Here is a 230,686-nt window from a genome sequence, read left to right on the forward strand (position 1 = left end):
CATCGCGGCGTTCTCCGAATGTTACAGTCCCCGTATCAGTTGGGCAAGCGTCTGTGTTCCGTTCTTTTCTCTGCTCCGGAATCCTTGCATGGCCGGTAGTGGGGTTTTGAATGAATTACGTCTGTCTGACCTGAATATACAATTCTCGGTTGTGGTTTCAAAATGCCTCTCCCTCGGATACGCTCATCGCCCGATGCTCCGTATCGCACCCCGGCTTTCGGAAGAAGCTGCCCGCATGCAATATAACCTTATTTAGGGGGCGCTACTCCCCGACGTACATGTCGAATATTTCGTGCCGGTCGAAATCGAGCCAGTAGCGCAGCGCCAGAGCCCTCACATACTGCCAGTAGGGTTCTGTCAGATCGCCGTAAAGTTCGATCCCCCGTTTCACATCCCGGCGGATACGGTCGGCGTACTCAGGTTTCAGCGCCAGCCGTACCGTCTTGTCCTTGAAGGTAAAACGGGCCTCGGGCCGCGGTCGGTCGTTTTCCGCCACGGCGATCAGCCCGTGTCCGACGGAGGCGCCCGTTCCGACCTGCAGGCCGTCGTTCATGCAGCTTATCGGCGGTTTGCGGCCCGCATACGTCGTGACGAAAATGTCGTCCACGCCGATATTGAAATACTCGCGGGCGCGGATTCCCATTTTGACGCCGATCGTGGCGTATATTCCCAGATGTCCGTGCAGTTCGTTGGTCAGCACGCCCGCACGCCATTCGCTCGGTCCGTGGCGTGAGATCGCCGAATCGATGATCGGGACGACATCCTCCGCATAGAGTGCACCGCAGACCGGAAAGCCGTAGAATACGCGGCTTTCGCTGTCGGGCTTGCCCCGCAGAATCGCGGTCAGTCGCGTCTGCGCCTCTGCCGCCGCGCGCTTGTCCGGCAGTTCGCACACCCGGACCGTCCCGTTCAGTTCCCGGATGGAAAACAGCTCCGGAGCGAACAGATAAACTGCGACCAGATCGTCCCAAGCTTCCAGATGACGCTTGCCCACCAGTTTTGCCAGCGGGGGCGTGCGGTGTGTCGCGGCGATCTTCCGGGCATAGACCGTCGGCACGGCTGCCACCGAGTCGAGCAAAGCGGGCGTAACGACGACCGGACATGCCGGGTTCGCCGACACGACGGTGACGGGTACGCCGCTCGCCAGCACATAACGGGCGGCGACGCTGTCCGTTTCGAAATTGGCTCCGGAGAGCGGTTCGGCTCCGCTGTTGTACCAGACGATCCGGTCGAGCCGTGCCCCGGAGGCGGGATTTTCCCGCAGCACGTCGTAGAGATTCGTCAAAGCCCCGAGGGCGATGAACACGACCTTTTCCTCTTCGTCCGCGAGGGTCCGGGCGATCAGCGCCCGTGCCGGGGGCGGATCGCCGGCTCCGGCACGGGCGTCGCCCCACTTCACGGGGGCGGATCGCCGGCTCCGGCACGGGCGTCGCCCCACTTCACGGCTGCGGAATGGGCGCGCCACGCAGGTGCGGGGGCATTCACCGCACGTCCCGCGCCGACCGGGATGCCTTCGTGGTAGAAGGAGTCGAGCAGCGCCCGCACCCGCACGGCGGCGCTGTCGGGAAGCAGCGCGCCTTCCGAGGTCGTGACGGCGAGCACCTCCACCTCGCGGTTGCCCAGCAGCATGCAGAGGGTGCGCAGGTCGTCGGCTGCGCCGTCGGTGTCGATGACGGCATGGAAACGGGCTTTGCCCGAATGCGCATGGCAGGGGGCGAGGAGGAGCGACAGGATGACTGCCAGCAGGCCCCGGCGGAAAAAACACGGATGAATCGTCATGGTTCGGATCGTATTAAAAATTCACATTCATACCGCCCAGCACCGTCGCTTTCGGCATGGGGAATCCGGCGTTGATTTCGTAACGCTGCGCCAGCAGGTTTTCGCCCCGCACGAACAGATCGAGCCACCGGGCGGCGCGGAACGTGACGCTGGCGTTCCACAACACGAAATTGTCTTTCGCCGCGGGTTTGACCGAGGTATAAAGTCCGTGGACATACTGCATGCCCGTCGATGCCTTCCAGCGCCTGTGTGTGAAATTCGCCCCGGCGTAGAGCTTGTGCTCGGGGGCCGCGGCCACCGGGTAGGCCATATGGAGGTAGCTGTAGTTCGCCGAGACGCTCCATGCGGGGTTTATGCGCAATGCCGCGTCGCCTTCGACGCCCCAGTTCTCGATCCGGCCCGTATTGATGTTTTTCGGGCGCCCGTCCACCGGAACGGTCTGGATCATGTTGTCGCCGTCGATGTAGTAGACGCTGACTCCGTATGACAGTGCGCCGTCCGAGGTGCGCTGCGTGAACGAGAGTTCGTAGTTCATCAGCTTTTCGGGCTTCAGATCGGGGTTCTGCGGCGGGAACATATACATTTCGCGGATCGTCGGGAAGCGGAATCCTTTGCTGACCATCGCCTTGATCTGGGCGTTGTGCGGCAGCAGGAACGACAGTCCGCCCTGCGGAACCCACTCCGTTCCCGCATGCGAGTGGTGGTCGAGGCGCAGCCCGGCGTCGAGCGTCAGCCAGTGCGTCAGGCTCTGGCGGAAATCGACGTAGCCGGCCACTTCGTCCATCGTCTTGTCGGCCGTGGTTTTGTCCGGAGCGCCGTCAGTGAAGACGTTCCACGCCTTGCCGCCGAAGTGCTGGTAATCGACACCCACGGTCAGGCGGTTGCCGCTGAAAAGCGCGACGCTCTGATACCACGATACGCCCAGCATCCTGTCGCGGGAGTTGAAACGGTAGTTCAGCGGCTCTTCGCCGGGCGAGTAGCCGTCGTTGATCCGGTGCCGGCCCCAGTTGTAGAAGAAGCTCAGGGAGCCGGATGTCTTGCCGTAATCGTTGCGCAGGGCGAACGACGTCATGCCGCGGGTAATGCGCTGCTTGTTGTCGAGAATGGGCGCCGAAACGGCTCCCGGATTCCGGGCGTTGAAGTGCGTGAGGTTCACGTCGGCGTAAACGTCCCACTCGTCGGTGATCCGGTAACCCAGCTTGGCATAGCCGCCGTATTGTTCGAATCCCATGTTCCTGCGGTGACCGTCGGTGCGGTTGTACGAGCCGGTCACCGTGCTGGTGAAGCGTCCGGCTCGAATCTGGTTCGTGACCTCGGTTTCGACCGTGTTGTAGGAGCCGTATCCGGCATGGAGGTCGGTTTTGACCCCGTCTTCGTGCATCCTGCGCGTCACGATGTTGATGACGCCGCCCATGGCGTTCGAGCCGTACAGCACCGAAGCGGGGCCGCGCACCACCTCGACCCGGTCGGCCAGCATCGACTGGTAGGCGTCGGCGATAGGATGCCCCATCAGCCCCATGTATTGGGGATGGCCGTCGATCAGCACCAGCAGTCCCGTCGTGGGGGCTCCGCCGACGCCGCGCAGCGTCATCTGCCCGGCAGCCCCGCCCGAAACACCGTATCCCATGATACCGCGTCCCGTGACGAACAGCCCCGGGATCTGTTCGGTCAGCGTCGGAAGCAGCGACGGCCGGAATCCCTCGGCGATCTGCTGCCTCCCGACGACGGAGATGGTCATCGGCAAATGCCGGATGTCGGTTTCATGCCGGGTCCCCGTGATTACGACCTCTCCGATCGGGTGGGGCTTTCCGCTGCGCAGGCTGTCGGCGGTCTCGGACCGCAGGGCGCATACGGGGAGGATGCTGCTTGACAGCAGCAGTACGAATAGTTTAGACTTCATTTTTTCGCATTATGTTTTACACGGATATTTTTCTTGTCTTGCGTCGCATCCTCGCCTTTCTCCAATTTTTGTTCCAAAATCCGCCGGAGACCGAAGAATGTGCGGATTCCGGATACATGCCGGACGTCCGTTTTCCTTTTCGGCGCGTTTCTTGTTCTGAGCCCGATAAACAGCTCATTACGTTATGGAAAATACCCGGCAACCGATCTCGTTACGGATTCGGCAGTATCTGCGCGATGCCGTCGGACGCATGCATCCTTCCGTCTCGTTCGTCTCCTGCATCGGTGTCCTGCTGGCTTATCTGACGGGCGTCTACATCACAGGATCGCTCCACGAGGCATCGCGCTGGATGGGGGCCATGCTGGCCTGCACGTCGCTGGTGGTCGTCTTGCAGTCGAACAGCTACAAGGCTTCGCTGCGCACCGGATGGACCCGGGTGCTGGGGACCTTCCTCGGGGCGCTCGTCGCCTACATATACCTCAAGATGTGGCCCTTTTCGATCGTGGGAATGCTCGCCTCGGTCTTCGTGCTGGAGATGCTCTGCATGCTGGTCGGAATCTACCGGAACGGCCGTATCGCCACCATTACGCTGCTCATCATCCTGCTCGTCTCGCAGATGACGCCCCACGTCTCGCCGGCCGTGAACTGCCTGCTGCGTTTTACCGAATCGGTCGTCGGCGTCGTGGTGGGCATTGCGCTGCTGTGGCTGCTCGAGCGGTGGAACAGATGGCTCTACCCGCAGGAATACGCAAACACAGTTACCGATAAAAATATGAACATGGACACGATGCCCCTGCGTTGGGGCCATTTCAGAGTGCTTATCGTCGCTTCGCTCGGGCAGATCACCGGAGCGGGGCTGGCGACGCTGGTCGGCGTCATACTGCCGATGATCCAGATTTTCCGGCATCCCGGACTTACCTCCCTGCAACAGGGACTCGTGGCGGCGACCAGCCTCGTCGGAATCATGGTCGGCTCGGTGCTGTTCGGGGCATGGAGCGATAAGAAGGGATACCTGTTCTTCTTCCGGTTCTGTCCGGCACTCATTCTCGCGGCCTCGCTGCTGGCCTTTTTCACGGCCGATCTCTTCGGGCTGGTCGCGGGACTGTTTTTCATGGGGCTGGGCATCGGCGGCGGTTACAGTCTCGATTCGGACTACATTTCCGAGATCATGCCCCGGCGGTGGAAACTGCTGATGGTCGGCGTGGCGAAAGCCGTGTCGTCGCTGGGCAGCATCGCAGCGGCGGCCATCTGCTTCTTCCTGCTGCGGGAGTGGAACGATCCGCACCTGTGGAACCGTCTGCTGCTGCTCGTCGCAGTCATGGCGGTCGTCATGCTGCTCTGCCGCATCCGGTTCGAACAAAGTCCCGGATGGCTCGTCGCCCACGGGCGCATGGCCGAAGCCGAAAAGGCCGTGCAATATTTCCTAGGGCCGGATGTGGAGATCGGTGAAATCCGCAACCGTCCGGACAAGACGCAGATGCCGAAGGTGGCATGGAGCGACCTTTTCAAATCCGGTCAGGTGAAGAAAGTGATTTTCAGCGGCATTCCGTGGGCCTGCGAGGGATTGGGCGTCTACGGCATCGGGGTGTTCCTGCCCGTGCTGGTCATGGCGCTGGGGCTGGAATCGGGGTCCGAATCGGCCTTTTCACGAATCACCGGTTCGGTGTTGCTGACCACTTGGATCAACCTCTGCATCCTGCCGGGATTCGTACTGGGGCTGCTGCTCGTGAACCGCTGGTATCATGTGCGGACCCAGACGTGGGGCTTTATCCTCTGCGCCGCGGGCATGGGCATCCTGCTGGCGGCCTACGAATTCCACTGGCCGGTGTGGATCGCCGTGTCCGGATTCATGCTCTTCGAACTGTTCCTCAATGCGGGTCCCCACCTGATGACGTTCATCATTCCGCCCCAAATCTATTCCGTCGCCGAGCGCGGCGCAGGTGCGGGACTGGCCGCGGCCTTCGGCAAACTGGGCGCTGTTGCCGGCGTCGTCGTCATTCCGGTGCTACTCAAGTGGGGCGGCGCTTCGCTGGTGCTTTGGGTGACGATCGGCGTACTGCTCGCCGGGGCGCTGGTTACGAACGTCGTCGGCCGGGAGGTGCTTCCCGACAGGGGACGGTCGGTGCGTCCCGAGGTCCGGCGCGACTGACCGTCAACGGGCGTACTCCCTTTTCAGCGCGCGTTTCATCCGCAGTTCGCAAGGCTGCTCCAACCCGCACTCTTCGAGCAGGGCCAGATCGCCGAACACATGCCGCGTATTGCCGTCGGCCACGATCCGCCCCTCCTTCATCACGATCGTGCGGTCGCAAAGGTCGAGCACCATCTCCATATCGTGCGTGGCGACGAGCGTCGTGTGGCTGAAACGGCGTATCAGGTCGATGATCTGCCGCCGGGCGCGGGGATCGAGATTCGAGGTCGGCTCGTCCATGACGAGCACCGACGGCTCCATCGCGAGGACCGTCGCTATCGCAACGCGCTTCTTCTGTCCGCCCGAAAGTCGGAAAGGCGACGCTTCGCGCAGATCGAGCGCTCCGACGGCATCGAGGGCCTCCGTGACGCGGCGGCGTATCTCTTCGGGTTCGAGTTGCATGTTCGCAGGTCCGAAGGCCACGTCTTCCTCGACCGTGGGCATGAAGAGCTGGTTGTCCGAATCCTGAAACACCAGCCCCACGGACTGCCGCACCAGCGGCAGCGTCCTGCGCGTGAGCGTGATCCCGCCCATGACCACTTCGCCCTGCGAAGGCATCAGCAGTCCGTTGGTGTGCAGCAGCAGAGTCGATTTCCCGGCTCCGTTGGCCCCCACCAAGGCGACCTTCTCTCCGTGCGTGATGCGGAACGAGACGCCGCAGAGCGCTTCGTAACCGTTGGGATAACGGTAATGCACATCGTCGAACCGGAGGTAGTGGTGGCTCATCTCAAAGGTTGTTTATCAGCATCGAAAGGTTTTCGGCCGGACGGCACAGCCGCAGCAGGATGAGTGCCGAGCACCATACGGCGAGAAACAGGGTATCGCGCATTTTCCATGCCGGGCGTTCGGACACCCCCTCCGGGATGCGCCCCGAAAATCCCCGCGCCAGCATCGCCCGGCTGATCTGCTCGGCCCGGTCGAACGTGCGGATCAGCAACTGTCCGACGAGTGTTCCCCAAATCTTCAGCGGGTAGGATTTGCGCCCGAAACTTCGTGCGTCGCGGGCCTGCTGCATGGCCGCGGCCTCTTCGATCAGGACATAAAGGTAACGGTAGACGAAAAGCAACTGCGTGGTGAAAACGGCCGGTACCCCCAGCCGCTGCATGCTCCGGCAGAGACCGTAGTAGCCGGTGCTGCCGATCAGCACGAGCAGCGCCTGCACCGACAGCAGGCCGCGCAGGACGATCGAGAGAAACGAAATCCAGCCGGCGGTGACGACCACCGCGCCTACCCGGAAAACCGGCTCGCGGTCGTAGAAGAGGTTGAAAACGCCGATAAAGGCGACGAACGGCAGCACGACGAGCGACCGCCGGAAAATCGTTGCGCAGCTCAGGCCGCCCATTGCGCAGGTGACGATCGGAAAGACGCAGAACAGCAGCAGCTCCGGAAGCCGGGGAAGCGGCACGGAGAGCATCGTCACGAGGAAAACCACCGTGACGAGCAGTTTGGCCCGTGCATCCGTGCGATGGAGCGGACTTTGCATCCGGGCGGTCCGCTCCATCGCATCCAATGCACAAAGTACATGCTGCAATCGGTTTTTCATTCCTGCTTTTGTCCGGCGCGGAACAGACAGGAGGCGCCGAACACGGCCAGCAGAATGGCCCCGCTTCCCACGATTCCCGCAAACGTCGTGTTGTAATCGGGTATGACGGCCGTTTTCTCCTGAATGGCGGCGGCTCTCCGGTGCAGGCCGTCGGACGCAGGTTCCAGTTCGGTCCGCCCCGCCGTCTTCTCGATCGACCATTCCAGTCCGTCGGGATCGGACGAAGCGATCCACGAGAACGACCCGGCGACGAGCAGCGCCGCCAGCGCGATCGCCGCAAAGGCCTTTCCGAACCGCTGTCTTCCGGAGGTGCGTTCCCGGCGGACGCCGTACAGCAGTTCGGGCTTATAACGCTGCACGATGTAGATCACCGCCGCCGTAGCCAGCCCCTCGCCGATACCGATGAACAGATGGATCGGGAGCATGAACAACAGAAACTGTCCCATCGGCAGCGCGGTGATGCCCGACGCTTCGGTTTCGATCGTCACGGCCAGTGCGCCCAGTTCGAGTCCGGCCACCGAAGCGAGCAGCGACGCGGCGAGGATGCGCCCCGGCGATGCGCCGCGTTTCATCAGCGGCCTGAACAGCAGCGGATAGGCTACCAGACACGACAGCACCGCCATGTTGAGGATATTGGCGCCCAAAGCCATGAAACCGCCGTCGGCGAAAACCAGACACTGGATCACCAGTACGGAGGCCAGCGTAATCAGCGCGGCCCAAGGACCCAGTATCGCCGAGAGCAGGATGCCGCCGACCAGATGGCCGCTCGAGCCCGTTCCCGGAATAGAGAAATTTATCATCTGGGCGGCGAAGATGAAGGCGCCCATCACACCCATCAGCGGAACGATGTGCTCGTCCCGCCCGTCGGGTTCGGGGCGGGCGTTGCGCGGATGTTTGACTTTCCGGATCGCCGTTCCGAGCAGGACCAGCGATACGGCTCCCGTAACGGCGAATACCGGCGGGGAGACCAGTGCGTCGGACATGTGCATAGTCTGTCGTTTTTCAGGTTTTTAGGTCGCCCTGCCCGGCAACGGCCGGACCGGGCGGACGGTTATTTCGTTTTCGCGCCCGGCTGCTGCGCCGCCAGATGCTTCTTGTTTTCCGGATACCAGTTCGAATGGTCGGGCTTCTGCTCGTCGTCGAACCTGACGAGCGGCAGCAGGAAGAGCCATGTCGTGATACAGAACGGTCCGGTCAGGGTGGCGATTCCGACAGGCGCCATCAGCACATACATGCCGGCCTGAACGAACACCGTCACCAGAATCCCCAGAACGGCCCACAGCGCCGAGCGGAAATTCGGCTTGTAAAACACCGTCGCCAGTGCAATGGCCGTCAGCACGGGGCTGTATCCGTAAAGTCCTTCGGAGATGTCCGGGCCCGACGCTTTCAGCACGATGACCGTCAGCAGCGCCAGCGCCGAGCCGATCGCGGCCCAGAGCGCCGCCCAGCGGCTGCAAAGGAACAGTCCCGCGAGGAAACAGATTCCCGTCACCCACGAATCGATCAGAAAGACCTGTCCGATACCTTTCAGCCAGTAAACCGCCAGATCGCCCAAACGGATGCTCTCCAGCGATGAAAAGGCCGCCGGAAGCGACGGGTCGGACATGTGCGTCGTCGGCAGCCCGTGCATGGCGCGTGCCGCCAGCAGGAACATCCATGTGCAGAAGACGAACGGAAAGGTGAACGAATTGACCTTCCATGGCGCCATCACGTTGTTGAATCCCGTGCGCACCCATGTCGTCAGCGCCGAACAGAGCACCAGCGCCAGCCACATCCAGACGGTGTTGCCCATGAACGTAGGAAACGCGCACCCCACCAGCACGCCGTTGAAACCCCAGAGTCCCTGCTCGCCGTCCTTGGCCGGAAAGCCGAGCAGATAGCCCGTCACCGTAGAGACGGTCACGCCCAGCAGGGCGCCCCAGCCCACAAGTCCCTGCCCCTCGGTATAGGCGCCCCAGAAAATGCCGATCATAAACAGGAGTCCTGTCCATGCGCTGTTCTGAAACATCACCTGCCCGGTGCCGCGCAGCAGAATTTTGATAAACTCGAAAGAGCCTCCGCCGGCCCCTTCGGATCGAGCGATCGTATTTGCCATATTTGCATTATTTAACTATTAACAAAGTTCCTATCTCCACGGAAACTCTTCGGGCAAAGGTTTGCCCTTGATTTCCTGCCGGACCGAGGAGCAGAATTCGCGGATGAGTTTTTTCACGGGTGCCGTCTCCTCGCCTAAAACTTTATAGAGCAGCCCCGCATCGTTCGGCAGGCGCGTGATGCCGGCCGCCAGCCGGCGGTCGCGGTCGATGAAGGCCGGCGTCCGTTCGTAGATGTTGTCGGCGTGTTCCGGAGGCGTCAGTACGATCACGTTGGCGAAAACGTCGTACCCGTTCATCGCGCCGAGCGTCGAGGGCGCGTGCATTTCGGGCCGGATGATGAATTTTTCGCGGAACAACTGCTCCCCGCCGGGGCGTTCGGCATGGGAGCAGACCGAAAGAATGTCGTACTGGAAAGTCTCGCCCCGGTCGAAATATTTCCGGCCGCTCATGTAAATCTCCGAATAGAACAGCGTGGCCGACGGCGCGATGCGGATCGCCGTGTCGGCGATGAACCGCGTGTGCCGGCACGGGATGGTCGGTTCGGGCAGGTATTCCAGATAGGCGTTCTCTTCGAGCTCGAACACCTGTGTCAGTCCCGAATAGTTGTAGCGCATCTCGGCCAGTTTGGTCGCCGCTCCGGTCGAAATGTGGGCATAGGCGCCTTTGCGGACGACGAAACGCTGTTCATAGCGATCGCCGTCCACGTTGGGGCCTCCCGAGGAGAGGATGTAAACGCACGGCATCTCGGGCATGCCTTCGTCGAAATAGAGTTCCTGCTGGACGATCAGCGGCGCATGCCGTTCCAGATCGCGCATGATCGACTTGCCGTCGTCGTCGAGCTCGAATCCCAAGTAGAGGTATCCCATTTTCCCCGGAGTGCCGACAGGCATCGCCTTCGGCTCTTCGAGGTAGGGGCTCATCTCTTTGGCTGCTGTGAAATTCATCGTAGGGCGCCGGTTAGGGGTTCCGAAACTTTCTCTTTGTCGTTGTCGAGGTCGAAAAGCGCCATCCGGCGGATCAGGGCGACCAGTTCGTCGATCCCTTCACCCGTCATGCAGTTGGTGAATACGAACGGTTTGCCCGGACGCATCAGCTCGGAATCGCGCCGCATCACTTCGAGATCGGCACGGACATAGGGGGCCAGATCGGTCTTGTTGATAACCAGAATATCGGACTGGGATATCCCCGGTCCGTCCTTGCGGGGAATCTTGTCGCCCGCGGCCACATCGATCACATAGATGAAAAAGTCCACCAGCGCAGGGCTGAACGTGAGGGTGAGGTTGTCGCCGCCCGACTCGATCAGCACCACGTCGCCGTCGGGGAACCGGGCCTCCATCTCCTCGACCGCCGCGATGTTCATCGAAGGGTCCTCGCGCACGGCCGTATGGGGGCACGCTCCGGTCTCGACGCCGATGATCCGCTCCTCGACAAGGATGCCCTTCAGCATTTTGCGTACATGCTTGGCGTCTTCCGTGGTTACCACGTCGTTGGTTATCACCAGCACTTTGTAGCCCATGTCCAGAAGCCGCGGGGTGATGGCTTCGATCAGCGCCGTCTTGCCGGAGCCCACGGGGCCGCCGATTCCGATTCTGCAAGTTGTATTGTTGCTCATAATTTTATCTTTCTGTTTTTACATTCGTTTATCCCGGGGTGGCAGCGCAAATCCGGCTCCGAACGACCCGGCCTGCCATCGCCTATAAAACCCACTTCTTAAGTGGGTTAGTTCATAAACATGCGTTTGGTTCCCTTTTCGTGCAGCGAGGCGAGAATGTCGATCTGCGGCACGAAGGTATACATGTCGTCGAAGTCCATGTCGCCCGCCGTGTCATAGAGTTCGCCAAGCTTTTCGGCGGCCCGGAACAGGATGCGCTGCGTGTCGTAGTGCGACACGCGCACGCAGCGGAGGGCCGCGCTGACGACCATGTTGACCACGCCGTACTGGTGGGAGCAGAAAAGCTCCTTTTCGGAGATTCCGCAGGCCGCGAATACGATACCCTGCGCCACGGGATAAGTGCCGGGGGTGCGGCCGCCGGCGATGTCGCCGAGCCACCGCGCTGCGGTTTCATCGGGAAAGATGTGTTTCGACAGCTCGGCCAGCTTCTTGCCCATGCGCCGGGTCATCAGCCGCGCCTCGGCGTTCATCTTGCAGAGAACGGCCTGACGGTCGGCATTGAGGATACCCTCGTAATAACCGAGGTTATAGCTGCGGAAAGCGTGCAGCGCCGCGACTCCGTCGGTGAAGGCGGCCTGCCGGACAATGTCCTGCGTATATTGTTCGAGCGTCGCGGCGTCGTGCACCAGTTCCTCTTCGGCGGCCGTTTCCAGCCCGTTGGAGAAGGAGAAGGTCCCGACCGGAAAGGCCGAGTCGGTGAATTCGAGCAGCCGCATGACGGTTGTTGCGTCGTCGGTCATAAGGATGGGTTTAATGCGCGTGCGCATGTTCGTGATGGTGGTGTACGTCGCTGTCGGGACCTGTGCCGCCGAACAGACGCCGGATTTCATGGGGCGCCAAATAGGGAATCACCTCCGAACCGGGCTGGAACGAGTAGGCGACACCTTCTATATGGTGCGTACGCATCACGCTGTCCATCACTTTCTTGTCCACCGTCAGCGGAATGTAGACCTTCGTCCCCTTGACCACTGCGGGCCAATGCTGGTTGCCGATGGCATGACCGAGTTCCACTGAGATATGGATGATCGTTTCCGGCGTTTGACGCGCCAGATCCGAAAGGTCTGCGACCAGCACGTCGTTGAGTCGGATGCGGATGGCCGCGATGCGGTGCTGTTCGGGCAGGTACTCGATAATATCGCCGTCGAGCATCTGCGAGTGGCGTTTCAACGCCACGGCGTATTCGTTTTCCCGGTCGCCTTTGACCACGAAGCGGCTTTTCTGGGCCGTCCACTGGTCGAGATCGATATATTCGATTTCGGCTTCCCGCGCTTTCTTCATCCATTCGGGATCCTGCAAATTGCCTATGATTTCCGTATATATTTTCATCGGATTCGTTTTTAAGTCGGTTTTAATTTCCGGGAGCACACCCTGCGGCATGCTCCCGGAAAAAAGTCAGGATTACGAGAACCAGAGCAGTTGGCTCAGGGGGAATTTGTCGGCAGGTTTGACGTAGGCGCGGATGTCGTTGACCAGCACGTCGAACGTTTCGGGATTCACGTCGATCTTCGGCATTCCTCCGTTGCGCACCATGTCGTATTTGGTGAGCTGGCGGGTGCGGCGCACGGGCTGCACCATACGATGCAGGTGGAGACGTTCCTTGATACCGCTTTGGAATGCGGCGTTCGAAACGAACGAAAGGCACGTTTCGGGTAGCGTGCGGCCGAAAGCGCCGTACATCGGACGGTAATAGCACGGCTGCGGCGTCGGGAGCGACGCGTTGGGGTCGCCCATGTTCGACCAGTTGATCAGGCCGCCCTTGATGACCATCTTGGGTTTGGCACCGAAGAACTGCGGCTCCCAGAGTACGAGGTCGGCGACTTTGCCCTTCTCGACCGATCCGAGGTAGTCGGAGACACCGTAAGTGATGGCCGGGTTGATCGTGATTTTGGCGATGTAACGCAGCACGCGGAAGTTGTCGTTCCCGTCGGCATCCTCGGCAAGCTTGCCGCAGGCGTTCTTCATGAACGACGCCATCTGGAACGTGCGCATGAACGATTCGCCGATACGGCCCATGGCCTGCGAGTCGGACGAAACCATCGACAGCACGCCCAGATCGTGCAGCACGTTCTCCGCGGCCTGCGTTTCGGGACGCACGCGGCTCTCGGCAAAGGCCACGTCCGACGGAATCTTCGGATTGAGGTTGTGGCAGACCATGATCATGTCGAACAGCTCGGCTTGGGAATTGATGCCGAACGGCAGGGTCGGATTGGTCGACGAAGGCAGCACATAGGGCATCGACGCCACTTTCAGCAGATCGGGGGCGTGTCCGCCGCCGGCGCCTTCGGTGTGGTAGGTATGGATCGTGCGGCCGTCCATGGCGGCAATCGTATCTTCGACATATCCGCTCTCGTTGAGCGTATCGGAGTGGATGGCCACCTGCACGTCGAAACGATCGGCGACGCCCAGCGCGGCGCGGATCGCAGCGGGAGTCGAACCCCAGTCCTCGTGAATCTTCAGGCCGCAGGCTCCGGCCTCGATCTGCTCTTCGAGCGGCTGGTTCATCGAGCAGTTGCCTTTGCCCAGCAGGCCGACGTTTACCGGAAGCCCCTCGATCGACTCCAGCATGCGTTCGATGTTCCAGCGGCCGGAAGTGATGGTGGTGCCGTTACTGCCGTCCGTAGGGCCGATTCCGCCGCCGAACAGGGTCGTAATGCCGTTGCTCAGGCAGGCGTAGGCCTGCTGCGGGGAGATCATGTGCACATGGCCGTCGATGCCGGCCGCTGTCAGGATCAGGTGTTCGCCCGATATGGCGTCGGTTGCGGTGCTGGTTACCAGATCGGGATGCACGCCGTGCATGATATTCGGATTGCCCGCCTTGCCGATACCGGCGATTTTTCCGTCCTTGACACCCACATCGGCCTTCACGACGCCCAGATTGGCGTCGATGATCGTCACGTTGGTGATAACGAGGTCGAGCGAACCCTCCTTCGAGGTCATCGTATTGGCCAGCCCCATGCCGTCACGGATGGTTTTACCGCCGCCGTAGACGACTTCGTCGCCGTATTCGCGCAGGTCTTTTTCGATCTCGACGTAAAGATCGGTGTCACCCAGCCGGATCTTGTCGCCGACGGTAGGACCGAAAAGATTGTTGTATTCTTGACGTGAAATTGTTGCCATATCCTCTATTTTTTAGTGTTGTTGCTTTTTTTCATAGCGGCCTCGGCTTCGCTTTCCGAAATGTTCTTGAACCCTGCATGCCGGGCTTTGCGTCCGGCATGTATATGTGCCGGGAAATAGGTGGGCGCATCCTCGTCGCCCGTATATCCCATCACCAGACCGTTGAAGCCGATCACGCGGCGTTTGCCCGAATAGGCCACGACCTCGACCTCTTTCTGGTCGCCCGGTTCGAACCGGATGGCGGTCGTTGCGGGAATGTTCAGGTGACAGCCGAAAGCGGCGTCGCGGTCGAACTCCAGATAGCGGTTAACCTCGAAGAAATGAAAATGCGAACCGACCTGAATCGGACGGTCGCCGGTATTGCGCACGACAAGCTGCACGGTCTTGCGGCCGGTATTGTACTCGATCGGGGCATTCATCAGGATTACTCCTCCGACGACGACGGACTTCGCAGGTTTGAAGCCGGGTTTATTCGGATAAAGACTCGCCGCCTGCACCTGATTTTTCGCAGGGGCGGGATTTTTCGTACTCATAATCAGGATTTTTTAAATTACTTAATAGGATGGTGGATGCTCACCAGACGGGAACCGTCCGTAAACACGGCTTCGACCTGCAACAGGTCGATCATGTCGGCGACGCCCTCCATGACGTCGCTTTTCTTCAGTACGCTGGCCGCTCCTTTCATAACCTCCTCCACGGTCTTGCCTTCACGCGCTCCCTCCAGTGCGGTGGACGTGATGTAGGCTACGGCCTCCGGGTAATTCAGTTTCAGCCCTTTTTTCATGCGCCTTTCGGCGATCATCCCGAGCGAAAGCAGCATGAGCTTGTCAATCTCTTTCGGTGTCAAGTGCATAATAAACGATTTTTATAGTTAATCCGGCTCCGCATCCCCGCAGGCCATACATACCCCGCCGGGGCAGCGATTCGCCGGTACTGATCAGCAGAGGCTCCAAATAGGATGCCAAAAGCTGCCCCGTGGCGATCCGCGGCAAAAAACGGAAGTCCTGTGGCATTAAATTTGTCCGGGGAAGAATCCGAATGGTAGAATCAATTAAAAACGTGTGAATTATGTTTAAAGCGATGATGATTGCGGGACTCGGCGGTTTTATCGGCACATGCCTGCGCTTTCTGACGGGAAAACTGGCTCATGTCATTACGGTTTCCGCGTTTCCATGGGGTACGTTCGCCGTCAATATTATCGGGAGTTTCGTGATCGGCATCTTTTTCGGACTGGCCGAAAAGGCCCACGTCATCTCACCGTCGATGAACGTATTCCTGATCACCGGCTTCTGCGGCGGTTTCACCACCTTTTCGTCGTTCGCCGACGACATGTACCTGCTCCTGCAACAGAAACACTGGCTCTATTTCGGCCTTTACGTCGGCCTGAGCTTCATGCTGGGGCTGATACTCGTATGGCTGGGACGCTCGCTGATAAAGACGGTATAGCGACTGTCGCCGTCGGAGATTTTGTCGGGGCTGCCTGACTCCGCCTTGCGGGAGGAATGCGAAACATATGTAGTGGCGGACCGTTTTCTGTCCGCTTGAAGCGAAACCGCGACTCCTGTGCGGCCCATATTTTGGGGCCGCATACCGCTTTTTTTGCCGTACTTTTGTCCGAATAAACTATTTCAGAGAGAATAATGGCAAGCGTAAAATTGATGCTCAATCGCCACCGCGCCCTGAAAAGCGGAGCTTACCCGCTGGTGTTCCAGCTCATCCACCGGCGCCCTCGATAGGGTAGTGCGCCGGAGCTTCCCTGCCGGGACAGGGCGATCTCCGGCTTCCGGAATCGGATTCTGCGTCCCTTTTCCGACAGTACCGTTTGTCGGCGGGCGAGGTGCTGCCGTCTCCGAACGTATCCTTCACGAGATTCGCAATACGGATAAGTGTATCGCCGAGATCGCTGTGGATTACGGTTTTGCTACGCCGTCCTACTTTACTACATTCTGCAAACAATATTTCGGACAGACGCCTACGGTGCTCCGTCGCCGCTCGGAGCTCCTGCATTCCGACTCTTGGGGCGGACGTCTCTCCGTCACAGGACCGTCCGTAATAGATCGGACCCGTGAGACGGCCGAACACGCATCGAATCTCAGAGGATGATTGAAAAACAATATTTGTTGCTTATGAGAATAAAAAGACTGATTTTATCATTGTTGCTGCTCGGATACTGTTGTTTGGTTTCCGGAGGGGAATTACTCTCCGCAGTCCCGGTGGGAGCTGCTGCCGGTTTGCGGCAGGGCGTGGGTGCGTTGGAGCGCTTGCGGACGAGCCCTGCAGAACGGCCCGTTTTTCGGCTCCGTTCCCTTTCGTGCTCCCGCGAGTTTGCCGCGAACTGCTTTCCGCTTTCGGTTCGGAGAATCGAACGAAGCCTTTGCAAAACGATGATATACAGTCGATTTTCTTCTTTTTGCACCGAACGGGCAACAAAAAAGGAACCTCGGAAAAAGGCTCCTTTGTGCGGATAAAGGGACTCGAACCCCCACGCCGTAAGGCATCAGATCCTAAGTCTGACGTGGCTACCAATTACACCATATCCGCATCGGTAAGACAAAGGTAGGCAAAAATTCACAAATAGCAATCGGCGACGGGGATTATCCGGGTTTTTTGGTTATTTTTGTAGACAAAATTCTATAATATGCCGCAGCAGATTACCCTCACGCTCACTCCCCGGCAGGCCGCTGACGCGAAGTTCTACACCGCGCAGGCGGCTCGTCGCATGGGCATCCGCGAGTCGGACATCGCGCTGGCGAGGGTCGTCAAAAGGTCGATCGACGCCCGTCAGCGCCAGGTGAAGGTGAACCTCACGCTGGAAATCTATGCCGACCATGAGCCGCAGCCCGGACCGGTGCATTTCGACTATCCGTCGGTCGGGGGCCGCACGGAGGTTGTGATCGTGGGATCGGGCCCTGCGGGGTTGTTCGCAGCCCTGCGGCTGATCGAACTGGGGCTGCGGCCCGTAATTCTGGAGCGGGGACGCGACGTCTCGGCCCGCAAGCGCGATATCGCGCAGATCAACCGCAACGGCGCCGTCGATCCCGATTCGAACTATGCTTTCGGTGAGGGCGGGGCCGGGACTTTCTCCGACGGCAAGCTCTTCACGCGCAGCAAGAAGCGCGGCGACTACAACAAGGCGCTGCAAACGCTCGTGTTTCATGGGGCGACACCCGAAATACTTTACGAGGCGCATCCGCATATCGGCACCGACCGTCTGCCGGGCATCATGCAGCGTATCCGGCAGACGATCGTCGATGCCGGCGGCGTTTTCCGCTTCGAAAGCCGCGTCACGGATCTGAAAATCGAAAAGGGCCGCATCGCCGGCGTATGGTGCGGCGGCGAGCTGATCGAAGGCGCCGCCGTGGTGTTGGCCACGGGCCATTCGGCGCGTGATATCTATGAACTGCTCCACCGACGCGGTGTGCGCGTCGAGGCCAAACCCTTTGCCATGGGGGTACGCATCGAGCATCCGCAGGCGCTGATCGACTCGATCCAGTACCATTGCGAAACGCGCGGCGAGTATCTTCCGGCGGCCTCCTATTCGCTGGTGAGTCAGGAGAATGGCCGCGGGGTCTATTCGTTCTGCATGTGTCCGGGCGGTTTCATCGTTCCGGCCATGACCGATGCCGCGCAGTCGGTGGTCAACGGCATGTCGCCCAGCGGCCGCACGTCGCCCTATGCCAATTCCGGACTGGTGACGGAGGTGCGGCTGGCGGATTTCGAACACCTGCGCACCGAATGGGGCGAACTGGCGGGGCTGAAATTCCAGCAGCAGTTCGAGGAACTGGCCCGCCGGGAGGGCGGGGAGCACCAGATAGCGCCGGCGCAGCGGGTCGCCGATTTCGTGGCGGGGCGTGCGAGCGGATCGCTGCCCGCGACCTCCTACATCCCCGGTGTCACCCCCTCGCGGCTCGACCGGTGGATGCCCGGCTTCATCGCGCAGGGTCTGCGGCAGGGGCTCACGACCTTCGGCCGCCGGATGCGGGGCTATGTGACCGGCGAGGCGTTGATCGTGGGCGTGGAGTCCCGGACCTCGACACCCGTGCGTGTGCCGCGCGATCCGGCGACGCTGATGCACCCTGAAACGGAGGGATTGTTCCCCGCGGGCGAGGGGGCGGGATATGCCGGCGGCATCATTTCTGCGGCGCTCGACGGCGAGCGGATCGCCGAAGCGGTAAAAAATTATATTCGATAGCCGATGGAACCGAAAATCAGTGTTATCATTCCGGTCTACAACGTTGAGCCGTTTCTGGCCCGGTGTCTGGACAGCGTGGTGGGGCAGACCCTGCGCGATATCGAGATCATCTGTGTCGACGACGGAAGTCCCGACCGCTCGATCGACATCCTGAACCGCTATGCGGCCGGGGATGCGCGTATCCGCGTGATCTCGCAGGAAAACCGCGGACTGGGCGGCGCCCGCAACCGCGGGTTCGATGCCGCGGCGGGGGAGTTCATCCTCTTTGTCGATTCCGACGACTGGATCGATGCGGCCTACTGCGAGCGGCTCTACGAAGCGGCCCGGGAGGCGGGGGCCGATGTGGCGTGCGCCTCGATGCTGAAGATACGTCCGTCGTATTCGAAATGGACGATCCGTTACACCGAGCGGCAGGTGGTTGCCGATGCGCAGGAGAAATTCCGCATCTGCCGCTGCCCGCCCGATTTCTATGTGATGAACAAGCTCCTGCGCCGGGAGATGCTGCTGCGGCTGGGGCTGCGTTTCCGCGAACGGGTCTGCTACGAGGATGTCGAATACACGATGCGCGTGCTGTGCGAAGGCGGGAACGTGGTGACGGTGCCCGACGTGGTGTACCGATATGTGGTGAACGCCACCTCGATCACCAAGAGCCGCCAGACACCGAAAAAACAGCAGGACAAATATCTGGCCCATAAGGCATTCGCCGACTATATGGCGGCGCACGGGTTGCATCTGGATGCGCGGTTTCGTCACATCACCCGCCGTACCTACGACCGTTGGGGAATCACATGGCTGAAACTCAAGGAGTGCGGCGACCGGCAGACTTTCCGGCTGTTCGACCTGATTCCGATCTGGTGGCGGCGCGCCGCCGACAAATAAACGAGGCTATGGAGATTGATCTGGTGTACCTCTGGGTCGACGGCAACGACCCCGTGTGGCTGGCGAAGAAGAATACTTACCTGCCTGCCGACAGGCAGGTGGACCCCGAAGCGGCGGGGGAGTGCCGTTTTGTCGAGAACGACGAACTGCGCTATTCGCTGCGTTCGGCGGAGCGTTATGCGCCGTGGATTCGCCGCGTCTACATCCTGACCGACGACCAGACGCCCGCGTGGCTCGATACGTCGAACCCGCGTGTGCGGGTGGTTTCCCACCGCGAGATCATGCCTGCGGAGATTCTGCCCGTCTTCAACTCCTGTACGATCGAGCTGTTTCTGCCCCGGATTCCCGATCTGGCCGAGCATTTCCTCTATGCCAACGACGATATGTTCTTCAGCCGTCCCGTCGGTCCCGGCTTCTTCTTCGATGACGCGGGACGCCCCGTCGTGCGGCTCAAGAAACAATCGCTGAAACGGCACGACGACGATATCTACTGCCACACGATCCTGCGCATGCAGGAGTTGGTGCGGGCCCGCTGCGGCCGTTGCTCCGAACTGGCGCCCCATCATAACGTCGACGCCTACCGCCGCAGCGATTTCCTCGCCGCCCTCGAGGTGTTCCGCGACGAGCTGGCGCCCACGGAGCACCATCGTTTCCGCTCGCGCGACGACTGGCAGCGTTCGCTGGTGCTCTACCATGCGCTCGCCCGCGGGGAGGCTTCGCTGCGCGAGGTCACGCGGTATAACAAGCTCGAAACCCCCGTGCAGCGGCTTCGCGCCCTCTTCGGCGTCGGCTGCGGGAGCGACTCGCGCTGCATTCCCGCCTATACGCCGGATTTGGATGCGGTGATGGAGAAGTACGACCCGTCGCTGTTCTGCCTGAACGACGACGCCCGGATGACCGATGAGGACCGGTTCCGGGTACGACAATTCCTCGGGAGGTTGTTTCCCGAAAAATCTTCGTTCGAAAAATAGAGGAATAGGGTACTCCGGCAGGAGAATCAGCCGCCGACAACGACGGCTGCGCCTTTTCCGGCATAGGTGATGCGCGGCGTCAGGTGTCGGTCGAGGCCCTTTTCGCAGCGCATGCGGTGTTCGCGGATGCTCTCCAGATAGCGCAGTTCGTTGACGGCGCAGTTGTCGCGGGAGGCTTTGTCGTGGTGGAGATGGAACGCGACACCTTGGAACTTCATGCGCCGCTGCTGCACGCCGCTGTTGTTCAGGCGCAGTCCCAGTTCCGTATCCTCGTACCCCCATCCTTCGAATCCCTCGTCGAATCCGTTGACGCGGATCAGGTCCCGGCGCCACAGCCCCAGATTGCAGCTTCTGGGCGCCTGCGAGGGCGCGATCATGCGGTAGACGATGGCCATGATGGGTACGCGCATGACGTTGTTGCTGTTGCGCACGCCCTTGGTCAGCGCCGTCAGCGAGGTGATCTCGCCGCTGAGGACCTTCTCGGTCAGCATTTCGGTGATGATGCCGCGGGAGCCCGAAACGTAGCAGCCTTCCCGGGCAAAGAGAATGTGGTCCTGAATGAAGTTGCGCTGCAGGATCAGATCGCCGTCGACATGGATGATGTAGTCACCGGAACTGGCGGCGATGGCCTTGTTGCGGATGGCTGCGACCCGAAATCCCCGGTCTTCGTGCCAGATGTGGTGCACGGGAACCGGTGAGATGTTCTGGAAGTGCCTCACGACGTCGCGGGTGCTGATGCCCGACCCGTCGTCCGCGACCAGAATCTCGGAGGGCATGACGGTCTGCTGCATCACGCTGTCGAGACACAGGTAAAGCGCCCGCGGCCAATTGTAAGTAGTAATGATCAACGATACAGTCATCGTACTGGTATAAATTGGTTAGGTTGTAGGGTAAGGCACTGTTGAATCCGCAAAATCTCTGCCGGGATTTTGCGGAAAATCCTGTTTGCAATAGAGGCTGTCGAAATCATTCGGCAAAAGTAGCAATTTTATCTGTTACGAACAGCATATAACAATTTTATTCTTTAAATGCCGTATTTCCGAAATACTGCATGCTTTCCGGCGAAAAATCTTTCGGATTATCGCCGGAACAGTTGTTGACGTTGATTATCAAATACTTGTATTTCGCTGATGCAGGGTGTTATTAAAAAATATCAATAAATTTGAAAATTATTTTAATAAAAACTTGCAAGGTCTGTTTTTTCGCCTTATCTTTGCAGCGAAGTTTTAAGGTTCATTTAGGTTAGTAGTTTTAGGTTGGTGAGGAAACTGTGGAAGAGGAACTCCGGTTCTGATTCCGGGTTTCCTTTTTTTTATTCCTGTTTTCCGGTGTCCGGGCATTTCGCCCGATGCGGTTTTCCTTTGTTTGCTTTTGCCCTTTTTCTGCGCTGTTTTTCCGGATCTCGCCCGGTCGGATGTTTATTTTGTGCCCTTTTTTGCAACCTCCCCGGGAACAGGCATTTCAACTGGTTTTTCAACCGGAAGTGGCTTATCCATAATTGCTTGCGAGAACGTTAGCTTAATCGGGTAAGTGAATTTGTCGGTTATCCAATGTTACCAAATTGTTAAATATATTTAAGATATTCATAAAATATTTGCATAAATGAAAAATGCCCCTTATCTTTGCAGTGAAGTTTTAAGGTTCATTTAGGTTAGTAGTTTTAGGTTGGTTGAGGAAATCGGCAGGTTGCAGCGGAAGATCCGTTGCTAAGACTTAAGAACGGTACTCGTTCGATGAGTCGAATACCTCCGATTGAACCTCATTTTTGGAGGGGGTGGTTCCCCGCCAAAAAAGAAGGTCCTAGTCGGGAGACTCGGACCTTTTTTCATTTCCGGCCGGCGTCCTCAGAGCCCGGCCAGCTCTTCGCGGGTCACCTCCACTTCGACGCCCCCGAGCGCATAGCACCCTATTTCATACGGATTGTAGTCGAAAACGATGCTTTCGGCCGTGACGCGGAAGTTCTCCGTCGGGCCGATGTATTCGGGGAAGAATCCCGCGGCGGACAGCCCTTCGTCGTCCCGGGCGTCGTACTGCTCGTAGAGTTTCCGGCGGATCAGCCGGTCGAGGTTGTCCAGTTGCGTGTCGGTGAACAGGTCGGCCAAGGTGATTTCGTAGCCTCCGGCGAGTGAGTAGACGTAGTTGAAGCTGCCGTAGATGCCGTGTGCGCCGCCCGTGTAACTCGACCGCGTGATGGTGTAGGTGACGAGCGTATCCACGACGGCGCCCTCGGATTCAGCGGAGATCTCGTATTCCATGCCGGCGGAGCCTGCCGGCAGGCTGTCCGCGAGGTAGGTGTCGGCGATCTGGCCGATCGCGGCGGCGGCAGCCTCCTGCGCCGTGCCGGAGAATGCTTCCAGTTCGAAGAAATAGCCGATATTCGCCCGTTCGATCGCTGCAAGGGCGGGGGAGTCTTCGGTGTTGAGGATCGATGCGAAGCGGTATTCGATGTTGCAGGCGATTCCGTTGCGTTCGACGAGCGTGTCGGTGGCGGCGATGCCGAATTCGGGCTGTACGGGATGCTTCGTGCAGGAGACGACAGCGGCTGCTGCGATGGCGGCAAAGAGCGTTGAAAGGCGGATTTTCATGGCGGAAAGGATTTTATTTAGTTTAAAGATAGTCAAAAAGTGGGTTTGGAGGGCCTTTTGCGAAAAAAAATCGCAGTTTTCGGCGGAAAATTTTGCAGATTTAAAAGAAGCCCTTATCTTTGCACCACAAAACTGAACCGGTGGATTCATCTAAGGGTTAGGATACATGCCTCTCACGCATGACATAGGGGTTCGAATCCCCTATCCACTACCAAATCGGACGGCTGCACGCGAGTGCGGCCGTTTTTTGCATGTGTCGTATTCTCTTTTCTTTGTTCCGGATTTCTTTCGTTGATGAAATACGCTGTTTCGTCGGTAAAATGCGCTGATCGGTTGAATTTATTTGCCGTCGTCATTCCCGGAACCTAATTTTACGGCGACTGGAATTTTGGGATTCATTTTAATTTAAAGACTATGAAGAGATTAATGTGCCTGACCATGGCTGTTGCCATGACCATGGGCGCTGCATTCCTTGTGGGTTGCAGCGACGACGATGACAACGGAAAGCATGCTGCGCCGACGCTTACGCTCAAGGGCGGCGACATCAAGGCGGTTCACGAGATCAAACCGACCATGTCGGTGGTGGTGGACGTGACGGCGCCCGCCGGAATTTCCGACCTCACGGTGAAAATCGAGTCGCCCTGCCTGACGGCCGAGGTGCTCGGCGAGCTGGGTCTGGCCCAGACGATGAGCTTGGTGAACCCGGCTACGCCGGAGATCGCTGCTGGCCTTAAGGGGCTCGAGTTTCCCGTGGGCGACGATGTGAAGAACAAGACTTCGCTGTCGATCAACATTTCGCAGTTGGTGCCGCTGATTGCGGTGATCTACAATCAGGATTCGAACCACAATTTTGTATTGACGGCTACCGATGCCGACAATCAGAAGAGTGTCGAAACGCTGAAATTCCACCTGACGCCGGTGGTACAGTAGTATTATCCCGTGCCGCCGGAGATCCAGCCGGCCGGGGTATTCCCGGGACGAGACCCGCATGGAGCGGGGTGGTGAGTAGGTCAGGTAATTTCGTCCCGGGATTTTTTTGTCCGCTCCGTTCCTGAAAAATGCGACGGCCGCCTTTTCAAGAGGCGGCCGTCGCGGCGTTCAGTTAGTTAAGGTTAAGGTTGGTGGGGTTTATTTTTCAGTTTTCGCTTTGAATTTCTCCAACTGGCGCTTCAGGGCGTCGATGGCTTCGTCCACCGACTCTTCGAAGGCTTTCGACTGGTGGCAGGCCACCAGATCCTCGCCCGGCATGTGCAGCGTGATGGTTGCGAATTTGTTTCCTTTTTCGTGGTCCTTATCGAGTTTGAGAATGACCTCGGCTCCCGTCGAGCGCTCCGCAAAGCGGTCCAACTTCGCCATCTTGGCATTCACGAATTCGACCAGCCGCTTGTCGGCGTCGAATTTCACGGATTGAATCTGTACGTTCATAGCCTTATATTATAAAAGTTAATCACTCGCCACCCTTTTCACGGGGATGGGCTTTTGCATAAATCTCCCGGAGCTTGGCAATGCTGTTGTGCGTGTAGACCTGCGTGGCCTGCAGCGAAGCGTGCCCCAGAAGTTCCTGTATCTCGCGCATATCGGCTCCGCTGTTCAGCAGGTGTGTTGCGAAAGTGTGTCGCAGCACATGGGGGCTTTTCTTGCCCTGAACGCCTGCCTTGTCCAGCTCTTCCTGCACCGTCCGGTAAACCGCCGTCCGGGATATGCGTTTTCCTTTGTGTGTTAAAAATAGCGCTTTTTCCGGTGAAATGCAAATATTTTGCCGCTCAATTAACCCGATGTAATGCAAAATCTTTTCGCGGACGAACTCCAGAATGGGCACGATGCGCTCCTTGTCGCCCTTGCCCCGGATGCGCAGCGAGGTGAAATCGTCCGAAAAATCCCCGCGGTCGATGCCGACCAGTTCGGCCAGCCGCAGGCCGCAGGCGTAGAAAAGCAGTACGATGAGCGAATTGCGCTCGCGGATGAAATCCTCGCTGTCCTGTTCGCAGTCGCTGACGATGCCGCTCATGCGGCTTTCGGGAACGAACGCCGGCAGGCGGCGCGAGGTTCGCAGCGACGCCACGGGCTGCGTCACGTCGCGGCTGACGACGCCCGTGCGCAGCAGCCAGCGGAACAGGGCCCGCAGTGATGAGATCTCGCGGTTCATCGAGGCGGCGCTCAGGTGTCCCTCCTCGGTGCGGAAGATCATCCATTCGCGGATATCCTCCGTGGTCACCCGGCGCGGGTCGAAATCCGCGTCGCCGACCCCCAGCCACGCGAGGAACTGCTCGACGTCGTGGCGGTAGTTGCGCACGGTGAGCGGCGAGTAGCGGCGTTCGGCCTCGAGGTATCGGATGAAATCGGCGAGCATTTGCGGTAAAGATAAGGAAAAACCTTTACCTTTGTACAAAAAAGGAATATACTTGACGACACGAATCGGCTGCTGAGAACATAATCTCCCTCCCTGAGGGAGGGTTGGGGTGGGGTCAGATTTGTAAATGACGCCGCAGGCGGCAAGAACGGCAGTCGACAGCGACTGGTATGTGGAAGTATATGATTGTCAAATCGAATTTTATGAAACAGAACTGGAAACCCGGGACCGTATTGTATCCTCTACCGGCGGTGCTGGTGAGCTGCGGCGCTACGCCCGAAGAATATAACCTGCTGACCGTGGCATGGACCGGTACGGTCTGCTCCGCCCCGCCGATGTGCTATATTTCGGTGCGTCCCGAACGCCACTCCTATGAAATTATCCGCCGCACGGGCGAGTTCGTCATCAACCTCACGACGCGCCGGCTGGCGCGTGCCGCGGACTGGTGCGGCGTACGTTCGGGCCGCGATTACGACAAGTTCCGCGAGATGGGCCTCACGGCCGTTCCGTCGGAGCGGATCGCTGCGCCCGTTGTCGCCGAGTCTCCCGTGAACATCGAGTGCCGTGTGCGGCAGGTGCTGCCGCTCGGGACCCACGACATGTTTTTGGCCGAGGTGGTCGGGGTGCAGGCCGACGAAGCCTATATCGACCCCGGGACGGGGCGTTTCTGTCTCGAACGCGCCGATCCGATCGTCTATTCCCACGGGGAATACTTTGCGTTGGGCGAGGCGCTGGGTCATTTCGGCTGGTCGGTCCGCAAAAAGAAACCGGCGCAGAAAAAACGGTGATTCTCACGAATTTTTACTATCTTTACTCGATGAAGCGTCATTCGAAATCTCTCCTGCCGTTCGCTCTTGCCGCTGCTGTGGTGCTGGCGGGATGCATTAAGATGCCCAAGGGCGGCGAGACCGATACCGGAGGTCCGGACGGTCCCGATTTCCCCCCCCCCTCTGCGGCGGAATATCTCTATCCTTTCGGGGATGAACCCCGTCATGTTACGGCCGAACTGACGCTTACGTTCGCTCCGGAGACCGACCTGACGGACGCGGAGGCCGTCATTCCTCCCCTGAAATACAACAAGTCGCTGCTGGTGCTGCTGACGCAGGACGACTGCAAGCAGGCGGCTTTCTCGACCACATGGGCCGCGATCAACGGCCGTCCCCTCTCCGACACTTATTATTATACGGCAGCCCACCTGCGCGGCGGGGATATGCCGCCCGACACCTACGGCTTCGGCAAGACGCTCGGCTCGACCGACGGCACGGGCCGCGAGGTGCGTTTCGCCTTCTCGACGACCCTCTCCCCCGAATGGGAGTACATGGATGCCGAAGCGACGGTCAAACCGGGTTATACGGACAATTACTACCGTTTCTTTATGCAGAAGGGGCTGATGTGGGGCGATGTCCGGGAGATGCTCAGCTACGGCGTCGGTATCGCTTTCCACGACGTGAATGTGGACAAGGAGTCGAAGAACCTCCCCGACTCGATCCTCCGCCATTACGGACTCTCGCAGGATATTATCCTCGATCGTCTTGCGGGCCGAGGCTGCAAGATGCTGGCCGAGCCCGACGGCAATAAAACCTATGTCACGGCGGCGATGAGCTACGATCCCATCCAGTCCATCGTAGAGCAGTCCGGGGGCGAAACGCTCCGGCCCTTCGCTGTGGAGGATGATTTGCTGAAGACGGCGTTCAACCGGGGATTCTGGAAGCCTAAGGAGATTCCGGAGGTGATCGAGGCGCAGTTGGCGCTGCCCGCGGAGGAACGCGAGGCGGTCAATATCGGTGTGCACGGCACCGACCGTTCGTGGTCCGAAATGCTGCTGTGGCTCAACAATACCTATGGTAAGGACGGAAGCGACTGCGTGTGGATGCCCTCGTTCGAGGAGTATTTCGAATACAACTACCTGCGCCGCCATGCCGTGCTGACCCAACGGGTCGAGGGGAACACCCTGCACCTGACGGTCAGTCTGTCCGGCGGACTTTATTTCTATTTTCCGTCGCTGACGGTCAACCTCCGGGGTGTCGATCCCGCGGCGTGCACAGCCGTCGAGGGCGGCGCGACGGTGACGGGGCTCTCGTGGGGAGTCTGTGCCGAGGCCGTGGGGGACGGCGAGGTGCTGGCCCTGAACATCGACTGCCGCCATGCCCTCGCGGAACATGCCGAACATTTCGTGGAACTGTACGAAAAGCACTCCACGGCGGCCAACCGCGCCGATGCCCGCTGTTTCGTGGAGATGCTGAAAGATTCCGAGCGCAAACAGGCGCTTCGGAGGCGGATCGAATAGACGGTGCAAGCCGGGGAAAATCGGGCGTACTTTTCGAAAAGCACGCCCGATTTTTTGCTTTCCGGCGCCGGATTCTGCGGAATATTCCGTACCTTGCATGACGCGATAACCAACACTTCTCGATAATGAAAAAACTGTTTTTTGCGCTGATGGGGCTGCTCTTTTCACTGGCCGCCGCCGCGCAGGATTTCAAGATCACGCACGGCCCTTATCTCTGCGACATGACTCAGGACGGCGTCACGGTCGTCTGGACCACCAGCAAACCGGCCCTTTCGTGGGTCGAGGTAGCGCCCGACGACGGGCGGAGTTTCTACGCGCAGGAGCATTCGCGCCATTACCAGACCGTTGCGGGCCGCAAGCTGGCCGACAGAACTCTCCACGCCGTGCGCCTCAAGGGGCTGCAACCCGGCACCGATTACTGTTACCGCATCTTCTCGCAGGAGGTCACGGCATGGCCGCAGCGCGGCAAAGCCACTTACGGAAATGTCGTGGCGAGCGATGTTTTCCGCCGCAGGCCCTATCCGTTCCGGACCTTCCCCGACTCGGGCGCCGACTGTTCGTTCATCATGCTCAACGACATCCACGGCAAGGCCGACTACATGAAGGACCTCTGTAAGAAGATCGATTTCAGCAAGGTGGGATTCGTGGTCTTCAACGGCGACATGTCGAGCAGCGTCGAGAGCGAAGAACAGCTCTTTGCGGACTATATCGATGCGTCGGTGGCGCTGTTCGCCTCCGGGACGCCGATCCTCTTCAACCGCGGCAACCACGAGACGCGCGGTGTCTGGTCCGACCGCCTGATCGACTGTTTCCCGACCCGCAGCGGAGAGTTTTACGGGATTTACCGCTACGGCGACGTCTGCCTTTTGGTCCTCGACTGCGGGGAGGACAAGCCCGACAGCGACGTCGAATACTACGGGCTGGCCGATTACGACGCCTATCGTGTCGAGGAGTGCGAATGGCTGAAAAAAGCCGTCCGGTCGGATGAGTTCCGTTCGGCTTCGGCGCGGATCGTCCTGCTGCATGTACCCCCGACGACGGGGACGTGGCACGGGAACGTCCATCTCAACGAGCTTTTCATGCCGGTACTGAACGGGGCGGGCATCGACCTGATGCTCTGCGGCCACGAACACCGCTATTCGTTCCACCCCGCCGGGGAGCGGGGCGCGCAGTTCCCGATCGTAATCAACGACAACAAGAGCTACACCCGCTGCGACGTTTCGGACAGCCTGATCCGTGTGCAGATCGTCGGCCCCCGCGACAAGGTCGCCCACACGCACGAATTTCCGCTGAACCGCGCGGCGGTCGATCCCGAATAGGATTTGCCGGTTAAAAACGAAAAACGCCTGCGGGAAACAGGCGTTTTTTCGTTATCGGCGGGTGAAGCGGGCGACAGCCCCTCCGTTCCGGGGCAGGTCGAGCGGGAGCAGGTCTCCGGTTTCGACGGGTCGTTCCGTGCGGCGGAATCCCTCTTGACCGTTCTCTTCGAGCAGGGTCATCGTGTACAGTCCTTTGTCGAGAAAATCCAGTTCGAACGTCTCCTGTGTGGCTTGTGCGGCTGCGATGGACAGGTACCACGTCTCTCCGTCGCGGCGGGCAAAGGCGGCCAGACTGCCCACACGGCTCTGCGGCAGCACGACGGTTTCGTTCCAGCAGACGGGCAGTTCGCGCAGGAATTCCAATGCCGGGCGGAGGCGCTCCTCGCGGAAAAGGTAAAAGGGATTCTCGGCCAGCGTCATCAGCGGCGAGGTAATCAGGTAAGCGCAGGCCAGATGCTGGACTGGAAGAACATCGCCGGGCATCGAAAAGCCTGCGGGCGTGTAGTCGGCGGGGCCTGCCACGCAGCGGGTGAAGGGCAGGGCGGCGTTGTGGGAGGCCGGGATGTTCTGGTTCTCGTTGCCCGGGACATGGGGACGGTCGGCGACGGGAGTTCCCGCGGCCTGCATGCGTGCGAGGTAATTGGCCGTGATCCGGTTGAGTTCCATGCCCCGAACCCCTTCGCGGGTGAGTTCATTGGGGTAGGTGCGTATCTCTCCCGAGGGTTTCTGGCATCCGTGGAAATTGATCAGCAGACGGCGGCGTGCGGCGTTTTCCAGCACGGCCGTCGTGAAGCGGATCTGGCGGAGTCCTTCGCCGTTCATGAAGTCGATCTTCAACCCCCTGACGCCGCAGTCGGCCACGCTGTCCATGAACGAGCGCATCTGGAGATAATCCTCTGCCGGGTCGTTCAGCTTCTCCCAATGCCGCCATACAAAGAGCCCGACACCTTTCCCGGCGGCGTAGTCCGCCATTTCCCGGAGCGTTTCCCATTTGTCCGTCAGGCGTTCCCACCCCTCGTCGAGCGTCGAATATTCATACCCCATATCGGCTGCCAGATCGATGACGGCCCGTTCGCCCTCGACGGTCATGTAACGGCCGTCGATGTTGCTCCACCAGCTCCAGAGCGACCGTCCGGGGCGTATCCACGACGTGTCGGCGAAGAGTGCCGGGTCGGGCGCCGGGCTGAGGTTGGTGACGATGTCCGTGTTGACCAGTTGGTCGAGGTCTTCGGCGACGATCAATACGCGCCACGGCGTGGTGACGGTGTCGCGGAGGTCGAAGCCCTCCTTTTCGGTGAAATCGGCGTGCAGGCTGCCGTCCTTGCCGGCGCGCAGACGCATGCCGCTGTATTCGTAGAGTGCGGCCTCGGTGACCATCAGACGGAGTCCGTCCGCAGTTTCGTAGAGCAGCGGCATGGTCTGTACGGGGCCCTGCGAGGATACCGTCGCCAGTTCCGGGGCCGGGGCCGAAGTCCACTCACCGGCATAGGTCAGCAGTTTCCACGCCGAGTTCCGCTCGGCGAACCAGACCCGGCTGTCGGCGGGCAGCCGCCACTCGGCCGCCTCGCCGCCGACATGACGGACACCTTGGCCCGGAAGGATGAATCGGTAGGCGAATCCGTCGTCGTAGAGCCGTGTTTCGAGGGTATAGGCATATCCCGTGGGACGGTGCGTCACCTCCCAGACATATTCGCGGGCATGGTCGCGGGCGAGGTCGTGTACGCCCCGCACGGGGTAACTTTCGTTGCGTTCGCGGCTTGCCGCAAGCCGGAGCGATACCTCCTCGAAGGTGTCGGCCCCGTCGATCGTGACGCCCAAGGCCGAGGTGTCGCAGACCATCCTGCCGTCATACGACACGGTGTAGGCCAGGGAGCCGTTCGGTGTGGTGAAGACCCCGGCGGAGAGTTTTCCTGCGGGGGAAGTCATCCTCCCCGACGAGCATCCTGCCAGCAACAGCAGGCATCCCGGTATCCAGTATTTCATCTTTCGGTCGTATTTATCGGGTTACACAGAGGAAGTTGCGCCCGGCGCGGAAGCGCCCGAACGAGGAGAGTTCCCCGGTTGTCGAGGAGAAGGCGACGCGTCGGATAACCTCGTCCGAATAGCCCTTCTGATTGATGTACCACCCCTGCGTGGCCGAAGTGTTGCCGTTCTCGTCCAGATTGGGGTAGAAATAGGGTTCCGTCGCTTTGGCGGCATCGGCCACCGGAGCGCACCATACGCTGATGGCATCCTTGTCGTATTTGCCGCGGGCGGCTTTGGCCGTGATGCGGCAGACGAGCAGCGTCTTTTCGTTGTCTTTGACCAACTGTTTCCCCTGTACGACCGAGGCGGCCACCTTGCTCGACGTGAGGCGCGTGATGCCGGTCAGCAGCGATCCTTCGGCGTCGACGATCACCTTGCCCACGGGGGCGTTGTCCGTGTCGGTGAAGGTCAGTGTCAGCTCTTCGCCCGGTTTCTTGGTGATCTCCGTGCTGAAATAGATGCAGCCGTCTTCGGCAAGGCTGTAGGACTTGTCGAGCGCAATCTCGGCGCGGGCCTCTTTGAGGTCGGTGTCGGGTACGGGGTCGAGCAGCGCCTCGGGCTTGTAGATGCGCACATAATCCACGGCCATCCAAGTCCCGTCGGCCTCTTCGTCCACGAGCGGCGACCAGGCCGAACCCCACGGGATGTTGGCCAGAATGATGTGCATTTTGTCGCCGTTGTAGCCGCCGAGGTAGTTCCAGTCCTCCTGCCCGTATTTGCCGTAGGCGCGCTGCTCCTCGAGCGGGTTCCACTCGGGGGCTTTGCCCACGCCCGTGTAGTACTGGTCGGGATAGGTCTTGCTGGTGGTGCCGCGCCAGAGCTCTTCGCCGTCGAGGTAGTAGATCATTTCATTTTCGCCGTACCACAGTCCCCAGACGTGGTATTTGTCGAAATCGTGGTCGACGGCGATCCCGGCGGCGATGTCGCACTTGTTACCGTTCTTGTCGAGGGCATAGGGATAGGTTTTCCAGTCGTGGTAGGCCAGATGGCCGTTGCCCTTTCCGGTACGGACATCCTTGCGGGCCTCTACGATGTCGACCTCGTATTTGTTGCACCATGTGTTGTTGGGCGGTGTCTTGCAGGCGAGCCAGAAAGCGTTGTTCACGCCCGACGACTCTCCCGAACGGAACCGGCATTCGATGTAGACGTTGTTCTCCAGCGGCTCCTTGAGGTAGACATAGCCGGCGATCCATTTGATCTTCTCGCTGCGGTCGACCTTGCGGACGTTGAGGCGCAGTTCTCCGTCGCGCACCTCCACGGCCTCGGGACCGCGGCTGGTCTCGTGCTTGATGTTGTTCGGATTTTCCGAGGCCCAGATGTCCCAGTTCATCTTTCTGCCGTCGAACTCGTCCGAGAAGAGCAGGCGGTAACTGCTCAGGTCGATGGTCTTGTAACCCTCCTCCCCCGGCCGGGGCGGAGCGGGAGCCTCCGGAGTCCCTTTGGCGCAGGAGGCCAGTACTGCGAAATGCAGTGTTGCGATGAGCAGAAATGCTTTCAGTTTCATAAGTCGGTCGGTTTTAGTCTTTCGATAGTTTGAACGCTCCGCTGCGCACGAGCCGGCCTTCGGTGGTGACGCCCGAGAGTTCGATGACGATCTGCCGGGCATCGGCCGGGACGGGAGCGGTGAACTCGAAGGGGTAGGAGGAGTCGTTCAGCGCCTGCGGGCGTCCGCCGTCGATACTGTAGGTCATCGATACGTTGCGGAAGCGGCTGTCGTCGTCCTGCAGGTAGATGTAGCAGGTCTTCAGCTCCCGGCCCAGATTGAGGAGCATCGCCCGGGCGCGTCCGAATTCCAGTTCTCCGTAGTCGTGGCGCCATCCTTCGGGGTCGCGGTCGGTCAGTTGCTGCTGGAAACGGGGACGAATGTCGACGCCGCGGATGATGAGGGCCGTGATGCCGCCGGGCGATACCTCGATGCGGGCTTTGCCGTCGGTGACGGTCACTTCGCCTGTCCGCCGGTTGTCACGCCATACCTCGGCCGTGAAATGCTTTCCGGCGAGCATCGGCAGCAGTTCGGGATTGAACGTGATCTCGGAGGAGACCGCGCGGGTGCTCTGGTTCGTGAAGGCCGCCAGCAGTTCCCCGTCGCCGCGGGCCGCGAGGTAGTTCAACTCCACGTCGGAAGTGTTGAGCAGGCGGCGGGGCATCCAGAGCCAGACGTTTTCCCGGTCGTAGAAGCGTCCCGGTCGGCTGCCGTAGAACTTGGCCTGCAGGTAGCCGTAGCCCTCGATGTAGTCGCCGCGGAAGGCGATGGCGCCCTGCGACTTGTTTGCCGCATCGGTCACCAGATAGTCGTACAGGACCGACAGCAGCGGGAACTGGTGGTTGTAGTGGAACGAGTTGACGCTGATGCTGTCGTGCGGGCGCAGCGGGAAGTCGGGTTTTTCATAGGCCGTCGTGCGCTCGGTGTTGATGTGGTAACCCGGGAAATTGGCATAGCGGCCTACGATGGCGCTGCGGGCGATGTCGCGGAGGAACCCATCGTCCGTGAGGTCGGCGATGCGCAGCATGTAGGGGGCATGGTGCGCCATGAATACCGCGCGGTGGCCGATGCAGGTGGTCGAACTCTCGGGCACGAGGCCGATCTCCGAGAGCCGCCATGCGGGGACGCTCTCCTCGGGGCAGTGCTGCCGGGGGATGCCGCGGCTCTTGAGGTACCAGTACCACGGGGCCAGACCTCCCTTGTTGACCGTGACGTTCTCCTGCGGGATGGAGGGGACCATCCAGACGAACATGGCGTATTCGCGGGCCCCTTCGTGGGCGGCGTCGAGATAGCGCCGCTCGCCGGTCTCCTCGTAGAGTTCCAGCAGGTTGATGTAGAACGGGGCGTAACGGTTCCAGAAAAAGGCGTTCTGGAATTTTTCGGGCTGCGTGCGGATGAATTTTTCGATATAGGCGTCGGCCTGTCTCTTCGCGTAGTCGAGGTATGCGGTTTCCCCCGTCGCACGGTACATCTCCAGTGCGTCGTACCAGTTGCCGCCGGCTCCCGGCGTGCGTTTGTCGGCGGGTTTGCGCTTGTAGTATTTCTCCTCGGCGAAGTGGCGCAGCACGGGGCTTTTGCCGCCCGACAGACGATAGAGCCCGGCCAGTTCGCTGATGGGGGCGCAGGGACCCGCCAGTTCGCGCGAAGGCGACTGCACCTTCTGCGTCGTGTCGAGGCAGAAGAGCGTGTTCTTGCGCGAGAGCATGTACTCGACGATCGGGTAGGCCCGGCGGCGGTAAAGCTCCTCGTCATCGGCGACGAGGGCTACCGAAAGCGGGTTGAGCGAGCTGACGTTCTTCGTCGAACCCGGCACGTCGGTCGAGTAGGAACATCCTTTCAGGCTGTCGATGAAGTTGCTGTAAGGACTCAGCGTGTAGTCGATGATGTTGTCGATGGAGTTGTTGAGTGTCGAGATGTCGTTGCTGCGGTAGTCGTGGAAATCGTAGAGGTTGCGCGCCATGGTCTGGAAGGTGACGTTCAGCGGATTCGCTTCGACCCACAGCCGCATGCGGAAAGCGAAGGCATTGCCGGGCTCCATCTTCGATCCGATGTGTCCCAGCACCGGGGCGAAAAGCATCGGCTGGACCTTTCCTTCGGGGTTGTGCAGGGCCACGCCGAAACGGTTGTTGTCGCGCGTGGGCAGGGGCTGGAAGGGCATCTCCCGGCTGTCGGCCGCAACGCCTGCCGTGGCGCCGCCGACATGGATGAGCGTGGCGGGAATCGGACAGGTGAAGGCCAGCGACATGTAGGACTGCGAGGGGAAGATCCGCCGCTGCCAGACCATCGGCTGCCACAGGGTCTCGACCCGGCTCAGGTCGAAGGCCGGGGCGCCGAGGTATCCCACCGAGTAGTAGCCTTCGCACTTCGGGGTGAACCGGAACTCCATCGACGGTGCCGAGCCGTCGACGGCCCAGACGCGGCATTCGAGTGTTCCCCACGCCGAGGCGGGGTAGCTGAAGCGGATGGTGTCGCCCGTTATTTCGGCTTTCGAGGGGGTGAAGTCGGCGAACGGAGCCGCAGCGAAGAGGTCGAACGTGCGGCCCTTGACCGATCCGCTCACCGAATCGTCGATGCCGTCGCCGCCCATGTTTTTGCTCTGTTTGATCTGTGCGATGGCCTTCTCCGGCGCGAGGTTGTCGGCTATCCACGAAGGGGCGAAAAAGCGGCAGTCGGGCAGGGTGCGAAGCTCCATTTTCGGGTCTTTGTCGGTCCGGAACAGGCGGAAGTCGGCGCGGAATGTGAACCGTGCTTTGCCGTTCGTGACTACGACGGAGCCTTTCTGCAGGGTGGCTGTCATCTGCTGCGGCTCGCGGGGTGCGGCCTGCAGGGTCAGCGCCCCGGCCATCAGGCCGGCCAAGAGGGTGATTCGTTTCATCGTTGCAGGGTGTTAACGGGATATACGGGGCTCCAGTCGCTGGCATAGCCGTAACGAAGCCGTTTGCGGATGCGCAGGTAGTGCTGTGCGCCCGGTTCGACGACGGGCAGGTTGCAGGCGCCCGTTACGGTGGTCAGGATGTGCCGGTCGAGCTTGTCGGGGGCGAGGCCGTATTCGAATTCGTAGCAGAAGTCCCCGAAATCGCAGGCATACCCGATCTGGATATTCCCGCCCTCCTGAGTCAGGTGGCGGATGACGGGCGGCAGCTCGGCGGCACGGGTCCGGACCCGGACGGTTTCGGCGGCAGGAGTCTCCCCGGCGTCGTTCACGGCGACCAGCCGGATCTGATATTCTTTGCCGTATTCCAGTTTCGGAAGTTCGATGAATCCGTCGATGGTCGGATCGCTCCGGTGTTCGGGCCGGTCGGTGCCGTAGCGGACATACCATTCGTCGGCCGTGAAGCCGCGGTCGAACCAGATACGGATGATCTCCTGCCCGCTTTCGGTCCGTGTGACGGTCGGAACGGCGGGTGCTGCGAGGCTCTGTACGGCGTCGTGTACGGCGTAGCCCGTCGGGGTGACGAGTTCGGCGCTGATTCTTGCAGCCCCGGCGGTCGGGAGGGGCAGTTGCAGGCTGAACGGTTTGTCGCCGGGACGGATGACGGGCAGCGGCTGCACGGCGCGTTGCAGCGTGTCGCCGTTGATGCCGAGGGCACTGAGGCGCACGGTATACCCCTCCATCCGGAAAGCCGGCAGGTCGAGCCGCCCGCGCGGAGTCAGGGCGATGTCGGCGCCGGCGGCGGTGAGCGTCAGGCCGAACGCGGCGAGCGGGGAGTTCTGGCGCTGGAGCTCGCGGAAACCCCGTTTTTTGGTGCCGTAGACGTCCACCACGCCCCAAGGCCGGTTGCCCGTGGCCGCCGTGCCGCTGTCGCGGTAGTTGGTGCGGTAGTCGTTGAAGGTCCAGACCGAGGCGCCGATCAGGTGTTCGCGGCCCCGCATCGAGGCGACCATCGCGGCATAATCCGAGAGGCGGTTGTTCGGGTCTTCGTTGTTGGCCTTGGAGCCGTACTCGCTGTAGAAGATCGGTTTGCCCGGATAGCGGCGGTGCACCTCGTCGGCCCGTTCGCCGTGGGCGCCGTATTGGTTGAAGAGGATCATGTCCGACAACAGCACCGGTTCGTCGTATTGCTTGGCCGCCGTGTGCGTGACGTAGACCGCCAGACGTGTGGAGTCGAGCGAACGGATGCGGCGGAAGGCCGAGGTGAGGTAACCCGCGATGTCGGGGTTGTCGCTCAGGCGGCCGATCTCGTTGCCCGCGCTCCATCCGATGATGCAGGGATGGTTGTAACGCTGTGTGATAAGTTCCGAGAGCCAGCGCATCGGCACGGGATGGTCGGCTTCGACGTAGTGGTTCTTGTTCCAGAGCGGGATCTCCTCGAAGATGAGCATTCCCTTTTCGTCGAGGTAGTTCAGCACCTCTTTGGGCAGGGCCAGATGGCTCAGCCGTGCCATGTTGACGCCGCAGCTCTTCATCCGGTCGATGTCGCGGCGGTAGATTTCGGGCGGCAGCGTGTTGCCGTGGAACGGGTCGTAGGGAACCCAGTTCGCGCCGTTCAGCCGCACGCTCTCGCCGTTGAGCAGCAGGCGGTAGCCGTCGATCTCGATTTTGCGGATGCCGAAACGTTCGGTGACGGGCGTTCCGTCGCCATAGGTTGCCGTGGCTGTGTAGAGATGCGGGTGGTCGAAATCCCACAGCCGGGCCTTGCGGATGCGGAGCGGGATGAGTACCTCGCCGTGTCCGGCGGCACGGGTCTCACCCCGGGCCACGATACGGCCTTCGGGATCGGTCACCGAAACCTTGACGACACCTTGCTTCGAGCCGTTGAGGAGGACTTTTATGCCTATCTCGGCGCTGCCTTTTGGAAGGTCGGGCTCCGCGCTGACGAACAGCCCCTCGATGCGTTCGCGGGGCACCGTGCGCAGGGTGACCGGACGACGGATGCCGCCCCAGTTCCATGTAGCGCCCAGCTTGAAGCTGTTTTCAGCGCGGACGACGAGCCGGTTCACGGCGCCCGGCTCGATACGGCCGGTGATGTCGAACCCGAAGGCGGTGAATCCGAAATCGTGGCTGCCCAGATGCTCGCCGTTCAGCCAGACGTCGGCATCGGCGTAAATGGCTTCGAAATCGAGCAGGATGTCGTATTCCGCGGGCTTCTGCGGCAGGACGAAGGTCGTGGCGTACCATGCCGCACCCGTATAGTCGGCGTATTCGAGGCGGGTGTTCCAGCATCCCGGGACCTCTGTTTCGTCCCATCCGCTGCGGTCGTATGCGGGTGCGTACCATGCCTCCCGGAGACCTGCGTTCAGCGGGTCGGTGCGGAAGCTCCATCTTCCGCCGAGCGGCGTTTCCGCAGCTACGGCCGGAAAGCAGCAGCAGAGCGTAAGCAGTGTGAGCAGTCGTTTCATGGGCGGCGTCAATATCTGAGCAGTATTTTTACGGGATAGAAGATGATGTTGCCCGATTCGAAGGATTTGTCCAGACGGACCCGGTTTCCCTGCTTGTCGGTAAGGTATACCTTGTCTTTCTTGACCGTTACGGTCAGCGGATGGCTCGGGAAAAGGGTGTAGAGCGTCTGCCCGTCCTTGAATGCTTCGAGCGTGTATTTCCCTTTGATGATGTTGTATTTTAGGGTATTGCGCAGGCGCGGGGGATTGCCGTTGGCCGAACCCTCGGTGCGGTAGTAGACCTCGATGGCGGTGTTGTCGGGGACGATCACCGTGTATTTTTTGCCGTCGGTCAGGTAGTCGGCGAACGAGTCGTCGCCCGTGTACATCGCATACATGCGTTTGTATTCGGTGACGTAACGTTCGTATTTTCCGTTGTCGGTCCGGGAGAGCTGTTGCAGCGCTTCGCCGCCGATCTCTCCGGTCTGCTGCGCCCGGGCCGGCAAGAACGAGCAGAGTAGCGCCAGCAGGGTTGTGATCGTGAAGGTTTTCATCGTGCTGTGGTTTTAGGTTCCGTATCGAAGGTGAAGGGCGGCAGCGGAAGGCCGCTCTTGTGGTAAACCGTGAGGGTGTTGACGTTGCCCCAAGCGTAGCGCACCCCGGTCGGGGCCGGTACTTCTGCGGAGGATAGTTCCAGCGTATTGTCCCGGATGCGCAGGTCGGCCTCATGCCAGTTCCCCTCCGTATCGCGCAGCTCGAATCCGGACTCCCCGCCGCGCAGGGCGAGATCGCCGCGGATGCCGCCGACAGGAATTTCGACCCTGCGGCCTTCGACCGTGGCGGGGCCGGGCAGCGTCAGGGTTCCGGGCTCCTTGCTGCCGTAGACGAGGCTTTCGGCTGCGGCAGCGAAACGCATTCCCACGGGGTATTTGTTCTTGGGGTGGATATTCTCCGTATCGCCGCAGTCGGCCGTTACGACCAGCGCCGTGTGGGGAACCGTGCGAGCCGTATTGAGCTGCGACTGGCGAAGGCGGGCCCAGCGTTCGCCGCTCTTGTCGCCCGGAACCCGGTAGGAGGGGAGCTGGGCGAAAATGAAGGGCAGGCTGTCGTTGCCGAAGAAGCGGCGCCAGTCGGCGATCAGCCCCGGGAACAGGGTGGCGTACTGCTCCGGAAAATAGCCGTTGCTCTCGCCCTGATACCAGATGACCCCGCGCACGGTCAGGCCGCGGAAGCGGGCGAGCATTTTTTCGTAGAGTACCGAGGGATTTTTGTAATGGCTCCCGATCCCGTCGTAAATCTTCCCGACGGCAGCCTTCAGCGCCGGATCGGATGCGAACGCTTCGGGGCTGATCCATGCTTCGGCCGTCGAGCCGCCGTGCGAACAGTTGACGATACCCACCGGAACACCCAGTTCACGGTGCAGTTCCCGGGCAAATAGGTAAGCTACGGCGCTCCAGTCGTAAATGCTGCGTCCGTAGGCTCCCGACCAAGGACGGTCTTCGGTGTCGAGCAGCTTGCCGCCGCTGACGATGTTGGCCCGGTAGTAGCAGCGGACGTCGGAGTAGTCGGCGTCGCGGATCAATGCGAGCCGGTCGTTGAACTCCATGCCCCGGACCTTGAAGGCCATGTTCGACTGGCCGCCGGCCAGCCATACTTCGCCTACCAGAATGTCGCGGATCGTCAGTGCCTCGTCGCCGCAGCGGACCTCCATCACCCGGTTCCGGCTGCTGGCTTCCAAGGCCGGAAGCGTCGCCCGCCACATTCCCTGCGCATCGGCTTTGGCCGTGACGGTGTGCCCGGCGAACGAGACCTCGACGGTGCTTCCGGGTGTCGCCGTACCCTCCAGCGGGAGCGGCATGCCGCGCTGGAGCACCATGCTGTCGCAGATGTAGGGCGCCGTAGCGAGTTTCTGGGCCTGTACGCCAAAGGCGGCGGAGAGCAGAAGGGTCAGAATGAGAAGACGGATCGGTTTCATGGACGTCTATTTTTCGAGTATGAGGGTTTCCCATTCCCTGACGGAGCCGTCCTTCTTCCGGGCCGAAGTCCGGATTTCCAGACGTGCGGCGTCGGTCGGGAAGGTGAATTCATAGGGATACGTCGTCGAAGAGAGGCGTTTGCCGTTGACCTCAGCCGTTGCCGATGCGTATTCCGTGTCGCTGATGTTGAAATAGATGTAGGCGTGGCAGTCGTCTTTTCCCGTGTTGAGCACCATGCAGCGCACACGGTCGTCGCCGCTGGCCGCATAATCCTTGCTCCATGCCTCGGGAACCGCCAGAAGACGCTGTTGGACGGCAACTTTCGGCCGGACGCCTTCGATCTTCACGGCGGTCAGCGAGTTGGGTTTGACGGTGACTTCGAATTCACCTCCGTGCGCGTCTTTGCACGAGCCTTCGGGACTCAGCAGGCGGACTTTGCAGGTTGTGTTCCGGCCGATGCCCAACCGTTCGGTGTCGAGTCGGACCGTGGAGACGACCTCGCGGTCGCATTGGTTCGAGAAGGCGAGGTAGAGCGCATCCCCGCCGCGGGCGGCCACATAGTTGAGTTCGATGTCGGAACTTTCAGCCAGTCCGTCAGGCATCCACAACCATGCCTGCTCGCCGTAGAACTCGCCCGGGCGATGTCCGTAGAATTTGCTTTGCAGGTAGGCGTAGGCTTCGATGAACTCGTCGGGAAACCGGATTGCGCCCCGGCTGCGGTATAGTGCGTCGGTAATGAGGTAGTCGTAGAGCAGCGATACCTGCGGCATGATGTGGTTGTAATGGAACGAGTTGACCCCTAATTCCTTGTGTCCGCGCAACGGATAATCCTCCTTTTCGTAGATCGTCGTGCGGGCCGTGTTGATGTGGTAGCCCGGGAAGTTGCGGTAGCGTCCGACGATGGCGTTCTTGGCGATCAGGGCTAGGAAATCGTCACCCGTGTAGTGGGCCAGTCGTACGAACCAAGCGGCGTAATTGGCCATGAAGATAGCGCGGTGTCCCGTGCAGGTCCCCGACGATTCGGGGGTGAGTCCGATTTCGGAGAGTCGCCACGCGGGGGTCTCTTCCCGCGGGGCATCCATGCGGGCGTGTCCTTTCTGTTTGAGATAGGCGTAGTTCGGGGCTTTGCCGTCGGGGTTCACGACGATGTCTGTGTCGGGAACCTGCGGGCAGTACCAGATATACTGGGTGTAGAGCCGTGCGCCGCGGTGAGATGCTTCGAGGTAACGCTTTTCGCCCGTCGTTTCATAAAGTTCCAGCAGGTCGATCCACTTGGGGGCGAAACCCGTCCAGAAGAAGAAGCCTCCGGCCGCAGGGTCCGAGAAATCGGACGCCGGGGTGTCGATGCGGGCTGCGATATAGGCATCGGCGCCGCGCATGGCTTCGTTCAGGTAGGCTGTGTCGAGCGTGGCCCGGTAGAGGTGCAGGGCGTTTTTCCAGGTGCGGCCCTCCTCCCGGACATCGAGGTTGCGCACGCGGCTTTTGCCGTATTCCTGTCCGGCGAGGCGCACGAGGAACGGGTCTTTGCGCTGGAGGATGTTGTAAAGTGTCGTCAGTTCCGAAATGGGGGCGCAGGGGCCGTCGAGCTTGCGCGACGGGTACTGGATGCGCTGCGTCGAGTCGGCCGAAAAGAGGAATTTCTCGCGTGAGAGCATGTATTCCAGAATGGGGTAGGCGCGTTTTTCGTAAACGGCTTCGTTGTCGTTCAACAGGGCGATTTCCAGCGGGTTGAGCGCCGAGACATTCTTCACGGCGCCCGGCACGTCGGTCGAGTAGGCGCATCCCTTCTGCTCGTCGATGAACCAACTGTAGCGGCTCATCGTGTAGCCGATGATGTTGGAGATGGTGCTGTTGAGCGTCGAAATGTCGTTGCGTCGCAGGTCGCGGAAGGCGTAGATGCGTTCGGCGGTGCGCTGTACGGCATCGGTCGTGTTGCCTTTGCAGGCGAACAGCAGTGCGTTGAAGCGGTAGATGTCCCCCGCTGTCATTTTCGACTCCGCGCCGCCCGGAACGGGGGCGAAAAGCATCGGTGCGGCCTTGCCGTCGGCCGTGCGGAGCGCGATGCAGAAGCGGCTGTTCTCGGCGGTGGGCAGCGGGTTGAAGGGAAATTCCGTGGGATGGGCCACGATGCCGCGGCTTACGCCGTCGGTGGTGACGAACGCCGACGGCACCGGGCAGCGGAACGCCAGCGTGGCATAGCTGCGGTCGGGGAAGCGGCGCTCCTGCCAGATCATCGGCTGCCACAGCTCCGCGACGCGTGCCGTATCGGTCGCCTCGTAGCCGGTGAACCCCACCGAATAGTAGCCGCCGGCCTTGGGCCGCAGCGTGCAGGAGAGCATCGGGCAGCCCGACACGGAGTCGACGCCCAGTTCGGCTTCGAGTGCGAAAAGCTCGTGCTCGGGGTAGGTGAAGCGGATTTTCCCGTCGTCGGCAACAGCCCCGGAGGGGTGCATTTCGATATTCTCGCCGATGTTGAAGAGCGAGAAGGTGCGGGATTCGACGGCTCCTTCGAGGATACTCGTGTCGAATCCGTCGCCGACTTGGTCGTCGGTGCGCTCGACACGCCGGGCGTCGCCGCTCTCCGAACGCCATGTTGCGGCATTGTACAGCACGTTCTCGATCCCTGCCGGACGCATTTTCAGCTCCGGGTCGCGGGGCGTGCGGATGATTGTGAAAACCGGGACATAGCTGCTCTTCGTGCCGTCCGTCCGGAAGGTGATCGTGCCGTTGGGTGCGACGCCGACATTGCCGTCCGCCGCCGGGAGGTGCATCGACGGGCCGCAGCCTGCCAGCCATAAGGTTGCGGTCATTGCCGCTGTCATCAATCCGTATTTCATCTTATTTGCGTGTTATTTCCCATAGTTTAATTCCGAATCCGTCGATCGTGCAGGGTGTCGCTTCCGTGTCCGAGAGCCGTTCGGTTTCCGGTGTCAGGGCGCGGATATGGCCGATACCCTGCCAGCCGAGTTTCGTGACGTCGAGTGTGATCCGGCCTTGGTTTGCGTGGGCCGAACTGCCCAGCAGGACGACATAGAGCCGCCGGCCGTCGGTCGAAAGCGCCGTCAGGCAGTCGAGGTCGGGACACCCCGTGCGGACGAGCCCCGGGCGGAGGATCAGGTCGGCTTCGTGTTTCCCGATGCGTCCGGGGGCGAACCCCGTGATGCGCTGCGGCCCGACCTTGGGAGTCACGAACCCCCGGGGAAAGGCGATCAGCCTTTCGCTGCGGCATTCGGCTTCGCTGAGCAGGTAGTCGACGATCCATCCCAGCTGCCACCAGGCATGATGCGGGAAAGGTCCCGGGCCGCGGTCGAACTGCGACCAATAGTAAGTGGCGATCTTCGTGCCGGGGTTGAGGAACTCCTCCCGGGCGATGGCTGCCGTGCGTGCCAGATCGGCGAAAAGACTGTCGCCGGTCATCGCCGCCAACCGGGTATAGAGTCCGCAGTGGCTCGTCAGCAGGATGGGACCGCTCTTGGTCGCTGATCCCGTGCTTCCGCCGTGTTCGAAACAAAGTCCCGTCTGACTCAGTTGCCAGTCGCGCAGTTCGCGGCCTTTCAGCCGGACGGGAGCATCCTCCGAGCGTGCGTGGGTGTAAATGGAGCAGGCGTAGAGGCGTGCCGCGCGGACGGCCGCATCGAAATAACGTTTATCCCCGCTCGCTTCGTATGTTTCGAGCAATGCTTGGGCGCTTTGCACGGTGGCGAAGTCGTTGATGAAACGGGCATCGCCGCAAACGCCGAGGAACCGGCCCCGGTCGACGGCATGCGCGACATACCAGTCGGCACCGCGGAGCGCCGCATCGAGGTATCTCCGTTCGCCCAGGATGCGGTGGGCGACCAGCAGTCCGTAGAACGTGGGACGCAGGTCTTCGAGGTCGGTGAAGAGCGCCTTGCCCGTGAGTTTGTCATAGGCCACGTCGAAACTGCCGTCCGGATGTTGCAGCGAGAGCAGCAGATCGGCGCCTTCGCGCAGTTTCTCGCGCAGCAGTGTGTCCTGCGGTTCGAAGAGCAGGATGTTGCCGATGTCGATGAGCGTGTAATAGGTGATGCCGATCGGTTCGATGTGGCTGCCCCACTCCTCGACGAATATCCCCTTTTTCGACAGGTAATACTGCCCGAGCGCCGCTCCGCGGTTGCGGTCGCCGTGCCCGCCCTGCTGCATGAGTTTGAAATTGCGGATGTAGGGCAGGCGTCCGTAGCGGAGCAGACTGTCGCCGGTCATCGCCGCAAGCATCCACACCGCACCGGCGTCGGCGTTCTTCATGGCATCTTTCTCCGAACCGACGACGCTGCCCAGATAGGCCTGCGCGCCGATCTCGACGCCTTCGCAGCGCTCCGTGCGCCAGAGCGAGAGCGAATCGTCGCAGACGTAGCGGTAGATCGCCTCGATCCGGTCGGTGAGCGAGAACCGGGAACGTCGCAGGGCGAGTTCCTCTTTCAGCCCGTAGATGTCGTAAACGGCATGTTTGAAAACCGCGTACCAGTCGGCGCGTCGCAGGGTGTAACGGAATGCGAAACGGGTTTGGCCGCCTGCTTCGAGCCATGAACCCTCTTCGCCGAGCACCGGGTGCCAGACCGTGGGGCAGAGCCGTCCGTCGCGTGTCATGTGCGAAAGTCCCGTGCGCCAGCATTCTCCGTGCGTGCGCCGGTCGTTCTCGTAGGGCTTTCGGTCGTAACCCGGCTCCGGAATGACGGCCAGCGTGAGCCCCTGCCTGTCGGTCAGCAGCGAGGCCATTGTGGTCACGGTGTTTTCGTTGCAGACCACCGGCAGGTGCGGCAGCCCCTGACCATACATATAGGCCAAGTGAAAATCGGGTTCGATAGCGTCGCCCTGAAAGAATCCCGGAACGCATCCCCATGCCAGTTGTTCCTCGGGGAGCGTGGCCGTTGCCGGGGTCGAGAGCGAATAGTAACCCGCCCGCGCGGCGGTGAAAGTCGTCCTGACGCACAGGTCGCCCGGATGGGCCGCGTCTGCCCACCATTCGGCCGTGAGCCGTCCGGGTTCGCCCGCGGCTTCGAAACGGAGGGTGTCGCCGTTTCGGTGCATCTCCTCCGGCACGAGCCGAAAGGCTTCGCCCGCACGGTTCAGCGGCACGGAGGAGGTTGCCTTGCGGTAGCTCGGGGCGATGCAGTGGAAACGGTCGATGTCGAAGCACAGCGTGTCGCCGCCCCGGTTGACGACAATTTCTCCCTCCTTCGACGGCGCTTCCGGTGTGTAGAGCACGGTGTAACTGCCGTCAGGAATACCCCAGATAAACGTCTGCCCGCCGTCGCGGAGCTCCATTTTCCGGGGCTTCCAGCCTTCGCTGCTTTTCTGCCATGAAATGCCGATCCGGGAATCGCCGATGCGCGGACCGCTTCCGAAGAGGGTCAGCGGACCGAGGAGGGCGAGTATGCAGAGTGCTTTTTTCATCGTTGCGGCTGTTCGGGTTTATGGCAGACAAGCAGCCGGGTCGGGACTGCTTGTCTGTACGTTCGGTGAACCGGCGTTTAGTAGCCGGGGTTCTGGTCCGGGGCGTTGATGAAGGGATTGGTATTGATCTCGTTCTGCGGGATGGGCCACAGGTAATCCCGGTTGGGGTTGAACGAACGCGTGTCGACCTTGTAGGGAATGTACTTCGGCGGGTTGAGGCGCACGTCCTGATACTTGTAGCCGTAGGCGTCGGTCATCACCTCGGGGCCGATCCGCCAGCGGCGGATGTCCGAAATGCGGGTGCCCTCGAAAGCGAATTCGACACGGCGTTCGTGGCGAATGATGGCCCGCAGTGCGGTGGCGTCGAGATTCGTGCCTTCGACATCCTCGACCTTCGGCATCATCACCGAGGGGCGCTGGCGCACACGGTCGATCAGTCCGCGGACTTCGGCTTCGTCGAACGTTCCCGACTCCACGAGCGCCTCGGCACGCATCAGCAGCACGTCGGCGAAACGGATCAGGATGATGTTATGCTCCGAGTTGTTCTTCTCGGTCTCGGTGTAGTCGTTCCACTTGCGGATTTTCATGCCCGTATAGTTCGAAGAGCTCGGGAGGAATACCGTGCCGCGGCCGTTGTCCGTACCCGGCATGATGATCGACTGGTCGAGGCGCGGATCGCGGTCCTTGTAGGGATAGGTCGAATCGAAAGCCGGGTCGGCGCTCTCGTAGAGCTGCGTCTCGGCGTTCCAACTTACGGGATAGCCGTTCTTGGTGTAGTAACACTCGGCGAGCGCCGCCGTCGGACAGTAGGAGTTCCACTCGTAGGTGAAGGTGTAGAGCTGATGTGAAAGCCCCTGCGAATAGGCGTTCTTCATGTACTGGATGTCGAAGATCACCTCGCTGTTGTTCTCGTTCTGGGGCAGGAACAGCTCCCGGTAGCGGGGATAGAGGTCGTAACGGAGCGCGCCGTTCTCGTCTTTGAGGTCGATCACCTCTTTGAGCGTTTCGGCTGCTTGGGCGTACATCCCGTTGTAGAGCTCGATCTTGCCTTTGAGGGCCAGTGCGGCGCCGCTCGTGGCGCGGCCCGTGTCCTCGGCGGCATAGGTTACGGGCAGGTGTCTGGCCGCTTCCTCCAAGTCGCCGAGGATCTGCTCCACGACCTGCGCCTTGGGCGTGCGGGGCTTGCTGTCGGCCAGATCGACCTGCTCGAGGTACATCGGCACGTCTCCGAAGAAATCGATGAGTTCCGAGTAGAAATACGCACGCAGGAAGAGCGCCTCGCTGCGCAGCCGATCCTTGATGTTGGTGGCCGGGACAGTTATCTCGTAGCAGTGGTCGAGCCAAGCCAGCAGGGTGTTGGCACGCGAGATTCCGCGGTAGCCGCGGCTCCAGAAGTTCAGCGCATAGACGCTCGACGAACCGTGGGTGCCCTGTCCGAACTCCTGCGTGTTCTGGTTGCGCGAATAGTTGTACATGTTGTCCGACATGCAGTCGAAGTCGATGGCGTAGGTGCGGCCCTTGACCGGTTCGAGGGCGGCGTTGTAGATGCCGTTGACGGCGATGACGGCGTTCTCCTGCGAAGAGAAGAAGGTGGCGGGGTCGAGTGCGTCCTGCGGTTCGCGTATCAGGTAATCCGCGCAGGAACCCAGCATGAGCGCCGAACTGACGAGTGCGACTATTTTATGATAAGTTTTCATCTTTGTCCGTGTTTTGTGTTAGAAACCGATGTTGAGGCCGAAGTTGTAGATGCGTATCTGGGGATAGACCTCCGATGCGATGTTGGTCGAGGGACGCTCGGGGTCCCATCCCGGGAAGTTGGTGAGCGTCCATGCGTTCTGGATGCCGGCATAGATGCGCACCTTCGACATGTGCAGTTTGGCCGTCCAGCGCACGGGCAGCGTGTAGCCCAGCTCGATGTTCTTCAGGCGCAGGAACGAGGCGTCGTAGATGTAGTAGCTCGAACGGGTGTTGGCCGTCTTCGAATCGTAATTCATGCGCGGGTGGCGGTTGGTCGGGTTCTCGGCCGTCCAGCGCTTGTCGACCATGTCTTTCCAGACGTTGCCGTTGTCGTTGTAGAACGGCACGACCATCGGACCTTGGTTGTACATGTCGCGGCCCAGCACCGTCTGCCAGAACATGTTGAAGTCGATACCCTTCCAGCCCCAGTTGAGGTTCAGCGACATCGAGACGTCGGGGAACGGGTCGCCGATGATGGTCCGGTCGTAGTCGAGGTCGATTTTGCCGTCGGGCTTGCCGTCGGGGCCCGAGAGGTCGGCGAATTTCAGGTCGCCGGGGCGCGGACTGCCCTCGCTCGGCACGGGCCGTCCTTCTTTGAGCTTGTAGACACGATCCTGCAGGGGCACCGAGGGGTCGCTGTCGTTTTGCCATGTGAAGTCGTCGAACTGGTAGACGCCGGCCATCCGGTAGCCGTAGTAGGCGCCCACGGGATGACCCTCCATCTGGACGATGGGCAGTGAGGCGTGGATCACGGGGCTGACGCCTTTCAGGTCGAGGATCTTGTTGCGCAGGAACGTGGTCGTGAACGTGGCGTCGACATACATTTTGTTGCGGTAGGTCTGGCGGTAGTTGAGCGTCAGTTCGAGACCCTTGTTCTCCATGCTGCCGGCGTTCTGGTAGGGACCGCCGTTCACGTTGCCGATCAGCGACGGTGGAATGGGCAGTTTCATCAGGATGTCGGTGGTCTTCTTGTAGAAGATGTCGGCCGTCAGCGAGAAGCGGTTCCAGATGCCGATGTCGAGACCGATGTTGGTTTGCTCGGAGGTCTCCCACGAAGTGTCCTTGTTCGAGAGTTCGGTGATGGCGGCGCCGGCCACCTGCGTGCCGTTGAAGTCGTAGTAGCTGTCGGTCGAGAGGGTCGGGTACCCGGTGTAGTTCGAGGAGATATACTCGTTGCCGAGGCGTCCCCACGACACGCGCAGCTTGAGGTTGTTGATATACTCGGTCACGCCGGAGTTCTTGAAGAAACTCTCTTGGGAGATGCGCCATCCGGCGGCCACCGACGGGAAGAGACCCCATTTCTTGTTGTAGAAGCGCGACGAACCGTCGTAGCGGACGTTGACCTCGAAGAGGTAGCGGTCGTCGTAGGAGTAGTTTGCACGACCGAAGAGCGAACGGGTCGTGCGTTCGTTGATGGCGTTGTCGTTGACCTGCGTGGCGGGGTCGCCCATGTTCAGCGACGGGGTGAACGAGGACATGTTGTCGCGGCGCGCCATCTCCCATTCGTTGCGCCACCAGTACTGCGAGGCACCGACAAGTACCGAGAAGTCATGGCGGTCGATGCGTTTCTTGTAGTTGGCCGTAAGTTCGGTGGTCGTCGAGAGGGTCGTCGAGTTCTTGATCTCGATGAAGCTGGCCACCTTGTTCTGCACGTCGCCGTAGAGGTCGCCCACGGTGTAGATCGGGGCCACGAACTGGTCGTTGCGCGAATTGAAGTAGACCGTGGCGAACGAGCCTTGGATTTTCAGCCCCTTGATGGGTTCCACTCCGGCGCTGATCTTTGCGGTCAGTTGGTTGGAGACGTTCTTCGTGCGGCCCCCGGCCTCGAGCTGTCCCATGTGGCGGCCGTAGAAGCCGTAGAGCCCGTTGTAGGCCTTGAAGATACTGGTGGGACCCGCACGGTGGACGTCCTGAATGGTCTGGTTGGTGCCCATGGCCGTCGAGGTCATGTCCTTGCGGTAGCCCGAGAGGTTGAGCGTCGTGAAGAACTTGCGGTTGGTGGAGTACATGCTGAGGTTCGAGCGGAACGAGATCTTTTCGTTGTCAGTGCCCTTCAGCACGCCGTCTTGGTTGCCGTAGCCCAGCGAGACGCTGCTGTTGTAGTTCTTGCCGCCCATCGACATGCTCAGGTAGTGGTCGTGCATCGGGGCGATGCGGAAGTGGCGGAGGTAGTAGTTTACGGAGACCTTTTCGCCCGAGATGTATTTCTCGCGGTCGCTGTCGTAATTCTTGATCTCGCCGTTGTAGAGGAACATTTCCTCCTTCAGGTCGAGCCATTCGAGCACCTTCACCGGCTTGGGCAGCGCCGTGGTCTCCTGCAGCGAGAAGCTGCCGTTGTAGCTCACCTTGAGCTCGCCCGAACCTTCGCCCGATTTGGTCGTGATGAGCACGACGCCGGCCGCCGCACGGTTGCCGTAGATGGCCGCCGACGAAGCGTCCTTCAGCACCGACATCGATTCGATGTCCTTGGGGTTGATTTGGTTGATGTCTCCCTCGACGCCGTCGATCAGCACCAGCGGTTCGTTGTTGTTGGCGATGGACGATACGCCGCGGATGCGGATCGAACCTTGGTCCTGTCCCGGCTGTCCCGAGTTCTGGACCACGTCGATACCCGAGATCGTACCCTGCAGGGCCATCGAGGCTTGGGTGATAGGACGGTTTTCGAGGTCCTTGACCGACACGTTCTCGGCCGATCCCAGCAGGTTGACTTTCTTTTGCGTGCCGTAACCCACCTGTACGACCTCGACGGCGTCGAGCATCTGCTGGTCGGGCAGCAGTTTGATGATGTCGAACTTGGCCTTGGGATCGTCGGCTTTCAGTTTGAGCGTCTTGTAGCCCATGAACGAGAAGGTGATCTCGCTCTTGGGGTTCGGAATCTTGATCGAATATGTGCCTTTGCTGCCGGTGATCGTTCCAGCACCCGTTTCCTGCACATACACGGTAACGCCCGACATGGGTTTGTCGTTCTCGTCGTGCACTACACCTTTGATCTCCCTGGGCTGTGCCATGGATGCCGTGATCGCGAAGAGCATCACCAGGGTCATGTAGATTTTTTTCATAGGTTCTGAAGTTGGTTGGTTTATTTCGTTGTTTTCGATTCGATGATAATGCCCATCAGCGCCGGACAGACGTCGCCCTCCGGACGCCGGAACCGGAGCCGGAGTGCCTGCGCCGTTACCGGCTCGGGGAAGGTCAGCGTGTTGACGGTCTGGTGGTTGCCTTCGACGCACGCCAGTTCGTGGCCCGCGTCGTCCGAGAGAACGTAGTCGCGGATGCAGCAGGGCATCACGGAGTCGTAGTGTCCCATCTGCACGTTTTCCATCGCGTGGTCGGCGTCGGTGTCGAAGAAGAGCCGGACCTGCGAAATGCTCTGGGGTTCATTCCAGACGATCTCCAGCTCGGGTGCGGCGTCGGCGGCATCGGCGGCCCAGCCATTGGGAGCGAGGTAGGGGCGGAAGTAGTTGTTCCGCAACTGCTCCGCGCCGAAGGCGGCGAGACCCGGGGTGAACCGCAGGGCGAGGTTCTTTCCTTCGGGACGGCGTTTCGGGCACCAGAATTCGAATGCGTCGACGCCGATGCCTTCGGGAGGCGTCTGACGGCCGAAGTTCGAGACGGCGGGGTTGATGTGGTTGAAGACCGATGTGAGGCCCGTTACGAAGCGTCCGCTTTGGGGCAGGCGCACCTTGTCGTTGGTCATGAAGCAGACGAAGACATAGCGCGCCGCGTCGTATTCGATGCCGAAGTCCAGCACGATATGGTTTTCTCCTTGGACGAGGGGTATGATCTCGACGGCGTCGGTGCGGTCGGGGGTGTAGTTCTCCCGGCGCAGGGAGCTGCGCAGTTCGACGCGGAGTTCGGTGGACTCGTCGGCTTCGGCGACGGTCTCGATGCGGGGCATGCGGCCGTTGACGGGCAGCAACTGGGCGGCCGGGTATTCGAGGCGGAACCATGTGCCGTCGTGCGGCAGTTTGTCCAGCCGGAGTTCGCTCGACACACGCAGCGAAGCCTTCTCCAGCAGGTTTCTGCCGTCGGAGATGTCTAATCCGGGGATGAACTGCCCCCGTTTGACGAGCTCGGTCTGCAGGCGTGCGATCTTTTCAGGATTTGCATAGTCGGCAGGCTTGCACCCCTCTTCGAGACAGAGCGCTGCGGCCATGCCGATCGCCTGCCCGCCGAGTGCCGCCGTGCACATGACGCGGGTCGAACCGTTGGCTACATGGCTCGACGACATGATGCGGCCGCCGATGAAGAGGTTGTCCAGATCGGGAGTCACATAACAGCGGTAAGGTATCTGGTAGACGCCTTTGCTGTGCCACTGGTTGCAGCCGTTCTTGGGGCTGAAGACCCCGTCCGACGGATGCAGGTCGATGGACCAGCCTCCGTAAGCCACGGCGTCGTAGTGGGTGCGCTGTTCGATGATGTCCTGCTGGGTGATGGTGTAGAGCCCCGTGAAGCGGCGGCTTTCGCGCTTGCCCGGAAAGAGCCCCGCCCACTCCAGCGTGAGGTTCTCGGCCTGCGGGAACTTGCCGGAATTCTTGATATAGTCCCAGACGCCGTAAACCACGCGCCAGAGTTCGAATTTGATCCGCTCGGTGTCGGTCACCGTGTCCAGACGGCCGCCGTACTCCAGCCACCAGTATTTACAGCCGTGCTGGGCGGCGTTGAAATAGTTGGGATTCTGTAACTTGGGGATGTGGCGTTCCGCATCCTTGATGGCGAAATCCGGTGCCGTGTATTTCACCGGACGTCCCGTGTCCTTCATGTAGAAAAGGATGCTGTGGCCCAGCAGCTCGCCGTACTCCTGCTTGTCGGGGGCGAATCCTTCGCCGTACTCCTCCTTCTCCTCGGCGCCCATGCGGAACGATGCGCCGGCGAGGTAGCCCAGCGTGCCGTCGCCCGTGCAGTCGGCGAACAGGCGCCCTTCGAGCGTGTATTCGGTGCCGTTCTGAGGATTGATGGCCGTGAGGCGGTCGACCGTGCGGTCGTCGCTCTTCTCGACCTTGTAGACCACCGTGTTGAGCAGCAGCGTGATGTTGGGCTCGGCGAGCACTTTGTCCATCAGCACCATGTCGAACAGCACGGGATTGCCCTCCTTGTTGCGGAAGGTGTTCTCGACGAGGATTTCGTCCAGCACGCCGCCTTCGCGCGACCAGCGGTTGTTATTGCCCATGTGGGAGGTGGCGCCCAGCACCCACAGGCGTACCTCGCTCGAGGCGTTGCCCCCGAGTACGGGCCGGTCCTGTACTAGGATGACCTTGACGCCGGCCCTCGCTGCGGTGATGGCACTGCATACGCCCGTCATGCCTCCTCCGGCGATTATGTAGTCGGCCCGGAGCGGGATGTGGCGGAATGCCCTTTGTTTTTCGGAATTGCAGGTAAACATAGTTGGATCAGGATTTCTTTTTGCTGTATGAATAAGCTGTGATGCCGATCGCCAGCAGCAGCAGTCCCATGCCCAGCGGGATCATCTTGTGTTCGTCGGCCAGAGCGCCCAGCACGGCGATGAACAGTCCGGCGAGGATGGCGCCGATGCCGATGACCATCACGCTGAAACGGTTGTTCGCGGCTCCCTCTTCCTCGACGGCTGCGGCGGGAGCTTTCTCGATCATCGGGACCAGCTCGCCGGGACGGCATACGCGGTGGTAGATTTCATAACCCGTCAGCAGCAATGCCGGAACCAGTACGCCCACGAGCATCTCTTCGGCGCGGTCGAGCGAGAAGCCCATGATCGGTGTGACGAACTTGAACAGCGCGTTGATCGCAAGGCTCACGACGGTCGTCGTGAGGATGACCCGCCCGTTGAGGTTGCGCGAGAAGAGCGACCAGATGAGCGGCAGGTAGAGCGGTACGCCCGTGAGGGCCGCGACGCTGATGACCACGTTCACGATGCCGCCCATCAGCGGGATCAGCAGGGCCACGACGATGGCCAGCACGCCGAATCCGATGGTGGACCAGCGGGCGATCCGCATCAGACCCTTTTCTGAGGTGGAGGGGGAGAGTCGTTTGAAAATATCGTTGGTGAAGACACCCGCCGAGATATTGAGCGTGGCGTTGAGCGAGCTGGCCGTGGCGAAGATCATGCCGCCGAGCATCAGGCCCAGCAGACCCGAGGGCATAGCCTCCTTGCACATCAGCAGGTAGGCGTTCTCGGCTTCCAGCCCTTCGAGGCCGGGGTTGTAGACCCGGTAGATCATCGGCGGCAGCATCCAGAGGATGGGGCTGACGAGGTAGAGCACGCCGAACAGCCATCCCACCTTGCGGGCGTTTTGGGGCGTGCTGACGCTGGTGTAGCGCTGTACATAGGCCCAGTTGCCGCCCAGAAAAAAGAGGTTGTAGAACATGAAGGCGATGATGAATACCCATGTATAGTCGCCCGATACGGTCTGGAAAAATCCCTCCGGGACCTTTGCGAGGAAAGCCTCGGTTCCGCCGACCTTCATCAGCGAAAGCGGAATGACGATGATGACGGCGGCGAACAGGATCAGGAACTGCAATACGTCGGTCACCACCACGGCGCGCAGACCGCCGATCGTGACGTAGAGGATGCTGAAAGCCCCCAGCAGCAGGATGCTCGTGTTGAGCGGAATGTCGGCCGTGACCTCGATGATCTTGGCGATGGGGTAGAGGAAGGCGCCTGTGGTGAAGAGCGAGATGAAGAGGAACAGGTAGGTGTACATCTTCTGCGTTGACACGCCGAAGCGGCGGGTGATGTATTCGGCGGCCGTGAGACAGCCCGTGCGGTTCCAGCGCGGGGCGATGAAGAATCCGACGGCGAGGCCCGCGGCGGCCATCGTGAGCTGGATGGTCACCGACACCCATCCGTGGGAATAGGCGATCGAGCCCCACACGACGAACGTGCCGGCCGAGAAGAAGCCCATGAACAGCGAGAGCCCGCTGATCCACCAAGGAACGTTACCCCCCCCCGCGAAAAAGCTCTTCATATTTTTACCCGTAGAGGAAAAGGAGACGCCGGCGAGCATCACGCCCGCGGCAAACAGCAGAATGGTTACATAATCTAAGGTGCCCATGGATCGGTTCTCATTTAGGTCGTTTTCGGGTTAGCCCAGAACAAATATATCCCATTCGGGCGGTTTCCGCCCCAGCCGGGGTTCATAAAATCGTCGGGAACGTTTTCGGGAACGCTCCCATTTTATGCAACCGCTCCCATAGCCGCTCCCACGGGTTCGCCCGGTCTGTGGAAATGCGGAATTACCGGGCATGAAATTTGATTTTTGATATAAAACTGTGTATCTTGCTTCAAATTTTTTCTTACCCATGGCACAAAATACCACGATAAAAGACATCGCACGGGCGCTCGGAATCTCCAAGTCCACCGTGTCGCGTGCACTTGCCGACCGTTTCGATGTCAAGCCCGAGACCAAGAAGGCGGTGATGGAGATGGCCGAGAAGATGCACTACAGGCCCAACCCGTTCGCCCAGAACCTGATCAAGCGGCGCACGAAGATCATCGGCGTCGTGGTCCCGGAGTTTATCAACTCGTTTTTTGCCCGGATCATCATCCAGATACAACAGGTCTTCGAACGCGAAGGCTTTCATGTACTTATCACCCAGTGCAACGAATCGGCCGAGGCCGAACGGCGTAACCTGCAACTGCTGGAGGAGAGCATGGTCGAGGGTATCCTGATCTCCGTCACCGAGAAGGGACGCAATACCGATTATTATAAGGAGTTGATCGACAGCGGCATTCCGCTGGTCTTTTTCAACCGCGCCACCAACGACGTTGCGGCCAGCCGCGTCGTTATCGACGACTACAAATGGGCGTTCTTTGCCGTAGAGCACCTGATAAACATCCGCCGCGAGATGGGCCAGCCGATGCCGCGCATCATGCATTTTCAGGGACCCTCGGAGATCGACCTTTCGGGACTGCGCTACCGGGGTTATGCCGATGCCCTGCGCAAGCACGGCCTTCCGGTCGATTCGTCGCTGGTGGTCCGCTGTGAATCCATCACCCGGGAGGAGGGTTTCCGGATGATGAACCGCTGCATCGTGCAGGGAGTGGTTCCCGACGCCCTGTTCGGGTTCAACGACCAGTTGGCTATCGGGGCCATGAAGGCGCTCAAGCGCAAGGGTTTCCGCATTCCGCAGGAGGTCTCGGTGATGGGTTTCACCGAATCGCAGTCGGCGCTGGTCACCGAACCCATGCTGAGTTCCGTGGCGCAGCCGCTGGACAGGATGGGAGAGACCGCGGCTCGGCTCCTGTTGGAGAAGATCCAAGACCCTGCGTCGGAAAACCGCACCGTCGTGCTCGAGGGATTGCTCAACGTTCGGGGTTCGAGCGATCCCAAGATGCTCGACGGCGAGTAGTTCCGCCTCTTCTTCCATTCCCGCAGCGCTCCTTTTCGGGAACGATTCCGAAAGATTAAACCGTTCCCGAAACCGTTCCCGCTGATTTATTGCCGCCGTCGGCCCCCGAAAAAGGTTTATTCCGAATATATTTGTTTCTGCAAGGCTCTTGCAGGGCCTTCCGATCGGAATATTAACCTAAACCAACCGATATGAAAAGATTTTTCTGTCTATTCACGGCTTTGACGGCGGTCTTGTCGCTCTCATCCTGTATGGAGAAGGAGGATACGCCCCCGCATTTCGTACATGTGGAGAGCGTAAGTTTCGACGTTCCGACACTCAGCCTTCCCGAAACCAAAACGTACAGCCTGCAAATTATCTTTACCCCCGAAGACTGCGGCAACAAGAAAATCACTTGGTACAACACCAATCCCGAGGTTGCGACGGTCAGCGCCGAAGGTGTCATCACGGCCAAGGCCGAGGGTGTGACCACCATCGGCATCCAGACCAGCGACATGCGCCGCACGGCGGAGGTGGAGGTGACGGTCACGCCGTTCATCGCCGATGTTCCGATCACTTCGATCACCCTCAGCACGATTTCCCACAATTTCCTCGTGACCGATGATCCGCTCACCGTGACTGCGACCGTTACGCCCGAGAATCCGTCGATCCCGACGCTTGAGTGGATTTCGTCCGACGAAGGGGTGGCCCGTGTGTCGCAGGAAGGTGTCGTTACGCCTGTCGGACACGGCCGCGCCACCATTACGGCCAAGGCCAACGACGGCAGCAAGCAGAAAGCCGAGTGTAAGGTGACGGTCTCCGGTGTCAAGGACCGTAACTATGACGGTACGGATGCATACTATAAACTGATCTATTACCCCGTGAATATCGAGGTGACGCTTTCCGATGGTACGAAGGCCACGCAGACATGGCTCGACCGTAATCTGGGAGCCAAGAAGGTTGCCGAATCAAAAGGCGATTACGAGGCTTACGGTTCGCTGTTCCAGTGGTCGCGCAAGGCCGACGGACATGAACAGACTACATGGTCTGATGCTACTACGGGGGTATTGGCGAATGGTATTACTTCGATTAATGAACGTGTCCCTGATCGGGCGAATGCCGGCCATAATAAATTTATTCCGACGAATGCAGAACCCAATGACTGGGCTTCACAGTCTTCGACGCAGGAAACGGGCCTTTGGGGCGGAAAATACACCGACTATGAATGGCACGCGCCTTTGGCCGATGAAACGAACATCAACAATCCCTGTCCGGAGGGTTATCGGGTACCGACTGTCAACGAATTCTTGTCCATGGCCGGAGCGATCCTGAATACGACGTTGAGCTATAATAAGAAATATTCGATCAGCGATCCGAACACCGTATTCGCAGAATCCGATTTGCACTTGCCTTCATCCGGCGATATGCTTTACTCGTCATCGTCAGCAAATACGGAAAACGGAAATTCGCGAGGTGTTTATTGGACGAATTCCTCCGCTGCGAAAAAAGGCGATAACTACAATAATGCGAACCGTTTGCTTTTCATGAGCGGACAGGTGATCGTGAATCCTTACCAGCGTACCAACGCGTACAGTATCCGTTGTATCCGCGATACGCCCCTTGAAACGACCTCTCTGGAGGATTGACCTTAAAATAAACACCTAACGGAATAGCAAATTTGAGTAAAGCGTAGCGAACAGACTGAAAAAGCGTTCGTTACGCTATATTTTTCTCTTGTTCAAAAGCCAAGAAGAGACAGAATATGGACAAACGCAGCAAAAGTTCAGTTACTTTATCATTACCCGTGCGATGATGCAAATTTCTTGCGAAACCTAAATTTTGCATCGTTTGGCGTTATGTGTCGTATCTGTCGGTAACTCACTATGAATTAATTTTGTAACCAAAAAAAAGTGAGTTATGAGAAGTACATTTAAGGTATTGTTCTACGTGAAGAAAGGCAGTGAGAAACCCAACGGCAACCTGCCTTTGATGTGTCGCATTACGGTGGACGGAGAGATTAAGCAGTTCAGTTGCAAGATGGATGTTCCCTTGCGCCTGTGGGACGTGAAGAACAACCGTGCTTCGGGTAAGAGTGCCGAAGCGCAAAGAATCAACCGTGCCGTTGACAAAATCAGAGTGGAGATAAACCGCCGTTATCAAGAGTTGATGCAGACGGACGGTTATGTCACTGCTGCCAAGTTGAAAGATGCCTATCTCGGCATCGGTATCAAACAGGAAACCTTGCTAAAACTGTTTGAACAACACAACAGCGAATTTGCCAAGAAAGTGGGACACAGCAGGGCAAAAGGAACATTCCGACGTTATGTTACCGTCTGCAAGCACATCCGTGAGTTCCTACCCCATACCTACAAGCGTGAAGATATTCCGTTAAAAGAGTTGAACCTCTCGTTCATCAACGACTTCGAGTATTTCCTGCGTACTGAGAAAAAATGCCGCACCAATACCATTTGGGGCTACATGATTGTGCTGAAACACATTATTTCCATAGCGAGGAATGACGGTCGTCTGCCGTTCAATCCCTTTGCAGGGTACATCAACTCTCCCGAAAGCGTGGACAGAGGGTATATTACGAGAGAGGAGATACACACAATGATGAACACCGATATGCCCGACAAGACACACGAGCTTGTCAGGGATTTATTTCTGTTCTCCACCTTTACAGGTTTGGCATATTCCGATGTCAAGAACCTTACGGAAGACAACCTGCAAACATTCTTTGACGGAAATCTGTGGATTATCACCCGAAGAAAGAAAACTAACACGGAATCCAATATCCGATTGTTGGATGTTCCCCGAAAGATAATAGAGAAGTACAGGGGTATGACAAGAGATAATAAAGTATTCCCCATGCCGAGTAACACGACTTGCAACAAGAAGCTGAAAGCCATTGCCAAGTTGTGCGGTATAAAAGTCCACTTGACCTATCATGTAGCAAGACATTCGGCAGCGACCACTGTGCTGTTATCCAACGGAGTACCCATTGAAACCGTCAGCCGACTTTTGGGACATACCAACATAAAAACGACCCAAATTTACGCAAAAATCACAGCCCAAAAGATTAGTCAGGATATGGAAACATTGTCGCACAAACTGGAGGATATGGAAAAGAACATTTGCAATGCCATTCAGTAACCCTTAAATCAAACGATAATGAAAGAGGAAAGAAACATCATAACAATGAACGAGTTCGGCAATGTAGTTATGCCGAAAGATATACAGGCAACCGCCATGAGTGAGTGGGAGCTTTGCGAGTTGTTCAATGTAACCGCCCCGACTATCAGGGCAGGGATAAAGACACTCTGCAAGAACGGCATTCTGAATGAGTGTGAGATAAGGCATACCATCCGACTGTCCGACAAGTGCAGCATGGAGGTTTACAGCCTTGAAACGATAATCGCCCTTGCGTTCCGTATCGGCACATACAGTGCGAAGCAGGTGCGCAATGCCGTTCTTGAAAGACTGTACTTGCGAAAAGAGAAAACAAGCATCTTCTTTTCGCTGAACACCAACGGCATAGCCAAAGCCGAATACTTCTCGTAGCTGAATTGGTTGCACGACTGACGGAATCCATTCATTCAGTCACGAATAGAGTAATCAAGCCAGCGTGTCAGCATATAATCTGACCGACATATCAACAGGAACTCCAATTTTTTCTCCCGAAAAGCGTAATCCCCACATTCGTTTTTTGGGAGTTTTTTCGTCTGTCCTGCCCGACTTCCGTTCCAAACCATTGAAAGTTTTTTCTTCGGGGGCTATTTGTCACCGTTCTGCCGCGTTTTGCGTAACAACTTATCCGATAAATGCTTATACTTTTGTAGCTGGTATTTTTCAAACTTAAAACCATTTGATTATGTCAGCTAACAAACAACAAGACAGCCACAGACCGCCATCGGATGGTGGCATGGCAAAGGAGGAATTCATCCGAGTGGGGACTACGCTTTACAAGATTGTGGAGCAGCCCAAACTGAACGGAGGGTATGTAAGGAAACGCATAGCATGGAACAACGAAACCCTGCGCCAAGACTACGGCAAGGACTACATCGGCAGCGTTCCCAAGTATGACGGCTTCTGCACCGTACCCGAACACATCGGCTACCATCCCGTGGTCGGCAAGTTCCTTAACCTCTATGAACCGATAGACCACCAACCTAAAGAGGGCGATTTCTCGCATATCCAATCTTTGGTAGGTCACATCTTCGGGGAGCAATACGAGTTGGGCATGGACTACCTACAACTGCTCTACTTGTACCCCATTCAAAAGCTGCCTATCCTGCTGTTGGTATCAGAGGAACGCAACACAGGCAAAAGCACATTTCTGAATTTTCTAAAACTCCTATTTCAGAACAATGTAACCTTTAACACCAACGAGGATTTCCGTAGCCAATTCAATTCCGACTGGGCCGGCAAACTGCTTATCGTGGTGGACGAGGTGCTGCTCAACCGTAGGGAGGACAGCGAGCGGTTGAAGAACCTAAGCACCACACTTTCCTACAAGGTGGAAGCCAAAGGCAAAGACCGTGACGAGATAGCGTTTTTCGCCAAGTTCGTGCTATGCTCCAACAACGAGTACTTGCCTGTAATCATTGATGCAGGGGAAACACGCTATTGGGTACGCAAGATAGACCGCTTGCAGTCTGATGATACCGACTTCCTGCAAAAGCTGAAAGCGGAGATACCCGCCTTTCTTCATTTCCTGCAACACAGAACACTATCCACCGAAAAGGAAAGCCGTATGTGGTTTGCTCCATCGCTGTTGCATACCGAAGCCTTGCAGAAGATAATCCGCAGCAACCGTAACCGACTGGAGATAGAGATGCACGAGCTGATACTTGACATCATGGATAGTGTCGGCACGGACACATTCTCGTTCTGCTACAACGACATTCTTCTGTTGCTGGTACACTCGCAGGTAAAAGTGGAGAAGCACCAAGTCCGAAAGGTGTTGCAGGAGTGTTGGAAACTTACGCCTGCACCCAACGGACTGACCTATACCACCTACCAATTCAACTACAATCGGGAGTGTCGGTATGAGCCTGTAAAACGGGTCGGTCGTTTCTATTCTGTCACGAGGGAACAACTTGAATCCCTGTAATATCATTCTTTTTTTTGTTGAATTGATGAATAAGGATATAACTATGCTGACAATAAACAATATACACTCTCAACAAAATCTCAACAATCGAAAAGAGAAGTTGAGAGAGGAACAGCACCCGATTGTTGATTTCTCTTTTGGCGAGTGGTTTGTTGAGAAGATGTTGAGCAAATATCTTTCTGTAAATAAATGTGTTATATAAGCCATTCAACAAATCAACGTTTTTACAATCATCATCAAATCTATAGAATATCATGAACATACAAGAAGTTAAACAAATCAGAATCGCAGACTATCTGCAAAGTTTGGGTTACACGCCCGTCAAGCAACAGGGCAGCAGCTTTTGGTACAAATCACCGCTGAGAGAGGAAACGGACGCATCTTTCAAGGTAAACACAGAACTCAACAAATGGTACGATTTTGGACTTGGCAAGGGCGGTAACATCATCGCATTGGCAGCGGAACTCTACCATACGGAAGATGTAACCTGCCTGTTGAAGCGCATAGAGGAACGGACACCATACATCCGCCCTGCATCGTTTTCTTTTGGCAAGCAGCAATCCGACAACCGCACTTATCGGGTATTAAGAGTTGGCGAGCTGTCATCACCTGCGCTCATTGCCTATCTGCAAGAAAGGGGGATAGACATTGAACTCGCCAAAAGGGAGTGTAAGGAACTGCGGTTTGAGAATGCCGACAAACCCTATTTCGCCATCGGCTTCCCGAATATGGCAAGAGGGTATGAAGTGCGTAATAGATACTTCAAGGGATGTGTCGCCCCGAAGGACATCACCCATATCCGACAGCAAAAAGAGCCACGAACCGTCTGTTATCTTTTCGAGGGCTTCATGGATTATCTCTCGTTCCTGACCATCCGAGTAAAGAACAATCCGCAACACCCACGATTGAATGCACAGGATTACGTCATTCTCAACTCCGTTTCCAACCTCTCGAAAGCGGAAAGCATATTGGCAACCTATACCCGAATCGGCTGTTTCCTTGACAATGACACAGCAGGACGGAACGCATACGCCAACCTGCAACGGATGTTGGGTGACCGCTTGCAGGATATGTCGGTTCACTATGCAGGGTATAATGACTTGAACGAGTACCTGTGCAAAAAACTCTTGTCCCAATCGACAGAGCCGATAAAGGAGGAGAAGCAAGTACAATCCGCAAGGCGGATGATGCAGCCACCGAAAAAGAAAGGGCTGAAAATATAGAGGGGAACAGGTTCGCTTTCCCAAGGGTATTTAGACAGAAATACCATAGCTCAATAGGGCGTTTTCTTCACGCATTACACGGTAATGCTAAAAACTCCCTATCGAGCCAAAGGGAAATCCCTTTGGAAACCCTGAGAGCCAATGCCACAGGCAGAGAATACACTCATAACAATAACCGTAAAAATCAAACTACATGGGATATTTTTCATTGGACATAAAGAAAGCAAAAGGTTCATCGGACACCGTACAATCCGACCATATAGAGAGAAGAATCATACCTAAAAACGCAGACCCGACAAGAACGCATCTGAACAGGGTACTTATAGAATACCCCGATGGCGTTCATGGCAGGGATGAAGCGATTGCCCACAGGCTGAACACGGCAGGCATCAAGCGGAAGATTACACATGACCAAGTCCGTGTAGTCCGAGTGGTTCTGTCGGGAACACATGAGGACATGATGGACATACAGGAAAACGGAAGACTTGACGAATGGTGCAGCGACAGCATCCAATGGCTGCAAGCCACATTCGGCAGGGAGAACGTGGTTGCCGCCCATCTTCACATGGACGAGAAGACACCGCATATCCATGCAGCCATTGTTCCCATCGTGACAGGTGAAAGGCGCAAAGCCAAGAAAGAGCAGGAAGACGGCAAACGGAAGTATCACAAGAAAGCAAATACCGTCCGTTTGTGTGCCGATGACCTGTTCAACCGTCAGACCTTGATTGCGTACCACGACAATTATGCAAGGGTTATGGCTAAATACGGATTACAGCGAGGTGTGCGAGGTTCCGAAGCACGGCACACCACCACGACACAGTATTATCGGGACATACAGAAAAAGAACGCTGCCCTTGATGCAGAAAACAAGCGGTTACAGGAGCAGAAAACCGAAACCGAACAGGAACTCAGACAAGCCAAGAAAGAGGTACAGACCGAGAAACTGAAAGGTGCAGCCACCACCGCAGCGACCAACATAGCTGAAAGTGTCGGTTCTCTTTTCGGGAGCAACAAGGTCAAGACTTTGGAAAGGGAGAACACCGCCCTGTATCGGGAAGTTGCCACCCATGAGGAAACCATTGAGATACTGCAAAACCGCATACACACGATGCAAACCGAGCACAACCGCCAGTTGTTGGAAATACAGCAGAATCACCGTAAGGAGATGGCGGAAAAAAGTGTCAGACACAAAGATGAAGTATCAGGTTTGAAACGCATTATCGAAAAGCTGTGTGCATGGTTTCCTATGGCAAAGGAAATTATGAGAATAGAGAGCCTGTGCCGCCTTGTCGGGTTCAATGAAAGGCAGACCACGACATTGACTTATGGTAAGCCTTTGATATACGAGGGCAAACTTTATTCGGAGGAACATAATCGGAGTTTTACGACAGAAAGAGCAGGCTTTCAAGTGGTGAAAGACCCTGCGGACAAGTCTAAACTGACACTCGTAATCAACCGCCAGCCCATAGGCGAATGGTTCAGGGAACAGTTCGACAGGCTACGGCAGAGCATACGACAGCCAATTCAACCACAAAGGAAAAGTAGAGGAATTACATAAGTAGTTAAAACAGATTGCAATAAGCCTCCGATAATCGTATTTCCCTATCAGAGGCTTATTGCTGTTTAGATTTAGTTACGTTTCATAAATCATGATTTTTGTTTTTGATTGTCGACCTTTCTAAGTTGTGGAAGACATAAGGCTATTATAGCGAGAAGCAGAATAGCCATACCTGAGAACAAAAACCAACGGTTTACCCCGATTTGGTCTGCAAATGCACCCGACACTACCAACCCAAGCGGCATGGCAAACGACATGATGCTGCCAAGAAGTCCGAAAACACGCCCTAAATACTCGGGTTGTATCTGTTCTTGAAATAGCGCGGTCTGTACTCCATTATAGAATGGGGCAGAAAAGCCCATCAACGTACAACATATCGCAAATATCATAAAACCATTGGTTGGTAGCAAGCCGGAAACAGTCAATGACACTCCCACAAGAAAGATAGAGCCGATGATATTTGCCATGCGCTTTTTGAAACCTCCCCATGCGCCCAATAGAAGTCCGCCCAACAACATACCAACTGCAAAAACAATTTCCACCACGGAAGCATGCAAGGTACTTCCCTCGAAATAATTCATACTCATCAGCGGAAATAGCGCATTGATTGGCATATAAATGAACATATTGATTGCTCCTATCCAAAGCAATGTGAAAAGAGCTTTATTTTGTCGTATTGCGTTATAGCCAATGCGCAGTTCGGTGAAAAAGTTTTCTTGCTGCAGCGCTTCAATCGGTTGTTTTGGGATGTGAACCATTGCAACAGTGATACAGGCAATTATTGCTCCGAATACGTCAAGGGCAACCGCAGAATTCAACCCCCATTTTGCATAGAGAAAAGCGGCAATTGCCGGACTTAGGATGAAACTTGCCGATTGGATGGACTGGGTGTAGCCGGCACATTTGACTAACTGTTCTTCAGGCACTAAAAGAGGTGTTACCGCACTTAACGCAGGGGAATGGAATGCAGTGCCAACGCTTCTAATGAAGAGGATGAGCATTACTATCCATACAGGTAGTTCCGCTGACAGGGAAATTACGGTAAGTACCAGTCCAGCACAAGCTATGATGACATCTGCACCAATCATGACCATTTTCCGGTTCCAGCGGTCAACAAGTACTCCGATTGCAGAACCTAAAACCGCTTGAGGTAGAAACCCAACCAAGGTCGCCATTGACAACACCATCGCAGACCCTGTTGTATTTGTCAGATGCCAGATGATGGCCATTTGAAGAACCCCACTTGTTATCAGGGACACAGCTTGCCCCGCCCATATTGTATAGAAATCTTGTTTCCAATTTCTGATTTTTTCCATTTGAATTTTTCCTTTTATCTTTTGAATGTTTCTTGATTTTATAGCACAAAAAATCTCTCGACAAGCCTGAAATAGCATGCCGGATTACAAAGACAATGACATTCAAATCGAATTAATTAGATTTGAATGTGGAAAAATTACCAAGGTTTATGATATGCAATATTAACGGTGTTTTTACCTGTTAATATTGTACAATTGTTCATAATCATATTGAAAACCACTATATATGTTGCGACTTATCTTAATTGGGATGGTATTATATGCACACCGAATCCGCTGCAAAGTTACAATAAATTATTCGATTTTTGCACTAACTAAAGTAAAGAATTTCAATGCTTCCTGAATTTTGCCTTTCCTTTTTTATCCAAATCTGCAAAAAATAACGGCATAAGCAAATAGGTATATATCGAAAGGCAAAAAATGGCGAATACTGTTTGTATTGGATACTATATCAAAGATTTGTCGTATCTTTGCACCTGAAAGAGTTATTTGATAGTAAAACACCGCAAAACGCTGAAAATCGCACGGTTTCCTAGTCGTTACCATTACTTTTCAGATACTCCGTTAAATGTTTATTCATCAAACGGTTAGACGAAACCGTTCAGAATTTAAAATAAAAACACAACTTCAAAAGAAAAGGGCGCCACATGCAGGCCGCCCTTTTCTTTTGTTACCAATTTTATTGTTTAATACCGGAATATATTGGCCCGGCGGATATCGTCGGTAGACTTCGAGGCGAAGCCCAGCCACAGTGAACCGTTCTTCATTTTAATACCCTCGGCTTCCATATATCCCGTGGATGTGATGTCGGCTGTCGTGAGTGCCTGCATGTCGGCGATGGCTCCGACTTTCGTGCGGGGATAGACCTGCGCACCCTTCAGGTCGAGTAGTGTCACATAGGCTATGGAGGCCGTTTTTCCGTCGTTGTTGTTGCCGGTGCCCTCATAAAAGTAGATAATGCCGTTCGTGCAGTCGAATCCTTGGAAATCATAGTAACCCAGTTCGGAGGCCGTTTTTCCGGTGTTTATCGTGAATTGCCCGACGGGTGTGAGCTGATCCAGTTTGCGGGCCTTGACGATGCGTGTTTCCGCCGTTTTCTGTGTACCGTCCTCGCCGCCCCAGGTTACCGTCAGTGAGACGTCGGAAACGGGAAGCGCCAGCGCTTCGCTTAATTTGTAGATGTAAAAATCGCGGACACCCGTCGTTGAGGCCGTGATGGCCAGCAGGTCGCTGGGGACGTCGATGGCCGGATGCACGTTGCGTTTACCTTGGAGATAGAAGGTATCGCCGCTGTATTTGTCGAGCGTCTTGCCCGCTTCGTACTTGATACGCGAGATGGTCTGGCTTTGGCTGTAGCTGTTATCGTCGAGCTTGTTGCCGTTGCTGTTGATCCAGATGTAACGATCGGCTCCCTGCTCCTCGACGGCCATGTTGGTGCCGTGGCCGAACCAGCGCAGGGTCATGTAATCAGCCGGCGACTCGTTTGCCTCACCCCGGATCACATGGAGCTTGTGAGCATCCGACCCGGCGATCTGTATGTAGTAGAGCTCACCCTTCGAATCCACGTCAAAGCATTGCATAACAGCGTTCCGTACAAGTTGTACGCCCTTGCTGTAAACGATCTCTTCGGTCAGCCCTGCCGCCACTTTCTCGAAGATGACATCATTGGATACCGATACCGATGTCCGGGCATATACCCCGTTGGGGGCTGTTACCGTTACCGGTGCGTTACCGGTCCCGATTCCGGTAACGACGCCTTGTGCGTCGACACAGACCGCATTTTCATTGCCCGAGCTCCAAACGATGCCCAGCGGATTGGCCGCTTGGTCGTACCAGTCGGTTTGTGAAACTCCTCTCCCAGGGGTAATGACCTTGATGCGGAGCTGTTCCGAGCCGCTGACGCTGATGCCGACCGACGATTTCTCAAAGAGAATGCTCAGTACGTCGTTCTCCTCTCCGTCGTCGGAGCAGGAGGGAAATACGGCGGTCGTTGCCAGTAGGGACAGGCATGCCAGCAGGGGCATGATCCTCGATTTACGGTATATTCGTGTTGTGTTCATGATCGGTTGCTTATTTCTTTATCACTTTTATTTCGTCCAGCCACATGCGCTTCTCGATCGTGGCGATCGTAATCCGGCTTTCGGCGGTGGCGTTTTTGATGGTTACCGTGTGGTCGGTCCACGCGAAACGACCGTTGTTGTCACGTCCCGAATCGTCGTTGGTGAGGGTAATCTTCGTTGTCCCGTCTTCAAACGTTCCCCCCCCCGACAGACTAACCGTAAAATCCTTGCGGTCTTGGTTGCCGTAGATCGTGTAAACGCCGTCCACCGCCTTGGGTTCGGTGTAGGGGCAGGCCCGGAACGTCAGTACGATGTCTGCCGTTGCGGCTCCGAGTTTGGTCAGGTGCGGGAGTACGAGGCTTCCGGCGGCTGACCCGGTGCCGAACTTGAGGTGTCCGCAGACTTCGTAGATTTTTTTGCTGTTGGCTGTATCCCAGTCGCCGTCGCCCCAACGGGCTGCGAGGTAGTCATCATTGGCCTTGCCTATGGTGGCAAAGGTGTCGTCGGCATTTTTTGACGGCTCTCCGACGACTGTTGTGCCATCATTTGCGAAGACGCTGCCGGATATATTCATCGTGGCAGGGAGTTTCTGGGCTGCCGAAGAGGGGCAGACGCCGAATGCCGCGGCGATGGAATAGCCGCCCCACCAGAAGTCATCGAAATCCTTGTAGAGCAGGATCTCGCTGCCCAGCGTAGGCGTCGGGGAGGTTTTGCCTTCGCCGACGCCGAATTCGGAATCGGTGTAGATCCCTTCGCCGAGAATCTTCACACGGCAATAGTAGGTCTTGTCGGCTTGTAAGCCGCCGAAAACGAAACGGTTGTAGGGATAATTGGCATAAAAGCCTTGTCCTTTGATAGGTTCCTTGCACTCAACGGTGCGGATGGCATCGCCTGATGCCGTTTCGGCCAGTTCGAGGATGAATTTGCGCGGATATGTGTCGCCGCGGGGCCATTCGAACACCAGGAAGCCGCGTGAAGTCTCGTAAAGCGATACCTGCGGTGTGGGAATAGCTACCGGATCGAGCGTGCGGCAGGCGAGGAAGGCCGAATAGTCGGAATTGAATTCGGGTTTGGGCTGGCAGTTGGCCATTACACGGAACTTGTAGTCGGCGCTCGGGTTGAGCCCGTCGAACGTACATTGGTTGCCCGAAACAACTTCACTCTTCGCGGCAACGGATTCGTTGCTCGCTTCATAAAGTTCGGCGGTGTACGACGAGGCATCGTAATCCCGTTTCCATGTGAAGCTGAGCGATGACGGCGTTTGCTCGGTACAGTTCAGGTTCGTTGGGGTTTCGAGCTTGGAGGTAACCTCCACGGGTACCGCCTGTGAGACGTATACCCGGAAGTTGTCGATGAAGAACCTGTTGTTGCCGGCCTTGGTGCCGCTGATCTTGATGCGTGTCGCGCTGGTTGCGTCCGTAACCTTGAAGACGATGCTCTGCCATGTGCGTTTGGAATGGTCCTTCTCCAGCTGGGTCTCGGGCATCGAACCGGCGTTCTCAGCCGTAACTACGATGTCGTCCTGCTCGCCGTCCCAACGACAGTAGTCGAACTGAACGAAGATATTCTGCGGCTCGCTCAGTCCGAGGGCTTGGAAGTTCAGCGCCGGGGCCATGATCCAGCCTAGTGCCGATCCCGTGCCCATTTTGGGATAGCCCGGGTGTTCGTATACTTTCGACCCGGTCCATTCGGCAAGGCCGCGGTCGGCTGTGAACGCAGGGTTCATCCCGGCATTGAAAAAGTCTCCGCTGCCGTCCTGCCCCGCTGTTGCAACGGTCGTCGCCGGAGTGTCGGGAGTAACGTCCAGGCTTTGGTTGCCGGGGTACATGCCAGTTTTGTTGGCCACATAATCACCGCCCCAGATTAGCTTATCGAAGGTCATCTCGTAAATGATGTTCTCTGACGAAACGAAACTCCGGGTTTCCTGGATCACGGGCGTTTCCTGTGTGGAGAGCTTGATGGTTACGTTGATGTCGATATCGCCCATCGAACGCGGCGTGCCGCTCAGTGCCACGAGTACCTCGCCGTCGCCCTCCTGGAGTTTTTCACCCTCCACGGGTTCACACTTGATGCCGGGGGCGCCTTCGCCGTCGAGCTCTACCTCGACGTCCATCAGCTCGGTCCCCAGAGCCTTTTCATAGGGAATGGCGACATAGATGCCGGATATCTGCTCGCCTTCGAGCAGTGTGCCAAGCACATAGGCCTGTTTCATGGCGAAGATACCGTCGTCCTGATGAATGAAGACCTTCAGGTCGCGGCCCGCAGCGTGGATCAGGATTTCGCCCGTCCGCTTTTCACCCGTGTTCCGGTCGACGGTAACGTTTATATATTGGTAATTGTGTCCGTTGCCGACTCCTTGTGCAGGGTCTGTGTGAATCCAGTCGTCTTCGGTGGACAGATTCCAATTGCCGTCTGTACGGACCGTGAATGATTGGGTTGAAACGCTGTAAGCGAAATTGAGCTCGTCCGTATCCCGGGTCACGGAGACGTCAGGATCGTCTGAACAGCCGGGGGACAAGAGCACTGCCGCGACTAACGGCGCGAACAGAATAGACGCAAGTTTCATGTTTTTAAAGTTTTAAGGTCGGTAACAAGTTGGCACACCGCAACGGTTGTATCTGGCTGCGGGCGTCGCTGGTTTGTCGGATGGGTAAAACTTGCACAACAAAGGTAATTATTCTTTTTGTATATGCAAACTTTTGGAGTCTGATTTTTTATTTTTGTGTACTTTTTATTTCTTTTATTTGAAATGATGATTAAAAAAGAAAGTAAAAAGTTTGTTTTTAAGAATTAATATTTATATTTGCAAAAGCGAAAAAAACTTTTTTATGAACTTTATTATATATTAATGTATCGGAGCATGTAAGCTGAGGTTTGTCGCTGTTTGTTTGGGAAAACTTGCGTATTTCCTTCCGGGCCATGCCGTTTCGGAACCGATGGATGTCCCGAAAGGAGAATTAAACCAACCAACACAAACCTTTTTGAGATGAAACAATGTTCCTATGAAAACAAGCCGGGCGGGTATCTGACCGGTTGCGGAAGGCTCTTTCTGCTCCTGTTGTGTCTTTCGTTTTCGTTCTCTGCACTGGCCCGGACTTATGATCTGAAGGGTGTGGTGCGCAGCGAGGCGGGCGAACCTGTTCTTGGCGCGACGGTTGTCGTCGAAGGAACTCCGCGCGGAGTCACTACCGACGTGAACGGAGCCTTTACGATTGCCGTGGCCAGCGGCGAGACGCTTCTCGTCCAGTTCATTGGCTATGTGCCGCAGAAATTCCGCATCGAAAACCAGACGACGCTCAATGTGACGCTGAAGGAGGCGGCCAACCAGTTGGAGGAGGTCGTGGTCGTCGGCTACGGTACGCAGAAGAAACGCGATGTAGTGGGTGCCGTGGAGCAGGTCTCGGGCAAGATTTTCGAACAGCGTGCCAACCCCAGCCCCGTGCGGTCGCTGCAGGGGCAGGTTGCTGGTCTGAATATCTCTATGAACGATGGTAAGGCTTCACGCGGTGCGGACATCAAGATCCGTGGTGCCGTGAGCAGCATCGGTGCCGGAGGCAGCGCACTGGTGCTCGTGGATGGCGTGGAGGGCGACCTGACGGCCGTGAACCCTGATGATATCAAAAGTATCTCTGTCCTGAAAGATGCCTCTTCCACGGCAGTCTACGGTGCCCGCGGCGCCTTCGGCGTGGTGCTCGTTACCACGAAGGACCCTGTGAAAGGCAAGGTGCATATCAATTACAACGGTTCGTTCTCGATCCTGAACCGCACAGTCGAACCGGAACTCGAGACCAACGGACTGCGATGGTTCAACTCCTATATGGAGTCCTATGTCGGCTATTTCGAGAAGGAGCCCTCTTCGATCAACAATATCTTCCCCTACAATGCGGCATGGGCCGCTGAGCTGGCGCGGCGCGACGCCGATCCCTCGTTCGAAAAATGGCGTGTGAACTCCGACGGAGAGTATGAGTATTTCGGCAACACCGACTGGCACAAGGTCGTTTACCGTGATTATACTACCGGACACCAGCATAATCTGAGCGTTTCGGGCGGTACCGATGTGGCGAATTACTATCTGTCGGGGCGTTTCTTCGAGCAGAAGGATATCTACAATGCCGGTGACGGTAAATTCAAGCAGTACAACGTGCGTGCAAAGGGTAGTCTGAAGCTGTTCAAGTGGATGCGTATCGAGAACAGTACCGATTTCGTCCGTCGCACCAACCGGCAGCCACGCGTGAGTGCCACGTTCGAGAACCGTCTGCTTACGATCAACCGGATGCTCGAGCATCAGGGCTACCCCGTGGCTCTGGTCAAGAACCCTGACGGAACGTGGACCAATACCGCGGCTTACATCGGCTGGGCTGGTTTCGTGGAGGGCGATACCTACCAGGACAATTTCAAGTTCGATATGAAGAACACGACGGCCCTGACCATCGATATCATCAAGGACGTGCTTACGTTCAAGGGTGATTTCACCTACCTTTACAACCACTCCGAACAGGACCGCGTCAACAACCAGCACTCCTATTCGAACGGGCCGGGTATGACGGGTGTCCGCGAGGAGTACAGCGACTATGAGAACCGGACCTACAATACGAACTATTATGCGACCAACGCCACGCTGACCTATTCGCCCCGGCTGGGCGACAACCACTCGCTGACGATGCTGGCCGGCTGGAACGTCGAGGAAAAACAGTATATGAAGACGTTGGCTTATCGGACGGGGTTGCTTGACTCCTCGAAGCCCAACTTCTCGCTGATGGACGGTACGGACATCACGCTGAAGGACAACGGCAGCTACGAATGGGGTTTTGCCGGAGCGTTCTTCCGTGTGAACTACGGTTACAAGGGCAAATACCTTGTCGAAGTGAGCGGTCGTTATGACGGTTCGTCGAAATTCCCCAGCAATCAGGTGTGGGGCTTCTTCCCCTCGGCCTCGGCCGGCTGGCGTATCTCGGAAGAGGGATTTATGGAAGGAGCCCGCACATGGCTCGACAACCTGAAGCTGCGTTTCTCGATCGGCAGCGCCGGAAACGGTGCCGTAGACCCCTACAAGTATCTTTCTATCATGTCGATCAACAAGAGTTCGGTGCTGATGGATGGTTCGTATTTCTCCTATACGGCCGCTCCGGGCATGCAGCCCAAGAGCCTGACCTGGGAAACCGCGACGACCTATGACATGGGTCTCGATCTGGATATGTTCAACGGGCGTTTTAACTTTACGGCCGACATCTACCGCCGTGTGACGACCGATATGTTCACTCCGGGCAAAGAGATTCCTGCCGTTGCCGGTTACACGGCTCCGCGCGGTAACTACGCCAGCATGCGGACTGACGGTTGGGAGTTGAGCGTTGGCTGGCGTGACAGCTTCAAGGCCGGTGACAAGGATTTCAACTACAATGTAAAGGTCTCCGTCTGGGATAACCTGAGCAAGATCACCAAGTATACCAGCAAGAAAGGCTTGCTTCCGACACTTTACGAGAATAACTACTACGAGGGCATGACCATCGGCGAGATCTGGGGTTACCATGTGCTGGGACTCTTCGCCACGGACGCCGAGGCGGCTGACTGGGGCCCCCGGCAGACGGCGAGTTTTACGAACAACAACAGCGAGACCTATCGGGCCGGTGACCTGAAATTTGCCGATCTGGACGATTCCGGCGCTGTGAACAATGGCGACGGTACCATCTACAATCACGGCGACCTGCGCAAGATCGGCAATACGACGCCGCGCTATTGCTACGGAATCAATGTGGGCTTCAACTGGAATGGTATCGGTCTGAGCATGTTCTGGCAGGGTGTCGGCAAGCGCGACTGGTTCCCGGCCAAGGAATCGTCCTACTTCTGGGGACAATATGGTCGTTCATACGGTTTCGCATTACCGTGGCAGGACGAGAACCATCGCTGGACAGAGGAGAACCAGAACTCGAAGGCCTATTGGCCCCGCATGCGTGGTTACATCGCAGAGAAGGCTAAAGGTATCATGTCCACGTCGAACGACCGTTATATTCAGGATGCCTCGTACATCCGCCTGAAGAACCTGACGGTGGATTACACCTTTCCGAAGAAAATTTCACGGAAGATCGGCATGGAATCCCTCAAAATCTATTTCTCGGGTGATAACCTGCTGACCTTTACGCCGCTGAAAAAGTATGCCAAGAACTTCGACCCGGAGGTGATCGGTTCCGGCGACCAGGACTTCTCGTCCTCTGCGGGCAAGGAGGGCGACGGTTACGGCTATCCTATGATGCGGAGTTTCACCCTCGGAATCAACCTCACTTTCTAAATCGGATACGACCATGAAAAACTATAAGACCATATCATTGCTGGCGCTGCTGACACTCGGATTCGCATCGTGCACCAACTTTTTCGAGCGTGAGCCCTTCTCCCAGGTGGGGGCCGATACGTTCTTCCGTTCGGAGAAGGATGTGGTGCTCTACGTCAACGGCCTGCTGCAAAAGAACATGCCCGGCTATGCTACGCTGACCTACGGGGACCAGTACTCTGATCTGATGGCCGTCAACAGTACCTCGGACTTCCTCAAAACGGCGTGGAGTCCCGAGAAACAGACCGGATGGGAAACCAGCGACTGGGCCAATATCTACAATGTTAACTATTTCCTTTCGCGTCTTTACGAGGCGGCTTCGGCTGTGGGCGACGATACCAGGATGAAGCATTACGAGGGTGTGGGGCGTTTCTGGCGTGCCTGGCTCTATTACGCCAAGGTGCAGACCTTCGGCCCGGTGCCCTGGTACGACAAACCCATCGATCCCGAGGATGAGGCGGCGCTTTACAAGGGGCGTGACAGCCGGGAGTTCGTCATGGACAAAATACTGGAAGATCTAGATTTTGCCACAACCTATTGTTTGTCGGACAAGGCGTATGTGAACAATTCGCAGATCAATCGTTGGGTGGCCCTGGCTTTCAAGGCCCGTGTCTGCCTCTACGAAGGGACCTACCGCAAGTACCACACGGAACTGGGGCTGGGATCGTCGGCCGACAAATGGCTCCGGGAGGCTGTTTCGGCCTGCGAAACGTTGATGAACGAGAGTCCCTATTCGCTTGTGCACAGCCCGGCCAATCTGAAGACCCAGTGGCGCAAACTCTTCACCAGCCAGGAGATCGATTATCAGGAGGTCATTCTCGCCAATGAGTTCAGCGAAGACCTGCTCCGGTTCCATTCCGCAACCTGGAAATTCACTTCGGGTTCCTATGGCGCGCGCTGGTCGCTTTCGAAAGCCTTTGTGAATACCTATCTGATGCTCGATGGGTCGCGTTTTACCGACCATACCGACTATAACAAGACGGAATTCACCGAGGAGGTCAAGAGTCGCGATTACCGCCTGATGCAGTCGGTCATCACGCCCGGCTATTCGAAGAAGGTCGCTGGAGTGGACACTCAGAAAGCTCCCGATTTCTCGCTGACGCTCACGGGGTATCAGGTTATCAAGTGGACACTCGATGACGATAAGTACGAAGGGACCAACAACAGCACCAATTCGCTGCCGGTGTTCCGCTTCGCCGAGGTGTTGCTCAACTATGCGGAGGCGAAAGCCGAACTGGGAGAGTTCGGGGAGACGGAGTGGAATCAGACGATCAAACTGCTGCGCGAGCGGGCGGGAGTCAGCGGGAAGATACCCTTGGCTGCTGATCCTTATCTGATCGAATATTACGCTAACCAGACCACCGACAAATGGATTCTCGAGATCCGCCGTGAACGGGCTGTCGAGATGCTGCTCGAGAACCTGCGCTACGAGGACCTTATGCGCTGGAAGTTGGGCGGTCTGCTCGAAAAGGAATGGACCGGTATCTATATTCCCGAAAAGGAGAAGGCCTATGACTTGAATGGCGACGGTATCAACGACGTCTGCGTCACGGACGGCAAGCCCGGTACGGAAAAGGGCGTATTCTACATCGATCTGAGCAAGGGCCAGTATACGCTCGATAAAGACAATTGTCTGGTCTACAACGAAACCCGTATGTGGGCTGATCGCAAGTATTTGCATCCTATTCCCAAGACGGCTTGTGTCATCAACCCCGCTTTGGGGCAGAACGACGGTTGGGAGGAATGATTTTCAGTTGAATAATTATAAAAAAGGTCCTGCACGGTTTCCGTGCGGGACCTTTTTGTGTTGCGTACCCGTTATTTGGTCACGCGGAAGCTGTTGAGCCAGAACTGCTGGGTCACGCCGTCGACCTTCACGCAGGCCAGACGGATCTGTGTGGTCTCATCGGCGCCGTAGACCGTCAGTGTCTTGGTCTCCCAGCCGCTGAAATCCGAACCGTTTCCTCCCGTTGTGGCGTTGGCCATGAATCCGTCGAGCTGCACGGTGGTCTCCGTCTCGTTTTCGGTCGCCGAGAAAGAACCGGCTCCGCTGATCTTGAAATAAACGCTCTTCTTATTGGCGGCGTTGCCCGTGAGCTGCGCTTCGACGGTGATGTCCGCCGGAGTCGCTCCCAGCGCCGTCAGGGGTTGCGTGGTGATACCGGCCTCTGTTGTGCTGGATTTTCCGAATTGGAGGCAGAAATATTTGGCATAAATACTTCCGTCGAATACCGCCCAGTTGTCCTTATAGGCGGGTAGCTTGTTGGCCCAGTCCACGGAGGTGTTTACCCAATCGAATGTATCCTCGAAGACCACCGTGACGGGCTTCACGCTGCCCGGGACGACCTCGATGTCGTCCACTTCGTAGCGGGCCTTGCCGCTTTTTTCCGTGCCGTCGACCGTCGCATAGATAATCAGGCGGTCGGTCGGCTTGACGGCAGGCACTTCGAACGATACGTCGGTCCACGTCTGCGGAGTCGCCGATACGGGCGCTTCGTCGGCCGTGAAGGAGATATTCGTCGTCAGCGTATAGGCGTCCGCATAGCTTTTGAGGTTGGCGTCGGTGACGTTCTCCGGCACGATGCCGACCCGGATGACAGCCTTGTCGATCGTGAACGTCGAGCCGTCGGCGCTGGGCTCGTTCCAGTTGCCGAGGCGGAACGAGATGCGCACGTCGGTGGCTTCGTTCAATCCGCTCAGTTGCGGGGTCACGAGGAACCCGGCCTTGCTGCTGGTTCCCAGCTTGATGTACCCCGGATACTCGTAGGCGCGAAGTCCGTACCAGCCGCTCACCCCGCGGTCGGCCCGGAAGGCGTCGCTGTGGGTGTTGAAGACGTCGGACGAACCACCCGTGTTGGCATTGGTCAGGGCATCCGCTTTCGCTTCGGGAGCGACGGTGCCGCTGACGCTCGTCGGACGCAGGCCGTATGCCTTGAGCATATGGTCGCCGCACCATTTCAGCCGGTCGAAGTGCATCGAAACCAGTGCGCCCGGCGTGGCGGTCTGCGCGGCGGTCGTGCGGCTTTCGAGGAAGACGTAGGGCGAATCCTCCACGCCGTCGGTGGTGCTGATCGTCCGCACGGCCAGTTGGTAGGCCGTCGAGGGTTCGAGGCCGCCGAAGGTGAAGATCGGGGTGGGGAATTTCGCATCCAGTGTGAATTCAGGCGACTGCTGGACGGGTTCGCCCTCCTTGTCGGTGAACAGCGCCGCTTGGTACTTGTGCGTCGCCTCGGCGGGCTCGTCCCAACCGAAGGTCAGCACGGTGGCCGACGCATCGAGTTCCGTGAGATTGAGGGGCGACGGGGCGTACTGGATCATCTCGCCGCTCTGCTTTACGTCGAGCGTTGCGATCACCTCGCCGTCGATCAGGAATTCGACCGTTGCGGGGCGTTCCACTCCCGTCTGGTTGCGTTCGGCGGTGATCGTCACCGTCGAGGTTCCCGCGTCGCCACCCTCGGGTGCGAACGACAGCCATGCGGCTTCGCTGCGGACGCTCCATGCGGCGTTGGCCGTCACCTTCACCGGCTTGCCTTCGCCTGCGGTGACGAATTCGAGCGATCCGGGGTCGGTCGTGAGCTCGGGCTCGAAGTCGCCGGGTTTCTCGGTGATGTAGATCAGCCGGAAGCGGTCGATGAACCAGCGGTTGTTGGCCTCGATCGTCGAGCCGATATAAATCTGCGTGGCCGCAGTGGCCCCGAAGATTTCGAATTCGTGGATGGTCCATTCGTTCCAACTGCCGACGCTGAAGACCTGTTCGGTGCTCGATGCGTTGCCGATCGTGCCGCCTCCGAGGACGCGGATGCACAACTGGTCGTTGTCGGGTTTGTTGTTCAGTGTCCAGCCGGCCAGCGTCAGTTCGACGGTGACGTCCTTGGCCTCGCTGCCGACGGCTTCCATTTTGGGCGAGAAGAGTCCCGCGCCGCCGTTGGCCCAGCCGCTCTTGAGGAATCCGGTTGCGCTGGCCGAGCCTGCCGAACGCGGATAGGAGGTCGCACGGCCCGATTCGATCGTCCAGCCGTTGGTCGAAGAGGGATAGCTGCTCCAGTTGTCGATGCGCGTGCCGTCGGAGCCCGTCCATGCGTCGCTCTTCACATAGGAGGCGTTATTGGCCCACGAGAAATCGTCCTCCCAGAGCACGGTCTTGATGTAGTTGACGACATCCTCGAGGAACGTGATCGTCTCGCCCGTTCCGTCGCCCTCTTCGAGCGCGGGATCGTCGATGCGGTAGCCTGCCGAGGCGCTTTCGAAGCGGAAAAAGACCGCCGGGCAATCCTCCTTGATGAAGAACGGTATGCGTACCATGCTCCATTTGCCGGCTTCTGCGGCCGAGGCGGGCAGCGTGTACTCCACGGGGGTCCACTGCGCGCGGTCTTGGCTGATGTAGAGCTTGAGGTCGTCGGCGGAGGGTGCTTTCACGTCGTTACTTACGCCGAACGAGAAGATGAAGTTGTAGTCGCCCTTGGTGGCGATGCCGCCCAGCGTAAGCCATCCGTCGTCGCCGAAAAGGACGTTGTTGCCGCCCGACGCCCCGTCGTAGGTCGTCGAGGGCGAACCGGCGTCGAGGGTGGCGTTCTGGCCGTCGTAGTAGGTCTCGTCGACGCCCATGCCGCGCAGGTTCCAGCCCTCGAACTCCGCGACGGAGGCGCCTGCGCCCCCGGTGCCGAAGTCGTCGCCGTAGAAGTAGACCCGCTCGCCGATGCCTGCCTGCGAGAGCGTCACGGTCGTCGAGACGTTGCGGTTGGTGACGAGTTTCAGTTCGGCCGAACGGGCATTGCCGTCGTTGCGCTGCACGGTGACCGTGAGGTCCGCGCTGCCGTTGCCGGCCTCCCGGGCAAGGGTGAACCAAGGCTCCTCGAGCCCGGTTCCCTTGTCGTAGGTGACCATCCAGTAGGTGTTCGATTGGATGTGGATGACCACCTCCTCGCCGTTGTAGGTCAGGCCGCGCGCGTTGGCGCTGTAATAGGAGGCGTCGGTCTCCAGATAGACGTCGCTGAGCGACTTGTCGTCGTCGGCGCAGGCGCCGAGCATGGCCGGCAGCAACACGGCGACGAGGCCCGACAGGTATGTTTGCAGTTTTTTCATCGTTCACTCTCTTTTACAGGTTCTCGATCTGCGCGGCGAACTCCTTGGGGCGCGACATCGTTTCGGAGTACTTGTTGTCGAAACGGTCGGTCACCTCGATCGTGAGCGTCGATGTGGCGCTCGAGGCGTTCACTGCGAACAGGTGGTAGTTGTTGCTCGATGTCAGCACCTCGGTGTAGGTGTTGTTCGAGTTTTTGTAGACGCGCGTGGCGTCGTAGGCATAGGTGTGCAGCGGGTCCTTCATGTAGACGCGCGTGGGGTTGAGCTCCACGCCGTTCTCCTTGACCGAAACCTTCCATTCGGGGTCCCAGCCCCAGATGTTGATGTAGACCACGTTGTTGCCCACGTTGACGTAGTCGTTGCGGTCGGGGTAGTAGCGGATCATGTTGCGGATGACCGAGTTGTTGGCGAAGAAGGTCTTGACGTTGTTCATGTCGTAGGTCCGCAACTGGAAGTCGCGCGCCTCGCCGTAACCCTTGTAGTACCATTCGAGGTCGGTGTCCCGGAACTCGTAGACGCCCATGCCGCCCGGCGCGCCGTCCTTGCAGATGTGGCCGTTGCTGTAATAGCCCGTCCACCACCACGTCGCGCACGAGCCGCCCGTGTTGTGCTCCATCAGCTCCTCGCGGACCTTCATCGTCGTGTTGTTGTGGGTGTGCCCCGAGATGATGTGTACGTCCGTGAATTCGGTGAGCAGTTGGTCGAGCACCGTCGAGTGTCCGTAGGCCATCGACGGGGTGATCTCGAGCGACGAGTTGTAGTAGAACACCTGACAGTGGGTACCGATCACCAGCGGGGCGCTCTTGTCCCTGACGGTCGCCAGATCGGCTTTCAGCCACGCGAGTTCCATCTCCGTGAAGGCGGAGTTGTAGGAGTGGTCGCCCGGCGTCCGGGTCGAGGCGTCGGCTCCGGCGTTGAGGTAGACCGTGTTGTCGAGCATGATGAAGTGCGCCTTGCCGATGTTGAACGAATAGTAGGTCGGCCCGAGGTTGTCCTTGTAGGGCTGTTCGGCGGTGTAGTCGTCCTTGGCATACTCGTCGTTGTCGTGGTTGCCCGGGACGTGGTAGATCAGGGTCGGGATGGCCGAGTCCTTGAGCGTGTTGACGTAGTCGCCCAGGTTGTACTTGTTCGAATTCCAGTAGAGGTCGAACGTCATGTCGCCCATGTTGAGGATGTAGACCCTCTTCGATGCGTTGGCGACGTAGTTCTTCACCTCGGGCAGCATCAGGTCCTTGTATTGGGCGATGTCGCCCAGCCGGTTGGCCAGATGGATGTCGGCCAACACCAGCAGGTCGAAATCATCCTGCCCCGGGGCTTCGACCAACTCGAAGTCGACCTGTTCGCACGCCTCCTCGCCGGGGGTCACCGGACCCCAGATCAGGGGTACGGAGTTCTCGGACTGGGGTTCGTAGCCCGAGGGTACGCTCATGAAGACGTAGCCGTGGTGCTTCTTCGAGGCGAGGTAGTAGCAGCCCGTGTCGTCGGTCGTGGTGACGACCTCGCCGTCGGAGACGACCACGCCCGCGACGGGCAGCGAGCCGCAGAAGACCACGCCTTTGACGTTCATGCCCTCCTTGTCGGGAATCTCGATGTCGAGACTGCGGCGGAATTTGAGGATACCCAGCACCTGACTCTCCCGGCCGCGGTGTACGACGAGGCGGTAGGAGCCTGTCGGGATGTCCTGCGGCACGGCGAAGGTGACATAGGCATGGTCGACCGCCTTGAGCGTGAGCGGGATTTCCGCACCCGTGGCGATGTCGGCCAGTGCGAGCGCATCTCCCTCGGAGAATCCCTTGCCCTGAATGGTCAGCTCCTTGGTGGTCGAGGTGTAGAAGGTCGATCCGGGGACCAGTTGGTCGGTGATGAGCCGGTTTGCCTGAGCCGTGTTGACCGTCGTGTCGTCGCTGCATCCGGCCGTCAGGAGCACCAGCGCGGAGAGGAGCGTTGCAATCCGGTATCTGAATTTATGGTTGTTCATGTTCGTTTCTTTTTGAGGTTCTTATATCTCGGCGATCTGCCAGAAGCTGATGCGCGGGGCGCCGCCCTTGGCGACGGTCGTGCTCTCCGTCGAACTGCCGTTCACCATGCCGTTGCCGGCGTTCCAGTTGCGGGTAACCCGGAAGCGGATCGTGAACTTCTGCTTGTTCTTCATCTCGTCGGGAAGTTTGAGGATGAACTGCTGGAGCTGGTGGCACGAGTACCAGTCGGGCGAGATGATCTCGCCGATCTTGGTGTACGAGGCCAGCGGGCCGTTCTCCTCCTCGCCCCACTCGACGTCGAAATACATCGGGCCGGTCTGCGAACTGGCGATGGCGAAGGTGAGGTAGAGGTCTTTCGACGCGCTGGGCGTGAAGTCGTTGACGTGGAAGACCCAGCATTCGCCCTTGTAGCCCTCGGGGGCGTCGGTGCGGTTCATCGTCGAGGCGGTGCAGTCCCAGAAATACTGGCACGAGACGCAGGCGAAGATGTTGAAGTTGCCGGTGCTGTTGGACAGCGCCGGGGAAACGCTCTGCGAACCGTCGCCCTTGATGGTCACCGTGGCCGGGGCCATACGGGCGTAGCCCCATCCCCAGTCCATCGAGATGCCGCCGGCGCCCATCTGGATCGCCGACCACATGGTCGTGGTGAGCTGGCCGCTGCCCACGCGCGGCGTCAGTTTGTCGTAGGTGTTGATGTCGCCGAAGGGCCCGAACTGGATCAGCGTCTTGGACATGCGCGTCGAGGCGTCGGTCGAGACCTGATTGTCCTCGTGCTGGCGCAGGCGGATGATGTAGACCTCGCCCGTCGACTGCTTGTAATACTTGGTGACGATGCCCGTCAGCGGACCCGAACCCTCGGGAACGAGCGCCGCGAAGCGGTCGAGGAACCATGTCGTCGTGTAGAGCTTGCAGGTGTTGCCCTCCTCGTCGCGCAGCAGGTGGCCGTAGAAGTCGTTGCCGTCGCAGAAGGGCATCGCCGTGGCGTTGTAGGCGATCGTCGCGTAGGAGGGCGTCGACTGCGTGTAGCGTTCGTCGATGTTGCAGTAGGTGCCGGCGGGCTGTACGAACTCGACCTTTTTGAGCGTCACGAGCGTGTTCTCGTAGTCGGCGAGTTCGGAGATGCTCTCCAGCTCGACGGGGGCGATGCCCGTTCCCTCGTCGTCGCGTTCGAAGACCGAGTTCGACGTGAAGGCCGCCACCTTGAGCGAACGGGTCGTCGCGTCGGTGACTAACTGCTGGCCCAGCAGGTGGACCTTCAGGTGTTCGTTCATCCGGTAGGTGTTGTCGTTGGTCGAGGCGAACTCGAAGAGCAGGCCGCGGCGGCTGTCGTCCTGAAGCGTCATGACGTTGAGGTCGAAATTGCGCTTCTCGCGGTTGCTCGTCACGCAGCCCTCGACCCAGACGTTGTCGGTGATCTTGCCCGCATTGGCATAGCGGGCGATGGCGTCGGCGATGGTCAGCTTTTCCCCGTTGTTGGGGTCCTGCGCCGTGTTGAACTGCACGATTGTCAGGTCGGCGTAGAGTTTCTCCAGATTGGTGCCGATGGCTTGGAAGCGGACCACGCCCGTGCGTTCGTCGCCCGTGTTGGGCGAGACGATCAGCTCCTGCGCGTCGCCGGTCGCGTCGCCGAAGGTGATCCACCCGGCGGCGCTCTCCAGCGTCAGGGGCTTCCAGCCGATGTTGGCTTTCAGCGGGACGGTGATCGTGCCGCCCTTCGAGGCGGCGGTGATGTGGTCGGAGCCCATGTCGAGGGCGATCGACGGCTCGGTGCCCGACTGCGCGACCTCGAAGGACTTGACGACCTTGCCGCCGATGACGACGTTGACCGAGCTGTAACGCGTGTAGGCTCCCTCGTTGGCCGAGACAGTGACCGTGAAGCGGCCGCTGTCGTCGCCCTCGTTGGGCCAGATGTCGATCCACTCCTCGTCGCCCGTGTAGGCGGGTTCGATGACCCACGGGCCCATGTTCGAATACATCTCGACGGTCAGCGAACCGCCGTTGACCGTGTAGGAGAGCGACTCGATCTCCTCGCCGAAGTAGAGGTACGGAGCGTCGGTGTCCTCGTCCGAGGTGCATCCCGCCGCCAGCAGCGCAAAGGCGCCCAGAAGCCCGGCGAGACGGTATTTCGTATGCGATATGATTCGTTCGATATTCATGTTTCGGTGTTTTTCGGGATTACTGCTTGCGCGCCCACCAGAGCCGGGTCTTCATGTTGTCGGGACCTTGGTTGGCGATCGCCTTGAGGTAGTTTTCGTGGTTGGTGTCCACCGTGGTCACCGGGTAGATGAAGCGCGTGGGAAGCACGCCGTCGTTGGCCGTGCCCTTGCCGATCTTGAGGTTGGGGTAGCCCGTGCGGCGGTACTCGTGCCACGCCTCATAACCCACCCAGAAGAGGGCGATGTACTTCTGGTTGAGGATCTGCTCCAGCGTGTTGTCGAAGGCGACGATCTCCATGAAGGCGTTCTTCTGCGCCTGCGTGATCTCGTAGGTGGGCGAGGGGTTGATCTCGTCCCAGTAGTCGATCGACGCCAGTACGGCCTGCTCGTAATACTGCTGCGCCGCGGCGCTGCCGCCCGGGATCATGCCGCGGAACGCCGCCTCGGAGAGGATGAACAGCACCTCGTCGTAGCGCATGAACGCATAGGGCGAAGTGTAGTCGCCCAGCACGTCCTTGTTCAGGTAGGCGCAGTTGGTGGCGTTGGTCTCCGTGGTGGGGTAGCCGCTGACCAGTCCCGTCCATTCGTTGTTCTGCTGGACGGCGTAGATGCCCAGACGCGGGTCGTTGATGTTGTTCATCATGTTGACCAGATGTTCGGCCATGCGGTGCGAGTTCGAGGTGAAGCTTTGCAGCGTCATGGTGCCGAAGTGCCCGATGAAGGGGTCGACGTTGGTGTAGAACAGCGCCGCGTTGTCGGCATTCGACGCCATGACGGGGTAGAGCGTGGGGTTCGCGACGATCTCGCGGAGCTTTTCGTCCACGCCCGTCTCCGCGTCGCGGTTCTGCAGCCGCATCAGCAGCCGCATGTAGAGCGAGTTGGTGAATTTGCGCCACTTGGCGATGTCGCCGGCGTACATCAGGTCCTTGTTCGGGTAGCGCAGCGCCCGCGAGGAGTCGTAGAGCGAATTGGCCCGTTCGAGGTCAGCGAAAAGCTGGGTGTAGACCTCCTTCTGGGTGTCGAATTTGGGTTTGAGGACGTTGTTGCGCCCCTGAAAAGCCTCGCTGAAGGGGATGTCGCCGTAGATGTCCGTCCAGTTCGAGACGAACAGCGCGCGCATCGTCAGGGCGATGGCCTCCGAATTGGCGTCCTCGTTCTTCACGGCCTGCTCGATCATGTGGTCTGCGTTGGCCGCCCAGCGGGCGAGGTGGTTCCATGTGCCGCTGTTGTAGCTGTCGCGGATCATGTAGCGGTGGACGTTCTCGGTGTACATCTGCACGGTGTACTGGACCAGCTCGTTGTTGAGCAGCCATGTGCGGTAGACCATGCCGTCGGCTCCCGTGAAGAGGATGTGTTCCAGCAGGTTGAGCGGATGGATGTCGCCCATCTCCATCTGGTTCTGGTTGGTGTTGTACTCGTCGAAATTCGAGGTGCAGCCGCCCGCGAGCAGGCCCGCCGCACAGATCGTCAGAGCGTATCGTAGTATGTTTTTCATAGCCGGGTCGGTTTTAGAAGTCCAGTTTCAGGTTTATGCCGTAGGTACGGGTCATCGGATAGGCACCGGCTTCGATACCGCGCGAAATGGACGATCCCACGGCGTAACCCGCTTCGGGGTCGTAGAGCGGGAAGTTCGTCCAGCAGAAGAGGTTGGTGGCGTAGACGCCGATGGTGATGCCTTGGAAAACCCGGGTCTTGGTGCAGAGGTGCCGCGGCAGCGAATACTCCAGCCGCAGCTCCTTGAGCTTGAGAAACGAGGTGTCGAAGACGTTCTCCTCGGCGTTCTCGCGGGCGTAGACGTAGTTGGTGTAGTGGTCGACGATGTCGGTCGTGATGGTGGTGTTCTTCGAATAGGTGCCGTTCTCGTTGAGGTTCACGCCCGGGACGATCATGCCGGCGTAACGCCCTTTGAGCGAGTTCTTCAGCTTGCCCTGATAGGCCAGCGCGAAGTGGGTCATCGAATAGGTCCTGCCGCCCCATTGGGCGCTGAACGACATGCCCAGCCGGAAGCCCTTGTAGGAGAGCGAATGGCTCATGCCGGCCGTCCAGTCGGGGTAGATGCTCCCCAAGTCGAGGAGTTCGTCCTCGGTCGAGGTGAGCCGTGCGCTGCCGGTCTCGGCGTCGACGACGATCTGGTTCGAGCAGTCGACATAGGAGCCGTCCGCATCGACGTAGAACGCCCCCTCGGGAGCCCGCTCGTAGCCGCGGCCGTAGAGCCGTCCCAGCTCGGTGCCGGGATAGGCGCGGATGTAGATGTTGCCGCCGACGGTGATGTTGGGGTTGAGGTTCCACATCGCCACGCCGTCGGCCAGCTCGACCAGCTTGTTCCAGTTCTTGGACCAGTTGGCGCTGATCGTCCATTCGAAATCCTTGGTCTTGACGGGCTGGAAGCGCGCCGAGATTTCGACGCCGCGGTTGCGGACGCAGCCGGCGTTGACGACGACCGACGTGGCCCCGACGGCCTGGTCGATCGGCACGGTGATGATCTGGTCAGTGGTCTCGCTGTGGTAGTAGGCCACGTCGAAATTGAGGCGGCTCTTGAAGAACTTGCCCTCGAGGCCCACCTCCCAGCTCTCGACGTTCTCGGGCTTGAGGTAGTAGTTCTGGATTTCGCTGCTCAGGTAGTACGAGCTGGGGAAGCTGCCGTTGGAGTAGACCGAGACCAGTTTGTTGGGCGAGGTGTCGTTACCCACGTTGGCCCACGAGCCGCGGACTTTCAGCAGGTCGACCCACGGGGCGTGTTCCTTGAAATCGAACACCTGATCGAGCAGCACGCTGGCCGAGACCGAGGGGTAGAAATAGGAGTTGTAGCCCGGCGCGAGCGTCGACGACCAGTCGTTGCGGCCCGTGATGTCGAGATAGACCATGTCGCGCCATCCCAGCGACAGGAAGCCGTAGAACGAGTTGATCGACTTGGTGTAGCGGTAGGAGCGGTAGACGGGCGAACTGATCGAGTTGGCCATCTTGTAGACGTTCTTTTCCAGCAGACCGTCGGCCGTCTGGGAGTAGATGTTGCGGCGTTTCCAGAGCATGTTGTTGCCGCCGAACGAGGCCCGCATGTCGAAGTCGCCCAGTTTGCGCGTGTAGGAGAGCAGGAAGTCGCTGTTGACCTCGAGCGACGTGACCGTCTGCTCCTTGTAGTAGCCGTAAGGGTAGCCGTTCGAGTACCACGGCTTGCGCTGGGTGCGGAACTCGTTGTTGAAGTCCATGCCGGTGCGCAGGTCGAGGGTCAGCCCCTTCATGAGGTTGATGTTCAGGGCCATGTTGCCGAACACGCGGTCGCGGTTGAGGGTGTTGAGCTGCTCGTAGACCTGCATGTAGACGTTGTCGGCATAGGTCGAGTTGATCAACAACTGGGGCGTGCCCTCCTCGTACATCCGGTCGATGCGGCCGTAGGCGTATTCGCGGTAGTAGGACGAGACGTCGACCACGTTGGGGTTCCAGATCAGGGTGTAGAGCGGCGAGGCGGCGCTGTAGCCCGACATGGGCATGTTGTCTGAATTTTTGCGGTAGTAGGTTACCTTGCCCGTCATGCGGAGCCACTTGTTGAGCTGGCTGGTGATCGACATGTTGAAATTCTGGCTGTCGTAACCCGTGTTGGGAACGATCCAGTTGTTGCGCGAATCCTTCACCGAGAAACGGGCCGAGGTGCCTTTGCCGTTGTTGTAGGAGAAGGCGATGCTGTTGTTGTAGGTGACGCCCGTGTCGAAGAAGCCCTTATACCAGTCGCGGTACTCCCACGGCAGACGCCGGTACATATCCGTATCCCAGTCGCGCGACTCGTACTGGTAGAACTGCTGTCCGTCGAACTTGGCGCCGAAGGCCACGCGCGAATAGATGCGCCCGGTGCTGGCGATGCCGTCTTCGGCGTTGGCTGCCGGAACGCTCCAGTAGTTGTATTTGCGCTGCTGGTCGAGGTTCGAGCTGTTGCCGTTGCCGGCGCCGTACTCGCTCTGGAAGTCGGGCCAGAAGCCGGCTTTCTCGAACGTCACCGAGGAGTTGAACGAGATGCCCAGACCCGGGGTCTGGCGGCCCGACTTGGTGGTGATGACGATGGCGCCGTTGGCCGCGCGCGAACCGTAAAGGGCCGTCGCCGCGGGGCCTTTGAGCACCGAGACCGACTCGATGTCCTCGGGGTTGAGGTCGCTGGCGCCGTTGCCGTAGTCGATCGGGGCGGTGGTGTTGAAAGCCTGCGAACCCGAACTCGACGACTCCATGTCGCTCGAAATGGGCACGCCGTCGATGACGAACAGCGCCGTGTTGTTGTCGTGGGTGAGCGACGACTCGCCCCGCGTGTCGAGCACCTTGCCGTTGATCCGCGTCGGTTTGGAGGCGTCGCGTTGGACGACCGAAAGGTAGATGTTCTGCTGGTAGACCCTGTATCGGGTGTCCGTCCCCGCGACCAGTCGGTCCAGCACCGTGGTCAGCGGCTTGTTGGTGACGTCGATCGTGAGGGTGCGCTTGATGTCGACCCCTTTGTCTACGATGAAATAGTAATTGATTTGTTTCTCGATCTCATTCATAACCTGCTCCATGCGGACGTCGTGCAGCTTGATCGTCAGCTTGGGATTCTGGGCCAGCACTTCCCCCCCCCGGGCGGAAAAACAGGAGCAGCTTATGAGTAAAATTTTAAACAGGCATTTAATTTGCTGAATAAAAATTTTATTCATAAATTTGTCAATTAGTGGTTGTTAGGATTGGTTCGAATTCTATTGGCCGCGGTGCCTGCGGGTGGTTGCAACGCCTGCGGGCTTTTTTATGCGGCATGCCGAAGGTCAACTGTCGTTCATAGGCATCTCGGTTTTTAAGGTTTTATTCAGGATCGTTTTGGATTCACCGGATGGTGATCGTGCCGTTGTCCGCCTGATCGTATTCGAACGGGGTGATCTTTTGCAGCGCCCGCAGGGCGTAGTCCAGTCCCATGGCGACGGGAATCTTGCCGCGGATGATGTCCAGCCGGGGGCTCGCCGTCTTTTCGACGACGATCTTCACGCCGTAGAGACTTTCGAGCCGTTCGATGATCTCCCCGAAATTATGCCCCGCAAGGTTGAATATCCCCTCCGGCCAGAGGTAGTCGTCGCTGTTGTCGATGCTCCGCAGGGCGAGGCGGTCGCCGCTGAGGCTGACGAAATCGTTGGTGTTCATCACGATCTCGTCGCCCCGGGTGAGCTTGTTGGTGACCCGGAGTTTTCCCCGCAGCAGCGCCGTGGAGAAATCGCGGGAGGTTTCGTCGGCCGCGACGTTGAATTTCGTGCCCAGCACCTCGACGTCGCAGGCGAAGGTCTCGACGACGAACGGGTGCGCGGCGTCGTGGTCCACGTCGAACATCGCCTCGCCCGAGAGTTTCACCCGGCGGGTCTTGCCGAAACGCACGGGGTAGTCCAGCCGGGCCCCGGCATTGAGGCAGACGGTCGTGCCGTCCTGCAGCGTGACGTCCACCCGCTGTCCGGCAGGGGCGGCGATCGAGAGATACTGTTTGGCGGTGTTTTCGATGACCACGCTCCGGGAGGCGTACCAGCTCCCGGCGATCAGCAGCAGCGCGGCTGCGGCCTGCATGCAGCGGCGCACAGCCGGCAGGCGGAGCCATTGCGGGCGCGCAACGGGTATCGGCCGGCTGACGGGGCGGGGTGCGTTGACGAGGGTGGTATTGTGGACGAACCACAGGGCGTTCAGCTCCTGTTGGTGTTCGGGATCGGCTTGCAGCCAATCCACGACGGCCTGTTCCTCCGCATCCGAGGTCCGGCCGTCGATATATTTGTATAACAACTCTTTCTCCATACATCCATAAGGTGCGTGGGCGCGCCGGATGGACACGAAAAAAAGGCGGTTCGGGTTAAATAAATTTTATTAAAAACGCATCTCGCTGAGAAACAGCGCAATCAGCCAGACCGGAAGATAGTCTTTCAGGGCCTCCCGCATGATGCCCAGCGCCCGCTGGATGGCGGCTTTGACGTTGCGGACGCTGATGCCTGTGGCGTCGGCGATTTCCTGATAGGTCCTGCCTTCGAAACGGCTGGCGACGAATATTCCCCGCATCGGTTCGGGCATGCGGCCGATCTCCTCCTGCACGATCGCGGCGACCTCCGAGGCGAAGAGCTGTCCGGGATCGCAGGCCTCCAGCGCCGCGATGCGGGCCTGAATGCTGTGGTAAGCCGTCGTGTGGATTTTCTGCCGGATGTTCAGCCGGTTCTTCTCGTTGCGCAGCCACTCCAGACAGCCGTGCTTCACGGCGCCCAGCACATAGGCGGGGACGCTGGCGCTGATGTTCAGTTCCGCGCGGTGTTCCCAGAAGTAGAGGAAACTGTCGGTCACGATATCTTCCGCCACCATGCCGTCGCGGACGTATGATTGTGCGATACGGATGAAACGCGGCTTGTAATCAGCGTACAGGCCGTCGAAAAATTCGCGGGTGATATGTCGGACCGGGGGCGTCATTCGGGCATATGATTATCCAAAGATATAATTTTTATCCGCATGAAAAAAATCATTTTGCAAAGTGCAAAGAGAAAAGCCGGCCGAAATACTCGGTCGGCCCTTTCGGTTTGAAGCGCGCTGCGGTTATTCGAGCCGCTGGTAATAGTACAGCTCCCGGTCGTCGTCGGCCAGCACTTCGGGGTGCATGATGGCGATCAGGTCGTGCAGGACGACATCGGGGCGCACGACGCCCGATTCCCAGTAGTCGTTGCCGCCCGCGGCGTTGAGCCGTTTGTTGCAGTTGTAGACGGCGCCGGTCTGCACGCACCGCGTTCCGGCGAATTTCGGGTATTGCGATTTCAGTTCGCCGAGCGACGATGCGCCGCCCGCATTAAGCCACATGTCGGCCTGTGCGGTGAGCAGGTAGGCTTCCTCGAGGTCGATCGGCTGCGAGCGGTTCGAGGTGTTTTTCCTGTAAATATAATCCCCGCCTGCGTCGGCTATGAGCCGGGCGACGTAACTTTCGGTCGAGGCCATGAACCACGATCCGGCATAGGGCGTGTTTATCATCACCTTGGGATCGGGAGCCGTGGCCGATGCGACCCGTTTTTTGAGCGCATTGTAGCGTTCGGGAATCGGAGTGAAAACGGCTTCGCCTTTTGTCCGGCTGTCGGTGATCTCCGAGACGGCGACCAGCCATTCGGCCTTGCCGAGTGGCGACTCCTCGAGGTATTCGCCGATGTAGACGAACGGGATTCCCATTTCGCGCAGTTTCGGCTCCATGCCGCTGGCGCCGCTCACGCCGAACAGCAGCACGAGGTCGGGCCTCTGCGCGAGCAGCAGTTCGTAGTCCACATTGCCGTCAAAGCCCACGTCGGCTACCGCGTCGGGGTGTGCCGTGACATAGGCGTTGGTGATGTAGTCCCGGCCGGAAACCCCGACCACGCGGTCGGCCTGTCCCAAGGCGTCGAGCATGGCGATGTAGGTCGAAGACATGCAGACGATGCGTTTCGCCCCGGCTTCGACGCTCTGTCCCGTGAATCCGGCCGGGGGCGTTTCGCCGTTGCGGGCGATGAAGAGCATCGTTTCGGCGTTCTCGGCGCCCTGCCACGGGTTGAAGACTTTCAGCAGGGTGCTCTGCCGCCCTTCGGCGCCGACGATCTCGAAGCCGGAGGCATGCGACGGGGCGTAGAGCGTCTGTGTGAAATCTTTCAGGTCGGCCGTCTGCGATCCGCAGGCCGCGGCCAAGGCCGCCAGAAGCGGCACGAGGAATTTCAGGAGTCTTTTCATTATGCGCTGGGGCAATAGTTCGCTTGGTCAAATCATGGATTCTACAGCCACCATGCAACGAGACGGAATGAAAGCGTGCTTTACATCTGTTGTCCATCCGGGCCCGTTCTCCGCAGGCTGCGAAACCAATCGGTCATGCAAGGCAGGTCTTCTGACTCGTTCCGGTTTCGACGCCTTCCCGGTTATCCGCCAGTGGCTGAAGATTGTCGATCCCTCGTGTGCCCGTTTCCGGACAGGAACTTACAGCAGCGGGAACTGTTGCCGACTTTCACGGCATTCCCTTTTAATCGGTCGGAGGCTGTGGGCCCTCTTGTCGAACCTTTGCGCGGCAAAGATAGTAAAATTTGGAATCCGAAGCGGAAAATGCCGGGAATTTAAAATGAGAAAGCCTCGTAATCGTAGAATTACGGGGCTTTCTCAATACAAGACATATCAGAATCGGACGATGCGAACGGAGATGTCCGTTATCCGGAAGTCGTCTGATGGGGCGGTGATCCCGAATGCAGGGACAGTGTCGAAGATCAGCAACTGGTGGCGGGTATGGCGCGGAGCGTCTGCCGTCGGCAACACGAAGGTCTGGTTTGCGAGCGTGACCGTGGCTGAGCCGCTCCATTTCAGATTGAGATAGATTGCGCCGAACTCGATCTTTCCGGCTGCGATGCTTTCGGCTGCGATTTTTGCCGTATCCCGGCCTGCCGACAGGTAGAGCGTTTCGCCCTTGCCCCGGAAATCCGGAGCGAGCAGGTCGGTCGATACATAGTCGATGCCGGCGTTGTTGATCCGGTCGAAATGTTCGAAATCGTCGGCGTGGGATTCGGTTTCGAGTCCGTCGGCCTTGGCCCGTGATACATGGCTGAAATACTCTTCCTCCCCGAACCGCGTCGCACTGATCGCCATGATGGTGCCTCCGAGCGATGCGATGTGTTCGTAGGTGCTCTGGTAGAGGATGCCCATGAGCGGGATGTCCCGGATGCCCATTTCAAGGCGGATGTGGTCGTTGGCGTCGTTGTTTGAGGTGACGATGTAGCCTCCGCGGCCGAATACCCGGTCGGCAATGGCTATCAGCCGCGGATAGACCCAGTCGGGGGTGACTTTTTTCGGCTCGATGAACGTGCGCAGCCCGCAGTTGCGGCACTCGGTGCAGAACTCTTCGAGGGTGAGCACCCGGGTTCGGTATTCGGGCCGTGCAGCTTTGAGGAGAAAACTGTCGCGGAGCTCCGCATAGCTAATGTCCGAGACAGCAACTTCTTCGGGCACGGGGCGGCCGTCGTTGTAGGTGAATGTGCGTGTCAGATTGGCGTCGTGGACGGCCACGAGTATGCTGTCGGAGGTCCAACGGACGTCGGTCTCGATGCAGTCGAACCCGGCCCGTGCGGCGAGTTGGATGGCCTCGCGTGAGTTCTCGCCCGACAGGGTACAGTGCATGGTCGCACCCCGGTGGGCTATGAAATGCCGTCCGGTTTCCGTCGGGGTTCCGGAGCATCCTGCCGCGATCCACGACAGCAGGAGTAATATCGACAGCCTGCTTTTTAGCATGACTGTTATTTTGAATTGTACGGGCCGTGGATGGACGCCACCTTGTATTCGAAGTCGGTGTCGTCGAGCATGTAGACATAGTATTCCGCACCGCCCGGGGCGACCCGCACGACGATGTGCCCGTTGTACCCGGCGACGTTTTTGTAAAGCGCTGCGTTCTCGGTAAGGGCCTCCGGGTGTATGTTGGTACTGAAGATATCCTTGGTCCAAGCATAGGGGTGGGTGGCGAAACTGCCGTTGACGATGGAGGTCAGCAGGGGAATGTCCGGCTGCTTTTTGTAGAAAGCCTGATTGATGATCACCCGCGGTGAAAATTCACAGTTCTGCATCTGGCTGCCCCAGGCGTTGTTGCTCAAGTGGTGGTGTGCCTTGAACACCTCGAGGCCTCCCTTGGGAATGAAGTCGCGGTAATAGTAGGCTACCCGGTTCTGGGGGCCGGAAGTGAGGTCGCCGCAGGCGATGTAGTCGAATTTTCCGTAGCTCAGGTGGAATCCGCAGGATGCAGGATTACCCTTGCCTGCATTGGCGTTGATGACAGCGCCCTTTCCGGTGGAGGAATCGAGGTTCCAGACATAGCCGTTGGCTACGATGTTGAAGATGCGGAAATCGGGATACTTGCTTTTGTCCTTCAGGAGCGTAATCTGTTCTTCGCCTGTGCGAAACCGGTCGGCTGTCATGCCCTTGTTCGCTACGGCCCACTTGACGAACACCTGCCAGTCGCCGGCGAGTTCCCCATCCATCTCGGGGATGGTCGTGTCTTCATTGTAGTCGGGATAGCCCATGTCCAGCACCCGGCCGAACGGAACCTCGCCGTAAAGAGCCATGAGTCCGGCGAGACGGTAACCGTTCGGCGAGGTCTCCGTGGCGGCGGCCGAACTGCCGATGTGGTCTATGTGGAAATGCGACGGTGCACACCAGTCGATGGCCGAACTGCCTTCCGGCAGGAAATGGCGGATGTATTTCGCGTCCACGATATACGGACGTGTCGCGGCATCCGGTTTCTGCGGAACTTCCGTGCCGTCCGTTACGACGACCTCCCCGGCATCGACCAGCAGCGTCGTGCCGTCGGGAAGGATGTAGAAGGCGCACTCTCCGCGACCGCTGTTGATGAAATGGATGTCGAGGCATCCGTCAGTCCATTTCGGGAGCGGTTCGCCCACTTTCGCTTCCGATATCACCTCTTCCTGCGGAGGAACCTTGTTGTTCAGGTCGTCCTCCCAAGGCATTTTCGTTCGTTCTTCACTGCATGCTATGGATGTGAAGGACGCGAGCGTACATAAGGTAATGATAGTCTTATTCATGTCTTTGGCGTTTTATGGTTGGGGTTTGCAACGGAACGGGCCGTCGATCTGTTTTACGTTGTAGGTCGTGTCGCTGTCGTCGAGCATATAGACATAATACTCTTTCCCGCCCGGGGAGACCCGGATGACGACGTGTCCCCCGATGCCGGCGCAACGGGAGTAGAGTTGTGGGTTGGCGTCGGTCAGCGAACGGTCGATATTGGTGAAATACATTCTTTTGGCTCCGGGGATCGTGCTCGCCGAAATACGGCGGATGATTCCCTGATCGGGCTGGATGTCACGGATGTAGAAGCTCTGCGTCACGATGACATCCGGCTGGAGTATCTCCAGCATATCGTCCTCCATTGTGCGGGGCGAGAGGTGGTGGTGTGATTTCATCGCTTCGATGGGGTGTCCGATGGTGATCGCGCACGGATATTCCACGCGGGTATTTCCGCCGGCGTCACCGGCTGTGAAATAGTCGAAATCACCGTAGTTCAGCAGGATGCCGCAGGATGCCCCGTTCTCCTTCAGTGTGCCGTCGTTGTAGTAGTTCTCGACTTTTTCGCCGTCCCATACACAACCGTTGGAACAGATGCCTGTGATGCTGAAATCGGGATACTGCTCCGGATGGTGCCTCAGCGGGAACTGGCTGCGGTCCCCGAGACGCAGCATGGCGGCTTTCAGTCCGTTATGCTCCGTAGCGTGGCCAATGAACCGGCGGTAGTTTTCCAAGGAGGCCGTGCTCATCGCCAGAAAAGCGAGGGAGTCGTATGCCGGGTAGGCCCTGTCGACGATCTCCCGGAACGGAATTTCGCCGTAGAGTGCCGTTACTCCGCTCAGTATGTAGTTCCCGTCGGCCGAACGACCGTACTCCGGTTCCAACTGTCCGAGATGATCCATGTGGAAATGGGTCAGCAGGAAATAGTCGAGTGAGTCCTTGTAGGGCATGAAATGCCGCATGTACCGGGCATAGGTGCGGGTCGGCCGCGTGAGGCTGTCCGGTTTCTGGGGCATGTTGCGGTACTTTCCCGATTCGCTGCTGAATTCTCCCGCATCCACCGTGAGCGTCGTGCCGTCGGGCAGGATGAAGAAAGTACACTCTCCGCGGGCCGTGTTGATGGCGTGGATGTCCAGATAGCCTTCGCTCCACGCCGGCAGCGGCTTGCCCGCCTTGACCTTTCCGCCGCCGCATCCGGCGGTCAGGACGACCGCCGGGAGCAGCAACGAAACGAATAACAATGCTTTTCTCATCACTTCTTGATATAAACGGGTCGGATACAAAATCCGGCTTTTGCGTCGAATGCCTTGTTCCAGTAGGGGTATTTGATCGCGGCGGACTGGATGGAGAGCACCGCTCCGTAGCACGGTTCCGTCGCTCCGTCGCCGGTGATGGCTTCCGAGAGCCAATATACGCCTTGCGTACCCTGATTGTTGACGTCGAGGTCCGTTTTGTTGTAACGTCTTCCGGCTTTAGGGAAGAAGACGCCTTTAGCAATGTCTTCGGCGGTAAACTCTTTCTCCGAATCATCGTGCGAGGGCTGCTCTCCCTCCTTCGGGTCGGTGAACAGGATACCCGTTATCACCTTGCCTTCGGCGATCTTGTAGCTGCCGTACTGCGATGACGCCTCGTTGACGAGTTTCGTCATTTCAGCCTGCGTCGGCAGCCGGAATTTACCTTTCGACGCCCAGTAGGCGAGGTCGCCGAACTTGGCGGCAGTAAAGTCCGTCGTGGCGACGGTGCAATCCTGCGTGGTGTACATCTTACCGGCGATGTCCGTTCCGACCGGTACGACGGCCGAATACGCGGCGTCGCACAAGAACGGGTTTTCGATTCCGCCCCAGTTGAAATGGTTGTAATTCTTGTAGTCTGTGGGCTTGAAGGTCACGGCCTTGCCCGACGCTCCGGCATTTTCGCAGTTGGCATATTCCCACTGCTCGGGGGCAATCCGCCAGTCGGTCTGGAACCCTTCGTCCGTGCTTCCTTCTACATGCTGGAGATTTCCGAGCGCCCAGTAGATGCCGGCAACGAGAACGGTGCCCTCAATCGGCTCTTGGGGTGCGTATTTGGGCAGGGTCGCACTGATATTCCTCATGTCCGCGAGTTCGGCGTTTATCGGTGTGGTCAGGCACTCCACCGCGCCGATGTCCTTGCCGGCGTCGTCGTACGCGGTGGCGATGAGGCTGCTGTATTCGCCCACGGGCACGGCGAAAGAAGCCGTTATCGTGGATTCCCGCTTTTCCGGGAGTGTGATGACGAGGCCGTTCGACCCGTCTTGTGCCGCGATGCCCGTTCCGAATGCATCCGGGAGAGTGGCGGAAACTTCGCCGGAAAGGTTCTTGTCAGCTTTCAGTTCGATCTTCACCGCTTCGGTGCTGACGTTGCCGAGTTGCACGGTGAAATAGGACATCAGTTGCCTGAACGTTATTTCGCTGGAATTTCCGATCTCGGCGACCATCACCGAACAGCTTCCTGCTGTCGAGGGGGTTATCTCATCCGGCAGAACGGCTTTGAGCGAGTTTCCGGAGAGAGTGGCCGAGGCAGGGTGGAGCGCATAGCCGCCCATCTCCTTGCCGGCGGGAATCGTCCCTGTGAAGAATGCCCGGCGGGTCTCCCCGGTGCCGTCGAGGGTGAATTTCACGGCCGTACCGTCGGTGCAGATTACCGAAACGGCGTCTTCCCGCTGCCAGCGGGCTTCTCCGGTATTGATAAGAGATGCCCTCGTGGTGCAGTTTTCGATTGAGGCGATGAGTGTGACGTCTCCCGTCTTTGAGAACTTGATATTGGGGTTGTATTCCTGTTCGGAATCGTCGCATCCTGCGGCGAGTACCGCTGCGACCGTACAGCAGCAAAACAGGTTGAATGTCTTGTTCATAGTTTTCGTTTTCTAATATCCGGGGTTATTGTTTTCCGTGCCGATGAGCGGGTTGGTCACCATTTCGCTGTAAGGGAAAGGCCAAAGCTCGTCCTTGCCCAATTGGAATTTCCGTTCGGTATGGATCCGCGCGTCGAACTTCTTTCCGTCGAAGGTGGTGACGCCGTCGTAGGTTACGGTCCAGTTTTCGTCGATGATCGGTTTTGCGTTGGAGGTGGTATGTTCGTAGGCCGGGGCGTACTGGGGACCGTTGATGGCTTTGAACGCTACGGGGGTGACGCCGTCGCTCTCTTTCCAGCGGCGGATGTCGATCCATCGGAATCCCTCGGCACACAGCTCCACCTTCCGCTCGTAGCGGAGTGCGCTGCGGAGTGCCTCCCGGGAAGCGCTTTCCACCGGCGGCATATTCACCCGGGCGCGGACCCGGTCGATCTGGGATTTGGCGCGCGTGAGGTCGCCGCCCTCCCACTCGATATTGGCTTCGGCATCGATGAGCAGGAGTTCCGCAAGACGGATGATGGGAACGTCGAGTTCGTCTTCGTAGTCCGTGCCCGTGATGCTGCCGTAGTAGGCAGGGTCGCAGAATTTCCGCCAAAGGAACCCGCCCGGGCCCTGAATGCCGTTGGGTCCGTACTCGCTCTTGTTGCCGGTCACGTCGGAGTTGGTGACGGAGGTGCCTGCTATGTAGTCGTAAACCGTCTTGTCGGCCGGGTCGGTGGAGAACTGGATGCCCATTGTCCGCGATCCCGAACGCACGCAGAAGAGGTCGAGACGCGGGTCGCGGTTCTTCCACGGGTTTTGCCAGTCGTAGAGTGGGGATTCGGCGATGGACTTTCCGTCGGTGCACTGGAAGGTGTCCATCATCGACATCGACGGACCTGCTCCTGCGGCTCCGTTGTGGACGCGGGAGGTTCCCGTGTAGATGCCGGTGTGGGTGTTGGAGGCTGCGAGGCGGTTGAACTGGATGGCCCAGATCCACTCTTTCGAACCGGTTTCGGCGGCGAAACCAAACAGGGGTGTGGGGTCGGGTTCACCCTCGGCGTGGGTGGGATAATAGGTGCAGTCGAGCGGGGTGAGGTCGTAGACCCCGTCGGCGAGTTCGAGGGCCTTTTTCGAGCATCTCGCTGCACTCTCGTAGAATCCCCACTCCAGACAGATGCGTGCCTTGAGTGCGTATGCCGCTACACGGCCGATCCGGGCGGTACCCCAAGTCTGGTTGCCCCACGAGACCGGAAGATGGTCGATCAGTTCGTCGTCCATATCTTTGATTATCCGGTCGATCACCTCCGCTTTCGGAGTGCGGGCATAGGCGTAGTCGTCGAGTGTGAGGCAGTGGTCGATGAACGGGACGTCGCCGTAGACCATGCAGGCCCAGTCGTAGAAATAGGCTCTCAGACAGAGAAGTTCGGCCTTGAAGCGGTAGTATTCCTCGTCCTCGATCTTGCCGCGGAGGTTGTCGAGATTGTCGAGTACGAGGTGGATGCGTCCGAGACTCTTGTAGATACGGGCGTAGAATGACTCCACACCGCTGTAGGACGAGGTGATGATGGATTGGGTGTAGTCCGGCCATTTCGAGAGCACCGTGCGCATGGCGCCGATGTCGGTGAGCTGGTCCATCCACCGGTTGGGGAAGGGTTCGTACTGCTGGATGTTGTTGGCGAGGCTCTTGTAGGCGGCGAGCACTCCGGCCTGCGTTTCGTCGAAACTTGCCGGGAATGTCCCGGTAGAGGGGCCCGTGAGCGGGATTCTGTCGAGGGAGCAGCCTGCGGTGAACAGGGCTGTCGCCAAGGCGAAATATGCAATGTATTTTTTCATGACCGTAATGCGATTAGAATTTGATCTCCACTCCGAACGTATAGGTGCTTACGAGCGGATAGTTGTTGCCGATGCTTCCCGTGGTCGCTCCCTGCGAACCGCCCTGATAGGCCGTTTCCGGGTCGTAGCCGTCATAGTAGTTGCTTATGGTGAAGAGGTTGGTCGCGTTGGCGTAGACCATGAGTCCCTGAACGCGAAGGGCTTTGGTGACCGACGCAGGGAAGGTGTAGCTGAGCTGAAGATTTTTCAGGCGGCAGTACGAGGCATCGGCCATCCAGAATGTCGAGGGTTTCTTGTTGAGGTCGCTCGTGTAGGAGAGGCGCGGATATTTCGCTCCGGGGTTGTCCGGAGTCCAGTTGTCGAGATGTCCCTTCTGGAACGTGCCGCCGCTCACGCAGGGCTGGGTGTAGGCACCGCTGATGTAGGCGTCGGCTTTGCCCACTCCTTGGAACTGTGCGCTGAGGTTGATGCCTTTCCAGCCAAAGTTGAGGGTCAGGCCGTAGGTGTAGCGCGGGATGAGGCTGCCGACGATCTGCTTGTCGCTGTCGTCGATCTTGTTGTCATGGTTGTAATCTTCGTAGACAAGGTCGCCCGGGCGGGTGATCTGGTTGTACTGGGGGCATTTTTCGTTCATCCAGTCGGCCTGTTCCTGCGTCTGCACGACACCAAGGCATTTGAGCAGGTAGAGTGAGTTGATCGACGAGCCCTCTTGGTTGCGGATAACGCCGCTGGTGCCATAAGTGCCCTTCATGTCCACAATCTCGTTGACGACGTCGGAGAGATTTGCCTGCACGCCGAAGCTGAAGTCGCCCCAGTTGTTGTTGTAGCCGACGGAAACCTCCCAGCCGTCGTTGGTGACGACGCCGGCGTTCTGGTAGGGCGCTCCGAGTCCGATGGAGGAGGGTATGTCGAGCTGCATCAGGATGCCGTCGGTCTTCTTGTGGTAGTAGTCGGCGGTGATCGAAAGCCGGTTCCACAACGTAGCGTCGAAACCGATGTCGGTCATGTAGGTGGTCTCCCATGTAATGTCCTCGTTGGCAAGCGAATTCTGGGCCACGATGGGATAGATCTTGTTGGCGGCGGAGATGGAACTGATCGTCAGGAGCTGTGACGCAGGGTAGTAGGAGTTGATGTTTTGGTTTCCGAGCGTACCGTAGGAGGCTCTGATCTTGAATTCCGAGAGCGTTTTCCGGGCTGCTGCCATGAACGGCTCCTCGGTGACGCGCCATGCGGCGGAGAACGACGGGAAGGCGCTCCACCGGTTCTTGCGGACAAAACGGGAGGAACCGTCGTAACGGAGATTGGCCTCGAAGAGATAGCGCTCCTTGAAGTTATAGTTGATGCGGCCGAAGAACGAGCCCAGCGCCATCTGGGTCCGGCTGCCGGAGTTGTCCTTGAACTCGTTGTCGCCGCCGGCGCTGATGACCTCGTAGTCGGGATAGGCGAACTCCTGCCGGTATGCCCCGAGGCTGTAATAGTCATATTCTTCGTAAGATGCGCCGAGGAGCAGTTTGAAGCTGTGGCCCCCGAACTGACGGGCCGCTGCCGCGGTCGCATGGTAATAGCCGTTCCACGATGCGGTGACCGTCTCGTCGAGGGAGTTGTATTCCGCATTGGAGGTCTTTGAAACCGTACCGTATGGGTCGGAGTGGTACTCCACGAGGTCCACGAACTTATGGGTCTTGACGGCCGTAAACTGGGGTGCGGCCTTCACTTCGAGCGTAAGCCACTGGACCGGTTTGTATTCGAGGGCTGCGGAAGCCTTGAGGGTTCCGTTCTGACGGATATTGTTGCCGCCGACGCCTTGCTCGATCATGGGAAGCGGATTGACCGTGCCTCCGGTGAATGGGGCGTAGCTGCCGTCCGACCACTGTGCGAGCATCAGCGGATCCTTGGAATTCATGAATCCGAAGACGCTGCTCTGGTAGGGGTTGGCGGCCCGGCGGGAATAGGTGGCGGCGATGTCGAGCCGGAAATTGAGCCGGTCGTTCATCCGGATGTCCATGTTGTTGCGCAGGTTGTAGCGCTTGAAATTGGCGTTCTTGATGATGCCGTTCTGGTCGAGGTAACCCAGCGAGGTCATCACGCGGATGCGTTCGCTGCCGGCGCTCATGCTGAGGGTGTGGTTGTGGGTGAACCCGTTACCGGTCATCAGCCGGTCCTGCCAGTCGATGATGGGGTAGGCGTCCGGATCGAGGTAGTTGTTCCGGCGGTAGTTGGCGATGTATTCGTCGGTGTAGAGGGAAGTGGCGCCGTCGTTCTCCGAGGCCCTGCGCGAAAGGAGCATGTACTCCTCGGCGTTGACCACGTCCGGGTAGACCACGGGGGATTGCCAGCCCACATAGCCTCGGTATGTGACGGAGAATTTGCCTTTGTCCGCACGCTTGGTGGTGATGAGGATGACTCCGTTGGCCGCACGGCTTCCATAGATGGCCGCAGAGGCGGCATCCTTGAGCACCGAGATCTGGTCGATCTGCGAGGCATCCACAGAGTTGAGGTCACCCTCCACGCCGTCGATGAGCACGAGCGGGGAGCTGTCCGAGCCTCCGAACGAACCGATGCCACGGATCTGGATGTTGCCGGAGTCTGCGCCGGGAGCGCCGCCGGCCGTGGTGACTGTCACACCCGGGGCGATGCCCTGAAGGGCTGTGGAAAGCTGGGTGATCGGCCTCCGGGCGAACTCTTTGGTGGAGATGGACGAGACCGAACCGGTCAGGTTGACCTTTTTCTGCGTGTCGTATCCCACGACGACCACGTCTTCGAGGAGATTCTCGTCCGGTTCGAGAGTGATGCTGAGCGAGGTCTGCCTGCCGACCTTCACATGCTTTTCCTTGAATCCGAGGAAGGTGACCACAAGGGTTTCCCCTTCGGCGACGGAGAGCGTGAATTGGCCCTTGTTGTCGGCAATAGTGCCTTTGGGCGTGCCGCTGACGACGACAGCGGCTCCGGGGAGGGGTTTGCCATCTGCATCCAAAACTGTACCGGTGATGCGCCCGGATTGGGCCGCAGCGGACAGCAGGTGCAAGATAAACACAACTGAAAGGAGTAGTTTCAGTGACGTAGAATGTTTACCCATCTTGTTTGTTTTTTTGACAGAGGTCGTATAAAACTCTGCTCCGGTTAATAATGTTGTTAAAGGTTGTTTGGTATCTGGTCTTTGTTCAGTATTGCGAAAGCGGTGTCGCACCGCTCTGTGAGGTATTGTTTCAGGTCGCTCCAACTGCATAGTCCACTCTGGTCGGTGACGGGTAGCCGTAACGGCGTTTCGTTGAGAAGTATCCTCACGAGCGGTTCTCCTTCGTCCGATACGGGGCGGTAGAATATCCATTGGAGATTGCAGGCCATCGGGATCTGCGACACGTCCCATGCACGGGCGATCTCTTCTTGGGTCGTGGCCTCTTCGGTCCATCCGTCGGCTCCCATGAGTGTCAGGAGCGCCATGATGCAGCCGTCGTGTCCGAAGCGGAGGTTGGCTGCCGTGCCGTTGGCGATGTCTTTTTCCGCATCCGTCAGCACTTTGTCGAGAATATGGGCGGAAAGGGCCCAAGTGCGGTCGGACGTTTCGGCGGCGGGACCTTTTTCCATGTAGAAAGTGTAGGCGTCGCACGCCGCGAGGGTGCACAGTTCGTCGAGGGTGAACAACCGCAGCCAGTCGGTGTCGATCCCGCATCCCCTGAAATGGATGGCGAGGTAGAAGATGCCTCGCTCGAGGGCGATGGGGTCGCAGAGCCTTGCGGCGTAGTCCGTGTCGGAAAAGATCCGTGCGGTGAAAGGCTCCGCGTCGATCTTCTGCCGGCAGAAAGCTTCGAAATCGGACCGCCATTCCGCATCCGGGCTCTTTACCCTCAGGTCGTATTCCGTCGGGATGCCGGAACCGGTTGAATAAGGGTTGAGCGCGGCGTCCGTGGAACATGTTATCCGCAGGGAGGGACAGCATGCCTGCAACTGTGCGCAGAAAGCCTCCATGCTCTCCTGCGTGCGGGAAGTGGCCGATGTCGAAGCTCTTACCTCGGCTTCCCGGCTGAATGCGGTCGGATATTGTTCGGCCATCCTCCGGGCGATCGCCCGGTGCTGGGCTACTCCGATTCCGGTAAGCATGCCGGCCCGGCCTTCGAACTGCGGATAAACCTTGAGGAAATCCTTCCGGATCTTTTGTCCGGTTTTTGTGAGTTTGTCGGCGGCGGCCGCCTTGGAAAAGATATCGTGAACAAAGAGATATTGGGAGTCGTAGAGCAGGTATCTCGATCCGTGCCGGCCGTAGTGGCTGATGTAGAATGGTTCGTAACCTTCCGGCGCACCGGGGGCCGGGGCGACCGCTTCCGGATAGGGACGGTACACGCCCATCACCCGCTTCGGGACGGCCTGTCCGTCGGCAGTCCGCGGTTCGGGCGAGCAGGAGACGGCCGCCGTGAGGGCGCACACGAATGCGGACAGGAGCAAGAGAACCCGTTTCATGGCCGTCGGGGTATTGCTCCGTGTATCGTACAGACCTTCGCTGCCGTTTCCACCGCTTTACGGTGACATGCGGCTATGGGGTCGCCTTGCAGGAGGGAGGTTATGAAGGCCGCCGTGAACGAGTCCCCGGCGCCCACCGTATCGGCGACCTCGACTTTCGGGGTCGGGATGTGGGAAAGAAGCCCCTCCGCACTGTGAATTTCGCTGTGATCGGCTCCTGCAGTATAGATGACATACCGCAGGGAAAACATCCGGATGAGTTCCGCGATCACCTCTGTACCGGACTTTCCGATGTCAAGCAGCGATGCGATGAGCGGCAGTTCGTCTTCGTTGAGTTTCAGCACATCGGCCTGTCGGAGCGAGGCGGTGACGATCTCCCGATTGTACCAATGCTGGCGGATGTTGATGTCGAACACTTTCAGGCACTCCGGGCGAGTGGCCCTAAGTATTGCGGCGATTGCTTTGCGTGATACTTCAGACCGCTGGGCGAGCGAGCCCCAGCAGACGGCATCTGCCTGTGTAGCGAGTCCGAGGGTCTCAGCGTCCGCTTCCAATGCGTCCCATGCCACTCCTTCGACGATGTCGTACTCGGGAATCCCTTTCCCCGAAAGCGTTACGTTGACCCGTCCGGTCGGCAGAGCGTTACGCTGCATGTAGCTGAGGTCGATCCCTGTTCCGGCCAGTTGTTCGAAAGCTTCCTGCCCGAGGTTGTCGTTACCGGCGGCACTCACCGGATAGCCTTCTGCACCGAGACGGCTGCACCAGTAGGCGAAATTGACCGGTGCTCCCCCGAGTTGTCTGCCACCGGGCAGCAGGTCCCAGACAAGTTCTCCGATTCCCATTATTTTAGGTTTGGTCATAACCAGATGCTGATTGAGGATTATTTTTCGAGGTCTATGATGACCTTCATGCATTTTTCCTGATTTTCGGCGATGAACCGGTAGGCTTCGTTGTACTCTCCGAAAGCAAAGCGGTTGGTCACGAGGGGGGCGAGGGAGACCTTGCCGGAGGTTATCTCCTCCACGGCGGTGAGGTAGTCTTCGTGGCGGTACATCATGGTGCCTACGAGGATGAGTTCGTGCTCCCCGAGGAAGAACATGCTGAGGGCCGGGTCTTTAGCGAAAACCGCCACGACGACGATCGTACTGCCTTTTTCGACGCACTCCATCAGCGAGCGGATCGACGATTCCACGCCTGCCACTTCGAAACCCACCTGAAAGCCCTCGTCGCCGAAAACCGTTCTCAGCCCCTCCTTCAACGGGGTCTTCGCTACGTTGAGGGTCTCGGTGATGCCGCATTTGCGAGCCGTTTCCAACCGGTAGTCACTCACGTCGGTGATGAGGACCTTGCGGGCCCCTCGTGCGAGGGCGAACTGAGCCACGAGGTTACCGATCGTGCCGGCTCCCGACACGACCACGTTCTTGCCCGTAAGGTCTCCTGCACGCGAAGTGGCATGCGCCCCTACGGCGGCCGGCTCGATCATTGCTCCGTATTCGAGCGAGAAGGTCTCCGGCAGTCTGACGAGCCGGTCTTCCGGTATGATGAAATAGTCCTGTGCGGCCCCGTCGGCTTGGAATGCCTGTACTCGGAGGTTTTCGCAGACGTTGTATTGCCCGCGGAGGCAGGGGGCGCATCGGCCGCAGGTAAGCTGCGGACGGGCCGTCACCTTGTCCCCGGGTTTGCATTTGGTGACCTTGGCGCCGGTGGCCGTAACGATGCCGGAGTATTCGTGACCCTGCACCACGGGGTAGAAGGTGGCGGGGTGTTCCCCGTGATAGGAATGGATCTCGCTGCCGCAGATGCCTATTTTTTTGATATGTATAAGTATTTCATTCTCATTTAGCTGTGTTGCTGTTGGATTCGGCACCTCCCGGAATTCGATCTGTTCCGGGGCGGTAAGTACTGCTTGTCTCATATTGCTTGTAGGTTTGTTTTGTTGTCGGGTTTACCGCTGAGGCACACCAGCAGGCTGACGGATACGCCGATGGGGCACCACCATGGCCATGCGAGGAAGATTTCGCATCCGAAGAGAGCTTCGGTCACGGGGCCGAAAATGTAGGGCTGGAGGAAGAGCACGGTGAGCAGCCCGAGGACGAGGGCGGCGATGACGCTCCGTGTGTTGCCCCTCTTGGTGAAGAGGGCGGTGATGAATACACCCATCATTCCGGCGTAAGAGAAGCACATCACGCCGGTGGCGAAATCCACGAGGTTGAGCCCGCTGGTTTGCTGCATCACGGCCGTGACGATGGCGAATGAGGTCAGCAGGATACCCATCAGCACCACCATCTTGCGCGATGCGGCCATCTGGTCCGCATCGCCGTGGATGGCTTTGCCCCGGCTCTGGCGAATCGGGAGGTAGAGGTCGGAAACGAAACTGCTGGCCATGGCGTTGATCGCCGAGTTGAAACTGGAGAGTGCCGCTGCAAGAAGTCCGACCACCATCAGCCCGCGCACGCCCGTAGGGATGCTGTTGCAGATGAACTGCGGGAAGATGTCGCGGGCGTCGGTGAACACGCCGGCTCCGACGGCGGAGGCCGGATCGTTGATGTATTGCACATATAGCAGGGTGCCGATCAGCAGGAAAATCAGGACGATGGGGATTGCCAAAAGCTGGGACCACACGAGTGAGACACCTGCTTTCCGGACGCTTTTGCAGGTGAGCTGGCGCTGGACGAACTCGTGGTCGGTAGAGAATTGGGCCACCTTGAAGAAGGCGTATGCGCCGAGTGCGCCGATCAGGTTGTAGGGCACGTCGAAACGGAAACGCGGGTCCACGAGCTGTATTTTGCTGCCCGGAATCCAGCCGCTCAGGGTGCCGTCGGCCGCCATGGCGTATTCGGGCTGTGCCGGGGCCTTGACCATGCCGTTTTGCAGGGAGGCGAATATCTCGGAGAGGGACATCGTGTCGTGGACGGTGAGGAAGACGATGATGAGGGCGGCGAGCCCGGAGCCGATGACGAGCATGATCTGTATCGCGTCGATGTAGAGGAGTCCCTTGATGCCGCCGGCCATGGTGTAGATCGTACTTACGACGCCGAGGATGATGATGGAGTACATCAGAAACTGAAAGTGTATCGACCCGAAGATGATGACGCTCACGGCGATTGCCGCAATGAAGAGTCTCGATCCGGAGGTGAAGAGCTGTCCGAGGATGAACATCACGCTCGTGGCCCGTTTCGACGTCTCGCCGAAGCGGTCGCCGATATAGCCGTAAATGGTGATGGTCTTGGAATTGTAGAGTTTCGGCAGGAAAAGCGCGGCTACCACCACACCTCCTATCACCGCTCCCACGCAGCTCATGATGAAGGTGAGGTTGGTGTTGAACCCGAGTTCGGGCGAGCCCACGAACGTGCCGGCGCTGATGGACGTGCCCGTAGCTGCGAACACCACGAGCCATGTCGGCATCGATTTCCCGGCGAGGAAGTAGTCCTTGAGGTCCTTGTTCTTCTTGGAAAAGGCAAATCCGATGGCGATCAGCCCTCCCAGAAAGAACAGGATGATGATCCAGTCTGTTATGCTCATATTGTTGGAATGTTTTTCAGTCGGTTAGCACTCTTCACTGCGGGCTGCGGTGGTGTCGATGAGCGTATAGACCTGCAGGTAGGGTACGTCGGTTCGGCCGGCTCCCTTGCTCATCAGTTCCCGGAGTTTGTCGAAGGCTTTTTCGTAGATGTCGCGCGGCAGAAGCCCTTCCCGCAGGCATACGCGGGCGGCCAGTCCGACGACCTCGCCCATCATCGCCGTAGTGCGCATGACGCGCGTCGTGCCGAGGGCGATGTGGCTGACGGAGATGTTCCGCCCCGCCATGAACAGGTTGTCGAGGTCCTTGGAGTAGAAGCACCGGTAGGGAATCGGATAGAAGTCGAGCGGACGCAGGCATCCGCGCGAGAGGAACGGTTCCTTGAAGTGCTTGCTGTTCTCCGGGTCCGGTTCGTGGTTGTCGATGTACCAGGAGGTGCTCACGCAGCCGTCCGGATAGATGACGAAGTCGGCGAGGTCCTGCTCCCGGAGTACGAAATCACCCACGAGGCGGCGGCTTTCACGCTTTCCGGCCACATGTGCCATCCAGCCGAGGTAGCTGTTGGCGTATTCGTCCCGGAATGAAGCGTGGTTCTTGATATACGCCCAGTTGGAATAGGCGACATACATGCCGTAGTCGCGGATGCGCTCCGCCTCTTTCATCTGATCTTCGGTCATCCCCACCTCCCAGTACCATTGGCCCCGGCGCACTTTCTGCACCGTCTCCTCGCTGATCGGGAGTCCCCAGTCGATGTCGGGGAACGGCACGGGCCGGTCCGCTTCGAGGCAGTACCACTGCACGGAGGCTCCGAGGGTGATGCCGTCGGCCGTTTCCGGCGCCGAAGGCTCGTTGTAGCGGCTCTTCGGGTCGCGTCCCATGTTCCATTCCGCTCCGGCGAGTACTCCGAGCGCTCCGTCTCCGGTGCAGTCGGCGAACAGGTTGCCTTTTATTTCGATGGTCGTGTAGTCATCCACCTGCGTCGCCACGATGGAGGAGATGGTTTGTGGGTCGGATTTGTTGACCTGTGTGACTTTATAGCCGAGGAAAAGGGTGATATTCTCCTCCGCGAGGACGGCGTTCAGTTTCTTTTCGTCCTCATAGACCTCCGCAGGGCGTGCATTACCCTTTGTGGCGGGACCGAATTCGTTGAGCAGGTAGCCCAGCGAAGGGTATTTGCCGATGTTCAGACGGCCTCCGAGACCCACCCGTATCTCGGAAGAGTTGTTGCCGCCGAGCACCTTCCGGTCTTGTACGAGGGCGACTTTCACCCCCCCCCTTGCTGCCGCTATGGCCGCACACATGCCGGCCACTCCTCCGCCCACGACCACGAAGCCGAACCGGCCCTTGTCTTCGGGTTCGGCAGGTAGTTGCATCAGGTTGCTGCGCAGGGCGAACAGCGTCTCGAGGGAGTTGTCCGGTTTGTGATCGGCGGTGGTAAGGAGAATCGCGTCGCAGCGTCCGTCGAATCCGGTTGTATCGTGCAGGGTCAGGCGGTGGGGACCCTTGTTCAGAAAAACGGCTCCGCCTGCCTGCCAGTGCCATTCGCTCGTTCCGTCGCCGAATGGCGTTTCGACCTCCCGGTCGTCGATCCGGATACGGAATACGCCCGGCGTAGGTTTGTCCGACCAGAAGGCGGTCCAGTTGCGGGTGCGCACGAAAAGATTGTATGTGCCGTCCTGCGGCGCGGTGAAATGTGTCTGGGCGTCATCTACGGGTTGTCCGAGTCCGTGGGCGATCAGGTAGCTCGACCCCATTTGCTCCATAAACTGCGGGTCTGCGATCCAGCCTCCCTTGTCTTCGAAAGTCGATGCTGCCACATAGACCGAATTATCTGTATTCATGGTTAGTTTGGTTGATTCGGACACTAAATTAACAGAATCGTGTTACATTTTTGTTAATTGAGCCCCGCAACGATTCCCGCAACCGTTCCCGGAGTCCGCAACCGTTCCCAAACAACTGTCACGATTTTGAAATTGCAAAACGTTATATAATTTTGTATCTTTCAACCACGATAGATGAAGAATCATTATTATGAGGTATGTGACCATTAAGGATATTGCCAATGCGCTCGGGATCTCGAAGTCTACGGTTTCCCGGGCATTGGCCGCCGATTCCTGGAACGTTAGCGAGGAGACGATACGCAAAGTCGTGGAGACAGCGGAAAAGATGGGTTACCGAAAAAATGAGATGGCCGTCAATTTGCGTAACTGCAGGGCCAAGACCATCGGCATCGTAGTTCCCGAAGCGGTCACTTCATTCTATCTGCAATTTACCGCCACCGTGCAGCGTATTCTCCAACCGTACGGGTACCGGATTATCCTGACGCTTTCGGACGAAGATTTTCTGACCGAACGTTCGAATTTCGAGATTTTCGACAGCTATCGTGTTGACGGTATCCTGATCAGTTCATGCCACCACCGGGCCAATCTCGAGTTCTACAACGGGTTCATCCGCCGTTGTATCCCGATGGTATTTTTTGACCGCACGGTTGCCGGGCTGGAGTGTTCGAGTGTCAGGAGCGACGATTACCACTCGGCATTTTTTCTGGTCGAACACCTTGTATATAAAGGATATCGCCGGATATTGCATCTTGCGGGGCCTGACTATATCCGCAATACCTCCGAACGGCTGCGGGCTTACCGCGATGTGCTGAAAAAACACGGGATCGATTATCGGCCCGAGCTGGTCATCACGGCGGGGGTGGATGAGAAGGACGGTGCGGAGGCCATGAACCGGATTCTCGATTCGGGTGTGGACTGCAATGCCGTATTCTGTTTTACCGAGTTGCAGGCACTGGGCGCCAAAAAGGTATTGCAGGAGCGTAACATCGCCATTCCTGCCGATATGGCCATCGCCTGCATGTCGGGTACGAAACTGGCAACGCTCGTACACCCGGGCCTCACGGCGGTCGAACAGCCGCTGGACAAGATGGCAGAAGAGGCTGTCCGGCTGTTGCTCGCGAAAATCGAAAATCCATTAGCGCCGTCGGAAAACGTGGTGCTTCCGGCGAACATGGTCATCCGCACCTCCACAGAACAGAAATAGCCCCTCCCTCCCAATCGAGGAGGTGACGGATGTGTAGCAGGGCATCTTGTTTGGCCTATGCATGGCTTACTAAAAATTGCTGTTTATATTTGTAAGTGACTGGTACTTGGTTTGCTGGTTGGCTTGGATTAACTTTATATCCGGGTCGGCGGGTATTTCCCGGCTAAAAGCGCAATTTTGATGATCTTATACAATTTTCCCTGAGAAATAGATGTTTCCATAATTTCGTTCGAAATAACGATTTTAAGCCTCCGGCAGTCATTGATGAAGCATATTTAGAGCCGAAAAGAGTGTCAAATACCTTTCCCCGTCGTAGTTCTCTACAATAGGTCCCTCGTTCTCAGGACATGGATATCGGGTGAAACAATCGGCAAGTAAAAGAATGTATCTGATTGATTTTTTGTGGTTTGATGTTCTGCGCGTTTCCTCTATTTTCTCCCGTTATCCCATATTATCACAATCAGTACACCTTTAGTAAACCTTGGATTTGGCGGATTCCCCAATTATAATTTGAAGAATATATTCGAAAACTTTTGGCTAATGCTGATTTATTTACATCGCTGTGTTAAGTTGAGAATGTTTGACATGGTTAGCCCTCTATTTCGTGTGAATTTGATCTGTTGTAGGGATATTAAGGGGTATTAGTGAGGTTTCTATGTAAGTTTCCGGTATAGATGATTACAATGTATACAACTAAAGTTATTGGGTGCTTTTATTTTCTAAAAGAGGACGGTGGATTCTATCTCGGATTTTCAGTTCGGAAATACCTCTCGAAAAACAAAGATGAGGATTGGTACGGCTTAAAATAATATAATGGTAATTATTTTATTGTAATGGGTGGTTGTAATTTCAGATAATGATGGGAGATTCGTGATTCCTTTTGAAATTATCCGTTAATTAAGGCATAAAGCTGGCGTCTATTCGGGCGTTTGGGTATGTTCCGCCTGAAACTGCGTCGGCGTCTGGCCGAATTGTTTCTTAAAACGGATTGTGAAATATTTGGGCGAGCTGAATCCTAATTCGTAGGAAACTTCTGAAATCAGCCGTCCTTTGTCGCAGAGTAGCATCGCTGCTTTCTTGAATCGGATCATCTCAATAAATTCACCCGGGCTGTATCCCGTAATTCCTTTAATTTTCTGAGTCAGGATTGTTTTGCTGACGTTTAGCTCACGGCATAGCATTTGGACACTGATGTTCTCCTTGTAAAGATTCCGCTCGATCGCATCGGTTGCTGCGGCTAGGAAGTTGGCATCCTTGTCGTTGGTGGTTACGGCGTCGGGACCTACGATCGAACTGCTGTACTTCCGGCGCAGCCGTTGTCTGTTTTCCAGTAAGTTGCGGCAACGAGCTTCGAGCTGGCTGATGTTGAATGGCTTGGAGATGTAGTCGTCGGCTCCCCTGTTGATGCTTTCGAGGTTATGGTCAGTCGAAGGTTGGGCCGTCAGCAGAATGATCGGAATATGGCAGGTTTCGAGGTCCTGACGCAGTTTGCCGCAGAGGCTCAGTCCGTCCATTACTGGCATCACCACATCACTGATGATAATATCGGGCTGTAGTTTTTTTGCCATGCTGTATCCTTCGGCGCCGTCTGAGGCTTCGCTGATCTTGTAGCCATGTTTGAAAATGGAATGTAGCAAGGCCCGCAGTTCGGCATCATCTTCGACGATCAACATTTTATAGCCTTTTCCCGGTGCTGAATCGGTACTGGGGAGAGTGTAGGAAGCCCGGCGTGACAGTAGTACAGGGGTGCATTCCGGTTGGGTCTGTTCGGCAGACGTCACCTTGTCATCGTTGGCATACCATTTTCTGCCCAATGGAAGAGTGATGGTGAAAAGTGCACCGCCGTTCCGGTTGTTTTGTGCCGTCAGGGTTCCGTGGTGCAGTTCAACGATACCTCTACTCAGCGCCAAGCCGATTCCTGTGCCGTGATTATGGCGGTCGCGCGAAGAGTTGGAGACATCCTGATAGAAGGGGTCGAAAATATGTGGCAGGGCCTTCTCTGAGATACCGCAGCCTGTGTCAGCGAAGGCGATTGTTACGGTATTATCCTCCCGGCGGCGATGTCTGATGCGGATGCTGATGTCGATGTGTCCGCCGTCGGGCGTGTATTTGAACGCATTGATGAGCAGGTTCGAAAAGACGCGCTGCATCTGTTTTTTATCGATGCTCGCGGTCGCCGTCTCAGCAGGGAGATGCAGTTTCAGGCGAATGTTGCGGTAGTTGGCATATTGAGCGAACGAATCCCGAATATCAGCGATAAATGCGCCGAGGTCCGTTTCCGAAACCGCGATGTTCGTATATCCCTGATTCTGTTTCTCGAAATCGAGCAGGTCAGAGACAATCTGTTGCATGCTTTGGGCATTCCGGTAGGTATTTTCGATGTTCTCGATTCCGCTGGCGGAGTTTCCGTGATTGCGGAAGAAGAGTTCGAGCTGTCCGATGATAAGTGTCAGCGGCGTGCGGAGTTCGTGTGAGATATTGATGAAAAAGCGCATGCGCTCCAGATTCTCGGTTTCTTTCTGCTTCAGCCGTTCGGCCAGCAGCATACGAGAGTAAACGGTGTAGAGCAGCCAGCCCAGCAGGGTCAGGGCGGTGATGTAATAGAGCAGGCGGGCCGGCAGGGTGGCGTACCAGACAGCGCGGACCTCGATGGGAAGCGTAATCTGCGTGTAGCCGTTGTCGAACTTGGTGTGTGTGGCTCGCACGCACAGCCGGTAGTCGCCGGGCGGCAGGTTCATGTAGACGATCGGATGTTCGGGAGAGAAGAGCGTCCATTCGTTGTCGTAGCCTTCGAGCATGTATTCGTAGAAGATCGGGTAGACTTTTTCGAAATCGAACGAAGCTAACTCCACCGAGAGGTTTCGTTGGCGGTGTTGCAGTACGAGTTTCTGAGTGAATGGCAATTCCTGTTGCAGAATCGGGCGTTTGTCGCCGGGGGCACCCGGGTAGATGCGCCGGTTGTTGACGATCAGACGGTCGAAAGCGATGTCGATGCTGTCATCGGAGAACTCGACCTGCGAGGGTGTGAGGGTCTCGATACCGTCGATGCCGCCGATCACGATGTCGCCGTTGGCACGCCTGAGAATACACCCGCTACGGGCAGAACTGATGCTCAGTCCGTTGTTGCGACTGTAGTTGTAGCAACGGTTGGTCTGGGTATTGAACAGCGACAGCCCGCTGTTTGTGCCGATGAGCAGAATGTTGGGGTCGACCTCGCCGATGAAACTGGTGAAATTGTCCGCAAGGCCGATGTTCTCCTGTGTATAGCGTATCTCCTGTTGCATGTCGAGGCGAATGAATCCCTGCCCGAGACTGGCGCCCCACATGCAGCCGTTGTGGTCGCAGAAGAGTTTGATAAAGTTCAGTTTCGAATTGTAATTGTCACTGTCGTGGCTTGTATATCGGGTTATACGGCCGCTTTTCAGATCGAGAATATGGACGCCTATACCGCCGATCCACAACCGGTCCCGGTTGTCTAACGCTAGCGAAAAGACAATCCCGTTATATCCTTCAATAGGCTTGTGGATCACCTGTGCACTCCGTTTGTCGAATACGACTACGCCGCGCGCCGTCCCGAGATAGAGTTTACCGTCGTGGAACTTGATGTCGTTGACAGTTCCGGGGCCTTCGGTCCCGTCCTCCCCACGGAATGTGTAGTCGGACCAGCGTCGGGAGGCTATGTCATACCTGCGTAACGTTCCCATGTAAGAACCTGCCCAGATGGCATCCTCTGAAGCATCATACCATGCCGATTTGAATTTATGATCATCGCTTCCCGTAATATAGCGGATCTGCCCGTCGTGCGCCGACTGGCGGAACATGCCGAATTTATCGGTCAGTATCCACAGATCACCGCGTTTGTCCTCGACCATGGCATTGATGAGTTTCATCTCGTACTTGGCCGGGAGCAGGATTGGACTGAACGGGTAATTGTCTGAGTTGCAGTAGTAGATTCCGTCGTAGAAGGTGCCGGCCCAAATGCCGCCTTGGTTATCGGCCCGAAGGCTCCATATTGAACTTTCGCCGAGGGCTTCCAACTCGTCTGTTTGGCACAAACGGTCCGTTCCGAGGCGGTTGGCACCGTTCATTGTTCCGATCCAAAGATTTCCTTTCCGGTCTTCGCAGAAGGTTCGGACCAAGTTGCTTTTTAGCCGCATGTTTTCGGAAGCCTCTCGATGGTAGTGTCCGATGGATGTATAATCGGTGTTGAGTCTCCAGCAGCCGTGATCCATCGTTCCGACCCAGAGGTCGCCCCTGCTGTCCAGATAGAGCGTGCAGATGTTTCCGGAGACGGCTGTGTGGTGACAGATTTTGCCGTCGCCGTCGATTTCATAGATCCCTCCGCTGGATGTTGCAGCCAGCAGAGTACCTGTTTGCGAACGGCAGAGGGCGGTAATGGATGTATGGGGATGCGGCAGGCTGTGGCGCATGCGGAGCGAGTCGCCGCGGCATTCGTAGATACGGTTTTCCGATCCGATCCACAACTGCTCCTGTTCGGCGTATAGGGCGCAGTTCAGAAAATCGATCTCCGGAGCATGGAGCCGTCGGGGATGGTTTGTGTGGATATCATAACAGAGGATGGCATCATAGGAACAGACGTAGATCCGGTCGTTGCCATTGCCGCAGATGGGGCGCATCGGCATTGGCTCTTGTTGAAAGTCGAGTGACGTACCGTTATAGCGGTAAAGCCCGTAGTTGGTATTGAGCCATATGGCTCCCAATCCGTCCTGATAGACCGAGAAGACTGAACTGTTGGAGAACGATTCGAGCCGGCTCACGCGGATAAATCGGAACGAAGCGGCCTGCAGGGCCCATGGGATCAGGCATAAAATTGGAAGCAGCAGTTTCAGATATTTGTTACGAAAGGTTTCAGAGAGGATCATACGCAAATTTAAATACTCGTATCCGATAAAAAAAGGAATTTGCCGAAAATCGGAACTATTTTTTCGGGCGTCTAAAATTACCCGTAAATGCGGTCGAAATTAGTCCCTGTGTCTGGAAAAAATTCTGTTTATTCATCTGCAGAGATAGGGTTGGGGAGTCTGGGGTTTTACTTGAAATTCAAAATTACCCCCAAATTCGAACGATCCTACCCCTCGGGTCTGGATGAAAAATAATTAATTTGCAATATCGGAGCGTGAAAATTCAATTCCAACTTAAAACCTGATACTTTATGATGAAAAAATCTACCCTGTTTGTGGTTGTGTTGTTACTGGCAGGCGGTTGTATCGAACCGGACGATTTCGGTCCCGAAGGTACCTATACGGCCGAAACTCGGGCAACGGTAAAGGCTGCATCTCTGGCGTACGAGGATGCGGAACGTGAACCGTACCGGCTCCAGTGGCATACTGACGATGCCGTGGACCTTTATTATGCACCGGCGAAAGTGTGGACGACCTATGGCATGGCCTCGTCCGGAACAGATAGCTCTGTTGCCGATTTCTCGGCGACACAGGAGTGGGAGTATGGTCGTCGGTCGCACATCTTTTATGCAATAGCTCCTTCGCAGGCACTGGCAAAGGCAACTGAGATCGATCCCTCCGGACTGCAGCTTGAACTGGCGGAAATGCAGCGTGTGGAGGATGGGGTCGAGAAATACATGGTCAGCAGTGCGTTGTCCGTCGTGAAAGAGTCGGTCGGAGAGAAAAGCGTTGACATGGAGTTGCTTCCTGCGCTCTCACTGCTGGATCTGGAACTTTCGGCAACCAGCGACCTCGTGTTGAAGACGCTTTCGCTGACCTCTGTCGGGGCGGGAACGGGTAAAGGGCTTACCGGTCCTTATAAACTCGATGTGGCGACTACTACGGTCAATATGCGCACGACGACCGGTAACAAGGTGACTCTCGATTTTGGTGAGGGGCTTGCCATGGAGAAGGGCAAACTCTATGAGGCCCGTGCAGTTGTGCTTCCGGCGAAACTCGCAGGATTGAATCTTTCGGTTTCGGGCAGCACGTCTAAAAGTTCGCTTGAACTCTCGGTCTGTGAGGCGATGGACCTGAAGCCGGGGACTGTTAATAGGCTCTCCCTGAGCCTTTCTCCGGGGCCTATCCGGCAGGATTACAGTTTCAGTGTTGTCTCGGGAGCCATCGGTGAAGAGGCTAACAATAAGCAACTTGTTTATTTGGGTGCCAACAAGACCCAGTCGACCGCTATCAAGGGTATCCGGATCGCTGAGAGTAAGGTGGATCTGGAGTATGAGAGTGGCGAGACGAAATCAGAAGAAGCATTCTGGGAGGCCACGGCTCCTGATTGGATTGTACTTAGTCAGACAAGCGGTAAAGGCGCTGCCGATATCGATGTCATGGTGTTGCCAAATCTCAATTCGTTGAAGAATAGCCGTGTGGAGACAATTACGGATCTTTCGGCGGACGGGACGGCCAATACCTATCTGGTCCATGCCTCCGGTACCTACCGTTTCGACGCCCGGGTGATGGGAAATGGCGATGCCGGAGTTCTCGACGGTGCCGGATTCACCGATTATAACGGTCTCGAGATCACTTCGGCGGCTTTGTCGGGCGGCGTGTCGGCTCGCGTGCTCTGGCAAGAGTGCGTCAACCAGATTACGAATGTGAAGTATGACGGCTCCTCCATTGAGTTTACGACGAGCGATTATGTCGTACCGGGCAATGCGGTTATTGCGCTCAGCGACGGAGCTGGGCGGATCGTCTGGTCGTGGCAGATCTGGTTTACCGACGAGCTGAATGCAGACGATGTGATCGTCAATGCGAATACCAATGAAACTGCCGTGGCGCAGGGGTTGAATCGCTTCTCATTGATGGATCGCAACTTGGGAGCGATGTGTCGGCTGGACAGCGATGCAGCCCGATTCCCCAAAAAACGCGAAGGAGAGATTACAGTAATCCAGTATACCGATGCTTCGAAAACCATCCCTACCGGGAAATCCTTTACCACGAAGGTTTACCAACACGGCGTTGCATCGAATAGCTACTACAAGCCGCTCTGTTTTTGTGGTATGAAATACCAGTGGGGCCGCAAGGACCCCTTCCTGACCCCTTACACTTCCGGGAACTGGCCCGCTTTTGTTCGTTTCGACGGCGATAACAACGAGATCGCCAGTATCGTAACGGCCAACGGTGGTTTTGGGAAGGGTTATGGTATAACCCTCGCTTCGGGTATTATATCTCCCGATACCTATTATAAGTCCAATGGCACGACGAACTGGCTGGAGGTTCACAATTTCGATCTTTGGGGGAATGTCGACGGGAATAAGGTCGATGCAGCAACGAATGCCCGGCCATACGGTGTGAAGACCGTCTATGATCCGTGTCCGCCGGGGTATATGGTGCCGACGATTGATGCTTTTACAGCCTTTTCGACGAGTTGGGTGGTTGGCAGTTATTCAAACGGCTATTTTTTCCGGGCCAGCAGTTCCGATGCCGCCGGGATCTTCTTCCCTGCGGCCGGTGAGATTAACTCGGGCGGTGCCAGCATCAGTGTCGGAGCTGACAGTTACTATTATACCGGGAGCATTACTCGCGGGTCGAATAACTCACATCAACTGCAGGTCAAGAACGGTGCGGTCAATAATAATTTTAATACGGGGCACAGTAATGGCCGAACCGTGCGTTGCATGCGTGAAACACGATAAAGCTATTTGTCAATAAATTGAAAAACAATGAATAAGACCTATTTTATTTTAAATGTGGCATTGCTTGTTGCCGGTTTGCCGACAGGCTGCGCCACCGAATACGACATAGAGCCCGATCATAAAAAGGTGTTTACGAACCATCTCTTACTGGAAAGAGTGAACGGACAGTATAAAGAGAAGCCCGGCGATGCAGAGTGGACGGAAACGACGTCACGGATTGTCGCTGCGGATTGCCGTCCCGAGGCTCCGGCTGTGACAGCTTGGGGTGGCCGCAAGGACATCACGGCGACGGGAATAGAAGGTGCGGAAGGTTACTTTCGGTTAGGCCGTGTCGGGCGTCGCTGGGTTTTCGTTGATCCGGATGGCGGTGTGAATATCATCCGCGGCACCCAGAACGTCGCTTATCCCGAGAGCAGCCGCTTTGCATCGGCGGACGACTGGGCTGCCGAAACGGCGGAACTGTTGCTCGCCTACGGATTCAACCATGCCGATTTCACGGGTGTCCGGCCGCAGTATCAGCTGAACGCCCGAAACGAGCGGATACTGAATCCCGCCGAGGGTCGAAAGAATTCGCATTCCGTAGCCCTGAACATGCTGCGGTCCTTTATGTGGGACGACGCCCGGAACCTGCCGTGGACCTACGACGACACCAATAGCGACATGAATCGGCTAAATCTGATTTTCGAAGAGCGTTACGAAATCTATCTCGACGAGAAGACCCGCGAGATTTGCGCACAGGTCGCTGACGATCCCTATATGTTGGGTTATCAGCTCGACAACGAACTTGGATTCCGCGGGTGGGACTACCGGTATGGTAATCAGGATGTATTGTTGCACAAGTTCCTCTCGTTGCCTGAAGCGGCTGCAGCCCGTCAGTATGCCGAAGCCTTCGTTGTCGAGAAAGGGCTGAACCGTGCCGAGGTTATGACCGTCACGAAAACTGCGGATGTCGTCAAACTTGGGCTCTCGGATGCTTATGACGAATTCCGTTCGCGTGTGGCTGAGAAGTATTACAAACAGTATTATGATGTTATTCGTAAGTATGACCAAAATCACCTGATCTTCGGCAGCCGTCTGCACAGCAATGGGAAATATGACAAGCAGACGTTGCAGGCTTGCGCCAAGTATTGTGACGTGGTGACGATTAACTATTACGGTGTCTGGACACCCGAGGCCGATTTCTTGGAGAATTTCCGCACATGGACCGGTGATCGTCCGTTCTTCGTCACCGAATTCTATGTGAAGGGAGAAGACGCCAGTTACGACGGAACGCCCTACAACAACCTTAGCGGAGGCGGCTGGGTGGTTCCGTCGCAGATCGCCCGCGGCGATTTCTACCAGAATTTCTGTCTCGGGCTGCTCGAAGCCGACAACTGCGCCGGATGGACCTATTTCGCCTACGATGACGCTTTTACAAGCACGGCCGACAACAACTGCAACCGGGGACTGGTTTCGGCTAAGTTCTATCCTTGGCTCGGATTCCTCGAGGGCGTGGGCCGTTTGAATAGGAATGTTTACGCAGTCATGGACCGTTTCGACAAGTGATCCGGCGGATCGACTATCAAAAACTACTAATATTCGGAAACTTATGAAAAAGTCTGTATATATACTGTTTTTCGTCATTGCATGGCTGTTCATTCCGTTGCTGTGCCCCATGGTGTCGGCTCAGCAGAAGACGACTGCTCCGCAGATTACGGGTACGGTCATTGACGAGCACGGCAGCCCGGTGATCGGGGCGACAGTCGTCGTTACCGGGACACAGTCGGGCGCTACGACCGACACCCGCGGACGATTCACGATCAAGGGGGTGAATGCAGGAACATTGCAGGTCCGGTTTATCGGCTATCAGACTGCCGAGGTCAATATCCAGCCCAAGAAAACGCATTATGATATCACTCTGCAGGAAGAGATTCGCTCTGTTGATGAGGTGGTGGTCATCGGTTATAGTGCTGTACCGCGTAAGGATCTGACAGGGGCGGTGGCTGCCATGCGTTCGGACGAGCTGATGAAGACCGGTTCCGCCGATTTTACCTCTGCGCTGCAGGGCCGCATGGCCGGTGTGCGTGTTACGACACAATCGGGGGAAGCTGGCGCCGGCGTGGATATTACCATTCGCGGTACCAATTCGCTCAATGCTGGTACGGCGCCGCTCTATGTCATCGACGGCATGCAGATCGACGTGAATGAAGGCGAGGTGGCGACTTCCTCGGCCGGAGGCGGACAAAATACCTACAATCCACTTGCATCGATCAATCCCAATGACATTGCTTCGATTGACGTATTGAAAGATGCTTCGGCGGCAGCTATCTACGGTGCACGCGGTGCCAACGGCGTCATCATCATCACGACCAAAAGCGGCAGTTCCTCGATGAAGACCGACATCAACCTGAATATGTATTTCGGCGTGCAGCAGATCGCCAAACGGTTCGATGTGCTCGACGGACAAGGGTATGTCGATTACAAATTTGCCCGCGGTACGGACAAGGAGATATGGGGCAAGGATTATCAGGATGGGAACGGCGTGGTGCCGCGGAATGTGGTTAAGGACGGTTTGCAGACCTTCGATTATCAAGATGCCATGACCCGCACGGGATTCATGCAGAATTACGACGTTTCGCTGAATACCATTGCGAACAAGACTCGCATTTCCTCGTCGTTGGGCTATTACGACCAGAAGGGTATCATCGAGAGCAACGGTTTTCAGCGCTATTCGGGGCGCATCAAGGTCGATCATGAGATTAACAAAAAATTCTCGGCTGGTATCTCTGCGACTTTCGGGCGAGTGGATAACAAGGGCGCCATGAGCAGTGGCGGCGTTTCGGGCACGGGGGGCTATACGGGTATCGTTCAGATGATGTATACCGAACGGCCTGTCATTTTGTACACCGCCAGTGAGCTAGCCGGCGAATATGCCGACTATGTGGACCTGACGTCGATGATTTCCAACGAAGTTTACAAACGTTCTGTGTTCGACCGTCTGCTCGGCAATGTCTATGTGCAATACAAGCCGATTGCTGATCTGCGGATCCGTGTCAGCGGGTCACTCACCAATACGAATTCGAAGTTGAGCGAGTTCTACTCTTCGCGCAGTCGTTGGGGGCGCGGCAGTGACGGGCGTTCGCAGATCACGAACACCGGGACGCTTGGCTATACGCTCAACGCGACGGCCGAATATACGAAACGTTTCAGCAAAGTCCATAATTTCGGTGCGTTGGTCGGGGTCGAGATCAACGGTTACCATTATGAGAATTCTTCGACCCGTGTCGATAACTTCGAGGACCAAAGTACGGGTGTTTTCGACATCAGTAAAGGCCTGACGCCCCAGTCGTGGACTTCGAACGTCTACCAGACAAACCGTGCTTCTGCCTTTGCCCGATTAAACTACAATTTTGATGACCGCTACTATCTGACAGCCAACATGCGTGTCGACGGCTCCTCTAATTTCGCGAGGAGTAACCGTGTCGGTTATTTTCCTTCGTTGGCTGTGGCTTGGCGCATCAATAATGAAGGATTCATGAAAGAGGCCAAGGCGATCAATAACTTTAAGATTCGAGCTAGTGCAGGTATTACCGGCAATGATCGCATTACTTCCTATTCGTACCTGTCGCAGATGGGGTCGAGCTATTACGGCTCCAACGGCGGACTCAACTACGGCATGGCAGTCACCATTTCGGGTAATCCCGAGCTGAAATGGGAAACGACCTATCAGTACGATGTGGGGCTCGACTTGGATTTTTTCAAAAGCCGTATCTCCCTGACTGCCGACTACTACCTCAAGGATACATGTGATATGCTGTACAATGCCAGCATCCCTTCGCAGTCGGGTTATTCGACACAATGGAGAAATCTCGGGCGCATGACCAACCAAGGCTTTGAGTTCACGTTGACCACACAGAATATCAACCGTAAGAAGTTCGGATGGACGACTACCGTCAATTTCGATACGAACAAGACCAAACTCATTTCGTTGGGCGGTCAGGAGCGTTATTTCCCCGTATCGCAGAACTATGGTTCGTTTTCGGGTCAGGAGATCGCCCGTGTTGTCGTTGGGGAGCCTATCGGCGTGGTATATGGCTATATCTGGGATGGGAACTACCAGCTTTCGGATTTCGACTGGACCGATCCTAATACGGGAACCCGTATTGATCCGTCGGTTATCACCTCGGAAAATATGAGTCGGTTTAGTTATACGCTTAAAAAAGGCGTCCCGTCGTTCGAGGGTAAAACCGTTGCTCCGGGTGACCGTAAATATCGGGACTTGACCGGAGAAGGGGTCGTCAATACTAATGACCGGACAGCTATCGGCGATACTAATCCGCTTTTTAATTTCGGTATTAATAACGAGTTTCGTATCGGAAGCCTGAACGTCGGTGTTTTTATCGATGGCTCCTATGGCGGCAAAATACTCAATGCCTTCCGCCGCCAGTTGGAACCCTCGCTGAACAACAATATTAACAACCTTTCAATCGAAGCATGGACGGGGCGCTGGACCCCGGAGAATGGTTCGAATGTCTATGCACGGATTGGCAACCAAACCGATCAACAGGTATCGACCTACTATGTGGAGGACGGTTCCTACCTGCGTATCAAGAATTTGAATATTGGCTATACTTTCGGCAAAAAGTATTTCGGCCGGTCGGGAATCAGCAAACTGCGCGTGTACCTGCTCGTCGATAATGTCTATACTTTTACCAAGTATTCGGGACTCGATCCCGAGGTTCGCTCGTATGAGAAGTTCCTGCGGGCACTGGACCAGACCTCGTATCCGCGTACCCGGAATTATATGGCAGGAGTAAACATCACTTTCTAATCTTTAACGATCAAAGAATATGAAACGGTTATTATTATATACATCGTTGCTGGCGACGGGGTTGTTCGTGACCTCTTGTATCGATGATTTCCTGACCCAGTATCCCTATTCGACCACCTCGCCCGAGACTTTCTACAAGACCGAGGCCGATTTCAAGCAGGCGTTGACCGGGTGTTACAGCGTCATCAATACCTCGTCGGTCAACGGCAAGGGTGTGTCGGGAGGCACTTATAATTACGGTCTTGTTTATGCGCTCGAAGGGTGCAGTGACGAGGTAGTTTCCAACAACAGTTCAACGGGGACGCTCTTCGATCTGCTGCGGGCCTCATATCAGACCGACAATGCGGAGATCCGCCAATTCTGGATTGCGTTCTTCGCCGGTATCTCGCGCTGCAATACGCTTATCGGGCAGTTGGACGGCGAGAATGACCTGATGCCAGAACAGCGCACGGCCTACGAAGCCGAAGCGCGGTTCCTGCGGGGCTTCTTTTACCTGCATCTGGCACAAGCCTTCGGCGGCGTCCCCGTCTACGATGCGCCGGCTGTCGGTTCGATGGCGGGGCGCGATAATCTGGAACGTGTCTATACTCAGGTTATAAGGGATTTCAAATATGCTTATGACGAGTTGGAAGACGTGGGTGTTTTTAAATCGAGTGCCAACCATTGGACAGCCGCCGCCTATCTGGGTTCGGTCTATAATTATTTAGCCAGTTGCAAGCGTTACGGTGTCGGGCAGGAGCTGGTTGGGATTCAGCCGTTGAACAGTTTCGGCTGGGTGAATGAAGAGACGATGAGTCTTGCTGCACGCGATATCTTGAAGGAGGTGGTTGAAATGAGCCCCTATGAACTGCTCGACAAAGAAAACTACCGGAAACTTTATTACGAAATGTCGAAAGAAGCGCAGTATAAGGAGTGCCTGCTGATGGCCGAATTTGCCGAGAATACGAAACACTGCATGTTGTCGTACTATGTACTGAGTCCCGTGGGCGATGCCAAGACCGTCGGCGGAAGTTACCAGCGCATGTTTCCGACGATGAAGCTCTATCGCTCGTATGATGACGGGGACCTGCGTCGCGATTACAATATCACAGGTGCCTACAATCCGAATAACCGGTACGGAAGCGATTTGAGCAAGATCCCTTCGGAGACGGTCGACGGTTACAAATACTATGTCCCGGCCGAGTCGTCGGGCATCGCCTCCGGAACTTCCACGGCGCTGTGGTGTACCGGCAAGTTCCGGGTTTCGGACCCGAAGGAGCGTTCCAGTATCAACACCAACCAGTGTGCCATGAACTATCCTCTGATGCGTATGGCCGAGGTCCGATTGCAGTATGCTGAGGCACTCTATTTCACAGGTGATGAGGCCGGTGCCCGCAAACAATTCGATCGGGTCCGTGAACGGGTCCTGGCCGACGGCGTTTCATTGGAAAAGCTCAATGAGACGTATTACCGTCCGGATTTCGTCGAAGAGCTGCTCGAAGAGCGCGGTCGTGAACTCTGCTATGAATCGAAGCGCAAGATCGACCTGATCCGTTTCGGCAAAATCACGGAGGTGATCGAGGATCTTCCTTCGGAGGGCGGTCCCAACAATGTGGTCGCCAGCATCGACCTGTTGAAAGATAATTGGCGGAACTATAAGATATGGCTGCCCGTTCCGCAATTGGAGATAGATTTGAATCCCAATCTCGAACAGAATGCTGTATATGCCGATTAATCCCGGAATGACGATTATGAAAAAAATCCTGTTTTTACTGGTCGCTGGACTATTCGGAAGCTGTTCGGCACGGACGACCACCGCAGATGAGGTACTTCTCGTGAAGACTCCGTCGAAAATTTCCCTCTTCCTGCCTTGTGCGGGACATGACGCCCGTTATATCCGGGTGGATATGGACTATTTCTTCAACCCGGCGAAGCGTACCCGGCTGTGGCGGCTGACACGGGCCTATGATATGGAACGGACCGGGGATTATACTTTCCGAAATCGGCTGAGTAAGGAGTTTGTGTATCCCGGAGAGTGGGAATGTGCGTTCATGCAACTGAAAGAGGGGCGTCGGATGCCTGACTTTACGGGTGGGTTTCATGGATATGAGGAACTGACGGAGGTAGAGATGTTTTTCGACGGAGAGCCGCTGGATCTTGCCCGAAAAGAGAACGGAGTCGGCAGGGAGGTAAAATTCCGACAAAGATCGCAGATGTACGAGTACGGGACGGACCGTCCCATTGCCGAACATGTCAAGGAATTGACATGTTCGGTCGAGGGGATCGAGGTCGCCCAATGGATTACTTGGCTCGAGGAGGTCGAGGTGGGTGACATGAAATTTGTCATGCTACCTATTGCCCGGAGTCTGAGCGACGGCACGCAGATTACCGACCGACTCGTCATGGACGATTCGGAACGGGTTTATGATGTAAGCCGTTCGGATCGGACGCTTTCGGTCGAGGGCCGGGACGTGCGCAAGGTCCGCATTTGGGGCCGTGAAAGTGGTTTGTTCGCGGAGGTGGAAGTGGATTATGAGCCTTGGATGCCCGGAAACCGGTTCTTCTGCAGCATGTATACGCCGCAGGACGGTTACAACAAACTTTATTTCACCCATTGTGAAAATCGGAGTGTATCGCGCGGTGAGGTCTGGAAATCCAGAGCCCGTTACCGGCTGGGGATTCTCGAAAAACAGGGAGGAGAATGATGGATTTTCCGATGAAAAAATTGATTGCAACAGGTTTCGTGACGGTCGGATTGGCGCTTGAGGCGGTGATTCCAACTTTTGCATCCGGCCCTGCGGAATATTATGATCCCGGGGATAATCCGATCTACCGGAGGGGCTGGATCGATTTTAATAAGAATGGCCGCAAAGATGTTTACGAGGATCCGAAGGCCGATCTGGATGACCGGATAGAGGATTTGCTTTCGCAGATGACCCTTGAGGAGAAGACCTGCCAGTTGGTAACGCTGTACGGTTATAAGCGCGTGTTGCAGGATTCGCTGCCGACGCCCGACTGGAAAGAGCAGCTTTGGAAGGATGGTCTCGGGGCCATCGACGAACATCTCAACGGCTTCGTGCAATGGGGAGGTCCTCTGCTCGATTGCAGTTTGGTCTGGCCGGCATCTCGTCATGCATGGGCTATCAACGAAACGCAGCGTTTCTTCGTTGAGGAGACCCGGCTGGGGATTCCCGTCGATATGACCAACGAGGGCATCCGCGGCGTGGAGGCTTACCGGGCGACGAATTTCCCGTCGCAGTTGGGCATGGGGCATACATGGAACCGCGAGTTGCTCCGTAAAACCGGGTATATCGTCGGGCGCGAGGCCCGGCTGCTGGGTTACACGAATATTTATGCCCCGGTTCTCGACGTGGGACGCGACCAGCGCTGGGGACGTTACGAGGAGGTATTCAGCGAGTCGCCTTACCTCGTTGCCGAACTCGGTGTGGCGATGGCTTCAGGTATGCAGACCGATTATCAGGTTGCGTCGACTGCCAAGCATTTTGCCGCTTACAGTAATAACAAGGGGGCTCGAGAGGGGATGTCGCGCGTCGATCCGCAGATACCGCTGCGTGAAGTGGAGAACATCCACCTGATGCCTTTCCGGGAGGTTATCCGGCGCGCCGGGATTCTCGGTGTCATGTCGAGTTACAACGATTACGACGGCGTTCCGATTCAGGGCAGCCGCTATTGGCTTACAGAACGTCTGCGCGATGAAATGGGTTTTCGCGGTTACGTCGTTTCCGACAGTGGTTCGGTGGAGTATCTTCATAACAAGCACCATACGGCTGTCGACCAGTTGGATGCCGTGCGGCAGAGCATTGAGGCTGGACTTAACGTCCGCTGCAATTTCTGGCATCCCGAAACCTATGTGATGCCGTTACGGCAGCTTCTCCGGGATGGACTTGTCAGCGAAGAATTGCTGGATAACCGGGTTCGGGACGTGCTGCGCGTGAAATTCCTCGTCGGGTTGTTCGATAGACCCTATCAGACCGATCTGGCCGCAGCAGACCGTGAGGTAAACGGTTCGCAGCACAACGAGGTTGCGTTGCAGGCTTCGCGGGAATCTATCGTGCTGTTGAAGAATGAGAACCATACGCTGCCGCTCGCTGCCGGGAAGATTCGCCGTATTGCCGTATTGGGGCCGAACGCCGATGCCCGGGGATTTGCACTGGGGCATTACGGACCGTTGGCAGTCGAAGTTACTTCTGTACTTGACGGATTGAAAAAGAATTTAGGTACGCAGTGTGAGATTGTTTATGAGAAGGGTTGTGAACTGGTCGATGTCAACTGGCCTTTGTCCGAGATCTTTCGCGAGGAGATGACTCCGGATGAAAAAGCGGGAATTCTGCGTGCCGCAGAGGTCGCTTCGGAGAGCGATGTGGCCATTGTCGTTTTGGGGGGCAGTTCCCGCACCTGCGGCGAAAATTGCTCGCGGTCGAGTCTTGAGTTGCCCGGTCGTCAGGAGGACCTGCTACGAGCGGTCGAGGCGACCGGAAAACCCACGGTGCTGGTGATGATAAACGGCCGTCCGAACTCGGTTAATTGGGCCGATGCGCATGTCGATGCCATCGTCGAGGCATGGTATCCGGGAGCTCACGGCGGGCAGGCTATTTACGAAGTGCTGTTCGGAGAGTATAATCCTGGGGGTAAACTGACGGTTACTTTCCCTCGGCATGTCGGTCAGATACCCTTTAATTTTCCATATAAACCGGCCGCCAATACCGATGGCGGGCTTACACCGGGACCCGATGGCAACCAGACCCGCGTCAACGGGGCTCTGTATGATTTCGGTTATGGGCTGAGTTATACGACGTTTGAATACACCGATTTGCTGGTTGAGCCGCAGACGATACATGGGGACGAGCCTTTCACGGTTTCGTTCGATGTGACCAATACGGGACAGCGGAGCGGTGATGAGGTGGTGCAACTATATATCCATGACATGCTTTCGACGGTGACCACCTATGAAAAGAATCTGCGCGGCTTCGACCGCGTGCACCTGAGGGCCGGTGAGACGCGCCGCGTGACCATGCAGGTCCGCCCGCAGGATTTGTCGCTGCTAAATGAGCGGATGGAGCGAGTGGTCGAACCCGGGGATTTCGAGGTGCTGATCGGGGCGTCGTCGACCGACATTCGGCTGAAGGCGATCGTTACCGTCGAAGGTGAAGGCGGTGTGATGGCAAAGGAGGAGGTGCATTATCCGCATACGCTTGGTAAGGGCGAGTCGTTGATTCTTTCGATCGGAGGCGATGTCCGGCCTGAAGGGGTGGAGATTCTCTGGTCTGAGGGTTCGCGGGGCACTTTTGAGGTGCAGCTCATGTCGGGCGGCGGCCAGTTCCTGACCGTCGGGAGCTATCCGATACGCTCCGTCCATCCGGGAACCCTCTACCGCTTCCGCCGGACCAATGCCAGTGAAATGCGTATCATGGTTACTGAAGGCGAGGGGCGGATCGAGGCTCTACGCATCACTTGATATGAAATACGAACATGAAGAAATTGTTTATCCTGTTAATTACGACGCTGTTGTTTCTTTCGCCCTGTCAGGTTGTTGCTGATGCTGTTGTCGGCCAGTCCGAAACACAGGCCGCCACAGCGTTGGCCCGGCGCATTCTGCCGCGTCTGAGTTCCAGTATCCGGTTTGTCTACATCCCTTCCGATCGAGACCACTTTGTGCTTGAGATGTGTGGCGACGAGTTGCAGATTGCTGGAAATTCGGCGGTCTCGATGGCTTTCGGGTTGAACTGCTACCTGCGCGATTATTGCCGTATTACGGTGACATGGTACCGGCGTGACAAGATTGACGAGCCGAAGCGGCTGCCGATCGTGGTGGGGCGTATCGAACGCGAGGCGCGGGTTGAAAACCGCTTTTTCCTGAATTATTGCACCTACGGTTATTCGCTCAACTGGTGGCAGTGGGACGAATGGGAACATTTCATCGACTGGATGGCTTTGAACGGTGTTACGATGGCGCTGGCGACTACGGGACAGGAGGCTGTGTGGCAGCGTGTTTGGCGGCAGTTCGGGCTGGATGACGAAACGATCCGCAACTATTTCACCGGACCTTCCTATCTGCCTTGGCACCGTATGGCCAATATTGATACATGGCACGGACCGCTGCCACAGTCGTGGATCGATGGACAGTTGGAGTTGCAGCAGCGTATTGTCGCCCGGGAGCGGGAACTCGGAATACAGCCGATTTTCACCTCTTTCACGGGACATGTACCTAAGGCCCTGAAACAGTTCTTTCCCGATGCGGATATTAAGCGACTCAATCCGTGGACAAGTTTCGAGAAACCTTATAACAGTTATTACCTGAATCCAGCCGAACCGCTTTTTAACCGGATACAACAGGCATACATGCAGGAACAGCGGCGGCTGTTCGGCGAGAGTTCCATATATGGGGTCGATCCTTTCAACGAGCTGGACCCGCCGAGTTGGGACCCGGAATATCTGGCTCGGGCTGCTCGGTTGACTTACGAATCGATCACACGATTCGACAAGAATGCCGTTTGGCTGCAGATGGCTTGGGTATTTTACCACAAACGTAAGGACTGGACTCCCGAACGGTTGAAAGCCTATCTGTGCGCCGTTCCGAAAGGGAAACTGCTGATGCTGGACTACTATTGCGACAAGGTGGAGCTGTGGCGCAGTACGGAATCTTTCTACGGTCAGCCTTTCATCTGGTCCTATCTGGGCAATTTCGGTGGTAATACGATGCTTGCGGGGGATATGAAAGATGTAAGCCGGAAATTGGACCGCGCCTATGTGGAAGCCGGATGTAATTTCGTGGGGATCGGCTGTACGCTCGAAGGGCTGGATGTCAATCCGTTCATGTATGAATATGTACTGGACCGTGCTTGGATACGGGTGTATAACGATGCCGAGTGGATCGATCGGTTGGCAGACCGTCGGAGCGGGTGTGTCGATGCACATTATCGGCAGGCTTGGCAGATTCTTTATGACAAAGTTTACAGGGCTTCGAGCGGAAACCGTTCGGCGGCGGTTTGTGCCCGCCCGAATCTGGAAAGCCGCTCGAAGTGGAGCAGTACGCATACCGATTACGACAATCGGGATTTACTGATGGCTTGGGAACAGTTGACATTCGCCCGGCCGAAGCGAACGCCCTCCAGCCGTTTCGATTGTGTCAACATTCCTCGGCAGTGTCTTGAAAACTATTTCGGGGGGCTGAACAAACTGTGTATTGCCGCTTACCGCAACGGTGATCGGGACGGAGTCGTGAGGCTTTCGTCCCGACTTTTGGAGTTGCTGGACGATATTGATCTATTGGTTGCGACAGATACATATTTTCTGCTTGGAAAATGGATTTCCGACGCCCGTAGGATGGGAACAACTCCCGCCGAGAAGGACTATTTCGAATACGATGCCCGTAACATTCTCACCACTTGGGGTGGTCGGGGATATTCGCTGAATGACTATGCGAACCGTACTTGGTCAGGATTGGTGTCAGGCTACTACAAGGAGCGTTGGAAACGTTTCTACGATCGGCTGCAAAGTGGCGGGAAGTTGGATGAGGAGTCATTGCTGCAAGAATTGCAGGACTTCGAGTGGGAATGGGTCGGCCAGAAGGAGCGTTTCGCGGAACGACCTCGGGGTGATGCTTACAAACTTTGTCAATCGCTTTATGCAAAATATGCGGTCGCAATCGACCGATTTCATACTGAAATGACCAAATGATGAAAATTCGAATATTTCTCTTGTCTTATGCCTTTTGCCTTTGTTATCCCGGTTTAGGGCAGCAGATGTCCTATGGAAACCGTTGTGCGGTGGAATACCAGAAAATCCGGAACTTGGAATATACCGGCTGGGAGAGCAGCGAATCGGACCGGACGCTCGTTGTCGACAGCCTGCGCGGTTTCCGGCCGAAACGGATTCGTCTCACCCGATGGGGCGGACGTCGCGACCTGAAGGAACCGTCGGTCGTCATCGGGCGTTCGGGGTATTTCCGTCTGGGAAAGTTCGACGGTCGTTGGTATTTTATCGATCCCGATGGCGGATGTCTGGTACTGATGGGAATACAGAGTCTCGGCGACTGTGCTGGTATGCTCGGCGAACAGCGGTGGAGCCGGGAGACGGCCCGACTGTTGCGCGAGAACGGTTTCAATTATGTCAATTTCGGAGATTTCACCCTCAAGCACTATACCGATGTCATGTCTCCGGGGTGTGGCGAGCGAATCCTTGATTCCGGCGGCCGGAAGCTGGCCTATATTGATTTAGCCTATATGTTGCGTTCGTTCGTGTGGGATACGGAAATTGACCACCTGAAACTGAATCGGCTGATTGCGGTTTTTCATCCCGATTATTTGAATCATTTGGATAAATATGCCCGTGAGAATTGTGCCAAGTTTCGCAATGATAAACATTGTATAGGCTATTACATCGACAATGAATTGGGATTCATTGGGTGGCGCAAATATTTTGCCAATCAAACGATTTTGCTCCGCAATTTCCTTGGAATGACGGATGCCCGGAATCCGGCTCCGCTTCCCGAGAGCTGTGCTTATGCCAAAGAGGCGGCACTTGAGTTTCTGCGACACCGCGGTGTCGCGCCCGAGGCGATCACCGAAGAAGATGAGGAGGCATTCCGCGCCTATGTCGCCGATTACTATTTTCGGACAGCCTCGGAGGCACTGCGTCGCTACGACCCGAACCACTTAATCTTGGGAAGCCGTCTGCATGGGTTTCCGAAATATGACGAGATTACGGTCCGTGCTTGTGCCCGGTACTGCGATGCACTTTCGATCAATTACTATGGGGTTTGGACGCCCGAAGAGGAGTACATGCACAATTTGGAGCGGTGGAGTGACGGCAAACCTTTTTTTGTTACTGAATTTTATGTCAAGGGAGAGGATGCTGTCCGTAATGGGATTCCTTATGAAAACAAGGAGGGCGGAGGCTGGCTTGTGCGTACACAGGCTGATCGGGGCCGATTTTACCAGAATTTCACTCTTCATCTGCTGCGGGCTCGGAACTGTGTCGGATGGGTACATTTCAAATACCGGGATGCCATATATAGGAATAAGAATGGTGAAGAGGCCTATTGTAACAAAGGTATCGTTTCGGTCGACTGTGAACCCTACACGGATTTTCTGAAAGCCATGAAACAAATTCATGTAAATGCTTATGCCCTGATCGACTATTTTGACCGACGATCAGCCATACCCGAATAAATTATTAGGAAGCAGGCACAATATGTGATCACTATTATCACAATCAGTACACCTTTAGTACACCCTGTGAAAATGAGAAAGCCTCGTAATCAGTCGATTACGAGGCTTAACCAGTGCCCAGGACAGGAATCGAACCTGCACGCCTTGCGGCACACGCACCTGAAACGTGCGCGTCTACCTATTCCGCCACCTGGGCATTTCTGGAATTGTGGTGTGCAAAAGTAATACTTTTTTCTGAATCGCCAACTCTTTTTTCGAAAAAAAACTACTTGCTGAAGAATTTATATTGAAACAGAAGCAGATAGATTACAGCGACGGAGATGTAGGCATCCGCCAGATTGAAGATGGCGCCGAAAAAGTAGTTGTTGCTGTCGACCAGAAAGCGCAGCAGGCGCGGCACGCCGTTCCACTGGAACAGCGGGAAATAGAACATGTCAACCACCTTGCCCATCATGAAGCCGGCGTAATGTCCCCCGAAGTGCGCCACGGTGTAGGGTGTCGATTCGGAGAAGATCAGTCCGTAAAAGGCGCTGTCGAGGATGTTGCCCATGGCTCCGGCGAAGATCAGCGCCAGTCCCACGATCACTCCCTTGGGCGTATCCTTGCGCTTGCAGGTGAGGTGGTACATCAGCCAGCCGATGAATCCGACCATCACGATCCGGAAGACTCCCAGCAGCAGTTTGCCCCAGTCGAAGCCGCCGCGCGAGGCGATGTGCATGCCGAAGGCCGCGCCGTTGTTCTCGATGAACCGCAACTGGAACCAGTCGGGGATGACCATGATCGATTCGTCGAGGTGCATGTGGGTCTTGACCCAGATTTTGAGCGCCTGATCTGCGATGAGCAGCAACAGGATGAGCAGCGATATTTTCTTGAAATTCATAATATGTGGTATTCCGTTGTAAGGGTCGTATAACCGAGGCCCGTCGTCGGCGTGGTCCGGGTTTTGCCGGGGTAGTCTCTCGGGCCGGGGTTTGTCTTGGCAAAAGTAGTAAAAAATCTCATTTTTAACGGCCTTGGGTCGATTTTATCATTCGTGTGACGCGCTTTTGGCAGAAAAATTATACCTTTGAAAAATCTAATGTTTGATGGATTATGAAGAGATTACTACTCATCGGGTGCCTGTTTGCGGCGTTTGCGTGTACGAAGGAGCCGACGAACCTTTCCGGCGGCGATTCCGGTCCGACTCCTCCCCGGATCGTCGGGACCCCTACTTCCGGACTTGCCCTGAAAGGGTCGCTCTCCATAAAACTCACGCCTGAAATGGCGCAGACCGTTGCGACGGCGCAGGCACAGCTTCCGGCTACCCGCAGCGGAGCCGTGACGCGTTCGGGCGTCGGCACGATCGACGACCTCCTGAATGAGATCGGCGCGGAGCATTTCGAGCGCATCATCACCTATAACCCCGAATGGGAGGATATCTACAATGAAACCGGCATCAACCGTTGGTACAGCGTTACGTTCGACGAGAGCGCAGACCTCGGCCAGATCGGGAGCCGTTTTGCGGCGCTGTCCGGCGTCACCGTCGTGGAGTACGGGATCAATCCCGAGTATATCCGGCCGATGAGCGTCGGCCCGGCCATCCCGGCGTCCGGGGACAATCTTCATAGAATGGGCGAAACGCGTGCTGCAACGACGATGAACGACCCTTTGTTGGATTATCAGTGGCATTTCGATAATCCGGGGCCGACCCAGATCTTCAGCCAGCCGAAAGCGGGGGCCGATATCAACCTGCTCGATGCTTGGCAGCTCTGCACCGGCAATGAGGATATTATCGTGGCGGTGATCGATCATGCTGTGCAGACCGACCATCCGGATCTGAAGGCTAATATCTGGAACGATCCGAAGAATTCGCAGGTACACGGTCACAATTTTTGGGACGACTCTTCGGTGCTCGACTGGAAAACGTCCGGTAAGGATGAGAAAGGCAAGGATGTTTATGCCGACCACGGAACGCATGTGGCCGGTGTGATTGCTGCCGTAAACAACAACGGACGGGGCGTCTGCGGCATCGCCGGAGGCCGAAGCAATCAGGGCGGCGTGAAGATCATGTCATGCCAGATCATGGGTTATAGCGAGGGCGCTAAAACCGGGAATAAAAATATCAAGGCTTTCGAATATGCTTGGACCAATGGCGCAGTAATCGCGCAGAATAGTTGGGGGTATCTCCTTCAAGATAACGATGGCAAGCCGATAACTCCGGAGCAGTTCGAGAAGGACTGGAACCAGAATTACGGCCTGATGCGCGATGCGATCGACACGTTTGTCCGGGGAGCGGGCGCCAAGAATCCGAACTCCCCGCTGCAGGGCGGACTGGTAATCTTCGCTGCCGGCAATGACGGAGACATTTACGGCGACGCTGCGATCTATCCGGCGGCTTACAGTCCGATTGTCGCCGTCGGTTCGATGGATTGGAGTTTTCTCCCAGCTTATTACACGGATTACGGTTCGTGGGTAGATATCACGGCTCCGGGCGGGGATTTCATTTCCAGCGACGGCTATGGGGATGGCGGGGTGCTCAGTACGATCCTCTGTGACGATACGATGAATTTTACAGACGGCCGTAAGAATAAAAAGTTGTATGGATATGGCTTTATGCAGGGGACATCGATGGCCTGCCCGCATGTCTCGGGTGTTGCGGCGCTGGGGCTTGCCTATGCCGCCCAAAACGGAAAGAAATATACTCCCTCCGAATTCAAGGCGTTGTTGTTGAGTTCCGTTTACGGTATCGACGACTATTTTACAGGATCGAAAAAGGGAGATCTCCTGCCTATTCCCGACCTCTCCGTTTATAAGCACAAGATGGGCGGCGGCTGTATCGATGCCCTGAAGCTGCTGCTCGCGATCAAAGGCACTCCGGCCGTGTATGTCAAGACCGGGGAGGCTGCGACGGTCGATTTCGCCCGCTACTTCGGCGGCGGCAAGAGCTCCGTGGTGCTGGAATCCGCGAAATTCGCGTCGCCCGCCAACTTGGGTGTCGGTTCCTCGTCGGCCGTTTTCGACGGAACGAAGATCACGTTCAACTGCTCCAAGACGGGCGCTTCGCTGCTTACGATTACGGCCAAGGCCGGTGATACGACCATCGAACAGGAGTTCGCCGTCGTCTCGCGGCCCAATCTGGCCGGCAACGGCGGCTGGCTCTAAGGGACGGACGGTTCGGTACGCTTGCGGCGGGTCTTTCGGGACCTGCCGTTTTCTATTTATTAATATATAGGTATCGGAACCGATTTTGGAAAAAATGAACGATTTTTCAAAAAAAGATCCGGATTTATTTGGAGGTTCGAAAAAAGTCGCTACCTTTGCATCCGCGTTTGAGAAATACCGGTTCTTGCAAAGGTTGAAAGTTTACAATAAAGGAGCTGAAAACCGCGTAAACCGTAAAATTTCGAAAGATGCAAAAGTTCTTGAAAAAAGATTTGCAGGATTGAAAAAGATGACTTATCTTTGCAGTCCTTTCGCACTACAAAATGCGAGACTTTTTCCAAAAGGTTCTTTGAATTACTGATATTATTTTGAGAGAAAAATTGTAGTATTTATCTGTCAATTTCCTTTTAAGGATAAACGAATAGTCAGGACTCTAACAAAACATTATTTTTTATACAATGGAGAGTTTGATCCTGGCTCAGGATGAACGCTAGCGGCAGGCCTAACACATGCAAGTCGAGGGGCAGCGGGATTGAAGCTTGCTTCAATCGCCGGCGACCGGCGCACGGGTGCGTAACGCGTATGCAACCTACCCAGAACAGGGGGATAACACTGAGAAATTGGTACTAATATCCCATAACATCATAAGGGGCATCCCTTTTGGTTGAAAACTCCGGTGGTTCTGGATGGGCATGCGTTGTATTAGCTGGTTGGTGAGGTAACGGCTCACCAAGGCAACGATACATAGGGGGACTGAGAGGTTAACCCCCCACATTGGTACTGAGACACGGACCAAACTCCTACGGGAGGCAGCAGTGAGGAATATTGGTCAATGGACGCAAGTCTGAACCAGCCATGCCGCGTGCAGGAAGACGGCTCTATGAGTTGTAAACTGCTTTTGTACTAGGGTAAACTCAGATACGCGTATCTGACTGAAAGTATAGTACGAATAAGGACCGGCTAACTCCGTGCCAGCAGCCGCGGTAATACGGAGGGTCCAAGCGTTATCCGGATTTATTGGGTTTAAAGGGTGCGTAGGCGGTTAGATAAGTTAGAGGTGAAATACCGGTGCTTAACACCGGAACTGCCTCTAATACTGTTTAGCTAGAGAATAGTTGCGGTAGGCGGAATGTATGGTGTAGCGGTGAAATGCTTAGAGATCATACAGAACACCGATTGCGAAGGCAGCTTACCAAGCTATTTCTGACGTTGAGGCACGAAAGCGTGGGGAGCAAACAGGATTAGATACCCTGGTAGTCCACGCAGTAAACGATGATAACTCGCTGTCGGCGATACACAGTCGGCGGCTAAGCGAAAGCGATAAGTTATCCACCTGGGGAGTACGTTCGCAAGAATGAAACTCAAAGGAATTGACGGGGGCCCGCACAAGCGGAGGAACATGTGGTTTAATTCGATGATACGCGAGGAACCTTACCCGGGCTTGAAAGTTACTGACGATTCTGGAAACAGGATTTCCCTTCGGGGCAGGAAACTAGGTGCTGCATGGTTGTCGTCAGCTCGTGCCGTGAGGTGTCGGGTTAAGTCCCATAACGAGCGCAACCCCTACCGTTAGTTGCCATCAGGTCAAGCTGGGCACTCTGACGGGACTGCCGGTGTAAGCCGAGAGGAAGGTGGGGATGACGTCAAATCAGCACGGCCCTTACGTCCGGGGCTACACACGTGTTACAATGGTAGGTACAGAGGGCAGCTACCCTGCGAAGGGATGCGAATCTCGAAAGCCTATCTCAGTTCGGATCGGAGGCTGAAACCCGCCTCCGTGAAGTTGGATTCGCTAGTAATCGCGCATCAGCCATGGCGCGGTGAATACGTTCCCGGGCCTTGTACACACCGCCCGTCAAGCCATGGAAGCTGGGGGTGCCTGAAGTTCGTGACCGCAAGGAGCGACCTAGGGCAAAACCGGTGACTGGGGCTAAGTCGTAACAAGGTAGCCGTACCGGAAGGTGCGGCTGGAACACCTCCTTTCTGGAGAGTGTGACTATTTCGTCGACAGATAGGTCTGCGATTTTCTCTCGAAATAATCAGTAATTTTTAATGTTATACTCGAGTGGGGTTTTCCCGCGGATACAGTCCCGTAGCTCAGTTGGTTAGAGCACTACACTGATAATGTAGGGGTCTGCGGTTCAAGTCCGCACGGGACTACAACCGATACAACACTCGGGGGATTAGCTCAGTTGGCTAGAGCACCTGCTTTGCAAGCAGGGGGTCAAGGGTTCGACTCCCTTATCCTCCACTCGGAATCGAAAGATTCAACGTACATTGACATATTTAAGGAGATGAGATAGAGTTCCGACACGGATCAATAGGCCGTGTTGGAAGTTGTAAGAAAGTAAATAAGGGCGTATGGGGAATGCCTAGGCTCTTGGAGGCGACGAAAGACGTGGTAAGCTGCGATAAGCTCCGGGGATTTGCAAACAAGATTTGATCCGGAGATTTCTGAATGGGACAACCCGCTGGGTAGAAGATCCAGCATCCGGCAACGGAAGCCAACCCTCTGAACTGAAACATCTTAGTAGGAGGAGGAAAAGAAAGAAACATCGATTTCCTAAGTAGCGGCGAGCGAACGGGAAACAGCCTAAACCGGTTTTGTTACGGCAAAGCCGGGGTTGTAGGACTGCAACATTCAACTGACAACGAACTGGAATGTTCTGGAAAGTTCATCCATAGAGAGTGAAAGACTCGTACAGGTAAGTTTGTCAAGCGATAGCAGTATCCTGAGTAGGGCGGGACACGAGGAATCCTGTCTGAATCTGCCGGGACCACCCGGTAAGGCTAAATACTCCCAAGAGACCGATAGTGAACCAGTACCGTGAGGGAAAGGTGAAAAGAACCCCGAACAGGGGAGTGAAATAGAACCTGAAACCATACGCTTACAACCTGTCGGAGCAGCTTCGTGCTGTGACGGCGTGCCTATTGAATAATGAGCCTACGAGTTACTAATCACTGGCGAGGTTAAGTGCAAGGATGCACGGAGCCGAAGCGAAAGCGAGTCTGAACAGGGCGGCTAGTCAGTGGTTGTAGACGCGAAACCTTGCGATCTACCCTTGAGCAGGTTGAAGGTTGGGTAAAACCAACTGGAGGACCGAACGAATAAGCGTTGAAAAGCTTCTCGATGACTTGAGGGTAGGGGTGAAAGGCTAATCAAGCTGGGAAATAGCTCGTACTCCCCGAAATGCCTTTAGGGGCAGCGTTGTAATTAAGAGTCTACTGGAGGTAGAGCTACTGATTGGATGCGGGGGCTTCACCGCCTACCAAATCCTGACAAACTCCGAATGCCAGTAGTATGATTTACAGCAGTGAGCGACCGGGTGCTAATGTCCGGTTACGAGAGTGGAACAACACAGACCAGCAACTAAGGTCCCGAAGAGTATACTAAGTTGATCTAACGATGTTTTGCTGCAGAGACAGCTAGGATGTTAGCTTGGAAGCAGCTATTCATTCAAAGAGTGCGTAACAGCTCACTAGTCGAGCGGCAAAGCGTGGATAATAAACGGGCATCAAGTATACCACCGAAGTTCTGGGCACGAGAGTGCGGTAGGGGAGCATTCCATTGACGTCGAAGCCATTCCGCGAGGATAGGTGGAGTTTATGGAAAAGCAAATGTAGGCATGAGTAACGATAATGCGGGAGAGTAACCCGCACACCGCAAGACCAAGGTTTCCTGATCAACGCTAATCGGATCAGGGTTAGTCGGGTCCTAAGGGTAAGCCGAACGGTGATCTCGATGGATAATCGGTTAATATTCCGATACTGACATATACCTCGATGGAGAGACGAAGGAACGTAAGTGACGCCGCCTGACGGAATAGGTGGTTAAAGGGCGTAGGTATAGGGACAGATTAAGAGTTAGTCCTTGCTGAAACCTGACAGTACGGAGCGGCTACGGCCAATCTGATAGTTCACCCAAGTCGACTTCCAAGAAAATCTTCTAAGTTTAAGTATATGTTACCCGTACCGTAAACCGACACAGGTGGTCGAGGAGAGTATCCTAAGGTGCTCGAGTGAATCACGGTTAAGGAACTAGGCAAATTAACCCCGTAACTTCGGGAAAAGGGGTCCCTATGAAAGTAGGGCGCAGCGAAGAGGTCCAGGCGACTGTTTATCAAAAACACAGGGCTCTGCAAATTCGAAAGAAGACGTATAGGGCCTGACACCTGCCCGGTGCTGGAAGGTTAAGAGGGGATGTCATCGCAAGAGAAGCATTGAATCGAAGCCCCAGTAAACGGCGGCCGTAACTATAACGGTCCTAAGGTAGCGAAATTCCTTGTCGGGTAAGTTCCGACCTGCACGAATGGTGTAACGATCTGGACACTGTCTCAACCGTGAGCTCGGTGAAATTGTAGTCCCGGTGATGATGCCGGGTACCCGCAACGGGACGAAAAGACCCCGTGAACCTTTACTATAGCTTAACGCTGAATTTGGGTACATAATGTGTAGGATAGGCCGGAGACTTTGAAGCGGGTACGCCAGTATTCGTGGAGTCAACGTTGAAATACGGCCCTTTGTGTACTTGGATTCTAACCCTGCAAAGGGGACACCGTTTGGTGGGTAGTTTGACTGGGGTGGTCGCCTCCAAAAGCGTAACGGAGGCTTCCCAAGGTACCCTCAGCACGAATGGTAACCGTGCGTAGAGTGCAATAGCATAAGGGTGCTTGACTGTGAGACCTACAAGTCGATCAGGTGCGAAAGCAGGGTATAGTGATCCGGTGGTTCTGTGTGGACTGGCCATCGCTCAAAGGATAAAAGGTACTCCGGGGATAACAGGCTGATCGCCGCCAAGAGCTCATATCGACGCGGCGGTTTGGCACCTCGATGTCGGCTCGTCACATCCTGGGGCTGGAGAAGGTCCCAAGGGTTCGGCTGTTCGCCGATTAAAGTGGCACGCGAGCTGGGTTCAGAACGTCGTGAGACAGTTCGGTCTCTATCTGTTGCGGGCGTAGGAAAATTGAGGGGTCCTGACTTTAGTACGAGAGGACCGAGTTGGACGAACCTCCGGTGTATCGGTTATGCTGCCAAGTGTACCGCCGAGTAGCCGCGTTCGGTTTGGATAAGCGCTGAAAGCATCTAAGCGCGAAGCCATCCCCAAGATAAGTTTTCCCTTGAGGGGCGTAGGAGACTACTACGTTGATAGGCTGCAGGTGTAAAGACAGTAATGTCAAAGCCGAGCAGTACTAATTACCCGAACGGCTTTTTTACAGCAATTCTTTATCTCATTTCCCTGATATGTCAACTCATACCGAGTGCGACGGATTGTGATGATCTAAAAGCATCACTCGCACGGCTTCGATAGATTGAAGCAAAGGTTCTTTTAGGTGGTTATAGCAGTGAGGTTCCACCTCTTCCCATTCCGAACAGAGAAGTTAAGCTCACTTACGCCGATGGTACTGCGGTTTTCCCGTGGGAGAGTAGGTAGCCGCCTCTTCAAGGTCAGATCGAAAGGTCTGACCTTTTTTTGTACCCTCATCTCTGCGCGGGGACTGTTCGATTGCTCCGGAAAGTTGAAACGTCCGGTTTTGAAGAGCAGTATTGACATTCCCGCCCCGCTGTCCCCGCCCTTTCCCGAGGGGCTTTTTTGTTTTGGGTGGACGCGCAGAATTGTTGCGGATATGTACTGCGTTGACATCGCACCCTAAAGCCGCTTTCTTAAAGCGGATCGCCTACTTCTATGCGAGGCGGGATAACGCAAGGGCGCATAAAACCGCTTTTTTAAAGCCGCTTCTTTGCAGCTTTGAGGTACTCGCTGACCGTGAGGGGTTCGGGGCGCCGGCGGAATTTTTGGACGATCTTTTCCCGGACGAGGTAGTAACTGGCCCGCAGGGTCCGGCGTATCTCGGTGATTCCCCGGCGGGGCGGGAATATCTTCATCGTCATTTCCCGGTCCCATTTCTGGGTGAAGAAACGGCTGTAATAGTCGTCTTTAGGATTTATCAGACACTCGAAATCGCCCTCCCACTCGATGCGGTTGAGCATCAGGTTGGGCTCCGAGACGTAGAGCATCTTGAACGGCAGCGACTGATAAGGCAGGTAGTTGAGAAAAACTTCGCCGTAGTTGTTGCGGTAGTTGCCGGGCATTCGTGACTTTTCGTAAAAGACCAGCTTGTTGTCGACCAGCAGGATCACCCATTTGTGCGATTCCTTGGGAAACATCAGCTCCCCGAGCATACTCGGAGTCTCGATGTACCCGCGTTTCCCGACCCGCACGATCTCGGCGATGAACTGCTCGGGATTTTCCGCGTGTTCGAGCACCTGATTGCAGATTACATAGTCGAATGCCTTCTCGCCGAAGGGCAGCAATTCGCCGTCGGCCTTGATGAACTGCTGGTGGGGGTAGATCAGTATCTCGCCGCAGCGGTGCGTGTTGTCCTGCGTGTATTTGTCGGCAATGACGTCGGAACGGTACATGGGATTATGCCCCGAGCCGATTTCGAGAACCATATCCTTCCGTTTGATCGACAGGTCGTGACGCCCCAGTGGATGACGGGTGATCATACTACATTTTCCATCGTTTGAGGTGCGGGAAAAACTCCCGCATGCCGGCGACAGCCTCTTCACGGGTGTAGCTGCGGCCATCCTCATGCTTGAATTCCTCGTGGAACTGGGCGCAGGTCTGGATCATCTCCTCCATCGAGCACTTCTGGGCGAAAGCACCGTCCTTGTAACAATAGACGCAGTATTCGTTGCTGGGAGTTCCGTCGGCCTCGGTGCCGAAATGTTCCGGAGCCGTCATGGGCATACCGCAACTCTGGCAAAAATTCATCTCTTCAGGTGTCATATTCTCCGATTTGAAGATTCCGTGTCGCGGCCGAAATGGCAACGGCGGAACCCGATTTATACAAAGATATAAAAAAGAACAGACGGCTCCAAAACCGAATTGTATGCGGTTCGGCAAAACTTTCCGACTGATAAAAGGGCCGTTACGACCCTAAAGATAGACAAATTCTGTTTCCGGATACGTTTCGGGCGTATAAATCGACTTTTCTAAAGCCGTTTTTCCGATTGTATGAATCCGAGGATGGCCTGTGCCGTGGCTTCGGGTTCCTCGAGGAAACCCATGTGTCCCGAATTTTCGAGCCATACGACCCGGGCTTCGGGGTGTTCGGCAACCATCTTTTCGGCGGCCTCGGCGGGGATGTATCCGTCCTTGCGGCCGAGGATGAAGAGCACGGGAACGTCGGTTTTGCGCAGCATCTCATTGTAGTCCCTGCGGGCGGTCATGCCGTTCAGCAGGGCGACGATCCCTTCGTCCTCGGTGACGAAGACCTGCTCGGTGAGGTCCTCGATGTAATCTTTCATCCGGACACGGTTCTCCTCGGCGAATCCCGCTTCGGGGGCTACGCGGGCCAGCAGTTCCTTCTTCCCGGCCTTCACGAGCGCGATTTCGCGGCGGCGGTTCTCGGCCTTCTCCGGCGTATCGGCATTGGGCGTCGAACTGAGCAGCACCACGCCGTCGAGCATTTCGGGATGGCGTTCGCAGAAAGCCAGCGCGACGTAACCGCCCATCGAGTGACCCACGAGCGTGCAGCGTTCGATCCCCAGCTCCCGGAGCCCGTCGGCCACGGTGTCGGCAAGGAACTCCATCGAGTGTTCCTCGCCCGTGACGACCGAGATGCCGTGGCCGGGCAGGTCTAACGTAACCACCCGCAGTTCCTTGTAGAGGAATGGAATAAAATCTTCCCAGACGAGCATCGATTCGAGGTAGCCGTGCAGCAGCACGACGCATTTGTCCCCTTGCCGGGAGTCGCAGACGTGCAGGGCTGTCGGCCCTGCCATAATGAATTTTTCGATCATCGAATTCGCGTTTATTCCTCCTCTTCGTCGAGGTAATCGAGCACTGATTCGCGCTTGAGGGGCAGTATCTCGTCCTCGTCTTCGTCGAAACTGCTGTACAGCGCGTGGCGCTCCTTGCCGCTTTTGCGTATCGGCTCGAGGCGTTTGGCTTTCCGAAGTTCGTCCGCCTCGTGTTCGCGGATTCCCTTTTGTGTTTTCATGGGGAAAAACTGGTTTGTTTAGAAATTTTCGCTGTCGAACACCCCTCCGAAGACCCGGCGTGCCGGGCCCGTCAGGCGGATGTCCGTGTAGGTCTGTGTTCCCGGTTCATGCGAAAACCGTACCGCAAGTTCTCCTCCGGGGACCGAAACCGCATAGTGCGCGGTTTGGGGCTGGAAGACGAAACTGGCGACGATAGCGGCGGCTGTGGCTCCCGTGCCGCAGGCGAGGGTCTCGTTCTCCACGCCGCGCTCGTAGGTGCGCACGCTGATGGCGCCGTTGCCCGTGATGTGCACGAAATTGACATTCGTACCCTGCGGGAAGCGTGTCGTGTCGCGGCGGATGATGCGTCCGCGGCCGGTGACGTCGACCAATGCGAGGTCGTCGACGAACTCCACATAGTGGGGGACTCCCGTGTTGAGAAACCACCAGTCCCCGCCCGTGCGGATCTCCCGGACGGCGGTCATTCCCAGTTCGATCTCTCCCGCGGGTCCTTTCGAACGGCAGATGCGGGCGGTGTGGAGCCCATCCGCGGCGTCGAAATACTTGGTTTCGCCGCCGATGCCGAGGTGCTGGGCGAACAGCGCGAAACAACGGGCACCGTTGCCGCACATCTCGCCTTCCGACCCGTCGGCGTTGTAGTAACGCATCGAGCAGTCGATCTCGGCGCTGCGCGCGAGGGTCATCAGGCCGTCGGCGCCGATGCCGAAATGACGGTCGCACAGACGGGCGATCACCGCCGCATCGGGCGTGAAGACGCCGTCGCGGTTGTCGATCAGGATGAAGTCGTTGCCCGCACCCTCGTATTTTGCAAATGCTGTCTGCACTTTTGAGGTGGTTATCTACCGACAAAAATAGTAAAACTTCTAAAAGTTTTGCTAATTTTGTGAAAAATATCCGCGGCGCTGCCCGCCGGCGCGCAGTTATGTGTTACACCGGTAAAAAAATCCCTTTATGAAAAGTGTGCTTTTCAAGCATCGTTCGATACGCAAATTCCTTTCGACGCCCATTCCCGAGGATATCCTGCAGGAGTGCCTCGAGGCCGCCTCGCGCGCCTCGACCTGCGGCAACATGCAGCTCTATTCGCTGGTGGTGACCCGCGATCGGTCGCTGCGCGAGAAACTTGCGCCGTGTCATTTCAACCAGCCGATGGTCCGCGAGGCTCCGTGCGTGGTGACCGTCTGCGCCGATGTCCACCGCTTCACGATGTGGTGCGAACAGCGCGACGCCGCTCCCGCCTACGACAATTTCGCTTGGTTCCTGAACGCTTCGACCGACGCCCTGCTGGCGGCGCAGAACCTCTGCGTCGAGGCTGAAATGCACGGGCTGGGCATCTGCTACCTCGGCACGACGATCTACACCGCGGGTGATATTTCGCGTATTCTGGAGCTCCCGAAAGGGGTTATTCCGCTCACCACCGTGGTCATGGGCTATCCCGACGAATCGCCCGAGCTGACCGACCGCCTGCCGCTGGAGGCTGTGGTCCACTATGAAAAATACACCGACTATACCGCCGCCGAGATCGACGAACTGTGGGCCGAACGCGAGGAGTCGGACCTCACGAAGCGCCTGTTGGAGGAGAACGGTCTGCCGAATCTGGCGAAGGTCTTCACCGAGCGTCGTTATGTGCGCAAGGACAACCTTGCCATTTCGAAATCCTATTTCGCCCTGCTGAAAGAGAAGGGGTTCTTCAACAACTGATATGGTGCGTAGGGTGTGCCGCATATTCGCCGCCGCGGCGCTGGGTCTTCTCGGCTCGGCCTGCAGCGTCACGCGCCACATCCCCGAAGGGCAGTACCTCGTGCAGCAGGTGAAGATCGAGGACGACCGCGCGACCCCCCGCCGGGAGCGTATCACGGCGTCCGATCTGGAGAAATACATCCGGCAGACTCCCAACAAGCGATTCCTCGGGACCAATTTCTATGTCTGGCTCTACGAGCAGGCCAATCCGTCGAAGGACAATCGCTGGAACAACTGGAAGCGCAAGATCGGGCAGGCCCCCGTGCTGCTGGAGATGGGGCTGACGGAGAAGAGCGCCGAGAACCTGAAGGTCTACATGGACTCGAAGGGATTTTTCAATTCGCAGGCTTCGTTCGAGGTCGACACCACGTCGCGCCGCAAGCGGGCCCGGATCACCTACCGCACGCATCAGGGCGAACCCTACCGCATCGACTCGATCTCCTACGAATTTCAGGACAAGTTCCTCGAGCAGATCGTGCTGCCCGATACGGCGAATACGCTGCTCCGCCGGGGGAACATCTACGACGTCACGGTGCTCGATGCCGAGCGGGAGCGCATCGCCTCCTACCTCAAGGAGCGGGGTTATTACAACTTCTCGGTCAACAATATTATGTTCTGGGCCGATACGCTGGGCGGCAACCGCGAGGTCGACCTGCGCGTGGTCGTCAAGCAGTACCTTACGGGCTACAACGCCCGCGGACAGGCCGTTATGGACAACAACATGGTCTACCGCATCGACAAGATCAATATCTTCCCGGGCTACGACCCGACCGTCGCGCGGACCGACACCACGCTGGTCTCGCGCCTCGATACGCTCTATTACCGGGGTCTGAACATCATCTACGAGAAGCGTCCCAACCTGCGCCCGTCGGTGCTCCGGCAGGCCGTGCCGCTCTATCCCAATTACGTCTATAACTCGGCGCAGGTCAACCGCGCCTATACCGATCTGATGGCTCTCGGGTATTTCAAGAGTGCCAAGATCGCCTTCGAGGAGCAGCCCCGGCCGGTGGACGACACGACCTACGTCTCCTTCATCGGCGCTACTGCCGATTCGACCCGGACGATCTATACCCGCGAGGGTTACCTTACCTGCAACATCCTCTGCACGCCGACGCTCAAGCAGAGCGTCAAGATCGATCTCGAGGGAAGCACCACGTCGAGTTTCTACGGACTGAAAGCCACCCTCGGTTACCAGAACCGCAATATTTTCCGCGGGGCGGAGTCGTTCGACATCTCCTTTACGGCGGGTTACGAGTTCATGAAAGCCCCCGATGCCAAGAAGAAGCGGGCCACGGAGTTCGGCGTTACCACGGGCCTGACTTTCCCGCGCTTCCTCTTTCCCGGGCGTTTCCGCACGGTGAATCAGCCGAAGACCAAGGTCGAGTTGTCCATTAATTTTCAGGACAGGCCCTATTATGCCCGTACGCTTTCGAGCGCCGGCATCACCTATATGTGGACCAACAACCGCTATTCGTCGTTCTCGCTGCGGCCGATCGACATCAACGTGATCGACATGACGCGGCCCGTGGACCCTGAGTTTCTGGGCAGTACTCAGAACAAGTACCTGATAAACAGTTTTAAAACCCAGTTCATCGGCGGCCTTTCGTTCGGTTACAGCTACAACAACCAGCGCAAGAACCTCGGGGGCAATGCCACGAACATCCGCTTCAACGGCGAAACCGCCGGCAACCTGATCGACGCCGTCGAGCATATGTTCTTCTCCCCGGCCAAGACCAAGGATTATTATACGATTTTCGGTATTCAGTATTCGCAGTATTTCCGTACCGATCTGAGTCTGAGCCGCAAGATCATGCTGGGAGATGTTACGGCGCTGGTGGGACGTCTCTACGGCGGTGTGGCGATGGCTTACGGCAACTCTGAATCGGTGCCGTTCGACCGCCAGTTCTACTGCGGCGGCAGCAACGGCATGCGCGGCTGGACGCCCCGAACCCTCGGACAGGGCTCGGTGGCCAACCCTCACAACGACTATCCGGTGCAGACCGGCGATGTGAAACTGGAGGCCAATCTCGAACTGCGCTTCCCGGTCTGGGGGATCATCCACGGAGCGACCTTCTTCGACTTGGGCAATATCTGGTACATCCGGGAGAATCCGAAAGAGTATTCCGACGATGCGGTCTTCCGCTTCAACCGGTTCTACAAGCAATTGGGATTCAACACGGGTCTGGGCCTGCGTTTCGACATCAAATTCGCCGTGCTGCGCCTCGACTGGGGTATCCAGCTCCACAATCCCAACAATCCCGCCGGCGAGCGGTGGATTCACAATTTCCGCTGGAAGAATACCGCCCTTAACTTCGGCGTCGGCTATCCGTTCTGATGTTTTCGATGATTGCGGCGCACCTGCCGCACATCCCTTAAATCCCCGAACGGGATGTACTTCTCGGTACTACCCGTCCGGGGATTTTTCACGATACACGGTATCTGCACCGCACTGATCGAAAACAACTGCGCCTGCCGGCTTATTGCTTGGCTTTATACTGCGACGGCGACATGCCGGTGTTGCGTTTGAAATAGCTGCCGAAAAACGACTGGTTGGGGAAATTGAGGTAGTAGGCGATCTCCTGTACGCTCATGTTCGAGTATTTGAGCAGCGTCTTGGCTTCGAGGATGACGTAGCTGTCGATCCATTCCGACACCGATTTGCCGCTGATGCGCTTGATGAGCGTGGTGAGGTATTTGGGCGTGATGCACAGTTGCCGGGCGTAGAACCCCACGCTGCGTTCGCGGATGTAATGTTCGCCGAGCAGCTCGGTGAACTGCTTGAAATACTCCTCGGCCCGGTTGTGCATGGGATTCTCCACCTCGGGATGCTCCTCGATGTAATGGGTCAGGATGTCGCCGACCTTGTAGATCGTCGCGGCGATCAGCCCGCCGACGATCTCTATCGCGAAATCGGTCTCGGGGCCTTCGAGTTCCTGTTCGACCATCGAGATGAAGCTGCGCAGCGAGGTGCACTCCTTGTGTGTGAGCTCCATGCAGGGGCGCGAACCGAATTGCAGGAAGAGCGGCATCATGTGCTTGGTGTCGATGTTGATGCGCCGCAGGAAGTCCGGCGTGATGACGAGGACATGCACCTTGAAGCTGTTATTGGACTGTACCTGCAATATGTGCTTCGGCTCGAAGATGAAGAGCGAGTCTTTTTTCAGCCGGTATTCCTTCAAGTTGGAGGTAAAGGTCGTTTCGCCTTCGGTGCATACGCCGATGACGAAAGCGTCGAGACGTCCCGGGAACCGGAATATCTCCATTTGGGAGGCACTGTTGGCGGCGATGCATTCACCCAGCAGGCCGGGACGTTTCTCGCCGCCGGACATGGCGATCAGCTCACTGAGGGTAAAGCTCGTGATCGGAGCTTCTGTGGTTTTTCTGTTCATAGCGTCACTTAATTTCCGACAAATATAGTAATAAAAATATTCGATATGGTTCATAAGGTTTGATTATTCGACCTTTCGATCACCTCGGGCGCGTTTTTGAACTATGATGCGCAAAAAAGAGCGCCGGTCGTTGTCGGACCGGCGCTCTTTGCGGGTTATCTCTGACCCGGCGGTGTGTTCCGCGGGGCTTGTGTGTCTGCTTTTTATTTGGCGGGAGCGGCTGCGGGAGCATCGGTGATGCCCAGCTCCTTCTTCACCAGAGGAGCGATGTCGGTCAGCGTAGCCTCGTCGAAATAAGCCAGCGAACCGGTCGAGGTGTCGAATACGACCGTGTATGCATTGGCGGCCGAAATCTTGTCGATGGCAGCCTTGGCCTTGTCGATGATCGGCGAGAGCAGCTCGTTCTGCTTTTTCTGATAGTCCTGCTGTGCGCGCTCCTGAAACTCGCGGCTGCGGTTCTGCAGGTCCTGCAACTCCTTCTCCTTCATTTCACGGACTGCGTCGTTGTAGGTGTTGAGATTCTTCTGATACTCCTGCAGTTTGTTGTTGAATTCGACGTTCATCGTCTCGATGTTGTCCTGTAGCTCCTTGGCATAGGTCTCCATGTTCTCCTGCATGGTCTTGGTCTCAGGCATCGACATGATGATCTCTTGGGTGTTGATACGTCCGAACTTCTGGGCGAAGAGCGTCGTGGAACCCATAACCAGCGCAACAGCGAGGGTCAGTTTAATTGCTTTTTTCATACGAATTTATCAGTTAATGTTTTGATGTCATTTCTTCTTCAGGGCATCGATCACCTGCTGTGTCCGCTCGACCGAGGGGTTGTTGTAGAGCAGTGTGGGGTTGTTCGCCGAGTCGAGCACCAGATCGGCCCCGACCTGCTTGGCATAGGCCTCGATAGCCGCGAAGACCTGCTTCTGGATGGGGCTGATCATTTCGACCCGCTTTTTCATCAGCATACCCTCCTGTCCGAACAGGCTCTCCTGATACTCCTGAGCCTCCTTTTCTTTCTGGAGGATGGCGTTCTCGCGCACCTGACGCGATGCGGCGGAGAGCGACGTCTTTTGGATCTGGTAGTTGTTGTAGAGCGTCTCCACCTCCGCGAATTTGGTATCCACCTGCGTCTGGTACTGCTTGGCGAGCTCATCCAGATCGGAGATAGCCGTGTTGTAAGCGGCGATCGACTTGAAAACTTTTTCGCTGTTGACGATTATGTAGTTCTGGGCCGCCAGAGTCCCTGCCGTCAGAACGAATGCCGCAATTAAAATCAGCCGTTTCATAATCCTGTTATTTTAAGTTAATATTCAGCCGGTTTCCCGGGTTTTTGCTGTAAATATAACTCTTTTCTTTCAAATTTATTGCCACTCGCCTGTTTAAGTCCCCCTTTTCAAAGGGGGATTCGGAGGGATTTTCAATATCGCTCCCCTCCGGGCTGCAATTTTTGCTCAGGCTAAAATTGTTGTCCGAGTACGAAGTGGAACTGGCTGCCGCTCTTGGTCGTGGAGTTCGCGGGGGGATCGAATCCGTATCCCCAGTCGATGCCGAGCATACCCACCACGGGCAGATAGAGGCGGACGCCGAAGCCGGCCGAACGCTTGATCCGAAAGGGCGAGAACTTCTTCCACGAGTCGAATGCGTTACCGCCTTCGAGGAATCCGAGCACATAGATCTGCGACGAAGGTTTCAGGATGATCGGGTAGCGCAGTTCGGCGGTGTACTTGTTGTAGCCGCGGGAATAATAGCTCGACGGGTCGAGCGCACCGTCCTCGTAACCGCGCATCGAGATGATGTCGATACCGTATATATTGTATCCCGACATGCCGTCGCCGCCGACTTCGAAGCGCTGGAAAGGCGAAACCTTATTCTTGTTGTAGCTTCCGAGGTATCCCATCTCGGCCTTGAGCATCAGCACGAGGTTCGAGTTGCGCAGGAATCCTTGGAACCACTGTGCCTTGAACTGCCATTTGTGGAACTCGATCCAGCGGTAGCGGTCCTGATCGGACATCGACTGGTCGCTGTAATCCTTACCGTCCCAGAGCGAGTAGGGGAGCGTGGCCTGCACCGAGGCGCTGAACTCCGAACCGCGGCGCGGGTAGATCGGCTGGTCGACCGAGTTGCGGGCCAGCACCAGCTTGAGCGACAGCAGGTTCGAGTTGCCGTTCTCCACGACGAATCCCGTCCAGTTCTTCAGGTTGTAACGCTCGTAGCTGGCCTCGGCATAGAATGTGAAATAGGGGTCGGGCCAGTTCAGGCGCTTGCCCAGACCGGCGGCCAGACCGTAGGTGCGGAAATACTGCGTTGCCGACTGCCACACATAGTAGGCATTGTTCTGCTCGGAGAAATGTGCCGAAAGGGTGAACGAGTTGGGTTTCTTGCCGCCCATCCAAGGGTCGGTGAAACTGAACGCGAACGCCTTGTAATAGGTACCGTTGGTCTGTGCCGAGAGCGACAGCCGCTGGTTCTGGCCCATCGGGTAGGGGCGCCATGCGCCTTTCTTGAACGCATTTTTGATCGAAAGGTTGTTCAGCGTGATACCCACCGAACCCACGAAGGTTCCCGAGCCCCAGCCGCCGGCGATGTTGAACTGGTCGGAAGCCTGCTCCTCGAGGGGCCAGTTGACGTTCACCAGTTCATTCGAGACGGGCTTGATGTCGGGCATGACGGCCTCGGGGTTGAAATGGCCCATCGAACCCAGCGTACGGATGGTCTGCATCAGCAGCGAACGGTTGTACAGTTCGCCCGGGCGGGTGTAGAGTTCGCGGCGGACCACTTCGTCGTCGACGCGCTGGTTGCCCGTGATGCCGACCTCGTTGATGGTGAACTGCTTGCCCTCGAACACCTTGACCTCGATGTCGATCGAGTCGGGGGCGATGATCACCTCCGCGGGTTCGATCTGCGACATCAGGTAGCCCTCGTTCTGGTAGAGCGACTTGACCGACATGTCCTCGGGGTTCTCCTCCTTGCCGATTCCCAGCCGCTTGTGCATCGATTTCTTATCGTAGGTGTCGCCTTTCTTGACGCTGAACATGCGCTGCAGGTCGTCGGTTTCGTATACCGAGTTGCCGACCCACGACACGTTGCGGATGTAGTATTTGTTGCCTTCCGAGACGTCGATGTCGATGCCGATGCGTTTCTCGTTGATCGGGTAGATCGAGTCGCTCACGATGGTGGCGTTCCGGTAACCCTTCGAGTTGTAGAAGTCGATCAGCAGCTCCTTGTCGGTTTCGTAGTCGCCCTCGTTGAGCTTGGCGCCCTTGAAGAAGTTGATCGATTTCTGGTGGGTTTTCTTGAATGTGCGGCGCAGGCGCTTGTCCGCGAACTGCTCGTTGCCCGTGAAGTTGATCTTGCCGATCTTGACCTTCGACTTGCGGTCGATGAGGAACGTGACGGTCACGGCCTGTCCGGGACGGAGCGTGTCGTTGTCGATACGCACGCCGACCTCCGTGTTGCGGAAACCCTTTTCGGCCCAATACTGCTTGATGAGCTTCTGGTTCTTGTCGATGACGTAATCCGAGAGTTCGCTGCCGCGCTTGAGCTTGAGTTTCTCCAGCAGGTCCTTCTTCTTGCCCTTGGTGATGCCCTCGAACTCCCAGTTGTAGACGCGGGGGCGCTCCTTGAGGAACACCTCCAGATCGAGGCTGTCGCCCTCGATCTCGGCGCCGATCTTCACGTCCGAGAAAAACCGCTGGCTCCACAGCCGCGAGATGGCGTTGGAGATGAAGTTACTCGGCAGATAAATCGAGTCGCCCTCGATCAGTCCGGCAGACGACTTGATAATGTCGGGATTGAGGTACTGCACGCCGTGGACGTTGACGTTGCGAATGTGGTAGAGCCTGGGCGCACCCTCGTTTTTATACATCGGGGCATTTTCGGAAATCGCAGGCTTCGGAGCCGCCGTCGTGTCCTGCGGATTCTGCTCCTGGGCGAATATATTCGAGCAGCAAAGCACGAGGGCAGCCGCTGCCGTGAATATCTTACCGGAATAATTCATCTATTGTAAATATAGCTAATTTCATTTATTTAACCAGTCCGAAGCGGCGGTCGCGCCGTGCGTACTCCTCTATGGCCGCGTCAAAATCCCGTTCCGTGAAATCGGGCCACAGCACTTCGGGGAACCAGAGTTCGGCATAGGACGCCTGCCACAGCAGGAAGTTGCTCAGCCGCTGTTCGCCGCTGGTGCGGACGATCAGGTCGGGGTCAGGGTAGTGGGCCGTGTCGAGCGAGGTGCTGACCGTGCCCTCGGAAATCTCCGCGGGGGCGATCTCCCCGGCCTCCACGCGGCGGGCGATCCGCTGCACGGCGCGCGTTATTTCGTCGCGCGACGAGTAGTTGAGCGCCAGAATCAGCGTCAGCGTCCGTCCTCCGGCGGTCCGTTCCTCGGCTTGGGCCAGATAGCGCTGGACCTTCTCCGAAAACCGGCTTCTGTCGCCGATCATGCGTACCTCGACGCCTTGGCGGATCAGTTCGGGCGTTTCGTTCACGACGCTCTGGCAGAAAAGTTCCATCAGCGCATCGACCTCCCCGGAGGGACGGCCCCAGTTCTCCGTCGAGAACGCGTAGAGCGTCAGGTACTTCACACCCCAGCGGGCAGCGGCGCGCAACGAAGCCCTTACGGGTTCCACACCCGCGGCATGACCCTCGTAACGCTCTTTGCCGTGCAACCCGGCCCAGCGGCCGTTGCCGTCCATAATGATGGCGACGTGTTGCGGTATGCGTTTCTGCTCGCTCATATTAGGGCACAAATATAGGGAAAAATTCTATTAACTTAAGGAAAAAACGATTAAAGATTAACTGCGGATGTCGATTCCCCACATCATCTTATTCCGTAACGTGTCGTAAAATGATATATTGTGCGGTACGGCCAAAAAAATCTGCTGTTCGGCCCGCCTGACGGTGAAGGCCGCGCCGTGCGAAATCCGGTATGTGCGGTCGTCCAGCGTGACGAACGCGTCGGAACGCCGGGCGTTGACGCGCAGCGAGATGACGCCCGAATCGGGGATCACCACCGGACGCATCGTGAGGTTGTGCGGGGCGAGGGGCGAGATGACGAGGCACCGGCACGTCGGGGCCACGACGGGACCCCCGGCGCTGAGCGAGTAGGCGGTCGATCCCGTGGGGGTGGAGACGATCACCCCGTCGCCGTGGTAGGTGGCCACCATCTGGTCGTCGACATAGGTCTCGACCGAGATCATCCCCGCGCCGTGGCGCTGCACGGTGAATTCGTTGAGTGCCAGCGTCGAATCGGGCCGGTCGTCGAAATCGCCCTCGATGCGCAGCAGCGAGCGGGGCTCGGTGGCGATTCTCCCGGCGGCGATGTCGCTGAATATCAGGTTCAGTCCGGCGCTCGGAGCGCTGGTGAGGAACCCTAAGTGTCCGGCGTTGATGCCCATGACGGGAATCGGTGCGCCGCAGAGCCGGTGTACCCCTTCGAGCAGCGTTCCGTCGCCTCCGTAGCAGACCATGACGGTTTCGGCAGGCTGTTTGCCTATGTGCCGGCCGTAGACTCTCTCCGGCGGAAGCACGATCCCGGCGGTTTGCCGCACGACGGGGGCAAATTCCTTGTTGACTGCGTAGTCGAATCCGAACAGTTCGATCGCATCGAACAACTGGCGAATCTCTTCGGGGGTGTGGGCAATCTGTGCGCGGGAAAAAAGTATGATTTTCATCGGCGGAGTTTCGAAAAAATAAAGTAACTTTACCACGCCGATCCGAACTTGGAGCGCAGGCATTTGCGAACCGGTGCGGAGGTGCGGCATATCGCCACAAATATAGTGAAAGGTGAGCGCAAAACCAAACTTGTCCGGATTTTGCCGAACCGAATCCTATATTCTTTAAATATAGCGAGTTTTATGACAAAGCTGAGTGTTAACATCAATAAGATTGCCGTGGTCCGCAATTCGCGCGGGGGCAACCTTCCCGACGTGGTCCGTGCGGCCACGGACATCGAACGTTTCGGGGCCGACGGCATCACGGTGCACCCGCGCCCCGATGCGCGCCACATCCGTTACGACGACGTGCGCAACCTGAAACGGGTGCTCACGACGGAACTCAACATCGAGGGCAACCCCATCCCGAGCTTCATCGATCTGGTGCTGGAGGTGGTCCCGGCGCAGGTGACCCTCGTGCCCGACGCCCACGACGCCATCACCTCGAACGCCGGCTGGGACACCCTTGCCAACCGCGCGTTCCTGACCGACGTGACGCGGCGCTTCCACGAGAAGGGCATCCGGGTCTCGGTCTTCGTGGACCCCTCCCCGGAGATGGTCGCCGGGGCGAAGGCGTGCGGCGCCGACCGCGTGGAACTCTACACCGAAGCCTACGCGCGTGAATATCCCGACGGCCCCGAGCAGGCCATCGCCCCTTATGCTGCCGCTGCCGAGGAGGCGCGCCGGCAGGGGCTGGGGCTGAACGCCGGGCATGACCTTTCGCTGGAAAATCTGCGTTATTTCGTCAGCCGCATTCCTTGGACTGACGAGGTTTCGATCGGCCACGCGCTGATCTGCGACGCGCTTTACTACGGACTCGAAAACACGGTGCAGCTTTATCGCCGCGAACTTAAATGACGACCACCATGAAACGTATCCTGATCCTTTCCATAGCCCTGCTCGCCGCGGGTGCGGCATTCGCCCAGAGCGAATACAACTACCAGCGGCGCAGCCTTTTCGAAGTGCTCCCGGTGCTTTCGAGCGACATCGTCTTTCTGGGCAACTCGATCACCGACGGCTGCGAGTGGGCCGAACTGTTCAACAACCGCCATGTCAAGAACCGCGGCATCAGCGCCGACCGTTCGGGGTGGCTGCTCGGCCGGCTCGATCCGATCATCGAGGGGCATCCCAAGAAGCTCTTCCTGATGATCGGCACCAACGATCTGGCTGCCGGGGTCACGCCCGAGGAGATCGTGGCCAATGTTGCGAAACTCATCGACCGCTTCCAGAGCGAGTCGCGCTGGACCAAGATTTATGTCCAGAGCATCCTGCCCGTGAACGGCGAGGACTTTTCGAAGTTCAAGAACCACTACGCCCACAGCCATCTGATCGTGCCGACGAACAAGAAGCTCGAGGCGCTGTGCGACGAGAAAGAGGTCACCTACCTCGATGTCTGGGGGGCTTTGGCCGACCACGACGGCAAACTGGACAAACGCTATACCAATGACGGCCTGCACCTGATGGGCCCGGGTTATCTGGTGTGGCGCGACGCCATTAAAATTCATGTGAAATAGCCGCGTGCCGCTTTCGAATCCGATATTCCGACGGATTTCACGCCTCGCCGACGAGCAGGGCGTGAGGGCTTTCGTCGTCGGGGGCTATGTGCGCGACCACTACCTGCGGCGTCCGTCGACCGACATCGACGTCGTGGTCGTGGGCAGCGGCATCGCTCTGGCCGAGGCACTGGGGCGCGAACTGAAAGCCAAGGTCTCGGTCTTCAAGACGTTCGGCACGGCGATGGTCCGCGCCGGAGGCATCGAGGTGGAGTTCGTGGGAGCCCGCAGGGAGTCCTATACGCGCGATTCGCGCAAACCCGAGGTCGAGCCCGGAACGTTGGAGGACGACCAGCGGCGGCGCGACTTCACGATCAACGCCATGGCGTGGTCGCTGAACGGCGCCACGTTCGGCGAACTGGTCGATCCTTTCGACGGGATGTCCGACCTCGAGGAGTGCATCATCCGCACGCCGTGCGACCCCGACATCACCTTCTCGGACGATCCTCTGCGCATGATGCGCGCCGTGCGGTTCGCCTCGCAGTTGGGCTTCACCATCGAGGAGGAGACCTTCGAGGCCATCCGCCGCAATGCGGAGCGCATCCGGATCGTTTCGCGCGAACGCATCGCCACCGAACTCAACAAGATCGTCCTTTCGCCCGTCCCCTCGATGGGCTTCGAACTGCTGGAACTCACCGGACTGCTGGAGCTGATCTTTCCCGAACTGCACAACCTCAAAGGGGTGGAGAAACGGGGCCGGCACTCCCATAAGGACAATTTTTTCCATACGCTCAAGGTACTGGACAATGTCGCGCGCCGTTCCGACGACCTGTGGCTGCGCTGGGCCGCCGTCCTGCACGACATCGGCAAGCCGCAGACCAAGGCTTACGACCCGAGGGTGGGCTGGACTTTCCACGGCCACGAGGTCGTGGGTTCGAAGATGGTTCCGGGAATTTTCCGCCAGTTGAAACTGCCCCTGAACGAGCATATGAAATTCGTCCGGAAACTGGTTTTCCTCCACTTGCGGCCCATCATCCTTTCCGAGGATCTGGTGACCGATTCGGCCGTCCGGCGTCTGCTGTTCGAAGCGGGCGACGACGTGGAGGCGCTGATGACGCTGTGCGAAGCGGACATCACCTCGGGCATCGACGCCAAGGTGCAGCGTTACCTTGCGAATTTCGAACTGGTGCGCCGCAAGATGAAGGATCTGGAGGAGCGCGACCGCGTCCGCAATTTCCAGCCCCCGGTTACGGGCGAACTCATCATGGAGACCTACGGCATCGGCCCGTGCCGCGTGATCGGCGATATCAAGGAGGTCATCAAGAACGCCATCCTCGACGGCGAAATCCCCAACGATTACGATGCGGCCTACGGCCTGATGGAGCGGCTGGCGGCGGAACGCGGACTGACAAAAAAAGGTTGAGCATTTCGCTCAACCTTTTTTTTGCATTTTCTCCGTATCCAATTGTGCCCGCGATTTCGACTTGGTCACCAGCCACACCCCGACGAAGACGCAGAGGGCCGCGCCGGCCTTGGTGAATCCGAACGTGTCGAGCCCGATGGCCACGGTGAAGAGCACCGCCACGATGGGCTGCACATAGTTGTACATCGAAACCACCGTCGGCCGCAGATGGCGCTGGGCGATGGGAACCATCAGGTAGGAGAAGAACGTCGCGCCGACGACCACATAGACGATCCCGGCCCAAGTCCGGGTTGCCAGCCCTGCATAGTCGACCTCGGTCAGCGGGCGGTAGTAGACCGCCACGGCGACGATGGCGGCGAAAAGGAACATCCATTTCATCGTCGTCACGGGCGAGTAGCGGACGATCACGTTGCGGAAGGCGGTGAGGTAGGTGGCGTAGCTTATGGCGCTGATGATGCAGAGTACGTCGCCTTTGACGCTCGACGTGTGGCCTGCGCCGTGCTGACTCACCAGAATCAGGATCAGCGCCCCGGCGCATCCCAGAAAGACGCCCCCGGCCTTGAGCCATGTGATCGGTTCGCGCAGGAACAGCGTCGCCAGCACCATCGTCAGCACGGGGACGATCGTGGCGATGATCGACGTGTCGATGGGTGAGGTGAGCGACAGCCCCCAGAGGAAAAGCATCTGGTTGAGCTGGATGCCGAATACCGAGGCGAAGAACAGCAGCACGATGTCGCGCGGGGCGACCCGTTCGCGGGGCAGGAGCAGTGAGACAGCCCAGAACAGCAACGCGGCGCCCACCATGCGGTAGACGCTCAGCGCGAAGGGGCTGACCCCTCCGGAATTGGCCTCGGACCAGAGCACGCTCTTGCCGATCGGGGCGTTGAGGCCCCAGACGATGTTGGCGGCCAGCAGGGCCGCATGTCCTTTCAGTTTTCCTTTGTCCATTTTTCTCTTGCTCGCCGCCCCACCTAAGAGGTGGGTCTTATAATGGGTTGTAGCGTTGGCTATGTTCTGAATTGCAATTCCTGCCATCGCCCATAAAGCCCACCTCTTAGGTGGGGTGGTGCGATAATTGCCCTGTTTCTTTTTCATGAGCAAAACGCGCTATAATCTCGATCTGGTCTTCGCCAACGTCTTTTTCGGGGCGAATTTCTCGTTTTACGTCTCCCTCACGCGCAATTACCTCGACTTCCAGCAGATCTTCATGCTTCAGGTGCTCTCGGCGGCGATTTTCTTCATCCCTTTCGCACTCTTCTCGCGCTACTCCTACCGCATTACATGGCGCGATGCGGGCAACATCCTGATCGTCACGCTGCTGATCGTCTACGGCTGGATGTACATGCTGCTCTGGGGATCGTCCTACACGACGCCCATCGACGCCTCGGTCATCGCTACGCTGGGGCCGGCCTTCACGCTGATCATGGACCACCTGATGCACCCGCGCAAGTATATCCGGGCCCGTGTCGTGGGTGTCGTCTGCGCGCTCGTCGGGGCCGCGATCCTGATCTTCAGCGACGGATTCTCGCTTACCCACGGCAGCCGGGCGCAGGGCAACCTCTTTGTGCTGGTGGCCGTGGTGGCCATCGCCATCAATACGGTGATCATCAAGCCGCAGCTCGAGAAACTGGGTACGCTGGTCGTGATGGGGTGGTACTACATCATCGGACTGGCCATCACGGCGCCCTTCTTCTGGAAATACATCGCCCACATACCCTTCCTGCGCCTGCCGCTCTATGCGCAGGCCGAACTGGGCTATATCCTGATTCTGGGCACCGTGCTGCCGATGTACCTGCTCTACCGCGGCACCGAGAAACTCACTTCCGTGCATACGGCCCTCTACCGCTACATCCAGCCCGTGATTGCAGGCATTCTGGCCATCACGCGCGGTCAGGCGCATTTCAACGCGGCGAACATCACGGCGTCGGCCTTTATCTTCGCGGGGGTGGTGCTGGTGGTGATCGGCTATAAATACTATGTCCGCCACGGACTGCCGAAACTGCGCAGCGACGGGCGGCTCCAGCACTAATCCGCGAGGAGCCGTTCGCGCCACCCGGCGGGCACGGGCTCGCTCTGCTGCCGGGCGAAATCGAAGACGACCATCACCGAGCGGCTTTCGCTGCGGACCTCGCCGCCGACCGACAACCGCTGAAGCAGCGTCAGGCTCTTCGTGCCCACCCGTTCGCAGGTGGTCGTCACGCGCACGGGGTCGTGCATCCGCACCTGTCCCATGTAGGAGGTCGAGGTCGAGACCGTGAGGATGCGCAGGTCACCCAGCAGCACCTCCGCGCCCAGTATCTTTTCGTAATACTCCATCTTGCCCACGTCGAAATACATCTGCTGCGAGACGTTGTTCACATGCTGGAACGGGTCGATGTCCGAGAATCGTTTCTGAATGGGGGTTTCGAGTATGCGGGCCATCTTATTCGCGGATGATTTTCACCTCGCCGCCTTCGCCGAACGCGATGATCGACGAGGCTTTGCGGGTCGGTTTGCCTTCGAAACGGGGGTTGACGACGAAATCCACGCCGTCGACGATCTCCTTCGCCACATCCTGCAATCCCACGGGCGTCGCTTCGCCCGAGATGTTGGCCGAGGTCGAGACGATCGGCTTTTTGAGGGCGGCGAGCATCCGGCGGCAGAATTCGTGGTCGGGGATGCGTACGCCGAGCGTCCCCTCCTCGGGGATGAGGTTTTCGGCCACCCCCACGGCACCCGGCAGGATGGCCGTCAGGGGGCTGGTCGCCAGCTCCATCACTTCGAAAGCGACTCCCGGGGCTTTGTTGACATAACGCACGGTCATGTCGGTCGAGGCGCACAGCACCAGCATCGATTTCTTGTTCTCGCTGCGCTTGAGACGGTAGATGCGCTCCACGGCGGCGGCGGAAGTGGCGTCGCAGCCCAGCCCCCAGACCGTATCGGTGGGGTAGAGGATGATCCCGCCCCCGCGCATGACGCGCACGGCTTCGTCGACCTCCTTCTGTATGTCGGTAGGATTTTGCATGGCTATTTGACGGGCAGGATTTCGATCCAGTAATCGTCCGGGTCGTTGATGAAGTAGAGTCCCATGGAGTGGTTCTCGTAGCAGACGCAGCCCATCGAGCGGTGGTATTCGCGGATGGCGTCGTAGTCGCCCGCCACGCGCATGCAGAGGTGGCTTTCGTTCTCGCCCAGCTCGTAGGGCAGGGTGTGGTCGCGCAGCCACGTCAGCTCGAGGCGGAACGGGGTCTGCCCGTCGCCGAGGTAGACCAGCGTGAACGATCCGTCGGAGGCCTCCTTGCGGCCGACCTCCTTCAGCCCGAGCGCCTTGTCGTAGAAGTCGAGGCTGCGTGCGAGGTCCGTGACGTTGATGTTGAAATGGTCGAAACGGCTTTTGATTTCCATATTCTATAAGGTATTATACGGCGCAAAATTACATAAATATAGTGAAATATCGTCCCTCCCGCCGATATTTCTTTGTCCGGGGGTTTGGATGCTCCGTTTTTTTATTTACTTTTGTCTTTACCAATACTTAAACGATTAAGCTATATGAAAAAGCTTTCCTTTGTGCTTGTTGCCGTGTGTGCGCTCCTCGCAGGCTGTTCCTCGGATGAGAGTGGTCCGGGTGAAGACGGGGTTGACGGGACTTTCGAGCTGCACAGTTTTCTGCAGGACGGCATGGTGATCCAGCAGAACCAGCCGTTCCGTCTGTGGGGCAGGGCGTCCGCCGCCAATGTGAAGATCTCCGCGAAAGCGAGCTGGGCCCGGCAGGAATACACCTGCAAGGCCGATGCGAACGCCACATGGGTGCTGGAGATTCCGGTGCCTGCGGCGCCTTCGGACGGAGCCCCGCAGTCGATTGTGATCTCCACGCCGCTCCAGCGGAACGTTTTGCGCGACCTGCTGATCGGCGAGGTGTGGGTCTTGGGCGGACAGTCCAACATGGCCTTTGCCATGAATCAGGTGCTCAACGCCGCTGCCGAGATCAGCGCGGCGAACTATCCGAGCATCCGCTTTTTCACCGTGCAGCCTTCGAACGAGGCCCGGCCGATCTTCGACTGGCGCGACATGCCCGAACCCTATGGCAAATGGTACTCCACGAGCCCTGCGACGGCCGGGGCCCAGAGTGCCGTGGGCTACTACTTCGGGCTGATGCTCCACCGGGAGTTGGGCGTGCCCGTCGGGCTGGTCAACACCTCCAACGGCGGTGCCTCGGCGCAGGCCTATACGCCGATCGAGGCCCTGAAGGCCGACAGCCGGCTGAAGACGACTTTCGTCGATCCCTACACGGCCGATCCCGATATGAACGTGTTGCTGCGTCCTGCCGAGCTCTACAACAGTATGGTCTATCCGCTGCTGCGGCTGTCGACCCGCGGCGTGGTGTGGTATCAGGGCGAGGGCAACTGGAACAACTACGATATCTATCCCCTGCTGATCAAAACGCTTATCAACGAATGGCGGCGCAATTTCGCCAACGAACGGATGCCGTTCTATTATGTGCAGATCGCTCCGTGGGGCTTCGATCAGAACACCGCCTCAAAGGATTGGTTCTACACCCAGAGCGAGGCTATCGGTTACGCCTATATGCGCGAGGCGCAGGCGCTGACCCGCGAGCAGGTTTCCAATTCGGGCATGGCCGTGACGATGGACGTAGGCGATCCCGATGACATCCACCCCACGAACAAACGCCCCGTCGGCGAACGTCTGGCGCGTCTGGCGCTCAACCAGACCTATGGCCGCAGCGATGTGGCGTGCCTCGGGCCGCGCTACAACAGTCTGAAGGTCGAGAACGGCGTGGTGAAGCTCCTCTTCGACAACGCCGAGGGGCTGAAGACCAACGACGGACAGGCCCCCAAGCATTTCTATGTGGCTGCCGCTGCCGGACGGAGCCATCGGTTCTATCCCGCCGCGGCCGAGATTCACGGCTCGGAGGTGTGGCTCACCTGCCCCGATGTGGTGACGGCTTCGACCACGGCCGCCGACGTGGCCGTGCGTTACGCTTTCCTGCTCTATCCGATGACCAACCTCGAAAACGGGGCCGGGCTCCCTGCCGAACCTTTCCGCACCGACCCTTGGTCCACGGACATCAGTTATGTCTATTAGCGGGTCCGGGACGAATATTTTTGAAAAAGATTACCGTTTTTTTATTCCGAATTTTATACCTTTGCACCACGAAAGAAAAAAACTGAAAAAACGATAATCGTATGGGAAGAGCCTTTGAGTATCGCAAAGCGCGAAAAATGAAGCGTTGGGGCCATATGGCCCGAGTCTTCACCAAGTTGGGGAAAGAGATCGAGATCGCCGTCAAAGCCGGAGGTCCCGATCCGTCGGCCAACACCCGCCTGCGCATTCTGATCCAGAACGCCAAGGCCGAGAACATGCCCAAGGAGAACGTCGAGCGTGCCATCAAGCGTGCCACCGAGAAGGACGCCGCCGACTACAAGGAGGTGATTTACGAGGGATATGGTCCCAACGGCATTGCATTCTTGGTCGAGACCGCCACGGACAATACCAACCGCACGGTAGCCAACGTGCGCATGTACTTCAACAAGTGCGGCGGCACGCTGGGCAACAGCGGCTCGGTGGGCTTCATGTTCGACCACAAGTGCGTCTTCAAGTTCAAAGCCGCCTCGGAGGTTGATCCCGAGGAGCTGGAGTTGGAGATGATCGACCTTGGTGTCGACGAGTTCTACCCCGAGGAGGACGGCATCACGGTCTACGCTCCCTATGAGTCTTTCGGCGCCATCCAGAAGTGGCTCGACGACAAGGGTTTCGAAATCGTCTCCGGAGAGTCGGTGCGCATCCCGACCGACGTGAAGGAGCTCGATGCCGAAGGCCGCGAATCGGTCGAGAAGCTGGTCGAGAAGCTCGAGGAGGACGACGATGTGGTGAACGTATATCACACCATGAAGGAGGCCGACGAAGAGTAGTTTTCGATTCTCACGGGCACCTTTCGCCCTGCCTTGTCCGGCCCGAACTGCGTTATGTCGAAATCTGCTCCGCGATAATCAAAAACCGGGTTCGTGTATCCCGCTTGGCAAAAAAGGCGTCAAGAAAGATGCGGACTAAAAGCGCGAGCGGAGGGGACGGTTTGCTTGCAAACCCGCGAATAGTCGCCCGGAGCCAGCGTTAGACCGCGTCTTTTAGGCTTTTTTGTCCGCGGGTCGGTTTTTGCGCCGCTTTTTGCCGATCAAAAAGCGGTATAATCTCAGCGTCGAAGGCGCGGGGAACAAGTCGTAGGGGCTATTCGAACCTTACGAATCGTTCGCTGCCGGTCAGGCAGAACGGACAGTAATAGTCGCGGTATTCCGCCGCATAGAGGTTGCCGCACTCCGGGCATACGAAGAACCGGCAGTTGTCCGGATGATGCCTTCCGATGCGCCGGCAATACTCCATCAGAGCGGCATTCCGCCGGTCCGAGGCGGCGGCCCGGGCCAGTATCCGCGCCGCATAGCGGTTGCCTTTTCGCATCGCGCGGTCGATCTCCGCGCCCTGCCGTTTGCCGAGGCTCCGGAGTTCGCAGGCGATGCTCCGTTCCAGATTGTCGTCGGTTGTGCCTCCGAAGAGGATGATCCGGGCCGGGGGCGTGTAGTTGCCGCCCAGATGTACGATGACCTCCGCGCAGTCGTGCTCCTGCAACCGCTCGGAGAAGGCCATGGCCCGGAACAGCCGTTCGGCATCCCGGCGGGATTCCCCGGCGGCGATTGCGGCGAAGTTGTCGTACTGCACCGACTTGACGTGCTTGCGGCGGCAGCAGGCGTCGAGGTCCGCGAGCGTCTCGCTCCACGGCGATGCCTGCGGCACGCGGGGTGTGCGCGTGGCCGCGCAGTACAGCCAGACGAGGATGCCGGCCGATGCCGCGAACAGCAGGAGTATCAGGACCAAACGCAGTTTCATGGTGTCGTACGATTGAGGGAGAACACGGATCGGGAGGTGCATTTTTTATGCCAACGGAGGGCCTTTTCATCCGCCGCCGGGGGATTTTTCGCCCGGAGGCTTTGGATTTCGGATTTCAAACCCTATATTTGTGAGCCGCCGCGGAAACCAGATGCGGGGCGGGTGAAACGTATGAAACGGGGACTGAGATTCTGTGTCATTGCGGCGCTGGCTTTCCTGATGGCCGGCTGCGGCAGTAAAGATAAAAAGGAAGATACCACCAATTACGATGGCTGGATGCTCTCGCGCTGGAACGGCGGTACGGAGCTCTCCGGCAAGGTTTACTTGCAGCTCAACGCCGACAGGACCTTCTCGCTTTACCAGAGCATCGACGTGCCCGGATACCGGAAGCTGACGGGCACTTATACCATCGAAGGAGGAGTCCTTTCGGGGATTTATTCCGATGATATGCCGTGGGAAAGCAGCTATGTGATCGAGAAGCGGACGAAGACCGAGCTGCAGTTGCGCTCGGAAACGGATGTCGTTTCAATCTATACCGCCGTTGAGGTCCCCGCCTATGTGAAGGACGGCGTCGTGGCCTCCGGCGTGCGCTCGTCGGGAGCGGAAAAGCCGTTCCTCTGATAACCGGCTCCGGAAAAATGAAAAGCGGATTCTCTCACGAGAGAATCCGCTTTTTTCGTAATGCCGGCGGGTTACAGCCGGGCCTTGATGGCTTTCGAAGCCTCCTCGTAGCCGGGCTTGTCCAGCAGGGCGAACATGTTCTTCTTGTACGCCTCGACACCGGGCTGGTCGAAGGGATTCACGCCCAGAATATAGCCGCTGATGCCGCACGCCTTCTCGAAGAAGTAGAGCAGGCCGCCGATCGTCCGGGCCGAGATTTCGGGAATTTCGATGCGGATGTTCGGAACCCCGCCGTCGATGTGAGCCAGTTGCACGCCCAGTTCGGCCATGCGGTTGACCTCCGAAATGCGCTTTCCGGCAAGGAAGTTCAGTCCGTCGAGATTTTCCTTGTCGGCTTCGATAACGACCTTGGCTGCGGGTTTGGCTACCGAGATGATCGTCTCGAAGAGCGTGCGCTCGCCGTCCTGAATGTACTGGCCCATCGAGTGCAGATCGGCCGTCAGCGTGACGCTCGCCGGGAAGATGCCCTTGCCCTGTTTGCCCTCGCTCTCGCCGTAGAGCTGCTTCCACCACTCGTTGACATACTGCAATTTAGGCTCGTATGAACCCAGAATCTCGATCTTCTTGCCTCCCTCGTAAAGCAGGTTGCGCACGGCGGCGTAGATGGCTGCGGGATTCTCCTTGAAAGGCACGCCTTCGGCCGTGGCCTTCTCCATCTCCTGCGCGCCGTGTACGAGCGCCGCGATGTCCACTCCGGCGGCAGCCAGCGGCAGCAGCCCCACGGGGGTCAGCACCGAGAAACGTCCGCCCACGTCGTCGGGAATGACGAACGTCGGATAGCCCTCCTGCGTGGCGAGGGTCTTGAGTGCCCCGCGCGCCTTGTCGGTGATGGCCACGATGCGCTCTGCCGCCTCCTTCTTGCCGTAGCGCTTCTCGATCTCGGCTTTGATCAGGCGGAAGGCGATGGCCGGTTCGGTCGTCGTGCCCGACTTGGAAATCACGATGGCGGCGATCGAGTGCTCCTTCACGGCGTCGAGCAGTTCAGCGGTGTAATCCTCCGAGATGTTCTGTCCGGCGAAGAGAACCGTAGGGAATTTCTGCTCCTTGTGCAGGAGTTTGAACGGATCGGCCATGGCTTCGAGTACGGCCTTGGCGCCGAGGTACGAGCCGCCGATGCCGATGCAGATCACCACGTCGGCCTTGGCGCGCAGCTTCGCGGCCTGCTCTTCGATGGCCTTGATCTCGGCCTCCGAGATCGACGAGGGGAGCTTCACCCAACCCAGAAAGTCGTTTCCGGCGCCTTTGCCCGAGTGCAGCAGGGCGTTGGCGGCCTGTGCCTTGGCCTCGATGTCGGCCGTGAGGGCGACACCCGCTTTGGCAATGTCTAATTTCAGTGTTTCCATATCTTTGTCAGATTAATTTGGTAGTCAGTTCCTGCATGCATCGGCGGGCCGAGGCGCCCTCGTAGAGCACGCGGTAAACCATCCCGGCGATGGGCATGTCGACCTTGTGGCGGGCGTTGATGTGGCGGATGCAGTCGGCGGCGAAATAGCCTTCGGCGACCATCGTCATCTCGTTCAGGGCGCTTTTCACCGTGCAGCCGTGGCCGATCAGCAGACCCAGCCGCCGGTTGCGGCTGTAGACCGAGTAGCAGGTCACCAGCAGATCGCCCAGATAGGCCGAAACCTGCGTGTCGCGCCTGTCGGGATAGCTCTCTTCGAGGAAGCGGGTCATCTCGCCCGCCGAGTTGGCGATCAGCACCGCCAGAAAATTATCGCCGTAGCCCAGTCCGACGGCCAGCCCGACGGCCAAGGCGTAGATGTTCTTCAGGATGGCGCCGTACTCGATGCCGTAGAGGTCCGTGGAGTAGCTGAGGCGGATGTTCCCGCCGGCGAACTTCTCGCCGATGCGCTGCGCGTTTTCGGGATCGGTGCAGACGATGGTCAGGTAGGAGAGTTTCCCGCGCGAGACCTCCTCGGCGTGCGAGGGGCCGGTGACGAGCCCGATCTGCCTGTACGACAATTCGTAATGGTCGTGGATGTACTCCACGACGGTCTGGTAGTCGCCCGGGACGATGCCCTTGATGGCCGAGACGATGAATTTGTCGCGGAGCGGGACGGTCAGCGGGGCGAGGAAATTCTTGAGGTAGGCCGACGGAGTGGCCAGTATCACGATGTCGGCGTCGCACACCACGGCGTCGAGGTCGTCCGAAGGGGCTATGCAGTCGCGGTCGAACTCCATGTCGCTCAGGTAGCGGGGGTTGCGGCCTTCGGTGCGCAGCGATTCGAGCACCTCGGGATTGCGGACATACCATCCGACGCGCTGTCCGTTCGCCGTGAGCAGGCCGACGATGGCCGTCGCCCAACTGCCGTAGCCGATGACCGCGCAGCGGGCGCCGGTTCCGATTTTGTATTCCATGCGGAGTTTCAGTTTTTCGACTACAAATGTAAATAAAAAAAATTAGAATAAAATACAAAAATTTCCGGGGCTTTTTAGTACCTTTGTCCGGATGCGTGGCCGCCCCGGCGACGGGGTGGTGAGGTATCCGCGTATTTAGCTGAAATTAAAGTATTTTACGAAATAATTGGGTGTTGTAGCCTTATGGGAATTTTTTCACTGACACAGGAGCTGGCCATCGACCTCGGTACGGCCAACACGCTGATAATTTATAACGGCAAGGTCGTCGTGGACGAACCGTCGATCGTCGCGCTGGACGTTCATACGGGTAAACTGGTCGCCATCGGCCAGCAGGCGCGGCAGATGCACGAGAAGACCAATCCGAACATCAAGACGATCCGTCCGCTGAAGGACGGCGTGATCGCCGACTTCAACGCCACGGAGCTGATGCTGCGGGGCATGATCAAGAAAGTCAAGACCTCGGGCAGCCTCTTCGCCCCGTCGCTGCGGATGGTGATCTGCATTCCCTCGGGTTCGACCAACGTCGAAATCCGCGCCGTGCGCGACTCGGCCGAGCACGCCGGGGGCCGCGAGGTCTACATGATCTACGAACCGATGGCCGCGGCGCTCGGAGCCGGACTCGACGTCGAGGCGCCCGAAGGCAACATGGTCATCGACATCGGCGGCGGCACGTCGGAGATCGCCTGCATCTCGCTGGGCGGCATCGTCTGCTCGGAGTCGATCAACACGGCGGGCGACGTCTTCACCAACGACATCCAGAGCTATGTCCGCCAGCAGCACAACATCCGCATCGGCGAACGCACGGCCGAGGCGATCAAATGTTCGATCGGCGCCGCCGTTTCGGATCTGGAGCAGGAACCCGAGGACTTCGTGGTGACGGGCCCCAACATGCTGACGGCCCTGCCGCAGACCGTGTCGCTGTCGTACAGCGAGATCGCCTATGCGCTGGAGAAATCGCTCACGAAGATCGACGCCGCGCTGATGAAGGTGCTGGAGTCCATGCCGCCCGAGCTGTATGCCGACATCGTGAAGAACGGCATCTATCTGGCCGGCGGCGGTGCGCTGATCAAGGGTCTCGACCGGCGTCTGAACGAGAAGACCGGCATTCCGTTCCACATCGCCGAGGACCCGCTGCGGGCCATTGCGCGCGGGACGGGCATTGCATTGAAGAATATCAATCGGTTCTCGTTCTTAATGAAATAGCTTTCGTTTTATGGGGCATATTTCACATCTCCTCACCGGCCGGGACAGTCACATACGTCTGTATGCTCCTGCCCCGTCCGATTTCGGTCGATGCAAAATCTGCTCCCCTAAAGCCGAAACCCGGAATTGCCGGGTAGGAAAGCTGATGGATTTTGAGTAAAACGATTGCGGGCCTTGGTCCGCAATCTTAAATTAAAGAACTGCTTTGCGCAAACTGTTCGAGTTCATCCGCAGCGTTTACGTCGTGGTGCTGTTCGTGGTGCTGGAGGCCGTGGCCGTCAGCTACTACGCCCGTTCCACCTACTACACTCAGGCGCGGCTGCTCTCACGTTCCAACCAAGTGGTCGGCGGCGTGCACGGGCTCTTTGCGGGTATCGGTCACTACTTCACGCTGGGGCGCGAGAACCGGATGCTGCTCACGCGTGTCACGCAGCTCGAGGAGCGGCTGGCCCAGTACGAGGAGGCCGCCACCGCCGAACGGCTGGACAGCTACATGCAGGATATCGGCGAGTCGAAATACCGTTTCGCCACCGCCTCGGTCGTGGCCAACACGGTCAACCGGGCGCAGAACCTCATCACGGTCAACCGCGGGCACCGCGACGGCGTTGTGGAGGAGATGGCCGTGCTGTCGCCCGACGGTGCGATGGCGGGCTATATCGTCGCCTGCACGGAGCGCTACTCGGTGGCGATGTCGGTGCTCAACACCTCGTTCCGCGCCAGCGGCAAGCTCGCGGACTCCGAATATTACGGCTCGATCTACTGGGACGGCCTCGATCAGAACGTCGTGATCCTCGGCGAACTTTCGAAATACGCCGATCCGCAGCCCGGGCAGGAGGTCGTGACGACGGGATTTTCCCAGTTTTTCCCCGCCGACGTGCTGATCGGCTGGGTCGAGAGCGCTTCGCTCAACGAGACCCGCACGGCCTATACGGTCCGGGTGCGGCTCGCGGCCGAGATGTCGCGGCTGGGCGAGGTGGTGCTGGTCGGCAACCGCGACCTCTTCGAAATCCGCGACCTCCAGCAGAGCGAACAAGTCGAACAACATACCCGACTCTGACAAATGCATCGCACACTCCCATATCTCGGACTTTTCGCGGCGGCGGTCCTGCTGCAGGTTTTCCTGTTCGACAACCTGTCGATCAGCATCTACCTCAATCCGCTCGTCTACATCGTCTTCATCGCCCTGCTGCCGCTCGACACGCTGCCGGTGGCGGTGCTCGGCGCCGGTCTGGCGCTGGGCGTCACGATGGACTGCGTGATGGGCGCCGCCGGGATCAATACCATCGCCACGCTGCTGATCGCCTTCCTGCGGCCGACGCTTATCGGAATGCTCTACGGCAGCGAGAACGCCCGGGAAGGAGGCATTCCCTCCTCGGCACGTTTCGGTGAACGCCTTTTCGTCGGCTACCTCGTGGCGCTGACGCTCATCCACCACGCCGTCTTCTTTTCGCTCGAAGCCCTCTCGTGGACTCATGTGCTGCATACGCTGCTGCGCATCGTCGTCAGCTCGGCGGTGTCGGTGGGTTTCATCTGGATCATCGCCCGTATCTTTACGGCCAAACTCCCCGTGCGCGTATGAGTCGTTCAGAGGGTTTTGCCCGGATGCGGACCCTGCAGGTCGTCGTGCTGCTGGTCTTTGCGCTGATCGTCGGGCGGCTGGCCTACATCCAGTTGATCGACTCGCGTTATGACGACCTTGCGCGGGCCAACGTGCTGCGGCATGTGGTCCAGTACCCGCCGCGGGGCGAGGTCTTCGACCGCAACGGCGAATATCTGGTCCAGAGCCGCGAATGTTACGATTTGATGGTCATTTCGAGCGAGATCGACAAGCGGGGCTTCGACACGGCCCGGCTGTGCGAGGTGCTGAGCCTCCCGCGGGTGAAGCTCGATCGGGAACTGGCCAATGCGCGGATGCGTCCGCGGGCGCCGCGCCTCGTGATGAGCTACATTTCCAAGGAGGACAAACTGCGTTTCGACGAGTGCAACTTCCGGGGCTTCTATGCCGTCTACCGGACCGTGCGCCAATACCCCCGCGAGGTGGGCGGCAACCTGCTGGGCTATGTCAGCGAGGTGAACGGCGACTACCTGAAACGCCATCCGGACTACAAGATCGGCGACTATGTGGGCATGGGCGGCGTCGAGTCGGCCTACGAGCCGGAGCTCCGGGGCCGCAAAGGTGTCAAGATTCAGGAGATCGACACCCACGGGGCCATCAAGGGCTCCTACATGAACGGCCGTTACGACTCGCTGCCCGACCCGGGCCGCTACCTCGTGAGCACCATCGACGCCCGCTTGCAACTGCTGGGCGAGGAGCTGATGCGCGGCAAGGTGGGGGCTGCGGTGGCTATCGAGCCTTCGACGGGCGAAATCCTGATGATGGTCTCCTCGCCGACCTACGATCCCGACCGGCTGGTGGGCCGCGAACGCGGCAACAACTATATGGAGATGCTCCGCAACAAACGCCAGCCGCTGTTCAACCGGGCGGTGCGGGCAGCTTATCCGCCGGGTTCGACCTTCAAGCTGGTGCAGGGGTTGATCGGCTTGCAGGAGGGGGTGCTGCGGCCTTCCGACCTCCACTCCTGCCACATGGGTTATCAGGCCGGACGCCTGAAGATGGCCTGCCATGCCCACGCTTCGCCGCTGGACCTGCGCTTTGCGGTGGCCACCTCGTGCAACGCCTATTTTTGTTATGTCTTCCGCGACATCCTCGACAACCCCAAATACGGGAGCGTGAAGGAGGGCTACGACGTCTGGAAATCCTATGTCGAGAGCTTCGGCTTCGGCCGCAAGCTGGGTTCGGACTTCCTCGACGAGCGCAACGGCTATGTCCCCGACCGGGCTTTCTACGACCGTCAGTACCGGGGTTCGTGGAACTCGCTCACGGTGCTGTCGCTCTCGATCGGGCAGGATGCGCTGGGCTGCACGCCGTTGCAGTTGGCCAACCTCGCGGCCATCGTCGCCAACCGCGGTTACTACTACATTCCGCACATCGTGAAAAAGATCGAAGGGCGCGATTCGCTCGACGCCCGGTTCTACGAGCGGCATTATACGAAAGTCGATCCGAAGCACTTCGAGCCGATCGTCGAGGGCATGTGGCGGGGCGTGAATGTCGGGGGCACCTCGACGTTGGCGCGGCTCGACGGATGGGACGTCTGCGGCAAGACCGGCACGGCCGAGAATCCGCGCGGCCGCGACCACTCGACCTTCCTGTCGTTCGCCCCGAAGGACAACCCGAAGATCGCCATCTCGGTCTACGTCGAGAACGGCGGTTTCGGCGCTTCGGCGGCGCTTCCGATCGCCAGCCTGCTGGAGGAGTATTACCTGACGGACACGATCCGCCGTCCGGCCATGCTGGAATATGTCAAGAACATGAACATCTATTACCCTGCTTATGACAAGTAACCGGCATAGCGGCATCTTCTACGGAGTGGACGGCTGGACAGTCCTGCTGTATGTGCTGATCGTGCTGGCAGGGTGGCTGTCGATCACCTCGGCTTCGTACGACGAGGGTTCGGCCGACCTTTTCTCCTTCTCGCATTTCTACATGAAGCAGTTGCTGTGGATCGGCGTGGCATGGGTCACGGCGCTCGTCGTGCTGCTGCTCGACGAGCGGTTCTACCATATGTTCGCCTATCCGGCCTATCTGGGAGGTCTCGCGCTGCTGCTGGCCGCGCTGCTGTTCGGCCGCGAGGTCAACGGTGCCAAGGCGTGGTTTGAGTTCGGCTCGTTCCGCGTGCAGCCCGTGGAGTTCGCCAAGATCGCCACGGCTCTGGCGCTGGCCCGCGTGATGAGCGAATATTCGTTCTCGATCAACCGCGCCGGGGATCTTTTTAGAGTAGGCATGGTGATCTGCATTCCGCTGCTGATCATCATCCTGCAAAACGATACCGGGTCGGGCATCGTGCTGGGGTCGTTCCTCTTCGTGCTCTACCGCGAGGGACTGAACAAATGGCTCTGCATTCCGGTCCTGCTGATCGCCGCGCTGTTCATCGTCTCGTTCCTGCTCTCGCCGATGACGCTCCTCGTCTCGCTGATCCTGGTCTGCACCCTCTCGGAGGCGATGATGAACGGGTTGTGGCGCTCGCGGATCGTCTTTCTGGCCGTGCTGGCGCTGGCGAGCATCCTGCTGTGCCTCGTGATGTCGCTCATCGCTCCGGGGGTGCTGGACATTTACCACTCGCTGCTGATCGTGACGATCCTCTCGCTGGGATTCGTGGCGGCCTACGCCTACCGGTCGAACCTGCGTAACATCTACATTACGCTGGGACTGTTCATCGGTTCGATGGTCTTCCTGCCCACCACCGACTACATTTTCAATTCGATCCTCAAACAGCACCAGCGGGACCGCATCCTGAGTTTTCTGGGCATCATCAGCGACCCCTTGGGCACCGATTACAACGTCAATCAGGCCAAGATCGCCATCGGCTCGGGCAACTTCTGGGGCAAGGGCTTTCTGGAGGGTACCCAGATCAAATACGGGTTCGTGCCCGAACGGCATACCGACTTCATCTTCTGCACCGTGGGCGAAGAGTGGGGTTTTCTGGGAGCTATTGTGGTGCTGTCGCTGCTGTGCATCCTCATCCTGCGCCTGATGCGCATGGGCGAGCGGCAGCAGGAGCCTTTCGGGCGCATCTACTGCTACTGCGTGGCGGCGATCCTGCTGTTCCATGTGCTGGTCAACGTGGGCATGACCATCGGCCTGATGCCCGTCATGGGCATTCCGCTGCCCTTCATGAGCTACGGAGGTTCGTCGCTCATCGCCTTCACCATCCTGTTGTTCATCGCCGTGCGGCTCGATGCCTCGACGCGGCAGTTCTCCCTGACCAAATTTTGACAATGCTATGATACCCTTCGATCCCCGGGGACTCTCCCCGCAGGAAGTCGCCGAAAGCCGGCGTCAGCACGGCGACAATGTCATCACCCCTCCGAAAGACGATTCGGTGTGGCGGCTGCTGCTCGAAAAATTCCGTGATCCGATCATCCGCATCCTGCTGCTGGCCGCCGTGCTGTCGCTGGCCATCGGCTTCATCCACAAGGATTTCACCGAATCCGTGGGCATTATCTGCGCCATCATCCTCGCCACATGTGTCGGCTTCTGGTTCGAGTGGGACGCCCAGCGGCGCTTCCGGCGGCTGAATCAGGTCAACGACGACATCCCCGTCAAGGTGATGCGCGAGGGTGCGATCCGTGAAATCCCCCGCCGTGACGTCGTTGCCGGCGACGTGGTCTATATCGAGGGCGGCGAGACGATCCCCGCCGACGGCGAACTGGTCGAGGCCGTGTCGCTGAAAATCAACGAATCGACCCTCACGGGCGAACCCGAGGTGGACAAAACCGTCAACGAGGCCGATTTCGACCCCGAGGCGACCTACCCGTCGAACGCCGTGCTGCGGGGGACGACCGTGGCGGACGGTTACGGCGTGATGGTCGTCACGGCCGTGGGCGACGCGACGGAGGCCGGGCGGGTGACGGAGCAGGCCACCGTGCAGAACGACGAACAGACGCCGCTCGACCGCCAGTTGACGCGCCTCTCGCGCCTGATCGGCCGTCTGGGCATTCTCCTGTCGGTGCTGATCTTCTGCGTGATGCTGGGTAAGGCGATCTTCGTGGGCGGGCTGCTCGACGGCGACTGGCTGACGATCTCCCAGCACGTCCTGCAAATCTTCATGGTTTCGGTGGCCATCATCGTCATGGCGGTCCCCGAGGGGCTTCCGATGTCGATCACGCTGTCGCTGGCGATGTCCATGCGGCGGATGCTCAAGACCAACAACCTCGTGCGCAAGATGCACGCCTGCGAGACGATGGGCGCCGTGACGGTCATCTGCACCGACAAGACCGGCACGCTCACCCAGAACCGCATGCATGTGCAGGAGCTGGTGCGCTACGACGCGCTTCCCGAGCGGGATTTCGCCGAGATCGTGGCGCTGAACACCACGGCGTTCCTCGATGCCGAGGGACACATCATCGGCAACCCCACGGAAGGGGCCCTGCTCGAGTGGCTGCGCAGCCGCGGCGAGGATTACGAACCGCTGCGTGCCGGGGCGACGATCGTCGACCGGCTGACCTTCTCGACCGAACGCAAATACATGGCGACGATCGTCGAAAGCGGCGTCTCGGGCCGCCGCATCCTCTGTGTGAAGGGTGCACCGGAGATCGTGCGCACGATGTGCGCCCCGGACGGCAAGGACGCACAGGTCGCCGAGCAGTTGCTCGGTTTCCAGAGCCGCGCCATGCGCACGCTGGCCGTGGCATGGGCCGAGACCGCGTCGGACGACTGTCTGGAAGCTGTCAAGGTCGGCAATTTGCATTTCACGGCTGTCGCGGCCATCTCCGACCCCGTCCGCGAGGATGTTCCCGCGGCTGTCGGACGCTGCCTCGGGGCCGGCATCGGCATCAAGATCGTCACGGGCGACACCCCGGCCACGGCGCGTGAGATCGCCCGCCAGATCGGGCTGTGGAACGACGCCGAGGACGGCGACCGCAACCATATCACCGGTACGGATTTCGCCGCCCTGAGCGACGAGGAACTGCTGGAACGCGTACAGGAGCTGAAGATCATGTCCCGTGCCCGGCCGCTCGACAAACAGCGCCTCGTGCGGCTGTTGCAGCAGCGGGGCGAGGTGGTGGCCGTCACGGGCGACGGCACGAACGATGCCCCGGCGCTGAATTTCGCCAACGTGGGCCTTTCGATGGGCTCGGGAACCTCCGTGGCCAAGGACGCTTCGGACATCACGCTGTTAGACGACTCGTTCGCTTCGATCGCCACGGCCGTGATGTGGGGCCGCTCGCTTTACCGCAACATCCAGCGGTTCGTGCTGTTTCAGTTGACGATCAACTTCGCGGCCATCCTCATCTGCTTCGTCGGCGCCGTGTTCGGTACCGAGATGCCGCTGACGGTGGTGCAGATTCTCTGGGTCAACATCATCATGGACACCTTCGCGGCGATGGCGATGGCCTCGCTGCCGCCCAGCGCCGAGGTGATGCGCGACAAGCCCCGTCCGAGGGACGAGTTCATCATCACGCGCGCCATGGCCCGCACCATCTTCACCTGCGGCATGGTCATGGTCACGGTCCTGCTGGGGATGCTCTTCTGGTGGACGATCACCGAGGGCGGACTTACGGTGCGCCAACTGACGCTGTTCTTCTCGACGTTCGTCTTCCTGCAGTTCTGGAACATGTTCAACGCCAAGGGTTTCGAAACCCGTCATTCGGTGTTTACCTGCCTCGGGGGGTGCCGCGAATTTTTCCTGATCCTGCTGGCCATCGGCGTGGGACAGGTGTTGATCGTGGAGTTCGGCGGCGAGGTGTTCCGCACCGTGCCGCTGACGTGGGGCGAATGGGCCGAGGTGATCGGCTTCACTTCGCTGCTGGCCATCGGCGGCGAACTGATCCGTGCTATCCGTCGTAAAAAATAGTTGCGTCTACAATATATATAGTTGCGTCTGCATATATAAATGTTCAAACGTTTTGCCGCCGCCTGCCTGCTCTCTTTTGTGGGTCTGGGAGCATGGGCGCAGTTGCCGGACAGTGTCGACATGAGCGCGGGCGGCGCATTCCGCCAGCGTATCGACCGCCACACTTCGACGAAAGCCTACCGCATGCTCTTCATCGGCACGCCGCTTATCGTGGGCGGTATCGTCATGCAGGCTTATGACGCCGATTTCCGGCGCCTGCGCAACGGTTACAGCCGTTCGTTCCGCCACGATTACGACGATTATCTCCAGTACGCTCCGGCCGGGTTGATGGTCGGCATGAAGGCTTTTGGCGTCAAAGGGCGCAGTTCGTGGGGCCGCATGCTGGTCTCCGACGCCTTTTCGGCGGGCCTGATGGCCGTCGGCGTCAACTCGCTGAAATACTCCTGCCGCGTGATGCGTCCCGACGGTTCGTCGCGCAACTCCTTTCCCTCGGGACATACGGCCACGGCCTTCATGACTGCCACGATGCTCCACAAAGAGTACGGCCACCGCAGTCCGTGGTACAGCATCGGCGGCTACACCGTGGCGACGGTCACGGGGGTCACGCGCCAGTTAAACAACCGCCACTGGATGAGCGACATCATGGTCGGCGCCGGCATCGGCATTCTGGCCACGGAGCTGGGGTATTTCCTCGCCGACTTGATTTTCAAGGACAAAGGGCTGCTCGTCACGGAGACCTATTCGGTCTATGACCGCTACCGCCGTCCCTCGTTTCTGGGTTTCGGCCTCGGGCTGACGACTGTGCCGGGGACTTATAGGCTTTATTCCGACATGCGGGTGCAGCTCCTCGCAGGGCCTGCCGTACAGGTTCAGGGGGCTTGGTTCGCTTCGCCCTACTGGGGCGTCGGAGGCCGCTTTTCGTGTACCAACCTGCGGGTGAAGGTCAACGGCGCGGCTCAGAACGACAACTTGGAGTGCGCCTCGGTCTATGCGGGTCCCTATTTCTCCTATCCCTTCTCGATGCGGTGGCTGGTCGGTGCGAAACTGCTTGCCGGCTGCGAGATTTACAAGTCCTGCGACACGGACCTCCGGCGGCTGGAGGGCCGCAGCGGTTTTTCATTCGGCACGGGCATCTCCTCGACCTACCTCGCCACCCAGAACCTCGGCGTGCGTTTCTCGACCGACTACGACGTTGCACCGCCCCTGACGGGCGTTTCGGGGCGGCGGGTCCACAAGCTGACGTTCGGCATCGGCGTCTGCGCGGCCTTCTGAAACGAAAAACGGATCCCGATTCGGTCGCCTCGAAAATCGAGTCAACCTCATACAATCCCCATCTGGGTAGATTTAAAGAGCTGTGAATAAATGTTAAATGCACTGTCTGGAATTAATAAAATCATACAATATTGTTTGTAATTCCAGATTTTCACTATATTTGCCACTATGAACTCTAAGATCTTATTTTCCACTTCTGCCGCATGTCTGTTTTCGGCAACAACGCTGTTTGCGCAAGGAAATTCTCCTTGGTTCTTGTCGTCTTCGGACTCGCTTTGCGGAGTCCGTTTGACAGAGGCTTGTGCGGTAAAGGGTAAAAATCCCCCCCCCGAAAAAAGTCTGAAATAATCGTCGCCGTCATTGACGGCGGTTTGGATATTTCGCATCCGGCTCTTGCGGATTTCATCTGGACCAATCCCCGCGAACAAGCCGGCAACGGCCGTGATGATGACAGGAACGGCTACATTGACGACATTCACGGTTGGAACTTCCTCGGCAATGCTGCGGGAGAGACTTTCCAGAGGGCCGGCACGGAGCCTTTCCGCGAATACAAACGGTTGCGTTCCCGTTTCAAGGACGCTGATACAGCCCGGCTGACGTCGGCTCAAAAAGCCGATTATACCTATTATAAACAGATGGAACGGGCCGCCCGGCTCGACACCTACATTACTTTTGCGGCATATCAACGCGCCCGGGCCGACGCTTTTCGCATTTGCGATTCGCTGATGCGCTGGCGATACGGCGACCGGGAGACTACGGTCGCAGATTTCCAAAAACTTGAATTGTCCGATACCACGGGCCTTGCACGGGCCCTGTCGATCGCTGCTTCCACCCCTGTCATGTTCCTTCCCGATATGCCGTGGCGCGACGCCGTGCAAACGATCGAGGACGAATATCTGCTCTCGGCCAAACGGGTGGCAAGTCTTGATTCCCTGAATGACGATCCTCATCTCCGATTGGGTAATACGCCGGATGATTTCCGGAATCTCCGCTACGGGAACAACCGGATTGACGAGGATGCCTACCACGGTACGATGGTAGCCGGAATAATCGCCGCCTGCGCCACGAACGCGGGCGATATGCCCCGTCCGGTGAAAATCCTTTCGGTCCGGGCTATTCCCGAAGGCGATGAATACGACCGCGATGTGGTGGCTGCGATTCGTTATGCGGTGGACAATGGTGCGAAAGTGGTGAATATGAGTTTCGGCAAATATTTGTCGCCCCATTGGGACGAGGTATTGGCTGCCATGGAATATGCCCGGCACAAGGACGTATTGCTGGTTATGGCTTCGGGAAACGATGGCGTGAATGTCGATGCCCGTCCCATGTTTCCGGTCTGCCGGGATAGGAAAGGGAGGCGTCTGGAGAATTTGATCGTCGTGGGGGCTTCGACTCCCGACGGGCGAGTTGCGTCGTTCAGCAACTATGGAGCTGAAAATGTGGATCTGTTAGCTCCCGGAGAGGATATTCGTTCAACGGCTCCCGACGGCGAATACGATACGGCGCAGGGTACGAGTCTTGCGGCTCCGGTTGTCTCCGGCATCGCGGCTGTCCTGCGGAGTTTCTATCCGGACCTTACGGCCTGTGAAGTGCGAAATATTCTGATTCGCACGGCGGCGCATTTTCAGGACGATGAAATGCCCGCACCCGGAAAATCCAAGACGCCGCGTATGATTCCGGGTCGAGAGGTTTGTCTCGGCGGAGGGATTCTCGATGCGCAGGCGGCTTTGAGTGAGGCGTCGAAAGTCAGCAAATACGGAAAGCGATGAAACGGCTGCTTGTATTTTTGATGGTATGGAGCTTGTGTCCGCTCTGTGCCCAAGAATCCTATATGGCGCGTGCCGACCGTTTTTCGTCGGATTCGCTCGGTGATCTGATCCGTAATCAATCCGTTTCGGTACAGTGGATCGGTAAAGACTGCCGCTGGTTTCATTATACGTCGGATGATGCCGATGCGCGTCGTTATTGGTTGGTCGATACCCGCACATGGCGTAAACGGCCATTGTTCGACAGCTTCTCAATGGCCCGGCAACTGGCCGCCTACGCCGATTCGTCGCGCATGCCGACTCCGAAAGAACTGAGGCTCTACGGCCTTGAGTTCGACTCTTCCGATCCCCGCGGTTTTACGTTCGATTACAACAAGTACCGGCTGCATTATGACGGCCGAAGCGGTGAATTGAGCGAAAAGCCCCGGAAGGATGCTTCCCGCGGAAATCTTTTTTCTCAGGGCGACTATCGGCGCAGCTACTCCGCCGACAGTTCGTATTACGTTTCGGCTGTCGGCCATGACCTGATGCTTTTTCGCGGGGATGGGACCGACAGCGTGCGGCTGACTCACACCGGGGAACGCTATCATTCGTTCGCCACCGGCGGAAGCAACGACATAAAGCCCGAGGCACGCGGTTCCGCCATCGGTCGTTGGATGGGAAAAAGCCATTACTATCTGTTGGTACGCGAAGACAAACGCGAGGTAGAGGAGCTCACGCTGGTCGATAACCTTGCCCGGCCGCGCCCCAAGGCCAAAAACTATAAATTCCCCATGCCCGGCGACAAGCATGTCGTGCAATACGACGCATGGCTCGTCGACGCCGACAGCCTGTGCATCCGGCAACTCGACATCGCCCGCTGGCCCGATCAGAAGGTCGAAGTTCCCCGGTTCAGCATGATTACGCATACGGACCGCCATGCTTATTTCGTTCGCCGCAGCCGTACATGCGACAGCGTGGAACTCTGTCGTGTCGATTTCGCGGCACACCGGGTCAAACCGATTATCCGGGAGGTGTGCAAACCGGCCCAAAACGATCAACAGTTCAATTTTCATGTCTTGAACGACGGCCGCGACATTCTCTGGTGGTCGGAGCGGACCGGTTATGGTCATTATTACCTGTATGATGGCGACGGGCGCCTGCAAGGAGCCGTGACGTCGGGTGACTATGTCGCCGGAAAGATCGAACGGATCGATACGCTCGCCCGTGCGATCGTCTACGAAGGTTACGGACGCGAACCGGGCATCAACCCGCATTACCGCTTCTATTATAAAACCGGATTCAGCGGAGGCGAACCGACTTTGCTTACGCCCGGGAACGGCGATCACTCGGTGGCGTTATCTCCCGACGGGCGTTTCCTGACGGATACATGGTCGCGGATGGATCGTGCGCCCCGCCATCAGATTTGCGATATGAAAGGCCGCAGCCGGATCGAACTGGAATCCTGCGACCTTTCGGAGCTCTATGCCCGGGGATGGAAAGAACCGGAAGTCGTTGAAGTGCTGGCTGCGGATTCCGTGACCCGACTCTACGGCGTCGTCTATCTGCCTTTCGACCGGGAACCCGGACGGAAATACCCGATCATCAGCAATGTCTATCCCGGACCGCACGTCGATCTGGTTCCGCAGGCCTTTACGCTGGATGACAATTATAATCAGTCGCTCGCGCAACTCGGCTTTGTGGTCATCAATTTCGCCTACCGGGGCAGCGGACCGTGGCGCGGACGCGATTTCCATACGTTCGGCTACGGAAATCTGCGTGATTATGCCTTGGCCGACGACATGGCCGCGATCCGGCAGATCGCAGCCCGTTATTCCTGTGCCGATATCGGCAGGGTAGGAATTTACGGCCACTCCGGAGGCGGTTTCATGACGGTTGCCGCCATGCTGAATCATCCCGAATTTTATAAGGTAGGGGTGGCCGCTTCGGGCAATCACGACAACAATATTTATACGCAGTGGTGGGGCGAAACATTCCATGGCGTGAGACAATCCCGGGGAAAGGACGGGAAACCATGTTTCGAGTGCCGTATCCCGACCAATATCGAACTGGCCGACCGGCTGGCCGGCCGACTGATGCTCATCACCGGAGATATGGACAACAATGTGCATCCGGCTTCCACGTTCCGGCTTGCCGATGCATTGATCCGGGCCCGTAAGCGTTTCGACATGATGGTCATTCCCGGGGCGGATCATGGACTGGGTGACAAGTATTATATAAATCTGATCCGCTACTACTTCACCGAACACCTGCTCGGGCTGCCTCAGCAGGATATAGACATTGTCAATCATAACTAACGGATATTGCGTATGAAGCAGACATTACGACTCTTTTCATTTTTTGTCCTGACAGCGTTGCTGGTATCCGCAGTTCCTGCGGCCGCCCAGAGTGATGAGAAAATCACAGTGCGGGGCACGGTTAAGGATGCGTCCGGAATGCCGCTCATCGGGGTTTCGGTCGTTGTCGTGGGCACGCATGTCGGGGCGAACACCGATCTCAAGGGAGAATACAAGATCACGGCTCCCGAAGGCGCCATGTTGCGCTTCAGCTATATCGGGTACGAGCCGCAGAATATCAAGGTCAAGCGCGAAAGCCGTTCAGGGCTGCGGTTCGTGTACGACGTCGTACTCAAGGAGCAGTCTACGGATATCGGTCAGGTTGTCGTGACGGGATTTGCCAAGACCGAGATTCGCAAAAACACCGGTTCGGTTGCCGTGATCGAGGGGAAGGACCTCAAGACTTCGCCGTTGGAAGGCGTCGACAAACTGTTGCAGGGCAAACTGGCCGGCGTAAGCGTCCAGTCTGTGTCAGGGCGTCCCGGAGAAGCTGCGAAGATTCGTATCCGGGGAACGAGCACCATCACGGGCAATGCCGAACCGCTGTGGGTTATCGACGGAGTTCCGATGCAGAAAAGCCTGCCGACGCCTCCGGTTTCGAACAGCCAGATCAGATCCGGTGATTTTTCAAACATCTTTGCCACGGGAGTCGGAGGAATCAATCCGAGCGATATCGAGTCGATCTCGGTGCTAAAGGATGCTGCGGCCGCCGCGATTTATGGTTCGCAGGCAGCAGGCGGTGTGATCGTCGTGACGACCAAGCGGGGAAAGGCGGGTCCTACGCACGTTAACTATTCCGGAACGGTTTCTATCCAGACGCGTCCCACACGTTCTGCCAACCTGATGAATTCGCGTGAAAAACTCGCTTGGGAGCAGGAATTATGGGACGAGTTTTCAGCCAAAGGTTATAATGCCTTTTTGGCAGACGGGAAAAGCTACTATCCGGTAGTGGGCATCGTGGGCATGATCCGCTCGGGATACGGAAAATATAAGGGATTGAGCACTGCTGAGCAGGATGCCAAGATTGCGGAACTGGGCAGCCATACGACCGACTGGTTCGAGGAGTTGTTCCGGACGACGGTTTCCACGAGCCATTACCTTTCGATTTCAGGCGGTAATCCCAAAATGGCCTATTACCTCTCGATGGGTTACGGCAACGATCAGGGTATCGTGCTGAAAAACTCGTACGACCGCTACAACTTCAACGGCAAGATCGACGTGACCCCCAATAAGGTTATCTCGTTCGGTGTCAGCACCGATTTTTCCTATCAGACGTCGAAATCTCCGTCGAGCAATGTGGATATGTTTGAGTACGCCTATTTCGCCAATCCGTACGAACGTCCTTACAATAATGATGGTTCATACCGGGCGGACGAGACCTATTTTTCCCAGACCGAGGCCAACGGAAGCTATACGGTTTCTCTCCCCGACAATGGGTTCAACCTGATGCGGGAGATCAATGAGACTTCCGCCAAGAGCACCAGCGGAAATTTCACGCTGACGGGCAACACGACGGTCAACATCACCAAGGATTTGCGCTTTGTCGGGCTCGCTTCATTCTCATATATCTCGGATAATAGCGAGAATATCAACGGCAAGAATACATATGCGGCATGGATGGACCGACCGTTCGAAAACAATACGACCACCTCGAAACGGACTTATGGATCCATTTACCAGACTTCGACATACAATACCAATTATATGCTGCGGGGTCATTTCGCCTATGGACATACTTTCGGCGAAATCCACCGGCTCAATGTGCTGGCCGGTGCCGAGATCAGCCGGAATTACGCCAAAACGATCTTCACGAAACGCTACGGATATGACCCCGTGACGGGCAACCATTCAACGCCGCTTTATCCTGCAAGCGGCAGCGGTTCGATTATCGATTACGATAAACTGGTCAACTTCGGAAAGACGCTCGACAATTCTTCCGGGCAGGCCATAACGGAGAATGCGATGGCGTCGTTTTATGGCACGATCGACTATATTTTACTCAACCGGTATGTCTTCAATGCTTCGGTCCGGTCCGACGGGTCGAACAATTTCGGAGCCAAAGAGCAATTCAATGCGACATGGTCGGCCGGTTTTTCTTGGAACATAGACGAAGAGTCGTGGATGAAAGGGAAGATTTCGGACGTAATCAGTTCGATGACCCTGCGTCTGGCGACCGGATATACGGGAGGAATCAACAAATCGGTCTATCCGGTGGTCATTATGAAATACGATACTTCGTTCCGGGTTTCCGATACGGATTTTTACCGTATGGGAACTATCTCGAACGCCCCTAACCCGCATTTGAGCTGGGAAAAGACTTGGGATGTCAAGGCCGGTCTCGACATCGGATTCTTCAAGGACCGCCTGCGGTTGCAGATCGAGGCGTACAATCGCAAAGGATACGATCTGGTGACCTCCTCCCGTGTGAATTCGGCGGTCGGGTTCATCACGCAGGGATACAACACGTCCGAGCAGGTGAACCGGGGTATCGAACTGACTTTGGGGGCTACGTTGCTGCGTTACAAGGACTTTTCTTGGAACGCGACGGTCAACGCCTCCTACAACATGAACAAACTGACCAAATACGTCTCTCCGACCGGAAGCATTTACGGCGAATATTATGTAGGATACCCTCAGGGCATGATCATTACCGGCAAGAGTACAGGTATCGATCCTGCAACGGGGTTCTATAATTATGAATTGCGGCCCGATGCAAAGATCAGCGAAGTGGCGGATTACCGGAACATGGAGAACTATCTTTTCTATGTAGGTACGTCGGTGGCTCCGTGGACGGGAGGATTCAATACCTCGGTGCGTTACAAGGGATTGACTCTCAGTGTGAACGGAAACTTCTCATTGAATGCGAAAGTTCTGAACAACATCGAGTCCCCGGCTTCCTACTCGAAACTCGACAGGAACCTTTCGGGGGTAGACAAAGAGCCGATTCCCAACTCGAAATACGATCTTTACGTCAACCACCTCAACGTCGTGCGGGACGTGACCCATCGTTGGACGCCCGACAATCCGGTTACGGACGGTTATCCCCGTCTGATCGACACCTACGGCGGTCGTCTTTACGATCCGAACGGCAATCTTATCGCGCAAAGCCTTCCGTCGACGTCGAGGGTCACGAGATGTCTGCTGTTGGAGAATGTCTCCTATTTGAAGATCAGTTCCCTGACGCTGCTTTACGATCTTCCGGGTTCGTGGGTGAACAAAATGCACATGCAAAACTGCAGCGTATCGTTTACGGTGAATAATCTGGCGACCTTCACCAACTATTCGGGACTGGACCCCGAAACTCCCGGCGCGGTCTATCCCCAATGCCGCTCCTACTCGATCGGACTTTCGATCGGCTTTTAAATGATATGGCAACTTCAAAACAGAGATTATGAAAAAGACGATTATAGCATTTGTATTCTTGTTGTCATTCGCATCGTGCAACAGGTATTTGGACATAAAGCCCTACGGACAGACTATCCCGGAAACTGCCGAGGAATTCTCCGCATTGCTCCATGCGCAACTCGACGAGATTGACTATGGGGAAGAAACCGTAATCGGCGACGGATCGACCGTGGCGGATTTGGAGTGTTATGCGGATAATCTGGCTGCCAATCTGACCCAATATCCCGGAGGAGGTTATATCCCGCTCTATATAGGCGAGAATCTTTCCGCGAAGCAGACTATGTACATGAACCTCTATGAGGTGATTCGCAACTGCAATATCATCATCGGCAACCTCGAAGAGCGTGACAGCCGGCTCGGTATGGATGTACTCGGTACGGCCTATATCCTTCGCGGGATCTGCTATTACGATCTGTTGCGAAATTTCTGTCAGGCTTGCAATCCGGACAATCCGGGTCCCGGCGTTCCGCTGGTTACGGAGTTCGATATGGAGGCGAAGCCGACCCGCAGCACCTATGCCCGAACCGTCGAACGGATTGAGGAGGATTTGAACAAGGCGATCGAATACGATATTCAGGATAAGATCTATCGCTTCAACTCCGATGTTGCCAAAGGCTATCTGGCCCGGCTCTATTTCTGGACGCAGCAATACGAACTGGCCGCTCAGTACGCTTCGGAACTGTTGGAAAAATATCCTTTGCTTGACCCGGAGCCCTATAAGAAGATGATGGGGGAACAGTTGACCAAAAGCGGAAACATGATCTTCAAAGCGCAGATTTATGCAGGTACCTCCGAGTCCACGGCATTGACGTCTCTGAAAGGTTATCTGAAAAACAGACCCTGTTCCCGCCAGTTCTACGATCTTTTCGCGGAAAAGGACCGGGATGTCCGGTTCGCAATATCCATGGATAGTAAAAGATTGGCGGTGAAGAATCTGCTCTCCTGTCTGCGCAGCGCCGAACTGCAGTTGATTCTGGCGGAAAGCTATTACCATTGCGATGAACCCGAAAAAGCCCTTGCCGCATTGAATGAATTGCGTCGCAGACGCATTACGAACGTTACGCCCTATACGGTGCAGACGTTGCCGGCCGTCAATCCGGCCGATCTGATTCAGACGGACGCCAAGGGGAACGCCCTGACTCCGTTATTGTACGCCATCCTGTGTGAGCGCCGCAAGGAGCTTTTCTTCGAGGGGGATCGCTGGTATGAACTGAAACGCAACGGATGTCCTGAGTTCTGGGTTGCCAAACAGGGGTTGAAATTCACCGTTTACTCATGGATGTACACGTTCCCCCTGTATGCTCCCGACATTCAGTTGGTCGAAGGGCTGGAGCAGAATCCGGGATATGACAGAATGGAATAATGACAACAATACGATTATGAAAAGTACGATGAAGAAATTATTGATTGCGATTGTCGCCATGATTGCCGCCGCGCTTTCGTTTGCCGCCTGCAGCGACAATTACGATGAGACCCCGCCTCTCGCCAGCGACTATCTGACCAAATACATCATGCCCGACGGCGTATTTCTCGGAAATGAGGATTGGACGCAAATCGGAGCTGAAGAGGATGAATACAATGCGTTCTTGTCGGAATCGAAGTGAATCATTGAATAGAAACTCTTTTTAAAAACAACGATTATGAAAAAATTATTATTTGCATTGCTTGCAGCGCCGCTGCTGTTCGGCGCTTGTTCGGATGACAACGACGAATCGGTTCCCACCCTTTCGTTTGCAAAGCCGGTTCTCGCGCTTTCCACAGGATCCGTAACGCTGGACTTGCAGGTCAGCGGAATCGATCTGTCGACACTCTCTTCGCCCGTGACCGTTCCCGTGACTTTCTCGGGAACCGCAGTCAAGGATTCCGAATATTCCGTTTCGGCCGAACAGTTCGTATTGGGCGGCGGCAGCCAGTCCCTGTCGATTACGGTGACGGCTCTCGATAATTACGATGCGGCCAAGGAGATCGTTGCGACACTGGGTTCTGTGGAAAACTTTGCTCCCGGCAAGAATTCCTCGGCCAAGATCAGCTTGGGAGTCAAAAGTAAAATCATGTATTCGTTCTCCGTCAAATCCATAACCGTCGGGGAAACGGGCGCTGTTCAGTTGGATCTCTATACCGCTACCGGAGCGAAATATACGGCCGAGCAGAATATCGTTATCCCCATCGAGGTTGCCGAAGGCTCGACGGCTGTCGAAGGTGTCAACTTTACGTTCGAGGGCGAAAAACAGTTGGTTGTCGCTCAGGGAAAGAGTTCGGGAACGATCTCGATCAAGGCCGGAACCGTAGAATCCGGAAAGGATAAACTCATTCTGAAAACAGGGCTGGAGAACGACAAAGGGTTTGTTCGAGGTCAGTATGATAAAATCACGGTGTCGATTTTCGGCTCCTATTTCAGCAAGCTGGAAGGTACATGGAAAATGAGTGCCGAAGGGAATTATGATCCGGAAGAATTCGCCAGTCTGAACGGAAGCAATGCAGAGACCGACAAACCGACATTCGATGCCGATATGGCCGCTTTGCCTGCATACAATGCGAACGACCGGCTGACTTTCACCGCTGAAGGATTGACCGCATCGCTTCAATCCACGTTGAAAAACTTCTTCCGGGAGAGTTCGGGTATTTCGAAAGGTGAAGAGATCATTGTAAGAGAGGGAATGGGGACGAAGGTTCCGCTTCAATTGATTTTGCTTGATAACGTGAACCGTTATTTTTCTGCAACAGAGCAGAGCGAAGATACAGAGGCTTATATTGGAATAAACTTTAAGGATGGAGATTCCAATAAGATGAAGATCTATTTTGTCGACTATAATTCAAAATCATTCTTAGTCGGTAAAATGTATTATGACGAAACTAAACCGACGACTACATATTCTCCGTTTATTTCATTTACATTCGAACGTGTGACCGAATAAACGGATAAATCCTTAAAAAAGACAAGTCCTGACTAAAAGTCAGGACTTGTCTTTTTTAAGGATTTATCGAGACCTTTACTGTTTCTTCTCGCAAAGGGACCGCTCTTTCATTTTCACTGAAGCGTGCCGGGTTACAGGATGCCCTGTTCGACCATCGACTTGGCGACCTTCATGAATCCGGCGATGTTGGCGCCCTTCATGTAGTTGAGGTAGCCGTCCTTCTCCGTACCGTACTCCACGCAGGCGTGGTGGATCGACGACATGATCTGGTGCAGCTTGGCATCGACCTCCTCGGCCGTCCAGTTGAGTTTCTGCGAATTCTGCGTCATTTCGAGACCCGACGTAGCCACGCCGCCGGCGTTCACGGCCTTGCCCGGTCCGTAGGGAATCTTCGCTGCGATAAAGGCGTCGATAGCCTCCGGGCGGCAGCCCATGTTCGAAACCTCGGCCACGACCTTCACGCCGTTGGCCAGCAGTTGCTTGGCATCCTCGCCGTCCAGCTCGTTCTGCGTGGCACAGGGCATGGCGATGTCCACCTTGACCTCCCACGGCTTCTTGCCGGCGTAGAATTTCGAGTTGGGGAACTTCTTGGCATAGGGTTCCACCACGTCGTTGTTCGACGCGCGCAGCTCCAGCATGTAGGCGATCTTCTCGGCATTGAGGCCGTCGGGATCGTAGATATAGCCGTCGGGGCCCGAAATGGTCACCACCTTGGCGCCCAGCTCGGTGGCTTTCGTCGCCGCACCCCATGCCACGTTGCCGAAGCCCGAGATGGCGATGGTCTGTCCCTTGATGTCCATGCCGGCCTTTTCGAGCATCTGACGCAGGAAATAGACGGCACCGAAGCCCGTCGCCTCGGGACGGATCAGCGATCCGCCGTAGGTCATGCCCTTGCCCGTCAGCACGCCCGTGTTTTCCTGAGCCAGCTTGCGGTACATGCCGTAGAGGAAGCCGATCTCACGGCCGCCGACGCCGATGTCGCCCGCCGGAACGTCCGTCTGGGGACCGATATGGCGCCACAGTTCGGTCATGAAGGCCTGACAGAAGCGCATCACCTCGCGGTCCGACTTGCCTTTGGGGTTGAAATCCGAACCGCCCTTCGCGCCGCCCATCGGCAGCGTCGTGAGCGCGTTCTTGAAAATCTGCTCGAAGCCGAGGAATTTCAGGATCGAGAGGTTCACCGAGGGGTGGAACCGCAGTCCGCCCTTGTAAGGGCCGATGGCATTGTTGAACTGTACCCGGTAGCCGAGGTTGACCTGCACGTCGCCCTTGTCGTCGGTCCAGACCACCTTGAACGTGAAGATGCGGTCGGGTTCCACGATGCGCTCCGCGATGCGGTTGGCTTCGAATTCCGGATGCTGGTTGTAACTCTCCTCGACGGTCATGAGAACTTCGCGCACGGCCTGCAGGTATTCGCTTTCACCGGGGTGCCTGCGCTCGAGATCGGTCATTAATTTGGTTACGTTCATATGCTGAAGTTTTTAGTTGGTTGGTTCTATCTATCACAAATATAAAAATATTTCTTATAGATTGTAACCGTTTTCCGGAAATTTTCGTTAAATATTAATCTTCGGGCTCTTCTTCACGAATCATGCCCTTGTTCGACCGCCCGTCGATGCAGACCCACAGGGGCTTTTCGAAACGCACCTGCCGCAGGTAGGAGCCGTCGAAGAGGGCCTGCCGGGTGTTGAGCTCCTGCTCGCGGAAAATGCCGTCGCCGCGGAAGGGGTTGATCGTCAGGTATCCCACGCCCAGCGAGGTGACGTTCTGGAAGAAGTGCGTGCCCTGCGAGGGCTCGACGTCGAATTTCTCGATGCCGCATTCGACGATCACTTTCGCCTCGGAGATGTGGTTCCACTTGACCGGCACGCCGAGGAACGGGTCCGAGGAGCCCCAGCGGCCGGGTCCCACGAGGATGTACGACCGCCCCTCGTCGCGCATGCGGTTGTTGAGCATCAGCAGTTCTTCGGCGATCTTCTCCGTCGAGAGCGAGTCGAAAGCGTCAGATTTGATGTAGATGATGTCGGCGATGTCGGGCATCTGTCCGATGCCGAGGGCCTGCTCGCCGTAGATCAGTGCCCGGGAGGTCTCCTCCTCCGCCCAGTCGATGGAGCGGTTGTCCTGATTGTCGATGATCGGGCGGATTTGCAGCAGGTTGAAGATCTGCTGCTGTCCCGGAGCCACATCCATATTGACCGCGAACTCCACCTCCACGGGGCAGCGCATCTCCTCGGCGCCTATGCGGAGGATGTCGGCGATGATCTTCGCCAGCGGGAACGTATTGTACTTTAAGATATTGTTGAACGTGATGACCTTGCGCCCGCTGTCGAAGGGGCTGTCGGAGATGCGTTCGTTCTCGCGGTCCCAGACCGAGCAGACGTATTTCGAGTTGCGGAACCGGGCGATATCCGTGAGGCTCAGGCGGCGGAGGTTCACCGCGTCGTCGATCGACGTGCGGAACTCCTCGGGGCGCAGGCTCAGGGCCAGCACCTCGTTCTGCGTGTCGCTCAACGCCATTTCGGGGGTCGAGGTCTGGAGCACCTTCTGGGGGTAGCGGGGCGAGAACCGCAACGTGCGCCCGCCGTCCACGACCAGTTTCCCGAGCCCCATCGCCACGTTGCAGACCCCGTCCGCGGGCTGTTCGTCGCCGATGGGATAGTAGTTGATCGACCGCGCCACGCCCGAGCAGGTGGGGAAGAACAACCCTTCCTGCTCCGTGCCGCACACCTCCTGAATGATGACGGCCATCTTCTCCTCCGAAATGAGGTTCTGCGACGACTGGATGTAGGCCCTCGACGCCGCGAAATAGACCGAGGCGTAGACGCTCTTGACGGCCTTGAACAGCAGGCGGAGCATCTGGTCCTCGTTGTCGACGTAAGGGATCATGTAGGTGGAGTAGATGCCGGCGAAGGGCTGGTAGTGCGAGTCCTCGAGCTTCGACGACGAGCGGATGGCCAGCGGCGTGCGGACCGTGCGGATGTAGCCTTTCAGGGCTTCGCGCAGCCGGAACGGAAGCACCGAGCTGACGAATTCCGAGAGAATCTCCTCGTCGGAAAAATCCTGCGAGATGATGTATTTCAGTCCGTTGTTGCGGATGAAGTCGTCGAAATACTCCGTGGCGATCACCACCGACCGCGGGATCATGATGCGCACGTTTTCGTGCTTGTCGTACTGGCGGTACTTGATGAGCATCGAGTTCATGAAGGCCAGTCCGCGGGCTTTGCCGCCCAGCGAACCCTCGCCGATGCGGGCGAAAGCCACGGCGTCGGAGTAGGTCTCGGCGTCGAAGCGCGCCACGACTCCCTGCCCCAACAGTGTGCGGTAGTCGCGGATGCGGTTCACCAGCGCGTTGCGGTGCTCCTCGACCGACGTGAAATGGTTTTTGTTGTACTGGCGGATCGAGGCCGCGAGCGGGAACAGGCCCCGCGAGTAGAGCCATTTCGAGAGGTGGTTCTGCGAGGTGTGGTATTCGAACGCCTTGTCGGGGATCGTGGCGATCATGTGCTGCATCTGCGTGAGGTCCTTGGCGCGGCCGATTTCGGCGCCCGTGTCGGGGTCCTTGAAGACGAAATCCCCGAAGGCGAACTCCTTGGCGATGTATTCGCTCAACTGCGAGAGGAGCGTCTTGGAGTTCTTGGCGATGAACCCCGCGCCGAGTTCCGCGGCCTGCTTGCCGAAGGCCACCTGCGACGATTGCAGCAACACCGGCATCAGCGGGTTGTCCTGTTTGATGCGGCGGCAGAGGTCGATCCCGGCGTCGAGTTTCTCGCTCTCGGGCGGATCGTCGCGGTGGAGCACGAACCCCACGTCGGAAATCACGCCCAGCAGGTTTTTCTTGTAACGTTCGTACAGCTCCACGGCCTCCTCGTAACAGCGGGCCAGCAGGATTTTGGGACGGGCGCGTTTGCGCAGCACCTGCTGCTGTTCGTTGAAGGCGTCCTTCAGGAACTCGGTGTTCTGCAGCAGGATCAGTTTATATAACTCCGGCAAATAGGTGGAATAGAAGCGGATGGAGTCCTCGACCAGCAGGATGGCCTGCACGCCGCCCTCGAGGATGTCCTCGTCGGCGTTCATCTTGTCCTCGATGAGCTTGATGATGGCGACGATGAGGTCCGTATTGCCGTGCCACGAGAAGATGTAGTCCAACCCCGAGCGGTCCTGCTCCTCGATGCGGCGGTAGATGTCCTTCGAAAAGGAGGTCAGCAGCCCGACGGGGGTGTTGGGGTGGCGCTCCTTGACGATCCGGGCGAACGCGAAGACGTCGGGTTCGCCGACGTTGTACATCGTGAGGATGAAGTCGAACGTGTCGTCCCCGGCCAGTTTCTCCAGCGCCTCGGCCGTCGAGCTGACGCGCGTCAGCGAGGGCGGGTTCGACATGTTGAGGTCGATGTACTCTTGGTTGATCTGCGACTCGATGTGCCCGTCCTCCTCGAGGATGTAGCCGTCGTAGCTGCAGCACACGAGCAGGATCTTGTGGATGCGGTATTTCATGAACCGGTAGGGGACTTTCCCGTCGGGCATATATTGTTCAAGGCTTTTGTCCATTCGGATGCTAAATTTGTTCTACCAACAAAAATAAGGAAAAATTTGTTACCTTTGGAATCGGAAACGCCGAAAATATGGAGAGACAGAACATGAACAAGGAAAAATACACGTTACAAGAGGTTACGACACCCGCCGCGGAGCGCGAGTGGCTCGATCTTCCCAAGAAAATCTATAAGGGCAACCGCAACTGGGTCTGCCCGCTGGACATGGATGTCCTCGAGGTCTTCAACCCGGCGAAGAACGAACTTTTCGCCGACGGCGAGGCCATCCGCTGGGTGGTCCGCGACCGGCAGGGCGTTGTCGTGGGACGCATCGCGGCGTTCTACAACCGCGAGAAGGCCGCCCTCGAGGAGCAGCCCACGGGCGGCTGCGGATTCTTCGAGGCCATCGACGACCAGCAGGTCGCCGACATGCTGTTCGAAGCCTCGCGCATGTGGCTCGCCAGCCGCGGCATGGAGGCCATGGACGGCCCGATCAACTTCGGGCAGCGGCGCGACTGGTGGGGGCTGCTGGTCGAAGGCTACGAATTCCAACCCCTGTACAAGAACCCCTACAACCCGCCCTATTACAAGGAACTGTTCGAGAATTACGGCTTCAAGAACTATTTCAACCAGCACAGCTTCATCTGGCGGGTGAACGATTCGGAGGCCAACAAGCAGATTTTCGCCCGTGCCGAGCGGCTCTACACCGTGCCGGGCTACCGGGTCGAGAACATCGACATGAACAATCTGGAGGATGCCGCCGAGAGTTTCCGCGTCATCTACAACAAGGCGTGGGCCCTCTTCTCGGGCGTGAAGCCGATGACGCAGGAGGAGGCGCTGGAGATGGTTCACGAGATGAAACCGATCATCGACCCCAACATCATCTTCTTCGCCTATTTCAACGACGAGCCCATCGGGTTCTTCATCACCGTCCCCGACCTGAACCGTCTGATCGGCAAGTTCAACGGCAAATTCGGCCTGCGGCAGAAGCTGCGCCTAATGTGGGACCTCAAGGTGCGCAAGTCGTGCGACCGCATCTTCGCCATCATCTTCGGCATCACGCCGGAGTTCCACGGCAAGGGGGTCGAGTCGGCCATCATGGTCAAATACTGGCAGTTCCTCGAGCGGACGAAGAATCCCTACAAGTCGATGGAGCTGGCGTGGATCGGCGACTTCAACCCCGTGATGAACCGCATGATCGAGACCTACGTCTGCGCCACGCGCCACAAGGTGCACACCACCTACCGCTACCTGTTCGACCGCACGAAGGAGTTCCACCGCTGTCCGCGTCTGGGCGTGAAGCGCCGTTACGAATAAGAAACCGCAAATAAAGATATGAAATCCACCGTATTCACCAAGTACCACATCGCCGCGGGTGCCAAGATGGCCGAATTCGCGGGATACAACATGCCCATCGAATTTACGGGCATCAACGACGAACACATGGCCGTCCGCAACGGCGCCGGCGTCTTCGACGTCAGCCACATGGGCGAAATCTGGGTCAAGGGCCCCAAGGCGCTCGGGCTGTTGCAACGCATCACGACCAACGACGTTGCGAAACTCGTCGACGGCAAGGTGCAGTATACCTGCATGCCCAACGGCCGCGGGGGCATCGTCGACGACATCCTCGTTTACCGGGTCGATGCCGAGACCTACATGCTCTGTGTCAACGCCGCCAATATCGACAAGGACTGGGCACACATCTGCGCCGAGGGCAAGGCTTTCGGCATGGAGGCCGGTCACGGCAAGGAGCTCTACAACGCTTCGGACGAAATCTGCCAGTTGGCCGTGCAGGGACCTTTGGCCATGAAGATCGTGCAGAAGATGTGCGCGGAGCCGGTCGAGGAGATGGAGTACTATACCTTTAAGAAGATGCCGGTCGCCGGGTGCGATGCCATCCTCTCGATCACGGGTTACACCGGTTCGGGCGGCTGTGAGATTTACGTCGCCAACGAGGACGGGGACAAACTCTGGAAGGCCCTCTGGGAAGTCGGCGAGGAGTTCGGGCTGAAGAACATCGGCCTTGGAGCCCGGGATACGCTGCGTCTGGAGAAGGGTTTCTGCCTCTACGGCAACGACATCGACGATACCACCTCGCCGATCGAAGCCGGACTGGGCTGGATCACCAAGTTCGTCGAGGGCAAGGAGTTCATCGACCGCGCCGTGATGGAAAAGCAGAAAGCCGAGGGCGTTGCGCACAAACTCGTGGGGCTGAAGATGACCGAACGCGGCATTCCGCGCCACGGTTATCCGATCGCGTCGCCCGAAGGCGCCGGGATCGGGCATGTCACCTCGGGTACGATGTCGCCCTGCCTGAAGGTCGGCGTGGCGCTGGGCTATGTCGAGGCCGCCTATGCCAAACCGGGCACGGAAATCGCTGTCGTCATCCGCGAGAAACCCGTGAAGGCCGAGGTGGTGAAGATTCCGTTCGTTTAATGTTTAACAGATAGATACTTTATTTCCTATGAAAGCGAAATATCTCGGGCTGGAACTCGCAAGCCCCGTCGTGGTCAGCAGTTCCCCCTATACGGCAAACATGCACAACGTCGAACAGTGCGTCCGCAACGGCGCCGGCGCCGTGGTGCTGAAATCGATCTTCGAGGAGCAGATTTACCGTCAGGCCGCCTCGCTGGACAAAATGGAGGGTTACGGCGATGCGGGCGAGTACCTCGAACGCTATCTGGGCGACGCCTACAAGGCCGAGCTGCTGACGCTCGTCTCCGATGCCGCCAAGACGGGCATTCCCGTCATCGGGAGCATCAACTGCATCGGTACGGGCGATGCGTGGATCGAGTATGCCTCGGCCATGCAGGCCGCTGGGGCTTCGGCGTTGGAGCTGAACATTTTCCTGCTTCCGACGGACCGGCAGGCTTCGGCGCAGGAGATCGAACAGCACTATGCCGATATCGTGCGCAAGGTCGCCGCCGGGGTGACGATCCCCGTGTCGGTGAAACTCCCGATGCGACTGACCAACGTACTCTCGGTCGGCGACGCCCTGCTGGGCCGCGGCGCCCGGGGACTGGTGCTCTACAACCGCTTCTTCGAACCCGACATCGACATCGAGAAGATGTGCTTCGTGAACGGCGACCCGTTCAGCGAACCGACCGAACTGCGCAACGTGCTGCGCAGCGCTGCGCTGTGCGCCCACGCGCTGCCGCAGTTGGATGTAGCCGTCTCGACGGGTGTGCACGACGGAGCCGCCGCCGTTAAGGCCCTGCTCGCAGGCGCCGCCGTGGTGCAGGTCTGCACGGCCATCCACCGCCACGGTTACGAGGTGATCGGCGAAATCAACCGCTTCATCGACGAGTGGGCCGCCCGTCAGGGCTTCGACTCGCTCGACGAGTTTTCCGGCCGCATGGACTACGGCTCCTCGGAGGGCGAGTTCTACCAGCGGGTGCAGTACATGAAATATTTCCCCCACGGCGAGGAGTAACCGCCGCCGGATATGAAAACCCCCGGATGCTTGCCGAAGCATCCGGGGGTTCTGTTATTTCGCGGTGGTCTCCGCATCGAACGTTTCGTTGAAGAGCCTCCGCAACTGCTGCGGGTCGCGGATGATCGCCCGCAGTTCCCCGAGCCGCCGGGCGTTGTCCGACTCGGCGATCCAGAGCCGCAGGTAACCCCCTTCGGCGTATTTCTTTTGCAGGTGGTCCAGACAGCGTGCATAATGCCCTTCGCGGTCGAGCGCGGGGTAGTTCGCCAGCCCGTACTGCACCGTGCGGCGGATGATCGTCGCGGGGTCGATCACCCGGTCGGCTTCGGCCACGATGCGGCCGTAGATCGTGCGGGGCGCATGGTCCGACGAGGCGCGGTGGTCCTCCACGGCTTCGCGCATCACCCCGAGCTGCTCTGCGGTGAACCGGCGGCGCATCTCGGCATCTTCCGTCAGGATGCGCCCGGCGTCGATGTGATGCCGCTCGCGTCCGTTCACCAGCCCCGTGTCGTGGTAGGCGGCGATGGCGTAGACCATGTCTGTGTCCACGTCGTAGTGGGCGGCCAGCGCGAGACTCTGCGCAATGACCGTGCGGACGTGGTCCGTGCCGTGGGCGCGGTCGAAATGTTCGTAGCGGGGGATGATCTCGGCCTCGACATAGGCCACGAGCGATGGATCGGGTTGTTTCATGCGGCGAAGATACATAAAAATTTTATGTATCTTTGGCTTCGCCTTAGATACTCCCGCTCGGCAATGTCCAAATAAATTTGACATTGCCCTCGCTTATCCGTATCTTTGCCCCCGGTTAAAGTTCAGGTTATGAAAACAGCGGCGGAACTCAAGGAAATAGCGCAGTTCATCGCCGAGTATGCCACCCGGCTGATGGGGTCGGGCGTCCACACTTCACGCGTGGTGCGCAACTCCAAACGGCTGGGCGAAGCGCTCGGGGTGCGGGTGATCGTGTCGGCGTTCCAGAAGGTCGTGACCTTTTCGGTCTGCGACGACGAGAGCGGCGAGATATACAGCGAGGTGGCCGACATTCCGCCCCTGCCGATCAGCTTCGAACTCAACGCCGAGCTGAGCGCCCTGAGCTGGGAGGCCTACGACCGCCGGATGCCGCTTCCGGAAATCCGGACCCGCTATGCGGAGATCATCGCCCGGCCGCGCCTCGACCCGATCTTCACGCTCATCCTCGTCGGCCTTGCCAACGCTTCGTTCTGCCGGCTGTTCGGCGGCGACTGGTTCGCCGTGAGCATCGTCTTCACGGCCACGCTGCTGGGCTTTTTCCTCCGCCAGCGCATGCAGGCCCGCGGATTCAACCACTATGTGATCTTCATCGCCTCGTCGTTCGCAGCCTCGATGTACGCTTCGGTGGCGCTGATGTTCGACACCACGTCGGAGGTGGCCCTCGCCACGAGCGTCCTCTACCTCATTCCCGGCGTGCCGCTCATCAACGGCGTGATCGACATTGTCGAGGGGCACGTGCTCAACGGCATCGCCCGTCTCACTTCGGCCCTGATGCTGATCGTCTGCATCGCCATCGGGCTGTCATGCACGCTGATGATCGTTAAAAACGGATTGCTATGATGCTGCTCGAAATTCTCTCCGACGGATTTTTCGCCGCCGTTGCGGCCATCGGTTTCGGGGCTGTTTCCGATCCCCCGATGCGGGCCTTCCCGGTCATCGCCCTGCTGGCCGCCGTGGGCCACGCCCTGCGTTTCGTGCTGATGCAGAGCGGGATGGATATTGCCACGGCGTCGCTCTGCGCCTCGGTCGTGATCGGTGTCGGCAGCCTGCTGCTGGGCGGCCGCATCCGCTGCCCGATGACCGTACTGTTCATTCCGGCGCTGCTGCCGATGATCCCGGGCATGTATGCCTACAAGACGGTCTTCGCCATGATTATGTTCATGCAGCACTTGGGCGACTCGGTGACCAGCGCCCAGTATTTGCAGGAGATTCTGCGCAACGGATTCGTGACTTTCTGCGTGATTTTCATGCTGGCGGCGGGTGCTGCGGCTCCGATTTTTCTGTTTAACAAGCGCGCCCATTCGCTGACGCGCAACAAAAAATACATTTCCGAATGATGGACATTTTCTGGCGGACGATCGCCGGCTATAACGCCGCGACATGGCCCCTGCAGGCATTGCTGGTCGTTGCGGGCATCGTGCTCACGACGCTGTTGTACCGTCGGCCTTCGCCGCGCGTGAAGGTGGCGATGAAGGTCTACCTGACGCTGCTCAACGGCTGGATCGCCGCGGCCTATTACCTCTGGGCCTGTGCCGAGCGTCCTTACAGCGGTGTGATGGCGCTGTTCTGGGGCATAATGGCTGCCGTGTGGATTTACGATATCGTGGTGAATTACACCACCTTCGAGCGGACGCGCAAACACGACCGCATCGCGTTCGTTTTCTACCTCATGCCGTTTATCTACCCGCTCTTCTCGTTGCTGCGGGGGCTGGAGTTCCCGATGGTCACCTCGCCCGTCATGCCCTGCTCGGTGGCGGTCTTCACCATCGGGCTGATGCTCTCCTTTTCCAAACGGGTGAACCTTTTCGTGATCCTTTTCCTCTGCCACTGGGCGCTGGTGGGTTTCTCGAAGGTCTATTTCTTCGGCATTCCCGAGGACCTGCTGCTGGTCAGCGCTTCGGTCCCGGCGTTGTACCTCTTTTTCAAGGAGTATATCGACCTCAATTTCCACCGCGACACCAAGCCCGACCTGCGGGTGATGAATTTCCTGCTGGCGGCGATGTGTGCCGCCCTCGGGGTCTTTTTCTCCGTGACCATCTGGCAGCAGTTTATCGGATAATCGGTGCGGTTGCATAAAAATCCCTCCCGAATCGTTCCGGGAGGGATTTTTTGTCTGTCTGCCGGACGCCGGATGGCGACCCGGGTCACAGTGGTTATTTTGCATAGGACACGGCGCGGGTTTCGCGGATAACGGTGATCTTCACCTGACCCGGTAAAAAAAGTCCCTCCTTATCAAAGGAGGGATTTAGGGAGGTTTGTCTGTTTGCCGGATGGCGTGCCCGGGTCACAGAGGTTATTTTGCGTAGGACACGGCGCGGGTTTCGCGGATGACGGTAATCTTCACCTGACCCGGTAAAAAAAGTCCCTCCTTATCAAAGGAGGGATTTAGGGAGGTTTGTCTGTTTGCCGGATGGCGTGCCCGGGTCACAGAGGTTATTTTGCGTAGGACACGGCGCGGGTTTCGCGGATGACGGTGATCTTCACCTGACCCGGGTACGTCATTTCGTCCTGAATCTTCTTGGCGATATCGTGCGACAGCCCCTCCGATTCCTGATCCGAGAGCTTGTCGGCTCCGACGATCACGCGCAGTTCGCGTCCGGCCTGAATGGCGTAGGTCTTCACCACGCCGGGGTACGACAGGGCGATGTCCTCCATCTCCTTCAGACGCTTGATGTAACTCTCGACCACCTCGCGGCGAGCTCCGGGACGTGCGCCCGAAATGGCGTCGCAGACCTGAATGATCGGGGCGATGATCGAAGTCATCTCCACTTCATCGTGGTGGGCGCCGATGGCGTTGCAGACCTCGGGCTTCTCCTTGAACTTCTCGGCGAGTTTCATGCCGATGATTGCGTGCGGCAGTTCCGGTTCGTCGTCGGGCACCTTGCCGATGTCGTGCAGCAGACCTGCGCGGCGGGCGGTCTTGGGATTGAGGCCCAGCTCGGCGGCCATGATGCCTGCGAGGTTGGCCGTTTCACGGGCGTGCTGGAGCAGGTTCTGGCCGTAGGACGAACGGTATTTCATCTTGCCGATCATGCGGATCAGCTCGGGGTGCAGTCCGTGGATACCGAGGTCGATCGTGGTGCGCTTGCCGACCTCGACGATCTCCTCCTCGATCTGTTTCTGGACCTTGGCCACCACCTCCTCGATGCGGGCGGGGTGGATGCGGCCGTCGGTGACCAGTTGGTGCAGGGCCAGACGGGCGATCTCGCGGCGCACGGGGTCGAATCCCGAAAGGATAATCGCCTCGGGGGTGTCGTCGACGATGATCTCGATGCCCGTCGCGGCCTCCAGAGCGCGGATGTTGCGGCCCTCGCGGCCGATGATGCGGCCCTTGACCTCGTCGCTCTCGATGTTGAATACCGTCACGGCATTCTCGATGGCCGTCTCGGTCGCCACACGCTGGATCGACGCGACGATGATGCGTTTGGCCTCCTTCGTGGCGGTCATCTTCGCCTCTTCGATCGTTTCGTTGACGTAGGCGGCGGCTTCGGTCTTGGCCTCGGCCTTCATGTTTTCGATCAGGATGTTCTTGGCATCTTCCGAACTCATGCCCGAGATCTGTTCCAGACGGGCGTTCTGCTCGCGCTGCATCTGATCGACCTCCTCCTTCTTGTGTTCGAGGATCTGCAACTGGTTCTGCATCTGCTCCTTGAGCCGGTCGTTGTCGCGGAGTTTGTTCTCCAGTTCGCGCTGCTGGTTCTGCAGGTTCTGCTCGATCTGCTTGGCGCGCTGCTCACTCTGGGCGATCTTCTGGTTGCGTTCGTTGACCTGACGGTCGTATTCGCTCTTGAGCTGTATGAACTTCTCTTTCGCCTGAAGGATGCGCTCCTTCTTGATCATCTCTCCTTCGGCCTCGGCCTCCTTGATGGCGGCTTCGCGGCGCTTGCGGACCGACGTCTTGGTCACGAGGTTGGTGACAACCGCGTAGACCGCAACGGCGACCACTGCAGAGATGCAGGCAGTCAAAATGATGGTATACATTGACTCTTACATGTTTTTAGTTGTTATTAATTAGGGTTTTTTGTGTAGCCATAAAAAAACCGCATAGGATTCCTTATTCTTGTTTGACGAATCTGCCGATCAGTCATGTGTGGGGGCTCCGACAATCGCAATCTTCCAACGGTACGCCGTAACGTACTCCCCCGAAGGGTGGTAAGGCCTGATTTTGAAGCGCCTTGAGTTGCCCCAATTTAATAAATGTTCAGTTTCGCAAAGCTTTAAGGAATCTATGCGGGTAGATTCTTGTATGTAAAAGAACGTTTTTCGTCGAATGCATATTGTCCGCGGCAGGCTCTCTCTCACCCCTGCGGCACGTCCCGGGCGTTACTTCTTCGGGTCGTTGAGATATGCATCTATTTCCGTGCCGATTTTTTCCAACTGCCGGAGGTCTTCGTTGTCCACCTCGCGGCTCTGCCGCATGCCGACGTTCGCAATGGCGAACTTCAGCGCGGTCATCGACAGGTAGTCTTGGTCGTTCCAGTTCTTGATATTCTGTTGTTTTATCAGTGCGAGGTAGTTGTTCACCTCCCGTTCGGCCAGCCGGTACACCTCCTCTTTCCCGCTCTCGATGTTGAACGGATAGCTTTTTCCCGCTATTTTGAGGGTTATCGCCTGTTTTGCCATTTTCCGTGTTTTTGTTTCGTCCTCGTTTGCATCCTGTGGGTCGGCCCTATTCGGCCTCCGGAGCCGCCAGCGGCTGCCCCAGCAGCGCGATGCACTTGTCTACCTCCCGCATAAGACGGTTGACGCGCGCCCGCGCTTTTTCCCGGTTCCGGCTCTCTCCCGCAAGACCTTCGGTCAGTTGCATGCGCGCCAATTCGGCGTCCAGCTCCCGGACACGCTCTTCCAGCGTGCGTTTTTCCGAGCGGAGCGTGTCCCGCTGTGCCGTCAGCTCCGTGCAGAGTTCCGACAGCCGTTTGTGGTCGTCGATAAGCTGCTTTACGCGGGCTTCGAGATTCGTTATCACGCTTTTGTCGGCCATGGTCTTCGGATCAAGTTCCGGTTTACTTCTCAAAGGTAAGGAAAAAACGGCAAAAAGCCAAAAATTATTTTGTGCGGACTTCGCCGTATAGATCGTAATCCGCAGCCGAGGTGACGGTCACCTCGTAGAAATGCCCGCGCAGGAGCCGCTTCCCGGCGGCGGGTATCAGGATTTCCTGATCCACTTCGGGGGAGTCGTACTGCGTGCGGCCGACATACCAGTCGCCCTGCCGCGAGTCGATCAGGACCCGCTCGGTGCGTCCCACGCGGCGGCGGTTGTTGTCGAGCGAAATCTCGTTCTGCAGGGCCATGATGCGCTCCACGCGCTCCTGCTTCACGGCCTCCGGCACGTCGTCGCGGAGCTTTTCGGCCGAATAAGTCCCCTCCTCCTCGGAGTAGGCGAACACCCCGAGCCGCTCGAAGCGCACCTCGCGCACGAACTCCGTCAGTTCGGCGAAATCGGCCTCCGTTTCGCCCGGATAACCGACGAGCAGCGTCGTGCGCAACGCCAGATCCGGAATGGCCGTGCGCAGGCGGCAGATCAGCTCCATCGCCTCGGCCTTGGTGTGACGGCGGTGCATGGCCGAGAGCTGGGCGTCGGAGATATGCTGGAACGGAATGTCGAGGTACTTGCAGATTTTGGGCTCCGAGGCCATCACGTCGATCACCTCCTCGGGAAATCCCGTGGGGTAGGCGTAGTGGAGCCGTATCCACGCGATGCCGTCGATGCGGCACAGGCGGCGCAGCAATTCGGCCAGCATCCGCCGGCCGTAAAGGTCGATGCCGTAATAGGTCGTGTCCTGCGCAATGACCATCAGTTCCCGGACGCCCTGTGCGGCCAGTTTGCGGGCCTCCTCCTCCAGCTCCTCCATCGGGACGGAGACGTGGCCGCCGCGGATGAGCGGAATGGCGCAGTAGCCGCATTTCCAGTTGCAGCCCTCCGAGATTTTCAGGTAGGCATAGTGCTTCGGGGTGGTCAGGCGGCGTTCGGTGGCCAGCGCCGGGTCCTCCGAGGCGCCCAGTGCGCGGACGATGCCGTCCCATGTGCGGGCGCCGAAGTATTCGTCCACCTCGGGAATCTCGGCCCGCAGTTCGTCGGCATAGCGCTCCGAAAGGCACCCTACGACGAACAGGCGCGAAATTTTTCCGGCTTTCTTTGCCTCCGCAGCCCTGAGGATCATGTCGATCGACTCCTGCTTGGCATCGCCGATGAACCCGCAGGTGTTGATGACCACCACTTTGGCGTCGGTGCGGTCGCTGTCGAAAAGTACCTCGTACCCGGCGGCCGCGAGCCGCGCCATCAGGTGTTCGCTGTCGACGGTGTTCTTCGAACAGCCGAGCGTTATGACGTTAATTTTTTTCATCGCCGAACAGCGCGTTGACGAACTCCCGGCGGTCGAAGATGCGCAACTGGTCGATGCCTTCGCCGATGCCGATGTAACGGACCGGAACGTGGAACTGGTCGCTGATGCCGATCACCACGCCGCCCTTGGCCGTACCGTCGAGCTTGGTGATGGTGAGCGAGGTAACCTGCGTGGCCTGCGTGAACTGCTTCGCCTGCTCGAAGGCGTTCTGTCCCGTCGAGCCGTCGAGCACGAGCATCACCTCGTGCGGCGCCCCGGGGATCACCTTCGACATGACGTTGCGGATTTTCGTCAGCTCGTTCATCAGGTTGATTTTGTTGTGCAGACGCCCGGCGGTGTCGATCAGCACCACGTCGGCGCCGTTGGACTTGGCCGAGGTGAGCGTGTCGAAAGCCACCGATGCGGGGTCGGAACCCATCTGCTGGCGGATCATCGTCGCCCCGGCGCGGTCGGCCCACACCTGCAACTGGTCGATGGCCGCGGCGCGGAACGTGTCGGCCGCGCCGATCCAGACCTTGCGGCCCGCCTTGGTGAGCTGCGCGGCCAGTTTGCCGATGGTGGTGGTCTTGCCGGCGCCGTTGACGCCCACGACCATCACCACATAGGGCTGGCCCTCGGTGGCGTCGAGCCCGAAGTGCTCCGACGAACCGTGCGCATCCTCCATCAGGGCGGTGATCTCCTCGCGCAGAATTGACTGCAGCTCCGAAGCGCCCATGTACTTGTCCTTCGCCACGCGCTCCTCGATGCGGCGGATGATCTTCACGGTGGTCTCCACGCCCACGTCCGACGAAATGAGCACCTCCTCGAGATCGTCCAGCACGTCGGCGTCCACCGTCGAGCGGCCCGCCACGGCGCGCGCCAGTTTCGAGAAGAGTCCCGTCTTGGTCTTTTCCAGCCCGGCGCTGAGCTCCTCCTGCTGTTTGCGCGCCTGCTCCTCGGAGGGCGGCGTATCCTGTTTCTTTTTGAAAATATCGAAAAATGCCATGTCTTTGGGATTAATCCTTCGCAAAGGTACGAATAAGCGAGGGCAAAAGCAAGTTCGCTTGCATTTTGCCGAGCGGGAGTATCTTCGGCGCAGCCAAAGGTACGAAAAAGAATGGACGGTGCCAAAACCGAATCGCGCCCGGTCCTGCAAAACCTCCCGATCCTAAAAGGGTCGTCTTACGACCCCAAAGGTACGAAAAAGAATGGACGGTGCCAAAACCGAATCGCCATGCGGCCCTGCAAAACTTTCCGACAAATAAAAAGTGCCGTTACGACACCGAAGATAACAAGAATGTTTGGAAAAAAACGTTATATTTGTACGACTATCTATTTAACCCTATTTTTTGTACAAATGAGAAACGTAGTTTTGTGGGTGGCGTGTTCGTTGTTGGGAGCATGCTCGGCGGATAATAAGGAGACATCCGTGATTCCCGATTTTATTCATGGGGTCTATTCGGTGGAAAGCCTGTTGAGTGAGGCTGAATTGTCGAATCCGAATTACGGGGCTTTTGAGTTTATCTACCTGATGGCGGCTCCCGAATGGTCGAAGATCGATTTCGATCTGCCGCAGGAACGTATCAACGCCTATGCCGATAGCTTTGATTACCGAATGGCGCCGGGGAATATGCCGTTGGTACCGCAGATGATCGAGAAGGCGCATGCCGAGGAGGCCAATGTATTGCTTTGCTTCGGAGGACAGAAGGAGTTCCGGACGTTCTTGGAAAAACCCGAGCGGCTCGCTAAGTTTACGAAATATATCGTACGGCTGATTGATCGGAACGATTATGACGGCGTGGACATTGATTGGGAAATCTCGATTGATAAGGAACTGCATGCAGGGATGATGCAGGATTTGCGCGATCAACTGGATTCGCTCGGGCGAAAGAATCGACGGACCTATTATGTGACCACGGCGCTCAGTATCGACCATGTGTACGATCAGGCTTTGGCTGACAGGCTGATCGGAGCGGTCGACTGGATCAATATCATGTCCTACGACATGTGCGACGGTATTTGGGGTACTACTCCGTCACACCATACCTCGATGGAGAGTCTGCGTTCGAAACTCGAGAACTGGAAACTTTTCGACCGGAGCAAACTTTGTCTCGGATTGGCCAACTACGGTTTTTATTACAAAGGGCTCGAACCGGGACAGAAAGCCGACGCTCCGTTGAGTGAATACGGACGTTACATTACCTACAAGGAGTTTATCCCTTGGATGAGCGAAGGCTGGGTGGAAGAGTATGACCCTGCGGCGGAGGTTTCCTATTATTTCTCTCCCGATCGAGAGGAGTTCGTAACGATGGACAGCCCGTCGTCCATTTTGAATAAGATCGAATGGATTCAGGCGAACGGTTTTCGGGGTGCCTTCTGGTGGGAATTCCATCATGACTATTTGGCTCCGGACGAGGCGAATCCCCAAGGAAGCCATTACCTGATCGATCTTGTGACGGATTATCTGAAGAGGTGATAATGCAAGGTTTTAATTATAAAAAGAGAAGTAAGAGATGATGAAAGGGGTATTTTTGTTATTTGCGGCGTTATGCGGTGTCCTGACCGCCGCCGCGCAGGACCTGATCGTAAAGACCGACGCCACGAAGATCGAGGCCAAGGTGATCGAAATCACGACCGAAACGGTGCGCTACAAGCGTTTCTCGAACCCCGACGGCCCGACCTATGTGCTGCCTGTCAAGGAGATTCACTATATCCAGTACGCCAACGGCGAAAAGGAGTATTACACCAAGACCATCCCCGCGACGCCGCTGACCCCGGCCACTCCGGTCGAACCGGCACCTGCTCCGGCTGCCGAGCCTGCGCCGCAGGCATCCGCCGGACGCTATGTGCTCAAACAATACGAGATCGGCGAACTGTATGACCAGAATGGTATCCGGGGCGTGATCTGCCAGCTTTCGGACGACGGTATGCACGGACTGGTGGTGTCGCTCGACGAGATTTACCTCCACTGGAGCGAGTTCCGCAAACCCGACCTGCGCGTGGTGGGGGCCGACAGCCGGACCGACGGTGCGGAGAACATGGCGAAAGTGGCGCAGTACATCGCCGCCAACAACCTTTCGTGGGACGATTTCCCGGCGTTCAAGTGGTGCCGGGACAAGGGCGAAGGGTGGTACCTGCCCGCCATCGACGAGATGCTGACCATCGGCCACAACTACAACGGTGGGACGCGCGTGCAGAACAACCGTCAGGCGCGCAACAAGTTCAACGACGCCCTCAAGGATGCGGGCGGCAAGCGCATGGACCGGCTGGTCTACTATTTCTCCTCGACCGAGATGGACGAGAAGAGCGCTTATACGACCCACATGGGCATTGAGCCTCCCTATGTGATCGAGATTCCGAAATACAACAAGTTCCTCGTGCGCGCCGTGCATAAGTTCTGACGCCGGGACCACGGACGAAAAAGCGGTGCACTCCAGTCGGGGTGCACCGCTTTTGTTTGCGCCGGACGCGTCAGATGCTTTCGATCAGCTTCTGCAGCTTGGGGATGATGACGCTCCAGTCGTAATGTTCGCGCACATACACCGGTCCCTTTTCGCTCATCGTGCGGCGCAGTTCCGGATCGGAGATCAGGCGGTGGAGCTTGTGGCGGAAATCCCGGCTGCTGTTGTACCAGAATGCCGCTCCGCTCGATTTGCAGTGGTCTTTCATCACGCGGCTCCGGCCGTTGACCAGCAGCGGCACGCGGTTCTGCATGGCTTCGAGCATCAGCAGCGAGAGGCTCTCCATGCGCGACGGATTGACCATCACCGTCGCATGGCGGATGATCGAGGTCTTCTCCTCGTCCGAAACGTAACCCGTGAAGATGATGTCGGGGGAGTCCGAGCGTTTGATGTCGAGCTCCGTGCCGCCCACCATGACCAACTTGATATCGCCGCCGTGTTCTTTCTTGTAGCGCAGGAAATCGGGAATCACCTTGGTGGTCTTCGACGGCGTGATGCGCCCCAGATAGAGCACATACTGGTCGGGCAACCCATATTTGGCCTTGACTGTATCCCAGTCCGCCTCAGGGGCCTCCTCGATACCGCATCCTACCAGACTGTTCGGAGCCAGCGAAGCGCCGAATGCCCGGCTGCAGAGCCGCCGTTCGGCCGCGGTGTTGAATGCGATGTGCCTTACGCGGGTGAACATCGGTGCGTTGATGCTGAAATAGAGCGGTTTATCGGGGTGCACCAGCGGAATGAGGATCGTCTTTTCGGGGGCGATCGTGCAGCCCAGCACCGGCTGGCTGAAGTAGAAATTCATGAACAGGAAAGCCGCGTATTCGTCCTTGTGCTGTTCGATGAACTCCAGCATCTGGGGCGTGTGGTCCTCCTGCGATTCGTAATACCGTTTTTCGGCTTCGAGGCTCATGGTCCATTCGGGGTGCAGCGAGGAGATCAGGCGCAGCAGGCCCAATCTTGCCAGTTGCAGGCGGATGCGGCGGGCCGTCTTGCATTGTTTGCGGTAGGCGCCGTGGCGCTCTCCGTCGATAGGGGCGGGTTTGAACCGGCGGACCGTGACGCCGTTGACGGTGCTGACCCCTTCGGGATAGTCGTTGTCGCGGTCGCGGAAAACCTTGGTCGTTGTGGTAAGCACTTCCACGTCGTAGTAGGGTCTCAATCGTTCGGCCAGCATGCGGCAGTGAACTTCTGCGCCGCCGTTGACCTCGACTCCATAGCGAATGATGATGAATGCTATTTTCTTCATGAAACACGTCATAATTTCCCGGGCGGGGCCGACCGGATCGGCCCGTCCGGGAATTTTCCGGATAAAAGTAACAAAAATATTTTATATCGCGGTGCTTTCCGGCCCCTAAAAACACAAAGGGCATCCCGAAAGATGCCCTTTGTATTTAAGAGTGCGACTCTTAAAATACTATTTCTTCTCGTCGAAGAACTCTTTGATCTGGTCGTTGGGAACGATGCTCTCTTTGAACATGTATGCTCCGGTCTTGTCCGACTTGACCATCTTGATGCACTTGGTGAACTGCTTACCCGTGCCGGTTTTCAGTGTTGCGACTACTTTCTTTGCCATAAAGCTCTCTTAACTATTTGATTTCACGGTGAATGGTGACACGCTTGAGGAAGGGATTGTACTTCTTGCGCTCCAGACGGTCGGGGGTGTTCTTCTTGTTCTTGGTGGTGATGTAACGGGACATTCCCGCAACGCCGCTCTCTCTTTGTTCGGTGCACTCGAGGATGACCTGAACTCTGTTGCCTTTCTTTGCCATTGATTACTCGTTGTTTTTAGTACACGCTTTTGGGTGCGGCAGCTTCGCGCAGGGCGACTGCAAGACCCTTCTTGTTAATTGTTTTCATGCCGGCAGCCGTTACCTTCAGGGTAATCCAGCGGCCCTCCTGCTCCGACCAGAAGCGCTTGGTTTTCAGATTGGGACTGAATTTGCGCTTGGTCTTGTGGTGCGAGTGCGAGACGTTGTTTCCCACGATCGCTACCTTGCCTGTGATTTCGCAAACTTTCATTGTTTGATAAATTTTTGGTTAAAACCCGATTAAGGGAGTGCAAATATACAACCTTTTCGTCAAATACCAATAATCCCCGGCTTTTTTTATTCGACGGGAATCGTCAGCAGGAACCGCGCACCCCGGGTACACTCCGGGTCGAGGCGCGCGTCGCCGCCCAGCGTGCGGGCGATCAGGCGGCAGACGGCTAGACCGAGTCCCAGTCCTTGGTTGAACGAGTCGAGCTTGACGAAGCGTTCGAAGATGCGCTCGCGCGCTCCTTCGGGCACGCCGGGACCTGCGTCCTCGACTGCGAAGGTGATGCTGCGTCCGTCCGCCGAGAGCGAATAGGAGAGCCTGACGCCCTTTTCGGGATCGGTGAACCGCACGGCGTTGCGCAGCAACTCGGTGAGCGCCTTGCTCAGCAGCAGACACGAGGTGCGGATGCGGGGCGACCGGCCTTCGCCGTTGGGGGCGAAGTGGATTTCGGTGGCGAGCGGGGCGTGCTTCGACAGCTCGTCGATACACCGGCGGCAGCAGGTGTCGACCTCGACCTCGGCGCACGACGGCGGTGCTTCGGACGATTCGATGTCGGAGATGTAGAGTACGTCGTCGATGAGTTTTTGCAGGTAACCGCTGTTCTCGCGGATGATGTCGATGTAGGAACTGCGCTCGGGCTCGTCGTCCGGAGCCGTCGAGGCCAGTTCGGCGAATCCCACGATGGCGTTCAGCGGGGTGTTGATTTCGTGGGTGATGTTGCGGATGAAGACGCCCTTCATGCGGTTGCTCTCTTCGGCTGCCCGTTTGGCCCGGGCCAAACGGCGGTTGAGGCGGGTCAGGATGACGATGAACGCCGTCGCCAGCAGCAGGATCACGACCAGTCCGGTTTCGAACAGACGGGCGCGGCGCAGCCGTTCGGCTTGTGCCTGCTGCAGGGCTTCTGCCTTTTCGCGGTCGAGCCGTTCGACGTCGAACAGCGTGGCGAACTCGTTCAGCACCTCTTGGTTGTCGGCCTCGTATTTCTGTCGGGTCAGCGTCGTCTGCCGCGAAAGGTCTTCGGCGGCAGCCTTGTAGTTGTCCATTTCGTAGAGGATCGCGGCGCGGTTCGAGAGCGCCGGAATATAGAAATAATGCGACGAGCCGAGGCTGTCTTTGTTTTTATCGAAACTCTCCAACTGCCGGTTGACGATTTCCAGCGCCTTCTGGAAGTTGCGGGTGCCCTTGCAGATTGTCACTTCGATCTCCCCGATCTTGTCTTCCGAGACGTATCCGCCGCTTTTCTCCCGGATCTCGTGCAGCAGTTTCTCGGCCTGTGCGAAGTCACCCTGCGAGGCCGCGAGGTTTGCCCGGGCGATCCGCGTGCGCCAGATATGTTCGGGGAGCAGGATGGTCTTTTCGGACATCCGGAGCGCCTCGTCGGCCTTGTCGTACTTCTGCTGCAGGGTGTACAGCTCGCCGAGCTGGAGGTAGAGGTAGGAGGCATCCACTTCCTTCAGGCCGTTCCGCTCGACCATCTCGATGCTCTTGGCGTAGGATTCGAGCGCCGCGTCGTTGAGGGATTTGGTGCGGTAGATGTGGCCCAACTGCTTGTAAGCCTCGGCGATCGCGGGTTTGTAATCGTCGCGGATGGCTTGGTCGCGGAAACGCTCCAGTTCGTATTGGGCGAGGGTGTATTTGCTGTATTTGCTGTAATAGGAAATCAGACGCGTCCAGACGAAATAGTAGTGCGTCGGCTGGTCGTGCTCGCGGGTGAACTGCTGGGTGCGGGCCACCCATACCTTGAGCGAATCGTAATTGTCCGTGAAATAATAGTAGTCGGCTTTCAGGCAGAGCGCCACCGACTGCATGCGGGGATTCTGCCGTTCGCCGGCCAGCCGGAACATGGTGTCGGCCTTGAGCAGCATCTCCGGGTCCTGCTTGTGGCGGTTGCACCAACGGTAATAGGCGACGAGCGTCGTATCGAGGCCGTCGGCGGCGGATTGGGCGGCGGCCGGCAATGCCGATGCGATCAGAATCGTCAAAAGCAGCAGGGCGTTTTTCATTACTTTTTGGGCTAAATCAGCGCAAAAGTACCGCGAATAACCGAGAAAAGCAAATGAAATGCGGATAAATGCGTTCTTTTGGAGTACTATCGGGTTCCGTATTCGCCCGTCAGTTCTTCTTCGAGCAGTTCGATCACGGCCGAGCCGGTTTCGCGGATGACGCGGTCGCGGTTGCCTTTGATGTGGATGAGGCGGGTGACGGTGCGTTCGGGCGAACTGACGGCGATCCAGACGGTGCCGACCGGGATTTCGGGCGTGCCGCCCGAGGGACCGGCCATTCCGGTGGTGGCGATGGCGTAATGGGTGTCGACGGCGTGGCGGGCCCCTTCGGCCATTTGGCGCACGACCTGTTCGCTCACCACGCCGTAACGGGCGATGGTGTCGGCCGAGACATTCAGCAGCAGGCTCTTGGTCTGGTTCCAGTAGGAGATTACCCCGCCTTTGAAGTAGGCCGAGGCTCCCGGCATGGCCGTGAAACGCGAAGCGATGGAGCCTCCCGTGCAGCTTTCGGCCACGGAGAGCGTCAGCATGCGGTCCATCAGCAGTTTGTGTACGCGCTTTTCGGGTTTCGATCCGCAGCAGGAGGCTGTCAGGGCGAGTACGGCCAGCAGCGTGGCGATTTTATTCATGGTCGTTTTTTTGTTATTTTCCGTTGAGGCAGTCGCGTAGCAGGCTGATGGCGAAAGCGCTGGCGCGGTCGATGATTTGTCCGCGGTCGGTTCCGCACTGCTTGAGGATGGCGACGGTGCGCTCGGGCGAACTGACGGCGATCCAGACCGTGCCGACGGGTTTTTCCGCCGAGCCGCCCGTGGGGCCGGCGATTCCGGTGGTGGCGATGCCGTAATCGGCTCCTGCCGCGCGGCGGGCCCCTTCGGCCATCTGGCGGGCGACCTGTTCGCTCACGGCGCCGTAACGGGCTATGTCCGCGGGGTCTACGCCCAGCAGTTTTACCTTGGATTCATTGCTGTACGACACCACGCCGCAGCGGAAATAGGCCGAAGCCCCGGGCATGGCCGTGAAGCGCGAGGCGATGGTGCCTCCCGTGCAGCTCTCGGCGGTGGCCAGAGTCAGCCCGCGCTCGGTGAGTATCTTGTGCACCAGCTCCTGCATCGTCGCGGTCTCGAACCCGATGATGTTGTGGGGGATGATTTTGCGCAGGGTTTCGAACTGCCGGTCGATCTCGCGGGCGACGCTCTCGCCCTCGACCTCGTAGGCCGACAGGCGCAGCCGCACGGCGCCCGGATTGGGCAGGTAGGCCAGTTTCAGGTACGACGGCAGGGCGTTTTCCCACGCTTCGATCCGCTTGGCGAGCATCGACTCGGGGAGCCCGGCGGTTATCATCGTGCGGTGGACGATCTGGCGCAGCGCGAAATGGGCTTTCAGCCGCGGCATCACCTCGTCCTCCATCAGGTGTTCCATCTCGAACGGTACGCCCGGCAGCGACACCACGACGTGTCCGTCGCGTTCGAACCACATGCCCGGGGCGGTGCCGTGGGCGTTGAACAGCACCGTGCAGCACGCCGGGACCATCGCCTGCGAGCGGTTGAGCTCGTTGTACTCGATGCCCCGTTCGGTGAGCATTTTTTCCACATGGTCGGCTACCCGCCGGTCGTAGCGCATCTCGCTGCGGAACATCTCCGCGAGGGTCTTCTTGGTGATGTCGTCCTTCGTGGGGCCGAGGCCGCCGGTGATGACGGTGACTTCCGACGCGGACAGGGCGCGTCCGACGGCTTCGACGATCTGCGCGCGGTCGTCGCCGATCGAGAGCTTCTCGCGGACCACGATGCCCGCGGCGTTGAGGTGTTTGGCGATGGATACCGAGTTGGTATCCACGATCTGGCCGATGAGAATTTCGTCGCCGATGGTGATAATGGTAGCTTTCATGGGTGGTGTTATTTCGCTTCGGAGCCGGGATGACGCTTCTCTTCCGGCTTGCCGTCGGATGCCTCTCCGGCGGTTTCGGCGGGCTCCGGACCGGATGTTTCGGGGATTTCCTTGTTCTTCATCGACTCCTCGGCGGCGCGCATGGCTGCCAACTCTTCGGCCACCCGTTCGGCGTCGGCGATCAGCGTGCGGCATACGTCCCGGACCAGCCCGGGGCCTTCGTAGATATATCCCGTGTAGAGCTGCACGAGGTCGGCCCCGGCGTCGAGCATTGCCCGCACGTCGTCGGCCGACATCAGACCGCCCACGCCGATGATGGGGTAGGTGCCGCCCGAGCGGGTGTGGATGCGGCGCACGATCTCCACGGCGCGGCGGGTGAGGGGCGCGCCGCTGAGGCGGCCGCTGCCGATCTTTTCGAGCGTCGTGCGGCTGGTCTTCAGTCCTTCGCGGTTGTGCGAGCCGTTGGTGGCCACGATGCCGTCGAGCGGTGTCTCGAGCATCACGTCGGTGATCCGGTCGATCACCTCGTCCGTCATGTCGGGCGAGATCTTGAGCATGATCGGCCGGTATTGGTTCTGCCCGCGGCGGAAGTCGAACAGCGGGTTGAGTATCTGGAGGATATGGTCGCGCGTGTGCGTCGTGCCCTCGCGGCACGAGTTGTCGCAACTGATGTTCACGGTGAAATAGTCCGCATACTGGTAGAGGTTGCGGAAGAGTTTCAGGTAGTCGGCCGGGGCGTTCTCGGCCGGGGTCGAGGTGTTCTTGCCGATGTTGCACCCCACGATCACCCCGCCGTGCGGACGCCTGAGGTGGCGGATGGCGGTCTCCAGCCCGCGGTTGGCGAGCCCGATGCGGTTGATGATGGCGTTGTCTTTCGGGAGGCGGAAGACCCGCGGACGGGGGTTGCCCGTCTGGGGCCGGGGCGTGACGGTGCCCACCTCGACGAACCCGAATCCCAGTGCGGCCAGTTCGCGGAACGCCTCGCCGTTGCGGTCGAATCCCGCGGCAATTCCCACCGGATTGGCGAACCGCATGCCGAACACTTCGCGCTCGAGCGCCGGATGCTCCACGGCGTAGCATTTGCGCAGGAGCCAGCGGCCTCCGGGAATCAGCCCGAAAATGCGCAGCATCAGCAGGACGACATGGTGGGCCCGCTCGATGTTGAGCGAGAAGAGCAGGGGTTTTATGATCCTTCGGTACATTTCGGGGGCAAAGGTAGTAAAATTTGGCTAACGATGTACAACTTCGGCCGTTATGTGGTGGAAGCGCGGAACTGGGTTGGAATCCCGGTGGCTTTCCTCCGCTCATAAAGCCGGTCTCTTAGACCGGTTAGAAATATTCGCGGCGGTAGGCGTAGTGGTCGCGCAGGGATTCGAAATCGCCGGGATGCCCTTTCAGGCGGCGGCTTTCGGCTTCGATGTCGTAGACCTCGCCGATGGTGCTGCAAAGCTCCTGCCACGCGATCGGCCGGGGAGCCGAGGGCGACGCCTCGGGCGGATACCACCCCTCGAGCGGCAGCCCGAAACAGCGCGCCAGCGCCGCTACGGACATCGCCGTGGCGTTGGCCTTGCCCTGTTCGGAGTAACCCGCGATGTGGGGCGTCGCCAGCAGGGCTTTTTCCAGCAGTTGCGGGTTGAGGTTCGGTTCGTGCTCCCAGACGTCGAGCGCCCAGCGGAGGCCGCTCCGGAGCAGGGCGTCGCCGTCGACCACCTCCCCGCGCGAGGAGTTTATCACCATGGCGTCCGGTTTCATCTGCCGGAACAGCCTCTCGCCGGCCATGTGGCGCGTCGTGTCGTCCAGCGGGGTGTGGAACGTGAGGATGTCGGCCTCGCGGGCCACCTCCTCCAGCGGCAGGAACCCGCAATGCTCCAGCTCCTCGCGCGGCGGGTCGCAGCAGAGGACGCGGAATCCCCACGCCTCGTCGAGGATCACATATTCGATACCCTCCGATGCGGCGAAGTCGATGTAGTATTTATAGGTCGCGGGGTTGACGCCCGCACGGAAATCCACGCCCGAGAGGTTCCAGTCGTTCCACCATTCCCAAGCCACCTTGCCCGGCTTGATCCATGCGATGTCGTCGAGGCGCGACGGTGCGGCCAGCAGGTAGCTCAGGTTGCTCGCGGCGAGGTCGGTGTCCGAACCGACGATCGCCACGCGCCACGGGAACGCACGCGGGGCGTCGACCTTTGCGATATGGTCTTTCCGTTCCCGGACGAGCATCTGGAGCCGGTTGTGACCGCCCTNCGCGTCGCACCGCGTGCGGGTGCGGGTCAGGAGCGCGTCGGCGTCGCGGGCGTCGGCGGCCGAAATTGCCTTTCCGGGGAGGTAACATACCTCGGCAAAAGGTTCCAGAACCCCTTTCAGGAAGGGGATGGCGCTGTCGGCTATGATTTTCATGATAGTTGGTATATTTCCTTGTTTCTTCTCTTTCGGGAGAACAAATATAGGTAAAATTTAAATTTTTAGTACCTTTGCAGTTTAAAAGAACGTTATGGAACAGAAACCCTTCGATCCGGATGGAGTCGGCGTGGACAACGGAACCTATTTCGGCCTTCCGTTCAATCCCGAAACGGCGGAACTGGTGCTGATCTCGGCACCGTGGGACGTGACGGTCTCCTACGGGGCCGGTACGGCCTATGCCCCCGATGCCATTATCGAAGCCTCGACGCAGCTCGACTTCCACGACCCGCTGGCCCCCGGCGCGTGGCGCCGCGGCATCGCCACGGCCGACGTGGACTATTCGCTGCAGGAGTCTTCGCAGCGCCTGCGCGCCGACGCCTCGCGGGTGATCGACCACCTCGAAGGGGGCGGATGCCTCGAGGACGACTATGTCGTGCGCAAGGTCCGCCGCGTGAACGAGGGTTGCGTGGCCATGAACGGCAACATCGAGGCGCAGGCCGCCCGCTGGCTCGACGCGGGCAAGATCGTGGGACTCGTGGGCGGCGACCATTCGACGCCCTACGGGCTGATCCGGGCTCTGGGCGCCCGCCGCGAGGCTTTCGGCATCCTGCACATCGACGCTCATTGCGACCTGAGGGACGCTTACGAGGGGTTCGAGTTCTCCCACGCGTCGATCATGTTCAACGTCCTGCGCGACGTGCCGCAGGTCGTGAAGATCGCTCAGGTCGCCGTGCGCGATTTCAGCGAGACCGAGGCCGCGCTGGCCTCCTCGTCGGAGCGCATCGCCCTATTCGACGACCTCTCGCTCGCCGCTGCGGAGTTCCGCGGCGAGACGTGGGACGCCCAGTGCCGCCGCATCGTCGAAGCGCTGCCCGCGGAGGTCTATGTGAGCTTCGACATCGACGGACTCTCCTTCGACAACTGCCCCCATACGGGTACGCCCGTCTGCGGGGGACTCTCTTTCAATAAAGCCGTCTACCTTGTCGACACGCTGGTCCGCTCGGGCCGCCGCATCATCGGATTCGACGTGGTGGAGGTGTGCCCCGTGGCCGACGACCGCATCGACGCCATCACCGGGGCCCGTATCCTGTGGAAACTCTGCGGGCAGACCCTCAAGTCGAACGAAACACCAAAATAACGAATAAATGCGACTGTTTTCAATGTACCGCTGGGTACGCCAGCGACACATGATGGGGCTTCGCGGACGCAATTTTCTGGAGGCCCCGTGGGCCGGAGGCGTCGTGCTGCTCGTGTGCGTGATCTTTGCCATGCTGCTGGCCAATCTGCCCGGCACCAAGGTCTACTACCATCACCTGCTCGAAACCGACCTCTCGCTGATGGTCCGCTCCCCGGACGGGCTGATCGACTGGATCTTCCCGCGGGGCATGACCGTCGAGAAGTTCATCAACGACGGGCTGATGGTGATCTTCTTCTTCGCCGTGGGGCTCGAGATCAAGCGCGAGATCGTCTGCGGGCAGCTCTCGTCCGCCCGCCGGGCGATCCTTCCGGTGCTGGCGGCCGCTGGCGGCATGCTGGCCCCGGCCATCATCTTCACGCTCTTCAACCACGGCACGGCAGCCGCCAACGGCTGGGGAATCCCCACCGCCACGGACATCGCCTTCGCCATCGGCATCCTTTCGATGCTGGGCAACCGCGTTCCCGTGTCGCTCAAGATTTTCCTCACGGCGCTGGCCATTGCCGATGACTTGGGGGCCATTCTGGTCATCGCGCTCTTCTACGGCGGAAAGGTCCAGATCGGCTGCCTGCTGGTGGCGCTGGTCATCATGCTCGGGGTCTACTTCATGAAGCAGATGGGCGAGAAGCGGATGTTCTCCTATCTGGTCCCGGCCTTCGTGGTGTGGGGGCTGTTCTACTACTCGGGGGTGCACTCGACCATCTCGGGCGTGGCGATGGCCCTGCTGATCCCGATGGAGCCCCGTTACAGCAAGGAGTATTTCGCCCATAAGATGCGCTGGCTCAAGGGGCTGATGCTCTCGGCCGCCACGCACGAGGATTTCCCCAACGAGGAGCAGCGTTTCTACCTGCGCCGCATGCACGACCTGTCGGCCAACTCGGTGGGCATGAGCTATCGGCTGGAACACGCCTTGGCGCCTTATGTGACGTTCCTCATCATGCCGATCTTCGCGCTGGCCAACGCCGGCGTCGAGATCACCTCGCTCGAATACCTCAATATCTTCCACTATTCTCCCGAGATCGGATCGGTCGGCATGGGCATCTTCTTCGGCCTCCTCATCGGTAAGCCGCTGGGCATCTTTCTTGCTTCGTGGGGTGCCGTGAAATCGGGGCTTGCGGAGCTGCCCGAGGGGGCGACGTGGCGCATGCTGCTGGCCGTGGGCTGTCTGGGCGGTATCGGGTTCACGATGTCGCTGTTCGTCGACTCGCTGGCCTTCACCGATCCCGACCTGATCGACCGCGGCAAGATCGCCATCCTGATGGGGTCGCTCGCGGCGGCTGTCGTGGGGTGCCTGCTGATTCTGGCCTTTTCGAAAAAAAGTACGAAACCATGAAAAAGATCCTGCTGATCCTCCCCGCCGCCGCTTTGCTGGCCGGGGCCTGCTCGAAGAAGTCGGGCGGGGGCGTGAAACTCAAGAACGACACCGACTCGGTGGCCTATGTCATCGGCATGAACGTCGGCATGAACCTGCTGCGGATGGATTCGACGATCAACGTGAACGCCGTCTGCGAGGGTATTCGTGACGCCGTGCGCCGGTCGGCGAAGCTCTCGGCGGCCGATGCCGAGACGTTCTACCTGCGTTATGTGAACTACGCGCTGCCCGAGAAAGCCCGGGCTTACGAGGAGCAGTTCTTAGTCGATATCGCCAAGTCGAACCGCTCCTATGCCCGCACCTCGTCGGGTGTGACTTATACGGTGACGGCCGTCGGCGATCAGGAACTGGTGCCTGCGTCGGACCGCGACAGCGTGGCCCTGCGGTGGGTGATCCGCACGGCCGACGGCGCCCAGATCGCCTCCTCCTACGAGAAGGGCGACACGGTGCGTTCGCTGCTGCGCGATCTCCGGCAGGGGGTGCAGGAGAGCGTGAAACTGATCGGCAAGGGCGGAAAGATCAACGCGTGGATGCCCTCGTCGGCAGCTTACGGAGCCGAGGGCGACAAGACGCTGGGCGTGGCTCCCAACGCGACGCTTTACTATGAAATCGAACTCGTCGAAGTCGATAAATACGGGAATCGGTCGCGGCGCAGATAATTTACGCCGATGAAGATGAGTATTATACAATATTTTTATATCTTTGCCCGTGCGAATAAAAGCAAACTCAAAACATAGTTAAAACAACAATGAAAAAAATCTTTTTTGCTGCGGCACTCGCGGGTGCTGCGATGCTCGCCTCCTGCGGAGGAAACAAGAGTGGCGTGCAGATGGGCAGCCTTTCGGAGTTCGACTCGCTGTCGTATGCGCTCGGTGCCAACATCGGCTACGGCATGAGCTACGAAATGAAGGATATTCCGTTCGATTTCAAGGCCGTGGACAAGGCTGTCAAGGAAGGCGCTCTGGGCAAGGCTACACAGGAGCACGAGAAGTCGCTCGATATGCTGCGCGAGTATTTCATGTCGAAGCGCGGCGAGCGTGCGCAGGCTATCGCCGAGAAGCGTGCCGCTGCCGACAGCGCCCGCATGGCCGGCGGCGATTCGACCAAGGTCGAGTATCCCGCAGCCGATCCCGAAATGTTCGAGAGCGAGGAGGAGCGTGCCGAGATTTCCTACGCATTCGGTAACGACATCGGTTACAACATCGCCCAGAGCGGCATGCCCATCCAGTTGGTTTGGATCGGCGAGGCCATGCAGAACGTGCGCGACAACAACGCCAAGATGTCGGAAGACGAGGTGAACCAGTACCTGCAGTACTACTTCATGGTGAAGCGTCCGGCCGAGAACGCCGAGGCTTCGAAGGCATGGCTGGAGAAGATCGGGAAGAAATCGGGCGTGAAGAAGACCGAGTCGGGCCTGCTCTATAAGGTTACCGCTGCCGGTGACGCCGCTGCGATGCCGAAGGACCCGCGCGACGTGGTGAAGGTTCACTACACGGGCCGCACCCGCGACGGCAAGGTGTTCGATACCTCGGTCTTCGCCAACCGCTCGAAGGAGCAGCAGGAGATGATTAAGAAACAGCGTCCCGACGATTTCGACAAGGACGAGCCCGTCGAGTTCCCGCTCAACCGCGTTATTCCCGGCTGGACCGAGGGTCTGCAACTGGTAGGCAAGGGCGGTAAGATCACGCTCTGGATCCCCTCCGACTTGGCATACGGTGCCCGCGGCGCAGGCCGTGACATCGGTCCCAACGAGGCTTTGGAGTTCGAGGTCGAGCTGATCGACGTGACTCCCTACGAGGAGCCTGCTCCCGCCGATTCGACCGCAACGGCCGAAAAGCCCGAAGTCGCTCCCGCGAAGTAATCAGGAGAGTACAGATACGAAAAATCCCGGAATCGATTGATTCCGGGATTTTCCGTGTTGTGAGTTTTTATAATGGGGAAATAGCGCAGAATTGTGAATGACAGTTGTAACGCTATTTCACCCTTAAATGGGGCTTCTTAAGCCTCCCTCCCTTAGAACGGGAGGTCGTCGACCTGCGCGGGCGAGGATGCGTAGGAGGGTTCCTCGGCGATGGGCGGCATGTCGGGCATCGGAGCGCCGGCTCCTGCCGACTCCTGCTTGGGCTGCAGGCGCCATGCGCGGATGTCGGTGTACCAGCGGCCGTTGTATTCGCGCGACTCGATGTTGACCGAGACGTTGTAAGTTGCTCCTTCCTGCAACCGGGCTACATCTTCGGGCTTGTTGAAGAACGTCACGCAGATTTTGCGGGTGAACGATCCCTCGTTCATCTCAAAGACCACGTCCTGACGCTGCCACTCGCCGCGTGCCGACGTTCCCTTCGTCACGGGCATTATTTTGTAAACGGTTCCTTCGAATTCCATATCATTAATAGTATTGTTTATTTACGGCAAAGGTAGTGATTTTTTCGAAAATTCGGGAACTGGCGAAGCGCTTTTGTTCCGCAAATCGCACGGCTACCGCTCCTCCAGCGTGACGGTCTGCCCGGTGAGGCGGCTGCGCTCGGCCTCGAAGCAGATGCGGTGGCTTTCGACCGAGTTGGCGATCGCCGTGCGGAAGCGGTGCTCCCGGCGGCTGAGCGTGTCGACGAAATCCTCGATCAGCAGGAGGTCCGCTCCCGCGTGGAACGGCTTTTCGAGCAGCCCCGAAAAGTCGTAAACGCGCTCCTCGCCGCCGCGGAACTTGCGGACCCGCAGCGTGCGTTCGTCGCCGTCGATCTCGCCGTGCGTCAGCCGGATGTGGGTTTCGCGCTGGTCGCCCAGCGTGAAGGCGTCCATCGAGAACGAGATCGTGACATCGTTGTCCATCTCCATCGAGACGATCTGGTGGTCCACCACATCGTTGTCGCAGCGGAACACACACCGCCCGTAATCTCCCGAGCGCAGTTCGCGCAGGATGACCTCCTCGAGCGTGGCGCCTGCCGGGATATCGAAATTCGAAATCCAGTCGCGGCGGTTGTAGTAGAGGTCTACGGCCGAATAGGGACACTGCTTTTCCACGGGGCAGTCGATGCACCGCGCGGCGCTCTGTGCCGGGGCGTTTTCTGCGCGGAACCAGCGCAGCGAGCCGAACGACGAGAGTTTGCGGCAGCGGGCCCCGGTGAGCCACAGCAGGAAGTCGATGTCGTGGCAGCATTTCGAGATCAGCATCGGGTTGGTGATCTCTTCGCGGCGCCACATGCCGCGGACGAATCCGTGCGTGGTGCGGTCGAGCCCCACGGCGACCAAGTGGCTGATGGAGATGATCTCGCCCAGTTCGCCCGAGTCGACGATCTCCTTGATGCGGATGAAATAGGGGTGGTAGCGCAGGACATGGCACACGCCGACGGTCACCCCTTTGCGGCGGGCCGCCTCTTCGATCCGGCAACATTCGGAGAGCGTTTGTGCGATGGGCTTTTCGAGCAGCACGTTGTAACCCGCCTCGATGGCTTTCATGCAAGGTTCGAAATGCTCGTTCTCGGGGGTGGCGATCAGCACGGCGTCGGCCGGGATGGGATTTTCGAAAAAACGTTCGTAGTCCGTAAAGCACCGCTCCGGCCCCAGTCCGAATTTCTCGGCGGTCGTGCGGCGGCGTATTTCGTTGATCTCCACCACTCCTGCGAGTTTCAGCCGTTCGGGGTGTCTGACTGCGTATTCGAGGTATTTGTTGGTGCGGTTCCCGGCTCCGATGGCGATGATCGTAACCGGTTCCGCTTCTTTATGGATGTTCATAGTTTTGAGGTTTGCCGTTCGGCCCGTCACTCGGTTGCTTCTTCCGGAAGGCTTTCGCGGCTCTGTTTGCGCTCGATTCGCGCGGCGAGTTTGATACTCAGCTCATAAAGTCCGTAAAGGGGCAGGATCACCAGCACCAGACTGAAAATGTCGGGCGGGGTGATGATCGCCGCAAGGACCAGCAGGATGACGAACGCATGTCGCCGGTATTTGCGGAGAAACCCTGCGGAGACGATGCCCATGCGGGTCAGGAAGTAGATCAGCAGCGGCAGTTCGAACATGAATGCACAGGCCATCGACACGACGATGACCGTCGAGAGGTAGTCGCCGATGTCGATCATGTTGACGATGGCGTCGCTGACGTGGTAGTTGGCGAAAAAGTTGATCGACAGCGGCACCATGACGAAATACCCGAAGAGCAGTCCCGAGAAGAAGCAGAGCGACACGCAGAAGACGAACCAGTTGGTTCCGGCGATCTCCTTCGGCGTGAGTGCCGGGCGCACGAAGCGCCAGAACTCCCACAGCACATAGGGCATGGCCAGCGCGATGCCCGCCATGAGCGATATCTTCATGTGGAGGTTGAACTGCCCGGCCAGCGAGGTGTTGATGACCGAAAAGCGGTCGCCGCCGATCGAGAACGCCGCAGGGTCGGCATTGAACGAGGTTCCGAGCGTGTCGTTGAGCCATGCGGCGATGTGCGCCCACTCGCCGCCCACCCATACCAGCATGCGGTTGGTGGGGAAATCGGCGTCTTTGGGACCGAAAAGTATCGTGTCGATAATCAGACTCTTGCAGAAAAAAGCAACCAGCCCGACGATCACGATCGCCAAGGCACCCCGCACCAGATGTGGGCGCAGGGCGTCGAGATGCTCGAAAAACGTCATCTCCGACGGCTCTGTATCCTCTCGTTTCATCCTCTGATTTCCGCGGTGGTCCGGCCTTTATTCGTCTTCCTCTTTCGGAGCCGTCTCTTTCTTGGAAACGCTCTCCGGTTTGGTCTCTTCTGCCGTATAGTCCTTGTTGACGGCGTCCTTGAACTCTTTGACGCCGCGGCCCACTCCGCGCATCAGCTCGGGGATTTTTTTGCCCCCGAACAGCAGGATGACTACCAACACGATCACGATGATCTGTCCGTAACCGATTGCGCAAGGTATAAACATGGTTTCTCTTTTTAGGTTCCTTTATTCGGAACAAATATAACACAAATTTTGGAATTACCGCAACCGCGTCCGGGAAAACCCGCCGTCGTCGGGCGGGTTTTCCTACGGCCGTGCGGCTTCTCTATTTCACTCTTTTTCCCGAGGGCAGCTCCTTGATGCGGATGCTGCGGAACTTCAGGCCGGGGCCGTGTCCGAGCAGACCGATGTGTCCCGTGGGGTTGAACAGTCCCGGATGATTCCGGTGGTCGACCGTATAGGGGTTCTCTTTGGCTCCGTCGGGGGCCACGTTGTGTCCTTGGCAGGCTTCGCGGATGTCGCCGTCGAGAATCACCTCGCCGTTGACCGTCACGGTGATGCGGTCGCCCACGGCGCGTATCTCCTCGACGTTCCATGTTCCCAGCGGCGGGAACTTCACGCGCCGGGCCGGGATGATGCCGTAGACCGAGCCGTGCTGCTGGTATTCGCGCAGATTCTTGTAGATGGGAGCATCGTGGTCGAGGATCTGAATCTCCATGCCGTGATAGGCGGCGTCCACGCCCATCGGGGTGCGGATGCCGATACCGTTGTTGACCCCTTCCTGCAGGTACTGGAACTCGAAACGCAGGATGAAGTCGCTGTACTCCTTCTTGGTGTAGAGGTTTCCGCTGCCGCCGTACTGCGCCGTGACGTAGATCGTGCCGTCGAGGGGAACGTAGTTGGTGGTGTTGCCGGTCCACTTGTGCATCGAGGTTCCGTCGAAGAGTACTTCGAAACCTTCGGCAGCCTCCTCGGGCGAAAGTTCGTAGCGCGGCGTCGGGGGCAGTTCGCGGATGTACATTTCGCGGAAGCTGACGGGGGCTGTGCCTCCGACGAGCAGGATCTGACCCTCGGTGTAGGCGGGGATCTCGCGGTTGCAGGTGTTTTCGAGGATCACGTTCCGGCAGGTCGTGACGCCGTTCAGGACCACCGTCACCCGGTCGTTCACGACCCGTACCTCCATCGTGTTCCACTCGCCGGGCTTGTTGGCGGCCTCCGTGGGCGAGGTGTTTTCGTGGAGCATGTTGCCCGTCAGGGCTCCGGCGTTCCGGCCTCCGAGGGCGATCTGCGGGATCGAGCGGATGCCGAGACCCGCTTCGCCGTCGGTTTTCCAGTCGACGATCAGGCTGAAGTTTTCATAATTCTTCGCCGAGCCGACCGTTGCGGCTCCGGCGGTTCCCGTGAGTACGCCGTTCACAGCGCTCCATGCTTTTGACGCTGCGGCGTCAGCCTCCTGCTGCGCCTTGGCCAGCGCTTTGGCCTTCATGGCTTTGAGGACGTCGGGATTGCCTGCGACGGCTTTCCAGTCGCCCGGGGCGAGGGATGCCGGGGCGAATCCTTCGGCGGGGAGTTTCGCCAGCAGTCCTTTGATCTCGTCGACGGCGTAACCCGCGTCGGCGTCGGACTTGGCCAGTCCGGCGTAGACCTCCTGCGCCTTTTTCAGCGCTGCGGAAACCGTCTCGCCGCCCATGTCGGGGTTCTTCGCCGCTGCGGTCTTCACGACCAGCGCGGCCATTTCTGCCGTTGCCGGGTTGTTCATGTATTTCGCGGCGAATATGAGCGCTGGGAACTCCGGGGCTTTGGCGAGCGCTTTGAGCAACTTGTTCTGCACCTTGGCCGAAGGGTTCAGTTCGAGGGCGCGGCGGTAGAGCTGGTATTTGCGGACGGCCGTGTCGGGGGATGCCGCCACGAAATCCGTGTAGCGGGCCAGAGCCGCATCGGTCCATGCGGGGTTCTGCCCGGCGAGGTCGTACAGCACCCCGACCATCGCGGGGTTTTGAACCGTCAGCAGGGCGGCGAAGGCGGCTTCGCGGTTGCCGGCGGCCAGCAGGGCGTCGATCGCCTCCTTGTTGGCGGCCTGTGCCAGCAGGGGATAATAGCGGGCTTTCGCGGGGGCGGCGGACATCCGCGCCATGGTCTTTTCATACTGCGCCGAGGGCGTCTCTTTGGCCAGCGCGTTTTTCAATCCGGCCTGCAGGGCCTTCACGTCGGCTTCCTGCGCCTTGTCCAACAGGTCGCACAGCCGGTCGAAGTCCTTCGGCGCGGTGACGCCTGCCAGCGCGTCGTATGCGGCGGCGCGCACGGCGGCATCGGGGGATTCCAGCAGGGCGAATACCTTGTCGGCGGCGCCCGTAATGCGGCGTTGGGCGACGAGTTTCAGCGCATTGGCCTGCGTGGCGGGCGTGCCGTCGAGGGCGGCCACGAACGCGGCGTTGGGTTTGCCGTTGAAGGCAGCGAGGGCGGCCGACGCCTCCCGGGCGTGCGGACCGTCGAGCTGGGCGATGAGGGTCTCCAGCGCCTCCTGCCCGCCGATCCTGCCGGCGGCGCGGATGGCCGCGAGGGAGAGTTCCGTGTCGGGCGACGCGATGGCGGCGATGACCGTTCCGGCCTGCGATGCGGCGTGACGGCTTCCGAACCAGCTTATGACNCGTCGAGGGCGGCCACGAACGCGGCGTTGGGTTTGCCGTTGAAGGCAGCGAGGGCGGCCGACGCCTCCCGGGCGTGCGGACCGTCGAGCTGGGCGATGAGGGTCTCCAGCGCCTCCTGCCCGCCGATCCTGCCGGCGGCGCGGATGGCCGCGAGGGAGAGTTCCGTGTCGGGCGACGCGATGGCGGCGATGACCGTTCCGGCCTGCGATGCGGCGTGACGGCTTCCGAACCAGCTTATGACATCGGTTTTGGCGGCGTTGTCCTTCAGCGACGGCAGTTTTCGGGCGATGGCGGCGTAGAGGGCGTCGTCGGCGAACTCCGTGGCGAAGTCGAGCGCCGCGCAGCGGTAGGCCCGGTCGGCGTCTTTCAGTGCGGCGAGCACCTCCGAGGTTTGTTTCTTGGCATCCGAACGCAGTACGATCCCCAGTCCGGCGATGCGCACGTTCTGCGGCATGCCGGCTTTCCGCAAGGCTTTGGCCGCGGCGAGGGCCTTGCTGTTCCCTGCGGCGGCAAGGCGCGTCAGCAGTTCGATGTAGGCGCTTGCGGCTTGGCTCTTCTCAAAGGCGTAATTGGCGGCTTTGGCCGCTGCGGCGAGGGTCGGGAGCGATGCTTCGCTGCCGCACTTCGCCAGTGCGTTGCAGACGGCCTCTTTCGTGGCTTCATCGGCCGTGGGGTCCGCGGCCCATTTCAGCAGCGCGGGTTCGGCGGCCGTAAGGCGCTTTTCAGCGGCGGCATAGGCCAGCAAGGCTTTCGGGGCAGGGCTTCGTAGGATCAGAGAGAGAATTTCCCCGTCGGTTCCGGGCGTGGAGATCAGCCCTCGCACGGCGTAGTCCGCGAGGTATTCGTCCGCGGCGTATTTCACGAACACGGGTGCCGTGGCGGTCGTCGCGCAGAGCTGGAGCTGCGAGAGCAGGAATGCCTGATTGGGTTTGTCCGTCGAGGCTTCCACAGCCTCGGCGAGTCCTGTGCGGACCTCCCGGGCCAGCTCTTCGCGGCCTGCGGCGGTCACATAGCTCACCACGCCGTTGATGGCATACTCCACGGCGGCGTTCTTGCCTTCGGAGGCGGGGACGAGCATGCCGGCCATCATCCGGATTCCTTCGGCGCCGGTGGCGGCCAGCTCCTGCATCACGTTGTCGAACGCCTTGGGATTCTGCGCCGGAAGTTGGTTCAGTCCGTCCGCCACGATCGTCGCGGCGGTGCGCTGGCGTGCATCCTGCGCCCCGGCGGCGAACGGCACGAGGGCCAGCAGGAGAATTATCAGTATCTTTTTCATCGTTTTTTCAGGTTTGCAGGGTTAAGTCAGATTTTCCACGGCGTGCGCATCGGCTGGTCGATCAGTCGGTTGGCGGCATCGTCGCCGACGAACAGTTGTGTGTCGGGATCGAAATGCAGCGTGCGGTTCAGCCGCAGGGCGCAGGCGCCCAGATTCACGAGCGTCGAACTGCGGTGGCCCTTGATCTCGTCGAGGGCGAAACGCTCGCGGGTGCGGACGCACCGGAGGAAATCGGTGTTTTGCGGTTCGGGATCGGGCATCTCGGAAATCTTCTCCATGACGTCCGGGATCGTGCATTCGAATCCCTGATAGACTTTGCCCAGCGGCCCCTCGATGTAGGGCACCTTGCCCTTGCTTTCGTAGCCCTCGCCCTCGAGGACGATCTGGCAGCCGTCCTCATAGGTGTAGACGATTCGGTGCCAGATACCCACGGCGTCGGGATGCTGCTGCGGGGCGTCGACCTCGATCTTCACGGGCGAGGTGTCGTCCTTGCCCAGCAGATACTGCACGGGGTCCATGTAGTGCTGTCCCATGTCCGTCAGTCCGCCTCCGTCGTAGTCCCAGTAACCGCGGAACGTACCGTGGACGCGGTGTTTGTTGTAGGGCTTGTAGGGCGCCGGACCTAGCCACATGTCGTAATCCAGTTCGGCCGGAACACTCTGCGGCGTGAGGTTCTCCTGCCCCACCCAGAAGAATTTCCATGCGAATCCCGTAGCCCCCGAAATGGTCACCTTGAGGGGCCATCCCAGCAGACCGCTGTCGACGAGCTTCTTCAGCGGTTCGACCGTCGTGCCCAGTCCGTAGAAGGTGTCCTTGAAACGGAACCATGTGTTCAGTCGGAAGATGCGGCCGTTCTGCTTCACGGCCTCCACGACACGCTTGCCTTCGCCGATGGTGCGCGTCATCGGTTTCTCGCACCAGATGTCCTTACCGGCCCTGGCCGCCTCGACGGCCATCAGGCCGTGCCAGTGGGGCGGGGTGGCGATGTGCACGATGTCGACGTTGGGGTCGGTGATCAGGTCGCGGTAGTCGTGATAGGCCTCGAGAGTCTTGTCGAATTTCTTGCGGCCCAGCGTCACGGCGCTGTCGAGGTGGTTTCGGTCGACGTCGCAGACCGCTACCAGCCGGCAGGCGTCGGTGGAGGTGAAGTGGTAGCTGCTCTTGCCGATGCCGCCCACACCGATGATGCCTTTGGTGAGCTGGTCGCTCGGAGCGACGAATTTCGGGCCTCCGAGCACGCTGCGCGGCACGACGGTCAGTAGCGCCATGCCGCCCAGCGTTTTGAGAAAGTCTCTGCGGGAACTCATATCTTTGGGTTGGTTATCTCGTTAGCGTTCGGTTGTCTGATTTGCAGCCTGTTTCGCGGCACAGCAGGCCGACCCTTCGGCCGGTTCCTTCGGCAGCAGCGTGCGCAGTCGGAGGTTGCGCCAGAGGACTTTGATACCTCCGCCGTCGTGAATCTGCAGGGCGATGCGTCCCTGTGCGGCGCCGATCTTCGCGTCGGTGATGTCCACCATCTCCACGCCGTTGAGCCACGTCTGCACGCGGTCGCCCTGCACCCGCAGGCGCAGCGTGTTCCAATCACCCTCTTTGAGAATCGACTCCTTCTCGTCGGGAATCTGCACCAGCCATCCGCGGCCGTAGGATTCGTAGATGCCCGCCGTGTCATGCCCCTTGGGAGCCACTTCGCACTGCCAGCCGTGAACCTTCACCGGCGGCTCGACGAACGAGCGGAAGAAGACGCCCGAGTTGCCGTTCGACAACTGTTTGAACTCCAGCGTGAGGTCGAAATCATTGTAATATTCCCGTGTGGCGAGGTAGCCGTACTGCTTGTCGGGACCGCTCTCGCAGACGAGGTTGCCCTCTTTGTCCACATACCATTTCTCGGTTCCGTAAGCCTCCCAGCCCGTCAGGTCGCGGCCGTTGAAGAGCTCCACTTCCTTACCGGCTTTAAGCGGCAGCTCCTTGATCTTCAGGTTGCGGAACGAGGCGGGGTAGCCGTGGTCCTGCAGGCAGATCACGCCGCGGTGCGCCAGCCCGTATTCGGGCGCCGTCTCCCACTTGCCGCTGTTCTTGCGGGCGAACCAGTCGTCGGTCCATGCTTCGAATTCGAGGATTTTGCGGCCGTTGAGCCAGTGCTCGATGTGACCGTTGTCGCAGACGATGCGCGAGGAGTTCCATTCGCCCTGCGGATTGACCGACATCGAATCGGCGTCGGGCAGGTGCATGGCGTAATCCACGCCCAGCCGCTGCCACGGCTCGAGTTTCGTCGGGGCGTTCTGGGCCTCCCAGCCGTCGTTGTCGATCAGTTGGTATTCGGGCCCGGTGACGTAGGGAACGGCGAAATAGGGGTTCTCGACCACATGGTAGAGCATGCCGCTGTTACCGCCCGGGGAGAGTTTCCAGTCCCAGTCGAGGATAAAATTTTCGTATTGTTTCTTGGTGACGATGTAGCCTGTCAGGTCGCTGCCGTCGCCCGCGGCTTGTATGCAGCCGTCCACGACGTGCCACGGCATCGTCAGCGAATCGCCGTTGAAGTCTTTCCATTGGTCGAGCGTCTTTCCGTCGAAGAGCAGTTGCCATCCGTCGGCGATCTCGGCTTCGGTGAGGGTGTTGTGCTTGGGCCCGCAGGAACAGAGGCAGGCTGCGATGATTCCCGACCCCAACAACGTGCGGAGCAGGTTTCGGTGCAAGTTTCGTTTCATAAGATGCAGTTTAGGTAGAATTCGTGTTTTTTGGTATTCTTAACCGGGTAAGTTGGATGTTGTTTCTTCCCGGAGGCTATTTCACAAATGTAACCTTTTTTATGGGGATTGCCAGCATAAAAGGCGAAAAAATGACGGATCGGGTCTAAAAAAATGCCGCAGGGTGCTTTTTAGCACCCTGCGGCATTGTACCCGGCGGTCCGGATTCCGGGACCCGGTGAGGATCAGGAGTGACGGCGCGCCAGCTCCTTTTCGAGGTCGGCGATCGAGCAGCCCGTGGCTTCGAGCAGCACGAGCAGGTGGTAGACGAGATCCGAAGCCTCGTAGATCATCGCCTCGCGGTTCTGGGCCACGGCTTCGATGACGGTCTCCACGGCCTCCTCGCCGACTTTCTGCGCGATCTTGTTCACGCCGCGGTTGAAGAGCTTGGTGGTGTAGGAGCCTTCGGGCATCTCGGCGTGGCGGCCTTGGATGATGCTCTGCAGGTAGCGGATGAAACCTTCGGTCTCGGGCACGGCCTCCCCGAAGCAGGTCTTCGATCCCGTGTGGCAGGTCGGGCCGTGGGGGATGACGCGCACGAGTAGCGTGTCGTCGTCGCAGTCAGCGGCGATGGATACGATGTCGAGCCAGTTGCCGCTGGTCTCGCCTTTGGTCCACAGACACCGGCGCGAACGGCTGTAAAAGGTGACGCGCCCTTCGGCGAGACTCTTGTCGTAAGCCTCCTCGTTCATGTAGCCCAGCATGAGCACTTGCAGGGTGCGGGCGTCCTGAATGACGGCGGGGACGAGTCCGCCGGGGAGTTTTGCGGCGCTGAGCGCCGAAAACGGTTTTCCTTCGATTTTCATAATGGTGTTATAATCTGACGTTTATATTGCGTTCGTTCAAGGCCCGCTTCAACACGGGGATCGGAATTTCGTTGTAGTGGAAGATGCTGGCGGCCAGCGCTGCGTCGGCGCGGCCGAGGGTCAGCACGTCGGCGATGTGGTCCACCGTGCCGGCGCCGCCCGAGGCGATGATCGGGACGCGTGCCGGCGCCGCCCGAGGCGATGATCGGGACGGGGAGCTCGGCCAGCCGCGCGAAGGTGTCGCACGGATAGCCGTTCTTGGTGCCGTCGTGGTCCATCGAGGTGAAGAGTATCTCGCCCGCGCCGCGGTCGGCGGCTTCGCGGGCCCAGACGAAGAGTTCGCGTTCGGTGGGGCGTTTGCCGCCGTGGGTCGTGACGACCCAGCGGCCGTCGACGGTCCGGGCGTCGATCGCCGCCACGACGAACTGTGAGCCGTATTTGGCGGCGATGGCGTCGATCAGCGCGGGATTGGCCACGGCGGCGCTGTTGAGGGTGATCTTGTCGGCCCCGGCGTCGAGCAGCCTGCAGGCGTCGTCGACCGACGAGATGCCGCCCCCGACGGTGAAGGGGATGTCGATGCGCGCGGCGATGCGCGCGACCAGTTCGGTGAAGGTCCTGCGGCCCTCCTCCGAGGCGCTGATGTCGAGGTAAACCAGTTCGTCAGCCCCTTCGGAGGCATATTTCGCGCCGAGTTCCACGGGGTCGCCGACCTGTCGCAGCCCCACGAAGTTGATGCCTTTGACGGTCTGGCCGTCGCGGATGTCGAGGCAGGGGATTATGCGTTTCGCAAGCATCGTTCGAGTTCTTTGAGGGTGATGCGCCCTTCGTAGAGGGCTTTGCCGACGATGACGCTCCGCAGGCCCTGCCGGTCGAGCTCCCCGATGTCGTCCATCGCCGAGATGCCGCCGCTGACGGTGATCTCCACCCCCGGAAAGCGGTTTTGCAGTTCGGCGTAGAAGGCCGCCGAAGGCCCGCACAGCATGCCGTCGCGTGAGATGTCGGTGCAGATGACCTGCGTAAGGCCCTGCGGTAGAAAGCGTTCGATCAGTTCGGGAGCCGAGAGGGCCGAGCTTTCCAGCCAGCCCTGAATGGCCACCGCGCCGTCGCGGATGTCGGCCCCGAGGATCAGCCGTTCGGGTCCGAACTCCGTGAGCCACTGGGCGAAGCGTTCGGGTTCGCGGACGGCGAGGCTGCCGCAGATGGCGCGGCCGGCCCCGGCGTCGAAGACGCTGCGCAGCGCTTCACGGCTCTTGATGCCGCCGCCGTACTGCACTTCGAGCCCCGTTCGCGTCGCCACGCGTTCCAGCACCGCGAGGTTGCGCGGTTCGGAAGCCTTCGCGCCGTCGAGGTCGACCATGTGCAGGCGGCGGATGCCCGCCTCCTCGAAGCGCAGGGCGGCTTCCAACGGGTCGCGGTAGTAGGTCTTCCGGCTGGCGTAGTCGCCCTGCGTAAGACGGACGCATTCGCCTTTTATAATGTCTGTTGCGGGAATTATTTCAATCATAGGTTCAGAAAATTATGTAAAATCCGGGCGCCTGCCGCGCCGCTCTTTTCGGGGTGGAACTGCGTGCCGAAGAAGTTGCCGCGGCCGAGCGCCGCGCTGAACGGACGCCCGTAGCGGGTCGTGGCGATGGTCGCATCGCACGGCTCGGCGGCGAAGGAGTGGACGTAATATAGATAGGAATCTTCGGCCATGCCGCGGAACAGCGGGGTGCGGAGGCCGGAGATGGTGTCCCAGCCTACATGGGGGACTTTCAGCCGTTCGCCCGTCTGCGTGGCCGTCGGGAGCCGCAGGACCCGTGCCGGAAAGATGCCCATGCAGCCGACGCCGCCCTCCTTGCTTTCGAGGCACATCAGTTGCATGCCGATGCAGATGCCCAGCACGGGTTGCGTGAGCGTGGGGATGACGGCGTCGAGACCCCGTTCGCGGAGTTTCGACATGGCCGACGAAGCCTCGCCGACCCCCGGGAGGATCACCCGGTCGGCGCGGCGCAGCAGCGAGGGATCGGCCGTGAGGATGAATTCGGCCCCGGCACGGTGCAGGGCGTCGGCAACCGACCGCAGGTTGCCCGTATCGTAATCGACTACCGCTGTCATAGGACTCCTTTGCTGCTGGGGATGTCGTATCCGAAGCCCTGCCGGCCGACGGCCATGCGCAGGGCGCGGGCGAAGGCTTTGAAGATGGCTTCGGCCTTGTGGTGGTCGTTGTCGCCGCGGGCCGAGATTTGGAGGTTGCACCGCGCGGCGCAGCAGAGCGAGTGGAAGAAGTGGCGGAATAGCTCCGTCGGCACGTCGCCGACCCGCTCGCGGCGGAATTCGGCGTCCCACTCGAAGTCGATGCGGCCCCCGAAGTCGAGGAGCACCAGCGCCCGGCAGTCGTCCATCGGCAGGGCGAAGCCGTAGCGGGCGATGCCCGCCTTGGAGCCCAGCGCGCGGTCGATGGCCTCGCCCAGCGTGATGGCCACATCCTCCGTGGTGTGGTGTTCGTCGATGTCGAGGTCGCCCCGGGCATCCACGGCCAGCGACACGCCGCCGTGGTGGGCGATCTGCGCGAGCATGTGGTCGAGGAAGCGCAGTCCCGTGGAGATCTCGCCGTTGAAGTCGCCGCGGCCGTCGAGGTCCAGACGCACGGTGATCTGCGTCTCGCGGGTCTCGCGCCGGACCTCCACCCGGCGTTCGCCGCGGCGGATGAACTCGGCGATTTCGGCCCACGAGTCGGTCACCAGCGCGCAGGCGTCGGCGGCACCGGCTTCGTCGAGCATCCGGAGCCCCTCGGCGGCGGGCGCCAGCAGGATGCCCCGGGCCCCGAGGTTGCGGGCCAGCAGGATGTCGGTCGCGCGGTCGCCGATGACGTAGCTCGCGGCGAGGTCGCAACTGCCGTCGAGGTAGTTCCCGAACATCCCCGTGCGGGGTTTGCGCGTGGGGGCGTTGTCCGCCTCGAAGGTGCGGTCGATGAGCTGGTCGTCGAACGCGACACCCTCGCCCCGTAGCGTCGAGAGCATCTTTTCGTGGGCGGGCCAAAACGTCTCTTCGGGAAAGGAGTCGGTTCCGAGTCCGTCCTGATTGGTGGCCAGCACGAGGTCGAAGCCGAGGCCCGTGAGGGCTTTCAGCCCCGAGATGGCTCCGGGCACGAATGCGAGTTTTTCGAGGCTGTCGATCTGTTCGTCGGCGGGTTCGGCGATGACGGTGCCGTCGCGGTCGATGAAGAGGGCTTTTTTCATAGGGTGAAATTTTTGACGGTTTCCAGCATCCGGGCGTTCTCGTCGGGGCGGCCGACGGTGATGCGCAGGCACCCTTCGCACCCCGGGATGCGCGAACGGTTGCGGACGATGACCCCCGCGGCGATCAGCGCGTCGTAAAGGCGGTCGGGGTCGGGAGTGCGGACCAGCACGAAGTTGGCCTCCGAGGGGTAGACCCGTTCGATGGCGGGGCATGCGGCGAGGGTCCGGGCGATGGCGTCGCGCTCGGCGCGGAGTTGCGCCACCTGCCCTGCGATGTCGAACGAGAGCCGTTCGGCAACGGCGGCTTGTGCCAGACAGTTGATGTTGTAGGGGTATTTCACGCGGGCGAAGAGCGCCGCGACGGGGGCAGACGCGAAGGCCAGTCCGAGGCGTAGCCCCGCCATGCCCCACGCTTTGGAGAGGGTTTGCAGGACGATGAGGTTTTCGAATTCGTCGAGCCGTGCGAGAAATCCCGGCTCGGAGGCGAAGTCGATGTAGGCTTCGTCGAGCACGACCATGCCGTCGAAACGGCGGATGAGCCGTTCGATGTCGGCCGCCGGGAAGGCGTTGCCCGTAGGGTTGTTCGGGGAGCAGAGCCACAGCAGTTTGGTCCGTTCGTCGGCCGCGGCGAGCAGGGCGTCAACCGGGAGAGCGTACTCCTCGCCGAGCGGCACTTCGCGCATCTCGACGTCGTTGACGTCGGCGGCGACGCGGTACATGCCGTAGGTCGGGGCGATCGAGACGGCGTTGTCGACGCCGGGGCGGCAGAAGATGCGGTAGGCGAGGTCGATGGCCTCGTCGCTGCCGTTGCCGATGAAGACCTGCTCCCCGCGCACGCCTTTCAGGGCGGCGATGCGCTGTTTCAGATTCTTCTGGTGCGGGTCGGGGTAGCGGTTGACCCCGTTCTCGTAGGGGTTTTCGTTGGCATCGAGCCACGTCGATATCTCCCCGCCGGCATATTCGTCGCGGGCCGTGGAGTAGGGTTTCAGCGCCCGGATGTTGGGGCGCACCAACTGTTCGAGGGTTTTCATGGGTGCTGT

166 protein-coding genes, 5 tRNA genes, 3 rRNA genes, 4 pseudogenes and 1 riboswitch (2 of these 179 only partly in view) are annotated in these 230,686 nt (G+C 58.1%); of the genes and pseudogenes, 70 read left to right on the forward strand and 108 right to left on the reverse strand.

The features are described 5' to 3' along the window. From BN5935_RS15115 to BN5935_RS06615, 4 genes are all read right to left on the reverse strand, one after another. Window positions 1-3, reverse strand: partial view of a hypothetical protein gene (locus BN5935_RS15115; RefSeq protein WP_157377876.1) — the beginning only. 141 nt of this gene lie to the left of the window's left edge; 3 of the gene's 144 nt are visible here — the first part of the coding sequence; the start codon lies at window positions 1-3; its stop codon lies beyond the left edge, outside the window. Window positions 4-262: 259 nt separating this feature from the next. Further along, window positions 263-1,399 (reverse strand): nucleoside hydrolase, encoded by a 1,137-nt coding sequence (locus BN5935_RS15645; protein ID WP_262481023.1) that lies wholly within the window; start codon window positions 1,397-1,399, stop codon window positions 263-265. After that, window positions 1,396-1,779, reverse strand: a complete 384-nt coding sequence (locus tag BN5935_RS15650; protein WP_262481024.1) for a nucleoside hydrolase — start codon at window positions 1,777-1,779, stop codon at window positions 1,396-1,398. The genes BN5935_RS15645 and BN5935_RS15650 overlap by 4 nt, the downstream gene beginning before the upstream one ends. Before the next feature lie 13 nt (window positions 1,780-1,792). Beyond that, on the reverse strand, window positions 1,793-3,679 hold the full coding sequence (locus BN5935_RS06615; protein WP_064975420.1) for a TonB-dependent receptor: 1,887 nt from the start codon (window positions 3,677-3,679) through the stop codon (window positions 1,793-1,795). A gap of 184 nt (window positions 3,680-3,863) precedes the next feature. On the opposite strand from BN5935_RS06615, the gene BN5935_RS06620 reads away from it, so the two are divergent. Next, on the forward strand, window positions 3,864-5,828 hold the full coding sequence (locus tag BN5935_RS06620) for an MFS transporter (RefSeq protein WP_064975421.1): 1,965 nt from the start codon (window positions 3,864-3,866) through the stop codon (window positions 5,826-5,828). 3 nt (window positions 5,829-5,831) lie between these two features. Here the strand turns inward: BN5935_RS06620 and BN5935_RS06625 are convergent, their stop codons facing one another. From BN5935_RS06625 to BN5935_RS06675, 11 genes are all read right to left on the reverse strand, one after another. Then, window positions 5,832-6,593 (reverse strand): energy-coupling factor ABC transporter ATP-binding protein, encoded by a 762-nt coding sequence (locus BN5935_RS06625; RefSeq protein ID WP_064975422.1) that lies wholly within the window; start codon window positions 6,591-6,593, stop codon window positions 5,832-5,834. A 1-nt stretch (window position 6,594) separates the two neighbouring features. After that, on the reverse strand, window positions 6,595-7,410 hold the full coding sequence (gene cbiQ / locus BN5935_RS06630; RefSeq protein WP_064975423.1) for a cobalt ECF transporter T component CbiQ: 816 nt from the start codon (window positions 7,408-7,410) through the stop codon (window positions 6,595-6,597). Further along, complete coding sequence (locus BN5935_RS06635; RefSeq protein WP_235821032.1) at window positions 7,407-8,393, reverse strand: energy-coupling factor ABC transporter permease; 987 nt, start codon at window positions 8,391-8,393, stop codon at window positions 7,407-7,409. The genes cbiQ and BN5935_RS06635 overlap by 4 nt, the downstream gene beginning before the upstream one ends. Window positions 8,394-8,461: 68 nt before the next feature. Next, window positions 8,462-9,505, reverse strand: coding sequence for an urea transporter (yut, locus tag BN5935_RS06640; RefSeq protein WP_064975425.1), 1,044 nt, complete (start codon window positions 9,503-9,505; stop codon window positions 8,462-8,464). Window positions 9,506-9,535: 30 nt separating this feature from the next. After that, entirely contained in the window at window positions 9,536-10,450 is a 915-nt protein-coding gene (locus BN5935_RS06645; protein WP_064975426.1) for an urease accessory protein UreD, read from the reverse strand. Beyond that, complete coding sequence (ureG, locus tag BN5935_RS06650; protein ID WP_064975427.1) at window positions 10,447-11,118, reverse strand: urease accessory protein UreG; 672 nt, start codon at window positions 11,116-11,118, stop codon at window positions 10,447-10,449. Before ureG ends, BN5935_RS06645 begins: the two co-directional genes overlap by 4 nt. A 107-nt stretch (window positions 11,119-11,225) precedes the next feature. After that, window positions 11,226-11,918, reverse strand: a complete 693-nt coding sequence (locus tag BN5935_RS06655; protein ID WP_064975428.1) for an urease accessory protein UreF — start codon at window positions 11,916-11,918, stop codon at window positions 11,226-11,228. A gap of 10 nt (window positions 11,919-11,928) precedes the next feature. Next, window positions 11,929-12,504, reverse strand: a complete 576-nt coding sequence (gene ureE, locus BN5935_RS06660) for an urease accessory protein UreE (RefSeq protein WP_064975429.1) — start codon at window positions 12,502-12,504, stop codon at window positions 11,929-11,931. A gap of 72 nt (window positions 12,505-12,576) precedes the next feature. Then, window positions 12,577-14,295 (reverse strand): urease subunit alpha, encoded by a 1,719-nt coding sequence (locus BN5935_RS06665; protein WP_064975430.1) that lies wholly within the window; start codon window positions 14,293-14,295, stop codon window positions 12,577-12,579. 5 nt (window positions 14,296-14,300) lie between these two features. Continuing rightward, window positions 14,301-14,828 (reverse strand): urease subunit beta, encoded by a 528-nt coding sequence (locus BN5935_RS06670; RefSeq protein WP_064975431.1) that lies wholly within the window; start codon window positions 14,826-14,828, stop codon window positions 14,301-14,303. 17 nt (window positions 14,829-14,845) lie between these two features. Continuing rightward, window positions 14,846-15,148, reverse strand: coding sequence for an urease subunit gamma (locus BN5935_RS06675; RefSeq protein WP_026076677.1), 303 nt, complete (start codon window positions 15,146-15,148; stop codon window positions 14,846-14,848). Window positions 15,149-15,363: 215 nt separating this feature from the next. On the opposite strand from BN5935_RS06675, the gene crcB reads away from it, so the two are divergent. Beyond that, entirely contained in the window at window positions 15,364-15,741 is a 378-nt protein-coding gene (gene crcB / locus BN5935_RS06680) for a fluoride efflux transporter CrcB (RefSeq protein ID WP_064975432.1), read from the forward strand. 294 nt (window positions 15,742-16,035) lie between these two features. After that, entirely contained in the window at window positions 16,036-16,398 is a 363-nt protein-coding gene (locus tag BN5935_RS15715) for a helix-turn-helix domain-containing protein (protein WP_082944046.1), read from the forward strand. 356 nt (window positions 16,399-16,754) lie between these two features. Here BN5935_RS15715 and BN5935_RS06685 read toward each other — a convergent pair. Continuing rightward, window positions 16,755-16,836: transfer RNA gene (locus tag BN5935_RS06685), tRNA-Leu, on the reverse strand. 97 nt (window positions 16,837-16,933) lie between these two features. On the opposite strand from BN5935_RS06685, the gene BN5935_RS06690 reads away from it, so the two are divergent. The 3 genes from BN5935_RS06690 to BN5935_RS06700 are packed head-to-tail and all read left to right on the forward strand — an operon-like array spanning window position 16,934 to window position 20,337. Then, window positions 16,934-18,487 carry an NAD(P)/FAD-dependent oxidoreductase gene (locus BN5935_RS06690; RefSeq protein WP_064975433.1) on the forward strand — a complete coding sequence of 518 codons (1,554 nt, stop codon included), beginning with the start codon at window positions 16,934-16,936 and terminating at the stop codon, window positions 18,485-18,487. Window positions 18,488-18,490: 3 nt separating this feature from the next. Next, window positions 18,491-19,366 carry a glycosyltransferase family 2 protein gene (locus BN5935_RS06695; RefSeq protein ID WP_064975434.1) on the forward strand — a complete coding sequence of 292 codons (876 nt, stop codon included), beginning with the start codon at window positions 18,491-18,493 and terminating at the stop codon, window positions 19,364-19,366. Window positions 19,367-19,374: 8 nt separating this feature from the next. Further along, window positions 19,375-20,337: a stealth family protein gene (locus BN5935_RS06700; RefSeq protein ID WP_064975435.1), complete on the forward strand. Its 963-nt coding sequence runs from the start codon at window positions 19,375-19,377 to the stop codon at window positions 20,335-20,337. 26 nt (window positions 20,338-20,363) lie between these two features. Here the strand turns inward: BN5935_RS06700 and BN5935_RS06705 are convergent, their stop codons facing one another. Together BN5935_RS06705 and BN5935_RS06710 are read right to left on the reverse strand one after the other, a co-directional pair. Continuing rightward, complete coding sequence (locus BN5935_RS06705; RefSeq protein WP_064975436.1) at window positions 20,364-21,197, reverse strand: glycosyltransferase family 2 protein; 834 nt, start codon at window positions 21,195-21,197, stop codon at window positions 20,364-20,366. A gap of 984 nt (window positions 21,198-22,181) precedes the next feature. Further along, a complete protein-coding gene (locus BN5935_RS06710) occupies window positions 22,182-22,922 on the reverse strand; it encodes an RsiV family protein (RefSeq protein WP_064975437.1) in 741 nt (246 codons plus the stop codon). A gap of 139 nt (window positions 22,923-23,061) precedes the next feature. Between BN5935_RS06710 and BN5935_RS06715 the strand changes: the two genes are divergently transcribed. Continuing rightward, window positions 23,062-23,136, forward strand: a tRNA-Glu gene (locus tag BN5935_RS06715). Between the two features lie 200 nt (window positions 23,137-23,336). After that, on the forward strand, window positions 23,337-23,852 hold the full coding sequence (locus BN5935_RS06720; RefSeq protein WP_235821033.1) for a hypothetical protein: 516 nt from the start codon (window positions 23,337-23,339) through the stop codon (window positions 23,850-23,852). Between the two features lie 198 nt (window positions 23,853-24,050). On the opposite strand, the gene hpf is transcribed toward BN5935_RS06720, so the two are convergent. Beyond that, entirely contained in the window at window positions 24,051-24,347 is a 297-nt protein-coding gene (hpf, locus tag BN5935_RS06725) for a ribosome hibernation-promoting factor, HPF/YfiA family (protein WP_064975438.1), read from the reverse strand. A gap of 22 nt (window positions 24,348-24,369) precedes the next feature. Next, window positions 24,370-25,272: a tyrosine-type recombinase/integrase gene (locus BN5935_RS06730; protein WP_064975439.1), complete on the reverse strand. Its 903-nt coding sequence runs from the start codon at window positions 25,270-25,272 to the stop codon at window positions 24,370-24,372. Between the two features lie 203 nt (window positions 25,273-25,475). Here BN5935_RS06730 and BN5935_RS06735 point away from each other — a divergent pair, with 203 nt between their 5' ends. From BN5935_RS06735 to BN5935_RS06745, 3 genes are all read left to right on the forward strand, one after another. Continuing rightward, a complete protein-coding gene (locus BN5935_RS06735) occupies window positions 25,476-26,060 on the forward strand; it encodes a flavin reductase family protein (RefSeq protein ID WP_064976865.1) in 585 nt (194 codons plus the stop codon). Further along, window positions 26,057-27,559 (forward strand): polysaccharide deacetylase family protein, encoded by a 1,503-nt coding sequence (locus BN5935_RS06740; RefSeq protein WP_147625783.1) that lies wholly within the window; start codon window positions 26,057-26,059, stop codon window positions 27,557-27,559. Before BN5935_RS06735 ends, BN5935_RS06740 begins: the two co-directional genes overlap by 4 nt. Before the next feature lie 125 nt (window positions 27,560-27,684). Further along, window positions 27,685-28,878 carry a purple acid phosphatase family protein gene (locus BN5935_RS06745; RefSeq protein ID WP_064975440.1) on the forward strand — a complete coding sequence of 398 codons (1,194 nt, stop codon included), beginning with the start codon at window positions 27,685-27,687 and terminating at the stop codon, window positions 28,876-28,878. Between the two features lie 51 nt (window positions 28,879-28,929). Here the strand turns inward: BN5935_RS06745 and BN5935_RS06750 are convergent, their stop codons facing one another. From BN5935_RS06750 to BN5935_RS06805, 12 genes are all read right to left on the reverse strand, one after another. Continuing rightward, entirely contained in the window at window positions 28,930-30,861 is a 1,932-nt protein-coding gene (locus BN5935_RS06750) for a glycoside hydrolase family 97 protein (protein WP_064975441.1), read from the reverse strand. A 13-nt stretch (window positions 30,862-30,874) separates the two neighbouring features. Then, window positions 30,875-32,407 carry a glycoside hydrolase family 16 protein gene (locus tag BN5935_RS06755; protein WP_064975442.1) on the reverse strand — a complete coding sequence of 511 codons (1,533 nt, stop codon included), beginning with the start codon at window positions 32,405-32,407 and terminating at the stop codon, window positions 30,875-30,877. Window positions 32,408-32,420: 13 nt separating this feature from the next. Next, window positions 32,421-35,261 (reverse strand): beta-L-arabinofuranosidase domain-containing protein, encoded by a 2,841-nt coding sequence (locus BN5935_RS06760; RefSeq protein WP_147625784.1) that lies wholly within the window; start codon window positions 35,259-35,261, stop codon window positions 32,421-32,423. Then, the gene (locus BN5935_RS06765) at window positions 35,258-37,726 is read right to left on the reverse strand and encodes a glycoside hydrolase family 2 (RefSeq protein ID WP_064975443.1); all 2,469 of its coding nucleotides are present in this window, start codon (window positions 37,724-37,726) and stop codon (window positions 35,258-35,260) included. The genes BN5935_RS06760 and BN5935_RS06765 overlap by 4 nt, the downstream gene beginning before the upstream one ends. Window positions 37,727-37,734: 8 nt before the next feature. Further along, window positions 37,735-38,259, reverse strand: coding sequence for a fasciclin domain-containing protein (locus BN5935_RS06770; protein WP_064975444.1), 525 nt, complete (start codon window positions 38,257-38,259; stop codon window positions 37,735-37,737). Beyond that, window positions 38,256-39,680, reverse strand: coding sequence for a sialate O-acetylesterase (locus BN5935_RS06775; protein ID WP_064975445.1), 1,425 nt, complete (start codon window positions 39,678-39,680; stop codon window positions 38,256-38,258). Before BN5935_RS06775 ends, BN5935_RS06770 begins: the two co-directional genes overlap by 4 nt. A 6-nt stretch (window positions 39,681-39,686) precedes the next feature. Beyond that, window positions 39,687-42,518, reverse strand: coding sequence for a glycoside hydrolase family protein (locus tag BN5935_RS06780; protein ID WP_235821034.1), 2,832 nt, complete (start codon window positions 42,516-42,518; stop codon window positions 39,687-39,689). Window position 42,519: 1 nt separating this feature from the next. After that, a complete protein-coding gene (locus BN5935_RS06785; protein WP_064975446.1) occupies window positions 42,520-45,093 on the reverse strand; it encodes a glycoside hydrolase family protein in 2,574 nt (857 codons plus the stop codon). Window positions 45,094-45,170: 77 nt separating this feature from the next. Next, on the reverse strand, window positions 45,171-46,790 hold the full coding sequence (locus BN5935_RS06790) for a RagB/SusD family nutrient uptake outer membrane protein (RefSeq protein WP_064975447.1): 1,620 nt from the start codon (window positions 46,788-46,790) through the stop codon (window positions 45,171-45,173). 18 nt (window positions 46,791-46,808) lie between these two features. Next, window positions 46,809-49,889, reverse strand: a complete 3,081-nt coding sequence (locus BN5935_RS06795) for a SusC/RagA family TonB-linked outer membrane protein (RefSeq protein WP_064975448.1) — start codon at window positions 49,887-49,889, stop codon at window positions 46,809-46,811. A 20-nt stretch (window positions 49,890-49,909) separates the two neighbouring features. Continuing rightward, window positions 49,910-52,213 carry an FAD-dependent oxidoreductase gene (locus tag BN5935_RS06800; RefSeq protein WP_064975449.1) on the reverse strand — a complete coding sequence of 768 codons (2,304 nt, stop codon included), beginning with the start codon at window positions 52,211-52,213 and terminating at the stop codon, window positions 49,910-49,912. 7 nt (window positions 52,214-52,220) lie between these two features. Next, complete coding sequence (locus tag BN5935_RS06805; protein ID WP_064975450.1) at window positions 52,221-53,858, reverse strand: sodium:solute symporter family protein; 1,638 nt, start codon at window positions 53,856-53,858, stop codon at window positions 52,221-52,223. Between the two features lie 247 nt (window positions 53,859-54,105). Between BN5935_RS06805 and BN5935_RS06810 the strand changes: the two genes are divergently transcribed. From BN5935_RS06810 to mobV, 7 genes are all read left to right on the forward strand, one after another. Then, window positions 54,106-55,155, forward strand: a complete 1,050-nt coding sequence (locus BN5935_RS06810) for a LacI family DNA-binding transcriptional regulator (protein ID WP_064975451.1) — start codon at window positions 54,106-54,108, stop codon at window positions 55,153-55,155. Between the two features lie 191 nt (window positions 55,156-55,346). Beyond that, complete coding sequence (locus tag BN5935_RS06815; protein WP_064975452.1) at window positions 55,347-56,780, forward strand: Ig-like domain-containing protein; 1,434 nt, start codon at window positions 55,347-55,349, stop codon at window positions 56,778-56,780. A 271-nt stretch (window positions 56,781-57,051) separates the two neighbouring features. Continuing rightward, window positions 57,052-58,287 carry a site-specific integrase gene (locus tag BN5935_RS06820; protein WP_016564205.1) on the forward strand — a complete coding sequence of 412 codons (1,236 nt, stop codon included), beginning with the start codon at window positions 57,052-57,054 and terminating at the stop codon, window positions 58,285-58,287. 18 nt (window positions 58,288-58,305) lie between these two features. Then, window positions 58,306-58,695, forward strand: a complete 390-nt coding sequence (locus BN5935_RS06825; protein WP_016564204.1) for a hypothetical protein — start codon at window positions 58,306-58,308, stop codon at window positions 58,693-58,695. A 310-nt stretch (window positions 58,696-59,005) separates the two neighbouring features. Further along, window positions 59,006-60,247 carry a primase-helicase family protein gene (locus BN5935_RS06830; RefSeq protein ID WP_016564203.1) on the forward strand — a complete coding sequence of 414 codons (1,242 nt, stop codon included), beginning with the start codon at window positions 59,006-59,008 and terminating at the stop codon, window positions 60,245-60,247. A 254-nt stretch (window positions 60,248-60,501) separates the two neighbouring features. After that, entirely contained in the window at window positions 60,502-61,470 is a 969-nt protein-coding gene (locus BN5935_RS06835; RefSeq protein WP_016564201.1) for a toprim domain-containing protein, read from the forward strand. Window positions 61,471-61,663: 193 nt separating this feature from the next. After that, on the forward strand, window positions 61,664-63,031 hold the full coding sequence (gene mobV, locus BN5935_RS06840; RefSeq protein WP_022508104.1) for a MobV family relaxase: 1,368 nt from the start codon (window positions 61,664-61,666) through the stop codon (window positions 63,029-63,031). Window positions 63,032-63,120: 89 nt separating this feature from the next. Here mobV and BN5935_RS06845 read toward each other — a convergent pair whose 3' ends face one another. The 3 genes from BN5935_RS06845 to BN5935_RS06855 all read right to left on the reverse strand — a co-directional run bounded on the left by BN5935_RS06845 (window position 63,121) and on the right by BN5935_RS06855 (window position 68,973). Next, window positions 63,121-64,347, reverse strand: a complete 1,227-nt coding sequence (locus tag BN5935_RS06845) for an MFS transporter (RefSeq protein WP_064975453.1) — start codon at window positions 64,345-64,347, stop codon at window positions 63,121-63,123. A gap of 686 nt (window positions 64,348-65,033) precedes the next feature. Beyond that, the gene (locus tag BN5935_RS06850) at window positions 65,034-66,407 is read right to left on the reverse strand and encodes an Ig-like domain-containing protein (protein ID WP_147625785.1); all 1,374 of its coding nucleotides are present in this window, start codon (window positions 66,405-66,407) and stop codon (window positions 65,034-65,036) included. A 10-nt stretch (window positions 66,408-66,417) separates the two neighbouring features. Continuing rightward, window positions 66,418-68,973, reverse strand: a complete 2,556-nt coding sequence (locus tag BN5935_RS06855) for a fibronectin type III domain-containing protein (protein WP_082944049.1) — start codon at window positions 68,971-68,973, stop codon at window positions 66,418-66,420. Window positions 68,974-69,393: 420 nt separating this feature from the next. On the opposite strand from BN5935_RS06855, the gene BN5935_RS06860 reads away from it, so the two are divergent. After that, entirely contained in the window at window positions 69,394-72,690 is a 3,297-nt protein-coding gene (locus BN5935_RS06860; protein ID WP_064975455.1) for a SusC/RagA family TonB-linked outer membrane protein, read from the forward strand. Between the two features lie 13 nt (window positions 72,691-72,703). Continuing rightward, window positions 72,704-74,476: a RagB/SusD family nutrient uptake outer membrane protein gene (locus tag BN5935_RS06865; RefSeq protein WP_064975456.1), complete on the forward strand. Its 1,773-nt coding sequence runs from the start codon at window positions 72,704-72,706 to the stop codon at window positions 74,474-74,476. A gap of 71 nt (window positions 74,477-74,547) precedes the next feature. Here BN5935_RS06865 and BN5935_RS06870 read toward each other — a convergent pair whose 3' ends face one another. From BN5935_RS06870 to BN5935_RS06960, 19 genes are all read right to left on the reverse strand, one after another. Next, window positions 74,548-77,811, reverse strand: a complete 3,264-nt coding sequence (locus BN5935_RS06870; RefSeq protein ID WP_064975457.1) for a BACON domain-containing protein — start codon at window positions 77,809-77,811, stop codon at window positions 74,548-74,550. Between the two features lie 13 nt (window positions 77,812-77,824). Further along, window positions 77,825-79,789 (reverse strand): calcineurin-like phosphoesterase C-terminal domain-containing protein, encoded by a 1,965-nt coding sequence (locus BN5935_RS06875; protein ID WP_064975458.1) that lies wholly within the window; start codon window positions 79,787-79,789, stop codon window positions 77,825-77,827. 21 nt (window positions 79,790-79,810) lie between these two features. Further along, window positions 79,811-81,946: a DUF5689 domain-containing protein gene (locus BN5935_RS06880; protein ID WP_064975459.1), complete on the reverse strand. Its 2,136-nt coding sequence runs from the start codon at window positions 81,944-81,946 to the stop codon at window positions 79,811-79,813. 19 nt (window positions 81,947-81,965) lie between these two features. Next, the gene (locus BN5935_RS06885) at window positions 81,966-83,441 is read right to left on the reverse strand and encodes a SusD/RagB family nutrient-binding outer membrane lipoprotein (RefSeq protein WP_064975460.1); all 1,476 of its coding nucleotides are present in this window, start codon (window positions 83,439-83,441) and stop codon (window positions 81,966-81,968) included. Window positions 83,442-83,454: 13 nt separating this feature from the next. Next, window positions 83,455-86,526, reverse strand: coding sequence for a SusC/RagA family TonB-linked outer membrane protein (locus BN5935_RS06890; protein WP_235821035.1), 3,072 nt, complete (start codon window positions 86,524-86,526; stop codon window positions 83,455-83,457). Between the two features lie 250 nt (window positions 86,527-86,776). After that, window positions 86,777-87,721 carry a FecR family protein gene (locus BN5935_RS06895; RefSeq protein ID WP_064975462.1) on the reverse strand — a complete coding sequence of 315 codons (945 nt, stop codon included), beginning with the start codon at window positions 87,719-87,721 and terminating at the stop codon, window positions 86,777-86,779. 69 nt (window positions 87,722-87,790) lie between these two features. Next, entirely contained in the window at window positions 87,791-88,378 is a 588-nt protein-coding gene (locus tag BN5935_RS06900; RefSeq protein WP_064975463.1) for an RNA polymerase sigma-70 factor, read from the reverse strand. A gap of 123 nt (window positions 88,379-88,501) precedes the next feature. Beyond that, complete coding sequence (locus BN5935_RS06905; RefSeq protein WP_064975464.1) at window positions 88,502-89,647, reverse strand: ABC transporter substrate-binding protein; 1,146 nt, start codon at window positions 89,645-89,647, stop codon at window positions 88,502-88,504. A 124-nt stretch (window positions 89,648-89,771) separates the two neighbouring features. Further along, window positions 89,772-89,986: riboswitch (cobalamin riboswitch) on the reverse strand. A gap of 93 nt (window positions 89,987-90,079) precedes the next feature. Continuing rightward, a complete protein-coding gene (locus BN5935_RS06910) occupies window positions 90,080-91,183 on the reverse strand; it encodes a glycerophosphodiester phosphodiesterase (protein ID WP_064975465.1) in 1,104 nt (367 codons plus the stop codon). Between the two features lie 5 nt (window positions 91,184-91,188). Continuing rightward, window positions 91,189-92,484, reverse strand: a complete 1,296-nt coding sequence (locus BN5935_RS06915) for a ComEC/Rec2 family competence protein (protein WP_064975466.1) — start codon at window positions 92,482-92,484, stop codon at window positions 91,189-91,191. Window positions 92,485-92,496: 12 nt separating this feature from the next. Beyond that, window positions 92,497-93,717, reverse strand: coding sequence for a ComEC/Rec2 family competence protein (locus BN5935_RS06920; protein ID WP_147625786.1), 1,221 nt, complete (start codon window positions 93,715-93,717; stop codon window positions 92,497-92,499). Further along, window positions 93,717-95,339 (reverse strand): hypothetical protein, encoded by a 1,623-nt coding sequence (locus BN5935_RS06925; protein ID WP_064975468.1) that lies wholly within the window; start codon window positions 95,337-95,339, stop codon window positions 93,717-93,719. The genes BN5935_RS06920 and BN5935_RS06925 overlap by 1 nt, the downstream gene beginning before the upstream one ends. A gap of 12 nt (window positions 95,340-95,351) precedes the next feature. Continuing rightward, window positions 95,352-97,154, reverse strand: coding sequence for a RagB/SusD family nutrient uptake outer membrane protein (locus BN5935_RS06930; RefSeq protein WP_064975469.1), 1,803 nt, complete (start codon window positions 97,152-97,154; stop codon window positions 95,352-95,354). 13 nt (window positions 97,155-97,167) lie between these two features. Next, window positions 97,168-100,188: a SusC/RagA family TonB-linked outer membrane protein gene (locus BN5935_RS06935; RefSeq protein WP_082944050.1), complete on the reverse strand. Its 3,021-nt coding sequence runs from the start codon at window positions 100,186-100,188 to the stop codon at window positions 97,168-97,170. A gap of 98 nt (window positions 100,189-100,286) precedes the next feature. Further along, the gene (locus BN5935_RS06940) at window positions 100,287-101,609 is read right to left on the reverse strand and encodes a histidine-type phosphatase (RefSeq protein WP_082944051.1); all 1,323 of its coding nucleotides are present in this window, start codon (window positions 101,607-101,609) and stop codon (window positions 100,287-100,289) included. Next, the gene (locus BN5935_RS06945) at window positions 101,606-102,451 is read right to left on the reverse strand and encodes a carbohydrate kinase family protein (RefSeq protein WP_082944199.1); all 846 of its coding nucleotides are present in this window, start codon (window positions 102,449-102,451) and stop codon (window positions 101,606-101,608) included. Before BN5935_RS06945 ends, BN5935_RS06940 begins: the two co-directional genes overlap by 4 nt. Before the next feature lie 38 nt (window positions 102,452-102,489). Then, window positions 102,490-103,524, reverse strand: coding sequence for a zinc-dependent alcohol dehydrogenase (locus tag BN5935_RS06950; RefSeq protein ID WP_064975473.1), 1,035 nt, complete (start codon window positions 103,522-103,524; stop codon window positions 102,490-102,492). Next, window positions 103,521-105,131, reverse strand: a complete 1,611-nt coding sequence (locus tag BN5935_RS06955) for a sodium:solute symporter family transporter (protein WP_064975474.1) — start codon at window positions 105,129-105,131, stop codon at window positions 103,521-103,523. The genes BN5935_RS06950 and BN5935_RS06955 overlap by 4 nt, the downstream gene beginning before the upstream one ends. A gap of 24 nt (window positions 105,132-105,155) precedes the next feature. Then, entirely contained in the window at window positions 105,156-106,970 is a 1,815-nt protein-coding gene (locus tag BN5935_RS06960; RefSeq protein WP_064975475.1) for an FAD-dependent oxidoreductase, read from the reverse strand. Window positions 106,971-107,160: 190 nt separating this feature from the next. On the opposite strand from BN5935_RS06960, the gene BN5935_RS06965 reads away from it, so the two are divergent. Beyond that, window positions 107,161-108,174, forward strand: coding sequence for a LacI family DNA-binding transcriptional regulator (locus tag BN5935_RS06965; RefSeq protein ID WP_064975476.1), 1,014 nt, complete (start codon window positions 107,161-107,163; stop codon window positions 108,172-108,174). Between the two features lie 917 nt (window positions 108,175-109,091). Here the strand turns inward: BN5935_RS06965 and BN5935_RS06970 are convergent. Continuing rightward, window positions 109,092-113,057, reverse strand: a complete 3,966-nt coding sequence (locus BN5935_RS06970) for a hybrid sensor histidine kinase/response regulator transcription factor (RefSeq protein WP_147625787.1) — start codon at window positions 113,055-113,057, stop codon at window positions 109,092-109,094. 290 nt (window positions 113,058-113,347) lie between these two features. Here BN5935_RS06970 and BN5935_RS06975 point away from each other — a divergent pair, with 290 nt between their 5' ends. The 8 genes from BN5935_RS06975 to BN5935_RS07010 all read left to right on the forward strand — a co-directional run bounded on the left by BN5935_RS06975 (window position 113,348) and on the right by BN5935_RS07010 (window position 129,763). Next, window positions 113,348-115,783: a hypothetical protein gene (locus BN5935_RS06975; protein ID WP_064975478.1), complete on the forward strand. Its 2,436-nt coding sequence runs from the start codon at window positions 113,348-113,350 to the stop codon at window positions 115,781-115,783. A gap of 126 nt (window positions 115,784-115,909) precedes the next feature. Further along, window positions 115,910-117,328, forward strand: a complete 1,419-nt coding sequence (locus tag BN5935_RS06980; RefSeq protein ID WP_147625789.1) for a hypothetical protein — start codon at window positions 115,910-115,912, stop codon at window positions 117,326-117,328. 43 nt (window positions 117,329-117,371) lie between these two features. Beyond that, window positions 117,372-120,593, forward strand: coding sequence for a SusC/RagA family TonB-linked outer membrane protein (locus tag BN5935_RS06985; protein WP_064975480.1), 3,222 nt, complete (start codon window positions 117,372-117,374; stop codon window positions 120,591-120,593). A 19-nt stretch (window positions 120,594-120,612) separates the two neighbouring features. Then, the gene (locus BN5935_RS06990) at window positions 120,613-122,307 is read left to right on the forward strand and encodes a RagB/SusD family nutrient uptake outer membrane protein (protein WP_082944052.1); all 1,695 of its coding nucleotides are present in this window, start codon (window positions 120,613-120,615) and stop codon (window positions 122,305-122,307) included. Window positions 122,308-122,323: 16 nt separating this feature from the next. Beyond that, window positions 122,324-123,277 (forward strand): hypothetical protein, encoded by a 954-nt coding sequence (locus tag BN5935_RS06995; RefSeq protein WP_147625790.1) that lies wholly within the window; start codon window positions 122,324-122,326, stop codon window positions 123,275-123,277. An 11-nt stretch (window positions 123,278-123,288) separates the two neighbouring features. Then, on the forward strand, window positions 123,289-126,048 hold the full coding sequence (locus BN5935_RS07000) for a glycoside hydrolase family 3 N-terminal domain-containing protein (protein WP_064976869.1): 2,760 nt from the start codon (window positions 123,289-123,291) through the stop codon (window positions 126,046-126,048). A 14-nt stretch (window positions 126,049-126,062) separates the two neighbouring features. Beyond that, the gene (locus tag BN5935_RS07005; protein ID WP_064975483.1) at window positions 126,063-128,270 is read left to right on the forward strand and encodes an alpha-N-acetylglucosaminidase; all 2,208 of its coding nucleotides are present in this window, start codon (window positions 126,063-126,065) and stop codon (window positions 128,268-128,270) included. Further along, window positions 128,270-129,763, forward strand: a complete 1,494-nt coding sequence (locus BN5935_RS07010) for a hypothetical protein (protein ID WP_082944053.1) — start codon at window positions 128,270-128,272, stop codon at window positions 129,761-129,763. The genes BN5935_RS07005 and BN5935_RS07010 overlap by 1 nt, the downstream gene beginning before the upstream one ends. Window positions 129,764-129,877: 114 nt before the next feature. Here BN5935_RS07010 and BN5935_RS07015 read toward each other — a convergent pair. Both BN5935_RS07015 and BN5935_RS07020 read right to left on the reverse strand, forming a co-directional pair. Next, window positions 129,878-129,959, reverse strand: a tRNA-Leu gene (locus BN5935_RS07015). Between the two features lie 69 nt (window positions 129,960-130,028). After that, on the reverse strand, window positions 130,029-130,643 hold the full coding sequence (locus BN5935_RS07020) for a lipoprotein signal peptidase (RefSeq protein ID WP_064975484.1): 615 nt from the start codon (window positions 130,641-130,643) through the stop codon (window positions 130,029-130,031). 212 nt (window positions 130,644-130,855) lie between these two features. On the opposite strand from BN5935_RS07020, the gene BN5935_RS07025 reads away from it, so the two are divergent. The 7 genes from BN5935_RS07025 to rrf all read left to right on the forward strand — a co-directional run bounded on the left by BN5935_RS07025 (window position 130,856) and on the right by rrf (window position 138,344). Further along, on the forward strand, window positions 130,856-132,904 hold the full coding sequence (locus BN5935_RS07025; protein ID WP_064975485.1) for a S8 family serine peptidase: 2,049 nt from the start codon (window positions 130,856-130,858) through the stop codon (window positions 132,902-132,904). Window positions 132,905-132,989: 85 nt separating this feature from the next. Beyond that, entirely contained in the window at window positions 132,990-133,265 is a 276-nt protein-coding gene (locus tag BN5935_RS15120) for a hypothetical protein (protein WP_162272061.1), read from the forward strand. A 94-nt stretch (window positions 133,266-133,359) separates the two neighbouring features. Next, window positions 133,360-134,887: ribosomal RNA gene (locus BN5935_RS07030) — 16S ribosomal RNA — on the forward strand. A gap of 103 nt (window positions 134,888-134,990) precedes the next feature. Then, window positions 134,991-135,064 (forward strand) — tRNA-Ile (locus BN5935_RS07035). Between the two features lie 17 nt (window positions 135,065-135,081). Beyond that, window positions 135,082-135,155 (forward strand) — tRNA-Ala (locus tag BN5935_RS07040). A 90-nt stretch (window positions 135,156-135,245) separates the two neighbouring features. Further along, window positions 135,246-138,118 (forward strand): 23S ribosomal RNA (locus tag BN5935_RS07045). Window positions 138,119-138,230: 112 nt separating this feature from the next. Next, window positions 138,231-138,344: ribosomal RNA gene (gene rrf, locus BN5935_RS07050) — 5S ribosomal RNA — on the forward strand. The 16S, 23S and 5S rRNA genes sit together here with 2 tRNA genes alongside, the layout of an rRNA operon. Window positions 138,345-138,628: 284 nt before the next feature. Here rrf and BN5935_RS07055 read toward each other — a convergent pair. From BN5935_RS07055 to dapF, 5 genes are all read right to left on the reverse strand, one after another. Then, complete coding sequence (locus BN5935_RS07055; RefSeq protein WP_064975486.1) at window positions 138,629-139,411, reverse strand: class I SAM-dependent methyltransferase; 783 nt, start codon at window positions 139,409-139,411, stop codon at window positions 138,629-138,631. A gap of 1 nt (window position 139,412) precedes the next feature. Next, complete coding sequence (locus BN5935_RS07060; RefSeq protein ID WP_064975487.1) at window positions 139,413-139,694, reverse strand: zinc ribbon domain-containing protein; 282 nt, start codon at window positions 139,692-139,694, stop codon at window positions 139,413-139,415. A gap of 206 nt (window positions 139,695-139,900) precedes the next feature. Then, window positions 139,901-140,710 carry an alpha/beta fold hydrolase gene (locus BN5935_RS07065; protein WP_064975488.1) on the reverse strand — a complete coding sequence of 270 codons (810 nt, stop codon included), beginning with the start codon at window positions 140,708-140,710 and terminating at the stop codon, window positions 139,901-139,903. A gap of 11 nt (window positions 140,711-140,721) precedes the next feature. After that, window positions 140,722-140,910, reverse strand: a complete 189-nt coding sequence (locus BN5935_RS07070; protein WP_064975489.1) for a hypothetical protein — start codon at window positions 140,908-140,910, stop codon at window positions 140,722-140,724. Window positions 140,911-140,928: 18 nt separating this feature from the next. Next, window positions 140,929-141,735, reverse strand: coding sequence for a diaminopimelate epimerase (dapF, locus tag BN5935_RS07075; protein ID WP_064975490.1), 807 nt, complete (start codon window positions 141,733-141,735; stop codon window positions 140,929-140,931). 127 nt (window positions 141,736-141,862) lie between these two features. On the opposite strand from dapF, the gene BN5935_RS07080 reads away from it, so the two are divergent. Together BN5935_RS07080 and tamL are read left to right on the forward strand one after the other, a co-directional pair. Then, window positions 141,863-142,609 (forward strand): nitroreductase family protein, encoded by a 747-nt coding sequence (locus tag BN5935_RS07080; RefSeq protein ID WP_064975491.1) that lies wholly within the window; start codon window positions 141,863-141,865, stop codon window positions 142,607-142,609. 4 nt (window positions 142,610-142,613) lie between these two features. Next, window positions 142,614-144,983, forward strand: a complete 2,370-nt coding sequence (gene tamL / locus BN5935_RS07085; RefSeq protein ID WP_064976871.1) for a translocation and assembly module lipoprotein TamL — start codon at window positions 142,614-142,616, stop codon at window positions 144,981-144,983. 142 nt (window positions 144,984-145,125) lie between these two features. On the opposite strand, the gene BN5935_RS07090 is transcribed toward tamL, so the two are convergent. The 6 genes from BN5935_RS07090 to BN5935_RS07115 all read right to left on the reverse strand — a co-directional run bounded on the left by BN5935_RS07090 (window position 145,126) and on the right by BN5935_RS07115 (window position 151,703). Continuing rightward, entirely contained in the window at window positions 145,126-146,037 is a 912-nt protein-coding gene (locus BN5935_RS07090; protein WP_064975492.1) for an AraC family transcriptional regulator, read from the reverse strand. 203 nt (window positions 146,038-146,240) lie between these two features. After that, window positions 146,241-146,780 carry an OmpH/Skp family outer membrane protein gene (locus tag BN5935_RS07095; RefSeq protein WP_064975493.1) on the reverse strand — a complete coding sequence of 180 codons (540 nt, stop codon included), beginning with the start codon at window positions 146,778-146,780 and terminating at the stop codon, window positions 146,241-146,243. 27 nt (window positions 146,781-146,807) lie between these two features. Continuing rightward, window positions 146,808-147,317 (reverse strand): OmpH/Skp family outer membrane protein, encoded by a 510-nt coding sequence (locus BN5935_RS07100; protein WP_064975494.1) that lies wholly within the window; start codon window positions 147,315-147,317, stop codon window positions 146,808-146,810. A 170-nt stretch (window positions 147,318-147,487) separates the two neighbouring features. Next, window positions 147,488-150,028 (reverse strand): outer membrane protein assembly factor BamA, encoded by a 2,541-nt coding sequence (bamA, locus tag BN5935_RS07105; protein ID WP_064975495.1) that lies wholly within the window; start codon window positions 150,026-150,028, stop codon window positions 147,488-147,490. A 25-nt stretch (window positions 150,029-150,053) separates the two neighbouring features. Further along, window positions 150,054-150,767: an isoprenyl transferase gene (locus BN5935_RS07110; RefSeq protein ID WP_064975496.1), complete on the reverse strand. Its 714-nt coding sequence runs from the start codon at window positions 150,765-150,767 to the stop codon at window positions 150,054-150,056. Window positions 150,768-150,824: 57 nt separating this feature from the next. Next, window positions 150,825-151,703, reverse strand: coding sequence for an NAD(+)/NADH kinase (locus BN5935_RS07115; RefSeq protein WP_064975497.1), 879 nt, complete (start codon window positions 151,701-151,703; stop codon window positions 150,825-150,827). A 183-nt stretch (window positions 151,704-151,886) separates the two neighbouring features. On the opposite strand from BN5935_RS07115, the gene BN5935_RS07120 reads away from it, so the two are divergent. From BN5935_RS07120 to BN5935_RS07130, 3 genes are read left to right on the forward strand one after another with little or no spacing between them, the layout of a single operon-like run. Then, on the forward strand, window positions 151,887-152,600 hold the full coding sequence (locus BN5935_RS07120) for a pyridoxine 5'-phosphate synthase (protein WP_064975498.1): 714 nt from the start codon (window positions 151,887-151,889) through the stop codon (window positions 152,598-152,600). A gap of 8 nt (window positions 152,601-152,608) precedes the next feature. Continuing rightward, window positions 152,609-153,256, forward strand: coding sequence for a GDSL-type esterase/lipase family protein (locus tag BN5935_RS07125; protein WP_064976872.1), 648 nt, complete (start codon window positions 152,609-152,611; stop codon window positions 153,254-153,256). A 4-nt stretch (window positions 153,257-153,260) separates the two neighbouring features. After that, a complete protein-coding gene (locus BN5935_RS07130) occupies window positions 153,261-154,658 on the forward strand; it encodes a CCA tRNA nucleotidyltransferase (RefSeq protein WP_064975499.1) in 1,398 nt (465 codons plus the stop codon). Window positions 154,659-154,667: 9 nt separating this feature from the next. On the opposite strand, the gene BN5935_RS07135 is transcribed toward BN5935_RS07130, so the two are convergent. Continuing rightward, entirely contained in the window at window positions 154,668-155,606 is a 939-nt protein-coding gene (locus BN5935_RS07135) for a DMT family transporter (RefSeq protein WP_064975500.1), read from the reverse strand. Window positions 155,607-155,751: 145 nt separating this feature from the next. Here BN5935_RS07135 and BN5935_RS07140 point away from each other — a divergent pair, with 145 nt between their 5' ends. Next, entirely contained in the window at window positions 155,752-156,687 is a 936-nt protein-coding gene (locus BN5935_RS07140; RefSeq protein ID WP_064976873.1) for a DMT family transporter, read from the forward strand. Here BN5935_RS07140 and BN5935_RS07145 read toward each other — a convergent pair. From BN5935_RS07145 to BN5935_RS07155, 3 genes are read right to left on the reverse strand one after another with little or no spacing between them, the layout of a single operon-like run. Continuing rightward, on the reverse strand, window positions 156,684-157,079 hold the full coding sequence (locus BN5935_RS07145) for an acyl-CoA thioesterase (protein WP_064975501.1): 396 nt from the start codon (window positions 157,077-157,079) through the stop codon (window positions 156,684-156,686). The two genes, BN5935_RS07140 and BN5935_RS07145, sit on opposite strands and share 4 nt — an antisense overlap. A gap of 1 nt (window position 157,080) precedes the next feature. Beyond that, a complete protein-coding gene (locus BN5935_RS07150) occupies window positions 157,081-157,662 on the reverse strand; it encodes an L-threonylcarbamoyladenylate synthase (protein ID WP_064975502.1) in 582 nt (193 codons plus the stop codon). A 2-nt stretch (window positions 157,663-157,664) separates the two neighbouring features. Continuing rightward, on the reverse strand, window positions 157,665-158,042 hold the full coding sequence (locus tag BN5935_RS07155) for a VOC family protein (protein ID WP_064975503.1): 378 nt from the start codon (window positions 158,040-158,042) through the stop codon (window positions 157,665-157,667). A gap of 144 nt (window positions 158,043-158,186) precedes the next feature. On the opposite strand from BN5935_RS07155, the gene BN5935_RS07160 reads away from it, so the two are divergent. Then, complete coding sequence (locus BN5935_RS07160) at window positions 158,187-159,740, forward strand: sialate O-acetylesterase (protein WP_235821036.1); 1,554 nt, start codon at window positions 158,187-158,189, stop codon at window positions 159,738-159,740. A gap of 101 nt (window positions 159,741-159,841) precedes the next feature. Further along, complete coding sequence (locus BN5935_RS07165; RefSeq protein ID WP_082944055.1) at window positions 159,842-160,567, forward strand: YebC/PmpR family DNA-binding transcriptional regulator; 726 nt, start codon at window positions 159,842-159,844, stop codon at window positions 160,565-160,567. A 313-nt stretch (window positions 160,568-160,880) separates the two neighbouring features. Here the strand turns inward: BN5935_RS07165 and BN5935_RS07170 are convergent, their stop codons facing one another. Continuing rightward, entirely contained in the window at window positions 160,881-161,534 is a 654-nt protein-coding gene (locus BN5935_RS07170; protein ID WP_204244896.1) for a rubrerythrin family protein, read from the reverse strand. Window positions 161,535-161,705: 171 nt separating this feature from the next. On the opposite strand from BN5935_RS07170, the gene BN5935_RS07175 reads away from it, so the two are divergent. Then, window positions 161,706-162,155, forward strand: a complete 450-nt coding sequence (locus BN5935_RS07175; RefSeq protein WP_064975507.1) for a lipocalin family protein — start codon at window positions 161,706-161,708, stop codon at window positions 162,153-162,155. 71 nt (window positions 162,156-162,226) lie between these two features. Here the strand turns inward: BN5935_RS07175 and BN5935_RS07180 are convergent, their stop codons facing one another. Both BN5935_RS07180 and BN5935_RS07185 read right to left on the reverse strand, forming a co-directional pair. After that, complete coding sequence (locus BN5935_RS07180; RefSeq protein ID WP_064975508.1) at window positions 162,227-163,558, reverse strand: glucose-6-phosphate isomerase; 1,332 nt, start codon at window positions 163,556-163,558, stop codon at window positions 162,227-162,229. 7 nt (window positions 163,559-163,565) lie between these two features. Beyond that, window positions 163,566-164,573 carry an NAD(P)H-dependent glycerol-3-phosphate dehydrogenase gene (locus BN5935_RS07185; protein WP_064975509.1) on the reverse strand — a complete coding sequence of 336 codons (1,008 nt, stop codon included), beginning with the start codon at window positions 164,571-164,573 and terminating at the stop codon, window positions 163,566-163,568. A gap of 183 nt (window positions 164,574-164,756) precedes the next feature. Here BN5935_RS07185 and BN5935_RS07190 point away from each other — a divergent pair, with 183 nt between their 5' ends. The 7 genes from BN5935_RS07190 (at window position 164,757) to BN5935_RS07220 (ending at window position 174,463) form a co-directional block, all read left to right on the forward strand. After that, window positions 164,757-165,776 (forward strand): rod shape-determining protein, encoded by a 1,020-nt coding sequence (locus tag BN5935_RS07190; protein ID WP_010266755.1) that lies wholly within the window; start codon window positions 164,757-164,759, stop codon window positions 165,774-165,776. A gap of 205 nt (window positions 165,777-165,981) precedes the next feature. Next, a complete protein-coding gene (mreC, locus tag BN5935_RS07195; protein ID WP_064975510.1) occupies window positions 165,982-166,833 on the forward strand; it encodes a rod shape-determining protein MreC in 852 nt (283 codons plus the stop codon). Between the two features lie 3 nt (window positions 166,834-166,836). Continuing rightward, window positions 166,837-167,355, forward strand: a complete 519-nt coding sequence (locus BN5935_RS07200; protein ID WP_064975511.1) for a rod shape-determining protein MreD — start codon at window positions 166,837-166,839, stop codon at window positions 167,353-167,355. Further along, window positions 167,352-169,178 carry a peptidoglycan D,D-transpeptidase FtsI family protein gene (locus BN5935_RS07205; RefSeq protein ID WP_064975512.1) on the forward strand — a complete coding sequence of 609 codons (1,827 nt, stop codon included), beginning with the start codon at window positions 167,352-167,354 and terminating at the stop codon, window positions 169,176-169,178. The genes BN5935_RS07200 and BN5935_RS07205 overlap by 4 nt, the downstream gene beginning before the upstream one ends. Then, the gene (gene rodA / locus BN5935_RS07210; RefSeq protein WP_064975513.1) at window positions 169,168-170,610 is read left to right on the forward strand and encodes a rod shape-determining protein RodA; all 1,443 of its coding nucleotides are present in this window, start codon (window positions 169,168-169,170) and stop codon (window positions 170,608-170,610) included. The genes BN5935_RS07205 and rodA overlap by 11 nt, the downstream gene beginning before the upstream one ends. Before the next feature lie 7 nt (window positions 170,611-170,617). After that, window positions 170,618-173,191: a calcium-translocating P-type ATPase, PMCA-type gene (locus tag BN5935_RS07215; RefSeq protein ID WP_064975514.1), complete on the forward strand. Its 2,574-nt coding sequence runs from the start codon at window positions 170,618-170,620 to the stop codon at window positions 173,189-173,191. Between the two features lie 39 nt (window positions 173,192-173,230). Further along, a complete protein-coding gene (locus BN5935_RS07220; protein WP_064975515.1) occupies window positions 173,231-174,463 on the forward strand; it encodes a phosphatase PAP2 family protein in 1,233 nt (410 codons plus the stop codon). Window positions 174,464-174,510: 47 nt separating this feature from the next. Here the strand turns inward: BN5935_RS07220 and BN5935_RS15520 are convergent, their stop codons facing one another. Then, entirely contained in the window at window positions 174,511-175,071 is a 561-nt protein-coding gene (locus BN5935_RS15520; protein ID WP_235821037.1) for a hypothetical protein, read from the reverse strand. 27 nt (window positions 175,072-175,098) lie between these two features. Here BN5935_RS15520 and BN5935_RS07230 point away from each other — a divergent pair, with 27 nt between their 5' ends. Genes BN5935_RS07230 through BN5935_RS07255 form a run of 6 tightly spaced genes read left to right on the forward strand, consistent with a single transcriptional unit; the run spans window position 175,099 to window position 184,885 of the window. Further along, a complete protein-coding gene (locus tag BN5935_RS07230; RefSeq protein WP_235821038.1) occupies window positions 175,099-176,232 on the forward strand; it encodes a S8 family serine peptidase in 1,134 nt (377 codons plus the stop codon). Continuing rightward, window positions 176,229-178,526: a S9 family peptidase gene (locus BN5935_RS07235; RefSeq protein ID WP_235821039.1), complete on the forward strand. Its 2,298-nt coding sequence runs from the start codon at window positions 176,229-176,231 to the stop codon at window positions 178,524-178,526. Before BN5935_RS07230 ends, BN5935_RS07235 begins: the two co-directional genes overlap by 4 nt. A gap of 12 nt (window positions 178,527-178,538) precedes the next feature. After that, window positions 178,539-181,928 (forward strand): SusC/RagA family TonB-linked outer membrane protein, encoded by a 3,390-nt coding sequence (locus BN5935_RS07240; RefSeq protein ID WP_235821040.1) that lies wholly within the window; start codon window positions 178,539-178,541, stop codon window positions 181,926-181,928. A 28-nt stretch (window positions 181,929-181,956) separates the two neighbouring features. Next, window positions 181,957-183,333 (forward strand): RagB/SusD family nutrient uptake outer membrane protein, encoded by a 1,377-nt coding sequence (locus BN5935_RS07245; protein ID WP_064975519.1) that lies wholly within the window; start codon window positions 181,957-181,959, stop codon window positions 183,331-183,333. A 16-nt stretch (window positions 183,334-183,349) separates the two neighbouring features. Further along, window positions 183,350-183,574: a hypothetical protein gene (locus BN5935_RS07250; protein WP_064975520.1), complete on the forward strand. Its 225-nt coding sequence runs from the start codon at window positions 183,350-183,352 to the stop codon at window positions 183,572-183,574. 36 nt (window positions 183,575-183,610) lie between these two features. Further along, entirely contained in the window at window positions 183,611-184,885 is a 1,275-nt protein-coding gene (locus tag BN5935_RS07255; RefSeq protein ID WP_064975521.1) for a hypothetical protein, read from the forward strand. A gap of 131 nt (window positions 184,886-185,016) precedes the next feature. On the opposite strand, the gene gdhA is transcribed toward BN5935_RS07255, so the two are convergent. Further along, window positions 185,017-186,354, reverse strand: coding sequence for an NADP-specific glutamate dehydrogenase (gene gdhA, locus BN5935_RS07260; RefSeq protein WP_064975522.1), 1,338 nt, complete (start codon window positions 186,352-186,354; stop codon window positions 185,017-185,019). 94 nt (window positions 186,355-186,448) lie between these two features. Next, on the reverse strand, window positions 186,449-189,430 hold the full coding sequence (locus tag BN5935_RS07265) for a PEP/pyruvate-binding domain-containing protein (protein WP_064975523.1): 2,982 nt from the start codon (window positions 189,428-189,430) through the stop codon (window positions 186,449-186,451). Between the two features lie 89 nt (window positions 189,431-189,519). Here BN5935_RS07265 and BN5935_RS07270 point away from each other — a divergent pair, with 89 nt between their 5' ends. The 3 genes from BN5935_RS07270 to BN5935_RS07280 are packed head-to-tail and all read left to right on the forward strand — an operon-like array spanning window position 189,520 to window position 192,844. Continuing rightward, entirely contained in the window at window positions 189,520-190,728 is a 1,209-nt protein-coding gene (locus tag BN5935_RS07270; protein ID WP_064976875.1) for a hypothetical protein, read from the forward strand. Between the two features lie 18 nt (window positions 190,729-190,746). After that, window positions 190,747-191,847 carry a glycine cleavage system aminomethyltransferase GcvT gene (gcvT, locus tag BN5935_RS07275; RefSeq protein ID WP_064975524.1) on the forward strand — a complete coding sequence of 367 codons (1,101 nt, stop codon included), beginning with the start codon at window positions 190,747-190,749 and terminating at the stop codon, window positions 191,845-191,847. 28 nt (window positions 191,848-191,875) lie between these two features. Further along, window positions 191,876-192,844 carry a dihydroorotate dehydrogenase-like protein gene (locus tag BN5935_RS07280; protein ID WP_064975525.1) on the forward strand — a complete coding sequence of 323 codons (969 nt, stop codon included), beginning with the start codon at window positions 191,876-191,878 and terminating at the stop codon, window positions 192,842-192,844. A gap of 54 nt (window positions 192,845-192,898) precedes the next feature. Here BN5935_RS07280 and BN5935_RS07285 read toward each other — a convergent pair whose 3' ends face one another. Then, the gene (locus BN5935_RS07285) at window positions 192,899-193,534 is read right to left on the reverse strand and encodes an HD domain-containing protein (RefSeq protein ID WP_064976876.1); all 636 of its coding nucleotides are present in this window, start codon (window positions 193,532-193,534) and stop codon (window positions 192,899-192,901) included. A 129-nt stretch (window positions 193,535-193,663) separates the two neighbouring features. On the opposite strand from BN5935_RS07285, the gene BN5935_RS07290 reads away from it, so the two are divergent. The 3 genes from BN5935_RS07290 to BN5935_RS07300 are packed head-to-tail and all read left to right on the forward strand — an operon-like array spanning window position 193,664 to window position 195,650. Continuing rightward, window positions 193,664-194,431, forward strand: coding sequence for a threonine/serine exporter family protein (locus tag BN5935_RS07290; protein WP_064975526.1), 768 nt, complete (start codon window positions 193,664-193,666; stop codon window positions 194,429-194,431). Continuing rightward, window positions 194,428-194,928 (forward strand): threonine/serine exporter family protein, encoded by a 501-nt coding sequence (locus BN5935_RS07295; protein ID WP_064975527.1) that lies wholly within the window; start codon window positions 194,428-194,430, stop codon window positions 194,926-194,928. The genes BN5935_RS07290 and BN5935_RS07295 overlap by 4 nt, the downstream gene beginning before the upstream one ends. Next, window positions 194,928-195,650: a DUF6064 family protein gene (locus BN5935_RS07300; RefSeq protein WP_064976877.1), complete on the forward strand. Its 723-nt coding sequence runs from the start codon at window positions 194,928-194,930 to the stop codon at window positions 195,648-195,650. Before BN5935_RS07295 ends, BN5935_RS07300 begins: the two co-directional genes overlap by 1 nt. Window positions 195,651-196,024: 374 nt before the next feature. Here the strand turns inward: BN5935_RS07300 and rny are convergent, their stop codons facing one another. The 5 genes from rny to ftsY form a co-directional block, all read right to left on the reverse strand. Next, window positions 196,025-197,572 (reverse strand): ribonuclease Y, encoded by a 1,548-nt coding sequence (rny, locus tag BN5935_RS07305; RefSeq protein WP_064975528.1) that lies wholly within the window; start codon window positions 197,570-197,572, stop codon window positions 196,025-196,027. Window positions 197,573-197,914: 342 nt separating this feature from the next. Then, window positions 197,915-198,214, reverse strand: a complete 300-nt coding sequence (locus BN5935_RS07310) for a cell division protein ZapA (protein WP_064975529.1) — start codon at window positions 198,212-198,214, stop codon at window positions 197,915-197,917. Between the two features lie 46 nt (window positions 198,215-198,260). Beyond that, a complete protein-coding gene (locus BN5935_RS07315) occupies window positions 198,261-198,572 on the reverse strand; it encodes a hypothetical protein (RefSeq protein ID WP_064975530.1) in 312 nt (103 codons plus the stop codon). Window positions 198,573-198,636: 64 nt separating this feature from the next. Continuing rightward, window positions 198,637-199,935, reverse strand: coding sequence for a 30S ribosomal protein S12 methylthiotransferase RimO (rimO, locus tag BN5935_RS07320; protein WP_064975531.1), 1,299 nt, complete (start codon window positions 199,933-199,935; stop codon window positions 198,637-198,639). Continuing rightward, window positions 199,922-200,920, reverse strand: coding sequence for a signal recognition particle-docking protein FtsY (ftsY, locus tag BN5935_RS07325; protein WP_064975532.1), 999 nt, complete (start codon window positions 200,918-200,920; stop codon window positions 199,922-199,924). Before ftsY ends, rimO begins: the two co-directional genes overlap by 14 nt. 351 nt (window positions 200,921-201,271) lie before the next feature. On the opposite strand from ftsY, the gene BN5935_RS07330 reads away from it, so the two are divergent. Both BN5935_RS07330 and BN5935_RS07335 read left to right on the forward strand, forming a co-directional pair. Beyond that, window positions 201,272-202,390: a glycosyl hydrolase family 18 protein gene (locus tag BN5935_RS07330; protein WP_162272062.1), complete on the forward strand. Its 1,119-nt coding sequence runs from the start codon at window positions 201,272-201,274 to the stop codon at window positions 202,388-202,390. A gap of 40 nt (window positions 202,391-202,430) precedes the next feature. Then, window positions 202,431-203,315: a hypothetical protein gene (locus tag BN5935_RS07335; RefSeq protein WP_235821041.1), complete on the forward strand. Its 885-nt coding sequence runs from the start codon at window positions 202,431-202,433 to the stop codon at window positions 203,313-203,315. 70 nt (window positions 203,316-203,385) lie between these two features. Here the strand turns inward: BN5935_RS07335 and BN5935_RS07340 are convergent, their stop codons facing one another. The 10 genes and pseudogenes from BN5935_RS07340 to BN5935_RS15740 all read right to left on the reverse strand — a co-directional run. After that, entirely contained in the window at window positions 203,386-204,621 is a 1,236-nt protein-coding gene (locus BN5935_RS07340) for a glycosyltransferase family 4 protein (RefSeq protein WP_064976878.1), read from the reverse strand. Between the two features lie 168 nt (window positions 204,622-204,789). Next, window positions 204,790-204,948, reverse strand: coding sequence for a DUF4295 domain-containing protein (locus BN5935_RS14870; protein ID WP_010266683.1), 159 nt, complete (start codon window positions 204,946-204,948; stop codon window positions 204,790-204,792). Between the two features lie 13 nt (window positions 204,949-204,961). Next, entirely contained in the window at window positions 204,962-205,144 is a 183-nt protein-coding gene (rpmG, locus tag BN5935_RS07345; protein WP_064975535.1) for a 50S ribosomal protein L33, read from the reverse strand. Between the two features lie 16 nt (window positions 205,145-205,160). Further along, entirely contained in the window at window positions 205,161-205,394 is a 234-nt protein-coding gene (rpmB, locus tag BN5935_RS07350; protein WP_019149332.1) for a 50S ribosomal protein L28, read from the reverse strand. An 86-nt stretch (window positions 205,395-205,480) separates the two neighbouring features. Further along, entirely contained in the window at window positions 205,481-207,415 is a 1,935-nt protein-coding gene (locus BN5935_RS07355) for a sensor histidine kinase (RefSeq protein WP_064975536.1), read from the reverse strand. Window positions 207,416-207,501: 86 nt separating this feature from the next. Next, window positions 207,502-208,044, reverse strand: coding sequence for a CinA family protein (locus BN5935_RS07360; protein ID WP_064975537.1), 543 nt, complete (start codon window positions 208,042-208,044; stop codon window positions 207,502-207,504). Window positions 208,045-208,057: 13 nt separating this feature from the next. Further along, complete coding sequence (locus tag BN5935_RS07365; RefSeq protein ID WP_064975538.1) at window positions 208,058-209,299, reverse strand: competence/damage-inducible protein A; 1,242 nt, start codon at window positions 209,297-209,299, stop codon at window positions 208,058-208,060. An 8-nt stretch (window positions 209,300-209,307) separates the two neighbouring features. After that, window positions 209,308-210,501 carry a quinone-dependent dihydroorotate dehydrogenase gene (locus tag BN5935_RS07370; protein ID WP_064975539.1) on the reverse strand — a complete coding sequence of 398 codons (1,194 nt, stop codon included), beginning with the start codon at window positions 210,499-210,501 and terminating at the stop codon, window positions 209,308-209,310. Between the two features lie 127 nt (window positions 210,502-210,628). Continuing rightward, window positions 210,629-211,519 (reverse strand): NAD(P)-dependent oxidoreductase, encoded by an 891-nt coding sequence (locus BN5935_RS07375; RefSeq protein ID WP_449353804.1) that lies wholly within the window; start codon window positions 211,517-211,519, stop codon window positions 210,629-210,631. A 24-nt stretch (window positions 211,520-211,543) separates the two neighbouring features. Continuing rightward, window positions 211,544-211,696 (reverse strand): annotated as a pseudogene (locus tag BN5935_RS15740) (4-phosphoerythronate dehydrogenase); the annotation flags it as partial. A gap of 94 nt (window positions 211,697-211,790) precedes the next feature. Between BN5935_RS15740 and BN5935_RS07380 the strand changes: the two are divergent. From BN5935_RS07380 to BN5935_RS07395, 4 genes are all read left to right on the forward strand, one after another. Continuing rightward, window positions 211,791-212,837 (forward strand): agmatinase family protein, encoded by a 1,047-nt coding sequence (locus BN5935_RS07380; RefSeq protein WP_064975541.1) that lies wholly within the window; start codon window positions 211,791-211,793, stop codon window positions 212,835-212,837. Between the two features lie 7 nt (window positions 212,838-212,844). Next, on the forward strand, window positions 212,845-214,227 hold the full coding sequence (gene nhaA, locus BN5935_RS07385; RefSeq protein WP_235821042.1) for a Na+/H+ antiporter NhaA: 1,383 nt from the start codon (window positions 212,845-212,847) through the stop codon (window positions 214,225-214,227). Further along, window positions 214,224-214,925 carry an FKBP-type peptidyl-prolyl cis-trans isomerase gene (locus tag BN5935_RS07390; protein ID WP_064975543.1) on the forward strand — a complete coding sequence of 234 codons (702 nt, stop codon included), beginning with the start codon at window positions 214,224-214,226 and terminating at the stop codon, window positions 214,923-214,925. The genes nhaA and BN5935_RS07390 overlap by 4 nt, the downstream gene beginning before the upstream one ends. An 89-nt stretch (window positions 214,926-215,014) precedes the next feature. Then, complete coding sequence (locus BN5935_RS07395) at window positions 215,015-216,127, forward strand: FKBP-type peptidyl-prolyl cis-trans isomerase (RefSeq protein WP_064975544.1); 1,113 nt, start codon at window positions 215,015-215,017, stop codon at window positions 216,125-216,127. A 152-nt stretch (window positions 216,128-216,279) separates the two neighbouring features. Here BN5935_RS07395 and BN5935_RS07400 read toward each other — a convergent pair whose 3' ends face one another. The 14 genes and pseudogenes from BN5935_RS07400 to hisD form a co-directional block, all read right to left on the reverse strand. Then, the gene (locus BN5935_RS07400) at window positions 216,280-216,648 is read right to left on the reverse strand and encodes a DUF3127 domain-containing protein (protein WP_064975545.1); all 369 of its coding nucleotides are present in this window, start codon (window positions 216,646-216,648) and stop codon (window positions 216,280-216,282) included. A gap of 93 nt (window positions 216,649-216,741) precedes the next feature. Continuing rightward, window positions 216,742-217,995 (reverse strand): Gfo/Idh/MocA family protein, encoded by a 1,254-nt coding sequence (locus BN5935_RS07405; protein WP_064975546.1) that lies wholly within the window; start codon window positions 217,993-217,995, stop codon window positions 216,742-216,744. A 26-nt stretch (window positions 217,996-218,021) separates the two neighbouring features. Next, window positions 218,022-218,879 carry a twin-arginine translocase subunit TatC gene (gene tatC / locus BN5935_RS07410; RefSeq protein WP_064975547.1) on the reverse strand — a complete coding sequence of 286 codons (858 nt, stop codon included), beginning with the start codon at window positions 218,877-218,879 and terminating at the stop codon, window positions 218,022-218,024. A gap of 57 nt (window positions 218,880-218,936) precedes the next feature. Beyond that, complete coding sequence (locus BN5935_RS07415; protein ID WP_064975548.1) at window positions 218,937-219,155, reverse strand: Sec-independent protein translocase subunit TatA/TatB; 219 nt, start codon at window positions 219,153-219,155, stop codon at window positions 218,937-218,939. A 121-nt stretch (window positions 219,156-219,276) separates the two neighbouring features. After that, a pseudogene (locus BN5935_RS07420) lies at window positions 219,277-221,598 on the reverse strand (3-keto-disaccharide hydrolase); the annotation flags it as partial. A 1,303-nt stretch (window positions 221,599-222,901) separates the two neighbouring features. Continuing rightward, on the reverse strand, window positions 222,902-224,182 hold the full coding sequence (locus BN5935_RS07430) for a Gfo/Idh/MocA family oxidoreductase (RefSeq protein ID WP_064975549.1): 1,281 nt from the start codon (window positions 224,180-224,182) through the stop codon (window positions 222,902-222,904). 96 nt (window positions 224,183-224,278) lie between these two features. Further along, window positions 224,279-225,580, reverse strand: a pseudogene (locus tag BN5935_RS07435) (3-keto-disaccharide hydrolase); the annotation flags it as partial. A 224-nt stretch (window positions 225,581-225,804) separates the two neighbouring features. Further along, window positions 225,805-226,425, reverse strand: coding sequence for a bifunctional phosphoribosyl-AMP cyclohydrolase/phosphoribosyl-ATP diphosphatase HisIE (gene hisIE, locus BN5935_RS07440; protein ID WP_064975550.1), 621 nt, complete (start codon window positions 226,423-226,425; stop codon window positions 225,805-225,807). Between the two features lie 7 nt (window positions 226,426-226,432). Beyond that, window positions 226,433-227,219: pseudogene (hisF, locus tag BN5935_RS07445) on the reverse strand (imidazole glycerol phosphate synthase subunit HisF). Further along, window positions 227,201-227,929 (reverse strand): 1-(5-phosphoribosyl)-5-[(5-phosphoribosylamino)methylideneamino]imidazole-4-carboxamide isomerase, encoded by a 729-nt coding sequence (gene hisA, locus BN5935_RS07450; RefSeq protein WP_064975551.1) that lies wholly within the window; start codon window positions 227,927-227,929, stop codon window positions 227,201-227,203. Before hisA ends, hisF begins: the two are co-directional and overlap by 19 nt. Beyond that, the gene (hisH, locus tag BN5935_RS07455) at window positions 227,926-228,522 is read right to left on the reverse strand and encodes an imidazole glycerol phosphate synthase subunit HisH (RefSeq protein WP_064975552.1); all 597 of its coding nucleotides are present in this window, start codon (window positions 228,520-228,522) and stop codon (window positions 227,926-227,928) included. The genes hisA and hisH overlap by 4 nt, the downstream gene beginning before the upstream one ends. Further along, window positions 228,519-229,646 carry a bifunctional histidinol-phosphatase/imidazoleglycerol-phosphate dehydratase HisB gene (gene hisB, locus BN5935_RS07460; RefSeq protein ID WP_064975553.1) on the reverse strand — a complete coding sequence of 376 codons (1,128 nt, stop codon included), beginning with the start codon at window positions 229,644-229,646 and terminating at the stop codon, window positions 228,519-228,521. Before hisB ends, hisH begins: the two co-directional genes overlap by 4 nt. After that, window positions 229,643-230,677 (reverse strand): histidinol-phosphate transaminase, encoded by a 1,035-nt coding sequence (gene hisC, locus BN5935_RS07465; RefSeq protein WP_064975554.1) that lies wholly within the window; start codon window positions 230,675-230,677, stop codon window positions 229,643-229,645. Before hisC ends, hisB begins: the two co-directional genes overlap by 4 nt. Continuing rightward, window positions 230,674-230,686, reverse strand: partial view of a histidinol dehydrogenase gene (gene hisD, locus BN5935_RS07470; protein ID WP_064975555.1) — the 3' portion only. The gene runs 1,283 nt beyond the window's last position; only the last 13 of its 1,296 coding nucleotides appear in the window; its start codon lies beyond the right edge, outside the window — the gene reads right to left on this strand; it ends in the stop codon at window positions 230,674-230,676. The genes hisC and hisD overlap by 4 nt, the downstream gene beginning before the upstream one ends.

This window comes from Alistipes provencensis (genome assembly GCF_900083545.1).
GTDB lineage: Bacteria > Bacteroidota > Bacteroidia > Bacteroidales > Rikenellaceae > Alistipes > Alistipes provencensis.

Bases quoted from the DNA above. Each gene is read 5' to 3' on its own strand.
- BN5935_RS15650 (WP_262481024.1), bottom strand. From the start codon at position 1,779: ATGACGATTCATCCGTGTTTTTTCCGCCGGGGCCTGCTGGCAGTCATC.
- BN5935_RS06615 (WP_064975420.1), bottom strand. From the start codon at position 3,679: ATGAAGTCTAAACTATTCGTACTGCTGCTGTCAAGCAGCATCCTCCCC.
- BN5935_RS06620 (WP_064975421.1), top strand. From the start codon at position 3,864: ATGGAAAATACCCGGCAACCGATCTCGTTACGGATTCGGCAGTATCTG.
- BN5935_RS06625 (WP_064975422.1), bottom strand. From the start codon at position 6,593: ATGAGCCACCACTACCTCCGGTTCGACGATGTGCATTACCGTTATCCC.
- cbiQ (WP_064975423.1), bottom strand. From the start codon at position 7,410: ATGAAAAACCGATTGCAGCATGTACTTTGTGCATTGGATGCGATGGAG.
- BN5935_RS06635 (WP_235821032.1), bottom strand. From the start codon at position 8,393: ATGTCCGACGCACTGGTCTCCCCGCCGGTATTCGCCGTTACGGGAGCC.
- yut (WP_064975425.1), bottom strand. From the start codon at position 9,505: ATGGCAAATACGATCGCTCGATCCGAAGGGGCCGGCGGAGGCTCTTTC.
- BN5935_RS06645 (WP_064975426.1), bottom strand. From the start codon at position 10,450: ATGAATTTCACAGCAGCCAAAGAGATGAGCCCCTACCTCGAAGAGCCG.
- ureG (WP_064975427.1), bottom strand. From the start codon at position 11,118: ATGAGCAACAATACAACTTGCAGAATCGGAATCGGCGGCCCCGTGGGC.
- BN5935_RS06655 (WP_064975428.1), bottom strand. From the start codon at position 11,918: ATGACCGACGACGCAACAACCGTCATGCGGCTGCTCGAATTCACCGAC.
- ureE (WP_064975429.1), bottom strand. From the start codon at position 12,504: ATGAAAATATATACGGAAATCATAGGCAATTTGCAGGATCCCGAATGG.
- BN5935_RS06665 (WP_064975430.1), bottom strand. From the start codon at position 14,295: ATGGCAACAATTTCACGTCAAGAATACAACAATCTTTTCGGTCCTACC.
- BN5935_RS06670 (WP_064975431.1), bottom strand. From the start codon at position 14,828: ATGAGTACGAAAAATCCCGCCCCTGCGAAAAATCAGGTGCAGGCGGCG.
- BN5935_RS06675 (WP_026076677.1), bottom strand. From the start codon at position 15,148: ATGCACTTGACACCGAAAGAGATTGACAAGCTCATGCTGCTTTCGCTC.
- crcB (WP_064975432.1), top strand. From the start codon at position 15,364: ATGTTTAAAGCGATGATGATTGCGGGACTCGGCGGTTTTATCGGCACA.
- BN5935_RS06690 (WP_064975433.1), top strand. From the start codon at position 16,934: ATGCCGCAGCAGATTACCCTCACGCTCACTCCCCGGCAGGCCGCTGAC.
- BN5935_RS06695 (WP_064975434.1), top strand. From the start codon at position 18,491: ATGGAACCGAAAATCAGTGTTATCATTCCGGTCTACAACGTTGAGCCG.
- BN5935_RS06700 (WP_064975435.1), top strand. From the start codon at position 19,375: ATGGAGATTGATCTGGTGTACCTCTGGGTCGACGGCAACGACCCCGTG.
- BN5935_RS06705 (WP_064975436.1), bottom strand. From the start codon at position 21,197: ATGACTGTATCGTTGATCATTACTACTTACAATTGGCCGCGGGCGCTT.
- BN5935_RS06710 (WP_064975437.1), bottom strand. From the start codon at position 22,922: ATGAAAATCCGCCTTTCAACGCTCTTTGCCGCCATCGCAGCAGCCGCT.
- BN5935_RS06720 (WP_235821033.1), top strand. From the start codon at position 23,337: ATGAAGAGATTAATGTGCCTGACCATGGCTGTTGCCATGACCATGGGC.
- hpf (WP_064975438.1), bottom strand. From the start codon at position 24,347: ATGAACGTACAGATTCAATCCGTGAAATTCGACGCCGACAAGCGGCTG.
- BN5935_RS06730 (WP_064975439.1), bottom strand. From the start codon at position 25,272: ATGCTCGCCGATTTCATCCGATACCTCGAGGCCGAACGCCGCTACTCG.
- BN5935_RS06735 (WP_064976865.1), top strand. From the start codon at position 25,476: ATGAAACAGAACTGGAAACCCGGGACCGTATTGTATCCTCTACCGGCG.
- BN5935_RS06745 (WP_064975440.1), top strand. From the start codon at position 27,685: ATGAAAAAACTGTTTTTTGCGCTGATGGGGCTGCTCTTTTCACTGGCC.
- BN5935_RS06750 (WP_064975441.1), bottom strand. From the start codon at position 30,861: ATGAAATACTGGATACCGGGATGCCTGCTGTTGCTGGCAGGATGCTCG.
- BN5935_RS06755 (WP_064975442.1), bottom strand. From the start codon at position 32,407: ATGAAACTGAAAGCATTTCTGCTCATCGCAACACTGCATTTCGCAGTA.
- BN5935_RS06760 (WP_147625784.1), bottom strand. From the start codon at position 35,261: ATGAAACGAATCACCCTCTTGGCCGGCCTGATGGCCGGGGCGCTGACC.
- BN5935_RS06765 (WP_064975443.1), bottom strand. From the start codon at position 37,726: ATGAAACGACTGCTCACACTGCTTACGCTCTGCTGCTGCTTTCCGGCC.
- BN5935_RS06770 (WP_064975444.1), bottom strand. From the start codon at position 38,259: ATGAAAACCTTCACGATCACAACCCTGCTGGCGCTACTCTGCTCGTTC.
- BN5935_RS06775 (WP_064975445.1), bottom strand. From the start codon at position 39,680: ATGAAACCGATCCGTCTTCTCATTCTGACCCTTCTGCTCTCCGCCGCC.
- BN5935_RS06780 (WP_235821034.1), bottom strand. From the start codon at position 42,518: ATGAAATACGGATTGATGACAGCGGCAATGACCGCAACCTTATGGCTG.
- BN5935_RS06785 (WP_064975446.1), bottom strand. From the start codon at position 45,093: ATGAAAAAAGCACTCTGCATACTCGCCCTCCTCGGTCCGCTGACCCTC.
- BN5935_RS06790 (WP_064975447.1), bottom strand. From the start codon at position 46,790: ATGAAAACTTATCATAAAATAGTCGCACTCGTCAGTTCGGCGCTCATG.
- BN5935_RS06795 (WP_064975448.1), bottom strand. From the start codon at position 49,889: ATGAAAAAAATCTACATGACCCTGGTGATGCTCTTCGCGATCACGGCA.
- BN5935_RS06800 (WP_064975449.1), bottom strand. From the start codon at position 52,213: ATGTTTACCTGCAATTCCGAAAAACAAAGGGCATTCCGCCACATCCCG.
- BN5935_RS06805 (WP_064975450.1), bottom strand. From the start codon at position 53,858: ATGGGCACCTTAGATTATGTAACCATTCTGCTGTTTGCCGCGGGCGTG.
- BN5935_RS06810 (WP_064975451.1), top strand. From the start codon at position 54,106: ATGGCACAAAATACCACGATAAAAGACATCGCACGGGCGCTCGGAATC.
- BN5935_RS06815 (WP_064975452.1), top strand. From the start codon at position 55,347: ATGAAAAGATTTTTCTGTCTATTCACGGCTTTGACGGCGGTCTTGTCG.
- BN5935_RS06820 (WP_016564205.1), top strand. From the start codon at position 57,052: ATGAGAAGTACATTTAAGGTATTGTTCTACGTGAAGAAAGGCAGTGAG.
- BN5935_RS06825 (WP_016564204.1), top strand. From the start codon at position 58,306: ATGAAAGAGGAAAGAAACATCATAACAATGAACGAGTTCGGCAATGTA.
- BN5935_RS06830 (WP_016564203.1), top strand. From the start codon at position 59,006: ATGTCAGCTAACAAACAACAAGACAGCCACAGACCGCCATCGGATGGT.
- BN5935_RS06835 (WP_016564201.1), top strand. From the start codon at position 60,502: ATGAACATACAAGAAGTTAAACAAATCAGAATCGCAGACTATCTGCAA.
- mobV (WP_022508104.1), top strand. From the start codon at position 61,664: ATGGGATATTTTTCATTGGACATAAAGAAAGCAAAAGGTTCATCGGAC.
- BN5935_RS06845 (WP_064975453.1), bottom strand. From the start codon at position 64,347: ATGGAAAAAATCAGAAATTGGAAACAAGATTTCTATACAATATGGGCG.
- BN5935_RS06850 (WP_147625785.1), bottom strand. From the start codon at position 66,407: ATGAACACAACACGAATATACCGTAAATCGAGGATCATGCCCCTGCTG.
- BN5935_RS06855 (WP_082944049.1), bottom strand. From the start codon at position 68,973: ATGAAACTTGCGTCTATTCTGTTCGCGCCGTTAGTCGCGGCAGTGCTC.
- BN5935_RS06860 (WP_064975455.1), top strand. From the start codon at position 69,394: ATGAAACAATGTTCCTATGAAAACAAGCCGGGCGGGTATCTGACCGGT.
- BN5935_RS06865 (WP_064975456.1), top strand. From the start codon at position 72,704: ATGAAAAACTATAAGACCATATCATTGCTGGCGCTGCTGACACTCGGA.
- BN5935_RS06870 (WP_064975457.1), bottom strand. From the start codon at position 77,811: ATGAAAAAACTGCAAACATACCTGTCGGGCCTCGTCGCCGTGTTGCTG.
- BN5935_RS06875 (WP_064975458.1), bottom strand. From the start codon at position 79,789: ATGAACAACCATAAATTCAGATACCGGATTGCAACGCTCCTCTCCGCG.
- BN5935_RS06880 (WP_064975459.1), bottom strand. From the start codon at position 81,946: ATGAATATCGAACGAATCATATCGCATACGAAATACCGTCTCGCCGGG.
- BN5935_RS06885 (WP_064975460.1), bottom strand. From the start codon at position 83,441: ATGAAAAACATACTACGATACGCTCTGACGATCTGTGCGGCGGGCCTG.
- BN5935_RS06895 (WP_064975462.1), bottom strand. From the start codon at position 87,721: ATGGAGAAAGAGTTGTTATACAAATATATCGACGGCCGGACCTCGGAT.
- BN5935_RS06900 (WP_064975463.1), bottom strand. From the start codon at position 88,378: ATGACGCCCCCGGTCCGACATATCACCCGCGAATTTTTCGACGGCCTG.
- BN5935_RS06905 (WP_064975464.1), bottom strand. From the start codon at position 89,647: ATGAAAAGACTCCTGAAATTCCTCGTGCCGCTTCTGGCGGCCTTGGCC.
- BN5935_RS06910 (WP_064975465.1), bottom strand. From the start codon at position 91,183: ATGCTAAAAAGCAGGCTGTCGATATTACTCCTGCTGTCGTGGATCGCG.
- BN5935_RS06915 (WP_064975466.1), bottom strand. From the start codon at position 92,484: ATGAATAAGACTATCATTACCTTATGTACGCTCGCGTCCTTCACATCC.
- BN5935_RS06920 (WP_147625786.1), bottom strand. From the start codon at position 93,717: ATGAGAAAAGCATTGTTATTCGTTTCGTTGCTGCTCCCGGCGGTCGTC.
- BN5935_RS06925 (WP_064975468.1), bottom strand. From the start codon at position 95,339: ATGAACAAGACATTCAACCTGTTTTGCTGCTGTACGGTCGCAGCGGTA.
- BN5935_RS06930 (WP_064975469.1), bottom strand. From the start codon at position 97,154: ATGAAAAAATACATTGCATATTTCGCCTTGGCGACAGCCCTGTTCACC.
- BN5935_RS06940 (WP_082944051.1), bottom strand. From the start codon at position 101,609: ATGAAACGGGTTCTCTTGCTCCTGTCCGCATTCGTGTGCGCCCTCACG.
- BN5935_RS06945 (WP_082944199.1), bottom strand. From the start codon at position 102,451: ATGGGAATCGGAGAACTTGTCTGGGACCTGCTGCCCGGTGGCAGACAA.
- BN5935_RS06950 (WP_064975473.1), bottom strand. From the start codon at position 103,524: ATGAGACAAGCAGTACTTACCGCCCCGGAACAGATCGAATTCCGGGAG.
- BN5935_RS06955 (WP_064975474.1), bottom strand. From the start codon at position 105,131: ATGAGCATAACAGACTGGATCATCATCCTGTTCTTTCTGGGAGGGCTG.
- BN5935_RS06960 (WP_064975475.1), bottom strand. From the start codon at position 106,970: ATGAATACAGATAATTCGGTCTATGTGGCAGCATCGACTTTCGAAGAC.
- BN5935_RS06965 (WP_064975476.1), top strand. From the start codon at position 107,161: ATGAGGTATGTGACCATTAAGGATATTGCCAATGCGCTCGGGATCTCG.
- BN5935_RS06970 (WP_147625787.1), bottom strand. From the start codon at position 113,057: ATGATCCTCTCTGAAACCTTTCGTAACAAATATCTGAAACTGCTGCTT.
- BN5935_RS06975 (WP_064975478.1), top strand. From the start codon at position 113,348: ATGATGAAAAAATCTACCCTGTTTGTGGTTGTGTTGTTACTGGCAGGC.
- BN5935_RS06985 (WP_064975480.1), top strand. From the start codon at position 117,372: ATGAAAAAGTCTGTATATATACTGTTTTTCGTCATTGCATGGCTGTTC.
- BN5935_RS06990 (WP_082944052.1), top strand. From the start codon at position 120,613: ATGAAACGGTTATTATTATATACATCGTTGCTGGCGACGGGGTTGTTC.
- BN5935_RS06995 (WP_147625790.1), top strand. From the start codon at position 122,324: ATGAAAAAAATCCTGTTTTTACTGGTCGCTGGACTATTCGGAAGCTGT.
- BN5935_RS07000 (WP_064976869.1), top strand. From the start codon at position 123,289: ATGAAAAAATTGATTGCAACAGGTTTCGTGACGGTCGGATTGGCGCTT.
- BN5935_RS07005 (WP_064975483.1), top strand. From the start codon at position 126,063: ATGAAGAAATTGTTTATCCTGTTAATTACGACGCTGTTGTTTCTTTCG.
- BN5935_RS07010 (WP_082944053.1), top strand. From the start codon at position 128,270: ATGAAAATTCGAATATTTCTCTTGTCTTATGCCTTTTGCCTTTGTTAT.
- BN5935_RS07020 (WP_064975484.1), bottom strand. From the start codon at position 130,643: ATGAATTTCAAGAAAATATCGCTGCTCATCCTGTTGCTGCTCATCGCA.
- BN5935_RS07025 (WP_064975485.1), top strand. From the start codon at position 130,856: ATGAAGAGATTACTACTCATCGGGTGCCTGTTTGCGGCGTTTGCGTGT.
- BN5935_RS07055 (WP_064975486.1), bottom strand. From the start codon at position 139,411: ATGATCACCCGTCATCCACTGGGGCGTCACGACCTGTCGATCAAACGG.
- BN5935_RS07060 (WP_064975487.1), bottom strand. From the start codon at position 139,694: ATGACACCTGAAGAGATGAATTTTTGCCAGAGTTGCGGTATGCCCATG.
- BN5935_RS07065 (WP_064975488.1), bottom strand. From the start codon at position 140,710: ATGATCGAAAAATTCATTATGGCAGGGCCGACAGCCCTGCACGTCTGC.
- BN5935_RS07070 (WP_064975489.1), bottom strand. From the start codon at position 140,910: ATGAAAACACAAAAGGGAATCCGCGAACACGAGGCGGACGAACTTCGG.
- BN5935_RS07080 (WP_064975491.1), top strand. From the start codon at position 141,863: ATGAAAAGTGTGCTTTTCAAGCATCGTTCGATACGCAAATTCCTTTCG.
- BN5935_RS07090 (WP_064975492.1), bottom strand. From the start codon at position 146,037: ATGAACAGAAAAACCACAGAAGCTCCGATCACGAGCTTTACCCTCAGT.
- BN5935_RS07095 (WP_064975493.1), bottom strand. From the start codon at position 146,780: ATGAAAAAAGCAATTAAACTGACCCTCGCTGTTGCGCTGGTTATGGGT.
- BN5935_RS07100 (WP_064975494.1), bottom strand. From the start codon at position 147,317: ATGAAACGGCTGATTTTAATTGCGGCATTCGTTCTGACGGCAGGGACT.
- bamA (WP_064975495.1), bottom strand. From the start codon at position 150,028: ATGAATTATTCCGGTAAGATATTCACGGCAGCGGCTGCCCTCGTGCTT.
- BN5935_RS07110 (WP_064975496.1), bottom strand. From the start codon at position 150,767: ATGAGCGAGCAGAAACGCATACCGCAACACGTCGCCATCATTATGGAC.
- BN5935_RS07115 (WP_064975497.1), bottom strand. From the start codon at position 151,703: ATGAAAATCATACTTTTTTCCCGCGCACAGATTGCCCACACCCCCGAA.
- BN5935_RS07120 (WP_064975498.1), top strand. From the start codon at position 151,887: ATGACAAAGCTGAGTGTTAACATCAATAAGATTGCCGTGGTCCGCAAT.
- BN5935_RS07125 (WP_064976872.1), top strand. From the start codon at position 152,609: ATGAAACGTATCCTGATCCTTTCCATAGCCCTGCTCGCCGCGGGTGCG.
- BN5935_RS07135 (WP_064975500.1), bottom strand. From the start codon at position 155,606: ATGGACAAAGGAAAACTGAAAGGACATGCGGCCCTGCTGGCCGCCAAC.
- BN5935_RS07140 (WP_064976873.1), top strand. From the start codon at position 155,752: ATGAGCAAAACGCGCTATAATCTCGATCTGGTCTTCGCCAACGTCTTT.
- BN5935_RS07145 (WP_064975501.1), bottom strand. From the start codon at position 157,079: ATGGCCCGCATACTCGAAACCCCCATTCAGAAACGATTCTCGGACATC.
- BN5935_RS07150 (WP_064975502.1), bottom strand. From the start codon at position 157,662: ATGCAAAATCCTACCGACATACAGAAGGAGGTCGACGAAGCCGTGCGC.
- BN5935_RS07155 (WP_064975503.1), bottom strand. From the start codon at position 158,042: ATGGAAATCAAAAGCCGTTTCGACCATTTCAACATCAACGTCACGGAC.
- BN5935_RS07160 (WP_235821036.1), top strand. From the start codon at position 158,187: ATGAAAAAGCTTTCCTTTGTGCTTGTTGCCGTGTGTGCGCTCCTCGCA.
- BN5935_RS07165 (WP_082944055.1), top strand. From the start codon at position 159,842: ATGGGAAGAGCCTTTGAGTATCGCAAAGCGCGAAAAATGAAGCGTTGG.
- BN5935_RS07170 (WP_204244896.1), bottom strand. From the start codon at position 161,534: ATGAAACTGCGTTTGGTCCTGATACTCCTGCTGTTCGCGGCATCGGCC.
- BN5935_RS07175 (WP_064975507.1), top strand. From the start codon at position 161,706: ATGAAACGGGGACTGAGATTCTGTGTCATTGCGGCGCTGGCTTTCCTG.
- BN5935_RS07180 (WP_064975508.1), bottom strand. From the start codon at position 163,558: ATGGAAACACTGAAATTAGACATTGCCAAAGCGGGTGTCGCCCTCACG.
- BN5935_RS07185 (WP_064975509.1), bottom strand. From the start codon at position 164,573: ATGGAATACAAAATCGGAACCGGCGCCCGCTGCGCGGTCATCGGCTAC.
- BN5935_RS07190 (WP_010266755.1), top strand. From the start codon at position 164,757: ATGGGAATTTTTTCACTGACACAGGAGCTGGCCATCGACCTCGGTACG.
- BN5935_RS07200 (WP_064975511.1), top strand. From the start codon at position 166,837: ATGCATCGCACACTCCCATATCTCGGACTTTTCGCGGCGGCGGTCCTG.
- BN5935_RS07205 (WP_064975512.1), top strand. From the start codon at position 167,352: ATGAGTCGTTCAGAGGGTTTTGCCCGGATGCGGACCCTGCAGGTCGTC.
- rodA (WP_064975513.1), top strand. From the start codon at position 169,168: ATGACAAGTAACCGGCATAGCGGCATCTTCTACGGAGTGGACGGCTGG.
- BN5935_RS07215 (WP_064975514.1), top strand. From the start codon at position 170,618: ATGATACCCTTCGATCCCCGGGGACTCTCCCCGCAGGAAGTCGCCGAA.
- BN5935_RS07220 (WP_064975515.1), top strand. From the start codon at position 173,231: ATGTTCAAACGTTTTGCCGCCGCCTGCCTGCTCTCTTTTGTGGGTCTG.
- BN5935_RS07230 (WP_235821038.1), top strand. From the start codon at position 175,099: ATGGAACGGGCCGCCCGGCTCGACACCTACATTACTTTTGCGGCATAT.
- BN5935_RS07235 (WP_235821039.1), top strand. From the start codon at position 176,229: ATGAAACGGCTGCTTGTATTTTTGATGGTATGGAGCTTGTGTCCGCTC.
- BN5935_RS07240 (WP_235821040.1), top strand. From the start codon at position 178,539: ATGAAGCAGACATTACGACTCTTTTCATTTTTTGTCCTGACAGCGTTG.
- BN5935_RS07245 (WP_064975519.1), top strand. From the start codon at position 181,957: ATGAAAAAGACGATTATAGCATTTGTATTCTTGTTGTCATTCGCATCG.
- BN5935_RS07250 (WP_064975520.1), top strand. From the start codon at position 183,350: ATGAAAAGTACGATGAAGAAATTATTGATTGCGATTGTCGCCATGATT.
- BN5935_RS07255 (WP_064975521.1), top strand. From the start codon at position 183,611: ATGAAAAAATTATTATTTGCATTGCTTGCAGCGCCGCTGCTGTTCGGC.
- gdhA (WP_064975522.1), bottom strand. From the start codon at position 186,354: ATGAACGTAACCAAATTAATGACCGATCTCGAGCGCAGGCACCCCGGT.
- BN5935_RS07265 (WP_064975523.1), bottom strand. From the start codon at position 189,430: ATGGACAAAAGCCTTGAACAATATATGCCCGACGGGAAAGTCCCCTAC.
- BN5935_RS07270 (WP_064976875.1), top strand. From the start codon at position 189,520: ATGAACAAGGAAAAATACACGTTACAAGAGGTTACGACACCCGCCGCG.
- gcvT (WP_064975524.1), top strand. From the start codon at position 190,747: ATGAAATCCACCGTATTCACCAAGTACCACATCGCCGCGGGTGCCAAG.
- BN5935_RS07280 (WP_064975525.1), top strand. From the start codon at position 191,876: ATGAAAGCGAAATATCTCGGGCTGGAACTCGCAAGCCCCGTCGTGGTC.
- BN5935_RS07285 (WP_064976876.1), bottom strand. From the start codon at position 193,534: ATGAAACAACCCGATCCATCGCTCGTGGCCTATGTCGAGGCCGAGATC.
- BN5935_RS07290 (WP_064975526.1), top strand. From the start codon at position 193,664: ATGAAAACAGCGGCGGAACTCAAGGAAATAGCGCAGTTCATCGCCGAG.
- BN5935_RS07295 (WP_064975527.1), top strand. From the start codon at position 194,428: ATGATGCTGCTCGAAATTCTCTCCGACGGATTTTTCGCCGCCGTTGCG.
- BN5935_RS07300 (WP_064976877.1), top strand. From the start codon at position 194,928: ATGGACATTTTCTGGCGGACGATCGCCGGCTATAACGCCGCGACATGG.
- rny (WP_064975528.1), bottom strand. From the start codon at position 197,572: ATGTATACCATCATTTTGACTGCCTGCATCTCTGCAGTGGTCGCCGTT.
- BN5935_RS07310 (WP_064975529.1), bottom strand. From the start codon at position 198,214: ATGGCAAAACAGGCGATAACCCTCAAAATAGCGGGAAAAAGCTATCCG.
- BN5935_RS07315 (WP_064975530.1), bottom strand. From the start codon at position 198,572: ATGGCCGACAAAAGCGTGATAACGAATCTCGAAGCCCGCGTAAAGCAG.
- rimO (WP_064975531.1), bottom strand. From the start codon at position 199,935: ATGAAAAAAATTAACGTCATAACGCTCGGCTGTTCGAAGAACACCGTC.
- ftsY (WP_064975532.1), bottom strand. From the start codon at position 200,920: ATGGCATTTTTCGATATTTTCAAAAAGAAACAGGATACGCCGCCCTCC.
- BN5935_RS07330 (WP_162272062.1), top strand. From the start codon at position 201,272: ATGAGAAACGTAGTTTTGTGGGTGGCGTGTTCGTTGTTGGGAGCATGC.
- BN5935_RS07335 (WP_235821041.1), top strand. From the start codon at position 202,431: ATGAAAGGGGTATTTTTGTTATTTGCGGCGTTATGCGGTGTCCTGACC.
- BN5935_RS07340 (WP_064976878.1), bottom strand. From the start codon at position 204,621: ATGAAGAAAATAGCATTCATCATCATTCGCTATGGAGTCGAGGTCAAC.
- BN5935_RS14870 (WP_010266683.1), bottom strand. From the start codon at position 204,948: ATGGCAAAGAAAGTAGTCGCAACACTGAAAACCGGCACGGGTAAGCAG.
- rpmG (WP_064975535.1), bottom strand. From the start codon at position 205,144: ATGGCAAAGAAAGGCAACAGAGTTCAGGTCATCCTCGAGTGCACCGAA.
- rpmB (WP_019149332.1), bottom strand. From the start codon at position 205,394: ATGAAAGTTTGCGAAATCACAGGCAAGGTAGCGATCGTGGGAAACAAC.
- BN5935_RS07355 (WP_064975536.1), bottom strand. From the start codon at position 207,415: ATGAAAAACGCCCTGCTGCTTTTGACGATTCTGATCGCATCGGCATTG.
- BN5935_RS07360 (WP_064975537.1), bottom strand. From the start codon at position 208,044: ATGAATAAAATCGCCACGCTGCTGGCCGTACTCGCCCTGACAGCCTCC.
- BN5935_RS07365 (WP_064975538.1), bottom strand. From the start codon at position 209,299: ATGAAAGCTACCATTATCACCATCGGCGACGAAATTCTCATCGGCCAG.
- BN5935_RS07370 (WP_064975539.1), bottom strand. From the start codon at position 210,501: ATGTACCGAAGGATCATAAAACCCCTGCTCTTCTCGCTCAACATCGAG.
- BN5935_RS07375 (WP_449353804.1), bottom strand. From the start codon at position 211,519: ATGCTCGTCCGGGAACGGAAAGACCATATCGCAAAGGTCGACGCCCCG.
- BN5935_RS07380 (WP_064975541.1), top strand. From the start codon at position 211,791: ATGGAACAGAAACCCTTCGATCCGGATGGAGTCGGCGTGGACAACGGA.
- nhaA (WP_235821042.1), top strand. From the start codon at position 212,845: ATGCGACTGTTTTCAATGTACCGCTGGGTACGCCAGCGACACATGATG.
- BN5935_RS07390 (WP_064975543.1), top strand. From the start codon at position 214,224: ATGAAAAAGATCCTGCTGATCCTCCCCGCCGCCGCTTTGCTGGCCGGG.
- BN5935_RS07395 (WP_064975544.1), top strand. From the start codon at position 215,015: ATGAAAAAAATCTTTTTTGCTGCGGCACTCGCGGGTGCTGCGATGCTC.
- BN5935_RS07400 (WP_064975545.1), bottom strand. From the start codon at position 216,648: ATGGAATTCGAAGGAACCGTTTACAAAATAATGCCCGTGACGAAGGGA.
- BN5935_RS07405 (WP_064975546.1), bottom strand. From the start codon at position 217,995: ATGAACATCCATAAAGAAGCGGAACCGGTTACGATCATCGCCATCGGA.
- tatC (WP_064975547.1), bottom strand. From the start codon at position 218,879: ATGACGTTTTTCGAGCATCTCGACGCCCTGCGCCCACATCTGGTGCGG.
- BN5935_RS07415 (WP_064975548.1), bottom strand. From the start codon at position 219,155: ATGTTTATACCTTGCGCAATCGGTTACGGACAGATCATCGTGATCGTG.
- BN5935_RS07430 (WP_064975549.1), bottom strand. From the start codon at position 224,182: ATGAGTTCCCGCAGAGACTTTCTCAAAACGCTGGGCGGCATGGCGCTA.
- hisIE (WP_064975550.1), bottom strand. From the start codon at position 226,425: ATGAAAATCGAAGGAAAACCGTTTTCGGCGCTCAGCGCCGCAAAACTC.
- hisA (WP_064975551.1), bottom strand. From the start codon at position 227,929: ATGATTGAAATAATTCCCGCAACAGACATTATAAAAGGCGAATGCGTC.
- hisH (WP_064975552.1), bottom strand. From the start codon at position 228,522: ATGACAGCGGTAGTCGATTACGATACGGGCAACCTGCGGTCGGTTGCC.
- hisB (WP_064975553.1), bottom strand. From the start codon at position 229,646: ATGAAAAAAGCCCTCTTCATCGACCGCGACGGCACCGTCATCGCCGAA.
- hisC (WP_064975554.1), bottom strand. From the start codon at position 230,677: ATGAAAACCCTCGAACAGTTGGTGCGCCCCAACATCCGGGCGCTGAAA.